General features: G+C 63.8%; 206 protein-coding genes, 1 tRNA gene and 1 pseudogene (1 of these 208 cut by a window edge). 109 read left to right on the top strand and 99 right to left on the bottom strand.

What is annotated here, in order from left to right; translation table 11 throughout:
- Both AC1Q6Z_RS02130 and AC1Q6Z_RS02125 read left to right on the top strand, forming a co-directional pair.
- On the top strand, positions 1 to 181 hold the 3' end of the coding sequence (locus AC1Q6Z_RS02130) for a putative glycolipid-binding domain-containing protein (protein ID WP_492646576.1). Its footprint begins 386 nt before the window's first position; the window shows 181 of its 567 coding nt (coding positions 387-567); its start codon lies off the left edge, out of view; the stop codon is at positions 179 to 181.
- Between the two features lie 16 nt (positions 182 to 197).
- Entirely contained in the window at positions 198 to 1,397 is a 1,200-nt protein-coding gene (locus AC1Q6Z_RS02125) for a phosphoglycerate kinase (protein WP_492646575.1), read from the top strand.
- Between the two features lie 404 nt (positions 1,398 to 1,801).
- Here the strand turns inward: AC1Q6Z_RS02125 and AC1Q6Z_RS02120 are convergent, their stop codons facing one another.
- Positions 1,802 to 1,957: a hypothetical protein gene (locus tag AC1Q6Z_RS02120; RefSeq protein WP_256120972.1), complete on the bottom strand. Its 156-nt coding sequence runs from the start codon at positions 1,955 to 1,957 to the stop codon at positions 1,802 to 1,804.
- 152 nt (positions 1,958 to 2,109) lie between these two features.
- Here AC1Q6Z_RS02120 and AC1Q6Z_RS02115 point away from each other — a divergent pair, with 152 nt between their 5' ends.
- From AC1Q6Z_RS02115 to rcdA, 3 genes are all read left to right on the top strand, one after another.
- Entirely contained in the window at positions 2,110 to 3,387 is a 1,278-nt protein-coding gene (locus AC1Q6Z_RS02115) for an MFS transporter (protein ID WP_256120971.1), read from the top strand.
- On the top strand, positions 3,384 to 3,572 hold the full coding sequence (locus AC1Q6Z_RS02110) for a DUF1192 domain-containing protein (protein ID WP_492646574.1): 189 nt from the start codon (positions 3,384 to 3,386) through the stop codon (positions 3,570 to 3,572). The genes AC1Q6Z_RS02115 and AC1Q6Z_RS02110 overlap by 4 nt, the downstream gene beginning before the upstream one ends.
- A 383-nt stretch (positions 3,573 to 3,955) precedes the next feature.
- Positions 3,956 to 4,474, top strand: a complete 519-nt coding sequence (gene rcdA, locus AC1Q6Z_RS02105) for a protease adaptor protein RcdA (protein WP_439615953.1) — start codon at positions 3,956 to 3,958, stop codon at positions 4,472 to 4,474.
- A gap of 128 nt (positions 4,475 to 4,602) precedes the next feature.
- On the opposite strand, the gene rpmE is transcribed toward rcdA, so the two are convergent.
- Positions 4,603 to 4,824, bottom strand: a complete 222-nt coding sequence (gene rpmE / locus AC1Q6Z_RS02100) for a 50S ribosomal protein L31 (protein ID WP_256120968.1) — start codon at positions 4,822 to 4,824, stop codon at positions 4,603 to 4,605.
- A 190-nt stretch (positions 4,825 to 5,014) separates the two neighbouring features.
- Between rpmE and AC1Q6Z_RS02095 the strand changes: the two genes are divergently transcribed.
- The gene (locus AC1Q6Z_RS02095; RefSeq protein ID WP_492646573.1) at positions 5,015 to 6,841 is read left to right on the top strand and encodes an ABC transporter transmembrane domain-containing protein; all 1,827 of its coding nucleotides are present in this window, start codon (positions 5,015 to 5,017) and stop codon (positions 6,839 to 6,841) included.
- 128 nt (positions 6,842 to 6,969) lie between these two features.
- Positions 6,970 to 7,929: a Bug family tripartite tricarboxylate transporter substrate binding protein gene (locus AC1Q6Z_RS02090; RefSeq protein ID WP_305112926.1), complete on the top strand. Its 960-nt coding sequence runs from the start codon at positions 6,970 to 6,972 to the stop codon at positions 7,927 to 7,929.
- Positions 7,930 to 7,948: 19 nt separating this feature from the next.
- Here AC1Q6Z_RS02090 and AC1Q6Z_RS02085 read toward each other — a convergent pair whose 3' ends face one another.
- From AC1Q6Z_RS02085 to AC1Q6Z_RS02060, 6 genes are all read right to left on the bottom strand, one after another.
- Entirely contained in the window at positions 7,949 to 9,592 is a 1,644-nt protein-coding gene (locus AC1Q6Z_RS02085; RefSeq protein ID WP_492646572.1) for an FAD-binding dehydrogenase, read from the bottom strand.
- A gap of 65 nt (positions 9,593 to 9,657) precedes the next feature.
- Positions 9,658 to 10,689, bottom strand: a complete 1,032-nt coding sequence (locus AC1Q6Z_RS02080; protein WP_256120964.1) for a peptidoglycan -binding protein — start codon at positions 10,687 to 10,689, stop codon at positions 9,658 to 9,660.
- Complete coding sequence (locus tag AC1Q6Z_RS02075; protein WP_492646571.1) at positions 10,690 to 11,769, bottom strand: flagellar motor protein MotA; 1,080 nt, start codon at positions 11,767 to 11,769, stop codon at positions 10,690 to 10,692.
- Between the two features lie 110 nt (positions 11,770 to 11,879).
- Entirely contained in the window at positions 11,880 to 12,680 is an 801-nt protein-coding gene (locus tag AC1Q6Z_RS02070) for an inositol monophosphatase family protein (RefSeq protein ID WP_256120962.1), read from the bottom strand.
- A 181-nt stretch (positions 12,681 to 12,861) separates the two neighbouring features.
- Complete coding sequence (locus AC1Q6Z_RS02065; protein WP_492646570.1) at positions 12,862 to 14,001, bottom strand: tetratricopeptide repeat protein; 1,140 nt, start codon at positions 13,999 to 14,001, stop codon at positions 12,862 to 12,864.
- Between the two features lie 8 nt (positions 14,002 to 14,009).
- On the bottom strand, positions 14,010 to 14,663 hold the full coding sequence (locus tag AC1Q6Z_RS02060) for a thiamine phosphate synthase (RefSeq protein ID WP_492646569.1): 654 nt from the start codon (positions 14,661 to 14,663) through the stop codon (positions 14,010 to 14,012).
- Positions 14,664 to 14,769: 106 nt separating this feature from the next.
- Between AC1Q6Z_RS02060 and AC1Q6Z_RS02055 the strand changes: the two genes are divergently transcribed.
- Complete coding sequence (locus tag AC1Q6Z_RS02055; protein ID WP_492646568.1) at positions 14,770 to 15,540, top strand: sulfite exporter TauE/SafE family protein; 771 nt, start codon at positions 14,770 to 14,772, stop codon at positions 15,538 to 15,540.
- Positions 15,541 to 15,612: 72 nt separating this feature from the next.
- On the top strand, positions 15,613 to 15,873 hold the full coding sequence (locus tag AC1Q6Z_RS02050; RefSeq protein ID WP_319320945.1) for an ArsR/SmtB family transcription factor: 261 nt from the start codon (positions 15,613 to 15,615) through the stop codon (positions 15,871 to 15,873).
- 179 nt (positions 15,874 to 16,052) lie between these two features.
- Here AC1Q6Z_RS02050 and AC1Q6Z_RS02045 read toward each other — a convergent pair whose 3' ends face one another.
- Positions 16,053 to 16,226 (bottom strand): YdcH family protein, encoded by a 174-nt coding sequence (locus AC1Q6Z_RS02045; RefSeq protein ID WP_256120957.1) that lies wholly within the window; start codon positions 16,224 to 16,226, stop codon positions 16,053 to 16,055.
- 216 nt (positions 16,227 to 16,442) lie between these two features.
- Here AC1Q6Z_RS02045 and AC1Q6Z_RS02040 point away from each other — a divergent pair, with 216 nt between their 5' ends.
- The 6 genes from AC1Q6Z_RS02040 (at position 16,443) to AC1Q6Z_RS02015 (ending at position 20,318) form a co-directional block, all read left to right on the top strand.
- Positions 16,443 to 16,646, top strand: coding sequence for a YdcH family protein (locus AC1Q6Z_RS02040; RefSeq protein WP_256120956.1), 204 nt, complete (start codon positions 16,443 to 16,445; stop codon positions 16,644 to 16,646).
- Between the two features lie 57 nt (positions 16,647 to 16,703).
- Complete coding sequence (gene purE, locus AC1Q6Z_RS02035) at positions 16,704 to 17,171, top strand: 5-(carboxyamino)imidazole ribonucleotide mutase (protein WP_256121020.1); 468 nt, start codon at positions 16,704 to 16,706, stop codon at positions 17,169 to 17,171.
- Positions 17,168 to 18,226, top strand: a complete 1,059-nt coding sequence (locus AC1Q6Z_RS02030) for a 5-(carboxyamino)imidazole ribonucleotide synthase (protein ID WP_492646567.1) — start codon at positions 17,168 to 17,170, stop codon at positions 18,224 to 18,226. Before purE ends, AC1Q6Z_RS02030 begins: the two co-directional genes overlap by 4 nt.
- Positions 18,227 to 18,384: 158 nt before the next feature.
- Positions 18,385 to 18,510: a type B 50S ribosomal protein L36 gene (gene ykgO / locus AC1Q6Z_RS02025; RefSeq protein WP_024271182.1), complete on the top strand. Its 126-nt coding sequence runs from the start codon at positions 18,385 to 18,387 to the stop codon at positions 18,508 to 18,510.
- Between the two features lie 75 nt (positions 18,511 to 18,585).
- Complete coding sequence (locus tag AC1Q6Z_RS02020; RefSeq protein ID WP_256120954.1) at positions 18,586 to 19,203, top strand: tetratricopeptide repeat protein; 618 nt, start codon at positions 18,586 to 18,588, stop codon at positions 19,201 to 19,203.
- 107 nt (positions 19,204 to 19,310) lie between these two features.
- Positions 19,311 to 20,318, top strand: a complete 1,008-nt coding sequence (locus AC1Q6Z_RS02015; RefSeq protein ID WP_492647229.1) for an alpha/beta fold hydrolase — start codon at positions 19,311 to 19,313, stop codon at positions 20,316 to 20,318.
- Between the two features lie 64 nt (positions 20,319 to 20,382).
- Here the strand turns inward: AC1Q6Z_RS02015 and pyk are convergent, their stop codons facing one another.
- Positions 20,383 to 21,822 carry a pyruvate kinase gene (gene pyk / locus AC1Q6Z_RS02010; protein ID WP_492646566.1) on the bottom strand — a complete coding sequence of 480 codons (1,440 nt, stop codon included), beginning with the start codon at positions 21,820 to 21,822 and terminating at the stop codon, positions 20,383 to 20,385.
- Entirely contained in the window at positions 21,822 to 22,298 is a 477-nt protein-coding gene (locus AC1Q6Z_RS02005) for a DUF1036 domain-containing protein (RefSeq protein WP_413818683.1), read from the bottom strand. Before AC1Q6Z_RS02005 ends, pyk begins: the two co-directional genes overlap by 1 nt.
- A gap of 297 nt (positions 22,299 to 22,595) precedes the next feature.
- Between AC1Q6Z_RS02005 and AC1Q6Z_RS02000 the strand changes: the two genes are divergently transcribed.
- The 3 genes from AC1Q6Z_RS02000 to AC1Q6Z_RS01990 all read left to right on the top strand — a co-directional run bounded on the left by AC1Q6Z_RS02000 (position 22,596) and on the right by AC1Q6Z_RS01990 (position 24,081).
- A complete protein-coding gene (locus AC1Q6Z_RS02000) occupies positions 22,596 to 23,384 on the top strand; it encodes an N-formylglutamate amidohydrolase (RefSeq protein ID WP_492646565.1) in 789 nt (262 codons plus the stop codon).
- 10 nt (positions 23,385 to 23,394) lie between these two features.
- Complete coding sequence (locus tag AC1Q6Z_RS01995; RefSeq protein WP_256120951.1) at positions 23,395 to 23,700, top strand: DUF1244 domain-containing protein; 306 nt, start codon at positions 23,395 to 23,397, stop codon at positions 23,698 to 23,700.
- Between the two features lie 114 nt (positions 23,701 to 23,814).
- Positions 23,815 to 24,081 carry a DUF2312 domain-containing protein gene (locus AC1Q6Z_RS01990; protein ID WP_256120950.1) on the top strand — a complete coding sequence of 89 codons (267 nt, stop codon included), beginning with the start codon at positions 23,815 to 23,817 and terminating at the stop codon, positions 24,079 to 24,081.
- A 72-nt stretch (positions 24,082 to 24,153) separates the two neighbouring features.
- On the opposite strand, the gene mepK is transcribed toward AC1Q6Z_RS01990, so the two are convergent.
- Both mepK and AC1Q6Z_RS01980 read right to left on the bottom strand, forming a co-directional pair.
- Positions 24,154 to 25,938 carry a peptidoglycan L,D-endopeptidase MepK gene (mepK, locus tag AC1Q6Z_RS01985; RefSeq protein WP_492647228.1) on the bottom strand — a complete coding sequence of 595 codons (1,785 nt, stop codon included), beginning with the start codon at positions 25,936 to 25,938 and terminating at the stop codon, positions 24,154 to 24,156.
- 196 nt (positions 25,939 to 26,134) lie between these two features.
- A complete protein-coding gene (locus AC1Q6Z_RS01980; protein ID WP_256120949.1) occupies positions 26,135 to 27,667 on the bottom strand; it encodes a sigma-54-dependent transcriptional regulator in 1,533 nt (510 codons plus the stop codon).
- 167 nt (positions 27,668 to 27,834) lie between these two features.
- On the opposite strand from AC1Q6Z_RS01980, the gene AC1Q6Z_RS01975 reads away from it, so the two are divergent.
- The 10 genes from AC1Q6Z_RS01975 (at position 27,835) to AC1Q6Z_RS01930 (ending at position 39,711) form a co-directional block, all read left to right on the top strand.
- Complete coding sequence (locus AC1Q6Z_RS01975) at positions 27,835 to 29,688, top strand: M3 family oligoendopeptidase (RefSeq protein ID WP_492646564.1); 1,854 nt, start codon at positions 27,835 to 27,837, stop codon at positions 29,686 to 29,688.
- A gap of 18 nt (positions 29,689 to 29,706) precedes the next feature.
- Entirely contained in the window at positions 29,707 to 30,864 is a 1,158-nt protein-coding gene (locus tag AC1Q6Z_RS01970) for an aminodeoxychorismate synthase component I (RefSeq protein WP_492646563.1), read from the top strand.
- Positions 30,865 to 31,151: 287 nt separating this feature from the next.
- Positions 31,152 to 31,646: an aminotransferase class IV gene (locus tag AC1Q6Z_RS01965; protein ID WP_492646562.1), complete on the top strand. Its 495-nt coding sequence runs from the start codon at positions 31,152 to 31,154 to the stop codon at positions 31,644 to 31,646.
- Complete coding sequence (locus AC1Q6Z_RS01960; RefSeq protein ID WP_492646561.1) at positions 31,643 to 32,536, top strand: heme-dependent oxidative N-demethylase family protein; 894 nt, start codon at positions 31,643 to 31,645, stop codon at positions 32,534 to 32,536. The genes AC1Q6Z_RS01965 and AC1Q6Z_RS01960 overlap by 4 nt, the downstream gene beginning before the upstream one ends.
- 131 nt (positions 32,537 to 32,667) lie before the next feature.
- Entirely contained in the window at positions 32,668 to 34,119 is a 1,452-nt protein-coding gene (locus tag AC1Q6Z_RS01955; RefSeq protein ID WP_256120946.1) for a homospermidine synthase, read from the top strand.
- Between the two features lie 197 nt (positions 34,120 to 34,316).
- A complete protein-coding gene (gene omp10, locus AC1Q6Z_RS01950) occupies positions 34,317 to 34,691 on the top strand; it encodes an outer membrane lipoprotein Omp10 (RefSeq protein ID WP_256120945.1) in 375 nt (124 codons plus the stop codon).
- Positions 34,692 to 34,898: 207 nt separating this feature from the next.
- Positions 34,899 to 36,866, top strand: a complete 1,968-nt coding sequence (locus AC1Q6Z_RS01945) for a 5'-nucleotidase C-terminal domain-containing protein (protein WP_492646560.1) — start codon at positions 34,899 to 34,901, stop codon at positions 36,864 to 36,866.
- A 137-nt stretch (positions 36,867 to 37,003) separates the two neighbouring features.
- Positions 37,004 to 38,035: a ferrochelatase gene (hemH, locus tag AC1Q6Z_RS01940; RefSeq protein ID WP_492646559.1), complete on the top strand. Its 1,032-nt coding sequence runs from the start codon at positions 37,004 to 37,006 to the stop codon at positions 38,033 to 38,035.
- 171 nt (positions 38,036 to 38,206) lie between these two features.
- Positions 38,207 to 39,250: an SPFH domain-containing protein gene (locus AC1Q6Z_RS01935; protein WP_492646558.1), complete on the top strand. Its 1,044-nt coding sequence runs from the start codon at positions 38,207 to 38,209 to the stop codon at positions 39,248 to 39,250.
- A 2-nt stretch (positions 39,251 to 39,252) separates the two neighbouring features.
- On the top strand, positions 39,253 to 39,711 hold the full coding sequence (locus AC1Q6Z_RS01930; protein WP_492646557.1) for an NfeD family protein: 459 nt from the start codon (positions 39,253 to 39,255) through the stop codon (positions 39,709 to 39,711).
- A gap of 65 nt (positions 39,712 to 39,776) precedes the next feature.
- Here the strand turns inward: AC1Q6Z_RS01930 and AC1Q6Z_RS01925 are convergent, their stop codons facing one another.
- Positions 39,777 to 40,772 carry a KpsF/GutQ family sugar-phosphate isomerase gene (locus AC1Q6Z_RS01925; RefSeq protein WP_256120940.1) on the bottom strand — a complete coding sequence of 332 codons (996 nt, stop codon included), beginning with the start codon at positions 40,770 to 40,772 and terminating at the stop codon, positions 39,777 to 39,779.
- A gap of 164 nt (positions 40,773 to 40,936) precedes the next feature.
- Between AC1Q6Z_RS01925 and AC1Q6Z_RS01920 the strand changes: the two genes are divergently transcribed.
- Entirely contained in the window at positions 40,937 to 42,427 is a 1,491-nt protein-coding gene (locus AC1Q6Z_RS01920) for an outer membrane beta-barrel protein (protein WP_492646556.1), read from the top strand.
- A gap of 3 nt (positions 42,428 to 42,430) precedes the next feature.
- On the opposite strand, the gene galU is transcribed toward AC1Q6Z_RS01920, so the two are convergent.
- Positions 42,431 to 43,318, bottom strand: coding sequence for a UTP--glucose-1-phosphate uridylyltransferase GalU (gene galU / locus AC1Q6Z_RS01915; RefSeq protein ID WP_492646555.1), 888 nt, complete (start codon positions 43,316 to 43,318; stop codon positions 42,431 to 42,433).
- 217 nt (positions 43,319 to 43,535) lie between these two features.
- Between galU and AC1Q6Z_RS01910 the strand changes: the two genes are divergently transcribed.
- Entirely contained in the window at positions 43,536 to 44,756 is a 1,221-nt protein-coding gene (locus AC1Q6Z_RS01910) for a lytic murein transglycosylase (RefSeq protein WP_256120937.1), read from the top strand.
- 136 nt (positions 44,757 to 44,892) lie between these two features.
- Complete coding sequence (locus AC1Q6Z_RS01905) at positions 44,893 to 46,041, top strand: SGNH/GDSL hydrolase family protein (RefSeq protein WP_435266219.1); 1,149 nt, start codon at positions 44,893 to 44,895, stop codon at positions 46,039 to 46,041.
- Here the strand turns inward: AC1Q6Z_RS01905 and AC1Q6Z_RS01900 are convergent.
- Genes AC1Q6Z_RS01900 through AC1Q6Z_RS01890 form a run of 3 tightly spaced genes read right to left on the bottom strand, consistent with a single transcriptional unit; the run spans position 46,038 to position 48,378 of the window.
- A complete protein-coding gene (locus tag AC1Q6Z_RS01900; RefSeq protein WP_492646554.1) occupies positions 46,038 to 47,381 on the bottom strand; it encodes a sensor histidine kinase in 1,344 nt (447 codons plus the stop codon). The genes AC1Q6Z_RS01905 and AC1Q6Z_RS01900 overlap by 4 nt on opposite strands.
- On the bottom strand, positions 47,378 to 48,043 hold the full coding sequence (locus AC1Q6Z_RS01895; RefSeq protein WP_256120934.1) for a response regulator transcription factor: 666 nt from the start codon (positions 48,041 to 48,043) through the stop codon (positions 47,378 to 47,380). Before AC1Q6Z_RS01895 ends, AC1Q6Z_RS01900 begins: the two co-directional genes overlap by 4 nt.
- Positions 48,043 to 48,378: a PepSY domain-containing protein gene (locus AC1Q6Z_RS01890; RefSeq protein WP_439623994.1), complete on the bottom strand. Its 336-nt coding sequence runs from the start codon at positions 48,376 to 48,378 to the stop codon at positions 48,043 to 48,045. Before AC1Q6Z_RS01890 ends, AC1Q6Z_RS01895 begins: the two co-directional genes overlap by 1 nt.
- Positions 48,379 to 48,490: 112 nt before the next feature.
- Here AC1Q6Z_RS01890 and AC1Q6Z_RS01885 point away from each other — a divergent pair, with 112 nt between their 5' ends.
- Both AC1Q6Z_RS01885 and AC1Q6Z_RS01880 read left to right on the top strand, forming a co-directional pair.
- The gene (locus tag AC1Q6Z_RS01885; protein ID WP_256120932.1) at positions 48,491 to 48,754 is read left to right on the top strand and encodes a PepSY domain-containing protein; all 264 of its coding nucleotides are present in this window, start codon (positions 48,491 to 48,493) and stop codon (positions 48,752 to 48,754) included.
- A gap of 50 nt (positions 48,755 to 48,804) precedes the next feature.
- Entirely contained in the window at positions 48,805 to 49,770 is a 966-nt protein-coding gene (locus AC1Q6Z_RS01880) for a calcium-binding protein (protein WP_492646553.1), read from the top strand.
- A gap of 66 nt (positions 49,771 to 49,836) precedes the next feature.
- On the opposite strand, the gene AC1Q6Z_RS01875 is transcribed toward AC1Q6Z_RS01880, so the two are convergent.
- Complete coding sequence (locus tag AC1Q6Z_RS01875) at positions 49,837 to 51,294, bottom strand: glutamate synthase subunit beta (protein WP_256120930.1); 1,458 nt, start codon at positions 51,292 to 51,294, stop codon at positions 49,837 to 49,839.
- A gap of 96 nt (positions 51,295 to 51,390) precedes the next feature.
- Complete coding sequence (gene gltB, locus AC1Q6Z_RS01870) at positions 51,391 to 56,115, bottom strand: glutamate synthase large subunit (protein ID WP_492646552.1); 4,725 nt, start codon at positions 56,113 to 56,115, stop codon at positions 51,391 to 51,393.
- A gap of 528 nt (positions 56,116 to 56,643) precedes the next feature.
- On the opposite strand from gltB, the gene AC1Q6Z_RS01865 reads away from it, so the two are divergent.
- Entirely contained in the window at positions 56,644 to 57,690 is a 1,047-nt protein-coding gene (locus AC1Q6Z_RS01865; protein WP_492646551.1) for a threonine aldolase family protein, read from the top strand.
- 223 nt (positions 57,691 to 57,913) lie between these two features.
- On the opposite strand, the gene AC1Q6Z_RS01860 is transcribed toward AC1Q6Z_RS01865, so the two are convergent.
- Positions 57,914 to 58,375 (bottom strand): Hsp20 family protein, encoded by a 462-nt coding sequence (locus AC1Q6Z_RS01860; protein WP_256120927.1) that lies wholly within the window; start codon positions 58,373 to 58,375, stop codon positions 57,914 to 57,916.
- A 452-nt stretch (positions 58,376 to 58,827) separates the two neighbouring features.
- Here AC1Q6Z_RS01860 and AC1Q6Z_RS01855 point away from each other — a divergent pair, with 452 nt between their 5' ends.
- On the top strand, positions 58,828 to 59,790 hold the full coding sequence (locus tag AC1Q6Z_RS01855) for an alpha/beta fold hydrolase (RefSeq protein ID WP_439623985.1): 963 nt from the start codon (positions 58,828 to 58,830) through the stop codon (positions 59,788 to 59,790).
- Positions 59,791 to 59,797: 7 nt separating this feature from the next.
- Here AC1Q6Z_RS01855 and hisN read toward each other — a convergent pair whose 3' ends face one another.
- Positions 59,798 to 60,571: a histidinol-phosphatase gene (gene hisN, locus AC1Q6Z_RS01850; RefSeq protein ID WP_439615922.1), complete on the bottom strand. Its 774-nt coding sequence runs from the start codon at positions 60,569 to 60,571 to the stop codon at positions 59,798 to 59,800.
- 271 nt (positions 60,572 to 60,842) lie between these two features.
- Complete coding sequence (locus AC1Q6Z_RS01845; protein ID WP_435266229.1) at positions 60,843 to 61,727, bottom strand: N-formylglutamate amidohydrolase; 885 nt, start codon at positions 61,725 to 61,727, stop codon at positions 60,843 to 60,845.
- Between the two features lie 191 nt (positions 61,728 to 61,918).
- On the opposite strand from AC1Q6Z_RS01845, the gene cpdR1 reads away from it, so the two are divergent.
- A complete protein-coding gene (gene cpdR1 / locus AC1Q6Z_RS01840) occupies positions 61,919 to 62,281 on the top strand; it encodes a response regulator CpdR1 (protein WP_069061148.1) in 363 nt (120 codons plus the stop codon).
- 94 nt (positions 62,282 to 62,375) lie between these two features.
- A tRNA-Val gene (locus tag AC1Q6Z_RS01835) sits at positions 62,376 to 62,450 on the top strand.
- 58 nt (positions 62,451 to 62,508) lie between these two features.
- Here the strand turns inward: AC1Q6Z_RS01835 and AC1Q6Z_RS01830 are convergent.
- The 3 genes from AC1Q6Z_RS01830 to AC1Q6Z_RS01820 form a co-directional block, all read right to left on the bottom strand.
- Entirely contained in the window at positions 62,509 to 63,654 is a 1,146-nt protein-coding gene (locus tag AC1Q6Z_RS01830; RefSeq protein ID WP_492646550.1) for a tyrosine-type recombinase/integrase, read from the bottom strand.
- 162 nt (positions 63,655 to 63,816) lie between these two features.
- Positions 63,817 to 64,311: a hypothetical protein gene (locus AC1Q6Z_RS01825; RefSeq protein ID WP_492646549.1), complete on the bottom strand. Its 495-nt coding sequence runs from the start codon at positions 64,309 to 64,311 to the stop codon at positions 63,817 to 63,819.
- Positions 64,311 to 64,931: a hypothetical protein gene (locus AC1Q6Z_RS01820; protein ID WP_492646548.1), complete on the bottom strand. Its 621-nt coding sequence runs from the start codon at positions 64,929 to 64,931 to the stop codon at positions 64,311 to 64,313. The genes AC1Q6Z_RS01825 and AC1Q6Z_RS01820 overlap by 1 nt, the downstream gene beginning before the upstream one ends.
- Before the next feature lie 423 nt (positions 64,932 to 65,354).
- On the opposite strand from AC1Q6Z_RS01820, the gene AC1Q6Z_RS01815 reads away from it, so the two are divergent.
- Positions 65,355 to 65,765: a hypothetical protein gene (locus AC1Q6Z_RS01815; protein ID WP_492646547.1), complete on the top strand. Its 411-nt coding sequence runs from the start codon at positions 65,355 to 65,357 to the stop codon at positions 65,763 to 65,765.
- Between the two features lie 98 nt (positions 65,766 to 65,863).
- Positions 65,864 to 66,130 (top strand): hypothetical protein, encoded by a 267-nt coding sequence (locus AC1Q6Z_RS01810; protein WP_492646546.1) that lies wholly within the window; start codon positions 65,864 to 65,866, stop codon positions 66,128 to 66,130.
- Positions 66,131 to 66,352: 222 nt separating this feature from the next.
- Here the strand turns inward: AC1Q6Z_RS01810 and AC1Q6Z_RS01805 are convergent, their stop codons facing one another.
- Positions 66,353 to 66,772, bottom strand: a complete 420-nt coding sequence (locus AC1Q6Z_RS01805; RefSeq protein WP_319320755.1) for a PIN-like domain-containing protein — start codon at positions 66,770 to 66,772, stop codon at positions 66,353 to 66,355.
- The gene (locus AC1Q6Z_RS01800) at positions 66,769 to 67,470 is read right to left on the bottom strand and encodes a hypothetical protein (protein WP_492646545.1); all 702 of its coding nucleotides are present in this window, start codon (positions 67,468 to 67,470) and stop codon (positions 66,769 to 66,771) included. The genes AC1Q6Z_RS01805 and AC1Q6Z_RS01800 overlap by 4 nt, the downstream gene beginning before the upstream one ends.
- Before the next feature lie 145 nt (positions 67,471 to 67,615).
- Between AC1Q6Z_RS01800 and AC1Q6Z_RS01795 the strand changes: the two genes are divergently transcribed.
- The 3 genes from AC1Q6Z_RS01795 to AC1Q6Z_RS01785 all read left to right on the top strand — a co-directional run bounded on the left by AC1Q6Z_RS01795 (position 67,616) and on the right by AC1Q6Z_RS01785 (position 69,385).
- Positions 67,616 to 68,194 carry a hypothetical protein gene (locus AC1Q6Z_RS01795; RefSeq protein WP_492646544.1) on the top strand — a complete coding sequence of 193 codons (579 nt, stop codon included), beginning with the start codon at positions 67,616 to 67,618 and terminating at the stop codon, positions 68,192 to 68,194.
- 3 nt (positions 68,195 to 68,197) lie between these two features.
- Positions 68,198 to 68,536: a hypothetical protein gene (locus tag AC1Q6Z_RS01790; protein WP_492646543.1), complete on the top strand. Its 339-nt coding sequence runs from the start codon at positions 68,198 to 68,200 to the stop codon at positions 68,534 to 68,536.
- Positions 68,537 to 68,641: 105 nt separating this feature from the next.
- On the top strand, positions 68,642 to 69,385 hold the full coding sequence (locus AC1Q6Z_RS01785; protein ID WP_492646542.1) for a hypothetical protein: 744 nt from the start codon (positions 68,642 to 68,644) through the stop codon (positions 69,383 to 69,385).
- Positions 69,386 to 69,414: 29 nt separating this feature from the next.
- Here the strand turns inward: AC1Q6Z_RS01785 and AC1Q6Z_RS01780 are convergent, their stop codons facing one another.
- From AC1Q6Z_RS01780 to AC1Q6Z_RS01750, 7 genes are all read right to left on the bottom strand, one after another.
- The gene (locus AC1Q6Z_RS01780) at positions 69,415 to 71,550 is read right to left on the bottom strand and encodes a phage tail tape measure protein (protein WP_492646541.1); all 2,136 of its coding nucleotides are present in this window, start codon (positions 71,548 to 71,550) and stop codon (positions 69,415 to 69,417) included.
- On the bottom strand, positions 71,543 to 71,926 hold the full coding sequence (locus AC1Q6Z_RS01775) for a phage tail assembly protein (protein WP_492646540.1): 384 nt from the start codon (positions 71,924 to 71,926) through the stop codon (positions 71,543 to 71,545). The genes AC1Q6Z_RS01780 and AC1Q6Z_RS01775 overlap by 8 nt, the downstream gene beginning before the upstream one ends.
- Positions 71,927 to 72,180: 254 nt before the next feature.
- Positions 72,181 to 72,855 carry a hypothetical protein gene (locus tag AC1Q6Z_RS01770; protein ID WP_492646539.1) on the bottom strand — a complete coding sequence of 225 codons (675 nt, stop codon included), beginning with the start codon at positions 72,853 to 72,855 and terminating at the stop codon, positions 72,181 to 72,183.
- Complete coding sequence (locus tag AC1Q6Z_RS01765) at positions 72,852 to 73,382, bottom strand: hypothetical protein (protein ID WP_492646538.1); 531 nt, start codon at positions 73,380 to 73,382, stop codon at positions 72,852 to 72,854. The genes AC1Q6Z_RS01770 and AC1Q6Z_RS01765 overlap by 4 nt, the downstream gene beginning before the upstream one ends.
- Positions 73,375 to 73,776, bottom strand: coding sequence for a hypothetical protein (locus tag AC1Q6Z_RS01760; RefSeq protein ID WP_492646537.1), 402 nt, complete (start codon positions 73,774 to 73,776; stop codon positions 73,375 to 73,377). Before AC1Q6Z_RS01760 ends, AC1Q6Z_RS01765 begins: the two co-directional genes overlap by 8 nt.
- Entirely contained in the window at positions 73,754 to 74,338 is a 585-nt protein-coding gene (locus AC1Q6Z_RS01755; protein ID WP_492646536.1) for a hypothetical protein, read from the bottom strand. The genes AC1Q6Z_RS01760 and AC1Q6Z_RS01755 overlap by 23 nt, the downstream gene beginning before the upstream one ends.
- A gap of 167 nt (positions 74,339 to 74,505) precedes the next feature.
- Positions 74,506 to 75,372, bottom strand: coding sequence for a helix-turn-helix domain-containing protein (locus AC1Q6Z_RS01750; protein ID WP_492646535.1), 867 nt, complete (start codon positions 75,370 to 75,372; stop codon positions 74,506 to 74,508).
- A 613-nt stretch (positions 75,373 to 75,985) separates the two neighbouring features.
- On the opposite strand from AC1Q6Z_RS01750, the gene AC1Q6Z_RS01745 reads away from it, so the two are divergent.
- Together AC1Q6Z_RS01745 and AC1Q6Z_RS01740 are read left to right on the top strand one after the other, a co-directional pair.
- The gene (locus tag AC1Q6Z_RS01745; RefSeq protein WP_256120923.1) at positions 75,986 to 76,600 is read left to right on the top strand and encodes a hypothetical protein; all 615 of its coding nucleotides are present in this window, start codon (positions 75,986 to 75,988) and stop codon (positions 76,598 to 76,600) included.
- Positions 76,601 to 76,646: 46 nt separating this feature from the next.
- A complete protein-coding gene (locus AC1Q6Z_RS01740; protein ID WP_492646534.1) occupies positions 76,647 to 76,805 on the top strand; it encodes a hypothetical protein in 159 nt (52 codons plus the stop codon).
- Here the strand turns inward: AC1Q6Z_RS01740 and AC1Q6Z_RS01735 are convergent.
- Entirely contained in the window at positions 76,802 to 77,704 is a 903-nt protein-coding gene (locus AC1Q6Z_RS01735; protein WP_492646533.1) for a M10 family metallopeptidase C-terminal domain-containing protein, read from the bottom strand. The genes AC1Q6Z_RS01740 and AC1Q6Z_RS01735 overlap by 4 nt on opposite strands.
- Positions 77,705 to 78,396: 692 nt before the next feature.
- On the opposite strand from AC1Q6Z_RS01735, the gene AC1Q6Z_RS01730 reads away from it, so the two are divergent.
- Both AC1Q6Z_RS01730 and AC1Q6Z_RS01725 read left to right on the top strand, forming a co-directional pair.
- Positions 78,397 to 79,881, top strand: coding sequence for a nucleobase:cation symporter-2 family protein (locus AC1Q6Z_RS01730; protein ID WP_435266294.1), 1,485 nt, complete (start codon positions 78,397 to 78,399; stop codon positions 79,879 to 79,881).
- A 138-nt stretch (positions 79,882 to 80,019) separates the two neighbouring features.
- Entirely contained in the window at positions 80,020 to 81,051 is a 1,032-nt protein-coding gene (locus tag AC1Q6Z_RS01725) for a sensor histidine kinase (RefSeq protein WP_492646532.1), read from the top strand.
- A gap of 44 nt (positions 81,052 to 81,095) precedes the next feature.
- Here the strand turns inward: AC1Q6Z_RS01725 and AC1Q6Z_RS01720 are convergent, their stop codons facing one another.
- The 3 genes from AC1Q6Z_RS01720 to AC1Q6Z_RS01710 form a co-directional block, all read right to left on the bottom strand.
- Entirely contained in the window at positions 81,096 to 81,230 is a 135-nt protein-coding gene (locus tag AC1Q6Z_RS01720) for a hypothetical protein (RefSeq protein ID WP_256120919.1), read from the bottom strand.
- Positions 81,231 to 81,350: 120 nt separating this feature from the next.
- Positions 81,351 to 82,499, bottom strand: coding sequence for a galactonate dehydratase (gene dgoD / locus AC1Q6Z_RS01715; RefSeq protein ID WP_492646531.1), 1,149 nt, complete (start codon positions 82,497 to 82,499; stop codon positions 81,351 to 81,353).
- 16 nt (positions 82,500 to 82,515) lie between these two features.
- Positions 82,516 to 83,271 (bottom strand): FadR/GntR family transcriptional regulator, encoded by a 756-nt coding sequence (locus AC1Q6Z_RS01710; protein WP_492646530.1) that lies wholly within the window; start codon positions 83,269 to 83,271, stop codon positions 82,516 to 82,518.
- A 166-nt stretch (positions 83,272 to 83,437) separates the two neighbouring features.
- Between AC1Q6Z_RS01710 and AC1Q6Z_RS01705 the strand changes: the two genes are divergently transcribed.
- Both AC1Q6Z_RS01705 and AC1Q6Z_RS01700 read left to right on the top strand, forming a co-directional pair.
- Entirely contained in the window at positions 83,438 to 84,967 is a 1,530-nt protein-coding gene (locus AC1Q6Z_RS01705) for a UxaA family hydrolase (protein ID WP_492646529.1), read from the top strand.
- Positions 84,968 to 85,147: 180 nt separating this feature from the next.
- Positions 85,148 to 85,522: a tudor domain-containing protein gene (locus AC1Q6Z_RS01700; RefSeq protein ID WP_256119765.1), complete on the top strand. Its 375-nt coding sequence runs from the start codon at positions 85,148 to 85,150 to the stop codon at positions 85,520 to 85,522.
- A 48-nt stretch (positions 85,523 to 85,570) separates the two neighbouring features.
- Here AC1Q6Z_RS01700 and AC1Q6Z_RS01695 read toward each other — a convergent pair whose 3' ends face one another.
- Positions 85,571 to 85,921, bottom strand: a complete 351-nt coding sequence (locus AC1Q6Z_RS01695) for a VOC family protein (RefSeq protein WP_439617526.1) — start codon at positions 85,919 to 85,921, stop codon at positions 85,571 to 85,573.
- A gap of 10 nt (positions 85,922 to 85,931) precedes the next feature.
- Positions 85,932 to 86,969, bottom strand: a complete 1,038-nt coding sequence (locus AC1Q6Z_RS01690) for a GntR family transcriptional regulator (protein WP_492646528.1) — start codon at positions 86,967 to 86,969, stop codon at positions 85,932 to 85,934.
- 208 nt (positions 86,970 to 87,177) lie between these two features.
- Between AC1Q6Z_RS01690 and ilvD the strand changes: the two genes are divergently transcribed.
- On the top strand, positions 87,178 to 89,013 hold the full coding sequence (gene ilvD, locus AC1Q6Z_RS01685; RefSeq protein WP_439617528.1) for a dihydroxy-acid dehydratase: 1,836 nt from the start codon (positions 87,178 to 87,180) through the stop codon (positions 89,011 to 89,013).
- A 43-nt stretch (positions 89,014 to 89,056) separates the two neighbouring features.
- Here the strand turns inward: ilvD and AC1Q6Z_RS01680 are convergent, their stop codons facing one another.
- Positions 89,057 to 89,461, bottom strand: a complete 405-nt coding sequence (locus AC1Q6Z_RS01680) for a GFA family protein (RefSeq protein ID WP_492646527.1) — start codon at positions 89,459 to 89,461, stop codon at positions 89,057 to 89,059.
- A gap of 84 nt (positions 89,462 to 89,545) precedes the next feature.
- On the opposite strand from AC1Q6Z_RS01680, the gene AC1Q6Z_RS01675 reads away from it, so the two are divergent.
- From AC1Q6Z_RS01675 to AC1Q6Z_RS01600, 16 genes are all read left to right on the top strand, one after another.
- Positions 89,546 to 90,007 (top strand): MarR family winged helix-turn-helix transcriptional regulator, encoded by a 462-nt coding sequence (locus AC1Q6Z_RS01675; RefSeq protein ID WP_492646526.1) that lies wholly within the window; start codon positions 89,546 to 89,548, stop codon positions 90,005 to 90,007.
- Positions 90,008 to 90,088: 81 nt separating this feature from the next.
- Positions 90,089 to 90,823, top strand: a complete 735-nt coding sequence (locus AC1Q6Z_RS01670) for a DUF899 domain-containing protein (RefSeq protein WP_492646525.1) — start codon at positions 90,089 to 90,091, stop codon at positions 90,821 to 90,823.
- Positions 90,824 to 90,852: 29 nt separating this feature from the next.
- A complete protein-coding gene (locus tag AC1Q6Z_RS01665; RefSeq protein ID WP_492646524.1) occupies positions 90,853 to 91,629 on the top strand; it encodes a VOC family protein in 777 nt (258 codons plus the stop codon).
- A 186-nt stretch (positions 91,630 to 91,815) separates the two neighbouring features.
- Complete coding sequence (locus AC1Q6Z_RS01660) at positions 91,816 to 94,068, top strand: methyl-accepting chemotaxis protein (RefSeq protein WP_492646523.1); 2,253 nt, start codon at positions 91,816 to 91,818, stop codon at positions 94,066 to 94,068.
- Between the two features lie 106 nt (positions 94,069 to 94,174).
- Positions 94,175 to 97,504, top strand: coding sequence for a transglutaminase family protein (locus AC1Q6Z_RS01655; RefSeq protein WP_492646522.1), 3,330 nt, complete (start codon positions 94,175 to 94,177; stop codon positions 97,502 to 97,504).
- 36 nt (positions 97,505 to 97,540) lie between these two features.
- Positions 97,541 to 99,934, top strand: coding sequence for a circularly permuted type 2 ATP-grasp protein (locus AC1Q6Z_RS01650; protein WP_256119922.1), 2,394 nt, complete (start codon positions 97,541 to 97,543; stop codon positions 99,932 to 99,934).
- Positions 99,935 to 99,956: 22 nt separating this feature from the next.
- The gene (locus AC1Q6Z_RS01645; RefSeq protein ID WP_492647227.1) at positions 99,957 to 100,844 is read left to right on the top strand and encodes a transglutaminase family protein; all 888 of its coding nucleotides are present in this window, start codon (positions 99,957 to 99,959) and stop codon (positions 100,842 to 100,844) included.
- Between the two features lie 141 nt (positions 100,845 to 100,985).
- Positions 100,986 to 102,251 (top strand): vWA domain-containing protein, encoded by a 1,266-nt coding sequence (locus AC1Q6Z_RS01640; protein WP_492646521.1) that lies wholly within the window; start codon positions 100,986 to 100,988, stop codon positions 102,249 to 102,251.
- A 204-nt stretch (positions 102,252 to 102,455) separates the two neighbouring features.
- Complete coding sequence (locus tag AC1Q6Z_RS01635) at positions 102,456 to 104,915, top strand: glycogen/starch/alpha-glucan phosphorylase (protein WP_435266309.1); 2,460 nt, start codon at positions 102,456 to 102,458, stop codon at positions 104,913 to 104,915.
- The gene (gene glgB, locus AC1Q6Z_RS01630) at positions 104,915 to 107,128 is read left to right on the top strand and encodes a 1,4-alpha-glucan branching protein GlgB (protein ID WP_492646520.1); all 2,214 of its coding nucleotides are present in this window, start codon (positions 104,915 to 104,917) and stop codon (positions 107,126 to 107,128) included. The genes AC1Q6Z_RS01635 and glgB overlap by 1 nt, the downstream gene beginning before the upstream one ends.
- A 24-nt stretch (positions 107,129 to 107,152) precedes the next feature.
- Positions 107,153 to 108,415 carry a glucose-1-phosphate adenylyltransferase gene (gene glgC / locus AC1Q6Z_RS01625; RefSeq protein WP_256119777.1) on the top strand — a complete coding sequence of 421 codons (1,263 nt, stop codon included), beginning with the start codon at positions 107,153 to 107,155 and terminating at the stop codon, positions 108,413 to 108,415.
- Positions 108,416 to 108,423: 8 nt separating this feature from the next.
- Entirely contained in the window at positions 108,424 to 109,872 is a 1,449-nt protein-coding gene (glgA, locus tag AC1Q6Z_RS01620; protein ID WP_492646519.1) for a glycogen synthase GlgA, read from the top strand.
- Between the two features lie 13 nt (positions 109,873 to 109,885).
- Positions 109,886 to 111,517, top strand: coding sequence for an alpha-D-glucose phosphate-specific phosphoglucomutase (locus tag AC1Q6Z_RS01615; RefSeq protein ID WP_492646518.1), 1,632 nt, complete (start codon positions 109,886 to 109,888; stop codon positions 111,515 to 111,517).
- Position 111,518: 1 nt separating this feature from the next.
- Entirely contained in the window at positions 111,519 to 113,489 is a 1,971-nt protein-coding gene (glgX, locus tag AC1Q6Z_RS01610) for a glycogen debranching protein GlgX (protein ID WP_492646517.1), read from the top strand.
- 121 nt (positions 113,490 to 113,610) lie between these two features.
- Positions 113,611 to 114,099, top strand: a complete 489-nt coding sequence (locus AC1Q6Z_RS01605; protein ID WP_256119781.1) for a MaoC family dehydratase — start codon at positions 113,611 to 113,613, stop codon at positions 114,097 to 114,099.
- Positions 114,092 to 115,165, top strand: a complete 1,074-nt coding sequence (locus AC1Q6Z_RS01600) for a DUF2332 domain-containing protein (RefSeq protein WP_492646516.1) — start codon at positions 114,092 to 114,094, stop codon at positions 115,163 to 115,165. Before AC1Q6Z_RS01605 ends, AC1Q6Z_RS01600 begins: the two co-directional genes overlap by 8 nt.
- A gap of 19 nt (positions 115,166 to 115,184) precedes the next feature.
- On the opposite strand, the gene AC1Q6Z_RS01595 is transcribed toward AC1Q6Z_RS01600, so the two are convergent.
- From AC1Q6Z_RS01595 to AC1Q6Z_RS01575, 5 genes are read right to left on the bottom strand one after another with little or no spacing between them, the layout of a single operon-like run.
- Positions 115,185 to 115,733 (bottom strand): sarcosine oxidase subunit gamma, encoded by a 549-nt coding sequence (locus tag AC1Q6Z_RS01595; RefSeq protein WP_492646515.1) that lies wholly within the window; start codon positions 115,731 to 115,733, stop codon positions 115,185 to 115,187.
- The gene (locus AC1Q6Z_RS01590) at positions 115,726 to 118,719 is read right to left on the bottom strand and encodes a sarcosine oxidase subunit alpha (protein ID WP_492646514.1); all 2,994 of its coding nucleotides are present in this window, start codon (positions 118,717 to 118,719) and stop codon (positions 115,726 to 115,728) included. Before AC1Q6Z_RS01590 ends, AC1Q6Z_RS01595 begins: the two co-directional genes overlap by 8 nt.
- Positions 118,716 to 119,060 carry a sarcosine oxidase subunit delta gene (locus AC1Q6Z_RS01585; protein WP_256119785.1) on the bottom strand — a complete coding sequence of 115 codons (345 nt, stop codon included), beginning with the start codon at positions 119,058 to 119,060 and terminating at the stop codon, positions 118,716 to 118,718. The genes AC1Q6Z_RS01590 and AC1Q6Z_RS01585 overlap by 4 nt, the downstream gene beginning before the upstream one ends.
- 13 nt (positions 119,061 to 119,073) lie before the next feature.
- Positions 119,074 to 119,472 carry a hypothetical protein gene (locus tag AC1Q6Z_RS01580; protein WP_439623903.1) on the bottom strand — a complete coding sequence of 133 codons (399 nt, stop codon included), beginning with the start codon at positions 119,470 to 119,472 and terminating at the stop codon, positions 119,074 to 119,076.
- Positions 119,472 to 120,725, bottom strand: a complete 1,254-nt coding sequence (locus AC1Q6Z_RS01575) for a sarcosine oxidase subunit beta family protein (protein ID WP_256119787.1) — start codon at positions 120,723 to 120,725, stop codon at positions 119,472 to 119,474. Before AC1Q6Z_RS01575 ends, AC1Q6Z_RS01580 begins: the two co-directional genes overlap by 1 nt.
- Before the next feature lie 329 nt (positions 120,726 to 121,054).
- Here AC1Q6Z_RS01575 and rpsU point away from each other — a divergent pair, with 329 nt between their 5' ends.
- Both rpsU and AC1Q6Z_RS01565 read left to right on the top strand, forming a co-directional pair.
- Positions 121,055 to 121,285 carry a 30S ribosomal protein S21 gene (gene rpsU, locus AC1Q6Z_RS01570; protein WP_256119788.1) on the top strand — a complete coding sequence of 77 codons (231 nt, stop codon included), beginning with the start codon at positions 121,055 to 121,057 and terminating at the stop codon, positions 121,283 to 121,285.
- Between the two features lie 225 nt (positions 121,286 to 121,510).
- Entirely contained in the window at positions 121,511 to 122,419 is a 909-nt protein-coding gene (locus tag AC1Q6Z_RS01565) for a tetratricopeptide repeat protein (protein ID WP_256119789.1), read from the top strand.
- Positions 122,420 to 122,624: 205 nt separating this feature from the next.
- On the opposite strand, the gene AC1Q6Z_RS01560 is transcribed toward AC1Q6Z_RS01565, so the two are convergent.
- From AC1Q6Z_RS01560 to AC1Q6Z_RS01535, 6 genes are all read right to left on the bottom strand, one after another.
- Positions 122,625 to 124,025: an NAD(P)(+) transhydrogenase (Re/Si-specific) subunit beta gene (locus tag AC1Q6Z_RS01560; RefSeq protein WP_492646513.1), complete on the bottom strand. Its 1,401-nt coding sequence runs from the start codon at positions 124,023 to 124,025 to the stop codon at positions 122,625 to 122,627.
- A 10-nt stretch (positions 124,026 to 124,035) separates the two neighbouring features.
- On the bottom strand, positions 124,036 to 124,446 hold the full coding sequence (locus AC1Q6Z_RS01555) for an NAD(P) transhydrogenase subunit alpha part 2 (protein ID WP_256119791.1): 411 nt from the start codon (positions 124,444 to 124,446) through the stop codon (positions 124,036 to 124,038).
- The gene (locus AC1Q6Z_RS01550; RefSeq protein ID WP_492646512.1) at positions 124,446 to 125,600 is read right to left on the bottom strand and encodes a Re/Si-specific NAD(P)(+) transhydrogenase subunit alpha; all 1,155 of its coding nucleotides are present in this window, start codon (positions 125,598 to 125,600) and stop codon (positions 124,446 to 124,448) included. Before AC1Q6Z_RS01550 ends, AC1Q6Z_RS01555 begins: the two co-directional genes overlap by 1 nt.
- 85 nt (positions 125,601 to 125,685) lie before the next feature.
- Positions 125,686 to 125,910 (bottom strand): aa3-type cytochrome c oxidase subunit IV, encoded by a 225-nt coding sequence (locus AC1Q6Z_RS01545; protein ID WP_256119793.1) that lies wholly within the window; start codon positions 125,908 to 125,910, stop codon positions 125,686 to 125,688.
- Positions 125,911 to 126,160: 250 nt separating this feature from the next.
- Positions 126,161 to 126,934: an N-acyl amino acid synthase FeeM domain-containing protein gene (locus AC1Q6Z_RS01540; protein ID WP_256119794.1), complete on the bottom strand. Its 774-nt coding sequence runs from the start codon at positions 126,932 to 126,934 to the stop codon at positions 126,161 to 126,163.
- Between the two features lie 183 nt (positions 126,935 to 127,117).
- A complete protein-coding gene (locus AC1Q6Z_RS01535) occupies positions 127,118 to 129,427 on the bottom strand; it encodes a putative bifunctional diguanylate cyclase/phosphodiesterase (protein ID WP_256119795.1) in 2,310 nt (769 codons plus the stop codon).
- A 454-nt stretch (positions 129,428 to 129,881) separates the two neighbouring features.
- On the opposite strand from AC1Q6Z_RS01535, the gene AC1Q6Z_RS01530 reads away from it, so the two are divergent.
- Complete coding sequence (locus AC1Q6Z_RS01530) at positions 129,882 to 130,691, top strand: gamma-glutamyl-gamma-aminobutyrate hydrolase family protein (protein WP_492646511.1); 810 nt, start codon at positions 129,882 to 129,884, stop codon at positions 130,689 to 130,691.
- On the opposite strand, the gene AC1Q6Z_RS01525 is transcribed toward AC1Q6Z_RS01530, so the two are convergent.
- Positions 130,678 to 131,865, bottom strand: coding sequence for an MFS transporter (locus AC1Q6Z_RS01525; protein ID WP_492646510.1), 1,188 nt, complete (start codon positions 131,863 to 131,865; stop codon positions 130,678 to 130,680). The genes AC1Q6Z_RS01530 and AC1Q6Z_RS01525 overlap by 14 nt on opposite strands.
- A 97-nt stretch (positions 131,866 to 131,962) precedes the next feature.
- On the opposite strand from AC1Q6Z_RS01525, the gene AC1Q6Z_RS01520 reads away from it, so the two are divergent.
- Positions 131,963 to 132,397, top strand: a complete 435-nt coding sequence (locus tag AC1Q6Z_RS01520; protein ID WP_492646509.1) for a winged helix-turn-helix transcriptional regulator — start codon at positions 131,963 to 131,965, stop codon at positions 132,395 to 132,397.
- On the opposite strand, the gene AC1Q6Z_RS01515 is transcribed toward AC1Q6Z_RS01520, so the two are convergent.
- The 4 genes from AC1Q6Z_RS01515 to AC1Q6Z_RS01500 all read right to left on the bottom strand — a co-directional run bounded on the left by AC1Q6Z_RS01515 (position 132,394) and on the right by AC1Q6Z_RS01500 (position 135,491).
- On the bottom strand, positions 132,394 to 132,801 hold the full coding sequence (locus tag AC1Q6Z_RS01515; RefSeq protein WP_435266323.1) for a hypothetical protein: 408 nt from the start codon (positions 132,799 to 132,801) through the stop codon (positions 132,394 to 132,396). The genes AC1Q6Z_RS01520 and AC1Q6Z_RS01515 overlap by 4 nt on opposite strands.
- 81 nt (positions 132,802 to 132,882) lie before the next feature.
- Complete coding sequence (locus AC1Q6Z_RS01510) at positions 132,883 to 133,851, bottom strand: 2-hydroxyacid dehydrogenase (RefSeq protein WP_492646508.1); 969 nt, start codon at positions 133,849 to 133,851, stop codon at positions 132,883 to 132,885.
- 29 nt (positions 133,852 to 133,880) lie between these two features.
- A complete protein-coding gene (locus AC1Q6Z_RS01505; RefSeq protein WP_256119801.1) occupies positions 133,881 to 134,909 on the bottom strand; it encodes a LacI family DNA-binding transcriptional regulator in 1,029 nt (342 codons plus the stop codon).
- 45 nt (positions 134,910 to 134,954) lie between these two features.
- Positions 134,955 to 135,491, bottom strand: a complete 537-nt coding sequence (locus tag AC1Q6Z_RS01500) for a MarR family winged helix-turn-helix transcriptional regulator (RefSeq protein ID WP_492646507.1) — start codon at positions 135,489 to 135,491, stop codon at positions 134,955 to 134,957.
- 102 nt (positions 135,492 to 135,593) lie between these two features.
- On the opposite strand from AC1Q6Z_RS01500, the gene AC1Q6Z_RS01495 reads away from it, so the two are divergent.
- The 3 genes from AC1Q6Z_RS01495 to AC1Q6Z_RS01485 all read left to right on the top strand — a co-directional run bounded on the left by AC1Q6Z_RS01495 (position 135,594) and on the right by AC1Q6Z_RS01485 (position 138,685).
- Positions 135,594 to 136,385 (top strand): creatininase family protein, encoded by a 792-nt coding sequence (locus tag AC1Q6Z_RS01495; RefSeq protein ID WP_492646506.1) that lies wholly within the window; start codon positions 135,594 to 135,596, stop codon positions 136,383 to 136,385.
- A gap of 147 nt (positions 136,386 to 136,532) precedes the next feature.
- Positions 136,533 to 137,696, top strand: a complete 1,164-nt coding sequence (locus AC1Q6Z_RS01490; RefSeq protein WP_492646505.1) for a CobW family GTP-binding protein — start codon at positions 136,533 to 136,535, stop codon at positions 137,694 to 137,696.
- Positions 137,696 to 138,685 carry a WD40 repeat domain-containing protein gene (locus AC1Q6Z_RS01485; protein ID WP_492646504.1) on the top strand — a complete coding sequence of 330 codons (990 nt, stop codon included), beginning with the start codon at positions 137,696 to 137,698 and terminating at the stop codon, positions 138,683 to 138,685. Before AC1Q6Z_RS01490 ends, AC1Q6Z_RS01485 begins: the two co-directional genes overlap by 1 nt.
- Before the next feature lie 65 nt (positions 138,686 to 138,750).
- On the opposite strand, the gene AC1Q6Z_RS01480 is transcribed toward AC1Q6Z_RS01485, so the two are convergent.
- On the bottom strand, positions 138,751 to 139,032 hold the full coding sequence (locus AC1Q6Z_RS01480) for a hypothetical protein (RefSeq protein WP_439617555.1): 282 nt from the start codon (positions 139,030 to 139,032) through the stop codon (positions 138,751 to 138,753).
- A gap of 248 nt (positions 139,033 to 139,280) precedes the next feature.
- Between AC1Q6Z_RS01480 and AC1Q6Z_RS01475 the strand changes: the two genes are divergently transcribed.
- Complete coding sequence (locus AC1Q6Z_RS01475) at positions 139,281 to 140,447, top strand: outer membrane beta-barrel protein (protein ID WP_492646503.1); 1,167 nt, start codon at positions 139,281 to 139,283, stop codon at positions 140,445 to 140,447.
- Between the two features lie 4 nt (positions 140,448 to 140,451).
- Here AC1Q6Z_RS01475 and AC1Q6Z_RS01470 read toward each other — a convergent pair whose 3' ends face one another.
- On the bottom strand, positions 140,452 to 140,898 hold the full coding sequence (locus AC1Q6Z_RS01470) for a glyoxalase superfamily protein (protein WP_256119808.1): 447 nt from the start codon (positions 140,896 to 140,898) through the stop codon (positions 140,452 to 140,454).
- A 238-nt stretch (positions 140,899 to 141,136) separates the two neighbouring features.
- Between AC1Q6Z_RS01470 and AC1Q6Z_RS01465 the strand changes: the two are divergent.
- A pseudogene (locus AC1Q6Z_RS01465) lies at positions 141,137 to 141,773 on the top strand (LysE family translocator).
- On the opposite strand, the gene AC1Q6Z_RS01460 reads toward AC1Q6Z_RS01465, so the two are convergent.
- From AC1Q6Z_RS01460 to odc2, 4 genes are all read right to left on the bottom strand, one after another.
- Entirely contained in the window at positions 141,774 to 142,790 is a 1,017-nt protein-coding gene (locus AC1Q6Z_RS01460) for a serine hydrolase domain-containing protein (RefSeq protein ID WP_492646502.1), read from the bottom strand.
- Positions 142,791 to 142,891: 101 nt separating this feature from the next.
- Positions 142,892 to 143,569 carry an OmpW/AlkL family protein gene (locus AC1Q6Z_RS01455; protein WP_492646501.1) on the bottom strand — a complete coding sequence of 226 codons (678 nt, stop codon included), beginning with the start codon at positions 143,567 to 143,569 and terminating at the stop codon, positions 142,892 to 142,894.
- Positions 143,570 to 143,727: 158 nt separating this feature from the next.
- Positions 143,728 to 144,318 (bottom strand): GNAT family N-acetyltransferase, encoded by a 591-nt coding sequence (locus AC1Q6Z_RS01450; RefSeq protein ID WP_256119812.1) that lies wholly within the window; start codon positions 144,316 to 144,318, stop codon positions 143,728 to 143,730.
- Positions 144,319 to 144,411: 93 nt separating this feature from the next.
- Entirely contained in the window at positions 144,412 to 145,545 is a 1,134-nt protein-coding gene (odc2, locus tag AC1Q6Z_RS01445) for an ornithine/lysine decarboxylase (RefSeq protein ID WP_256119813.1), read from the bottom strand.
- Between the two features lie 557 nt (positions 145,546 to 146,102).
- Between odc2 and AC1Q6Z_RS01440 the strand changes: the two genes are divergently transcribed.
- From AC1Q6Z_RS01440 to AC1Q6Z_RS01430, 3 genes are all read left to right on the top strand, one after another.
- On the top strand, positions 146,103 to 147,008 hold the full coding sequence (locus AC1Q6Z_RS01440; protein ID WP_256119814.1) for a LysR family transcriptional regulator: 906 nt from the start codon (positions 146,103 to 146,105) through the stop codon (positions 147,006 to 147,008).
- A gap of 75 nt (positions 147,009 to 147,083) precedes the next feature.
- Positions 147,084 to 147,725, top strand: coding sequence for a DUF1007 family protein (locus AC1Q6Z_RS01435; RefSeq protein WP_256119815.1), 642 nt, complete (start codon positions 147,084 to 147,086; stop codon positions 147,723 to 147,725).
- Positions 147,719 to 148,726, top strand: a complete 1,008-nt coding sequence (locus tag AC1Q6Z_RS01430; protein WP_492646500.1) for a nickel/cobalt transporter — start codon at positions 147,719 to 147,721, stop codon at positions 148,724 to 148,726. Before AC1Q6Z_RS01435 ends, AC1Q6Z_RS01430 begins: the two co-directional genes overlap by 7 nt.
- Here AC1Q6Z_RS01430 and AC1Q6Z_RS01425 read toward each other — a convergent pair.
- The 4 genes from AC1Q6Z_RS01425 to AC1Q6Z_RS01410 all read right to left on the bottom strand — a co-directional run bounded on the left by AC1Q6Z_RS01425 (position 148,723) and on the right by AC1Q6Z_RS01410 (position 151,181).
- Positions 148,723 to 148,935: a hypothetical protein gene (locus AC1Q6Z_RS01425; protein WP_256119817.1), complete on the bottom strand. Its 213-nt coding sequence runs from the start codon at positions 148,933 to 148,935 to the stop codon at positions 148,723 to 148,725. The genes AC1Q6Z_RS01430 and AC1Q6Z_RS01425 overlap by 4 nt on opposite strands.
- Positions 148,932 to 149,612: a GNAT family N-acetyltransferase gene (locus AC1Q6Z_RS01420; RefSeq protein ID WP_492646499.1), complete on the bottom strand. Its 681-nt coding sequence runs from the start codon at positions 149,610 to 149,612 to the stop codon at positions 148,932 to 148,934. Before AC1Q6Z_RS01420 ends, AC1Q6Z_RS01425 begins: the two co-directional genes overlap by 4 nt.
- Positions 149,613 to 149,712: 100 nt before the next feature.
- Complete coding sequence (locus AC1Q6Z_RS01415) at positions 149,713 to 150,405, bottom strand: tellurite resistance TerB family protein (RefSeq protein ID WP_256119819.1); 693 nt, start codon at positions 150,403 to 150,405, stop codon at positions 149,713 to 149,715.
- A gap of 137 nt (positions 150,406 to 150,542) precedes the next feature.
- Positions 150,543 to 151,181, bottom strand: a complete 639-nt coding sequence (locus AC1Q6Z_RS01410; RefSeq protein ID WP_439617564.1) for a 2-dehydro-3-deoxy-phosphogluconate aldolase — start codon at positions 151,179 to 151,181, stop codon at positions 150,543 to 150,545.
- 154 nt (positions 151,182 to 151,335) lie between these two features.
- Here AC1Q6Z_RS01410 and AC1Q6Z_RS01405 point away from each other — a divergent pair, with 154 nt between their 5' ends.
- Together AC1Q6Z_RS01405 and trhO are read left to right on the top strand one after the other, a co-directional pair.
- Entirely contained in the window at positions 151,336 to 151,821 is a 486-nt protein-coding gene (locus AC1Q6Z_RS01405) for a CYTH domain-containing protein (RefSeq protein ID WP_256119821.1), read from the top strand.
- A 71-nt stretch (positions 151,822 to 151,892) separates the two neighbouring features.
- Positions 151,893 to 152,831, top strand: a complete 939-nt coding sequence (gene trhO / locus AC1Q6Z_RS01400) for an oxygen-dependent tRNA uridine(34) hydroxylase TrhO (RefSeq protein ID WP_492646498.1) — start codon at positions 151,893 to 151,895, stop codon at positions 152,829 to 152,831.
- Here trhO and AC1Q6Z_RS01395 read toward each other — a convergent pair whose 3' ends face one another.
- Together AC1Q6Z_RS01395 and AC1Q6Z_RS01390 are read right to left on the bottom strand one after the other, a co-directional pair.
- Complete coding sequence (locus AC1Q6Z_RS01395; RefSeq protein WP_492646497.1) at positions 152,832 to 155,027, bottom strand: putative bifunctional diguanylate cyclase/phosphodiesterase; 2,196 nt, start codon at positions 155,025 to 155,027, stop codon at positions 152,832 to 152,834.
- Between the two features lie 85 nt (positions 155,028 to 155,112).
- Positions 155,113 to 156,483, bottom strand: coding sequence for a GH1 family beta-glucosidase (locus tag AC1Q6Z_RS01390; protein ID WP_492646496.1), 1,371 nt, complete (start codon positions 156,481 to 156,483; stop codon positions 155,113 to 155,115).
- Positions 156,484 to 156,705: 222 nt separating this feature from the next.
- Here AC1Q6Z_RS01390 and AC1Q6Z_RS01385 point away from each other — a divergent pair, with 222 nt between their 5' ends.
- Entirely contained in the window at positions 156,706 to 157,611 is a 906-nt protein-coding gene (locus tag AC1Q6Z_RS01385; protein WP_435266340.1) for a cyclic di-GMP phosphodiesterase, read from the top strand.
- Positions 157,612 to 157,656: 45 nt separating this feature from the next.
- On the opposite strand, the gene AC1Q6Z_RS01380 is transcribed toward AC1Q6Z_RS01385, so the two are convergent.
- The 5 genes from AC1Q6Z_RS01380 to AC1Q6Z_RS01360 all read right to left on the bottom strand — a co-directional run bounded on the left by AC1Q6Z_RS01380 (position 157,657) and on the right by AC1Q6Z_RS01360 (position 163,847).
- Complete coding sequence (locus AC1Q6Z_RS01380; protein WP_492646495.1) at positions 157,657 to 158,841, bottom strand: Gfo/Idh/MocA family protein; 1,185 nt, start codon at positions 158,839 to 158,841, stop codon at positions 157,657 to 157,659.
- Positions 158,842 to 158,853: 12 nt separating this feature from the next.
- Complete coding sequence (locus tag AC1Q6Z_RS01375) at positions 158,854 to 159,906, bottom strand: sugar phosphate isomerase/epimerase family protein (RefSeq protein WP_439623847.1); 1,053 nt, start codon at positions 159,904 to 159,906, stop codon at positions 158,854 to 158,856.
- A 338-nt stretch (positions 159,907 to 160,244) separates the two neighbouring features.
- Positions 160,245 to 161,198: a substrate-binding domain-containing protein gene (locus AC1Q6Z_RS01370; RefSeq protein WP_435266343.1), complete on the bottom strand. Its 954-nt coding sequence runs from the start codon at positions 161,196 to 161,198 to the stop codon at positions 160,245 to 160,247.
- Positions 161,199 to 161,262: 64 nt separating this feature from the next.
- On the bottom strand, positions 161,263 to 162,273 hold the full coding sequence (locus AC1Q6Z_RS01365; protein ID WP_256119829.1) for an ABC transporter permease: 1,011 nt from the start codon (positions 162,271 to 162,273) through the stop codon (positions 161,263 to 161,265).
- A gap of 47 nt (positions 162,274 to 162,320) precedes the next feature.
- A complete protein-coding gene (locus AC1Q6Z_RS01360) occupies positions 162,321 to 163,847 on the bottom strand; it encodes a sugar ABC transporter ATP-binding protein (RefSeq protein ID WP_492646494.1) in 1,527 nt (508 codons plus the stop codon).
- A gap of 167 nt (positions 163,848 to 164,014) precedes the next feature.
- Between AC1Q6Z_RS01360 and AC1Q6Z_RS01355 the strand changes: the two genes are divergently transcribed.
- Positions 164,015 to 165,046, top strand: coding sequence for a LacI family DNA-binding transcriptional regulator (locus AC1Q6Z_RS01355; RefSeq protein WP_492646493.1), 1,032 nt, complete (start codon positions 164,015 to 164,017; stop codon positions 165,044 to 165,046).
- Positions 165,047 to 165,097: 51 nt separating this feature from the next.
- Here the strand turns inward: AC1Q6Z_RS01355 and AC1Q6Z_RS01350 are convergent, their stop codons facing one another.
- From AC1Q6Z_RS01350 to AC1Q6Z_RS01330, 5 genes are all read right to left on the bottom strand, one after another.
- Positions 165,098 to 166,606 carry a methyl-accepting chemotaxis protein gene (locus AC1Q6Z_RS01350; RefSeq protein WP_492646492.1) on the bottom strand — a complete coding sequence of 503 codons (1,509 nt, stop codon included), beginning with the start codon at positions 166,604 to 166,606 and terminating at the stop codon, positions 165,098 to 165,100.
- Positions 166,607 to 166,941: 335 nt separating this feature from the next.
- Positions 166,942 to 168,252 (bottom strand): xylose isomerase, encoded by a 1,311-nt coding sequence (gene xylA, locus AC1Q6Z_RS01345; protein WP_492646491.1) that lies wholly within the window; start codon positions 168,250 to 168,252, stop codon positions 166,942 to 166,944.
- Positions 168,253 to 168,280: 28 nt separating this feature from the next.
- Positions 168,281 to 169,735: a xylulokinase gene (xylB, locus tag AC1Q6Z_RS01340; protein WP_492646490.1), complete on the bottom strand. Its 1,455-nt coding sequence runs from the start codon at positions 169,733 to 169,735 to the stop codon at positions 168,281 to 168,283.
- An 11-nt stretch (positions 169,736 to 169,746) separates the two neighbouring features.
- Positions 169,747 to 170,790 carry a LacI family DNA-binding transcriptional regulator gene (locus AC1Q6Z_RS01335; protein ID WP_492646489.1) on the bottom strand — a complete coding sequence of 348 codons (1,044 nt, stop codon included), beginning with the start codon at positions 170,788 to 170,790 and terminating at the stop codon, positions 169,747 to 169,749.
- Positions 170,791 to 170,879: 89 nt separating this feature from the next.
- Positions 170,880 to 171,992, bottom strand: a complete 1,113-nt coding sequence (locus AC1Q6Z_RS01330; RefSeq protein ID WP_492646488.1) for a metallophosphoesterase — start codon at positions 171,990 to 171,992, stop codon at positions 170,880 to 170,882.
- A gap of 21 nt (positions 171,993 to 172,013) precedes the next feature.
- Between AC1Q6Z_RS01330 and AC1Q6Z_RS01325 the strand changes: the two genes are divergently transcribed.
- A complete protein-coding gene (locus tag AC1Q6Z_RS01325; RefSeq protein ID WP_492646487.1) occupies positions 172,014 to 173,006 on the top strand; it encodes a PhzF family phenazine biosynthesis protein in 993 nt (330 codons plus the stop codon).
- Between the two features lie 147 nt (positions 173,007 to 173,153).
- Here AC1Q6Z_RS01325 and AC1Q6Z_RS01320 read toward each other — a convergent pair whose 3' ends face one another.
- Both AC1Q6Z_RS01320 and AC1Q6Z_RS01315 read right to left on the bottom strand, forming a co-directional pair.
- Positions 173,154 to 174,749, bottom strand: coding sequence for a DHA2 family efflux MFS transporter permease subunit (locus AC1Q6Z_RS01320; protein ID WP_492646486.1), 1,596 nt, complete (start codon positions 174,747 to 174,749; stop codon positions 173,154 to 173,156).
- 27 nt (positions 174,750 to 174,776) lie between these two features.
- Positions 174,777 to 175,979: an HlyD family secretion protein gene (locus AC1Q6Z_RS01315; RefSeq protein WP_256119838.1), complete on the bottom strand. Its 1,203-nt coding sequence runs from the start codon at positions 175,977 to 175,979 to the stop codon at positions 174,777 to 174,779.
- A gap of 147 nt (positions 175,980 to 176,126) precedes the next feature.
- Between AC1Q6Z_RS01315 and AC1Q6Z_RS01310 the strand changes: the two genes are divergently transcribed.
- The 6 genes from AC1Q6Z_RS01310 to lysS all read left to right on the top strand — a co-directional run bounded on the left by AC1Q6Z_RS01310 (position 176,127) and on the right by lysS (position 183,746).
- On the top strand, positions 176,127 to 176,786 hold the full coding sequence (locus AC1Q6Z_RS01310) for a TetR/AcrR family transcriptional regulator (RefSeq protein ID WP_256119839.1): 660 nt from the start codon (positions 176,127 to 176,129) through the stop codon (positions 176,784 to 176,786).
- 55 nt (positions 176,787 to 176,841) lie between these two features.
- Entirely contained in the window at positions 176,842 to 177,714 is an 873-nt protein-coding gene (locus tag AC1Q6Z_RS01305; RefSeq protein WP_492646485.1) for an AraC family transcriptional regulator, read from the top strand.
- Between the two features lie 98 nt (positions 177,715 to 177,812).
- Positions 177,813 to 178,565 carry a TerC family protein gene (locus tag AC1Q6Z_RS01300; protein ID WP_256119840.1) on the top strand — a complete coding sequence of 251 codons (753 nt, stop codon included), beginning with the start codon at positions 177,813 to 177,815 and terminating at the stop codon, positions 178,563 to 178,565.
- 302 nt (positions 178,566 to 178,867) lie between these two features.
- Positions 178,868 to 180,640 carry an SLC13 family permease gene (locus tag AC1Q6Z_RS01295; protein WP_492646484.1) on the top strand — a complete coding sequence of 591 codons (1,773 nt, stop codon included), beginning with the start codon at positions 178,868 to 178,870 and terminating at the stop codon, positions 180,638 to 180,640.
- A gap of 131 nt (positions 180,641 to 180,771) precedes the next feature.
- Positions 180,772 to 182,241: a glutamate--tRNA ligase gene (gltX, locus tag AC1Q6Z_RS01290; RefSeq protein WP_492646483.1), complete on the top strand. Its 1,470-nt coding sequence runs from the start codon at positions 180,772 to 180,774 to the stop codon at positions 182,239 to 182,241.
- Positions 182,242 to 182,252: 11 nt separating this feature from the next.
- On the top strand, positions 182,253 to 183,746 hold the full coding sequence (lysS, locus tag AC1Q6Z_RS01285) for a lysine--tRNA ligase (RefSeq protein WP_492646482.1): 1,494 nt from the start codon (positions 182,253 to 182,255) through the stop codon (positions 183,744 to 183,746).
- A gap of 205 nt (positions 183,747 to 183,951) precedes the next feature.
- Here lysS and AC1Q6Z_RS01280 read toward each other — a convergent pair whose 3' ends face one another.
- A complete protein-coding gene (locus AC1Q6Z_RS01280; protein ID WP_492646481.1) occupies positions 183,952 to 184,668 on the bottom strand; it encodes a hypothetical protein in 717 nt (238 codons plus the stop codon).
- A gap of 210 nt (positions 184,669 to 184,878) precedes the next feature.
- On the opposite strand from AC1Q6Z_RS01280, the gene AC1Q6Z_RS01275 reads away from it, so the two are divergent.
- From AC1Q6Z_RS01275 to AC1Q6Z_RS01250, 6 genes are all read left to right on the top strand, one after another.
- Positions 184,879 to 185,769 carry a metal ABC transporter substrate-binding protein gene (locus tag AC1Q6Z_RS01275; protein ID WP_492646480.1) on the top strand — a complete coding sequence of 297 codons (891 nt, stop codon included), beginning with the start codon at positions 184,879 to 184,881 and terminating at the stop codon, positions 185,767 to 185,769.
- The gene (locus AC1Q6Z_RS01270) at positions 185,766 to 186,635 is read left to right on the top strand and encodes a manganese/iron ABC transporter ATP-binding protein (RefSeq protein WP_492646479.1); all 870 of its coding nucleotides are present in this window, start codon (positions 185,766 to 185,768) and stop codon (positions 186,633 to 186,635) included. Before AC1Q6Z_RS01275 ends, AC1Q6Z_RS01270 begins: the two co-directional genes overlap by 4 nt.
- Entirely contained in the window at positions 186,632 to 187,504 is an 873-nt protein-coding gene (locus AC1Q6Z_RS01265) for a metal ABC transporter permease (protein WP_492646478.1), read from the top strand. The genes AC1Q6Z_RS01270 and AC1Q6Z_RS01265 overlap by 4 nt, the downstream gene beginning before the upstream one ends.
- On the top strand, positions 187,501 to 188,343 hold the full coding sequence (locus AC1Q6Z_RS01260; protein WP_435266362.1) for a metal ABC transporter permease: 843 nt from the start codon (positions 187,501 to 187,503) through the stop codon (positions 188,341 to 188,343). The genes AC1Q6Z_RS01265 and AC1Q6Z_RS01260 overlap by 4 nt, the downstream gene beginning before the upstream one ends.
- Positions 188,344 to 188,461: 118 nt before the next feature.
- Positions 188,462 to 189,697 (top strand): NAD(P)/FAD-dependent oxidoreductase, encoded by a 1,236-nt coding sequence (locus AC1Q6Z_RS01255; RefSeq protein ID WP_492646477.1) that lies wholly within the window; start codon positions 188,462 to 188,464, stop codon positions 189,695 to 189,697.
- A gap of 40 nt (positions 189,698 to 189,737) precedes the next feature.
- Positions 189,738 to 190,688 (top strand): nucleoside hydrolase, encoded by a 951-nt coding sequence (locus AC1Q6Z_RS01250; protein ID WP_492646476.1) that lies wholly within the window; start codon positions 189,738 to 189,740, stop codon positions 190,686 to 190,688.
- Between the two features lie 22 nt (positions 190,689 to 190,710).
- On the opposite strand, the gene AC1Q6Z_RS01245 is transcribed toward AC1Q6Z_RS01250, so the two are convergent.
- From AC1Q6Z_RS01245 to AC1Q6Z_RS01235, 3 genes are all read right to left on the bottom strand, one after another.
- Positions 190,711 to 191,685: a squalene cyclase gene (locus tag AC1Q6Z_RS01245; RefSeq protein WP_492646475.1), complete on the bottom strand. Its 975-nt coding sequence runs from the start codon at positions 191,683 to 191,685 to the stop codon at positions 190,711 to 190,713.
- A gap of 33 nt (positions 191,686 to 191,718) precedes the next feature.
- Positions 191,719 to 192,408 carry a uracil-DNA glycosylase gene (ung, locus tag AC1Q6Z_RS01240; protein WP_492646474.1) on the bottom strand — a complete coding sequence of 230 codons (690 nt, stop codon included), beginning with the start codon at positions 192,406 to 192,408 and terminating at the stop codon, positions 191,719 to 191,721.
- Between the two features lie 94 nt (positions 192,409 to 192,502).
- On the bottom strand, positions 192,503 to 193,669 hold the full coding sequence (locus AC1Q6Z_RS01235; protein WP_492646473.1) for a dihydrodipicolinate synthase family protein: 1,167 nt from the start codon (positions 193,667 to 193,669) through the stop codon (positions 192,503 to 192,505).
- A gap of 246 nt (positions 193,670 to 193,915) precedes the next feature.
- Between AC1Q6Z_RS01235 and AC1Q6Z_RS01230 the strand changes: the two genes are divergently transcribed.
- From AC1Q6Z_RS01230 to AC1Q6Z_RS01210, 5 genes are read left to right on the top strand one after another with little or no spacing between them, the layout of a single operon-like run.
- Positions 193,916 to 194,962, top strand: coding sequence for a LacI family DNA-binding transcriptional regulator (locus AC1Q6Z_RS01230; protein ID WP_492646472.1), 1,047 nt, complete (start codon positions 193,916 to 193,918; stop codon positions 194,960 to 194,962).
- On the top strand, positions 194,959 to 195,960 hold the full coding sequence (locus tag AC1Q6Z_RS01225) for a Gfo/Idh/MocA family protein (protein WP_492646471.1): 1,002 nt from the start codon (positions 194,959 to 194,961) through the stop codon (positions 195,958 to 195,960). The genes AC1Q6Z_RS01230 and AC1Q6Z_RS01225 overlap by 4 nt, the downstream gene beginning before the upstream one ends.
- 5 nt (positions 195,961 to 195,965) lie before the next feature.
- Positions 195,966 to 197,579, top strand: coding sequence for an acyl CoA:acetate/3-ketoacid CoA transferase (locus AC1Q6Z_RS01220; RefSeq protein ID WP_492646470.1), 1,614 nt, complete (start codon positions 195,966 to 195,968; stop codon positions 197,577 to 197,579).
- Positions 197,572 to 198,351, top strand: a complete 780-nt coding sequence (locus AC1Q6Z_RS01215; protein ID WP_492646469.1) for an enoyl-CoA hydratase/isomerase family protein — start codon at positions 197,572 to 197,574, stop codon at positions 198,349 to 198,351. Before AC1Q6Z_RS01220 ends, AC1Q6Z_RS01215 begins: the two co-directional genes overlap by 8 nt.
- On the top strand, positions 198,351 to 199,856 hold the full coding sequence (locus AC1Q6Z_RS01210; RefSeq protein ID WP_492646468.1) for an aldehyde dehydrogenase family protein: 1,506 nt from the start codon (positions 198,351 to 198,353) through the stop codon (positions 199,854 to 199,856). Before AC1Q6Z_RS01215 ends, AC1Q6Z_RS01210 begins: the two co-directional genes overlap by 1 nt.
- A gap of 47 nt (positions 199,857 to 199,903) precedes the next feature.
- Here the strand turns inward: AC1Q6Z_RS01210 and AC1Q6Z_RS01205 are convergent, their stop codons facing one another.
- The gene (locus AC1Q6Z_RS01205; RefSeq protein ID WP_492646467.1) at positions 199,904 to 200,956 is read right to left on the bottom strand and encodes a LacI family transcriptional regulator; all 1,053 of its coding nucleotides are present in this window, start codon (positions 200,954 to 200,956) and stop codon (positions 199,904 to 199,906) included.
- Between the two features lie 371 nt (positions 200,957 to 201,327).
- Between AC1Q6Z_RS01205 and AC1Q6Z_RS01200 the strand changes: the two genes are divergently transcribed.
- The 8 genes from AC1Q6Z_RS01200 (at position 201,328) to AC1Q6Z_RS01165 (ending at position 209,892) form a co-directional block, all read left to right on the top strand.
- Positions 201,328 to 202,542: an ABC transporter substrate-binding protein gene (locus AC1Q6Z_RS01200; RefSeq protein ID WP_435266569.1), complete on the top strand. Its 1,215-nt coding sequence runs from the start codon at positions 201,328 to 201,330 to the stop codon at positions 202,540 to 202,542.
- 153 nt (positions 202,543 to 202,695) lie between these two features.
- Positions 202,696 to 203,577 carry a carbohydrate ABC transporter permease gene (locus AC1Q6Z_RS01195; protein WP_256119858.1) on the top strand — a complete coding sequence of 294 codons (882 nt, stop codon included), beginning with the start codon at positions 202,696 to 202,698 and terminating at the stop codon, positions 203,575 to 203,577.
- Complete coding sequence (locus AC1Q6Z_RS01190; protein ID WP_256119859.1) at positions 203,574 to 204,455, top strand: carbohydrate ABC transporter permease; 882 nt, start codon at positions 203,574 to 203,576, stop codon at positions 204,453 to 204,455. Before AC1Q6Z_RS01195 ends, AC1Q6Z_RS01190 begins: the two co-directional genes overlap by 4 nt.
- A gap of 5 nt (positions 204,456 to 204,460) precedes the next feature.
- Entirely contained in the window at positions 204,461 to 205,591 is a 1,131-nt protein-coding gene (locus AC1Q6Z_RS01185; protein ID WP_435266374.1) for an ABC transporter ATP-binding protein, read from the top strand.
- 7 nt (positions 205,592 to 205,598) lie between these two features.
- Entirely contained in the window at positions 205,599 to 207,107 is a 1,509-nt protein-coding gene (locus AC1Q6Z_RS01180) for a GMC oxidoreductase (protein WP_492646466.1), read from the top strand.
- Positions 207,104 to 207,874 (top strand): 3-ketoacyl-ACP reductase, encoded by a 771-nt coding sequence (locus AC1Q6Z_RS01175; protein WP_492646465.1) that lies wholly within the window; start codon positions 207,104 to 207,106, stop codon positions 207,872 to 207,874. Before AC1Q6Z_RS01180 ends, AC1Q6Z_RS01175 begins: the two co-directional genes overlap by 4 nt.
- 36 nt (positions 207,875 to 207,910) lie before the next feature.
- Positions 207,911 to 209,566 (top strand): GMC family oxidoreductase, encoded by a 1,656-nt coding sequence (locus AC1Q6Z_RS01170; RefSeq protein WP_492646464.1) that lies wholly within the window; start codon positions 207,911 to 207,913, stop codon positions 209,564 to 209,566.
- Between the two features lie 8 nt (positions 209,567 to 209,574).
- Positions 209,575 to 209,892, top strand: coding sequence for a Dabb family protein (locus AC1Q6Z_RS01165; protein WP_256119864.1), 318 nt, complete (start codon positions 209,575 to 209,577; stop codon positions 209,890 to 209,892).
- Here AC1Q6Z_RS01165 and AC1Q6Z_RS01160 read toward each other — a convergent pair.
- Genes AC1Q6Z_RS01160 through osmF form a run of 4 tightly spaced genes read right to left on the bottom strand, consistent with a single transcriptional unit; the run spans position 209,889 to position 213,691 of the window.
- Positions 209,889 to 210,632, bottom strand: a complete 744-nt coding sequence (locus tag AC1Q6Z_RS01160; RefSeq protein WP_492646463.1) for an ABC transporter permease — start codon at positions 210,630 to 210,632, stop codon at positions 209,889 to 209,891. The two genes, AC1Q6Z_RS01165 and AC1Q6Z_RS01160, sit on opposite strands and share 4 nt — an antisense overlap.
- A complete protein-coding gene (locus AC1Q6Z_RS01155; protein WP_492646462.1) occupies positions 210,629 to 211,567 on the bottom strand; it encodes an ABC transporter ATP-binding protein in 939 nt (312 codons plus the stop codon). Before AC1Q6Z_RS01155 ends, AC1Q6Z_RS01160 begins: the two co-directional genes overlap by 4 nt.
- A complete protein-coding gene (locus tag AC1Q6Z_RS01150; protein WP_492646461.1) occupies positions 211,564 to 212,724 on the bottom strand; it encodes an ABC transporter permease in 1,161 nt (386 codons plus the stop codon). Before AC1Q6Z_RS01150 ends, AC1Q6Z_RS01155 begins: the two co-directional genes overlap by 4 nt.
- A 55-nt stretch (positions 212,725 to 212,779) precedes the next feature.
- Entirely contained in the window at positions 212,780 to 213,691 is a 912-nt protein-coding gene (gene osmF, locus AC1Q6Z_RS01145; protein WP_256119868.1) for a glycine betaine ABC transporter substrate-binding protein OsmF, read from the bottom strand.
- A 329-nt stretch (positions 213,692 to 214,020) separates the two neighbouring features.
- Here osmF and AC1Q6Z_RS01140 point away from each other — a divergent pair, with 329 nt between their 5' ends.
- On the top strand, positions 214,021 to 214,488 hold the full coding sequence (locus tag AC1Q6Z_RS01140; RefSeq protein WP_492647226.1) for a DUF4126 domain-containing protein: 468 nt from the start codon (positions 214,021 to 214,023) through the stop codon (positions 214,486 to 214,488).
- Positions 214,485 to 215,861, top strand: a complete 1,377-nt coding sequence (locus AC1Q6Z_RS01135; protein ID WP_492647225.1) for an FAD-containing oxidoreductase — start codon at positions 214,485 to 214,487, stop codon at positions 215,859 to 215,861. Before AC1Q6Z_RS01140 ends, AC1Q6Z_RS01135 begins: the two co-directional genes overlap by 4 nt.
- Positions 215,862 to 215,918: 57 nt before the next feature.
- On the opposite strand, the gene AC1Q6Z_RS01130 is transcribed toward AC1Q6Z_RS01135, so the two are convergent.
- The 8 genes from AC1Q6Z_RS01130 to AC1Q6Z_RS01095 form a co-directional block, all read right to left on the bottom strand.
- The gene (locus AC1Q6Z_RS01130; RefSeq protein WP_492646460.1) at positions 215,919 to 217,892 is read right to left on the bottom strand and encodes a copper amine oxidase; all 1,974 of its coding nucleotides are present in this window, start codon (positions 217,890 to 217,892) and stop codon (positions 215,919 to 215,921) included.
- A gap of 28 nt (positions 217,893 to 217,920) precedes the next feature.
- Positions 217,921 to 219,327: an aldehyde dehydrogenase family protein gene (locus AC1Q6Z_RS01125; protein ID WP_492646459.1), complete on the bottom strand. Its 1,407-nt coding sequence runs from the start codon at positions 219,325 to 219,327 to the stop codon at positions 217,921 to 217,923.
- Positions 219,328 to 219,441: 114 nt separating this feature from the next.
- Positions 219,442 to 220,368, bottom strand: coding sequence for a helix-turn-helix domain-containing protein (locus tag AC1Q6Z_RS01120; RefSeq protein ID WP_256119871.1), 927 nt, complete (start codon positions 220,366 to 220,368; stop codon positions 219,442 to 219,444).
- Positions 220,369 to 220,446: 78 nt separating this feature from the next.
- Positions 220,447 to 222,507 (bottom strand): 3-hydroxyacyl-CoA dehydrogenase NAD-binding domain-containing protein, encoded by a 2,061-nt coding sequence (locus AC1Q6Z_RS01115; protein WP_492646458.1) that lies wholly within the window; start codon positions 222,505 to 222,507, stop codon positions 220,447 to 220,449.
- A 4-nt stretch (positions 222,508 to 222,511) separates the two neighbouring features.
- Positions 222,512 to 223,213, bottom strand: coding sequence for an ABC transporter ATP-binding protein (locus AC1Q6Z_RS01110; RefSeq protein WP_435266386.1), 702 nt, complete (start codon positions 223,211 to 223,213; stop codon positions 222,512 to 222,514).
- The gene (locus AC1Q6Z_RS01105) at positions 223,200 to 223,985 is read right to left on the bottom strand and encodes an ABC transporter ATP-binding protein (RefSeq protein WP_439617609.1); all 786 of its coding nucleotides are present in this window, start codon (positions 223,983 to 223,985) and stop codon (positions 223,200 to 223,202) included. The genes AC1Q6Z_RS01110 and AC1Q6Z_RS01105 overlap by 14 nt, the downstream gene beginning before the upstream one ends.
- Positions 223,982 to 224,938 (bottom strand): branched-chain amino acid ABC transporter permease, encoded by a 957-nt coding sequence (locus AC1Q6Z_RS01100; protein ID WP_435266388.1) that lies wholly within the window; start codon positions 224,936 to 224,938, stop codon positions 223,982 to 223,984. The genes AC1Q6Z_RS01105 and AC1Q6Z_RS01100 overlap by 4 nt, the downstream gene beginning before the upstream one ends.
- 2 nt (positions 224,939 to 224,940) lie before the next feature.
- Positions 224,941 to 225,813, bottom strand: a complete 873-nt coding sequence (locus tag AC1Q6Z_RS01095) for a branched-chain amino acid ABC transporter permease (RefSeq protein WP_256119879.1) — start codon at positions 225,811 to 225,813, stop codon at positions 224,941 to 224,943.
- Between the last annotated feature and the right edge of the window lie 42 nt (positions 225,814 to 225,855).

Here is a 225,855-nt window from a genome sequence, read left to right as displayed (position 1 = left end):
GACCATGGTCTACGTGCCCTTCGACACGTTCGAGCCCTTTCCGGACGGTCAGTTCTACAACTGCCTCGCGGCGGATGCGCGCTACCTCTTCGAGGAAGAGGACGGCACGTTCACCGCGGAACTTCCGGTCGATGCCGATGGCTTCGTGACCGACTACCCCACCCTATTCGCAAGACTCTGACGGGAGCCCTCCCCCAATGACCTTCAAGACCCTCGACAACCTCACCGACATCGCCGGCAAGCGCGTGCTCGTCCGCGTCGATCTCAACGTACCGGTCAAGGACGGCAAGGTCACCGATGCAACCCGCATCGAGCGCGTCGCGCCGACCATCCTGGAACTGTCGAAGAAGGGCGCCAAGGTTATCCTGCTCGCCCATTTCGGCCGCCCGCAGGGCGCCGTCGTCGCCGACATGTCGCTGGAGCAGATCCTTCCCGCCGTGAACGACGTGCTCGGCACGAAGGTGCATTTCGCCGCCGATTGCATCGGCGAGGCTGCCGCAGCCGCCATCGCATCGCTGCAGAACGGCGACATCCTGCTTCTCGAAAACACCCGCTTCCACAAGGGCGAAGAGAAGAACAACCCGGACTTCACCGCAGCGCTCGCCGCCAATGGCGACCTCTATGTCAACGACGCCTTCTCCGCCGCACACCGCGCCCATGCCTCGACCGAGGGCCTCGCCCACCTCTTGCCCGCCTATGCCGGCCGCACCATGCAGGCCGAGCTCGAAGCGCTGGAAAAGGGCCTCGGCAATCCGTCCCGCCCGGTCGTCGCCATCGTCGGCGGCGCCAAGGTCTCCACCAAGATCGACCTCCTGATGAACCTCGTGAAGCGCGTCGACGCGCTGGTCATCGGCGGCGGCATGGCGAACACCTTCCTCGCCGCCCGCGGCACCAATGTCGGCAAGTCGCTCTGCGAGCATGACCTCGCCGAAACCGCCAAGCAGATCATGATCGAGGCGGCGACCGCCACCTGCGCCATCGTGCTGCCGGAAGACGGCGTCATCGCCCGCGAGTTCAAGGCCAATGCCGAGAACGAAGTGGTCGATGTCAACGCCATTCCCGCCGATGCCATGATGCTCGACGTCGGCCCGAAGACGGTCGAAGCCGTCAATGCCTGGATCTCGCGCGCCGCGACGCTCGTCTGGAACGGCCCGCTCGGCGCCTTCGAAATCGCCCCCTTCGACACGGCGACGGTCTCCGCTGCAAAACACGCCGCCGCCCGCACGAAAGAAGGCAAGCTGGTCTCCGTCGCCGGTGGCGGCGACACCGTCGCAGCCCTCAACCATGCCGGCGTTGCGGACGATTTCACCTATGTCTCGACGGCCGGCGGCGCCTTCCTGGAATGGATGGAAGGCAAACCGCTGCCGGGCGTCGAAATCCTGCACCAGCAGAAATAACGCCGGGGGGCTTGCGCTCAGCCGTAGATCGCCTACATTTCTAGTCAGTATCAACGAACAGAAAGGAAGGTGATCCAATGTCTAATGAGATTTCGGTCTTGGCTTCGGGCATGGGAATTGTGGTGAACGAAACGAGGCAGCCCTCGTTCTGATCCCGCCTTCCTTCGGGTCGCAAGACCCGGGTCCGCACCGGACCAAACCTCATGGGGGCCACCTTCGGGTGGCCCTTTTGCGTTTCGGCTATCTGGTGGCTGTAGGCTCCCCACACCTCCAACGTCATCCTCGGGCTCGACCCGAGGATCCACCGCCCACCCGCGGCATGGATGGTCGGGTCAAGCTCGACCATGACGACAGAGAGGTAGCGGCAACTGGGGACTACGGAGAACCTTCCTTGGGGAAGTTGTTCAAGGCCGGATTAAAACCGTCAGCATCATCAGCACGATGGCGACGACCGCGATCTTCCAGAAATCCGCGCGCCGCTTCAGCCCCGGCAGGCCGATGGGCCGGATGAGATGCAGCAGCATGACGGCGAGCAGCAAAGCGGGAAGGATTTTCGACATGGTGGCCTTTCTCCGCCCTTCCTGTCACACCCGAGACACTTTTCCAAGCGATCAGCGCAGGGTCTGAAAATCGTTCGCGTGTCGCCTTTGTATCTGGCAATCGGCAGCGAGTGCGCTATTCCTTACCCATTGGCGAAACTCACGAAAATATCATGCGTAACAACCTCATCTCCGTCTTCGCGCTTCTCATGGGCACGCTGTTCCTTTTCCTTGGAAACGGCCTGCACGGCCTGCTGCTGCCCATGCGCGGCGCCTTCGAAGGCTATGAGACGACGATGCTCGGCCTGCTCGGCACGTCCTGGGCCTCCGGCTTCGTGCTCGGCTGCCTCATGGCGCCGACCATCGTCAAGCGCATCGGCCATGTGCGCGCCTTTTCCGGCTTCGCCTCGCTGATCGCCATCATCGCGCTCCTGACCGGCATGCTGGTCGATCCCTTCTGGTGGATCGTGCTGCGCGCCGTCACCGGCTTCTCGATTGCCGGCACGTCGATGATCATCGAAAGCTGGCTGAACGAGCGCGCCACGAATGAAAGCCGCGGCCTGATCTTCTCGCTCTATATTGCCATCACGCTCGTCGGCACCGTCGGTGGCCAGATGACGGTGGCGCTCGGCGACGTCACGACGCCGATGCTCTTCATGTTCGCCGGCATTCTCTACTGCTTCGCCATGCTGCCGACGACGCTGTCCACCGCCGCCTCGCCGCAGCCGCTGAAGCAGGTCCGGCTCGATATTCCCGCCCTCTTCCGCACCTCGCCCGTCGCCTGCGTCGGCATCGTGCTGATCGGCATTGCGAACGGCGCCTTCGGCACGCTGGGTGCCGTCTTCGGTGCCAATGCCGGCCTCACCTCCAGCTCGATCGCCATCATGATGAGCGTCGCGATCTTCGCCGGCGCCGTCATGCAGCTTCCGGCCGGCCGCATGTCCGACCGGATCGACCGGCGCATTGTGCTCGCCATCCTGTCGGCCGTCGCCGCCGGGGCCGGCCTCGCCCTCTTCGTCTTCCAGCCGGCCTCCGTCACGGTGCTGCTGGTGCTGACGGCGCTTTACGGCGCGACGGCGAACGCGCTCTACCCGATCGCCGTCTCACACGCCAACGACTTCGCCAGCCCCGAGGACTTCGTGAAGGTGTCGGGCGGCCTGCTGCTGCTTTACGGCATCGGCACGATCATCGGCCCGACGATCGGCGGTCCCATCATGTCGGCCGTCGGCCCCTATGCCCTCTTTATGGTTACCTGCTGGGCGCATATCCTGATCACCGCCTACGCGATCTTCCGCAGCCGCCGCCGCGCCGCAAAGCCCGCCGAGATGCGCGATTCCTACACCACCATCAATCCCGGCACGATGACGACGCCGGAAAGCCTGCAGCTTTCGCCGCGCGCCCTGCCGCAGCAGCAGGCGAGCGACGACCTATCGGAGGAGAAAACGGCATGAGCCTCTTCGACGACGACCGCCCGCAAAAGAAGATCGCCCACGAGATCGGCAGCGACCTTTCGCTCCTCTCGGTGGACGAGCTCGCAGCGCGAATCGCGCTTCTGCGCGAAGAAATTGAACGGCTCGAATCGGAGAAGACGAAGAAGGGTGCGAGCCGTTCGGCGGCCGAAAATCTGTTTCGTTAACCACGCGCCAGATTGCCGCACCCTTGCCGAAAAGGCACAGGAAAGGGCAATCGGACAATAGAGTTAACCGGCCATTAAGCCTTATACGTTATTACTTTTGTCATCCGGTCTTCCGGGTTCAGACATTTTCTCCCTTCGGGGTTTCGGTCTGATTTTTCTCCCTGTTTTACCTTGAGAGCCGCTTTCCGCGGCTCTTTTTTTGTTTGCACGAGGGCGCCACAGGCACCTGTGCCGAAACAATTGTGGAGATTAACCCTTTATTAAGAATGCCCTTGCGCGAATTAGGTTATGGGATCATCCTTGAGACATAAAAGGGCGGCTCGGAACATAGGGCCCTCACCTTCCGTTACCTGCATTGTGATGCGTTCAACAGGGATGACACCATGTCCGATCGTGGATTGAATACCGTCAGCTTCGCTGGCCATGTTGCGTCGTCGGCGCAATTCAAGTCCCTGTACGCCGAAGGCATGGGTCTCGTCGAGGAAACGGCAAGCTATCTGGACGGCGTCGGTCGCCAGGCCTCCAAGGTCCTGCCCCGCATGGCCTCGGTACTCTATGCAGCGGAATCGATGCGGCTGACCACCCGCCTTATGCAGATGGCCTCCTGGCTGCTGCTCCAGCGCGCCGTCAACAATGGCGAGATGAGCCGCGACCAGGTTCTCTCGGAAAAGAACAAGGTGCGCCTCGACAGCTTCAACGTCGACAAGACCGCGCCCGGCTGGAATGACCTGCCGGAAGCCTTCCGCGACCTGATCGAACGGTCGTTGCGCCTGCAGAACCGCATCGCCCTGCTCGACCGCGAAATCTACCGCCCGCAGGACGTCCAGACCTTCTCGCCGGACAACCAGAACAGCGTCCAGGCCCAGCTCAACCTGCTGCAGACCGCCTTCGGCAACAACTGAGCGACAGTCGCAGACGAAATGACAGGACCCGGCTTCGGCCGGGTTTTTCGTTTTTGTCGCACGAATAAAAACAGGCAACAAAAAACCCGGCCGAAGCCGGGTTCTTGAAACCGTCTAGTAGAAGCAGATTAGAGGCCGAGGCCCGAGAAGCGCTTCTTGAACTTGGAAACGCGGCCGCCGCGGTCCAGCATCTGCTGGTTGCCGCCGGTCCAGGCCGGGTGCGAGGTCGGGTCGATTTCGAGGTTCATCGTTGCGCCTTCCGAACCCCAGGTCGAGCGGGTTTCGTACTCGGTGCCGTCGGTCATGACGACCTTGATGACGTGGTAGTCGGGATGGATATCAGCCTTCATGACAATCTTCCTGCTTGTTCCGGGGGCCATTTGTCGCAACGCATTGCGACAGCGGGGCCAAAGACGTAAATGAAGCCGCGGTCGGCTAGACCTACGGCTTCCCAATTCGATGGCGAGCCTATACATGAAGGCCGTCTGGATAACAAGAGCCGAAAGACAATTCGTGCCGCCAGGCACTGGAAACGGGGGTATGGTGTCCGCAGACAGAGAAGCAACCGCGCCGGCGAAAACCGAGCGCCGGACCGTCCGTCCGCTGGGCAGGCTCCTTCCCTATATCGGCCGCTATCGCGGCCTCGTCGCCGGTGCGCTGGTGGCGCTCGTCATGGCTGCGATCACGACGCTCATCCTTCCGCTCGCGGTGCGCCGGATGATCGACCACGGCTTCTCCGGTGCCGATGCGGGCTTCATCAACACCTATTTCATGATGCTCTTCGTGCTGGCCGGCCTGCTCGCGGTCGCCAGCGGCATGCGCTACTATTTCGTCATCACGCTCGGCGAGCGTATCGTCGCGGATCTCCGCCGTGACGTGTTCGCCCATGTGACGAAACTGTCGCCCGCCTTCTTCGATGTGAACCAATCCGGCGAGATCGTCTCGCGGCTCACCGCCGATACAACGCAGATCAAGTCCGCCGTCGGCGCCACCGCTTCGGTCGCATTGCGCAATCTCATCCTCTGTCTGGGTGCGATCGCGATGATGGTCTATACCAGCCCGAAACTGTCCAGCCTCGTCATCGCCGCCATTCCGGTCATCGTCTTCCCGCTCGTCGCCTTCGGCCGCTCGGTGCGCCGCCGCTCGCGCGAGGCGCAGGATACACTCGCCGCAGCCTCCGCCTATGCCGGCGAGGCGATCGGCGCGACCCGCACGCTCCAGGCCTTCAATGCGGAAGAAGCCGCCCGCGCCCGCTTCTTCGGCAATGTCGAAAGCGCCTATGAAGCCGCCCGCGCCGCCATCCGCGCCCGCTCGCTGCTCACGGGTTTTGCGATCGCCATGATCTTCGGCTCCGTCGTCGCCGTCCTGTGGTTCGGCGCCCGCGACGTGCTCGCAGGCAATCTTTCCCCCGGCACGCTCGGCCAGTTCCTGCTCTACGCCGTCTTCGCCGCCGGCAGCCTTGGCGCCCTGTCGGAAGTCTGGGGCGAGCTTTCGCAGGCCGCCGGTGCCGCCGAACGCCTGACCGAACTGCTTGCCGAACAGCCGGCGATCACCGCACCCGCCAATCCGGTCGCCCTACCCCTCCCCGCCCGCGGCGAACTCGCCTTCCAGGACGTGCACTTCTCCTACCCTGCCCGTCCCGGCTACCGCAGCGTCAACGGCCTGAGCTTTGCCGTCAAAGCTGGCGAGACCGTCGCCATCGTCGGCCCCTCCGGCGCTGGCAAGAGCACGATCCTGTCGCTCGTCCTGCGTTTCTACGATCCCGATGCCGGCACGATCACGCTCGACGGCGTGGACCTGCGCGCCGCCGACCCGGAAGAGCTGCGCCGCCGCATCGCGCTGGTGCCGCAGGACGTCACCATCTTCGCCGCGACGATCCGCGACAACATCGCCTTCGGACTGACCAATGTAAGCGACGAGGCCGTGCAGGCCGCCGCCCGCGCCGCGCAGGCGGAAGAGTTCATCGCCCGCCTCGACAAGGGTTACGACACGATGGTCGGCGAACGCGGCGTGACGCTGTCCGGCGGCCAGCGCCAGCGCATCGCGATTGCCCGTGCGATCCTGAAGGATGCTGCGCCGCTCCTGCTGCTCGACGAGGCGACCTCCGCGCTCGATGCCGAAAGCGAGACGCTGGTGCAGAAGGCGCTCGACGGCCAGATGGGCAAGCGCACGACGATCGTCATCGCGCACCGTCTCGCGACCGTGCTCAAGGCCGACCGCATCCTCGTCATGGAGGCGGGCCGCGTCGTCGAGGAGGGCACCCACCAGTCGCTGATCCGCCAGGACGGCCTCTATGCTCGCCTTGCCCGGTTGCAGTTCGATCACGGCGGCCAGGCCTTCCTGGGAGAGGACCGCGCGGCGAGTTAACCGTTACCTGCCCTTGCCTCCCCGGCCTGCCGCCCTATTGTGAAGGAGCGACCTGCGTCACTCTTGGCCCGCGTCACTCTTGGGAGGAGAACCCCGTGGCATTTTCGACGATTACCCGCCGTACCCTCATGGCCCTCGGCACCACCGTGCTGGCATCGCTGGCACTCGGCCTGCCCGCCAGCGCCCAGCAATTTCCCGACCGGACCATCACGCTCGTCGTGCCCTTCGCCGCCGGCGGCTCGACGGACGTGGTCGCGCGCATCATCGCGCAGAAGATGTCGGAAGGGCTTGGCCAGCAGGTCATCGTGGAGAACGTCGGCGGTGCCGGCGGCAGCCTCGGTGCGGACCGCGTGGCGCGCGCGGACCCGGACGGCTACACGATCCTGATGGGAACCGTCGCCACCCACGCGCTGAACCCGCTCATCCTCAAGACCAAACCCTATGATGCGGAAAAAGACTTTGCGCCCGTCTCGCTGCTCGTCGTCGTGCCGAATGTGCTGGTGGTGAACCCGGAACTGCCGGCAAAGAACGTCGAGGAGCTGCTGGCGCTGCTGAAGGCCGATCCGCAGGGCTACAGCTATGCCTCGTCGGGCAACGGCACGCCGCTGCACCTCTCCGGCGAACTCTTCAAGAGCATGGCCGGCGTCAGCATGCAGCATGTGCCCTACAAGGGCTCCGGCCCGGCGCTGAACGACGTGATCGGCAACCAGATCCCGATCATGTTCGACAACCTGCCCTCCTCCTCCGCCCATATCAAGGCCGGCACGTTGCGCGCGCTCGCCGTCACGACGAAGGAACGCGCCGCCTCCTTCCCGGATGTGCCGACCATCGCCGAATCCGGCATTCCGGGCTACGAGACCTATACGTGGAACGCGCTCTTCGCGCCGGCCGGCACGCCGACGGAGGTCGTGGCGAAACTCAACGAGGCGGCCAACAATACGCTGAAGGATCCCGCCGTCATCGAGCGCATGAAGGAATTCAGCGCGACGATCGTCGGTTCCACGCCGGAAGAACTCGGCAAGCATGTGACCGCCGAGCTTGCCAAGTGGAAGCCGGTCGTCGAAGGCGCCAAGATCCAGATGGATTGATCATCTCCGGTCGGCGCTTTCAGGCGCCGACCGCCCTTCCCGCCACGCGGCCGGAAAACAGGCAGCCGCCGAGGAACGTACCCTCCAGCGCATTGTAGCCATGCAGGCCGCCGCCGCCGAATCCGGCCGCCTCGCCCGCCGCATAGAGGCCCGGCACCGGCTTGCCGGAAAGCTCCAGCACCTGCCCGGACAGATTGGTCTGCAAGCCGCCCAGCGTCTTGCGCGTCAGGATGTTGAGCCGCACGGCAATCAGCGGCCCGGCCTTCGGATCGAGCAGGCGGTGCGGCCGCGCCGTGCGCATCAGCCTGTCGCCGAGATAGGCGCGCGCGCCACGGATCGCGGTGACCTGCGCATCCTTGGAGAACGGATTGTCGATCTCCCGGTCACGCGCCTCCACTTCGGCCCGCACCTGCGTTACGTCCAGAAGCGGCTCGCCGGTGAGCCCGTTCATGGCGGAGACGAGGTCTCCGAGATCCTTGCGCACGACGAAATTCGCGCCCTTGTCCATGAAGGCCTGCACCGGGCCGGGCGGATTTCGGCCGAGGCGCTTCAGCAGCAGCGGGATGTCCTTGCCGGTGAGATCGGGGTTCTGCTCGGAGCCGGAGAGCGCAAATTCCTTCTTGATGATCGCCCGCGTCAGGATGAACCAACTGTGGTCGTGGCCGGTCGCTCGGATGGCCTTCAGCGTCGCCAGCGTGTCGAAGCCCGGCATGGCGGGCGCCGGAAAACGCCGGCCCGTCGCATCGAGCCAGAGCGAAGACGGTCCCGGCAGGATGCGGATTCCATGGCCCGGCCAGATCGGGTCCCAGTTTCGGAGGCCCTCGGTATAATGCCACATGCGGTCGCCATTGATGACGGAGCCGCCCGCCGCCTGCGCGATTGCCAGCATGCGCCCGTCGACATGGGCCGGCACGCCGCTCACCATGAAACCCGGCGGCTCGCCGAGACGGTCGCGCGGCCAGTTCTGCCGCACCAGATCCGAATTGCCGCCGATGCCGCCGGAGGCGACAAGCACGGCGCCGGCGCGCAGGCTGAAGTCACCCACAGCCTCGCGTGAGGTCGACCGGCCCCGCGCGGCATTGTCCGGCTTCAGCACCGCGCCATGCGCCCCGACGACGGTGCCATTCTCGACGATGAGGCCGTCGACCCGATGGCGGAAGCGGACGAAGAGCGCCTTGGACGCACGCAGCGCCTCGGCGCGCCGGAAGAAAGGCGCCAGCACGCCGGGACCGGTGCCCCAGGTGACGTGAAAGCGCGGCACCGAATTGCCGTGGCCGGTGGCAAGCCCGCCGCCACGCTCCGCCCAGCCGACGACGGGAAACCAGCGCATGCCCATGGCATGCAGCCACGCCCGTTTCTCGCCGCTGGCGAAATCGAGATAGGCGTCCGCCCACAGGCGCGGCCAATGATCCTCCGGCCGGTCGAAGCCCGCCGAGCCGAACCAGTCCTGCCGGGCAAGCCCGAGGGTGTCGCGAATGCGCAGGCGCCGCTGTTCTGGACTGTCGACGAAAAACAGGCCGCCGAGCGACCAGAAGGCCTGCCCGCCAAGGCTCTGCTCACCCTCCTGGTCGATGACGATGACCTTGAGGCCGCGGCCCGCCGCTTCCGTCGCCGCCACGAGGCCCGCAAGCCCAGCCCCGATTACCAACAGATCGCAATCCACCGCAAAGCCTCCCGCCCCTGTCGGGAAAACTTACGCGCACGTCTGCGTAATATCAACGAAGGCGGCTATCGTTCAGTGAGCTTCAGCTCGATACGCCGATTGGTGGCGCGCGCTGCATCGTCCTGCCCTTCGGCAATGGGCTGGAACTCGCCAAAGCCGGCCGCGACGAGGCGGTTGGCCGGCACGCCGTTGGCAATGAGGAATTTCACGACCGAGGTCGCGCGGGCGGAGGAGAGCTCCCAGTTGTCGCGGTAGCGGCCCGTGCCGGAGAGCGGCACATTGTCGGTATGGCCGTCGACGCGCAGCACCCAGTTGATCTCGGCGGGGATTTCACGCGAAAGGTCGAGCAAAGCGGTGGCAAGCTTGCCCATCTCCGCCTGCCCTTCCGCGTTCAGCTCGTTGCCGCCCGAGGGGAACAGCACTTCCGACTGGAAGACGAAACGGTCGCCGACAATGCGGATATTTTCGCGATCGGAGAGGATTTCGCGCAGGCGGCCGAAGAAGTCGGAGCGGTAGCGGTTGAGCTCCTGCACGCGCTGCGCCAGCGCGACGTTGAGGCGGCGGCCGAGATCGGCGATCTTCGCCTGCGAGGACTGGTCCTTCGCCTCGGAGGCCTGAAGCGCTTCCTCGACGGCGGCGATCTGGCTGCGTAGCGCCGCGATCTGCTGGTTGAGCAGCTCGATCTGGCTCATGGCGCGCGCTGTCACCTGCTTTTCTGCATCTAGCTCGCCTTCCAGCGTGGTCGCGCGGGCCGTGGCGACATCGGAGGCGCCGGCACCGCTGTCAAGCAATTGCTGCAGGCGGGTGCGGTCGCTTTCCGACTGGGCAAGCGAGGCCTGGAGATTGGCAAGCGAATCTTCGAGATCCTGCTTGCCGCTCTTTTCCAGCGCCAGAAGCTGCGTCAGCTCGTTGATCTGGCTGGTCAGCCGGTTCAGCACATCGTCCTTGCCGGAGATTTCGCGGCTCAGGAAGAACTGCGCCAATACGAAAACCGTGAGCAGGAACATGATGGACAGCAGCAGCGTCGACAACGCATCGACGAAACCCGGCCAGTAATCGACCGTCCGCTGGCTGCGCCGGTTGCGGGCGAGCGCCATTTATTCGCCCCCGGCCTTGTGGGCTTTTTCCGTGACGCGTTCCGGCAGTTTCTCCACGGCCTTTTCACCGCTGCGCGCCGCGATCCTGTCGAGCGTACGGCGCAGCGCCTTTGATTCCTCCTGCTGCGCCTCGATCCAGTCGCGCAGCATCTGCTGCTCGCTGCGCATGTTCTTGACGAGACCCTGGATGCCTTCGGCAAGGCTCGCCATCGCCGCGGTCGAACGGCCGGGGCCGCCTTCCTGCGCGAGTTTCAGGATCTGCTGGGCCAGCGCCTGCACGTCGGTGGCGGAGGACGCCGCGAGGTCGGCAGCCGGCTGGAGCTCCGAGCCGACATCGGTGACGGAGGAGAGCCAGTTTTCCAGCTCCGTATAGAAGCGGCTCTGCGCACGGCCGGCCTGAAGGTCGAGGAAGCCGAGAATCAGCGACGAGGAGAGGCCGAAGAGCGATGTCGAGAAGGCCGTGCCCATGCCTTCGAGCGGCGCGGAGAGACCCTCCTTGAGGGCGGCGAGAATATCGTTCGCCGTGCCACCACCAGCATCGAGCGACTGGATGACCGTGCTGATCGAGCCGATCGTGCCGAGCAGGCCCCAGAACGTGCCGAGAAGGCCGAGGAAGACGAGAAGGCCGATGAGGTAGCGCGACGTATCGCGCGATTCGTCGAGGCGGGTGGCGATGGAATCGAGGATGGAGCGCAGGGCCGCCGTCGACAGCGCCATCGAATGGCGCCGGCCGATCAGCGCGCGCATCGGCGCGAGCAGAACCGGATCACGCCCGACTTTTTCCGCGCTGCCGGCGGCACGGAAGGAATTGAACCAGCGCACTTCTGGCCGAAGCGCCAGCACATGGTTGAACACCAGCAGGATGCCGATCAGCAGCACGCCGATGATGAGGCCGTTGAGACCCGGATTGCTGAGGAAGGCCGATTGCGCCTGGCGGAAGAGAATGGCGGCAACGAATCCGACGATGATGAGGAAGATCACCATCGTCCAGAAGAACGCCATGGGGCTCGAGAGTTTGTGGGGATAATCGTCCCCGGACTCGGCCGACCCTCCCCAACCCGACAGCGCCAGCTTAGCCATGTAGTCGCATCTCCACTTCCTCGGTCGGGCGGGAGACTAGAGGAAGATTATGCCGAATTGAAGGGCTTCGCGGCCACAGCGGCGCAGGAAAGCGCCGCTATCACACGCTGTTAGCGCGTCGGCACCGGGCGATGCACCACGTCGCGCAGCGCCTTGTGGATATATTCGTTGCCGGCGACCACTGTGCCGGTATCGAACATGGCATTGCCGCCGTCGAGATCGGTTGCATAACCGCCAGCTTCGCGAATCAGGAGAAGGCCGGCTGCGAGATCCCAGGGCATGAGGTCGCGCTCCCAGAAACCGTCGAAACGGCCGGCTGCGACATAGGCGAGGTCGAGCGAGGCGGAGCCGAGGCGGCGCATGCCGGCGACTTCGCCCATGACGTGGCGCAGCTCGACGAGGAACTTGCCGTGGTTGCCGCGGCCGAGATGCGGCACGCCGCAGCCGATGACGGCATCCGACAGGTTCTTGCGGGCCGCGACGCGCAGGCGGCGATCATTGACGAAGGCGCCGCCGCCGCGCTCGGCGGTGAAGAGCTCGTCGGTCGCCGGGTTCAGCACCACGGCCGCGACGATCTCGCCATTGCGCTCCAGCGCGATCGAGACCGCGAAGGCCGGAATGCCGTGCAGGAAGTTGGTCGTGCCGTCGAGCGGATCGACGATCCAGCGATGCGCGCCGTCCGTGCCGATGATCTCCTCGGATTCCTCGCCGAGGAAGCCATAGGTCGGCCGCGACTTCAGCAGTTCCTCGCGCAGCAGCTTCTCGGCCTTGCGGTCGGCCTGCGAGACGTAGTCGCCCGGACCTTTGAGCGAAACCTGCAGGTTCTGCACTTCGCCGAAATCGCGGGCGAGCGACTTGCCGGCCTTGAAGGCGGCCTGAACCATGACGTTGAGAAGTGCTGAACGAGCCATGTAACAAAAATCCTTCGGGAATGTCCGGCGCTTCGGAACGGCAAGCCGCGGCGCGAAAACGCGCCAGGACCGGAATATGGCGCCTCAAGACCACAAATCCCCCGAAGTTTCAAGCCTTCAGCCCCTGCATCCGCTGCAATGCAGGGTATGCAATCGCGCAACAGGGTAAATGCGGGAGGCTTCAGGAGCCCGAGCGGTACTTGTTTGCGGCGTCGACTGCCGCCTTCTGCTGGTCGTCGTTGAGGCCGAGGTAGAAATCTTCGAGCAAGGGGTCGTTGAGCCCGGCGCGGCGCGCCAGCACGAACCATTTGGCCGCCTGGATCGGATCGGGCTTCGTTCCAAGCGCATGGATATAGAGCTGAGCGAGCTTGCTCTGGGCGACCGGATTGCCGCCATCGGCTGCGCGCTTCAGCCATTTGAAGCCGGCATCATAGTCGCGCTCGCCGCCCGTGCCGTTCACCAACCAGATGCCGAGATCGAGCTGGGCGGTGTCGTAGCCGGCGCGGGCGGCGCGCAGCAGCCATTCGCGCGCGCGCTTCGTCTTTTCCTCCGGCAGGCCCTTCAGGTTGAGGTAGATCTGCGAGACGGCATATTGCGCATCCGCAATGCCCTGTTCCGCGGATTTCTCATAATAGGGTAGTGCAGCCGCAAGGCCCTTCTCGCCGGGAGAATCCGCCACCAGCACCTGCCCGTAGTTGAATTGCGCCGAGGCATTGCCGAGATCGGCCGATTTCTTCATCAGCTCGTCGGCCTTGGCGCGATCCTCCTTGGAGCGCGAGCGCTCCATCAGCAGGATTGCATATTTGAACATGCCGGTCGGGTCGCCGCCATTGGCCGACTGCTCGTACCAGAACATCGCTTGTTCGCGGTTGCGCTTGACGCCGAGGCCGCGGTCGAGGATTTCCGCCACCAGCGTCTGCGCCGCAGGGTCGCCGAGCTGGGCGCGCGGCAGGGCAAGCTCCATCGCCGTCAGGTAACGGCCGCGCTGGAAAGCGCCGAACGCCTCGTCGATCTTGCCAGTAAACGGCTTTTCCGCCGGCAGCGCCGGCAGATCCGCGCCCATGCGGTCGAGCACGGAGAGGCCGGTCGACGGGCCGTCGGCGGACTTGTCCTCCTCCGCCTTGATGGGGGTCTCTTCCGCGGAGGCAGGCGCGGTCTCCACCAGGGTGTCCTTCTTCGGTATCGTTCCGTTATCGCCGGCGGTGACGGACGGGCCTTTCTTGGCCGTCTGCGCCCAAACGGGCGCGGCCACGAAAACGCCCGTGGCGAGGAACGCCACCGGCACGATACGGCAAGCTTGCAACAAGAGGACCCTGATCATGGCGCCTACTATTGCCCAAACCGTGGCGCTTTTTCGTCAAGCAGCGCGTTGACCGCGGCCACCACATGCGGCGCCTGCGCGGGGTCGGCAAAAACCGCCTTGTCGAGCGCCACGAACTCCGCCCCGGCTTCGGCGACAGCCAGCGCCGATTGCGGATCGGCACCGCCGAGCACGATGCAGGGGATCTCGATCATGGACGCCCACCATTCGGCGAGCGCCACGTTCTTGGGATGCGCCTCCGGCTTGATGTCGCCGCCGATCTTGCCGAAGAAGATATAGTCCGGCTGCACCTCGCCAATCTCCAGCGCCTTGTGCCGGTCGGTCGCATTGCCGCCGCCGACGATGAACTGCGGCGTGAATTTTTCGATCACTTCGCCAAGATCCTGCGCGCCACCCGTCACATGGATGCCGTCGGCCTTCACCCGGCCGGCCACGCGCGTGTCGCCGGCGACGAGCGCTGCGGCGCCGGCCTGCTGGACGATCGCCACTAGCGTCTCGGCATGTTTCTGGAACTGGCTGTCGTCGAGCCCGTATTGCGGCAGGATCACCGAGGCGACATCGCCGCCCTTCAGCGCGCCCTCCAGCATCGCGGCACGCGCGGACAGGTCCTCGCCCTCGGGAAGGATCAGCACCAGGCGGCAGCGGGATTCGACGTCAGACATGAATGTTGCACTTCCTTGAATTTCAGCGGCCGGTCGCGACCTTCGGGGCTCGTCATAACAGATCAAAGCGGATAGACGGAAGAACCAACAGGATCAATCGCCCTCCATGTCCATCGACCCCTCAATCTACTACGCCGCCATACCCGCCGTCATCCTCGTCGGCATGACGAAGGGCGGCATGGGCGAGGCGCTGGCGCTGATGGGCGTGCCGATCCTCGCCATGGCCGTTCCGCCGGTGCAGGCCGCCGCCATTCTGCTGCCGATCCTCGTCGTCATGGATGTCGTTTCGCTCTGGATCTGGCGCGACCACAACGACCGCACGCTCCTGAAGATGCTGCTGCCCGGCGCCCTTGTCGGCGTGGCGATCGGCTGGGCGACATCCGCCTATGTGCCGCGCGATGCGCTGCGCTTCATCATCGGCGTCATCACCGTGCTCTTCGCGATCCGCTACTTCTACAACAGCTACCGCGCGCGCCACGGTTATGTCGTCCAGCCGAAGCCGCATCGCATCGTGCCCGCCGCCTTCTTCGGCACGCTCGCCGGCTATGGCAGCTTCGTCGCCCATTCCGGCGGTGCACCCTTCCAGGTCTACGGCCTGCCGCTGAAACTGCCGCCGCGCGACTATACGGGTGCGGCCGTTCGCTTCTTCGCGATCATCAACTTCATCAAGCTCGGCCCCTATTTCGCGCTCGGCCAGCTCGACACGACGAACCTGACGATCTCGGCGACGCTTGTGCCGCTGGCGATCGCCACGACGGCGCTCGGCGGTTTCGCCGTCAAGCGCATGAAGCCGGATGTCTTCTATCCCTTCATGTATGCCATGGCCTTCATCGCCGGCCTGAAGCTGGTCTACGACGGCATCGTGGCCATTCTCTGAGGCCTGAAATTCAGGCTCTTCGCAGCGCACAAAAAGCTTGCCGCACATGCTGCTTTGCCATAGCTTTCGGCCATGGCGCACCCGGACCCCTTCTCTGCGATTGCCGATCCCAACCGCAGGTTCCTGCTGGAGGAGCTGCGCCGCGCGCCCCGCACGGTCAACGAACTCTCCGAAGGCCTGCCGATCAGCCGCCCGGCGGTGTCGCAACACCTCAAGGCCCTGCTCGACTGCAATCTCGTCAGCGTCAAATCCGAGGGCACCCGGCGCATCTACGCGATCAATGCCAAGGGCTTCGACGGGCTCAATCTCTGGCTCGACCAGTTCTGGTCCTGAACACCTGTTCCAAAACAGAACGCCCCGGCGCGTCGATCGACGGCCAGGGCGCCTGATTGTCTATGACTACGTTTACCGGAGGCAGTTTCGCGAATTGGGCTCCTACCCTGGTCCTCCCATTCAGACCAACTGTTTCGCGACCGTCACTCCATCTGTAACTTTGGAAAAATCCCTGTCTTTCAGTGAGTTGAGGAGCGAAGACGCTCGATCTCATCCTTGATGCGCAGCTTGCGACGCTTGATGTCGGCGATCGTACGATCTTCAGAAGAAGGTTGGTTCATCGCTTCATGCAACTCCTCTTCCAGAGCGAAGTGCTTCTTTTCGAGCGTGGCCAGATGAGCCTCAATCGTCATGTGACAGTTCCTTCCTTTTGCTTGCACCCGGTCATTCGCACGCCGGGTGGTCCAGGTTGCAACAGTTTCAGTGTGCCATGTCATTTTTCATTTGTCGAAGGCGAAAACGTGGCGAGGGATAACTTCCCGTTACCAGGGGTTTCGTGGTACGAGCAGCCTTCATACAGGCTGGGGGACGCGGGTCAGCCGCGCCTCCGACGACGGGGAACGAATAGCATGCCAGACCAGGACCAGGCTGAATTGCGGCTTGCCGTTGCACGGCTGAGGCAAGAACACGAAGACTATGATGCCGCGATCAACGCCATGATCCAGATCGGCTGCGAAGCCCTCAGAATCCAGCGCATGAAGAAGAAGAAACTGGTCATCAAGGACAAGATTTCCAAGATTGAAGACCTGATCATCCCCGACATCATCGCCTGATAAAAAACCGGACGAGAAGCCTTGGACACCACAGAAACGCCCCCCGTCGCCATCATCATGGGAAGCCAGTCCGACTGGGAAACGATGAAGAATGCCGCCGATACGCTCGATGCCCTGGGTGTCGATTACGAGGCACGCATCATTTCGGCGCACCGCACGCCGGACCGGCTCTACAGTTTTGCGCGGGGCGCGAAGGCGGAAGGCTTCAAGATCATCATCGCCGGCGCCGGCGGTGCCGCACACCTGCCCGGCATGGCGGCGGCGATGACGCCGCTGCCGGTCTTCGGCGTGCCGGTCCAGTCCAAGGCGCTCTCCGGCCAGGATAGCCTGCTCTCCATCGTGCAGATGCCGGCCGGCATTCCGGTCGGGACGCTGGCGATCGGCAAGGCGGGCGCGGTCAACGCCGCGCTGCTCGCCGCCGCCGTGCTGGCGCTGAGCGATCCCGAACTCGCCCATCGGCTCGACGAATGGCGCGAGAACCAGTCCAACGCGGTTGCCGAATATCCCGTGGACGGCCCGCTATGAGCGTTCGCACGATCGGCATCATCGGCGGCGGCCAGCTCGGCCGCATGCTCGCCATGGCCGCCGCCCGCCTCAACCTGCGCACCGTCATTCTCGAACCGCAGGCCGATTGTCCGGCCGCACAGGTGGCGAACGCCCAGATCGTCGCGGCCTATGACGACCCGGACGCACTTGCCGAACTCGCCCGGGTCTGCGACGTCGTGACCTACGAATTCGAGAACGTGCCGGTTTCTGCCGCCGAGGCGCTGGCGAAGACCGTTCCGGTCTATCCGCCGCCGCGCGCGCTGGAAGTCTCGCAGGACCGGCTCGTCGAAAAAACCTTCATCCGCGATTGCGGCATCGTCACCGCCGATTTCGCCGCCGTCGACAGCCAGGCAGACCTCGAAGCCGCCCTCGACCGCTTCGGCGGCGTCGGCGTGCTGAAAACCCGCCGGCTCGGTTACGACGGCAAGGGGCAGCGCATGTTCCGCTCGCCGGCCGAAAGCCGCGAGGGCACCTTCGAGGCGCTCGGCGGCGTGCCGCTGATCCTCGAAAGCCTCGTGCCCTTCGAGCGGGAAATCTCGATCATCGCCGCGCGCGACCGCGACGGCACCATCGCCTGCTACGATCCGGCGGAAAACGTCCACCTGAACGGCATCCTGCACACCTCCACCCTGCCCGCCGGCGTCAACGAGGCGACGGCCGACCAGGCCCGCAAGGCGGCGCGCGCCATACTCGACCAGCTCGGCTATGTCGGCGTCATCGGCGTCGAGTTCTTCGTGCTGCAGGATGGCGGGCTCGTCGCCAACGAGATCGCGCCGCGCGTGCACAATTCCGGCCATTGGACGGAAGCCGCCTGCATCGTCTCGCAGTTCGAGCAGCATATCCGCGCCGTGGCCGGCCATGCACTGGGCGATCCCCGCCGCCATTCGGATTGCGTGATGCAGAATCTGATCGGCGACGACATCAACGACGTTCCCGCCTGGCTCGCGCGGCCGGGCGTTCTCGTGCATCTCTACGGCAAGACGGAAGCGCGTCCCGGCCGCAAGATGGGGCATATCACGCAGATTCTCGACTGAAACGCCGTCGCGGCGGTTGGAAAACCGGCCTCGATGGTTGACAGCGGAAATGTGACGGGGTACATGCCTGCCAACCCGAAAGCGCGCCCGAAACGGCGCGTTTTTGATTGAAGAAATCCGGCGAACTCGTGTCGCCCTGCAATACGCGGATCAGAAAAATGAAGATCAAGAATTCGCTCAAGTCGCTCAAGGCTCGCCACCGCGAAAACCGCCTTGTTCGCCGTAAGGGCCGCATCTACATCATCAACAAGCAGAACCCGCGCTTCAAGGCTCGTCAGGGCTGATACGGCGCCGGTCGCCACCCTTTGGGTGTGATGATCGAGAAATATTGATTTGAAGTTCGGCGATGGCGGTCTACCATGACCGCCATGCGCTTTTTCATGCTTTCCACAGTCTGCCTTTCCCTCGCCCTTGCCGGCTTGCCCCCGACCGTCGCGCTTGCGCAGACGGTGGACAAGGCCTCCACCGGCGCCGCCTCCGGTGCTTTCACCACGCACGCCCAGCGGCTCGAAAAACTCTTCGACGAGTTGAAACATGAGGGAAATCCCGATGCCGCGCGCGGCATCGCCGACCAGATCCGCCGGGAATGGCAGGATTCCGGCAGCGCCAGCATCAACCTCCTCATCCAATGGGCCGACAAGGCCATCTCCGAGGAAAAGAACGCCGCCGCGTTCGATTTCCTTGATGAAGCGATTCGCTTGAAGCCGGACTATGTCGAGGGCTGGAACCGCCGCGCGACGCTGCATTTCAAGCTCGGCAACTACCGCAAGTCGATGTCCGACATAAACCGCGTGCTCGCCATCGAGCCCCGGCATTTCGGCGCGCTCGCCGGCATGGCCGCGATCATGGCCCAGACCGGGCGCGACGAGATGGCGATGAAGGCCTGGGAACGTTTCCTGGAGGTCTACCCAACCGAGCGGCAGGCACAGAAGGAAATGGGCGATCTGGCGGAAAAGCTGACCGGCCAGCGCACATAACCCTGGCAAGTGAAAATCCCGGCAAGTGAACCGGCATGGCGCCGGTTGCGTAGATCGGCTATCTGACAGGAAAACCGGACCCTTCCTTGCCCTCCCCTTTCCGCCTCATGCTGCTTGCCATCCTCACCGCTCCCGTCGTCCTCGCGTTCGCCCTCTATGCCTTCACGGCGTGGAAGGCGCGGGCGATCGAGCGGCAATTTCCCAATGTCGGTGAACTTATCGATGTCGGCGGCCTGCGGCTGAACAGCGTCTTCGTGCCCGCCGGCGACAAGGCCGACCTGCCGCCGATCGTCTTTATCCATGGTGCGAGCGGCAACCTGCGCGACCAGATGCATGCCTTCCGGGCAAAGCTGGAGGGCCGCGCCGACCTGCTCTTCCTCGACCGGCCGGGCCACGGCTATTCCGAACGCGGCGGGCCGGAAAATGCCTGGCCGGACGGCCAGGCCCACGCCATCGCCCGGCTGATGGAAAAACGCGGCATCGCCAAGGCGATCATCGTCGGCCATTCCTTCGGCGGCGCCATCGCCGCGAGCTTCGCGCTGGAACATCCGGAGAAGACGGCTGGCCTGCTCTTCCTCGCGCCTGCGACCCATCCCTGGCCCGGCGGCGTCGACTGGTACTATGACCTTGCGAAGATGCCGGTCGTCGGCTGGCTCTTCACCCGCCTCGTCGCGCTGCCGGCCGGCCTTTCGCGCATCGACAGCGGCACGCGCTTCGTCTTCGCCCCGAATGCCCGCCCGGACGATTACATGGAGGCGACGGCCCCCGCCCTGGTGCTGCGCCCCGCCGCCTTCCGCAACAACGCCACCGACGTCGCCAATCTCCTGGACTATGTCCGCCGCGTGCAGCCGCGTTACGCGGAGATCCGCACGCCGACGGTCATCGTCACCGGTGATACGGATGGCGTGGTCTATGAGGAAATCCACTCGCGCGGGCTGGCGCGCGACATCGCGGGGTCGGAACTCATCTGGATCCGCAACCTCGGCCACAAGCCGGATTATGTGGTGACAGACCTCGCCATCGAGGCACTGGAAGAGATCGCCGGCAGGGATCGCGACCTGCAGGAATCAGCAAGGCGGGCCGAAGCCCGCCTTGCAAAGGATCATCAGGAGTAAAGCAACTCCAGGAAAAGTGTGGAGCGGTTTTCCGTCCGGAATTGCGTAGACAGAAGAGCCCGGATCAGACGCCGCTGACGCCGTCCGCGCCGATATAGGCAATGCGCAGCATGTTGGTCGCGCCGGGCGTGCGCAGCGGCACGCCGGCGGAGATGATGATGCGGTCGCCCGGCTTGCCGAACTCTTCGGTCACGACGATGCGGCAGGCGCGGTTGACCATGTCGTCCAGGTCTTCCGCATCACCCGTGACGACGCAGTGCAGGCCCCAGACGACCGAGAGGCGGCGTGCCGTCTCTATGACCGGCGACAGCGCCAGAACCGGCACTTCCGGCCGCTCGCGCGCGGCGCGCAGGCCCGTCGTGCCCGACGAGGTGTAACAGACGATGGCCGACAGCTTCAGCGTCTCGGCGATCTGGCGGGCAGCGAGCGAAATCGCATCGGCACCGGTCGCTTCCGGCGTCGAGCGCTGGGCATAGATGATGCCCGGATAGTGCGGGTCGCGTTCGACCGTGCTGGCGATCGACGCCATGGTGGAGACGGCCTCGACCGGATAGGCGCCGGAGGCGGATTCGGCCGACAGCATGATGGCGTCGGCACCTTCGAAGACGGCGGTGGCGACGTCGGACACTTCGGCGCGCGTCGGCACCGGGGCGGAAATCATCGATTCCAGCATCTGCGTCGCAACGACGACCGGCTTGCCCTGGCGGCGGCAGGCGCGGATGAGCTGCTTCTGGATGCCCGGAACGGCTTCCAGCGGCATTTCCACGCCGAGGTCGCCACGCGCCACCATGAGCGCGTCGGAAAGCTCGATGATCTCCTCGATGCGTTCGATCGCTTGGGGCTTTTCGATCTTCGACATGATGCCGACGCGGCCGCGCGCGATCTTGCGCACTTCGGCCAGGTCCTCGGGGCGCTGGACGAAGGAAAGGGCTACCCAGTCGACGCTGCCGGTCGCGAGCACCGCATCGAGGTCGACGCGGTCCTTCTCGGTCAGCACGCCAACGGCGAGCAGCGTGTCGGGCAGGCTGACGCCCTTGCGGTCGGAGATCTTCGTGCCAGCAATGACGGTGCAGACGATCGCCTTGCCGTCGGCGGATTCGGCGCGCAAATGCAACTTGCCGTCGTCGATCAGCAGGCGGTCGCCGGTCTTGACCGATTCGAGGATTTCCGGATGCGGCAGGAAGACGCGTGTGTTGTCGCCGGGCACGTCCTTGTTGTCGAGCGTGAAGGTCTGCCCGGGCTTCAGCTCTTCCGAGCCGTTGGCAAACTTTCCGACGCGCAGCTTGGGACCCTGCAGGTCGGCGAGAATGCCGATCGGGCGGCCGCAACGGGCTTCGACGGCGCGGATGCGGCTGATCAGCGAGCGCATCAGGTCATGGCTGGCATGGCTCATATTGATGCGGAACAGGTCGGCTCCCGCCTCATGCAGCTTCTGGATCATCTGCTCGTCGGACGAAGCAGGTCCGAGCGTCGCGAGGATTTTGACTTTTCTGTTCCGTCTCATCAGTTCTGGCTTTCCTGGGTCCCTGGCGTATCTGAGAGCTGCACCATCCAGCTCCCCTGTCGGCCCGTGTCATATTCCTTGAAGCCCATGCGCTGGAAACCGCGAGCGAAGCAATCCTGCACACCGGTGATCTTGAACTCGTTTTCGGCAACGCACATGTTGACGTCGCCGGTCCAGCGGCCGCCGCGGGCGGCGTCTTCGGCATAGAGGTAATAGTAGCGCGACTGCAATTCGCCCTCGATCAGCGTGGCGCAGGTCGTGGCAGGAACCTGCCACCAGCCTTCGGTCATCCAGCCTTCCTTGGCACGGTAACCGATGGCGACGCCGACAAGGTTCTGCGTGCCGTTGCAAACGCGGAAATCGGCCTTCGCCTCATCCGGCGCGGAAAGGGCGGCGAACCCCGTGAAAACGAAAAGGCCGGCCTGGAGAAGGCAGCGGGCTTTCGGGAAAAACGGGCGGTGGCTCTTGGCTCTCACGGCTTCCGATGCAACTCCGTTGATTTGAATATGCGCTTTCTTGCGACGGCGGGGCATGAATGTCAACGCAACACTACTGCGCCGCGCGTCATTCGATGACGCCCGGAGGACGCCGCCGAAATTTCAATCTGCCGCATAGCTTCCTGCATCGTTTTAGATACGGGAAGCTATGCGGCGGTCGATTACACTTTCACGACAACAAGGGTAATCATTCGGGCGACCACGGGCGTCCAGCCTTGCGGGGCGCAACGCCCCGTGCGATCAGTCGGCATCGGCGGCGCACATTCGGCTGAAATCATGCAGGACCATCCCCCCTTCGAGATCATTGACGGCGATACCAGCCTCGGGCTGGTCATCCTGGCGGACCACGCCACGAACCTCCTTCCCGAACGCTACGGCCGCCTCGGCCTGCCCGAAAGCGCCTTCGAGCGCCACATCGCCTATGACATCGGCGTCGAAGGCGTCGTGCGCGGTCTCAACGCCCGGCTGAACGCGCCGGTGATCATGAGCCGCTTCTCGCGCCTCCTGATCGACCCCAACCGCGGCGAGGACGACCCGACGCTCGTCATGCGCATTTCCGACGGCGCGATCGTTCCAGGCAACCACCCGATCACGCCCGAAGAATGGCAATACCGGCTGCTGACCTTCCACCGCCCCTATCACGATGCCGTGTCCCGCACGATCGGCACGGTAGCGGCGCGCACCGGCAAGGCGCCGCTCGTCATCTCCATGCATTCCTTCACGCCGGCCTGGAAGGGCGTCGCCCGCCCCTGGCAGGTGACCGTGCTGTGGGACACCGACCATCGCGCGGTGCGCCCGTTGGTGGCCGGGCTGGAGGCATTGGGCGACGTGGTGGTGGGCGACAACGAGCCCTATGACGGCGCGCTGCGTGGCGACACCATGTTCCGCCATTGCATGAAGCCCGGCATTGCGCATGCGCTGATCGAAATCCGCCAGGACGAGATCGGCAATGAAACCGGCATCGCCCGCTGGGTCGAACGCCTCGCGCCCATCCTGGCCCGGTTGAATGCGGACCCGGCGCTGCACACATACGAGATATTCCCCTCCCGCACCGGACCCTATTGAGGCCAAGACGATGACCGACCTGAGCAAGGACCAGCAGACCGAATTCGAGGCGGCCGCCTTCCGGCGCCTGCTGAAACACCTCAACGAGCGCAGCGACGTGCAGAACATCGACCTGATGAACCTTGCCGGCTTCTGCCGCAACTGCCTGTCGAACTGGTATCGCGAGGCGGCCAACGAGGCGGGCGTCGCCCTCGACAAGGAAGCGTCGCGCGAAATCGTCTACGGCATGCCCTACGAGGAATGGCGCGCGCTTCACCAGCGCGAGGCGAGCGACACGCAGAAGGCGGCCTTCGAGGTCAACCGCCCGAAGGAATGAGGCCACAGGCCCGACGAAAATGGGTGGGGACCGCGCGATAGGCCTTGATCTTGCCGGAAGTTCGCGGCAAGTCACGGCACCTTCGAATTTCAAAGTCTACCCAAGGAGATTATCATGTCGGATGCCCACGGCGTCGCCCGCGACCAGCTTCGCGCGTTCATCGAGCGGATCGAGCGCCTCGAGGAAGAAAAGAAAACCATCGCCGACGACATCAAGGACGTCTATGGCGAAGCCAAGGGCACCGGTTTCGACACCAAGATCCTGCGCAAGGTCATCCAAATCCGCAAGCAGGACAAGGACGAGCGCATGGAGCAGGAAGCGATCCTCGACACCTACCTCCAGGCCCTCGGCATGATCGCGGCACCCGCGGACGCCGAATAAGGTTTTTGAAAGCCAAAGAAAAAGCCCGCCGGATCGCTCCGGCGGGCTTTTTTGATGGGACTGTTTCGCGGGCTAGTTCTGGCTGCCTTCGAACTTGCGGACTTCCATGAAGTTCACCGCCGTGCCGCTGAAGCGGCCTGCATCGATCGACTTGCCCTCCGGCTGGAAGCCGGCCATGTAGACGGTCGTCGGTGCGGCGCGCAACTTGCGGCTGACGAAACGCGGCGCCTTGACGGGCTTGGAGAGCGTCTCGACGCGGCTCTGGCTCAGCGCCCATTGCGAGATGATCTTCTGCGTCAACTTCGGCTCGGTGCGGATCGCGCCGCGGCTCGCCGCATCGGCATCCTTCTTCTTCGGACGGCCGCCCTTGGTCTGCGTTTCTTCCGCCGGCTTGCCGTCGAAGGCATCGAGGCCGGCGAGCGAACGCGTGCTGCCGCTATTGGTCGAGACGAGTGCCGCCATTTCGACCGGATTGCCGGAGAATTCATCCTCCGTCGGATCGGCAAGGGCTGCAAGCCCCGAGCGGTCGGCCGTTACCGGCAGCGCCACGTCGGCTTCGGCTGCGGCCATCAGCGCCGTCTGCGACTGGTCGAGCTCGGCGACCGGACGAAGGCCCGGCACCGGCACCATGGCCAGTTCCTCGGCGTCCTCGACAGTGGCTTCCGTAGCCGCTTCCGCGGTCAGGACCGTGCCCGGCTCCGCATCGCCAGCCTCGGTGCGCGCACCGAGCATGACAGGAAGCGGGATCTTATAGGCGGCAAGGTCCTCGAATTCAGGCTTCTGTTCTTCCTCGACCGTGGCCGGCGTGGCTGCTTCGAGGGCAGCAACAGCGCCGCTCGTCGTCGGCGCGACAAGAGCGAGTTCGCTCGTCGTCTCGGCCGTCTTGAAGGCGGGGCGGCTGCCCGGAACGGGCGCAGTGAAGGCCACTTCCGTCTCGGCTTCCGTGACGACGGGCTTCTTCTCTTCGACAGCCTTGGCCGTTGCGCCAGCGGATGCACCGCCTTCGTCGAGGGCTTCGCCGCTGGCGATTGCTTCGGGTTCTTCATCCTCGTCGCCGCCGCCGCCGAAGAGGGCAGCAAGGAAGCCGCCCTTGCGCTTGGACGCGGTCGGCGTCGAACCGCCGCCGGCAACCTGGATTTCCTTGGCGCCGACACGGCGCTTGTAGTCTGCGACCGCCTGCTGGTAGCCGGGCAGCGGCTTGCCATCGGTCGGGACGTGCATGGTCTTGCCGTCCGGGAAGATGCGCACCAGCTCCTGGCGGCTCATGCGCGGCCAAGCGCGCACGCTACCGACGTCGAGATGCACGAAGGGCGAACCGGAGGTCGGATAGTAACCGACGCCGCCGACCTGGAATTTCATGGCCGTGGCGCGCAGCGTCGCGAGCTTGACGCCCGGAATATAGAAGTCCATCGCCTTGCCGAGCATGTGCTGGCTCTTCTTGGCCACGCCCTTGGAGCGCGAGCGCAGCATGCCGTTGGTTGCCGGCGAGCGATAGGCGGAGACGACGTTGATGTAACCGGAGGCGCCGACCTTCTGGTAGACTTCCCAAACCAGGTCGAAGAGACGCGGGTCCATCTTCGTCGGTTCGTTGCGGCGCCAGTCACGCAGGAACTGGCTGAGCTGCTTCAGGCCGCGCGCATCATAACGCCCGTTGCGCTTGAAGGTGATCTCGGCCTTTTCCTTGGTATGGATGAAATAGAGCTTGAGCGTGCGATTGCCGCTCTCGGCCTGCACCGTCGCGGGAATGGCCGTGGGCAGGATGAGGGCAGCCGACAGGACAGCCGTGGTCAAAGCCTTGGGCAGCTTGTGCAACACTCTCTTGCAGAGGCTGCTCAGGGTGGCCCCTGGGCGCTTCATCGATGCGAACAAATTTGCCAACTCTTTCCCCGTCCGAAGGACAACGAACGTCCGTTATCCCAGATGACTGCCAATTGCGGTGAGAGCATGGCAAATCCGCCACACTCATCACCGCGCACCCGTTATAGTGAACAATCCACTAACAGGGAATAAACGGCAATCAAGAAATCTCAAGTGGCCGGGATTCCAAGGGTTTTTACGCAGCTTCTTTCAACGGATTGTCTGGGTCGATGCCATAATCCTTCAGTTTGCGATAGAGAGTCGAGCGGCCAATGCCCAATTTTCGGGCAACCTGGCTCATCTGGCCATGATAAAACTTCAGGGCAAAGCGGATCAGTTCCTCTTCCACCTCGGCCAGTTTGCGCACATGGCCGCCCTTGTCGACGCTGGAAATGGCGGTGTCGGCGCCGGCATCGGCGCTCACTGATTCGTTCGGCCGGAAGTCCGGATAGACACTCGGCAGACGGGATTCCGACGCGGGTTCCGGCGTGCGGATGTTCGCCGCCTCCCAGGTCACGGCGCCGTCTTCGGCAAGCCCGTAACCTGGAACCTGTGCGGCGATCTGCGGGAAGTCGGCCGCATTCAGCTCCGCCCCTTCCGACAGCACGACCGCGCGGAAAATCGCGTTTTCGAGCTGGCGGATGTTGCCCGGCCAGTCATAGGCCGTCAGCAGCGCCATCGCGCCGGCCGACACGCCGAGCGGACGGGCAAGCTTCTGCTCGCCGGCAAACCGCTGCACGAAGGCGCGCACGAGAACCGGAATATCCTCCTTGCGCCGGCGCAGCGCCGGAATGGTGATCGGGAAAACGTTGAGGCGGTAATAAAGGTCCTCGCGGAAACGGCCCTCGCGTACCTCGTTGATGAGGTCGCGATTGGTCGCCGAAATGAGGCGGACATTGACCTTCTGCGGGAAGCGCGCGCCGATCGTCTCGATCTCGCCCTGCTGCACGGCGCGCAGCAGCTTCACCTGCACTTCGAGTGGCAGGTCGCCGATCTCGTCGAGGAACAGCGTGCCGCCGTCGGCCTCCATGAACTTGCCGGTATGGCGCTCCGTGGCGCCGGTGAAGGCGCCCTTCTCATGGCCGAACAGGATGCTTTCAACCAGATTGTGCGGGATCGCGCCGCAGTTGACGGTGACGAAGGGCTTGTGCGCCCGCTCGCTCGCCGCCTGGATGGCACGCGCCACCATTTCCTTGCCGACGCCCGATTCGCCTTCCAGGACGACCGGAATGTTCGATTGCGCGGCGCGGCGGCCGAGCTCGATGACGCGCAGCATTTCCGGGCTTGCCGAAACGATGTCGTCGAAATGCACGGTCTCGCTGCGGTTGCGGCGCCCGCCGCGGCCGCGGCCTTCGCGCTGGTCCATCTTCAAGGCATTGCCGACCGCGGTGTTAAGACGCTCTGGCGAGACGGGTTTCACCACGAAATCGAAGGCGCCGGCCCGCATGGCCATGACGACCGTCTCGATGCCGCCCTGGCCGGTCTGCACGATCACCGGTATGGTGTTCTCGCGTTCGCCGAGTGCTTCGAGGAAGGCCGAGCCGTTCATTTCCGGCATCATCAGGTCGAGCAGGATCACATTGATCAGACCGCCCTTACGATCGAGAAGATCGAGACCGGCGCGACCGTTTTCCGCCATATGGGCGACATGGCCGGAACGCTCGATCATGTTCTTCAAAAGCCTGCGCTGGACAGGATCATCGTCGATGACAAGAATATGGGCCGTCACTGGAACCTCCTTGCCTCGAGGCGTGCCTCATGCACGCCCAAGGGAACTGAACACCAGCGGACCTTGGCAGAAAGGGTTGAACATGCCGTTTTGAGAAAGGCTTGCATTTTAACCAACGCCGACGCAAGCAAGACAACCGATCCGACCACCTGGAAGAGAGAGTGAAGATGACCCGTAATGTCCCCGAAGCCCGCATCGTCTTCGCGCCGGCCGACGCCGCCGCTGCCGCCGAGCTGGGCGACCTTCCCGGCTGGAATCTGACCGATCTCTACCCCTCGCCGACCGCGCCGGAATTCCTGGCCGACATGAAGAAGGCCGAGGCGGATTCGCTTGCCTTCGAGGCCCGCTGGAAGGGCAAGCTGGACGCCGCGACCGAGAAGACGGGCGACGAGGGCATCGGTGCCGCCGTGCGCGAATTCGAGGCGCTGGAAGACTTGCTCGGCCGCATCGTCTCCTTCGCCGGCCTCACCTATTTCACCAACACCACCGATCCGGCGAACGGCAAGTTCTACGGCGACGTCCAGTCGAAGCTGACCGACCTCGGCGCGCATCTCCTGTTTTTCTCGCTTGAACTCAACAGGATAGCGGACGAGCGCATCGACGCGGCGCTTAACAAGGATGCGCTTGCTGCGCACTATCGCCCCTGGATCGAGGACCTGCGCAAGGACAAGCCCTACCAGCTCGACGACAAGACGGAGCAGCTTTTCCTCGAAAAATCAATGACGGGTGCGGCCGCCTGGAACCGGCTGTTCGACGAGACCATGGCCTCGCTGCGCTATGATATCGACGGTGAGGAAGTGCCGCTGGAGATCGCCCTCAACCAGCTCCAGTCGCCCGATGGCGAGGCCCGCCGCAAGGCCGCGCAAGCGCTCGCGGCGACCTTCAAGGCAAATATCCGCACCTTCACGCTGATCACCAACACGCTCGCGAAAGACAAGGAAATCTCCGACCGCTGGCGCGGCTTTTCCGACATCGCCGACAGCCGGCATCTGGCGAACCGCGTCGAGCCCGAGGTGGTCGCAGCGCTGGCCGCGGCCGTGCGCGAAGCATATCCGCGCCTCTCCCACCGCTACTATGCGATGAAGGCGAAGTGGCTCGGAATGGAGCAGATGCAGTTCTGGGATCGCAATGCGCCGCTTCCCGAGACATCGGACGCGACGATCTCCTGGGACGAAGCGCGCGACACCGTGCTCTCCGCCTACAGCGCCTTCGCGCCCGAAATGGCCGATATAGCCAAACGCTTCTTCGACCACGGCTGGATCGACGCCCCGGTACGCCCCGGCAAGGCGCCGGGCGCCTTCGCGCATCCGACTGTCCCCTCCGCGCATCCCTATGTGCTCGTCAACTATATGGGCAAGCCGCGCGACGTGATGACGCTCGCCCATGAACTCGGTCACGGCGTGCATCAGGTGCTGGCCGGCGGCCAGGGTGCGCTGATGGCCTCGACGCCGCTGACGCTTGCCGAAACCGCCTCCGTCTTCGGCGAGATGCTGACCTTCCGCAGCCTGCTCGACAAGACGAAGGACCAGCGCGAGCGCAAGGCCATGCTCGCCCAGAAGGTCGAGGACATGATCAATACGGTCGTGCGCCAGATCGCCTTCTACGAATTCGAGCGCAAGCTGCACACCGCCCGCAAGGAAGGCGAACTCACCAGCGACCAGATCGGCGAACTCTGGCTCTCCGTGCAGGAGGAAAGCCTCGGCCCGGCGATCCGGATTTCCGAGGGCTACGAGACCTATTGGGCCTATATCCCCCACTTCATCCATTCGCCCTTCTACGTCTATGCCTATGCCTTCGGCGACTGCCTGGTGAACTCGCTCTATGCCGTCTATCAGCAGGCGGACACGGGCTTTCAGGCGAAGTATTTCGACCTGCTCAAGGCCGGCGGCACCAAGCATCACTCCGAACTGCTGAAACCTTTCGGCCTCGATGCGAGCGATCCGTCGTTCTGGAGCAAGGGACTGTCGATGATCGAGGGGCTGATCGACGAGTTGGAAGCGCTTGATAAGGCCTCATCGTAAAAGAAGCCGGATGCCCGCATGACCGACCGCGAACGTTATGTGCTCCTCAGGGACGACCGCGAGGACAGGACGGTGGTTTTCGCCGATCCGGTCGCGATCGTCACCGTGCGCGAGCGCGCCGGCTTCGAGCCGGCCTTCGCGGCCCTGCAGGCGGCGCATGAAAAGGGCCACTGGATCGCCGGCTTCATGAGCTATGAGGCGGGCCATCTCTTCGAGGCGAAGCTGGCGCCGCTCGCGGTGGAAAACCGCCCGACGCCGCTGATGAGCTTCGGCATTTTCGAAAAGCCGGCGGACGACCACCCACTCGCCAAGCCGCGCCAGCGTACCGAGAACGAGCCTTTCCTCACCGAGCCGAAGGCCGACTGGAATTTTGACACCTACCGCGGCCGCTTCGAGCGGCTGCACCAGCATCTGCGCCAGGGCGACTGTTACCAGGCGAACCTCACCATGCCGATCCGCGCCCGCTGGACCGGCGACCCGCTCGCCGCCTTCTGGTCGCTGATCGAGCGCCAGCCGGTGCGCTACGGCGCCTTCGTCTCGCTGGATGGGCCGCAACTGCTCTCTCGCTCGCCGGAGCTGTTCTTCGACATAGATAAAGAGGGCTGGGTCGAGACGCATCCGATGAAAGGCACGGCGCCGCGCGGGGCGAGTGCGGCCGAGGATGCGAGGATCATTGCGCAGATGCAGGCCGACCCGAAGTCGCAGGCCGAAAACCGCATGATCGTCGACCTCTTGCGCAACGACATCTCGCGCATCACCGAGGTCGGCACGCTTCATGTGCCTAAACTCTTCGCCGTCGAGACCTACCCGACCGTGCACCAGATGGTGAGCCATGTGCGGGCGAAGCTCACGCCCGGCACCTCGATCCGCGACATCTTCGCCGCCCTCTTCCCCTGCGGCTCGATCACCGGCGCGCCCAAAATGCGCGCCATGGAAATCCTGCACGACCTGGAGGACGGCCCGCGCGACGCCTATTGCGGCGCCATCGGCATGATCGCGCCCAACGGCACCATGCGCTTCAACGTCGCCATCCGCACCATCTCGCTCTTTCCGGATGGCCAAGCGGTCTTCAACGTCGGCGGCGGCATCGTCTTCGATTCCACCGCGGAGTCGGAATATGAGGAAGCGCTGCTGAAGGCGCGCTTTGCGGTGGGGGATCAATGGATATCTCGCTGATCGAGACCTTGCGGTGGGAGCCCGGCGCGGGCTTCGTGCGGCTGGAGCGGCATCTGGCGCGGCTTGCGCGGTCGGCGGCGGAGCTTGGGTTGCCGGGAGCGGATGGCGCGAGGTCGGCGCTCGCTGCTGCGCTACCCCCCTCTGCCCTGCCGGGCATCTCCCCCTCAAGGGGGGAGATCGATGGGGGACCCTCACCGGCCCTCCTATCAGCCGGCGGAGCGGGAGCAACGACGCCCGTTCTTGGTGGAAAGCAAAGCGTCTGTCCAATCTCCCCCCTTGAGGGGGAGATGCCCGGCAGGGCAGAGGGGGGTGAGCAGTACCCTCAGCCCCTCCGAATCCGCCTCGAACTCTTTGCCGACGGCCGGATCGATGTGCAGACGGCCCCCTTCACGTCGCTCGCGCCCGACACAACCTGGCGCCTTAAGATCGCCACGACCCGCCTCGCTTCCAACGATCTGCTGCTGCGCCACAAGACCTCCCGCCGCGCCGCCTATACCGCCGCCCGCGCCGAAATTCCCGCGGCGGAGGCGGAGGAAGTCCTCCTCCTCAACGAGCGCGGCGAGCTTTGCGAGGGCACGATCACCTCGCTCTTCCTCGACGACGGTTCCGGCATCCTCAAGACACCGCCGCTCACGTCCGGGCTGCTGGCCGGCGTGCTCCGGCAGGAACTGCTGGACAGCGGCAAGGCCGCCGAACATGTCCTTCGATCCGAGGACCTCACCCGCGGCACCATCTTCGTCGGCAATTCGCTGCGCGGGCTCATCCGGGGCAGCCTCGCATGAAACAACCGACCTACACGCCCTATGACGGCTCCGCCCGTCTCTTCACCATTGGCCTCGGCCCGCTCGACCCGGCCCGCTGGATCGAGCCGGACGGCGATCTCGAACGTTATCTCCGCGAAAAGGACCGGCTCATCGCCGATCACCGCGACACCGTCTTCGTCGAAGAAGCGGACACTCGCGAGGCTCAGCAGGAGGTTCTCGACCTTCTCACTGACCACGTCACGGAGCAGCACTCCGCCCTCTACCACCGCGAAGGATCGACGATCCGCATCGGCGAACGCACCATTGCGCTCGATACCGACGAAGCACCGCTGGTCACGGCCGGAGCGCTGGTTCAGGAGGATCTCGTCCTCATGCGCCGCGACGAGACCGGCTGGCGGCTCGTGGCCGGCTATGTCGCCTTCCCCTCCTCCTGGACGCTCACGGAAAAATTCGGGCGCCGCATGGAGGATATCCATGCGCCCGTGCCGGATTTCGGCGACGGCACCCGCAATGCCACGCTGATCAACCGCATGTTCGACAATCTCAAGGTCGAGCAGCCGGTCTTCCGTTTCAACTGGTCGATCAACCCCGATGCCGACCTGCACTACCCGGCCTCCAAGGCGCACGGCGCCCTGCCGGAAGGTCATACGCTGTCGCTGGAAACCACCTTCGCGCGGGTCGAGCGCCAGACGCTGCGCAAGCTGCCGGCCTCTGGCGACATCCTCTTCACCATCCGCATCTACAATGATCCGCTCGCCGCGGTGCGTACGCTGCCGGATGCCGCCAAGGTCGCGGCGGTCTTCGCCGACCAGCTCGAAGCGCTGAGCCTGCCGCAGGCCGAATACAAGGGGCTTATCGCGAAAAGGGCGACGCTTGCGGCGCAATTGCGGGCGATTGCGGCCGGTTAAGAATATCACCGCAGAAATCCGTGGCCGCTCTTTATTGTGACAGAAATCTGTGCTCTAGCGCTGCGATACTATGCTATGGGGCCCTCAGAGGCCCTGTTTTTGCGAAAAGCGGCCGTCCGCAGGAGAACCAAATGGCAGACAGCACCTATCCGGTTTATGGCGAAATCACCGGTCCGATCGTGATGATCGGTTTCGGCTCCATCGGGCGCGGCACGCTGCCGCTGATCGAGCGCCATTTCAAATATGACCGGAACCGGCTGATCGTCATCGAGCCGCGCGAAGACGCCGCTGATGCCGAGATCTACGCCCGCCACGGCGTGCGTCACATCAAGGCGCATATCACCAAGGAAAACTACAAGGACCTGCTGAAGCCGCTCCTCAAGGAAGGCGGCGGCCAGGCGTTCTGCGTCAACCTCTCGGTCGACACCGGCTCGCTCGACCTGATCAAGCTCTGCCGCAAGCTCGACGCGCTCTATATCGACACGGTCATCGAGCCCTGGCTCGGCTTCTACTTCGACAAGAGCATGAAGAATGCCGACCGCACGAACTATGCGCTGCGCGAGACGCTGCGCCACGAGAAGGACAAGAACCCGGGCGGCACGACGGCCGTTTCCACCTGCGGCGCAAACCCGGGCATGGTCTCCTGGTTCGTCAAGCAGGCGCTGGTCAACCTCGCAAAGGATCTCGAGCTGAAGTTCGAAGAGCCGGCGCAGGACGACCGCGAAGGCTGGGCGAAGCTCATGAAGAAGGTCGGCGTCAAGGGCGTGCACATCGCCGAGCGCGATACCCAGCGCACCAAGAACCCGAAGCCGTTCAACACCTTCTGGAACACCTGGTCGGTCGAGGGCTTCATCTCGGAAGGCTTGCAGCCGGCCGAACTCGGCTGGGGCACCCATGAAGAATGGATGCCGAAGAACGCCAAGAAGCACAAGAAGGGCTGCAAGGCCGCGATCTACCTGGAACAGCCCGGCGCCAACACGCGCGTGCGCTCCTGGTGCCCGACGCCCGGCCCGCAATACGGCTTCCTCGTCACCCACAACGAGTCGATCTCGATTGCCGACTACTACACGGTGCGCGACAAGGACGGCGACGTCTCCTACCGCCCGACCTGCCACTACGCCTACCATCCGGCCAACGACGCCGTGCTCTCGCTGCACGAAATGTTCGGCAATGGCGGCAACCAGCAGCCGGTCCTGCACGTCCTTGACGAGAACGAACTCGTGGACGGCATCGACGAACTCGGCGTGCTGCTCTACGGCCACGACAAGAACGCCTATTGGTATGGTTCGCGCCTGTCGCTGGAAGAAACCCGCCGCATCGCCCCCTACCAGAACGCGACCGGCCTGCAGGTGACCTCCGCCGTGCTCGCCGGCATGGTCTGGGCGCTGGAAAATCCGAAGGCCGGCATCGTGGAAGCCGACGAGGTCGACTACAAGCGCTGCCTCGAAGTGCAGACGCCGTATCTCGGCCCGGTCGAAGGCCACTACACCGACTGGACCCCGCTCGACGGCCGCCCGGGCCTCTTCCCGGAAGACCTCGACACGAAGGATCCGTGGCAGTTCAAGAACATCCTGGTTCGCTAAAGCGACCTGACAAATCGAATGCCGGATGCCCGCGGCTTGGCCGCGGGCGTCTTCGTTTGAATGAGGCTTTCGGTGGGGCTTTCAATGGGATAATGCCGGTTCGCCCGGCGGCCCGTCTTGCTTTCGACGTCTCTTCGCGGCATGGTCTGGCGAATTGGACGGGTGGTTCGCGCCACCGTGACCTTGGGAGATTGTAGATGAAGCCGATCACCGCCCTCAGCCTGCTGGCCGCCTCTGTCGCGCTCGCCTCCTGCCAGAGCGACCGCGCCCCCCGGGATTTGCCCCCCATCCGCCAGCAGCAGCAGACCGGCGTCGAGGGCGCCTGGGTCGATCCGAACGGCATCGTCTCCACCTTTGCGGCCGGCACGTTCTCGACGCGCACGACCGACACGAACCAGCTCCTGGCATCCGGCACCTACATCAACACCTCGCCGACGCTGGTCGAGATCAACATGACCTCGCTGGTGCGCAACACCCAGTCCAAGGTCAATTGCGCGCTGGTCAGCCAGGCGCAGCTCAACTGCACCACGGCCGAAGGCGCGCAGTTCTCGCTCGCCCGCCGCGCGGTCTGAGCGACGGCACATCAAGAAGAGAGGGCCGCGAGGCCCTTTTTTCGTTTTAGCGCATAAATATGCGATCGTTTCGGCGTCGTGTCTTTTCTCTTGAAGTTGCCGACAAGCGGTGAAAACATCCGCCGGCCGGCTGTCATGTTTCCGGCCTATCGTGCAGCGGACAGCCTCTCCCGCGCCACGCCGCGGGCAAACAAGGAGAACAGGACCATGACGATTTTCCGATCCGGCCTTCTGGCCGCCTCCCTTATCGCGCTCTCCAGCGGCTCCGCGCTTGCGGATTACGAGCTGAACATCCTGCACATCAACGACCTGCATTCGCGCATCGAGGCGATCAACAAGTTCGATTCGACCTGCTCGGCCGAGGAAGAAGGCAAGGGCGAATGCTTCGGCGGCGTCGCGCGCCTCAAGGCTGCGATCGATGCCCAGCGCCAGGCCCAGACCGGCAAGAATCTGCTGCTGCTGAATGCCGGTGACAATTTCCAGGGCTCGCTGTTCTACACGACCTACAAGGGCGCGGTGGAAGCGGAATTCCTGAACCTGATGAAGTTCGACGCCATGACCGTCGGCAACCATGAATTCGACGACAGCGAGGATGGGCTCGCGACCTTCCTCGACAAGGTGCAGTTCCCGGTCGTCACCGCAAACGTCGCCGCCAGCGCAAGCTCGAAGATCGGCGACCGCATCAAGCCGTTCATCGTGCTCGAACAGGGCGGCCAGAAGATCGGCATCGTCGGCGCGGTTGCCAACGATACGGCGGAACTCTCCTCGCCCGGCCCGAACGTGCTGATCGGCGATGACGTCGCCGACATCACGGCCGCGATCGGCGAATTGAAGAAGCAGGGCGTCAACAAGATCATCGCGCTCACCCATGTCGGCTATCCGCGCGACCTCGCGGCGATCGCCAAAATCCCGGATGTCGACGTCGTGGTCGGCGGCCACACCAACACCTTCCTGTCGAACACCTCGGACAAGGCGGAAGGCCCCTACCCGACGCTGGTCGACAATCCCGGCGGCTACAAGGTGCCCGTCGTGCAGGCCGGCGCCTATTCGAAATATCTCGGCAACCTGAAGGTCGTCTTCGACGACGCCGGCGTGGTGAAGGCAAGCTCCGGCGAACCGATCCTGATCGATGCGTCGATCAAGCCGGACGAGGCCGTTCTCGCCCGCATCAAGGAACTCGGCGGTCCGATCGAGGAGCTGAAGAACAAGATCGTCGCCGAAAGTGCCTCGCCCATCGACGGTTCGCGCGAAGTGTGCCGCGCGGCGGAATGCGCCATGGGTAACCTGGTGACGGACGCCATCCTCGACCGCACCAAGGGCCAGGGCACAACGATCGCCATCACCAACGGCGGGGGCCTGCGCGCCTCGATCGACGGCGGCCCGGTCTCGATGGGCGAAGTGCTCTCGGTCCTGCCGTTCCAGAACACCGTCGCGACCTTCCAGCTCAAGGGCTCGGACCTCGTCGCCGCCCTCGAAAACGGCCTCAGCCAGATCGAGGAAGGTGCCGGCCGCTTCCCGCAGGTCTCCGGCATGAAATATTCCTTCGACAAGTCGAAGCCGTCCGGCAGCCGCGTGGTCTCCGTCGAGGTGAAGGAGGGCAACGCCTTCGTGCCGCTCGATGCGGCCAAGACCTACAACGTGGTCTCCAACAACTACATGCGCGCGGGTGGCGACGGCTATTCCGTCTTCGCCAAGGCGGGCATGAACGCCTATGACTTCGGCCCGAACCTCGAACTGGTCGTCGCCGACTATCTTTCGGCAAACCGCCCGTACAAGCCATACACGGACGGCCGCATCACCGAGGTAGCAGCCGCCACTGTCGTGGAAAGCCCGACGACCACCGCCGAGACCGCAACCAGCACCGAGACTGCGCCGGCAACGGGCGAAACGGCGACCTCCACGGATACCGCCGCCAAGTCCGTCGACAGCGCCGCAACACCAACGACAGGTGAAGCCGCAGCCGGTTCCGAAGCCACGACCACGGCGACCGAAACCGCGGCGACCACCACGACGGCCGGCGGCAAACATGTCATCGCGCGCGGCGATACGCTGTGGGATCTCGCCAAGGTCGCCTATGGCGACGGCACGCTGTGGCGCCGGATCGCGGAAGCCAACGGCAATCCGCGGCCGCGTGCCCTGCATGTTGGTACGGAACTGTCGATCCCGGCCAAATAAGGACAATTTGTCTCCACTTTTTCTGCCGGCCCGGGCTTTCCCGGGCCGGCATTTCTTTTTAGAACGATTCTGAACCAACCCGGCTCCGCCCGCGTAAACGGGCGATGACCGAAAACCCGCACGTACAGGACCGCATCATGCCGCACCCAGCCGCCACGCCCGCCAGCCATCCGCCCGTCAAAAACGGCAAGGTCGGCGTGCTGCTCGTCAATCTGGGCACGCCTGACGGCACCGACTACACCTCCATGCGCCGCTACCTGAAGGAGTTCCTGATGGACAGGCGGGTGATCGAATGGTCGCGTTTCGCCTGGTATCCGATCCTCTTCGGCATCGTGCTCAACACCCGCCCCGGCAAGGTCGGCAAGGCCTATGAGACGATCTGGAACAAGGAGAAGAACGAGAGCTATCTGCGCACCTATACGCGCAGCCAGGCCGAGCTGATGGCGAAATCCTTCACCGATCAGACCGAGGTCGTCATCGACTGGGCCATGCGCTACGGCCAGCCCTCCATCGCGTCGCGCATGGATTACCTCCAAAAGCAGGGCTGCGACCGCATTCTCGTCTTCCCGCTCTATCCACAATATGCCGCGGCAACCACAGCGACCGTCAACGACAAGGCCTTCGAGACGCTGCTCAAGCTGCGCTGGCAGCCCGCACTTCGCACGGTGCCGCCCTATCACGACGACCCGGCCTATATCGATGCGCTGGCCGTCTCGATCGAGAAGCACCTGGCGACGCTCGACTGGGAACCGGAAAAGGTGCTGACCTCCTTCCACGGTATTCCGAAAAGCTATTTCGAAAAGGGCGACCCCTACTATTGCCAGTGCCAGAAGACCGCGCGCCTGCTGCGCGAGCGTCTCGGCTGGTCGGAAGACAAGCTGATGATCACCTTCCAGTCCCGTTTCGGGCCAGAAGAATGGCTGCAGCCCTACACCGACAAGACGGTGGAAAAGCTGGCGCAGGAGGGTGTTAAGCGCATCGCCGTCATCAATCCCGGCTTCGTCTCCGATTGCCTGGAAACGCTGGAAGAGATCGCCGAGCAGGCGGCCGAAAGCTTCCACCACAATGGCGGCGAGAAATTCACCCACATCCCCTGTCTCAACGATTCGCCCGAAGGCATGGCCGTGTTGGAGAAGGTCGTGCGGCGTGAACTCGCCGGCTGGATCTGAGCACCGATAAATCTTCCACCCGTCCAAATAGACTGGCGCCGCGGCGCGTATTCCTTAAAGTGGCGCCGCGCGGCCTGCAAAGCGCGCGCGTGCTTTGGATTATTGAATTTACGCATGTCGTTCCCGCGAAACCGCTGAACACGGTGCGCGATATGCTTTGGGGAGAACACCATGGATTTGGCAGGATTGGATATCGTCGTCATCGCCCTCGTGGTCCTGGTCATCCTGATCCTGTTTGCCGGGATCAAGACGATCCCGCAGGGCTACCAGTACACGGTGGAACGCTTCGGCCGCTATACGCGCACGCTTGAGCCCGGCCTCAACCTGATCATCCCTTTCATCGACCGCATCGGCGCGAAGATGAACGTGATGGAGCAGGTGCTCGACATCCCGACGCAGGAGGTCATCACCCGCGACAATGCGAGCGTCTCTGCCGATGGCGTCGCCTTCTACCAGATCCTCAATCCCGCCCAGGCCGCCTATCAGGTCGCCAATCTGCAAAACGCCATCCTCAACCTCACCATGACCAACATCCGCTCGGTCATGGGCTCGATGGACCTGGACGAGCTGCTCTCCAACCGCGACGTCATCAACGACAAGCTGTTGCGCGTCGTCGACGAGGCGGCCAATCCCTGGGGCATCAAGATCACCCGCGTCGAGATCAAGGACATCGCGCCGCCGAAGGATCTCGTCGATTCGATGGGCCGGCAGATGAAGGCCGAGCGTGAAAAGCGCGCCCAGGTTCTGGAAGCCGAGGGTGCCCGTAACGCGCAGATCCTGCGTGCCGAGGGTGCGAAACAGTCCGCGATCCTCGAAGCCGAAGGCCAGCGCGAAGCCGCCTTCCGCGACGCCGAGGCCCGCGAACGCCTGGCGGAAGCCGAAGCCAAGGCGACCAAGGTTGTGTCGGAGGCCATCGCCGCCGGCAGCGTGCAGGCGATCAACTACTTCGTCGCGCAGAAATATACCGAAGCCATGGCCGCGATCGGCAAGGCGCCGAATTCCAAGATCGTGCTGATGCCGATGGAGGCCTCCGCGCTCGTCGGCTCGCTCGGCGGCATCGGCGCCATCGCCCGCGAAGTGTTCGGCGACGGCGGCCCGGCGCAGGGTGCGGTCACGCCGCGCACGCGCCAGACGACGACGACCCCGGCAACGACCACCACCGCCTCGACGCCCACCTTCCGCAACCCGTTCGACCCGACGTCGCAGGGAGGCTGAGCATGATCGAGCGCGTCGTCACGGAACTCGGCCCCTGGGCCTGGTGGGTGCTGGGCATCGTTCTGCTGATTCTCGAAGTGCTGATGCCCGGCGTCTTCCTCGTCTGGATCGGCATTGCGGCCATCATCACCGGCGCCCTTTCGCTCGCCCTGTGGGAAACCGCGTTCTGGACATGGCACGCGCAATGGCTGGTCTTTGCGGTGCTGTCGCTCATCGCGGCGATCATCGGCCGGCGCATCGTCAGCAGCCACGGACAGACCTCCGACCAGCCGCACCTCAACCAGCGCGGCCACAGCCTCATCGGCCGCACGGCGACGCTGGAACAGCCGATCGCGGAAGGCCGCGGCCGCATTCGTCTCGACGATACGATGTGGAACGTTCAGGGACCGGACCTGCCGGTCGGCACCCGCGTGCGCGTCACGACCAGCAGCGGCGGCAATCTGACGGTCGAAGCTATCTAGTCAAACAAAACCCCCGCATTTCCAGGAAATGCGGGGGTTTTGGCTTGTACCTGTGGACGTCCGGATCAGGCGACGCCGATCCTGAGCAGATCGTGGAAATGCACGACGCCGACGGGGCGGAAAGTCTCGTCGGTGACGATCAGCGCGGAAATATTGTACTGGTTGAGCAGGCCGAGCGCCGCGGTCGCGAGCGTCGTCGGCTTCACGGTCTTCGGCGCGCGCGTCATGATCTCGTTGACGCTGAGTTCGGCGAGGTTGCGCGAAAGATTGCGCGCGATGTCGCCATCCGTGACGATGCCGACGAGGATGCCCTCGTCATTGATGACGCCGACGCAGCCGTAACGCTTCTGCGAGAGCAGCAGCACGGCATCGGGCATCGAGGTGCCGAGCGCCACGAGCGGCATGTTCTCGCCGCTGTGCATGATATCGCCGACATGGGAAAGGCTCGCGCCGAGCTTGCCGCCGGGATGGAAGGTCTTGAAATCGGTCGCGGTGAAGCCGCGCGCTTCGAGCAGGGCCACAGCGAGCGCATCGCCAAGGGCGAGCTGCATCAGCGTCGAGGTGGTGGGTGCGAGACCGTGCGGGCAGGCTTCCTGCTCCTTCGGCAGCAGCAGCACCGTATCCGCCTCGCGGGCAAGTGCGGAGCGTTCGCCGGAGGTGATGGCAATCAGCGGGATCGAGAAGCGGCGGGAATAGGAGACGATGCCCTGCAATTCGGCGGTTTCGCCGCTCCAGGACATGGCGAGGATGACGTCGTCGCGGGCGATCATGCCGAGGTCGCCATGGGTGGCCTCGACGGGATGCACGAAGAAGGACGGCGTGCCGGTGGAGGCGAGCGTCGCGGCGATCTTCACGCCGATATGGCCGGACTTGCCGACGCCGGTGACGATGACGCGGCCGCTGATGTCGCCGATGAGGCGCACGGCCTCGCAGAACGCGTCGTAGAGCCGACCTTCGAGGGCCGCCGAGAGAGCGGTGAGACCAGCTTTTTCCGTTTCAACGGTGCGGAGTGCGGAGGCGATAGCGCCGTCGCTGTCAACTTGTGCCTGTCTTTTGATCATGCGCCTCGTTAGCGCTTTTGTAAGAAACTGTCCATGCACGAATGACAGCAGATTGTTACGGCGAGTGATTCCGCCCGAAAGCAACCAAGCGTTAACCACAACGGTTTACGTTCGCTTAGGAAATTGAAAGAATCGCAGGCCCAATCATGCCAGAGGCAAACGGAATGGATCGCGGGGCAACGTCGCCCCGCCTGTCACGGCGTCTGGCCGGGCTGCTGCTCGCCGGCACCGTCCTTGCCGCCATTCCCGCCTTTGCCCAGCAGCAATTGCCTGCCGAAACGACGACGTTCCAGCAGCCGCTCAATCCCCTCGTCGACGATCCTGACGCCGATCCCGACGCGGACCCGGCCGATGCGGCGACGACAGCCACCACGACAACGACGACCCAGCCCGCTTTGACCGACGACCAGGCCGGTGCGCTGGCCGAGGCCGCGGACGAGACCGGCGCCATCCGGCGCACCGCCCGCGAAGGCGAACGCCTGAACGCGCGGGAAGGCAACGTCGACAATGTGACGAGCGAATTCGGCGACCCCTATGAGCCGACCGGCATCCGCCTCGGCGCCTTCGTACTGAAGCCCTCGCTGTCGCAGGGCATCGGCTACGAGAAGACCAAGACGGGCTCCTCCTCTGAGAGCCGCAGTTTCTCCGAAACCGGCTTCCGCGGCTCGCTCGTCTCCGACTGGTCGCGCCATCAGCTCTCGATCGTCGCCGACGGTGTCTACCAGCGCAATCTCAGCGGCAGCGGCGAGACGGAGCCGGAATTCAACATCAACAGCGATCTTCGGCTCGACCTCAGCAACGACACGATCGCCAACCTGACCGCCGGCTACAATTTCGAGCGCGAAAACTCCAGCGATCCCAACGCCATCGACGGCGCCAGCGTGCAGTCCGGCGTGCACAATTTTACCGCCGGCGCGCGTGTGACCCGCGATTTCGGCGTGATCCGCGGCACGATCGCCACCGATATCGAACGCGAAATCTACGGCTCGGCGAAACTCGCAAACGGCGACAAGCTCAGCCTCTCCGATAGAAACTTCACCGAAGGCACGATCACGGGACGCGTCGGCTTTGAAGTCTCGCCGGCGCTGATCCCCTATCTCGAAGCTTCCGTCGGCCGGTCGATCTACGATCACAAACGCGATTCGCTGGGCTACGAGCGCTCCGCCGCCACACTTGGCGCGCGCGCGGGCGTGGAAGTGGATCTCGGTGAAAAGCTGCGTGGCGAACTCGGCATCGGCTACCAGCGCTCCGCCTTCGACGACAAGCGCCTCAAGGCCATCGAGGCGGTGGCGATCGACGGCTCGATCTTCTGGTCGCCGCAGCGCGGCACGGACCTGAGGCTCGGCCTCAGCACGGAAATCGAGCCCTCGACCAGCGCCGGCCAGAGCGGCTATGTCGCCTATGAAACGACGGCGGAGCTGACGCACGAACTGCGCGAAAACCTCGTGGCGCGGCTGAGCGGCGCCTATACTTGGCGCAACTTCCCCTCTTCCGGCAGTTCCGACCAGAACGTCTACCTCGTCGGCACCGGTCTCACCTGGGACCTCAACCGCTGGCTGGCGCTCACAGGAGACGTCTCCTATGAGCTGACGACCCAGTCCGGCCCCGACACCGGCATCACACGTGCCGGTATCGGTCTCGTACTGCGGCGCTAAACCTTATTTCAGCTTGGCGACGAGCTCCCGCAGCGGCCCTTCGACGGAGGGACGAATGTCCGCACGCGCGAGCGCGAAAGCGATGTTCGCCAGGATGAAACCGTCCTTCGCGCCGCAGTCGTAGGTTTCCCCGCGGAAGTGATAGGCCGCGAACTTCTGATCGCCGGCGAGCTTCACCATGGCGTCGGTGAGCTGGATCTCGTTGCCCGCGCCGCGCTCCTGCGTGGAGAGGATCGGGAAGATTTCCGGCTGGAGGATATAGCGGCCGTTGATGAAGAAGTTGGAGGGCGCCGTGCCCTGCGGCGGCTTCTCGACCATCTTGGTGATGGCGAAACCGTCGCCGATCGTCTCTCCGACGCCGACGATGCCGTATTTGTGGGCCTGGTCCGGCGCGCATTCCTCGACCGCGATGATGTTCGCGCCGCTGTGCTCGAACAACTCCACCATGCCCTTCAGGCAGCCCTTCTCGCCCTTCATGATCATGTCGGGCAAGAGCAGCGCGAAAGGCTCGTTGCCGACGAGTTCGCGGGCGCACCAGACGGCGTGGCCGAGACCGAGCGGCTCCTGCTGGCGGGTGAAGCTCGTGGAGCCCGCGACCGGCAGGATGCTTTCGAGCAGCGTCAGCTCGGCCGTCTTGTTGCGCTGGCGCAGCGTCTGCTCCAGCTCGACCTGGATGTCGAAATAGTCCTCGATGACGGCCTTGGAGCGCCCGGTCACGAAGATCAGGTGCTCGATGCCGGCATCCAGCGCCTCGTCGACCACGTACTGGATCACCGGCTTGTCCACGACGGTCAGCATCTCCTTCGGCACGGCTTTCGTTGCCGGAAGGAAGCGGGTGCCGAGGCCCGCCACTGGAAACACTGCTTTGCGAACCTTACGTGTCTGAGACATTAATCACCTCGTTGAGCCCCTGCCCTCATGGCCAGGACATATCTGCGCCGAAATAGAGTCAAATTGCTATTTTTTTGCAAAGCACGACTTTTTTAGGAAAGAAGACGGGGGAAAAATTTGATGGTAAAGAATTTGTTGACTTCGTTTTTATAAGTTTTGCGAACAGCCGATGGTTCCCTGCCGTCGAACCGAAATTTGAAAACGGACATGATAGCCGATGACACAGAATCTGAAGACCGTTCTGCGCCGATCCGCGCTCACCTTCCTGCTCACGGCCGGGCTTTTCGCCCAGGCCACCGCCGCCCATGCGGATGCCCGCTTCCAGAAGTGGATCGCCGACTTCTACGCGACGGCATCCGAAGCCGGCATCAGCAAATCGACCTACCAGAAGGCGTTTTCCGGCGTCAAGACACCCGACCCGGCCGTCCTTGAAAAGGCCGCCTACCAGCCGGAATTCAAGCACAAGATCTGGGATTATCTCGATTCGCGCGTCAACCCGTACACGGTGCGCGTCGGCCAGGAGATGGCGGCGAAACACGGCCGCACGCTGGCCGCCCTCGAACGCCATTTCGGCGTCGACCGCAACATCCTGCTCGCCATCTGGTCGATGGAATCGAACTACGGCGCGGTGCTCGAAAAGGATGACCGGCTGCATTACGTGCCGCGCGCTCTGGCGACGCTCGCCTATGCCGACAAGAAGCGCGCGAAATTCGCACGCACGCAGCTCATTGCAGCGCTGAAGATCATCCAGCGCGGCGACATCGCCGCCGCCGACATGACCGGCTCCTGGGCCGGCGCCATGGGCCACACCCAGTTCATCCCGACGAGCTACCTGATCTATGCCGTCGATGCCGATGGCAACGGTCACCGCGACATCTGGAACTCGGTGCCGGACGCGCTGGCCACCGCCGCGAACCTGCTTGCCAAGAACGGCTGGCAGGCCGGCAAGACCTGGGGCTACGAAATCGTCGTGCCAACCGGCGGCAGCAAATATTCCGGCCAGACGAAGACGCTCGCCCAATGGGCGAAGCTCGGCTTCACGCGCCCGAACGGCTCCGGCTTCAAGAACGGTGCGGACCGCGCCGAGCTGAAGCTGCCGGCAAACGGCGGGCCGGGCTTCCTGATGACCAAGAATTTCTTCGTCATCAAGCGCTACAACGCGTCCGACTCCTACGCGATGGGCGTCGGCATGCTGGCCGACCAGCTTGCTGGTTATAGCGGCGTCAAGCAGCGCTGGCCGCGCCCGGAGGGCACGCTCGACATCACGGAGAAATTCGAGTTGCAGACGCGCCTGAAGGAACTCGGCTACTACGAGGGCGAGGTCGACGGCAACTTCGGTTCCGGCTCCAAGGCCGCGATCCAGGCCTTCCAGAACCGCATGGGCCTCTCCGCCGATGGCGAGCCAAGCCTGCAAGTGCTGAAGGCGCTGCGCCGCTAACGGCCGACTTGGACGACATCAGGGGCGCTTCGGCGCCCCTTTTTGTTGCCGGGCGCTTCCGCTTGCGCACTTCATTTGCCATCATGCCGCCACCGATATCCCGCAGGATCGCGGTCAAGACGGAGAGCCCATCGCGATGAGCATGACCACGACGTTCCGGATTGTGCGGCTCAGCCTCGCCTTTACCGTGGCAGCGAGCGTCGTCGTGACCGCCATCCCGGCCGGCGCGCAGGAGCGCCGCGAGCGCAAGACGATCCTGGAACTGCTGTTTGGCACGCCCAAGCGCAAGGAAGTCGTGCGCGAGCCGCAGGTCAAGAAACCGCGCACCGCCAACCGCAAGAAGAAACAGACGACCACCGTCGCCACCAAGCCGGAACCGGCCGCGATCGAAAAGCTGCCGGACGCCAAGGTGGTTCTCGTCGTCGGCGACTTCATCGCCGGCAGCCTGGGCGAAGGGCTGATCGCCGCCTTCGAGGCGACACCCGGCATCGTGGTGGAGCGCCGCACCAACGGGTCGTCCGGCATCGTGCGCGAGGACTATTACAACTGGCCGACCTCGCTGCCCACGCTGATCACGGAAACCAAGCCCGCCTTGATCGTCGTCAGCATGGGCGCCAACGACCGCCAGCAGATGACGGTCGGAGGGGAAAAGGAAAAGTTCCGCTCCGAGGCCTGGACGAAGGAATATGAAGCCCGCGTCGGGCGCCTCGCGACCCTCGCCCGCAATGGCGGCAAGCCGATGATGTGGATCGGCATGCCGGCCTTCCAGTCCTCCGCCATGACCGCCGACATGACGACGCTCAACAATATCTACCGCGCCGGCGTCGAGAAGGCAGGCGGCGAATTCGTCGATATCTGGGACGGTTTCGTCGACGAGAACGGCAAGTTCGTGATCTCCGGATCCGACATCAATGGCCAGCAGGTGCGCCTGCGTGGTTCTGATGGCATCAACTTCACCAAGGCCGGCAAGCGCAAGCTCGCCTTCTACGTGGAAAAGGAAATCCGCCGCGTGCTGGGTGATGCCGCCGCCGACGGCCCCGGCCTGCAAGGCGACCTGAAGGACCTCGTGGTGACGGCACCGGCCGAGGACACGGAAATCACCAAGACGCAGCCGATCAGCCTCGCCGACCCGGCGCTCGACGGCGGCACGGCGCTGCTCGGCGGCGCGGTCATCAAGGGCAACGGCAAGAGCCTGCGTGAAAAGCTGGTCGAAAAGGGCGAGATCGCCGATGCGCCACTCGGCCGCGTCGATGATTTTCGCGTGAACAAGGTCGCGACGCCCTAAGCGACGATCCGTGGCAGGGTGATGCGGGCGCAAAGTCCCGGCTGGCGGTTTTCCAGCGCGAAGCTGCCATTCGCCTCCTCGACGAAGCTCTCGACAATGGCGAGGCCAAGACCCGCGCCCTCGCTCGTCGTGTCGAGCCGGCTTCCGCGCTTCAGCACAAAATCGATCTCGCCTTCCGGAATGCCCGGCCCGTCGTCGGTGACCTCAATGATCGCATTGTGATCCTCCATGCGGGCAAAGATGCCGACGGTGGTCCTGGCATAACGCGCGGCATTTTCCGCAAGGCTGCCGAGGATTTCCGCGAGATCCTCCGGATCGATGCGCAGGATCAGCCCGGGCTCGATTTCCTGCTGCCAGTCGAGGTCGCGCCCTGCCGGCGTGCGCGAGACGACGCTGACGACCTGCGAGGCGACGCGACCAAGATCGCTGCGGCCGGCATGACCGCGTTCCGCCTGGCGCGCGCGGGCCATCTCATGGTCGACATGGCGGCGCATGCGCAGGATGATCGCCTCGATATCCTTGGCGACGCTCTCCTCCCCACGCTCGCGCAGGCGCAGCACGTCGCCGGAGAGGATTTGCAGCGGCGTCTTGAAACCATGCGCAAGGTCGGCCGCCCGCTCGCGCGCCTTGCGCAACTGGTTTTCGCGCGATTGCAGCAGGGCATCCACCTCGCCGGTCAAGGGCAGGACCTCATCGGGAAAATCATTGCCGAGCCGTTCGGCCTTGCCGGCCCGGATGGCGGACAGGCGTTCGGTCAGCGTCGCAAGCGGCCTGAGACCCACGAAGATCTGCACGAAGCTCGCGGCCAGCAGAAGGGCGGCAAGGGCCTGGAGATACGGCAGGAGATCGCCCTCGAACTCGTCCGTCGCGCGGGAAATATCGGTCCGGTCGATCGCCACCGCCACCCGCAACGGCCGTGCACCGGCGCGCTCGGGCGTCACCACCTCGCGCTCCACGAGAAGCAGCGGCACCGCGCCCGGTCCTGGAATGGTTGTCGTATGCACGCCACCGGCCGGGATATCCGGCAGCGTGAGAATATCGTCCCAGAGCGAGCGGGAGCGCAGGCGCTTGCCCTCGCCTTCGATCTGCCAGTAGAGGCCGGACAGCGGGCGTTCGAAGCGGGGATCGACCGGCGGCTTCACGAGATCGAGCGCCGTGCCCGGCTGTTCGGCAAGCCCGGCGATGATCTGGTTGAGATGCAGCGCCAGCTCGGCGGCGATGCGGCGCTCCACATGCCGCTCGAACAGGGTGGAAAGAACGAAGAACGCCGCCACGAGGGCGGCGATGATGGACGCAGCGCCCGCAAGCGCAAGGCGAAGGCGCAGCGAGCGGCGCGTCACGGCGCGCTCTCGCCCATATAGTAGCCGAAGCCGCGCCGCGTGCCGATGGCGACGGCCCCCAGTTTCTTGCGCAGCCGCGCGACCAGCGCCTCCAGCGCATTGGCATCGCGCGAATAGTCGTCGCCGTAGAGGTGCTCCTGCAATTCCGTCGGCGGTACGATTCGGTCGCGGTGATGGCCGAGATAGCTGACGAGGCGGTATTCCAGCGGCGTCAGCGATTGCGGCACGCCATTGACGCTGACGCGCATCGCGCGCGTATCGATCGTGACCGCGCCAATGGCGATGGTCGCCGCGCCATGGCCGACCGAGCGGCGGATGAGGGCGCGGGCGCGCGCAAGCAATTCCTCGAACTGGAAGGGTTTCGGCAGGTAGTCGTCGGCGCCGGCATCGATGCCCTCGACGCGTTCCGCCCAGCTTCCCCGCGCCGTCAGCACCAGCACCGGCATGTGCCGGCCGTTCGCCCGCCAGCGCTTCAGCAGCGACATGCCGTCCATGCTGGGCAGGCCGAGATCGAGGATGATGAGGTCATAATCCTCGGTATCGCCGAGGAACCAGGCGTCCTTGCCGTCAGAAGCCGTCTCGACGGAGTAACCCGCTCCGCTCAGGACGGTGGAGACATCGGCCGCAATGCGGGCATCGTCCTCAACGAGAAGCAGGCGCATCAGTCGGCATCGTCCTCTACGATCGCCATCGTCTTGGCATCGAGCTGAAGCTCGACGATCTGGCCGGACGGCTGGATGAATTCCAGCTCATATATATAGCGCCCGTCCTCGCGCTCAAGCTCGACTTCGATGAGGTCGCCCTGAACGTGCTTGCGCGCTTCCACGATGATCTGTTCGAGCGGGCGCACGAGGCCCTGTTCGAGCGCCCGGCGGGCTTCCTCGTGTTCCACCGCATCGTCGTCGTCATCCGCCTGCGCGCCCATGGGCGGCGCGATGGAGAGGGCGACGAACAAAGCGAGCGCCAGCGGAAAAGGGGTCAGGAGTTTCTTGATCATGCCCCTACCTATACGCGAGCCAAGCTGACAAATCGCTGACAGCGCCTGTCAGGCAAGCAACAGGCGGCCTGTGCGAATCCTCTCCTCAACAACGACAGGAAAGGACTTCGCAATGCGCACCATGACGACCGGCCTTCTCGCCGCAGGCCTCCTCGCCCTCGCCCTGCCCGCCCAGGCGGAAACCACCAAGGTTTCGCCCCGCAAGACCCTGGAGCAGGTCGCCAACGAACTCTCCGCCAAGGGCTACACGATCCGCGAGATCGAGATGGACGACGGCCACTTCGAGGCAAAGATCGTCGATGCCAAGAACGTGGTCAGCGAAGCCAAGATCGACAGCTACACCGGCGAGATCCTGCGCCTGGAACGCGAAGACTGATCCTCCCCCAACCTCTCCCCTGAAGACCCTATCAAAAAAGGACATTTCCCATGGTAAAGATCACCGGCACTTCCAAGGCCAACACGCTCAAGGGCCAGTCGACTTCTGACGACATCTACGGCTATGCCGGCAACGACAAGCTCTTCGGCTACGGCGGCAACGACGACCTCGAAGGCGGCGCGGGCAACGACTGGCTGCAGGGCGGCACCGGCAATGACGAGCTGACCGGCGGCGCCGGCCGCGACACCTTCGTCTTTTCCAGCGGCCGCGACGAGATCGACGATTTTTCGAGCCGTGACGACACGATCGTCATCGACAGCGCGCTCGGTGTGAAGAATTTCACCGAGCTGAAGGCACTCGCCAAGTCCGTCGATGGCGGCGAGGACCTGCGCTTCGACTTCGGCAATGGCAACACGCTGACGCTGGACGACACCAAGCTTTCGAGCCTGAAGGCCAGCGACTTCTCCTTCAAATCCGTGAACACCGACGAGCCGAAGGACCCGCTGTCGGGCGATGACGTGCTGAACGGCACCAGCAAGGCCGACAAGCTCTCCGGCGGCGCCGGCAATGACAAGATTTCCGGCTTCAGCGGCAACGACAAGCTTTCGGGCGATGCCGGCAACGACAGGCTCTATGGCGGCAACGGCCATGACGACCTGGAGGGCGGCGCCGGAAACGACATCCTCTCGGGTGGCGCGGGCAATGACGACCTCGAAGGCGGTTCCGGCAATGATCGCCTGAACGGCGGCGCCGGCAACAACGAGCTGGAAGGCGGCGCCGGCCGTGACACCTTCGTCTTCACCACGGGCAAGACGGAAATCGAGGACTTCCGCGCCGATTTCGACACGATCGAGATCGCCAAGAGCCTCGGCGTCTCGAGCTTCGCCGACCTCACCGACATCGCCCGCACCGCCGATGGCGGCAAGGACGTGGTGTTCGATTTCGGCCAGAGCGAACTTCGCATCGAAGACACCAAGCTTGCCGATCTCTCGGCGTCGGACTTCCTCTTCGTCTGAGAACCCAACAGTCAGCAAAAAGGGCGCGCCGGTTTCCCGGCGCGCCCTTTCGTCGTTTCAAAAACCTCAGCGCGGCAGCGTGGTCGAGCCCATCAGCGATTCGTCGATCGCACGCGCCGCCTGGCGGCCTTCGCGGATCGCCCAGACGACGAGCGACTGGCCGCGGCGCACGTCGCCGGCAGTCCACAGCTTGTCGACCGAGGTCTTGTAGTCGCGTTCGTTGGCAATCACGTTAGACGAACCGCGCTTGTCGGTGTTGATCGCGAGCTTGTCGCCGAGATCCTTCAGGACACTGTCCGTGAAGGGACCGCGGAAGCCGATGGCGATGAAAGCGAGGTCGGCCTTGATGATGAACTCCGTGCCGGCGATCGGCTTGCGGCGATCGTCCACCTGGCAGCACTTCACACCGGTCAGAACGCCATCCTCGTCGCCGACGAATTCGAGCGTGCCGACCTGGAACTCGCGCACCGCGCCTTCGGCCTGCGAGGAGGAGGTGCGCATCTTCGTCGCCCAGAAGGGCCAGACGGCGAGCTTGTCTTCCTTTTCCGGCGGCTGCGGGCGGATGTCGAGCTGCGTGACCTTGACGGCGCCCTGGCGGAAGGCCGTGCCGACACAGTCGGACGCCGTATCGCCACCGCCGACGACGACGATGTGCTTGCCGCCGGCGAGGATCGGCTCGGACGGCCAGCCGACGCTGTCGATGTTCTCGCGGCCGACGCGGCGGTTCTGCTGCACGAGATAGGGCATGGCATCATGCACGCCGGTGAACTCGACGCCCGGAATGCCGGCATCGCGCGGCGTCTCGGAGCCGCCGCAATAGAGCACGGCATCATGCTCGGCGAGCATTTCTTCCATTGGCTTGTCGACGCCGACATTGACGCCGTAATGGAAGGTCACGCCCTCGCCGCGCATCTGGTCGACGCGGCGGTCGATGAAGTTCTTCTCCATCTTGAAGTCCGGAATGCCATAGCGCAGCAGGCCGCCGGCCTTGGATTCGCGCTCATAGAGGTGGACTTCGTGGCCGGCGCGGGCGAGCTGCTGGGCAGCCGCCATGCCGGAGGGGCCGGAGCCGATGACGGCGACCTTCTTGCCGGTCTTCACCGTTGCCGGCTGCGGCACGATATAGCCCATCTCATAGGCCTTGTCGGCAATCGCCTGCTCGACGGTCTTGATGGAGACCGGCGCGTCTTCCAGGTTCAGCGTGCAGGCTTCCTCGCAGGGTGCGGGGCAGACGCGGCCGGTGAATTCCGGGAAATTGTTGGTCGAATGCAGGTTGCGGATCGCCTCTTCCCAGTTGCCATTATAGACGAGGTCGTTCCAATCCGGGATCTGGTTGTGCACCGGACAGCCGGTCGGGCCGTGGCAATAGGGAATGCCGCAGTCCATGCAGCGCGCGGCCTGCTTCTGGACCTCGGGGTCCGACATGGGAATGGTGAATTCGCGAAAATGGCGGATGCGGTCGGAGGCCGGCTGGTACTTTGCTACCTGCCGATCGATCTCCATGAAACCTGTAACCTTGCCCATCGTATTTTCCTGATCTCAAGCGTGTTCAACGAGCGCCTTCCGGGCGCGTGAAAAACCCTCCGGGACTGCCGGAAGGTCGCAGTCTTGGCGGCCGGGTTACTCGGCCGCCTCCGCCATTTTCATGCGTTCCATGTCTTCCAGCGCACGGCGATACTCGACCGGCATGACCTTGCGGAACTTCGGACGGAACTCGGCCCACTGGTCGAGGATCTCCTTGGCACGCGGCGAGCCGGTATAGTGCAGGTGGTTGGAGATGAGCTGGTAAAGCCGCTCCTCGTCGTGGCGCGTCATGTCGCCCGAGACGTCCACCATGCCCTTGTGCATGAGGTCGCCGCCGTGATGGTGCAGCTTCTCCAGCATGTCGTCCTCTTCCGGCACCGGCTGGAGCTCGACCATCGCCATGTTGCAGCGGCGGGCGAAATCGCCCTCCTCGTCCAGCACATAGGCAACGCCGCCCGACATGCCGGCCGCGAAGTTGCGCCCCGTCTGGCCGATGACGACGACCACGCCGCCCGTCATATATTCGCAGCCGTGGTCGCCCACGCCCTCGACGACGGCAATCGCACCGGAGTTGCGCACGGCGAAACGCTCGCCGGCCACGCCGTTGAAGTAGCACTCGCCGGCAATCGCGCCGTAGAGAACCGTGTTGCCGACGATGATCGACTCGTGCGGGATCGCCTTGCTGCCGGTCGGCGGGCGCACGATGATGCGGCCGCCGGACAGGCCCTTGCCGACATAGTCGTTGCCTGCGCCGACGAGGTCGAAGGTGACGCCGCGCGCCAGGAACGCCGCGAAGGACTGACCGGCCGTGCCCTTGAGCGTCACGGAGATCGTGTCGTCCTTCAGGCCCTTGAAGCCGTAGCGCTTGGCGACGGCACCCGACAGCATCGCGCCTGCCGAACGGTCGACGTTCTTGATGTCGACCTCGAAGGCCACAGGCGTCTTCGATTCGAGCGCAGGCTTTGCCTGCTCGATCAGCTTGCGGTCGAGGATGTCGTGGATCGGGTGATCCTGGCGCTCGGTCCAGTAGGTTGCCTCCTTCGGCGCATCCACCTTGTGGAAGATGCGGGAGAAGTCGAGACCATTGGCCTTCCAGTGCGAGATCATCTTCTCCTTTTCGAGCAGTTCCGAGGCGCCGATGATCTCGTTCAGCGAGCGAACGCCGAGCGAGGCCAGGATTTCGCGCACCTCTTCGGCAACGAAGAAGAAGTAGTTGATGACGTGCTCCGGCGTGCCCTTGAAGCGCTTGCGGAGAACCGGATCCTGCGTCGCGACACCCACGGGACAGGTGTTGAGATGACACTTGCGCATCATGATGCAGCCGGCTGCAATCAGCGGAGCGGTGGCAAAGCCGAACTCGTCGGCGCCCAGAAGCGCGCCGATGACGACGTCGCGACCGGTCTTCAGGCCGCCATCGACCTGGAGCGCGATGCGCGAGCGCAGCTTGTTGAGCACGAGCGTCTGGTGCGTCTCGGCAAGGCCGATTTCCCAGGGGGAACCCGCATGCTTCAGCGAGGTGAGCGGCGAGGCGCCCGTGCCACCGTCGAAGCCGGCGATGGTGATATGATCCGCGCGCGCCTTGGCGACACCGGCGGCAACCGTGCCGACGCCGACTTCCGAGACGAGCTTGACCGAGATATCGGCTTCCGGGTTGACGTTCTTCAGGTCGTAGATGAGCTGCGCCAGATCCTCGATCGAGTAGATATCATGGTGCGGCGGCGGCGAGATGAGGCCGACGCCCGGGGTGGAGTGACGGGTCTTGGCGACCGTCGCATCCACCTTGTGGCCGGGCAGCTGGCCACCCTCGCCGGGCTTGGCGCCCTGCGCGACCTTGATCTGCAGCATGTCCGCATTGACCAGATATTCGGTCGTCACGCCGAAGCGGCCGGACGCGATCTGCTTGATCGCCGAACGCTCGGGGTTGGACGAGCCATCCGGCAGCGGCAGGTAACGGTCTGCCTCCTCGCCGCCCTCGCCAGTGTTCGACTTACCGCCGATCCGGTTCATGGCGACGGCGAGCGTGGTGTGCGCCTCGCGGGAAATCGAGCCGAAGGACATGGCGCCGGTGGAGAAGCGCTTGACGATATCCACCGCCGGCTCGACCTCGTCGATGGAGATCGGCGTACGACCGACGTCTTCCGCGCCCTTGATGGCGAAGAGGCCGCGGATCGTGTTCATGCGCAGCGACGAGGCATTCACCAGCTCCGCGAATTCCTTGTAGCGATCGGCCGCGTTGCCGCGCACCGCATGTTGCAGCGAGGCGATGACGTCCGGCGTCCAGGCATGTTCCTCGCCGCGCATGCGGTAGGCATATTCGCCGCCGATATCGAGCGTGTTGGCCAGCAGCGGATCGCGGCCGAAGGCCGACTTGTGGCGTGCGAAGGTTTCCTCCGCAATCTGGTCTAGGCCGATGCCCTCGATCGTCGTCGCCGTGCCGAAGAAATACTGATCGACCAGCTCAGACGACAACCCGATGGCGTCGAAGATCTGCGCACCGCAATAGGACTGGTAGGTCGAGATGCCCATCTTGGACATGACCTTCAGGATGCCCTTCCCGATCGCCTTGATGTAGCGGTAGACGACTTCCTCGGCGTCCACTTCCTTCGGGAACTCGCCGCGCTTGTGCATGTCGGTGAGCGTGTCGAAGGCCAGGTACGGGTTGATCGCCTCAGCGCCGTAGCCGGCGAGAAGACAGAAGTGGTGCACTTCGCGCGGCTCGCCGGATTCGACGACGAGGCCGACCGAGGTGCGAAGACCCTTGCGGATCAGGTGGTGGTGCACGGCGGCGGTGGCGAGCAGCGCCGGGATCGCCACGCGGTCCGGCCCGATCTGACGGTCGGAGAGCACGATGATGTTGTAGCCGCTGCTGACGGCCTTCTCGGCGCGCTCACAGAGCCGGTCGAGGATTTCCGGCAGGCCTTCGGCGCCGCGGGAGACGTCATAGGTGAAGTCCAGCGTCTTGGTGTCGAAACGGTCTTCGACATGGCCGATCGAGCGGATCTTTTCCAGATCGCCGTTGGTGAGGATCGGCTGGCGCACTTCCATGCGCTTGGCCTTCGCCGCACCGCCGTGGTCGAGGATGTTCGGACGCGGGCCGATGAAGGAGACGAGGCTCATGACCAGTTCCTCGCGGATCGGGTCGATGGGCGGGTTCGTCACCTGCGCAAAGTTCTGCTTGAAATAGGTGTAGAGCAGCTTGCGCTTGCTGGACATGGCCGAGATCGGCGTGTCGGTGCCCATGGAACCGATCGCCTCCTGCCCCGTCGTCGCCATCGGCGACATCAGCAGGCGGGTGTCCTCCTGGGTATAGCCGAACGCCTGCTGGCGATCACGCAGCGATACGTCGCGGCGCAGCGCCCGCGGCTCGACCGGGCCGAGGTCTTCGAGGATGATCTGGGTGTTGTCCAGCCACTCGCGGTAGGGATGCTTGGCGGCGAGCGCAGACTTCACCTCCTCGTCGGAGATGATGCGGCCCTCTTCCATGTCGATCAGCAGCATCTTGCCCGGCTGGAGACGCCACTTCTTGACGATGCTCTCTTCCTTGACCGGCAGCGTGCCGGCTTCGGAGGCGAGGATGACGCGGTCGTCATCCGTCACGAGGTAACGGGCCGGACGCAGGCCGTTGCGGTCGAGCGTCGCGCCGATCTGGCGGCCATCGGTGAAGGCGACGGCGGCCGGGCCGTCCCACGGCTCCATCAGGGCGGCGTGATACTCGTAGAATGCCTTGCGCTCGGCCCCCATCAGCTGGTTGCCGGCCCAGGCTTCGGGGATCAGCATCATCACGGCATGGGCGAGCGAATAACCGCCGCGGATCAGGAATTCCAGCGCGTTATCAAAACAGGCCGTGTCCGACTGACCCTCGTAGGAGATCGGCCAGAGCTTGGTGATGTCGTCGCCGAAGAGCGGCGAGGAGACGGAAGCCTGGCGGGCCGCCATCCAGTTGACGTTGCCGCGCAGCGTGTTGATCTCGCCGTTATGGGCGACCATGCGGTAGGGGTGCGCGAGCTTCCACGACGGGAAGGTGTTGGTGGAAAAGCGCTGGTGCACGAGGGCGACCGCCGATTCGAAGCGCGGATCGGCGAGGTCCTTATAATAGGCACCCACCTGGTAGGCCAGGAACATGCCCTTGTAGACGATCGTCGTCGAGGAGAGTGAGACCGGATAGAAGTTGCTCTCTTCGCCTTCATATTCGTCATAGATGCGGTTGGAGATCACCTTGCGCAGGGTGAAGAGGCGGCGCTCGAACTCGCCGTTCGTCGCGGCGTCGCGTCCGGCGCCGATGAACACCTGAACATGGCGCGGCTCGGTGGCGGCGATTTCCGGCGCCTTGGAGAGCGAGGAATTGTCGACCGGCACGTCGCGGAAGCCGATGAGGATCTGGCCCTCTTCTGCAACGACGTCGGCGATGACCTTCTTGAAATGTTCGACGAGCGTCTCGTCCTGCGGCATGAAGATGTGGCCGGCAGCGTATTCGCCGGCCTTCGGCAGGGTGATGCCCTGCTTGGCCATCTCCTCGCGGAAGAAGCGGTCGGGAATCTGCACGAGAATGCCCGCGCCGTCGCCCATCAGCGGATCGGCGCCGACGGCACCGCGATGCGTCAGGTTTTCGAGCATGAACAGCCCGTCCTGCACGATCTGGTGCGACTTCTGGCCCTTCAGGTGCGCGACGAAGCCGACGCCGCAGGCATCGTGTTCGTTGCGCGGATCGTAGAGGCCCTGTCGTTTTGGCATGCCGGTATTGGAGGTACGCGTTTTGGCGTCCGTCGCAGTGATCTGCGCGTGGCTCTGCCGAAACCCGTTTGATGGCGTCATGTCCGTCATCGTCTTTCCTCCTGTGGCGCCCGGCACCGTGCGGGCATTCGTTTCCGCCCGCGTAGCGACCGTTTGCCTTTCAGCAATCCGGCCACGCGAGCGTCTGTTATATAACCCTGACCCGACCGTAAAAAGACGACGGCCGACCAGGCATGATCATCCAGGACCGTCGGACGGCCGGGCAGCATCCGGAGAGGGTCTCCAATGCCCGGCGCCATCTTCGGCGTCCCGTCGCGGTCGCGGGGGACGCTTCATCGGTCTCTTGACCGAAATAGGACAGCAACACTGTCCTATTTCATAAGCTCTATGCCAGAAACGACCCTTCGCTGCAAGGCCATCATGCCAAATAATCACCACCTCATGAAGAAAAATTGCCTGCACGGTCGCGGGCTTGAAATTAAATTACGACATCGTAGCACATTGTTTCCGTTCCTTTCATTTTACACAGGAACGGCTGCCGTGCCGCGCGGCGGCGATTGATCGCCATCATTTCTCCATTATGGTCCCCCCGAAGCCCTCAATCGCATTGGAAACCGCATGTTCTTCGCATCCGACAACTGGGCGGGCGCCCATCCCGACATCGCAAAAAGCCTCGTCGAGGCCGCCGGCGGCTTCGCCTCCGCCTATGGCACGAGCGACCTCGACAAGCGTGTGGAAAAGACCTTTTCCGAAATCTTCGAGCGCGACGTCGCCGTCTTCTTCGTCGGCACCGGCACGGCGGCGAATTCGCTGGCGCTCGCAAGCTTCAACCGCCCGGGCGGCCAGGTCTTCTGCCACCGCGAAGCGCATGTGAACGTCGACGAATGCAACGCCCCGGAATTCTTTGCGACCGGCGCCAAGCTCGTGCCGATCGACGGCCCCGCCGGCAAGTTGCAGGCCGATTCGCTTGCCGCGGCGATCTCGCGTTTCCCGCCCGATTTCGTGCATGGCGGCCAGCCGATGGCCGTTACCATCACCCAGGCGACGGAAGCCGGCACCGCCTATACGCTGGACGAAATCGCCGCGCTTTCGGAGGTCACAAAGAACGCCGGCCTGCCGCTGCATATGGATGGCGCCCGTTTTGCCAATGCGCTCGCCCATCTCGGCACGACCCCGGCGGAAATGACCTGGAAGCGTGGCGTCGACCTGCTCTCCTTCGGCGGCACGAAGAACGGCTGCTGGTGCGCCGAGGCGCTTGTGCTCTTCGATCCGGCCAAGGCGCAGCAGATGCATTTCCTGCGCAAGCGCTCCGCCCAGCTCTTCTCGAAATCCCGCTTTATCGCCGCGCAGTTCGACGCCTATTTCCGCGATGGCCTGTGGCTGGAACTCGCCCGCCATTCGAACGGCATGGCCGCCCGCCTCGCGGCTGGTTTCAGCACTTCCGAAAAGGCCCGCCTCGCCTGGCCGACCGGCTCGAACGAACTCTTCGCCATCATCCGCAACGATGCGACGAAGGCGCTGAAGGACAAGGGCGCCGTCTTCTACGACTGGCCGGCCGGCCCGGAGCTGAAGGCGAGCATGCGCGAGGACGAAACCCTGATCCGCCTCGTCACCAGCTTCGCCACGACCGAATCGGACGTTGACACTTTCCTCTCGGCGCTCTGAGACTCCCGGCAGCCCCTGGGACACAAAAAAGTCCGCACCCCCTCCTCCGTCATGGTCGGGCTTGACCCGACCATCCACCCTCCGAACACGCCGGTGGATCCTCAGGTCGAGCCCGAGGATGACGTCGTGGGTGGGGGATCGCCTTGCACACCAAGAAAACCGATAACAAAAAAGGCGGTGCCTTGCGGCACCGCCCTTCTTCATTCCTAAACGAAGCGACAGATCAGTTGGTCTGCGCTTCGATCTGCTTGGCTTCGCGGTTGACGGCCGAAATCTCGATACGGCGCGGCTTGGCGGCTTCCGGAATGTCGCGCAGAAGATCGATGTGGAGAAGGCCGTTCTTCAGCGAAGCGGCGCGCACTTCCACATGATCGGCGAGCTGGAAGCGGCGCTCGAAGGCGCGCTTGGCAATGCCGCGGTAGAGATACTGGCTTTCCTCGGCCGTTTCGTCCTTCTTCTCGCCCTTGACCGTCAGCGCATGTTCGCGCGCCTCGATCGACAGTTCGCTTTCGTCGAAACCGGCAACCGCCATGGTGATGCGGTAGGTGTTTTCGCCGGTGCGTTCGATGTTGTAGGGCGGATAGGTCTGGGCCTGCTCGGGCTGGCCGAGGCTATCGAGCATGGTGAAGAGACGGTCGAAGCCGACGGTGGAACGATAGAGGGGGGAGAAATCGACGTGACGCATGGTGTCCTCCTTCAGAGCAACGGTTGCGATCGATAAAAGGCGGCACCCGATTTCTGGAAGGTGCAGCCCGGTTCATCCGGCGTCCGACCCTCTTTGGCGACGGAAGCCTCGACGGACCCTTTCGGCGCCCGTGACGATGAGATGGGAACGCTTTTCCGGCGGTTCAAGGGGGGCTGGACGGCCGAAAATTACCCGCCGAAGAAATTTTCGAGATGAACGGCGGATGAACGCCCGCTTCGGAAACCGTTCAGCTTCACCTTGCTAGAACGGCAGCATCGGAAGCGAAAACTTCTGAGACCGGGGTGCAACGTCCCTTCCTCCCTGGTCAAATTGCGCCGGACTGCATGAGGGCTACCCCCGTTGCCCCATGCATCCGGCTTTTTTCTTTGACGGCACGAAACCCAGCGCCTATCCATCCAGGGAGCAATTCCCGCCGAGACCCGCCCCGCGCCATGGATTCCATCCTGCACGCCACCGCCGACAATCCCGTTCCGGAGAACCATTTTGCGGGTTTTCTGGAAGGCCGCGGCGGCGTGAAGATCCGCTATGCCGTGTTCCGCTCGAAGGAGCGCGAGGCCAAGGGCACGGTCGTGCTGTTGCAGGGCCGCAGCGAGTGCATCGAGAAATATTTCGAGACGATCAACGACCTTACCGCCCGCGGCCTCTGGGTCGCCACCTTCGACTGGCGCGGCCAGGCGGGTTCCGACCGGCTGATCAAGGGCAACCGCGCCGGCCATATCGGCCGCTTCGCCGATTACGAGGCCGACCTCTCGCTTTTCCTTGAAAAGATCGTGCTGCCGGACGCCCGCCTGCCCTTCTTCATCGTGGCGCACTCCACCGGCGCGCTCGTCGCGCTTTCGCAGGCGCCCTATCTGGAGAACCGCATCGAGCGCATGGTGCTCGCCGCCCCCTTCATCGCGCTTGCCGGCCAGTCGATGAGCCAGAGCAAGATCACCGTCATCGCCCGGCTCGCCTCGCTTTTCGGGCTTGGCAAGCATACTTTCCGCAAGGGCGATCCCGGACACGATTTCCCGCGCAATGTCGTAACCTCGGACGAGCGCCGCTTCATCCGCAACGCCGCCATCTTCACCGAACATCCGGAGCTTTCCATCAGCTGGCCGAGCGCGCGCTGGCTGAACGAGACGCTGCGCACCATGGCCCGCGTGACGCATCAGGATCACCTGACGCGCATCCGCATCCCCACCCTGCTGCTTTGCCCGACGGCCGATGCGCTGGTGCCGCGCCGCGCGATCGGCGATCTCGCGCGCATCTTCCGCGCCGCCCGGCTCATCGAGATCGATGGCGCGAAACACGAATTGTTCCAGGAGGCCGACCGTTTTCGCGCCCAGGCGCTGGCCGCGATCGAGGCCTTCATTCCGGGCAGCGACGCCGAAGACACCAGCCTCGGCGCCTGAAGCTAGATTAAACCTTGAGAAGCGCCATCGCCTCGTCATAGACCTTGCGGCTGCCGGCCGCGATGATCTCGCCGCCCATTTCTGCCGGCCCGCCATCCCAAGCCGTGATGATGCCGCCCGCCTGCTCGATGACGGAGATCAGCCCGCCGACGTCATAGGGCTTCAGCCCGCATTCGACGACGAGGTCGACATGACCGGCCGCGAGCAGCGCATAGGCGTAACAATCGACGCCATAACGAAACAGCCGCACCTTGTCCTGCACCGCCTCGAACCGCGTCTTGCGGGTGTCCGTGAAGAGATGCGGCGAGGTGGTGAACAGGATCGCATCCGACAGCTTTTCGCACGGACGCGTCGAAAGCACCTTGCTGCCGTCCGGGCCTGCATAGTGCGAGATCTTGCCATCCGCGAAATAGCGCTCGCCGGTGAAGGGCTGGTCGATGAGGCCCATCACCGCCTCGCCGTTGCGATAAAGGCCGATCAGCGTGCCCCAGACGGGCACGCCGGAAATGAAGGCGCGCGTGCCGTCGATCGGGTCGATGACCCAGACATATTCCCGGTCGAGCCCAACCGAACCATGTTCCTCGCCCAGGATGCCGTGCTCGGGAAAACGCTCTTCGATCAGCGCGCGGATCGCCGTCTCGGCGGCGCGGTCGCCTTCCGTCACCGGATCGAAGCCAGCGGCCTCCTTGTTGACGACATCGGCGCCGACGCGAAAGCGCGGCAGGGTCTCCTTGGCCGCAGCATCGGCAAGGCGGTCGAAAAAGGCGCGATCAGGCAACATGGGGGATCTCTCGGAGGGGACTGCGGACTGCCCTTCCCTTACGCTATCGCGCGGCAAAACGGAACCGGATTGACGCAGAACATGTCCGCAGCGCCGCGCAGGAAAATTGCTTAACGGATCTCAAATTTGTCCCGCAGTTGCGCTTGACATTTGTGCAGCGCAACATTATTGTTTCCCTACAGTCATTCGTGACTGTAAATACCCTCCTTGGGTGTTTCCTCCCTAGACTTAACCGCGCCCAAAGCGCGGTTTTTTTTGAGAGGAATGCGGCTTATTCGGCTGCCAGCGCCCGGTCTGCGGCATATTCCTCGACATGGTCGGAAAAATCCTGGAGGAAGGCGGAAATAGCCGTCTGCAACACCGCGAAATCCGGCTTCTTGGCGAGCGTCGTCTCGTCGACGTAAAGGCCGCGGTTCACCTCGATCTGCAACGCATGCAGCCCCTTGGCGGGCCGGCCGTAATGCTCCGTGATGAAGCCGCCCGCATAGGGCTTGTTGCGCACGACGGAAAAACCCATGTCCTCGAGCAGCCGCATGGCGGTGCGCGAAAGCTCGCCGGAAGCGCTGGTGCCGTAGCGGTCGCCGATGATGAAATCCGGCCGCACGCTGGTGCCCGAAACCCGGATATTGCCCGGCATGGAATGGCAATCGATGAGCACCGAAAAGCCGAAGGTCACATGGGTGCGCACGACGAGACGGCGCAGGCAGGCGTGATACGGCTTGTAGACCGTCTCCACCCGCTCCAGCGCATCCGCCACCGGAAAGCGTTGGCGATAGATCTCCATGTTCTCCGCCACGACGCGCGGCACGGTGCCGAGCCCGCCGGCGACGCGGATGGAGCTGATATTGGCATAGGACGGCAGCGACCCCTCGAACATGCGCGGGTCGAGCTCGTAGGGCTCGCGGTTGACGTCGAGCCAAGCCCGCGGGAAATGCGCGACCAGCATCGGCGCGCCGAGGGCCGGGGCGACCGAGAAGAGCTCGTCGACATAATGGTCTTCCGAACGGCGGATGCCGAGCGCGTCGAGGCGCGACTGCGCGAGGAAGCTCTGTGGATAACGCCGGCCGCTATGGGGGGAATTGAAGACGAGGGGCACGCTCTGCGAAACCGGCTCCAGCACTTCGAAGTGGCTGTTTTCGCTCAGAGCCTCCGCCATTGCCGTCCTTTACCATGCCTGAAAGTCATACCGTCGCCCATGTTGCCAGCGGCCTCCGCCCGTGTCCATACTGAGAAACGAGGGATTAGGGGCTTGCCCTGCCCCATTCACCGGATATTTACCGGAATACGCTCTTGTAACAGAACCGCCCGTCCGCGGGCCGACAACCTTAGCAACGGTTCCCGAATTCCATGACACCCAAGATTCTCCTCGCAGAAGACGACAACGATATGCGCCGGTTCCTCGTGAAGGCGCTCGAAAAGGCGGGCTACCAGGTGCTGTCCTACGACAACGGCGCCAGCGCCTATGACCGGCTTCGCGAAGAACCCTTCTCGCTGCTCCTCACCGATATCGTGATGCCGGAAATGGACGGCATCGAGCTGGCGCGCCGCGCGACCGAACTCGATCCGGACCTGAAAGTGATGTTCATCACCGGCTTTGCCGCCGTGGCGCTGAACCCGGATTCCAAGGCCCCGAAGGACGCCAAAGTCCTCTCGAAACCTTTCCATTTGCGCGATCTCGTCGACGAGGTCAACAAGATGCTGGCCGCCTAAGACCCGGAAAACACCACAAAATCGGGCCGTAAAAAAAGCTTCAAAAAGCTATTGACGGCGCCCAAGGTTTTGTGGTCTATCCGCCGCATCGGATGGGCGTGTAGCTCAGCGGGAGAGCACTACGTTGACATCGTAGGGGTCACAGGTTCAATCCCTGTCACGCCCACCATCCGAACCGCCGGCCCGTCAGGCGTTTGCGCAATTCGCATCATAATCTGTATTCCCTCTCAAGTTCCGTTGCCCAAGCTTTGCCCATTAAACCGCCTTTTTGCGGCCTCCAGGTGCTTGGGCGAATGGTGGCCATAGGTGTCTCGGATCACCTTTTCCGACGCGCCGAGGAAGCCGGCTACTTCCCAAATCGGCACCCCGCGCTGAAGCATCCACGTCGCGCAAGTGTGACGCAAAATATGCGGCGTCACCTCATCGCCGAGGCCGGCCAGATCCGTGGCGCGGTCAAAGGCTTTCCGCTCTTTCTTGATAAGCCGGCCGTGATACTCGACCGGCCCGTTGACGGTCAGCTTTCGCCAGCGGCGCACATGCGGAGCAAGGTTTTCGGGGATGGGAACGGGCGGTCGGCGCTTGCTCGTCTGCTTTTGCCCCTGCCCTCGCCGATACATGATCCCGCGATCGAGATCGAACCAGCCGCCGCTGGAGTTGACGCCCCAGCGCAAGGCCAAAATGGCCTCGTGCCTCGTGCCGGTATACAGAGCGATGAGAATGAAGCGAGCCACGTGATAGGTGGGCCGGAACATCCGTCCCCATTTCACGGGCTCGCGGCTGATAACGTCGCTCGCAATGGGCACGATCCCCAGCGCGGCCGCCAAAAGCTGGGCCGCCTCGGAACGCTCCAGCCAGCGTTCCCGCGGTGGCGCCTTGTCAGGCAAGGTCACGAAAACCGGCAGCACCAGCTTCTTTTCCTTAAAGGCGAAGCCGAGGGCAGATTGTAGGGTCTCCAGTTCGCGCCGTGCCGTGCCTTGCTTAACGGCCCGGCGACCATCTTCTCCGCCCATCCGCCGCCGCACATAAGCGCGGCAGGCGGATCCATCGATTTCGGAGCACACCTTGTCACCGAAGTGTCGGAGGAGGTGCTCGACGTGGAACCCCACAAGTTCGGGATGAGCGAGCTGCGGGGCACGCTCTTGGCCGTAGAATGCCAGGACATCAGCGACGGCTACCTGCCCCGGCTCGCCCTGTCGCCATTGCGGCTTATGCTTCTGCGCTAGGTATTCTTGGAGCTGGACTTCAGCCGCGCTGCGATCGTGCTCGCCGCATCCTGTGCCGACCTCAATTGTTCCGTCGAGAATGACCCATACGGTCGGCCGCCCGCTTCGCTTGCGCAGGTAGAGCCGCGCGCCTTTTGACTTTCGCGGCATTTTTCCCTCATCCGCTTGATGTTGTTCAATGTGGTGAAGAGCTTCCCCGCAATTCGCTCGCACTCAAGGTTGCCCTTGCGAAACTCTGTTTGCAGACCGCTTTCGCTCAAAGCTCCATCAGGAAACGCGAGCCTCGCCGCCTGGTTGAGGCGCAGAGGAGCATCAGGATCCAGCGTCGCGCTCATTCGAAAAGCCCCCTTCGTCCCAAGCTTCCAGTTTTCGAATGATGCGAGGGCAAGCCCCCATCCTGACAACGTCGCCGACCAAGCCATGGTGGCCGACTAGGCGTCCCCAGAAAAATTCCCCGCCAGGGATGGGGGTGCCGTCCGATACCCGGCGCTGGACATCCTTCTGAAGCCAATATGTGACAACGCTCCCGCCCATGGTGCTAAGTTCGTACACCCCTTCGCCGCTGTATTGCAGGAAGCACCGGGTGCCCTGGATACTGAGTCGGAAGGTACCGTCGTCGTTGGAAAAGACGCTGTCATGCACTTCGTCCACGACAGGGTGCCGGCGCTTCAGGATATCGCGAATTTCGATGATGCAGGCCTGTAGCCGGTCATCGTCGGCACGCCGTGCGGAGATTGCAGCACTGGCAGGAATGAGGCTAGCGCCGCTGACAGCCATGAAACCGCGTCGGGAAATTGTGTGGTTCATCAATTGTCCCCTCTCCAACGCTTCAAGGTGAGGGTCTCGGGAAACTCAAGCTCCTCTACGTCGGCAACAATATCGGTCAGGATTGCCACGGCGCCTTCGACGAGTTCCGCGACCACATAGCGATCGGGCAATCTCGGCCCATCTGCATCCCGAACCAACAGGGCTTTTAGGAGGCAAGTTGCCGCAACGATTGTCTCACTCAGAGGCATGTCCGGCGCGTCTTCATTGACAGCCGCTTGAAACGCCGGACGGTGACCACCTCGCTCGGTGGTCACGCATAGCAGCGACGATAGCAGAACGCGTACTGCCTCTTCATCATTACCCAACCACTCGGTCATTTCCGCGTCGGCCAAAATAGTGCCAACCTTGGTGACAAGCATTTCCGGTGATAGGCAGGGGAAGGCAAGCAAGCGCAAGAACTGCTCATTGAGGATCTTGACGGCAGTCTCTTCCTCATCCGTACCCACCGCCGCCCTCCAGGCCATTTCTCGACGGCGGTATTCCTCCAGGCTCGACACGAAATTTCGCACCAACACCCTCGGCGTTGAGAGGAAGTATCCGGTATCGCAAGACGTGCTTGCACGCCCCGACAATTCCATTGTAGGGTTCGTTGTCATCATATGACCTTTCTCGGTTATGACAGATAAAGCCGGCGCAGAGTTTCCAAGGCTCGTGATGCGTCGGCTTTTTATTTTCTTCTCATCTAGGTCTATCGATTGCTGGCGTGAGGCTCCGTTCCTAAGCTGAGACGGAGCCATTTCTATTTTCCGAACAGTTGCTTTCGTGTGCGATCGTAAGGCCCATCCGTATGAGTTCACGGATGGCGCGTGTGCGGTTCTCCATGCCCGCCGGCACCCCCCAACGATCGATCTCCGCCACCTCTGAAGGCGGCAGGAGCACCACAACTCGCCGACTACGTTCGGCGCAACGCGTATAGGATGACACAGAGATTAACCTTTCAATGTCAATGATAGTTACCATACTAGTGACAATTGATCGATTGCAATGAGGATGTCAATAGACAGTGACATTGGAGGTGACACATGGCGAGATCGAAAGATGCGAATGTAAGGCGTGTTTATGTATTGCCGATCGAGTTGGCCGATCGAATTACCGCTTACCAAGAAAAAAAGGGATATAATTCCGAAGTTGAGGCTGTTCGTAAGCTAATCGAGGTTGCCCTCAATATGTCGGAAGATCCAAAATCGATGTTGATTCGGTATGTACAGACACTTGCGCATGTGAAAGCACTCGATGACGCCGCAAAGGTCGTATTTATTGGACATCCACTTGTAACTGATGTCGGATTTCATAATGATTACATACAGATATTTCTAAAAGATCTTAGCGGCGTTTATAGAATACATGAAGATGGAAGAGTTTTAATATCCGATAGAGAACAGGGCGATTGGAAAGAGATAAATCTAAATATACCTGAAAAGGACGACAAATAATTTGAGGATCTACACACCTTAAACCGCAACAATCCATTTTTTAGAGAACCAAAAAATTCTCACTTTAACAAAGCAGAAACAAAATAGGCGCGAGATCCATGAGCGACACTGATGAAATCGAAGCGGAGCGTCTCGCCTCGCTCAAGAGCATTCAACCCATCGATCCCCAGAAATTCCATCCTGGTTCCTACGGTTGTCATGAAGCGCTCCACGCGGCTTCCATGCTAACGGACTTTGCTTCGACACAGCTCCTGGCTCACCCTGCCATCCTTCTCGACAGCGACTTTTACCGGCGTGCGCACGATATTCATGCAGCCCTTTTCGACCTCTACCAAGCGATCGGGGAAAAGCATCTCGCAGACTGAGCAGCGTGAGCCAGCAGGCTACGTTTGACGATTTTGCACTAGTGACGCATCAGCGTTGACGCGCGCGCGTCAACGTTAAAATTGACGCTTCTGCGTCAATGCAGGTCGCTTCCAACTCACGTTATACCGAGAAGGTGGTGACCATCTGGTCGCCACCTTCCGACAATGAAGTAAGAAGGAACCCACTTCCAAGTCGGAACCGACACTCGCGATCTGCACGTCCTACAATGGCAAGGGCCGGAGGCGAGCCGTTTTATTAATGGGAACCTCATGCATGGAGGGCGGGGCAAGCAGTTTCGCGACCTGAACGATTTCCGGCCACCGCCAAAGAATGATCGACGCGACCTGGTGTAAGGGGTGCTTCTGATAAGCCGGGGCAAGAATGAACCCGTGCAGGCCGGCCGACCGCAACGCCGCGCGTTCGGCCGGATTCTTTAAAACGCGGCCATCGCCCGAAATGAAGATCCAAGCGTCATTTGAGCGGCGTAAAAAATCCAGCCACTCCACATCGGCCGAGCTGCGTCCCTTTGGCAGACCCTGGACATCTCGGATGTGGACGGCGGAATGCCCTTCATGTGAAATGAAGCCGTGCAGCGTGCTGGCGAGCGTGGGAGAGGTGCAGTTATCGAAAAAGACCTTCACGCCGCCAGCCGCTGTTCCATCATGGTTTCAAACTCGGCCGCCCGTCGAACCGAGGATTCCGAAACATCGTATGCGCGGGCGGCGGCCGCAACGCCACCTTCCTGCTTGGCAACGGCCGCAAGAATCGCGGTCGGAACGCTACTATCGGCGTCGATCGGCTGGCCAAACGCGCGCGCCGGGTCGACCACGACATTGAGCCGCCGGCCGGCCGGCCACCACACCAGCGGCGTTCCATCGGTCCCAAAATCCACTGTTTGCAGAATCGGCTCGATGATCCCCTTGAATTCGAATTGACGGCGAAAGAGGTTCAGAAGCCTTTCACGTTGCTCGCCATCCTCATCTTCCTCGATGATGTGAAGGAAGATCTCGCGGCCGTCTGTGCGAAAGCGGTTAGTGGATAGCGGCCGCGCTTGCCCAATTATCTCTTTCGCTAACTCGATAGCGGCACGAACCCGAACTCCAGATACTCCAGCCCGGATAAATGCATCGGCGACCCGCACCTCCATCAGGTCGCGAAACCCGAGGTAGACACGATCGTCGCCCAAGGAAACTTGCGGCTCCCAAAGCGCAGGGCATTCGCGCCCGTTGATCTTGTGGCCCCGCAACCAGCGCGAAATCTTTTGCGCCGGCACGTTGAGAAGCCGCCCCGCTTCCGCAGGGGTGTAAAGGCCCACACCGATCAAATCATTTTTTTTCATACACGCTATAGTCCATTCGGCAATTCGGGTGTCAACGGCGATGGCACGCAATTGCCGAGAATGGGCGAGATGGCCTTCAAATCTCGATACGTCTCTTGCGTGATTTCACAGAGCACGGCAACTTAAGGAAACAGGGAGGTGTTTCATGCGGCTCAGCGGCATACCGAGATCTATGTTCAGTATTGTAGACCAAGATGGACAGCCTAAAGGCTCGGTCCAGGGAATTTTTTCGTCCAAGATGATCACTGTCTTCGATCATATGGCGAACATAGTAGTTGGGGACGAAATGCGGCGCGTCATCCCAAATGGCTCGGAAGAAGCTTTTGAGGTCGTTGACCCCGTTTTCTATGAGAGCGGGCCAGGTATCCCGGCACATTTTCAAGTGAAAATCCGGCGCAAAGGGACGTTTCCCTCCGGCGCAGGCGGCAACTACAACGTCCACGTTTCAGGCAACAACGCGCGCGTCAACGTCCATTCCGTGGACAAATCAGTGAATACCGTCAATGACGCGCGAGTGTTCAGCGAATTAAAAATAGCGATAACGACACAGGTACCTGCCGGTGAATCACGCGACAGGCTTTTGCAATCGGTCAACGACATGTCGTCTTCCGTCGAAGATGGCCCAGGTTTTCAGGGGGCATATCAGCGGTTCATTTCAAGCGCCGCTGATCATATGACAGTTATAGCACCGTTTCTTCCCGCCTTAGCCGCATTTTTTGGGTGACCCGTGGACATCAAGACGTTTGTATCGGAAGCGCTAATACAAGTGCTCGATGGGATAAGGGAAGCTCAATCCAGAGAGGGCGGCCAAGAAGTTGGAGCAGTGGGATTCAGCATCGAGGCCGATGGGGGCCGCTTGATAAACGGTGGTACCAGCGGAATCTTTACCACTGTGGACTTCGACATTTCCGTTGTCGCTGAATCGACCGAAGGCGGAGGCACAGTCCGCGTTGCTGATACTCACTTCGCTGACGGCAACAGCAAGATGACGCAGAACGCAAGTCGCGTAAAATTTGCGATACATCTTCGACTTCCGAAGGGCGGCCCGCTTCGAGAAGACTGGTGAGGTCCATGACGTGGGATGAACGTAGTATGCCATACAGATGCGCTCTAGAAAGTCCCGGCAATGCAGAATAATTGCCGGCCCTTCGTTTGGGCAATGACGGTCTGTATGGCCGTCGCCCTAAGCGTTTATATGCTGCAACATGGCCCTGTCAGCGAAGAAGGCCGGTCGACTAGTCAGCTATTGGGAGTGTTATACGACTTTCAAAGTTTGTTTACTGGTCTGCTCGCGGTCGCCGCTGCCTACCTCACCGTAAAAGAGATGCGTAAGACGGATGAGAATAGCGAGAAGCGTCATCAAGCAGCAATGCGGCTGGCGATACGGGGAGATCGACTAAATGTCCATCGAGCGCTTCATCCACAGTTTCAAGAATTGCGGCATATCGCAAAAGAAATGGAAGAACTCGACCGTTTAAAAGGTCAGATGGATCGTGACCGCGTGGAAGCTATGCGGTTTGGTCAATTCGCCTCTTACGATAGGAATGATATGGAAACTCTCATTCTGCAAACGTACCCACTTATTAGGCAGATAAAATCTGTACTCCATCGACATCAACTAGAGCAAGGAGCTGACCTTTTTGATGGAGATCTAACATACCGCCTGACAAATCTTAAAGAAAAGACTGATATAGCGGTTGATGGCGGCCGATTTGTGTATCAGTACTATCAGATGGAGGAGAGAGACCGCTCCGGAGATGACGACCGCATGTTTACAAATGAAGTTAATGCTGGCCACGATGATCTAATAACGGATTACCCAGCTTATTTCGCAGCCTCGATTGATCACGTTCTAGGAGGCATGAGCCGAATGGCAAAACTGTATGATGTCAACGAAGAATGGATACCTGAGTAGGGTTCGCAAACTTTGCGAACCCTCTCCTACTAGGCAATCTCCCAACCCGTATCGGCTTGGATGCCGGCAAGTTCCGACTTGATCCTGTGTCCGATTTCATCGCCGACTAGCTGTCCGATCGCGGCTGGATCTGCGGCGCTGGTGACGTGCACCGTTACGCCGCCAACATTTATCGGCGCGAGAACCGGCGTCGGATTTGTCACCTGTACGTGCTGCACCCCGGACGGCTGAGAAATCACCGTGGGTGTTCCGGTGAGGGTAACCTCGCGCGGGCCGGCCGCTGACACATTGAGCGGTTCTGATTTATCGAGTTCGTCGAGGATACCGCCTTGCCTGGGTGGTCTGTGCTGTTGCTCCTCCATCTCCACGCCGAACATGCCGTCCATCCCGAGGAGAGCGGGATCAACATCCCGCAGTCTCTGACGACGCTGCTCGCGCGTCATTTTCCGGCTCTCCTCAAGCATCCACTCGCGATAGGCATCTTTCCCGCTGACATCGTAAGCGCCCCTTCCGGGGTAACCCATCAGGCGTCGCTGGACATCGTTCTTGCGGCGTGCCTCTTCATCTTTCTGTTGTGCTTTCTCCTCGGCCGATCCCGGTCGCCAGCGAGGCAGAGGGACGGTCTCACTGCCGTTATCAGCGGCCGCATCTTTCACCTTGTCAGGGTTATAAGTGCCTCGGCTCGGTTCTTTGGCGGTTCGCTCGCCCCCACGTCTGGCGCCGTCAGCACGATTGAGTGTGTCGAATACAGTTTTAGCTTGCCCGCGACCAACTTTCCGCACCTCATCGAAGTAAGCCCGGTTGACCTCCCAAAACCACGCATCCGGATTCTGCTGGCGGTAGCGCTTCTCAAAATCGCGAGCCTGCCAGTTTCGCTTCTCTTCATCCATGCCCTGTAGGCCGCGCGAGACAGCTTCGGCGTCGTCAATCGCATCGGTGAAAGTCTCAAGCACAGGATTGACGGTCCCGGCGGCGCCAGATCCGAGCTTGACCTGCAATTTCTCCCACAAATTCCAGAACCTCTGGATTTTCGCGGCAGAATCATCGGCAATTTGATTGAAGTCGCGCAGGGTTGAACTATCCACGTTGGAAAGCGCGAGCGTGAACTTCTCAAGATCTGACCGGCCCATCAAAAGGGCGCGCACGCCCTTTTGCATCTCGGCGTCGGTGAAGAGCTGCGTCAGCTTCGAAAGGTCGCCTTTCGTCGCCAACTGGGCTAGGTCTAGGAAGACGTCAAGAACGTCCTTCCCTTCCTTTTTTGCTTGGTCGAGCGCCTTCGGAAGATCCACGCCAAATTTTTTGAACTTCTTTGCGGTCTCCTCGGAATACATCTTCTGGAAGACGTTCCCCAGGTAAGTCGCCGCTTCCGAGCTGCTGCCGGCCTGGTTGCGAACAACCTGCAACATGGCGACGATCTTTTGCATGCCCTCGGTTCCCTCATATCCGAGGGCTGAAAACGCCGGCAGAAGCGATGGCAGATATTGCGCCATGTCTTTCAGCTCGAACTTGCCGGCCTTACCACCGGCAACGAGGATGTCGAACGCCTTCTGCATCTCGCTGCCGCTGATTCGCATCGAACCCGCCATGGCATCTGCCGAAAGCGCGATATCGGAAATTGCTGCGCCGGAAGCCTGTGCCGTCATTGCAACGGAGGGCAGGAAAGCCATCGAGTCATCAAGGCTGCGGCCCGACGCGACCAGCGTTTCAAGTCCGTTCGAAACATCCTCGAAACTGAGGGCTGTTTCCTGCGCAATATTCTGCAGTTTCGTGAGGGTCGGCCCGACGACTTCCGCGCCCTTATCGGCGTTAAGTGCGACGCGCCCAATTTTGCGTTCCACCTCTGCGAACTGAGAATAGCTCTTGGCAACGGCATAGCCGGCCGCCGTCGCGGCGAAGGTCACACCGCTGTAAAAAACTCCCATGCGGCGCTGGCGCTCCGCCAAGGCTCTGTCCCGATCCATTTCTAGTCGGTGCGCGTCGCGATCACGGGCAATTTGCAAGGCCTCTTCGGCGCGATCGACACGCATAAGCCGCCGGTTGCGCCGGGCAAGTTCAAGATCGCGCTCCGCCCGCTGTATGTCTGACAATGACTTTTTGACGTTGCGCGCACCAGCCGCCGTGCGATCCGTGAGCGAAACCACTAGAGACGCGGAAAGCTTACCCATGGAACTCTACCTCATCGACAATGAAGGATGGCAGGACATCTTTGAATGCAATGTGGAGAGCTTCGCTGTCCGGCCATTTCAGAGCCCGGATGGTATCCGGATGCAGGCCTGTCAGCCTGCACAGGACATCGCGAAGAGATCTCAGCTCACCGGAAGCGTAATCATCGATATCGCCTTGGGCGGGATGCTGAAGGGTGACTTTGCGCACCCAACGCCCGTCCACCTTGAGAGGAAAAAGAAGCGACCGAGCCCACGCTACGGCCGCTTGTCGGTCAATTGCCGGCATGGCGCGTGCATCCGCAACAGCAGGTAGGCTCTCTGTCACTCCGCTACTGGGATCGAATTCATCAGGTATCAAAGAGAAATCTTCCATCATCACTCTCCTTTCTTTGAGAGTTTCAAAATTTGTTTTGGGGGTCGGACCGAGGAGACATTGGGCCGCTCTCGGCCTCTGAGGCCCGGGCTTTCCAGGGGCATGGGCCCCGAGGCGTCAACCCCGTCAACCTGGTCGTCAACCCCGTCAACCCCGTCAACCCAAGTTTCGAGGGTATCCGTCTGGCACCAATCCGGGCCGTTCTCCGCCCGAGGGTTCGGCTGGCCGGAATACGGTCCCTAACCCTAGGGGGGGGGTCAGTTAGTGAGCCGATACTCCTCCTCCCAAATATCCCCCGATATAACAGAATTGAGAAAGGAACCCGGCGTCTCTCTGGTTTGCCGGCCGTAGGGCCGTGATGCCGGCTCACGTCGTTCGGTTTTCTCCGTTGAAGATGCAGCCCCGCCAGAGCCGCATGCTTTCCTGACAACGTTTTCCAAGCTGCTCGCTGACGACGAACCCGTGATCTCCGCATAACTAAATGAGCTTGTCGCCTCGACGGCATACGTGGCCGCCTCATTCAGCGCGCCGTCAGTAGTTATCGAGCTGGCTACTGAATTGGCTAACGCGTCATTGGCACTTGGTGCTTCCACGGTCACCGCCTCAACCGCTGCATGAGACGGCGACACTCGTTCTTTCAGTGCGCCGGCCGAGGTCACTGGCGCGCGGCTGACGCGCCGCGCTGAAAATACCCCCGCCGCGAAGTTGGAGGTGAACACCGCAGCCGACTTTGCGCGACCAGCGGGAGCGGACTCACTTGTCCCCTCGCCGCCCTTCGTGAAAGCGGCCCGTCGATTTGCAAACACCGACGATGCGCTCAACCCACCGGGGGAAAACGATCTAGCTGTTGGCGCGACGGTGGACACCTTGGCCCCCAGCGTCGCCAATACTTCCTCGCGGGTATAGGGCCGAAATACCTTTTTCGCAGTCATGGCAGCACCTCGTCGTGGGCGAGGACAGCGCGCGGATCGGCATCGCGTCGGCGGAAGATCGGGAGCCCTGACACCTCTGCGGAGCGGATGATGCTCTCTTCCGCAAGTTCCGCATCAAGCAAGCGCCTGTCCACGTCGCGGATAAGCTGCTGGCGCTCACCATCGCTTACGCTTCGCGTTTTCTCGTAGAAATCGCCAATGCCATCGCACATGGCCGTCAAGATCTGATCTGACAAAAACGCTGACATCAGCATCGTCGCGTTTACGTTGCTGTGTTGATAATCGGGCCGCGCGAAGTCGGACGGCGAAGGATAGTGATATCTGCTCATCTCCGTCAGCAAAGCGATAAGCGAACTGGCGCGCTCCAATGCTGTTTCCTTGGAGACCGGAAGTGCCCTGATCGAATTCCGCTCGCTTTTCAGTTCCCGTACAAGATCCCGAACCTCTGCCAGGCCATCGCTGACGCGCTTGCTTGCCAGGCGGGAGTTTGCCGACACGTCGGACGTAATCTTCTTTACGTCAATCATTGGCCATGCCCTCCATCGCGAATTTTTTGCAAGCTTCGAAAAGGTCACTGGCCTCGCTAAACCTCAGCATTTCTTGTTCTGAGATAGCCGTAGCTTCAGCACTTTTGCGATCAACCTCCGCAATTTCCTTAATCAGGCGATCTTCCTTCTCGTAAAACCCCTCCATCACTTCTCTGCGAGAGCGGCTCGGCGCGAGGCCATCCGTAATGACGGCACCGGAACCTCGATCGGCGAGAGCCTTGCGGACGGCTTGAAGCTGACCTGTTAGCGACGTTGAGCGCTCATTCAGGCTCTTTACCCTTTCATAAGCGGCCCTCGACGCCCCGCTGGCGCGATGCCGATGCTGTTCGATTGCGTTCAGCCGACTAAGATCAATCAAGTGATGTGAATTCATCGTGGTCTCCTTTCTCAGACTCACCGACAGTCGGCCAGTGACTTGGAAATTCAAACAGGTCTTGAATTTCCCCCTCTAGGATTTGCCCGAGACGCTTTGCACCAGGGATTTTTGCCCCGGCCGAAAGTATGCGCCACCACGTTGCGGCCGGCTCATCCGGTGGCAAAACGCCATTTCGCTCGCGCAACCATCGCTGGCTTTCATACCTCCGCGCGCTCAAGGACATGAGCGGGGCAACGGCGATGGCGTTCTTCTCACGCCATTCAGTAACGACGTCGCGCACACCTCGAATTAGATGATCGCGTCGGTCGAGGACATCACGTCGGGCCGGCGATATACCACCCCATGCGCCTTTGAGGCTAAGAGCACGGTCCAGAGAGGAAGTTCGCCCATGGTCGATGTCGTCGAGGTAGGCGCCGATGCCATCTGCAAGAAAATGGAGGTCGCGCTCGATCAAAGGTTTCTTCTCGACAAGCCGGCTGTGGATGCGGCGCAAGCGAGTAACCAAATTTGCGCCCTCGGCAGTGCCATCCAGATCCTTGGTTTTCGAGCTACTTGCCATTGGCGATGTGTTCGTTAACCGCGTTAACCCAAGCGTTAACTGCGTTAACCCCGTTAACCCAAGTTTTCGAGGTATTCGCCTGGCAGCAATCCGGGCCGTTCTCCGCCCGAGGGTGTCGTCGATCGGCGTACGGTCCCTTGACCCAGGGGGTGGGGGTAGGAACCATGTTACGCATTGCCCACCACCATCATCGGCTGCATCGTGATCCGCTGCATAACATCCCACTGTAAGGCCTTGGCGATGTAGTCCACGCCGCCGTGCCGCCGTTGCATCTCCGCACTTGTTGCCGCCTCACGCCGGTCTTCCGTCATCCACTCGATGAGGCGAGCGTGCACGCCTTGGTCAAGTTTCTGCACCCAACCGTACCAACGCTTCTCTGCTGCCACTCTAGCGGCCTGGTCATGGCTGACGCTCGGAGATCCCCGCATTGGCGGAGAATGGCACGTTTCACCAAGCCCACCTCTCCCCTTCCAGAGCCCATTGGGCGGCATCTGCCGGGGCTGAACCTGAGATTTTTTAGCCTCCGTTTCCACAGGCTCCGTCCTCAAGGGTTCTTTCGATTGGTTCATTCGAAGGGTTTGTGTCGCATCGCTGCGACCTTTAACGTCGCAGCCCTGCGACTTTGAAAGTCGCACGCTTGCGACGTTGACAGCCGGCGCGACAGAGCCATTATCGCTATCGGCAAATTCTTCCTTCGTGACATCACGGCTCTTCATCCGGGCGTCCCATTCCGCAACTTTTTCACGGAACGTATTCCAGTTCGGAAAATAACGGGCGCAGTGTGCCTGCCCCCCGTGGCTGACCTTCCGAACATATCCTTGTCGATGCAGCTTGTCGGTCGCACGGATGACTGTTGCTCGGTCTATGCCAAGCAGCCATGCGAGGCGATCGATACTCGGATAGCACCGCCCGTCTTGCTTATTGAAATGATCGATGATCGCGCCAGCGACACGTCTGGTCGCCTCTGTGAGGCCTGGCAGAATGTTTATCGCCTTATGCGCGAAAAGAACGTCGTTCCGATTAAGTACCGCCATGGTCAGGTCCCCACGCACAAGGCGCGGCGCGCGAAGCTGGAGGCGGGGCCGGCGATAGGAGTGGCGGCATATCTATCGGGCTTGCGCGCCGCCCAATACTCGCCCAAGAAATCGGTCGTTTCGTTGGGTTGCGGGCCTTGCAATTGACCCACATGCCAAATAGAAACCCCGGTGTCCCGGGCAATCAACCGTGTTGACATCGTAGGGGTCACAGGTTCAATCCCTGTCACGCCCACCATTCGATCCCCTTCGGAAACATTTGCGTTTTCGCCGGGGACTTTCTTTCGAGATAATTGGCCGAGTTCTCTGCCGTCCCAAGCGGACGAAGAAATGGCCGCTGTTCGAAAGCAAGGCGGGAAATGTCAGTTTCAGGCCGACCCTCAACGCTTCTCCAAAATCTCTCGTTTGCGGTGAAACGGCGCTCTCGTGCCGAAATTGCCGTTAAGGTCTGCCTCGATGCGCAGCACCCAGCACAAGATTGGGTCTTTAGAGTTGGGCAGTGTTTTTTTCACAGCACAGACTGATGAACCTGTTACGGTAATTCGTAACGGCGCAGCTGTTTTGGAGAACGGCGTCCACCGAGGCTGTCAATGGTTGTCGAAAAGGGTGCGGCATGCTGAACGCAGAATATACAAACGCTAGTTTCTACAGCCTGCCGAAAAGCCATCAGGCAGGTTTCGCTCCCGGATCTTGGCGCGTGGTCACGGTCCCTGCCGGTACGAAGCTTTTTAAGCTCAGCCAATTCGATATTACAAGCAAATGGGGTACGACACCATGGTGGAGCCCCGTCGACCCATTCCTAGATGATAAGTCGGGGGTACGCGGGACCTTCCAGAAAGCCATGTCTGATGGCCAAACGTTGGCACAAGTCATCCGACATCTTTCGTCCGTGTGTATTGATTGGAACGAACTCACGAAATTTCAGCAGATCAAACTTCGCGTCGACGCGAAAGCATTCTGGGGCACGTTTAATCCCATGCCGAAGTTCTCCAACGCTCCTTGGCTTGTCGGAAATGACAATCCGGATTCCACTGAGACGTTGAAAAAGGTCAAGAAGATGAACGAAATCGAGAAGAAGGATGGGCTCAGAAACAAGTCCGAAGTCAAAGGCGCGAAATCGTGGCAGCTCCACATCGCAAACATGAAGCCAGAGCACTTCGAAGTTCTGCCCGAAATTCCTAGCCATGAGACAGCGGCAATCGGGATCGCGTTAGGGTTCATCAAATAAGAATCTTCGTAGCAAGACCGACCGACCAATCGATCGAGATTGCCGCATGCCATCGACGACATCCGCCTTGCGACACCGCTGGCAAAAAATGAAGCCACCGGCGATTGATCAAAGCTTTGGTGGTGGGCCAAAGAAAGCGGCAACTGTCGGAGAAGACGTGCTCGTCGAGCGCTGGCATACGCACGCGGCGACGCTGTTGCCCTAAAGGATGAAGTCGCTGGCTTTCAGGTTTACGCTAGAATCCAACACAATCGAAAAATCGGCTTTCCCGTCGCCATTGACGTCAGCGAATACGAACGTGTCACCCGCCTTCTTTTCGTAGCGCAATTCGCCGGCCTTCTTATGGAAGCCGTCGGTCCCGATAAATTTGAAAGCCTGATCGCCGCCCGACTTGGTATTCGCGTCGATTTTCGTTAGATCGACTTTGTCCTTTTGCGTCTGCTTGAAATCGAAAATCGTATCTCGCCCTTTCGCGCTGGTCGTCGAATCCTTCGTGCTCTCGAACACAAACGAGTCCGCGCCGCTTCCTCCGTAGAGTTTGTCGGCACCGCTTCCTCCTTCAAGCCTGTCATTTCCGGCACTGCCTTTCAGCACGTCATCGTCACTTCCGCCGATGAGGTAATCGTCGCCGGAGCCGCCTTCGAGAGTATCCCTCCCGGTATAACCAATCAGAAAGTCGTCGCCGGAGCCGCCCAGGATTCGATCATGTCCCGCATTGCCATTGATGGTGTCGTCTCTCCACGTTCCGGTGATGACGTCATTTCCGCCTAGAACTATATCGCTGAATGGATTGTCGTTATCTTCCCAGTTCACGGCCTCCCAGAGAGGGTTAAAAGCAACATTCAACTCGTCAAACAAACCATAGAGCTGTCGCTCTGCCCCGAAGACGGTCAACGAATCGACCGTTCCAGAGTTCAGATTCCTCGAAAGGCCCTTTCCCGTAATGACGATAGTCGCTTCAGGGTTTTCGAGATCGGACTCGCTATAGAAATCGATGACGAGTTCCGTCGAGGATGCCTGCTTCACCTGCTTGGTCAGGCCACCCAAATAGGGGTAGGGGAACATCCGGCCATACAGCATGCTGGTCCAAAGAACGTTTGCCATCAAAACGGCTCCTTTACCGCAAGCTGACGTGTCATTGCCCGAGCGATATCACGTATATGGAGGGCGAGATAGGAAGCCAAATACGGTCTTCGAGACGATCGTGAGAACGTGTCTTCGCTCGTGCGACAGATGGTCCTCGAGGCGGAAGGAGCCTGGCCTGGTCGGATCGTATGCTGGCGGTCTCGACAAGGATACCAGAGCCGTTCGAAACGCGATCACCTCACCGTTATCGAATTGGCAGCTTGAGGGGCAGATCACACACCTCAAGCTGTCCGGCGGTTTTGGCGTCGATACGTTCGTCCTCGGGAAAGCCGAAGGCGACGAGATCATCACGGCTTCGCTTTGCTCAGCCTCCAGGCACAGCAACATCTCTCGCATGACCTTCAGATCGGCTGCGTGGCAATACACATATGCCATAGAGGAAAGAGTTGACGGCGGGGGCCGTTTTGCTGTCAGATAATGGTCGTTCATCTGGTGCATTTCGCCACAAAACGGCGCCGAACGGGCGGGAATTCAGCCGCTTTGCCGATATAAGGACAGCACAGGACCGAAATACGCGACTAACGATTTCCCCATGAATGCGTAAAGTGTTTATTGCCTGGCTATACTTGCGGCTTGCAGCCCGACACGAAAGATAGCGCACCCCGTTGGAGGACGGGCTGTGGTTGGTCGACGTGATCGGAGGAGTATCCATGAGCGACATATCCAGCATACATCCGGTGGACGAGAAGCTGCCTGCCAGCAGGCTCGCGACGCTGGGCATCCAGCATGTGCTCGTCATGTATGGCGGCGCCGTCGCGGTGCCGCTGATCGTCGGGCGGGCCTTGCAGCTGAGCCCGCAGGACGTGGCCTTCCTGATTTCCGCCGACCTTTTCGTCTGCGGCCTGGTCACCATCATCCAGTCGCTCGGCATCAGCCGCCATGTCGGCATCCGCCTGCCCGTCATGATGGGCGTCACCTTCGCTTCCGTCGGCCCGATGGTCTCCATGGCGACCATGGCACCCGGAGCGGAAGGGGCGCGCATGATCTTCGGCGCCATCATCGGGGCCGGTTTCGTCGCCCTGCTGATCGCGCCCATCATGGGGCGGCTGCTGCGCTTCTTCCCGCCGGTGGTGACAGGCACCATCATCCTCGTCATCGGCGTGTCGCTGATGCGCGTCGGCATCAACTGGACATTCGGCAATCCCTTCGGCCCGACCGCGCCCAAACTGATCGACCCCACCCATACCGAGTGGCTCGCCCAGATGAAGACGCTTGCGGAGACCGGCGGCCCGGCGGTTCCGGACGGTTTCGCCATCGCGCCGACCGTTTCCAACCCGGTCTATGCCGAGCCGAGCCACATCGCGCTTTCGGCGCTGGTGCTGATCTCCATTCTCGTCATCGCCCGCTACGGCCGCGGCCTCATCAGCAACATCGCGGTGCTGGCCGGCGTCGTCATCGGCTGCATTGCCGCGTCCATCCTCGGCATGATGCATTTCGACCGCGTCGCCGATGCCGGCTGGTTCGCCGTGGTCACGCCGCTGCGCTTCGGCATGCCGATCTTCGATCCGGTGCTGATCGCCACCATGACGCTCGTGATGATCGTCGTCATGATCGAATCGACCGGCATGTTCCTGGCGCTCGGTGAAATCACCGACCGGCCGGTGTCGCAGCAGCAGCTCACTGCGGGCCTGCGCGTCGATGGCATCGGCACGATGATCGGCGGCCTGTTCAACACCTTCCCCTATACGAGCTTCTCGCAGAATGTCGGCCTCGTCGGCGTCACCGGCGTGAAGAGCCGCTATGTCTGCGTCGCCGCCGGCATCATCATGATCATTCTCGGCGTCATTCCGAAGATGGGCGCGCTGGTGGAAGCCGTGCCGACCTTCGTTCTCGGCGGCGCCGGCCTCGTGATGTTCGGCATGGTGGCGGCGACGGGCGTGCGCATCCTCTCGAATGTCGACTTCAAGACCTCGCGCAACAACCTCTTCGTGGTCGCGGTCTCCGTCGGCTTCGGGCTGATCCCGCTGCTTGCGCCGAACTACCTGATGTGGATGCCGCATGCGATCCACCCGATCATCGAATCGGGCATCGTGCTCGCCTCCATCGTCGCCGTGCTGCTGAACGCCTTCTTCAATGGCGTCCGCTTCGAGCAGGCCGACGCCGTGGAAGCAGCCCGCCTGGCCGACAGCCACTAGGCAAGCCACGCTCTTCGGGAAAATCCGGCTTGCCGCGAGCGAGCCGGGTTTTTTCATGCCCAATGTGGACCACGGCATTTTCTTGCGCCCGCTGACAAGGCATAGCAGGGGAAAGAAACCGCGGCTTCGGGAGCATTCATGGCGGGCATGATGAGGGCGCGCGAGGCGCTCATTCTGGCGGTCACCCTCTGGACGGCGCTCTCCATCAACGATTTCCTGCTGCTGCCGGGTGGTTTCCTCATCCTCGCCCCCGGCTGGATAAGCAGCATCCTGCTGGCACTGCTGTTGGCGCAGGTGCTGCAACGCCTGGAAAACCTGCCGCGCCAACAGGCGATTGGCTTTGGCGTGCTGGCCGTCATGGCAACTGCGGCAAGCCAGGCCGTCTTTGATGTTACCGCCATCATGACAATCGGCCCGCATGTGCTTCCCGGCGGCACCGGCGTGCCCGGCTTTGCGATCGCCGACACCTTCGACAAGGCCATCCTGCAATTCCGCATGGGCCTGATGTGGAACACCGTGGCCTTCGGTTTCTATGCAGCTGCAATCTCGCTGCTCAATGCGCAGCGGCGAAAGCTCGATGCGGAAATGCGGGCGCTGCGCTACGAGCTCAATCCGCATTTCCTTTTCAACACGCTGAATTCCATTGCCGGCCTCATCGAGGAGGGATCCGGCGGGCGGGCGGACCGCATGGTGCTGTCGCTCTCGCGCTTTCTCCAGACGACGCTCACGCTCGATCCGTTGCATGATGTGCCGCTTGCCGACGAGATCGCGCTCCAGCGCGACTACCTGGAAATCGAGCGCGAACGCTTTGCGGACCGCATGGCCTTCGACATCCGCTTGCCGGCCGGGCTGGAGACAGCACTCGTGCCGAGCCTCATTCTTCAGCCGCTGATCGAGAATGCGGTGAAACACGGCGTTGCCGCATCGCGCACGCCGGTGACCATCGTGCTGGAAGCACGCCAGGAGGCGGATCGTCTTTTGCTGAGCGTCGAAAACGGGCTGCCGGAGAGCGGTTCGGCTCATCCCAAGCCCGCGGGCATGGGTGTTGGTCTCAGGAACATTGCCGACCGGTTGCAGGCGCGTTTCGGAAACCGGTGGCGTTTTTCGACAGGCCCGGTGGAGGGCGGGCTTTACCGCGCCTCAATCGAGCTGACGCTTCGAATGGCTTGAGGATGCAGTCCCGGCGAAATCCGGCCGGAACTGCATGACACCTATTAGTTCAGCGGGATCTGAAAGCCGCCCGAATCCGCGGGCCGGGCATAGGTCGTGTTGTTGGCTGCGGTCGTGCTGCAGCCTGCGAGCGCCAGAACCGCGAGTGCCGCGACGACGAAACCAGATATGGGGCGCATGTGCCTCTCCTTTGTGTTTGCCCGTATGACATAGGGATGCGAAGCGCTTCCGTCTACCGAGGTGTGGACATGAAAAAGCCCGGCGCGAGGCCGGGCTTCTCCAATTCGTTCTTGGGGTAGTTACCACTCGGCCACGCTGCCATCCTCATGACGCCAGACGGGGTTGCGCCAGCGATGGCCTTCCTTGGCCCGCTCGATCACATAGGCCTCATCCACCTCGATGCCGAGGCCCGGTCCCTGCGGGATCGATACGAAGCCGTCCGCATAGTGGAACACCTCCTTGTTGGAGATGTAGTCGAGTATGTCGTTGCCCTTGTTGTAATGAATGCCGAGGCTCTGTTCCTGGATGAAGGCATTGTAGGAGACCGCATCGACCTGCAGGCAGGCGGCAAGTGCAATCGGCCCCAGTGGGCAATGCGGCGCCAGCGCCACGTCATAGGCCTCCGCCATCGCCGCGATCTTGCGGCATTCCGTGATGCCGCCGGCATGGCTGAGGTCCGGTTGCAGGATATCGACATAACCATCCGCCAGCACCGACTTGAAGTCCCAGCGCGAATAGAGCCGTTCACCCAGCGCAATCGGCGTCGAGCAATGGTTGGCGATCTCCTTGAGAACCTCGCGGTTTTCCGACAGCACCGGCTCCTCGATGAACATCAGCTTGAACTGTTCGAGTTCCTTGGCCAGCACCTTGGCCATCGGCCGGTGCACGCGGCCGTGGAAATCGACGCCGATGCCGATATAGGGGCCGACCGCCTCGCGGATCGTCGCGATGGTTTCCACCGCCTTCTCGACCTTGTCCCAGGTATCGACGATCTGCATCTCCTCGCAGCCATTGAGCTTGATGGCCTTGAAGCCGCGGGAAACCACCTCGCGGGCATTGTTGGCGACGTCGGCGGGGCGATCGCCACCGATCCAGCTGTAGACCTTGATCTTGTCACGCACCTGGCCGCCGAGCAGCGCATGGATCGGCTGGCCATAGGCCTTGCCCTTGATATCCCAGAGCGCCTGGTCGATGCCGGCGAGGGCCGACATGTGCACCGCACCGCCACGATAGAAGCCGCCGCGATACATGACCTGCCAATGATCCTCGATCAGCAGCGGGTCCTTGCCGATGAGGTAATCCGACAGTTCCTCCACGGCCGCCTGCACGGTCAGCGCACGGCCTTCCACCACCGGCTCACCCCAGCCGATGATGCCCTCGTCCGTTTCCACCTTCAGGAACAGCCACCGCGGCGGCACGATATAGGTCGTCAGCTTCGTGATCTTCATGGGTTTCCGTCCCTCGTCAGTTTGTCTTCAAATCGCCGGCATCGCCCATCAGGCGGGAGAGGTCGCGTGCGGCGAGATCGAGAATGTGGCGCGAGCAGGTTTCTGCCCGCGCGCCATCGCGCAGGCGCAGCGCATCGACGAGCTCGCGGTGCACGTCGAGCGCCTCGTCGCGCTTGACGGCCGCGCGGTTGGACGCGTGCAGCGCATAGGAGAGCGCTGCGTGGATGATCGAGGAGAGCTGGTGGAAAACCTTGTTGTGGCTCGCCTTCAGCAGGGTTTCGTGAAAGCGGGCATCGGCGGCGGTGAAGGCTTCGAGGTCACCCTCCGCATCGCCCATGTCGTCGCAGGCGCGTTCGAGATCGGCGATCTCCTGTGCCGTGGCGCGCGAGGCCGCGAGGAAGGCAGCGGCCGGCTCGACGGTGCGGCGCGCTTCGAGGATCGAGCCGAGCAGTTCCGCCGACAATACGTCCGGCCCCATCCATTCGAGGATCTGCGCGTCGAGCACGTTCCATTCCGCCCGGTCGCAGACGAGCGTGCCGACCCGCGGGCGGCCGCGCACGAGGCCCTTGGTCTCCAGCACCTTCAGCGATTCGCGGATGACCGTGCGGCTGACGCCATAGGTCTCGCAAAGGTCACTTTCGCGTGGCAGAACCGTGCCGGGCGGAAAACGCCCGCCGCAGATATCCGCGCCGATCGCCGCCGTCACATTGTGGCGCACGCGCGGGCGGCGCGCCGGCGACCGCTGCGCCTGTCTCGTTGCCTTGTCCGCCAAAGTGCCTCCCGCAAGCCACGCTAAATCATCATACAATTAGTCAATAATTATACGACAAATTGATGGCAAGCGCCAAGATGCGCGGCCTCGTCGGTGCGCAAAATTGCTGATATTGACTTTTGCTGACAGAGTGCATAATGCGCCGAACCCAACCGCAGGAGCCGCCATGCTCGCCGAACTTCCCGCCGTTCTCGTCCTCAACGCGAAAGACAATGTCGGGGTCGCGCCCGGCAACGTCGATGCCGGCCGGGCGCTCGTCAACGGCGTGACGGCCGCCGAGCGCATACCGCGCGGCCACAAGGTGGCGCTGGCGCCGATCGCCGAAGGCGCGCCCATCCTGAAATACGGCCAGATCATCGGCTACGCGACGAAGGCGATCCATCCCGGCGAACATGTGCACCTGCAGAACCTCGCCATTCTCGACGTCGCGCTGAAACACGAATTCTGCGTCGACAATGCACCGCCGGTGATGGTGCCGGAAGCCGAGCGTCGCACCTTCGAAGGCTATGATCGCGGCAACGGCCGCATCGGCACGCGCAACTATATCGGCATCCTCTCGACCGTGAACTGTTCCGCCACGGTCTCCCGCTATGTGGCGGAGCACTATGCCCGCAAATTCCGCGAGACCGGTCACGAGAACATCGACGGCGTGGTGGCCCTCACCTACGGCGGCGGCTGTGCGCTGAACCTGAAATCGGAGGGCGGGCGCATCCTGACGCGCACCTTCAAGGGTTATGCCCGCAACCCGAATTTCGGCGGCATCCTGATGATCGGGCTCGGCTGCGAGACCTTTCAATATGGCCCGCTGGTCGAAGAGGCCGGGCTGGAGGAGGGAAAGACCTTCCGCAAGATGATGATCCAGGAACAGGGCGGCACGCGCAAGACGATCGAGGCGGCCTGCGCGATGATCGACGACATGCTGCCGGATGTCGGCCGCATCCGCCGCTCGCCGCAGCCGCTCTCCGGCATCAGGCTGGCGCTCGAATGCGGTGGCTCCGACGGCTATTCCGGCATTTCCGCCAATCCGGCGCTGGGCGTCGCCTCCGACCTCCTGGTTAAGGAAGGTGCGACGACCGTGCTCTCCGAAACGCCGGAAATCTACGGCGCCGAACATCTTCTGACGCGCCGCGCCGCCCGGCCGGAGGTCGCCGAAAAGCTGCTTTCCCGCATCGACTGGTGGCGTGACTACACCGCCAGGAACGATGCCGAGCTCAACAACAACCCGTCCTTCGGCAACAAGGCGGGCGGCCTCACCACCATTCTGGAAAAGTCGCTCGGCGCCGTCGCCAAGGGCGGCTCCATGCCGCTCAACGCCGTCTACGAATATGCCGAGGAGGTGACGGAGACGGGCTTCGTCTTCATGGATACGCCGGGCTATGACCCTGCCGCCGTCACCGGCCAGATCGCCGGCGGCTGCAACCTCGTTGCCTTCACCACCGGCCGCGGCTCGGTCTCCGGCTACAAGCCGGCTCCCTGTATCAAGATCGCCACCAACACGCCCATGTACGAGCACATCAAGGAAGACATGGACATCAATTGCGGCACGATCGTCGACGGCACGGAGACGATCGAACAGGCCGGCCGCCGCATCTTCGAATTCGTCATCGACACCGCCTCCGGCCGCAAGACGGCCAGCGAAGCCTATGACTACGGCGACAACGAATTCGTCCCCTGGCAGGTCGGCGCCATTACCTGAAGCGGCCTCCAAAACACATCAAGCAACGAGAATAAATCTCCCCTGAAATATCCATTATAAAACGGTGAATTATCAGCAGTTTCAAACCGTTCTGGTAATGCCGCTACCAAACATGCCTGGTGCGGTTTCCCCAGCCATTTTGGTTAGGGAGGACGGGCGAGAGCCCAGAGGAGTACTTTCTTGAAGAAACTGGTGATGTTCGTGCTTGCCGCAGGCCTGTTCTCTTGCGGTAGCGCAATCGCTCACGCCCAGACAAAGGGCGACTGGGTACTCGGAAACTACAAGGGCGCCGGCTACTGGTTCCCGGGGGTCGTCGAAAAAATCGGCGGTGGCCAGATCACCATCCGTTACGACGACGGCGACCGCGAAACCGTATCGGTCAACGACGTCCGGCCCTATGACTGGATGATCGGCATGAAAGTCGAATGCAACTACAAGGGCCAGGGCGAATGGTACGGCGGCACGATCGCGTCGCTGGCCGGCGAGAAGATCGGCATCGCCTATGATGACGGCGACAAGGAAACGACCAAGACCGGCCGTTGTCGCACGCAATAAAAGGCTTGGAAAAAGGGGGCGGGTTCGACCTGCCCCCAGATTCGAGCGTCACGCGTGCATGAGGATATTGACGAGCGTGCCGGCGGGATCGCGCACGAAGAAGCGCCGCACGCCCCAAGGCTCGTCCGCCGGACCGTATTCGATCGCATAGCCGCCGTTCAGCGCGGACTGATAGGCCGCCTCCACGTCGTCTACCTCGACCGAAAGCCGCGGCACCGGCGTGCCGGAGCCGCCTTCGGAGGCAAAGCTCACCTGCAAGGGCATGGTGCCGCCGGTGCCGTAGGTGGCGATCCAGCCGTGATCCATGAGAAGATCGAGGCCAAGGATGTCTTTGTAGAATTTCGCGACGGCCGCCGGGTCGGCTGTTTCGACATTCGCGACGATGCGCTTGATCTTCATGACGACCTCCTCAGCGCGCAATGGGGCTGGCATAGACCGGCATGTCGGGCCGATGCGCCGCGCGCAGCTCCGCGACGCGCTGGATGACCTTGGGCAGCGACACGGTGATGTGGTGCTGCAGGGTCTCGGCGGCACGCTCGCTGTCGTCCACATCGAGCGCGCGGAACACCGCGAGATGCTCGGCGATGAAGGGCTCGCTTTCCGGCATGCGGTGCGAGACGCCGATGATGTGCTTGCTGACATTCAGCATGAAACGCGCACGCCGCAGCGCGATCAGCAGCTCCCGGTTGGGGCAGTAGCCGAGGCAGGTGATGTGCAGGTCGGTTTCGAGATCGTCCATCGCCGGAACGGAGAGGTCCGGATAGACTGCCAGCGCCTCTTCCAGCCGATGCGTCATCGCGCGGCGCTCGGCGGGCGGAATGAAGGGGGCCGCCCTAGTCAGCGCCAGAGGCTCCAGCGCCACGCGGATATCGTGCAGGTCGCGCATGCGGCTTTCGTCGAGCGGCACCAGCGTCCAGCGCATGCGCTCGTCCTTCTCCACGATGCCGAGCGCTTCGAGCCGCGTCAGCGCATCGCGCGCCACCTGCCGGCCGACGCCCCGCGCACGCGCCAGCTCCACCTCGTTGATGCGGTGGCGGCCGAAGACGGAGATATGCACCATCTCGCGCTCCAGGCTCTCGTAGATCGCCTCCCAGCCGGGCGCCTTGCGCAGGCCCGGCGCCTCCTCGTCGAGGCCGAGCATCTCGGCGGTCAGCGCCACGCGCTTCGGCCCGCTGCGTCCCTGCCCCACCAGGAAACCGCGCCCATCGAAACGCCGGATCGAACCCGCCGCCTCCAGCAGCGCGAAGGCCTGGCGGACGGGCGTGCGCGTGGACGCAAAAACGCCCGCGACCGGGCCTTCGAGCAGCAACGCGCCTCGTGGCAGGCGGCCGGCGGATATCGCATCGGCCAAGACATCGCGAATACGCAGGTAAAGCGGGCTCTTGTCGAGCGCCGCTTCGGCGCTTTCCGCGCCCGTCTCCGCCAAAACCTGACCCGCTTCGTTCATGGCGCGGACCATGGCATGAATGCCTTATGCCGACAACGGTCATGTCCGGCGCAAGCAGGCAGCAAGGAAATTGCGCCGCACCGTCAAAAAATCGTCATTCCTTTCGTGACGCGCGGGGCGTTTTGCGCTAGGGAAACCCTCTCAAGGCTCGCAATCCGGCCCTAGAAGGGCCATATGCGAGCAACGTCCTATGTCAAGGAATGGAACCATGCCCGCATATCGCTCCCGAACCACAACCCACGGCCGCAACATGGCCGGTGCCCGCGGCCTCTGGCGCGCGACCGGCATGAAGGATTCGGATTTCGGCAAGCCGATTATCGCGGTGGTGAACTCCTTTACCCAGTTCGTGCCCGGCCACGTGCACCTGAAGGACCTCGGCCAGCTCGTCGCGCGCGAGATCGAGGCTGCCGGCGGCGTCGCCAAGGAATTCAACACGATCGCCGTCGACGACGGTATCGCCATGGGCCATGACGGCATGCTCTACTCGCTGCCGTCGCGCGAGATCATCGCCGACTCGGTCGAGTACATGGTAAACGCGCACTGCGCCGACGCGATGGTCTGCATCTCGAACTGCGACAAGATCACGCCCGGCATGCTGAATGCCGCCATGCGCCTCAACATCCCGGCCGTCTTCGTTTCCGGCGGGCCGATGGAGGCCGGCAAGGTGGTGCTGCACGGCAAGACGGTTGCGCTCGACCTCGTCGACGCCATGGTTGCCGCCGCCGACGACAAGATCTCCGACGAGGACGTCAAGGTCATCGAAAGATCGGCCTGTCCGACCTGCGGCTCCTGCTCCGGCATGTTCACGGCCAATTCGATGAACTGCCTGACCGAAGCCCTCGGGCTGTCGCTGCCCGGCAACGGCTCGACGCTGGCGACGCATGCCGACCGCAAGCGCCTCTTCGTCGAGGCCGGCCACCTGATCGTCGATCTCGCGCGGCGCTATTACGAGCAGGAAGACGAGAGCATCCTGCCACGTTCGGTCGCTAACAAGCGCGCCTTCGAAAACGCCATGTCGCTCGATGTCGCCATGGGCGGCTCGACCAACACCGTGCTGCACATCCTCGCGGCCGCCTATGAAGGCGGCATCGATTTCGACCTCAACGACATCGACGCGCTGTCGCGTCGTGTGCCCTGCCTCTCCAAGGTCGCGCCTGCCAAGCAGGACGTGCACATGGAAGACGTACACCGGGCCGGCGGCATCATGCGCATCCTTGGCGAACTCGACCGCGGCGGCCTCATCCACCGCGACACGCCGACCGTGCATGCCGAAACGCTCGGCCACGCGATCGACCGCTGGGACATCACCCGCACCAACAGCGAGACGGTCCGCACCTTCTTCCGCGCGGCGCCGGGCGGCATCCCGACCCAGGTCGCGTTCAGCCAGTCGGCTCGCTGGGACGAACTGGATACGGACGGCGAAAACGGCGTCATCCGCTCCGTTGAGCACCCCTTCTCCAAGGACGGCGGCCTCGCCGTGCTTTCGGGCAACATCGCGCTCGACGGCTGCATCGTGAAGACGGCGGGCGTCGATGAATCGATCCTGAAGTTCTCCGGCCCGGCAGTGGTCTTCGAAAGCCAGGACGCGGCGGTCAAGGGCATCCTCGCCAACGAGGTGAAGGCCGGCGACGTCGTCGTCATCCGCTACGAAGGCCCGAAGGGCGGCCCCGGCATGCAGGAAATGCTCTATCCGACGAGCTACCTGAAGTCGAAGGGCCTCGGAAAGGCCTGCGCGCTCGTCACCGACGGCCGCTTCTCCGGCGGCACCTCGGGCCTGTCGATCGGCCATGCTTCGCCGGAAGCCGCCCAGGGCGGCACGATCGGCCTCGTGCGCCAGGGCGACCTCATCGAGATCGACATTCCGAACCGCACCATCAACCTCGCGGTTTCGGAGGAAGAGCTGGCCGTGCGCCGTGCCGAGCAGGACAAGCTCGGCTGGAAGCCGGCGGCACCGCGCAAGCGCAACGTCACGACGGCGCTGAAGGCCTATGCCGCCTTCGCCGCCAGCGCCGACAAGGGCGCCGTGCGCATCCTGCCGGAATAAGCGTTTTGCCGGGCGCCAGGTTTTCCTCGCGCCCGGTCTCGTCTCACAGGTGGCGCGTCTCTTCCGGCGTGTTCCACCAGGCATTGTTCCGCCCGTCGAAATATTGCACCGGCAATGCCGCAAGCTCGCTGTGCTCGATATCATCGAGGCAGGCGACGTTGATCGAGACATAGGCGCCGCTGATCGCCTCGACATAACCCCGGCCGAACGACGAGACGCCGCAGTTCTTGCAGAAGTGGTGGTGCCCGCTCATCGTGCCGAACTGGTAGTCGCCGAGATCCGCCTCGTCGCATTGCAGGCGAAAGGCATCCGGCTTGATCTGGGCGCCCCAATACCGCTTCTTCGAGCAGATCGAGCAATTGCACCGGCCCGTGCCGGCGGAAAGGTCGATATCCGCCTCGTAGCGGATTTTCCCGCAATGGCAGCTTCCCTTGTAGGTCTTCAACATGATGTTTCCTCGCTTGCGCTTCGCGCCCATAAATGACAATATGCTGTCAAATTTACTTTTGCAGAATGACAACATGTTGTCAATATGAATCCGGATCGCACCCCCGCCGGCGACGCTTTCGCCGCCTTCGCCATTTCCGTGCTGCGCCTTGCCGGGCACTTGCACACGGCCGGCGATGCACTGGCCAAACCCGCTGGTCAGACCAGCGCGCGCTGGCAGGTTCTCGCCGCCGCCGACCATGCGCCGATGTCCGTTGCGGAAGCCGGCCGCGCGCTCGGCATGACGCGGCAGGGCGTGCAACGCGTCGCCGACCTGCTCGAAAAGGACGGCCTGATCCTCTATGCGGAAAACCCCGCCCACCAGCGCGCCAAGCTGATGGTGCTGACCGAGGCGGGCAAGGTGACGCTCGACGCCATCAAGGCCCGCCAGGCGGTGTGGGCCAATGCGCTCGGCGAACTCTTCGATAAAAAGCAACTCCGCGAGGCAACCGAGACCGTCATCACGGCGTTACAGGCCGTTGAGAAACAGTCCGTGCCGGACGACTGAAACCGGTCGACGCTTTGACACGGGCCATAAATGTTGATACCAACTCTTTTGTCGAAAGCCCGTGAAAGAGGAGTCCCGAGCATGAGACCGAACCACGAGATCGTATCCCAGGAAGAATGGCTCGCCGCCCGCAAGGCCCTGCTGGCCCTGGAGAAGGAAGAGACCAAGCTGCGCGACAAGGTGCGCGCCGAGCGCCTCACCCTGCCCTGGGTCAAGGTGGAGAAGGACTACACCTTCGAAACGCCGGAAGGCCGCAAGACGCTGGCGGAACTGTTCGACGGGCGCAGCCAGCTCATCGTCTACCACTTCATGTATGGTCCCGATTGGGAAGCCGGCTGCCCCGGCTGTTCCTTCATGGCCGACCATATCGACGGCATGCTGCCGCATCTCAACAATCACGACGTGACGATGGTCGCCGTTGCCCGCGCGCCGCTGGAAAAGCTCGAGGCCTACAAGAAGCGCATGGGCTGGGAATTCCCCTGGGTGTCGTCCTTCGGCAGCGATTTCAACTTCGACTACCACGTTTCCTTCACCAAGGAGGAACTGGCCCGCGGCAAGGTGATGTATAACTTCCGCGAGACCGACGCCGCCGATGCGCATGACGAGCTTCCGGGCTTGAGCGCCTTCTTCAAGGACGAGGACGGCATCGTCTACCACACCTACTCGGACTATGCCCGCGGCGGTGAAGAGGCGCTCGGCACCCTGATGATCCTCGACCGCGCGCCAAAAGGCCGCAACGAGACGGGAACGCTCAGCTTCGTCAAGCGCAAGGACGAATATGACGATGCGCCCAAGGCGCATTCCTGCTGCGACTGAAGCCCAGAAGACAACGAAGGAACGACGACATGCACAAGGACTATGGCCGGTTCTGCTGGTACGAACTGATGACGAACGACGTCGCGGCCGCCGAGCGTTTCTACGCGACGGTCGTCGGCTGGTCGATCCGCGATTCCGGCATGCCGGACATGAACTACCTGCTCGCCTATGCCGGCGACACGCAGATCGCCGGCATGATGGCCCTGCCGGCGGAAGCGAGCGGCATGCCGCCGGCCTGGATGGGCTATATCTTCACCGACCGGATCGAGGAGACCGCGCGGGAGATCACCCAAAACGGCGGCTCGGTCATGCGCGAACCGGCCGACATTCCTGGCATCGGCCGCTTCGCCGTCGTCGCCGATCCGCACGGCGCCGTCTTCTCGCTCTTCAGCACCGAGGATGAGGGTCCGGCGCGGCCCGAAATGATGACGCCCGGCCATATCGGCTGGAACGAGCTGATGGCGGGCGACCTCGACACCGCCTGGGAGTTCTATTCGAAGACCTTCGGCTGGACCAAGGACCAGGCCGTCGACATGTCGGACGCCGGCATGGGCACCTACCAGACCTTCGCCGCGGGCGGCGGCAACGCCATCGGCGGCATGATGACCACGCCGCCCGGCATGCCCATGCCGCCCGCCTGGGGCTATTATTTCGTGGTCGAAGGCCTCGATGCCGCGGGCAAACGCGTCACGGATGGCGGCGGCAGCATTATGATGGGACCGATGGAAGTGCCCGGCGGCGCTTGGATCCTCAATTGCGTCGATCCACAGGGAGCCTATTTCTCGCTGGTCTCCATGACCCGCTGAGCCTACGCCCAGGTGGAGCGGCTCCCGCCGCTCCACGCAGCTTTCACAAAATCGTCACAGACCCGTCATGACCGAAGGTCATATTGACGACGGTCAGAACCGGGTCTCGCCCCGGCCGCAGGATGCGCTTTCTGGCAGCCGCTATCGGCATGATCTGTAGCTGCGTATTTTTCAGAAACCATTCCCATGCGTCTTTCTATAAAGCTTTCGCTTGCAGCCCTGCTGTTGGCCGTCATTGCCATTTCCGCAACCAGCGTCGCGAGCCTCTATCTCAGCGCCAGCCAGTCGACCGAGGCGGCGGTGACGAAGCTCGAAACGCTGGCCGACGGCCGGCGCAACGAGCTGGCGCAGTACCTGCAATCGATCGTCAAGGAGACCCGCGATCTCGCCGGCCAGAAGGTCGTCGCCAAGGCGCTGGACGACCTCTCGGGTGAACTCGGCGCAATCGGGGGCGACCGCGCCGCCGAGTTGCAGCGGCGCTATGGCGGCAAGGCCGATCTGAAATCCGCCGAGATCGACAAGTTCGACCAGATGCATGGCCGCTACCACGGCTTCTTCCTGCGGCAGGCCGAAGCGCAGGGTTTTGGCGACATGCTGCTCGTCAATCTCAGCGGCGACATCGTCTATTCGCTGAAGAAACACGATGATTTCGGCGCGAACCTGACGACCGATATGCGCTTCGCCGGCACCGGCCTTGCCAAGGTCTTTGCCGAAGCGGCCCCCAGCACGGAAACCGCCATCGTCGCCTTCGGCGATTACCAGGCCTATGCGCCCGCCGGCCGTGCCATGGCCTTCCTCGCCGCCCCCGTTGCCTCCGTCGCCGGCAAGATCGGCGTGCTCGTCGTGGCCCTGCCGACCGAGCGCATCGCCGCCCGGCTGAACAATCCGGTCGGCCTCGGCGAGACCGGCGAAGCCATGCTGCTGAACGCCGATGGCACACTCCTCACCCGGCCCTCGCATGGCACGGATGCCGACGTGCTCTCGATGCGCATCGCGCCGGAGCTGCTTGCGGCCGACGACGGCGCGATCGCCAAGGCCACCCTGCCCGATCACCGCGGCCGCGAGGTGAAACTCGCCGCCGCCAGCTTCGATTTCCTCGGCCGCACCTGGACCGTCGCCGCCGTCATGGCGTCGAGCGAAGTCTTCGCCGGCCTCACCCGCCTCATCCACTGGACGCTGCTCGTCTCGCTCTGCGTGCTTGTGGTGACCGCCGCCGTCGGTTTCCTCTTCGCCAGCCGCCTGTCGCGCCCGATCACCGCGCTTGTCTCGGACATGAACCGGCTTGCCGGCGGCGACACGACGATCGCCTGCGACGGCCAGGCGCGGCGCGACGAGATCGGCGACATGGCGCGCTCCGTGCTCGTCTTCCGCGATGCCGCAATCGAAAAGGAACGCCTGCAACGCGAAACCGCGTCGATCCGCGAGGAGGCCGACAGCGAACGGGCGGCCCGCGAAAGCGCCAAGGAGGCAGAAGACGCCGAGACCGAAGCGGCCGTGCTGCGCCTGGCGGGCGCGCTGCAGCACCTCGCCCGCGGCGACCTCACGCAACGCATCGACACGCCCTTCATGCCCGCGCTCGACCGTATCCGCACCGACTACAACGCCTCCGTCGAGCGCCTCGCAGAGGCGATGACCACGGTGCGCGTCAACACGCACCGCATCCGCGACGATTCCAGCGAGATGCAGGAGGCGCTCGTCCAGCTCTCCAGCCGCACCGAACGGCAGGCCGCCTCTTTGGGCGAGGCCGCGACGGCGCTTGCCGAAATGACGCAGGCCGTACAGTCCGCCGCTGAACGCACGACGGTCGCAGAACGCCTCGCCTCCGACACCAAGAAGAGCTCGGCCACCTCCGAACAGGTCGTCGACAACGTCGTCAGCGCCATCGGCAAGATCGAGACGTCATCGCATGAAATCGGCAACATCATCGGCGTCATCGACGACATCGCCTTCCAGACCAACCTTCTCGCACTGAACGCCGGCGTGGAAGCCGCGCGGGCTGGCGAAGCCGGCAAAGGTTTCGCCGTCGTCGCGCAGGAGGTGCGGGAACTGGCGCAGCGCACGGCAAGCGCGGCGCGCGAGGTGAAGGCGCTGATCACCAAATCCGCCGACGAAGTGGCGCGCGGTGCGGGCCTGGTGCGCGAGACCGGCAGCGTGCTGCGCGACATCGCGGGCAAGATCAGCGCGATCGACACGGAGATCAAGGAGATCGCGCGCGCAGCACGCGACCAGTCCGTCGGCATCCACGAAATCAACACGACGATCCGCCAGCTCGACGCGGTGACCCAGCAGAATGCCGCGATGGTCGAGGAAAGCAGCGCCGTCACACATCGCCTTTCCGACGAGTCCGCCACGCTTGCCCGCCTCGTCGGCCAGTTCGAGACGCCCGGCGAGGCGTCGCGCCAACCCGAGGCAAGGCCGCACCTGCGGGCCATCGTCTGACCGACGGTGACGGCACGCAGCGATCCCGCTTGCAATCTCTCTTCGCATTGCACAAACTCTCCTCGATGGCGGCAACAGACCGTCACCGAGGGGAAAAAGAGAGCGCATGTCGATCAAGGCCGGTATCTACCACCTCACCCATTACAAGTACGACAACCCGGTCCGGCTCGGACCCCAGATCATCCGGCTGAAGCCGGCCGCCCATTCCAAGACCAAGGTCATCAGCCATTCGCTGAAGGTTTCACCGGCAAACCATTTCGTGAACCTCCAGCAGGACCCCTACGGCAACTATCTCGCCCGCTACGTCTTCCCCGATCCGGTGACCGAACTGAAGATCGAAGTCGATCTCGTCGCCGACATGACGGTCTACAATCCCTTCGACTTCTTCATCGAGGAAGAGGCCGAGCACTGGCCCTTCGATTATCCGGAGGACCTGCGCGAAGACCTGAAGATCTATCGCGCGCCCGAGCCGATGGACCCGGCGCTCGAAGCCTATATGAAGACGATCGACCGCTCGCGCCGGCGCACGCTGGACATGGTCGTCGCCCTCAATGCCCAGGTCCAGCAGTCGGTCGGCTACGTCATCCGCATGGAGCCCGGCGTGCAGACGCCGGAAGAGACGCTGACCACGGCGCTTGGTTCGTGCCGCGATTCGAGCTGGCTGCTCGTGCAGATCCTGCGCAATCTCGGCTTCGCCGCCCGCTTCGTCTCCGGCTATCTCATCCAGCTCAGCCCGGACCTGAAGGCGCTCGACGGCCCCTCCGGCACCGAGGTCGACTTCACCGACCTGCATGCCTGGTGCGAGGTCTATCTTCCGGGCGCCGGCTGGATCGGCCTCGACCCGACCTCCGGGCTGCTCACCGGCGAAAGCCATATCCCGCTTGCCGCAACACCGCATTTTCGCAATGCAGCACCGATCAGCGGCGGCTATTTCGGCGAAGCGAACACCGAATTCGATTTCGCCATGACGGTGGCGCGTGTCGCCGAGCACCCGCGCATCACCAAGCCGTTCTCCGACGAGAGCTGGGAGGCGCTGAACGCGCTGGGCCGCAAGGTCGACACCGTGCTTTCGGACAACGACGTGCGCCTCACCATGGGCGGAGAGCCGACCTTCGTCTCCATCGACGATTTCGAATCCGAGGAATGGAACACCGCCGCCGTTGGCCCCACCAAGCGCGAGAAGGCCGACGAGCTGATCCGGCGCCTGCGCGAGCGCTTCGCGCCCGGCGGCTTCCTGCATTATGGCCAGGGCAAGTGGTATCCGGGTGAAAGCCTGCCGCGCTGGACCTTCTCGCTCTACTGGCGCAAGGACGGCAAGCCGATCTGGCATAACCCGGACCTGATCGCCACCGAGGGCGCCGACACCGAGGTCACCGAAAAACAGGCCGAGGCGCTTCTTGCCGGCATCGCCGCCGAGCTTGAGATCGAGCCGGACATGATCATCCCCGCCTTCGAGGACCCGGCGGAATGGATCATCAAGGAAGGCAGCCTGCCGGAAAATGTCGACCCGTCGAACTCCAAGCTCGAAAGCCCGGAAGAGCGGGCGCGCATCGCCAAGGTGTTCGAGCGCGGCCTGACGACTGCGACCGGCTACATCCTGCCGGTGCAGGCCTGGAACGCCAAGGCCGGCGGCCGGCGTTGGGTGAGCGAACGGTGGCGCACCCGCCGCGGCAAGATCTTCCTCATTCCCGGCGATTCGCCCATCGGCTTCCGCATGCCGCTCGGCACCCTGCCCTACGTGCCGCCGTCGCAATATCCCTACATCCACCAGGCCGACCCCTCGATCCCGCGGGAGCCGCTGCCCGACTACAGCGCGCCAGCAAGAACCCTGGCGCAGGCGTCGCTACGCGCAAGCGAGCCCCAGCAGGACCGCAACGAACAGAACATCGCCGGATCGACCGGTGACATCCGCGGCGCCGTGCGCACCGCTCTCAGCGTCGAGCCGCGCGACGGCCGCCTGTGCGTCTTCATGCCGCCCGTCGAGCGCATCGAGGATTATCTCGACCTGATCGCGGCGGCCGAAAAGGCCGCGGCCGACCTCGGCCTGCCGGTCCATATCGAAGGCTATGCGCCGCCGCATGACGAGCGCATCAACGTCATGCGGGTCGCACCCGACCCGGGCGTCATCGAGGTCAATATCCACCCCGCCGCCAACTGGCAGGATTGCGTGGACATCACCACCGCGGCCTACGAGGAGGCCCGCCTCACCCGGCTCGGCGCCGACAAATTCATGATCGACGGCCGCCACACCGGCACGGGCGGCGGCAACCATGTTGTCGTCGGCGGCGACAACCCGAACAACAGCCCGTTCCTGCGCCGGCCGGACCTGCTGAAGAGCCTCATCCTGCACTGGCAGCGGCATCCGTCGCTCTCCTATCTCTTTTCCGGCATGTTCATCGGCCCGACAAGCCAGGCGCCGCGCATCGACGAAGCGCGGCACGACACGCTCTACGAGATGGAAATCGCGTTTGCGCAGGTCCCGCCGCCCGGCCAGGGTGCTGCCCCCCTGCCCTGGCTCGTCGATCGCCTGTTCCGCAACCTGCTCACCGATGGCACCGGCAACACGCACCGTTCGGAAATCTGCATCGACAAGCTGTTTTCGCCGGACGGCCCGACCGGCCGCCTCGGCCTCGTCGAGTTCCGCGGCTTCGAAATGCCGCCGAATGCCCGCATGAGCCTTGCCCAGCAATTGCTGATCCGTGCGCTCATCGCCCGCTTCTGGCAGAACCCGGCCGATGGCGGCTTCGTGCGCTGGGGCACCACGCTGCACGATCGTTTCATGCTGCCGCACTATGTCTGGCAGGATTTCCTGGACGTGCTGGCAGACCTCAAGACGAACGGCTTCGACCTCAAGTCCGAATGGTTCGCCGCCCAACTCGAATTCCGCTTCCCCTTCTGCGGCGAGGTCGAATATGAGGGCGCGAACCTGGAAGTGCGCCAGGCGCTGGAACCCTGGCATGTCATGGGCGAACAGGGCGCGGTCGGCGGCACCGTGCGCTACGTCGATTCGTCCGTCGAACGCCTCCAGGTAAAGCTGGAGACCGCCAATCCGGAACGCTACACCGTCGCCTGCAACGGCAGGCCCGTCCCGCTGCGCTCGACCGGCACCAAGGGCGTCTCCGTCGCCGGCGTGCGCTACAAGGCCTGGCAGCCCGCCTCCGGCCTGCATCCGGCGCTGCCCGTCAACACACCGCTTACATTTGACATTTATGATACATGGTCGCGGCGGGCGATCGGAGGCTGCATCTACCACGTTGCCCATCCGGGCGGACGCAGCTATGACACCTTCCCGGTGAACGGAAACGAGGCTGAAGCGCGCCGGCTGGCGCGATTCGAGCCCTGGGGGCACAGGGCGGGCGGCTATACGCTGTGGCCGGAACCACCGTCGGCGGATTTCCCGCTGACGCTGGATCTGCGCCGGCCGTCCGGCATCTAGCCCTCCATTGGAGTACAGGAATTGAAGACCACGAGTGTGGAGGCAGAACGCGTCAAGGCCGGTACGGCGCAAAAGCCGACGCGCGCCTATGCACCGCCTCCGGGCGTCGCCGACGAGATGGTCGATACGAACGGCGAAGTACGCCCGGTCTGGCGGCATTTTCTCGCCGCACTCGGCAAGATGGACGAGACCGAGCTTGCCGGCCGTTTCGCCCGCGCCGACCGCTACCTGCGCGACGCCGGCGTCTTCTACCGGGCCTATGGCAAGGAGGCCGGCGCCGAGCGCGCCTGGCCGCTCTCCCACATTCCCGTGCTCATCGACGACGCCGAATGGGAGACCCTGTCGCGCGGCCTCATCCAGCGGGCGGAACTGCTGGAGGCGGTCGTCGCCGACATTTACGGCAAGAACGAGCTCGTCGCCAACGGCCTGCTGCCGCCGGCCCTCGTCGCCTCCAACAGCGAATTCCTGCGCCCGCTCGTCGGCGTGCAGCCCGCCGGCAAACATTTCCTGCACTTCGTTTCCTTCGAAATCGGCCGCGGGCCGGACGGCAACTGGTGGGTGCTTTCCGACCGCACGCAGGCACCATCGGGCGCCGGCTTCGCGGTGGAAAACCGCGTGGCGACGACACGCGCCTTCTCCGATGTCTTCGCGGAAACCCACGTCCACCGCCTCGCCGGCTTCTTCGGCGCCTTCCGCAGCACGCTGCAGGGCAACAAATCCGCGGAAGACCGCATCGCGGTCCTGACGCCGGGGCTCGCCAACGAAACCTATTTCGAACACGCCTATATTGCCCGCTATCTCGGCTTCATGCTGCTGGAAGGCGAGGACCTGACGGTCGTCGGCGGCAAGGTCATGGTGCGCACCGTCGCCGGCCTCAAGCCGGTCGGCGTGCTGTGGCGCCGCCTCGATGCCTCCTTTGCCGATCCGCTGGAGTTGAACCAGAATTCCCATATCGGCACGCCCGGCATCGTCGAGGCGCTGCGCTCCGGCTCCGTCAGCATCGTCAACGCGCTCGGCGCCGGCGTCGTCGAGACCCGCGCCATGCTTGCCTTCCTGCCCAACATCTGTCGCCAACTGCTTGGCGAGGACCAGATGCTGCCGTCCGTCGCCACCTGGTGGTGCGGCCAGAAGAGCGAACGCGAGCACGTCGCGGCCAATATCGAGCGCATGGTCATCGGCCCGGCCTATTCGACCCGGCCCTTCTTCGACGACAACGAGCAGTCCGTGCTCGGCTCCTCGCTGCGCGACACGGCAAAACAGTCGATCGCCGAATGGCTGGCGACGGATGGCGTGAAACTGGTCGGGCAGGAAGCGGTGACGCTGTCCACCACGCCCGCCTTCGTCGATGGCAAGCTCGTGCCGCGGCCGATGTCGCTGCGCGTCTTCGCCGCCCGCACGCGGAGCGGCTGGCAGATCATGCCCGGCGGCTTTGCCCGCATCGGCGCTGGCGACAACGTGGCGGCGATCGCCATGCAGGAGGGCGGCTCGGCGGCGGATGTCTGGATCGTCAGCCGCAAGCCGGTCGAGCGCACCTCGCTGCTGCCGGCCGAAGAGATGTTCACCCGCAACATGCCCGGCAGCCTGCCGAGCCGCGCGGCCGACAACCTCTTCTGGCTCGGTCGCTATATCGAGCGGGCGGAAGGCGCATTGCGCGTGCTGCGCGCCTGGCACGGGCGCTACGCCGAATACGCCAATCCCGAACAGCCGCTGCTGAAGGATGTCAGCGACTATCTCGACGCGCTCGGCATCGACACGGCGGAAGCCATGCCGACGAGCCTGATCCGCAGCATCGACAGCGCCGTCTTCTCCGCCGGCAACATCCGCGACCGCTTCTCGCCGGACGGCTGGCTGGCGCTGAACGACCTGTCGAAGACCGCCCGCCGCTTCCATGTCAGCGTGCAGCCCGGCGACGATGCGACACGCGCCATGACCGTGCTCCTGCGCAAGCTCGCGGGCTTCGCCGGCCTCGTGCACGAAAACATGTACCGCTTCACCGGCTGGCGATTCCTCTCGATCGGCCGCTATCTCGAACGCGGCCTGCACATGACACGCCTGCTCGGCCACATGTCCGGCGAGGATGCGCCCGACGGCGCGCTCGACATGCTGCTGGAGATCGGCGACAGCGTGATGACCCATCGCCGCCGCTATAATGTGGCGACGGCGCGGTTGACGGTCACCGACCTCCTGGCGCTCGACGCCCTCAACCCGCGCTCGATCCTCTATCAATTGAACGAGATCAAGAACGAGGTCGAGCAGCTGCCGAACGCCTATGCAAACGGCCAGATGTCGCCGTTCTACCGCGAGGCCATGCGGCTTCACGCGGGGCTGGCGGTGATGACGCCGGAAACCATGACGGATGCGGTCTACAAGCGTTTCGAGACCGAACTCGAAAAGCTTTCCGACATCCTCGCCCAGACCTATCTGAGCTGAACAGGGAGGAGACGCGGTGACCATGCTCTACGACGTCAACCTCCAGATCAGCTATCTCTACGACACGCCGGTTTCCGGCGGCCGGCATATCGTGCGCGTGCTGCCGCTGTCGATCGGCGGCCGCCAGCGGCTGGTCGCCGGCACGGTCGGCGTCAATCCCGGCCCCGGCGAGCGGGTCGACCACAACGATTTCTTCGAAAACCCGATGAGCTCGATCCTGTTTCGCAATGCGCATGAGCGGCTGGACATCCGAATGCAGGCCCGCGTCCATGTCGACATGCCGGAGCCGGCGGCGGATTTTTCGCCACGCGTCGCCGACCTGCCGGAGGATATCGCCAATTACTGGTCGCTCGATGCCGGCTCGCCCCATCACTATACCGGCGCCAGCCCGCGGCTGAAGGATTGCCCCGAAATCGCCGAATACGCCCGCTCCATCGCCAAGCCGGACATGACGATCCGCGCCATCGCGACCGCCGTCTGCGCCCGCATCCACAAGGATTTCACCTACGACCCGAAGGCGACGAACGTCGACACAACCCCACGCGAGGCCTTCAAGCTGAAGCGCGGCGTCTGCCAGGATTTCACCCATGTGATGATCGTGGCGCTGAGAAGCCTCGGCATCCCCGCCGGCTATGTCAGCGGGTTCCTGCGCACCATTCCGCCTGCGGGCAAGGAGCGGCTGGAGGGGGCGGATGCCATGCATGCCTGGGTGCGCTTCTGGTGCGGCCGGGTGAACGGCTGGATGGAGCTCGACCCGACCAACAACATCCCCGCCGGCACCGACCATATCGTCGTCGCCTATGGCCGGGACTACGCCGACGTCGCCCCCGTCATCGGGATCCTGAAAGGCTATGGCCAGCACAAGACGACCCAGGCCGTCGACGTCATCCCGGTGCGCCAGACCGCGTGAAATCCCGTTTGGAAACAACGGGAAAAGCCGGAACTGCGGGATCGGCGCAATTTTACGAAAACTATACCACGCACCCGAACCGTTAAATAACACTTCGCTGCTAGTTTCGCCCCACATTATAAAGATGCTGGGTGAACGCTCATGACGAAAAATACGGAAAAACGGTCCTGGCTCTCCCGCCTCCTGCGGGACCGCCGCGGTAATTTCGGAATGATGACGGCCCTCATCTTCCCGGTCATGCTCGCAGCCGGCGGTGTCGCCGTGGATCTTACAAAGATGGTCATGGTCAAGGCCGAGTTGCAGGACGCGACCGACGCGGCCGCCCTCGCCGCCGCCTCCGCGCTTGCCAATGACGGCAAGACCGCTGCGCAGGCGAAGGAAATCGGCATGCGCTTCCTCAAGAGCCAGATGACGACCGGCGGTAGCGTGGATGCCGAAGGGGACCAGAAGGACAAGGATAAGGACAAGAACGACTTCTCGTCCTCCACCGTCATCGACATCAAAGAGACGCCCCTTGCCAACAACAGCAAGTCGTTCCAGGTGGATGTGGCGACGGCCTACACGCTGGAGTTCAACCCCTTCACGCGTCTTCTTGGTCAGAAATCGATCAAGATGAATGCGAAAAGCACGGCGGAAAGCGGTACAGCCCAGAAGAAGAGCGCGATTTCCATGTACCTCGTGCTGGACCGCTCGGGTTCTATGTCTTTCAAAACGGATGACATCGCGAGCCAGATCCTACCCTGCCAGAACTGGACAGAAAGCAACTGGGGAAAAGTCGTTCTCCCGACCGTTCCTTGCTACACACGCAAGATCGCCGCCCTGAAGAAGGCTGTGGCAAGTCTCGTGACCGTCTTCAACACCCTCGATCCCGAGCAGAAATACGTCCGCACCGGCGCCATCTCCTATAACGACGATACGCAGAACGAGTCCAAGCTGGCCTGGGGAACGAAAGGCGCGTCCGACTACGTCAACGCCCTTCCGGAACAGCCGACCGGCGGAACGGATTCGCACGAGGCATTCGCCACGGCGGTCGCTAAAATAGCGCCTGCGAACAAGACCAAGGAAACCGAGATTGGCGCACACAAGGACAAGAATGGCCAGGTGCCCATCAAGTACATCATCTTCATGACGGATGGTGAAAACACCAGCTATGACGGCTCTGCTTCCGATTCGAAGGCTAAGAAATCTGACGACGAGACAAGAGCCTCATGTGTAGAAGCCCGCGACGCCGGCGTGATCGTCTACACCGTCGCGTTCATGGCACCGACGCGGGGCCAGACGCTGCTCAGGGAGTGCGCTACGACGCCAGCAAACTATTTCCAGGCCGAGAACATGACCGCCCTCATCGCCGCATTCAAGGCAATCGGCGAAAGTGCAGCCGCCATGGCGTCCCGCCTGACCAAGTAAACCGCAATACCATCGCCAAAATGAACCCGCTGCGCATTGCGCGGCGGGTTTTTTAGCATGTTCGGCGTGTTTCAGGCATGTCGAAAATGCATGTGGCCTTTCTTGAAAAGGCGTATTGCAAGCGCTTCGGATAGATGCATAAATTGATTTAAACGCGACTTTCGCGAGAACGACGCACCACATGCGAGGGGACAAAAGTTCACCATGATGAACCGGGTTACCAACAACGATCTCGCCCCGGCCCTCCGATCTTCGGACCGAGAACAACTCGCCACCGAACTTCTGGAGCGCCTCAAATACCGTATCGGGAAAGACCCGAAAGTGGCCAAGCCCCATGATTGGCTGACGGCCGCGATCCTGGTGGCGCGCGACCGCATCACCGACAAGTGGATGGACTCCACCCGCCGCACCTACGCGACGGGCGCAAAGCGCGTCTATTATCTATCGCTCGAATTCCTCATCGGCCGCCTGATGCGCGACGCGATGACCAATATCGGCATCATGGACGAGATGCGCCACGCGCTCGCCTCCCTCGGCGTCGATATCGACATCATCGCCGAGCTTGAGCCGGATGCCGCCCTCGGCAATGGCGGTCTCGGCCGTCTCGCCGCCTGTTTCATGGAAAGCATGGCGACGGTCGACGTGCCCGCCTACGGCTACGGCATCCGCTACGTGCACGGCCTCTTCCGCCAGCAGATGGCGGACGGCTGGCAGGTCGAGCTGCCGGAAACCTGGCTCGCCCACGGCAATGCCTGGGAATTCGAACGCCGCGAAAGCTCCTACGAAATCGGCTTCGGCGGCGCCGTCGAGACGATCAATATCGGCGAGGACAAACAGCGTTTCGTCTGGAAGCCAGCGGAGCGCGTCATCGCGACCGCCTTCGACACGCCGGCCGTCGGCTGGCGAGGCAAGCGCGTCAACACGCTGCGCCTGTGGGCCGCCAACCCGATCGACCCCATCCTGCTCGACGCCTTCAACGCCGGCGACCACATCGGTGCCTTGAAGGAAAGCAACAGGGCGGAAAGCCTGACGCGCGTGCTCTATCCCGCGGACGCCACGCCGGCCGGCCAGGAACTGCGCCTGCGCCAGGAATTCTTCTTCTGCTCGGCCTCGCTGCAGGACATCCTGCGCCGCCACCTCCAGCAATATCCGGACTTCACGTCCCTGCCAGACGCCGTCGCGATCCAGCTCAACGACACGCATCCGGCCATTTCGGTGGTCGAACTCGTGCGCCTGCTGATGGATGTCCACGGTCTGGATTTCGATGTCGCCTGGGATATCGGGCGCCGCACCTTCTCCTACACCAACCATACGCTGCTGCCCGAAGCGCTGGAAAGCTGGCCGGTGCCTCTGCTCGAGCGGCTGCTGCCGCGCCATATGCAGATCGTCTATGCGATCAACGCCAAGATCCTGGTCGAAGCCCGCAAGGAAAAGGGTTTCGAGGACCAGCGTATCCGCAGCATCTCGCTGATCGAGGAATCCGGCGAGCGCCGCGTGCGCATGGGCAACCTCGCCTTCGTCGGCTCGCATTCGATCAACGGCGTCTCGGCGCTGCACACCGAGCTGATGAAGGAAACGGTCTTCGCCGACCTGCACAAGCTCTATCCGAACCGCATCAACAACAAGACGAACGGCATCACGCCGCGCCGCTGGCTGATGCAGTGCAATCCGGGCCTGTTCAACCTGATCCGCGAATCGATCGGCGAAGCCTTCATGGACGACGCCGAGGCGCTGAAGGCGCTCGATGCCTTCGCCGACAAGAAGGATTTCCAGGAGCGTTTCGCGGCGATCAAGCGCGAGAACAAGAACCGCCTCGCCAATCTGGTCGGCAGCCGCATGGGGGTCCGCATCGATCCCGCCGCGATGTTCGACATCCAGATCAAGCGCATCCACGAATACAAGCGCCAGCTCCTCAACATCATCGAGGCGGTGGCGCTCTACGACCAGATCCGCTCGCATCCCGAACTCGACTGGGTGCCGCGCGTCAAACTCTTCGCGGGCAAGGCGGCGCCGAGCTACCACAATGCCAAGCTGATCATCAAGCTCGCCAACGACGTCGCGCGCGTGATCAACAACGACCCCGCCGTACGCGGCCTGCTCAAGGTCGTCTTCGTGCCGAACTACAATGTCTCGCTCGCCGAGATCATGGTGCCCGCCGCCGACCTCTCGGAGCAGATTTCGACCGCCGGCATGGAAGCGTCGGGAACCGGAAACATGAAGTTCGCGTTGAACGGTGCACTGACCATCGGCACGCTCGACGGCGCCAATGTCGAGATGCGTGACCATGTCGGCGAGGAGAACATCGTGATTTTCGGCATGACGGCGGAAGAAGTGGCGAAGGTGAGGGCCGAAGGGCACAATCCGCGCGCCATCATCGAGCAGTCAAAGGAGCTGTCGCAGGCGCTGGCCGCGATTTCGTCGGGCGTTTTCTCGCCGGATGACCGCAACCGCTTCACCGGTCTCGTCGACGGCATCTACAATCACGACTGGTTCATGGTGGCGGCCGATTTCGACGCCTATTCCAAGGCCCAGCGCGATGTCGACGCCATCTGGCTCGACAAGACGGCCTGGTACTCTAAGACCGTGCGCAACACGGCCCGCATGGGCTGGTTCTCGTCCGACCGCACCATTCGCCAATACGCCAAGGAAATCTGGAGAGCCTGATGACCGCACCGCCGAAAAAAGGCACGACGGACCAACCGTCAGAGCTTCTGGCAAAAGCGGACATCGATGCAATTTTGGAAAGCCGGCACTGGGATCCGTTCGCAGTGCTCGGCCCCCATCCGGCGGGCGACAAATATATCGCCCGCTGCTTCCTGCCGGGTGCAGCCGAAGTCACCGCCGAGACATTGGCGGGCAAGGAGATCGGCGCGCTCGCCCAGGTCGATCCGGCCGGCATCTTCGCCGGCGAGGTTTCCCTCAAGAAACTCCAGCCGATCCGCTATCGCGCCCGCAACGACGGCGGCGAGTGGGTGGTGATCGACCCCTATAGTTTCGGGCCGGTGCTCGGCCCGATGGACGACTATTATATCCGCGAAGGCTCGCATCTGCGCCTTTTCGACAAGCTGGGCGCCCACCCGATGACGCTCGACGGCATCGAAGGCTTCCATTTCGCCGTCTGGGCGCCGAATGCCAAGCGCGTCTCGGTCGTTGGCAATTTCAACGAATGGGACGGGCGGCGCAACGCGATGCGCCTGCGCCGCGACACCGGCATCTGGGAAATCTTCCTGCCCGGCATTACCGAAGGCCATGCCTATAAATACGAGATCGTCGGCATCAACGGCGAGGTCCTGCCGCTGAAGGCCGACCCCTTCGCCCGCCGCTCGGAACTGCGCCCCAACAACGCCTCGATGACCACCGGGCCGATCGCCCAGGAATGGGAGGACGAGGCGCATCTCAAGCATTGGGCGACCGCCGATGCACGCCGCCAGCCGATCTCGATCTACGAGGTGCATGCCGCTTCCTGGCAGCGCCACAGCGACGGGGCCATGCTGACCTGGGACGAGCTCGCCGACCGGCTGATCCCGTACTGCGTCGACATGGGATTTTCCCATATCGAGTTCCTGCCGATCACCGAATATCCCTTCGACCCGTCCTGGGGTTATCAGACGACCGGCCTCTATTCGCCGACCGCCCGCTTCGGCGAGCCGGAAGGCTTCGCCCGCTTCGTCAACGGCTGCCACAAGGTCGGCATCGGCGTCATCCTCGACTGGGTGCCGGCGCATTTCCCGACGGATGCGCATGGCCTGCGCCAGTTCGACGGCACCGCGCTCTATGAACACGAGGACCCCCGCCAGGGTTTTCACCCGGACTGGAACACGGCGATCTACAATTTCGGCCGCGCCGAAGTGCTCGCCTACCTCATCAACAACGCGCTCTACTGGTCGGAGAAATTCCACCTCGACGGCCTGCGCGTCGATGCGGTGGCCTCGATGCTCTATCTCGACTATTCGCGCAAACACGGCGAATGGGTCCCGAACGAATATGGCGGCAACGAGAACCTGGAGGCCGTGCGCTTCCTGCAATCGATGAACGCCCATGTCTATGCCGCCCATCCCGGCATCCTGACGATCGCGGAAGAGTCCACCTCCTGGCCGAAGGTGTCGGCACCCGTGCATGACGGCGGCCTCGGCTTCGGCTTCAAGTGGAACATGGGCTTCATGCACGACACGCTGCAATATCTGTCGCGCGAGCCGGTGCACCGCAAGTTCCACCACAACGACATGACCTTCGGCCTACTCTATGCCTTTACGGAGAATTTCGTGCTGCCGCTGTCCCACGACGAGGTGGTGCACGGCAAAGGTTCGCTGATCGCCAAGATGGCGGGCGACGACTGGCAGAAATTCGCGAACCTGCGCGCCTATTACGGCTTCATGTGGGGGTATCCCGGCAAGAAGCTGCTGTTCATGGGCCAGGAATTCGCGCAATGGCAGGAATGGAGCGAGGAAAAGTCGCTCGACTGGAACCTGCTCGAATATCCGCTGCACGAGGGCATGCGCCGGCTGGTGCGCGACCTGAACGGCACCTACCGCCGCAAGGCCGCGTTGCATGCGCGCGACTGCGAAGGCGACGGCTTCGAATGGCTGATCGCCGACGATCGCGAAAACTCGGTCTTCGCCTGGCTGCGCAAGGCGCCGGGCGAGAAGATGATCGCCGTCGTCACCAACTTCACCCCCGTCTACCGCGAGAACTACGGGGTGCCGTTGCCGGTGGAGGGCCGGTGGCGCGAAATCCTCAACACCGATGCCGAAATCTACGGCGGCAGTGGCAAGGGGAATGGCGGGGCCGTTCAGGCCAAGAAACAGGCAAATGGAAGAATCTCAGCCGCCATCACGCTGCCCCCGCTGGCAACGCTGATGCTGGAACTGGACGCGTAAAAAATCGACTGTCGGGAGGACACTATGGAGCAAAAGCGGATTCAACCCCTCGCCCGTGACGCGATGGCCTATGTTCTTGCCGGCGGCCGAGGAAGCCGCCTCAAGGAGCTGACCGACCGGCGCGCCAAGCCCGCCGTCTATTTCGGCGGCAAGGCGCGCATCATCGACTTCGCGCTATCCAATGCGCTGAATTCCGGCATCCGCCGCATCGGCGTCGCCACGCAGTACAAGGCGCATTCGCTGATCCGCCACCTGCAGCGCGGCTGGAACTTCTTCCGCCCCGAGCGAAACGAAAGCTTCGACATCCTGCCGGCCAGCCAGCGCGTGTCCGAGACGCAATGGTACGAGGGCACCGCTGACGCCGTCTACCAGAACATCGATATCATCGAGGACCACGGTGTCGAGTACATGGTCATCCTGGCGGGCGACCATATTTATAAGATGGACTACGAGCTGATGCTCCAGCAGCACGTCGATTCCGGCGCGCAGGTCACCATCGGCTGCCTCGAAGTGCCGCGCATGGAGGCGACCGGCTTCGGCGTCATGCATGTCGACGAGAAGGACCAGATCATTGCCTTCGTCGAGAAGCCGGCCGATCCGCCGGGCATTCCCGGCCAGCCGGACCTGGCGCTCGCCTCCATGGGCATCTACGTCTTCCACACCAAGTTCCTGATGGACCTGTTGCGCCGCGACGCCGCCGACCCGACGTCGAGCCGCGATTTCGGCAAGGACATCATCCCCTACATCGTCCAGCACGGCAAAGCCGTCGCCCACCGTTTCGCCTCCTCCTGCGTGCGCTCCGATTTCGAGCGCGAGGCCTATTGGCGCGACGTCGGCACGATCGACGCCTACTGGCAGGCGAACATCGACCTGACGGACATTGCGCCGGAACTCGACATCTACGACAGCACGTGGCCGATCTGGACCTTCGCCGAGATCAAGCCGCCGGCAAAGTTCGTGCATGACGACGAGAACCGGCGCGGCTCGGCGATCTCCTCGCTGGTTTCGGGCGATTGCATCATCTCCGGTTCGACGCTGCACCGCAGCCTGCTCTTCACCGGCGTGCGCGCCAATTCCTTCTCCAGGCTGGAGGGCGCGGTCGTGCTGCCCGATGTCAGGATCGGCCGGCACGCGAACCTCAAGAATGTCGTGATCGACCGCGGCGTCATCATTCCCGAGGGCCTCGTCGTCGGCGAGGACCCGGAAGCCGACGCGCGGCGGTTCCGCCGGTCGAGCGGCGGCATCTGCCTCATCACCCAACCGATGATCGACAAGCTGGAGCAGTAGTCGTCCTGATGAATATCCTTTCGGTGGCATCCGAAGTATTCCCGCTGATCAAGACGGGAGGCCTCGCCGACGTCGCCGGCGCCTTGCCGATCGCGCTTGCCGGGCACGGCGTGCATATGCGCACGCTGATGCCCGGTTATCCCGCCGTGATGCAGCGGCTGGAGTCGCTCGAGGAGGTCGCGCGCTTCGACGCCCTGCTCGGCGAGCCCGCCCGCATCCTCGCCGCCAAACACGAGGGTCTCGATATCCTCGTGCTCGATGCGCCGGGCTTCTTCGACCGCACGGGCGGACCCTATACGGACGCCACCGGCAAGGATTTCGTCGACAACTGGCAGCGTTTCGCCTCCCTCTCGCTTGCCGGCGCAGAAATCGCCCGCGGCCTGCTGCCGGACTGGCGGCCGGATATCGTACAGGCACACGACTGGCAGGCGGCGATGACCGCCGTCTATATGCGCTATACCGGCCTGCAGCATATTCCGACCGTGCTCACCGTGCACAACCTCGCCTTCCAGGGGCAGTATGGTGCGGATATCTTCCCCGACCTCGGCCTGCCGCCGCAGGCCTTCACCGTTGACGGGCTGGAATATTACGGCGATGTCGGCTTCCTGAAGGGCGGGCTGCGCACCGCCTGGTCGATCACCACCGTCAGCCCCACCTATGCCCACGAGATCATGACGCCGGAATACGGCATGGGGCTCGAAGGCCTGATCAATGCCCGCGCCAGCGACCTCGTCGGCATCGTCAACGGCATCGACACCGCCGTCTGGAATCCCGAGACCGACACGCATATCGCCCGCCCCTATGCCCCCGGCGCGCCCAAGCAGCGCGCCGCCAATCGCCGCGCGCTTGCCGAACGCTTCAGCCTCGGCGACGACGACGGCCCGATCTTCTGCGTCATCAGCCGTCTCACCTGGCAGAAGGGCATCGATCTCATCGCCGAGGTCGCCGACTGGATCGTCGAGCAGGGCGGCAAGCTCGCCGTACTCGGCTCCGGCGACCAGGGCCTCGAAGGCGCGCTGCTGGCCTCTGCCTCCCGCCACCGCGGCCGCATCGGCATCGTCATCGGCTATAACGAACCCTTGTCGCACCTCATGCAGGCCGGCGCCGACGCGATCCTCATCCCGTCGCGCTTCGAGCCCTGCGGCCTCACCCAGCTTTACGGCCTGCGCTACGGCTGCATCCCCGTCGTCGCGCGCACCGGGGGCCTCGCCGATACCGTCATCGACGCCAACGAGGCCGCGCTTTCCGCCCGCGTCGCCACCGGTTTCCAGTTCACGCCGATCAATGCCGAGGGCCTGCGCCAGGCGCTGCGCCGCGTCTTCAAGGCCTATAACGAACCGAAAATCTGGGCACGCATCCAGAACCAAGGTATGAAGTCAGACGTTTCTTGGGAAAACAGCGCCGCGCGCTACGCTGACCTCTATTCCAGCCTTCTTTCGAGAGCCAATCTTTCCTGAAGAGTATGAGCCGATGACCGTCAAGACCGTAACGACCACGCCTTACACCGATCAGAAGCCAGGCACCTCGGGCCTGCGCAAGAAGGTCCCCGTCTTCCAGCAGCCGAACTATGCGGAGAACTTCATCCAGGCGATCTTCGATTCGCTGGAAGGCTTTGCCGGCGAGACGCTCGTGATCGGCGGCGACGGGCGCTATTACAACCGCGAGGTCATCCAGCTCGCCATCAAGATGGCGGCCGCCAATGGTTTCGGCCGCGTTCTCGTCGGCCGCGGCGGCATTCTCTCCACGCCGGCCGCCTCCAACGTCATCCGCAAATACAAGGCCTTCGGCGGCATCGTGCTGTCCGCCAGCCACAATCCCGGCGGCCCGACGGAAGATTTCGGCATCAAATACAATATCGGCAATGGCGGCCCGGCGCCGGAAAAGATCACCGACGCGATCTTCGCCCGCACCAAGTCGATCGACAGCTACAAGATCGCCGACGTCGCAGACGTCAATCTCGACCATGAAGGCACGCAGGACGTCGACGGCATGACGGTCACCGTCATCGACCCGGTCGCCGACTATGCCGAGCTGATGGAACAGCTTTTCGACTTTGCAGCCATCCGCGCGCTGCTTGCCGGCGGCTTCCGCGTCGTCTTCGATGCCATGAGCGCCGTCACCGGCCCCTATTCCAAGGAAATCCTCGAAAATCGCCTCGGCGCCACCAAGGGCTCCGTGCTGAACTTCATGCCGCTGCCCGATTTCGGCGGCCACCATCCGGACCCCAACCTCGTGCACGCCCGCGCCCTCTACGACACGATGATGGCCGACGACGCCCCGGACTTCGGCGCCGCCTCCGACGGTGACGGCGACCGCAACCTGATCATCGGCAAGGGCATCTTCGTCACCCCCTCCGACAGCCTTGCGCTCCTCGCCGCCAACGCCCATCTCGCTCCCGGCTATGCCGCAGGCCTCGCCGGCATCGCCCGCTCCATGCCGACATCGGGTGCCGCCGACCGCGTCGCCGAAAAGCTCGGCATCGGCATCTACGAGACGCCGACCGGCTGGAAATTCTTCGGCAACCTGCTCGATGCGGGCCTTGCCACGATCTGCGGCGAGGAAAGCGCCGGCACCGGCTCCAACCATGTGCGCGAGAAAGACGGGCTCTGGGCGGTGCTGCTCTGGCTCAACATCCTCGCCGTGCGCAAGGAGAGCGTGCTCGACATCGTCCAGCAGCACTGGGCGACCTACGGCCGCAACTACTATTCCCGTCACGACTACGAGGAAGTCGACACCGACGCCGCCAACGGCCTGGTGGCGAACCTGCGCGACCAGCTCGCCAGGCTGCCCGGCAAGAGTTTTGGCGCCCTCAAAGTCGCGACGGCCGACGACTTCGCCTACAACGATCCTGTCGACCAGTCGGTAAGCAAGAACCAGGGCATCCGCATCCTCTTCGAAGGCGGTTCGCGCGTGGTCTTCCGCCTCTCCGGCACCGGCACGTCGGGCGCGACGCTGCGCGTCTATATCGAGCGCTTCGAGCCCGATGCCGCGCGCCACGACGTCGAGACGCAGGAGGCGCTTTCCGACCTCATCGCCGTCGCCGACGAGATCGCCGGCATCAAGGCCCGCACCGGCCGCGACGCGCCGACCGTGATCACCTGAGATGACCACCGCCCCCTCCTTCGCACCGGGCGCAACGCTCTCCGGCGACGGAGTGGAGTTCGCGGTCTATTCGCACGATGCCGGCCGTGTCGAGCTCTGCCTGTTCGACACGGACGGCAACACGGAACTCGCCCGCCTCACCATGGGGCGGGATGAAAACGGCTTCCACCGCGTCTTCGTCGAGGGGGCGACCGCCGGCACGCGCTACGGCTTTCGCGCCGAAGGTGTCTATTCGCCCGATCACGGCCTGTGGTTCGACCCCGCAAAACTGCTCGTCGATCCCTACGCGAAGGAGCTCGACCGCCCCTTCGTACATGACGGCAGGCTCACCGTCTTCGGCACGGACACGACCGACATCGTGCCGAAGGCGATCGTCACCCGCGACCGGCCGGTCACCGTAAAACCGCCGATCTTCCGCCCCGGCGGCTTCGTCTACGAGGTCGCCGTGCGCAGCTTCACCATGCTGCATCCGGATGTGCCGGAAGCGATGCGCGGCACGGTCGGCGCCCTCGCCCACCCCGCCGTGCTCGCCCATCTCAAGCGCCTCGGTGTCGACGCCGTCGAGCTGATGCCGATCACCGCCTGGATCGACGAGCGGCACCTGCCGCCGCTCGGCCTGTCCAACAGCTGGGGCTATAACCCGATTGCCCTGATGGCGCTCGACCCGCGCCTCGTGCCCGGCGGCATGCAGGAACTCGCCGACACGGTCGCAGCCTTGCGGGCGGAAAATATCGGCGTCGTCCTCGACCTCGTCTTCAACCATTCCGGCGAAAGCGACCGCCATGGCGCCACGCTCTCCATGCGCGGCCTCGACAACCTCACCTATTACCGCCATGTGCACGACCGCCCCGGCGACCTCATCAACGACACCGGCTGCGGCAACACCATTGCCGGCGAGCACCCGGTCGTGCGCCAGCTGGTTCTCGACAGCCTGCGCCATTTCGTGCGCCATGCCGGCGTCGACGGCTTCCGCTTCGACCTCGCCACCATCCTCGGCCGCGAGGCGGACGGTTTTTCCGCCCGGTCCGCGCTTCTCTCCGAAATCTGCGCCGATCCGCTCCTGAAGGACCGCGTGCTGATCGCCGAACCCTGGGATATCGGCCCCGGCGGCTACCAGCTCGGCAATTTCCCGGCACCCTTCCTCGAATGGAACGACCGCTACCGCGACGACACGCGCACCTTCTGGCGCGGCGACAGCCACCGGCTCGGCGCCTTCGTCACCGCTTTTGCCGGCTCCTCCGACATCTTCTCCCGCCACGGCGGCGAGGCGACGCGCAGCGTCAACTTCCTCGCTGCCCATGACGGCTTCACACTGATGGACCTCGTCTCGAACACCGTGAAGCACAACGAGGCGAACGGCGAGCAGAACCGCGACGGCCACAACGAAAACCACTCCTGGAACAACGGCGCCGAGGGCGCGACGAACGACGGCGCGGTGCTCTCCGCCCGCCGTGCGGATGTGAAGGCGCTGCTTTCCAGCCTCTTCCTCTCGCGCGGCACCGTCATGCTGACGGCCGGTGACGAGGGCGGACGCAGCCAGCAGGGCAACAACAACGCCTATTGCCAGGACAATGCCATCACCTGGATGCACTGGGACCAGCTGGACGAGGGCCTGATCGAGCACACCGGCATGCTCTCGGCCATCCGCAAGCGTTTTCCGGCGCTTGGCGAAACGACCTTCTGGAGTGGTGCCGGCGATGTCGACTGGCGAACGCTCGCCGGCACGCCGATGACGGCCGGCGACTGGGAAGCGCCGTTTGCCGGAACATTGCTTGCCATCCTAAAGACGCCCGACCTACAACAGCAGCGGATCGTCCATCTCGCGATCGCCATCAACCGGACGCACGGCGAGCAGGCGCTCGCCTTGCCACCTCCGGAGGGGCGCGACTGGACGAGCCTGCTTTCCGCCAACCATCACGCGATCGGCATGCTTCATTCACGCACCGTCGAGATTTTTGTCGAAAAGCACTGATCTTCATTACCCGGACAAACCGCCTCGCTAAAGCATGCCGCGCAAAAGTGTGCCGCGGTTTTGCGACAACGACATGCGAGACGCAAAAGCCGGGGCGCGAATCAAGCGGCGGGAAAGCCAAATGCCAGCACATATCCACCTGAAGGACATCGATGCCCTCGTCGGCACGGAGATCGGCCTGTCGCGCTGGTTCACCGTCGACCAGACCATGATCGACCGTTTCGCCGGGGCGACGGAAGACCATCAGTTCATCCACACCGACCCCGTGCGCGCGGCGGCGGAAACGCCCTTCGGCGGCACGATCGCGCACGGTTTCCTGACGCTCTCGCTGCTCTCCGCGATGAACTACGATTGCGTGCCGCGCATCATCGAGCAGACGATGGGCATCAATTACGGTTTCGAGAAAGTGCGTTTCATGACGCCGGTGAAAAGCGGCGCGCGGGTGCGCGGCCGTTTCATGCTGGCGGAAGCCCGCTTCCGCGGCGCCGGCATGGTGACGATCCGCTATGACGTGACCGTCGAGATCGAGGACGAGCGCAAGCCCGCGCTCACGGCCGACTGGATCACCATCATCCAGTTCGACCCGAAGGACCGGCCGGAACATGTCTGAGGCCGGCACGCGCAACGCGGTCATCCGGGCATCTTTCGATGACCAGGCCGCCGCCTGCGCCGCCCTCGGCTCGCCCTTCACCGCCCGCCTGTGCAGGCTTCTGGGCACGCGGCTCGACGAGGAAAATGCCGTCGGCCGGCGCATCCTGTCCTGGCCCGGAGACCCTTCCGGAAAACACGACGCCCTCGCCCTGCGGCTTGCCGGCGCGCTGCACGCGCTGGTCCTCGCCGGCACGAACCCCGCGCTCGCCGCCTGTTATCCGCCAGCCGATGCCTCGGACGATGCCCTGTGGGCAGCCTGCCGCAACGCCTTCGAAACCGATGAGGCCTTCCTTCTCGAACGGCTTCTTTCGCCACCACAAACCAACGAAGTTCGCCGGTCCGGCGCCCTCCTGCCGGGTTTCCTGACCATCGCCGCCCTCTGCGGCAAGCCGCTCGTCTTGTCGGAAGTCGGCGCCAGCGCCGGCCTGAACCTGCAATGGGATCGCTACGCCTACCGGCTCGGCCAATCGTCTTGGGCGATCGCGAATTCCGATATTCTCATTGCCCCCGATTGGTCCGGCCCCGAGCCCGAGATGGCGAACATACAAGTAATCGACAGGGCCGGTTGCGATCTCCGGCCAGTCGACCCGGCCGATGCGCAGGAACGGCTGCGGCTCCTCTCCTATATCTGGGCCGACCAGGCGGACCGGATCGAGCGGACGGGCAAAAGCCTGGCCCTTGCCTCCGAAAGGCCGCTTCCCGTCGAGCAGGCCGATGCCGTGGAATGGCTGGAACAGCGGCTTTCGATGCCCATTCCGGGCGCTGCCCACGTAGTCTACCACTCGATCGTCTGGCAATACCTGCCGGCCGAAAAGCGTGAAGCCGGCCGACGCGTCCTTGAAGCCGCGGGTGCCAAAGCGACCGCGGATGCGCCGCTCGCCCACCTCCAGATGGAGGCCGACGACCAGCCGAAGGACGGCGCCGCGCTAACGCTGCAGGTCTGGCCCTCTGGCCGCAAGGAGATGATCGGCCGCGCCGATTTTCACGGCCGATGGGTGCGCTGGTTCGGATGGCCGAAACCGTGAGAGCCACCGCTGGGCCTGGTTAGAGGCCCACGTCTTCCGCACCTTCCGCCAGCAGGCCGAAGGCATAGGGCGAGAACGAGCGCCAGCATTCAACACGATAATCGTCTTCGCCCGTGCGCAACAGCACGATCTCGATCTTGCCGAGCACCGTGCGGGCAGCCGCACCGACGGGGAAGATCGTATTGCCGAGGTCGAGCGGGCAGGCGCTGGCGATCGCGCCGGCCGCTTGCGGGCCGGAGACGAGGACGGCCGTGTTGCGGTGGGAGACGTCCGTCGCCGAATGCAGCACGCCGGAGCTTGCGGCCGCCGCCATCAGGTCCGCGCCGTTTTCGTCGATCAGCAGCCACTCGTCCGGGCCGAGCCAGAGCGCGTGGCGACCGTTGGCCGAGGCCGAGGTTTTCGGGCGCGTCGGCAGCGTCAGGCCGAAGGCGGCCGAGAGCGCGCCGAGCGCGTCGCTGCTTGCACGCAGCGACAGGCGGGTTGCGGGGGCGGCGGGCGTGACGCGCGCGCCGGCAGAGCCACCATGGCGGCCGGTAAGCGGCGCCTTGCGAAGTGCTTGATCAGCCATTGAGGCGTGCTCCTTCCTTGTCGATGAAGACCATGTCGCTGACCTCGACCGCGATGGTGCGGTCGGGCATCGGCACGTAGAGCGTCTGGCCGAGACGCGCCTGGCCGCCGGCGACGAGCGCCATGGCGATCGACCGGCCGCAATTTTCCGACCAGTAGGACGAGGTGACGTGGCCGAGCATTTTCATCGGCTTCGGCTCGTTCGGATCAGCGACAATCTGCGCGCCTTCTTCCAGAACCACGTTCGGATCCTTCGTCAGAAGGCCGACAAGCTGCTTGCGGCCTTCCTTGACGAGGTCGGGCCGCTTCAGGCCGCGGATGCCGACGAAATCCGTCTTCTTCTTGGAGACGGCCCAGCTAAGGCTGGCATCGTGCGGCGTGACCGTGCCGTCCGTATCCTGGCCGACGATGATATAGCCCTTTTCGGCGCGCAGGACGTGCATGGTCTCGGTGCCATAGGCGCAGGCACCGAGCGGTTCGGCCCGTGCCCAGATGGCTTCCAGCACCGACTGGCCGTAATCGGCCGGCACGTTGACTTCGAAGCCGGCTTCACCGGTAAACGACATGCGGAAGAGCCGGGTCGGCACGCCGCAGATCTTGCCTTCGCGCACGCTCATATGCGGGAAGGCCTCGTTGGAAATGTCGATGCCCTCGACGAGCGGCTCGATGATCTCGCGCGCCTTCGGCCCCTGCACGGCGATGACGGCCCACTGTTCGGTGGTGGAGGTGAGCCAGACTTTCAGATGCGGGAATTCCGTCTGGAGATAGTCTTCCATGTGGTTCATGACGCGCGGCGCACCGCCCGTCGTGGTGGTCACGTGGAAGCGATCCTCGGCCAGGCGACCGACGACGCCATCGTCATAGACGAAGCCGTCCTCGCGCAGCATGATGCCATAGCGGCAGCGGCCAGGCTTCAGCGTGTCCCAGGCGTTGGTGTACATGAGGTTGAGGAACTCGGCCGCATCCGGGCCGACCACCTCGATCTTGCCGAGCGTCGAGGCATCGAAGACGCCGGCGGCGTTGCGCACCGTGCGGCACTCGCGGTTGACCGCGTCGTGCATAGTTTCGCCGGAGCGCGGATAGTACCAGGCACGCTTCCAGTTTCCAACATCCTCGAAGACGGCGCCCTGCGCCTCCTCCCAGGCATGCAGCGGAGTCTTGCGGGCCGGATCGAACAGGTCGCCGCGCGAATGGCTGATCAGCGTGCCGAAGGTCACCGGCGTATAGGGCGCGCGGAAGGTGGTGAGGCCGATCTTCGGGATCTCGCGGTTCAGCACTTCCGAGGCGATGGCGAGGCCATGGATGTTGGAAAGCTTGCCCTGGTCGGTTGCCATGCCGTTGGTGGTGAAGCGCTTGATATGCTCGATCGAGTGCATGCCCTCGCGCACGGCAAGGCGGATGTCCTTGGCGCAGACGTCGTTCTGGAAGTCGACGAAGGCCTTGACCGTCGTATCGACACCAGCGCCCTCGCCCGCCCCGGCCATGCCGCCGGTCCATTCGAAGGCGTTTTCGCCGCGAAGCTCGACCTTGCTGCCGCCCTCGTTGCCGGTGGCGCGCGCCATCAGCTCGCCGGCTGCCAGCGATTCCTCGATGGTCGCCTGAAGGCCGTCCGTGCCATTGCACGAGCCGACGGAGAGGCAATCCTGCGCATAGGTGCCCGGCAGGAAGCGGCCGGAGGCGGCGTCATAGGCGACCTTGCCGCGCGACTGCGAGAAGAGGTGCACGGAGGGCGTCCAGCCGGCCGACATCAGCAGCGCATCGACCGGGATGGCCCGGGCCGAACCGCCGCCATTGCGGGCGACCGAAATGGAGGAGACGCGCAGCTTCCCCTTGGTATCGACGACCGAATGGCCGACGAGCACCTCGATGCCGAGCTTGCGGGCTTCGGCAAGGACGGCTTCGCCGGGCTTGTCGCGATTGTCGACGATGGCGGCGATGGTGACGCCGGCACGCTTCAGGTCGAAGGCGGCCTCATAGGCCGAATCGCTCGCCGTATAGACGCCGACCTTGCGGCCGACGGCGACGCCGAAATGGTTGAGATAGGTGCGCGCGGCCGACGCCAGCATGATGCCCGGCCGGTCGTTGTTGGCGAACACCATGTGGCGCTCGATCGAGCCGGTGGCGAGAATGACGCGCTTGGCGCGGACCTGCCACATGCGCTCGCGCGGCAGCTTCTTGTCGGGACGCGCGAGGTGATCGGTGACGCGTTCGACGAGCGCGACGAAATTGTGGTTGTAATAGCCGAAGGCCGTCGTGCGAGTGAGAACGGTGACGTTCTCCATCGCCTTGAGTTTAGCGGCCGTCGCCTGCGCCCAGGCATAGCCGCTCTGGCCGTCGATGGTGACCGACGTGTCGTAGTGCAGCGCACCGCCGACTTCCGGCTGCTCGTCACAGAGGATGACGCGGGCGCCGGTTTCCGCGGCCGCAAGTGCTGCCGACAGGCCGGCGACGCCGCCGCCGGCAACCAGCACGTCGCAATAGGCGTAGCGGCTGGCATAGTGGTCCGGGTCCTCTTCCGTCGGGGCGACGCCGAGGCCGGCGGCCTTGCGGATGAAGGGCTCATAGACCTTCTCCCAGGCGGCCTTCGGCCACATGAAGGTCTTGTAGTAGAAGCCGGCGGCGAAGAAGGGCGACAGCAGGTTGTTGATGCCGCCGATATCGAAGGACAGCGACGGCCAGCGGTTCTGCGATTCAACCTTCATGCCGTCGAAGACTTCCTGCACCGGCGCGCGCACGTTCGGCTGGCGGCGGGCGGCATCGCGGGAAACGTCGATCAGCGCATTCGGCTCTTCGGGACCTGCCGAAAGAATGCCGCGCGGGCGATGGTACTTGAACGAGCGGCCGACGAGGTGCACGCCGTTGGCGAGCAGAGCCGAAGCAACCGTGTCGCCTTCCAGCGCCTGGTAGGTCTTTCCGTCGAATGTGAAACGCGCCGTCCTGGCGGGCGTCAGGCGGCCCTGACCGGCAATGCGATTAGCACCGCTCATTTCGCGGTTCCTTCCGTGGCTTCATAGGTTTCGACGGTTTTCTCGGTGGCTGGCGCGTTGCCGGAAAGATCGGGTTTCGGCTCGCCGGCCTTGTAGCTCATCACGAACTTGTCGCTCACCGTGTCGCGCGCCGCGTTGAAGAAGCGGCCGCAACCATGGATATGGCGCCAGCGTTCGAAGATCAGGCCCTTCGGGTTGTCGCGCAGGAAGAAGAACTCCTGGAACTCCTCGTCGGTGATATCGGCCATGTTGGTCGGCCGGGCGATGTGCGCGTCGCCACCGTGGCGGAATTCGAGCTCCGAGCGCTCTTCCTCGCAGTAGGGGCAGTAGATCAGCAGCATTGTTTCCTACCTGTTAAAGCTCTGGACCCGTCACGAACGTGCCAGGGTCCTGGTCGCAAAGTCGTCGGCCCATGGTGACGAAGGGGGCAAGCCGGTAAATCAGCTGCCTGGTATCGTCATAGGGAGCCAGAACGTCCGTCATTCCCAGATTGGCAATACTCATCGCAAAGAGGTCGACATCGATGTTGAAGGCCCGGCTTGAGTCCGTTTCATCCGGAACGAAATAGATCGTCCGCTGGCCCAATATCCTTATGCAACTCAACATCCCGCTCTCGGCGACGAATGGCCATTCCTTCTCGCCCGCTGCCTTCTGGATCTTCTGAAACCGAAAATCTCCCGGTGTCGGGATGATATCGCCGACCGGCAAGACACCGGCCGTCATCAGAAATCCGGCAAGCAGCGCGCCGTTCATCAATGGGCGACCGCCGCCGCCGCTGCCTCGTCGATCAGGCGTCCAGTGCGGAAGCGGTCGAGCGTCAGGCCCGACGCCAGCTTGTGCGGCTCACCCTTCGCGATGAGATGCGCGAAGAGATGCGCCGAACCCGGCGTCGCCTTGAAGCCGCCGGTGCCCCAGCCGCAGTTGACGAAAAGGTTCTTCACCGGCGTGACGCCCTGGATCGCCGAGCGGTCCGGCGTGTTGTCGGTGATGCCACCCCACTGGCGCATCATCTTGACGCGGCGGAACATGGGGAAGAGTTCGCAGATCGCATCCAGCGTGTGCGTGATGATCTGGAGGCCGCCGGTCTGGGAGTAGGAGTTGTACTGGTCCGTACCCGCGCCGATGACGAGCTCGCCCTTGTCCGACTGCGAAATATAGGCATGCACCGTGTTGGACATGACGACGCAGGGGAAGATCGGCTTCATCGGCTCGGACACCAGCGCCTGAAGCGGCACGGAATGCAGCGGCAGCTTGACGTCGGCCATCGACAGGATGACCGAGTTGTGGCCGGACGCCGACACCGCGACCTTCTTCGCGCCGATGAACCCCTTCGAGGTCTCGACGCCTGTCACCGCACCATCCGGCCCGCGGCGGATCCCCTTGACCTCGCAGTTCTGGATAACATGCACGCCGCGATCGGACGCCGCACGGGCATAACCCCAGGCGACCGCATCGTGGCGGGCGGTGCCGCCACGGCGTTGGAGGGCAGCGCCGTTGATCGGGTAGCGGGCGCTCGCCGAAATATCGAGCGGCGGGCAGAATTCCTTCGCCTGCTGCGGCGTCAGCCATTCGTTGTCGATGCCGTGCAGACGGTTGGCATGGATGTGCCGGCTGAAGGACTGCTTGTCGTGCACATTGTGCGACAGCATCATCACACCGCGCGGCGAGTACATGACGTTGTAGTTGAGATCCTGGCTCAAGCCTTCCCAGAGCTTCAGCGAGTGCTCGTAGATGTCCATGCTCTCGTCATAGAGATAGTTCGAGCGGATGATGGTCGTGTTGCGGCCGGTATTGCCGCCGCCGAGCCAGCCCTTCTCGATCACGGCGACATTGGTGATGCCGTGCTCCTTGGCGAGGTAGTAGGCCGCACCCAGGCCATGGCCGCCGCCGCCGATGATGATCACATCATAGTCCTTGCGCGGCTCGGGCGAGGTCCACTGCGCCTCCCAACCCTTGTGGCCGCGCATCGCCTCGCGGGCGACGGCGAAAACCGAATATTTGCGCATCCCAAGTCCTCAACGTCTCGCCGGCATCGGCCGGCTGTTTCCTGCCCCGATAGAAAGCAAATCTTGCGCGCGGACGCCGTATCCTTTGCGACGCATTCGGGCGCACCTTGTACCACATGCGACATGAGCCCCGCCGAAGCTTTTTCCCGGCGTTTGTGAGGGCCACGCGCAAATATCCTTAACATCGCGGCGCGCAAGGCTGGACTTTCCCGTGGCGATCTGGTATCCGACGCGCCAATTGCCAGCCTGTTGGGCTGCGCGACCGCAATCTATTTGCCTGGCGACCTGTGCTCGCCCGGGCTTACAACGAACAAAGGAACGGGATTCTCGTGCAGGTACTTGTCCGCGACAACAACGTTGATCAGGCTCTCCGCGCTCTCAAGAAGAAGATGCAGCGCGAAGGTATTTTCCGTGAAATGAAGATGCGCGACTTTTATGAAAAGCCGTCGCAGAAGCGTGCGCGTGAGAAGGCTGAAGCCGTTCGTCGCGTCCGCAAGCTGGCCCGCAAGCGCGCTCAGCGCGAAGCCGGCGGCGTCAGCGCTCGTCCGAGCGCCCGTTAATCGGCCGTCATTTCGACGTTTTCGGATGCAAGACCGGGCGGGGGCGAACATTTCGCCGCCGCCTTTTTTGACGTGACCGGATGTTTTTTCACCATTGTGAAAGACTTCCCATGCAATTCCGGGCGCTTCCGCTACGCTCCTTCGCCGGAACTGCTTTCAAGGCGTAGCGTTTTTCTTCGCGCATGAGGCGCGGTAGAAGCCCACTTTGAGGATTCGCACTTGGACATGGCTGCATCGACCGGGTTCCGGACTGACCGTATTTCTCTTTCGGCACCCCGCGCCGTCCACATTCGCCGATCCCTGATGGCTGCCGTCGCCGCCACCTCGTTTGCCCTTCTTCTGTCCGGCTGCCAGTCGACCACGTCTACCGACGTGCTGAAGGTCGAGCGCGCGCAGGGCTCGGAAGAAAACATCTCGTCGCTCTCGGCCGTCATCGCCGCCAACCCGCAGGATCCGGAAGCCTATAACGTGCGCGGTTCTGCCTATGGCCGCGCCGGCCAGCACCGCCGGGCGCTTGAAGACTTCAACCGCGCAATCGAGCTCAACCCGCGCTTCTACCAGGCCTATGCCAACCGCGCGCTCGTCCAGCGCAGCCTCGGCGAACAGGCGCAGGCGGCGGCCGACTACAACATGGCCCTGCAGCTCAACCCGAACTATGACGTCGCCTATATCGGCCGCGGCAATCTCTATCGCCAGGCCGGCCGTCTTGACGACGCGTTCAGCGACTTCAACCGCGCCATCCAGCTCGATACGACCGATCCGCGCGCCTATCACAATCGCGGCCTGATCTACCAGGCCCGTCGCCAGCACGATCCGGCGATCGAGGATTTCTCCAAGGCGATCTCGCTCTCGCCGAACTCGGCCGAACCCTATAACGGCCGCGGCATTTCCTATGCCGCGCAGGGCGACGACGACAACGCGTTCTCGGATTTCAACACGGCGATCAACCTCGACGGCAAGCTTGCCGAATCCTGGGCGAACCAGGCGTTGATCTACGAGCGCCGCGGCGAGATGGCGCGCGCCGCCAAGTCCTATTCGCACGCGCTGAAGCTCGACCCGAACTACACGCCGGCCAAGGACGGCCTCGCCCGCACCCGCGGCGCCGTCGCGACCGCCGCCAAGCAGCCGGCCTGATCGAAAAAATCAACGACAAACAAAAAGCCCGCGATCATCTCGCGGGCTTTTTGTTGATGGACCTCGCCTCACCCTCTACAGTCATCCTCGGCCTTGAGCCGAGGATCCACATCCGCGGCGTGCCGGGGAATGGATGCTCGGGTCAAGCCCGAGCATGACGAAGGAGAGGTAGCCGGGCTTTTTCGTTTCAGGCTCTATTGCCAGATCAGTGGTTCATCGCCTTGACGATGTCGTCCGTCATCTTCTTGGCGTCGCCGAGCAGCATCATCGTGCCGTCCTTGTAGAACAGCGTGTTGTCGATGCCGGCATAGCCGGAGCCGAGCGAGCGCTTGACGAAGAGGCAGGTCTTGGCCTTGTCCACGTCGAGGATCGGCATGCCGTAGATCGGCGAGGACTTGTCGTCGCGCGCGGCCGGGTTCGTCACGTCGTTGGCGCCGATGACATAGGCGACGTCGGCCTGGGCGAACTCCGAGTTGATGTCTTCCAGCTCGAACACTTCGTCATAGGGCACGTTCGCTTCGGCGAGCAGCACGTTCATGTGGCCGGGCATGCGGCCCGCGACCGGATGGATCGCGTATTTGACCTCGACGCCGTTCTTCTTCAGCGCGTCGGCAAGCTCGCGCACCGCATGCTGCGCCTGCGCCACCGCCATGCCGTAACCCGGCACGATGATGACCTTGGAGGCGTTCGCCATCAGGAACGCGGCGTCGTCGGCAGAACCCTGCTTGACCGTACGCTGCACGCCGTCATCGCTGGCCGCGGCACCGCTATCGCCGCCGAAGCCGCCAAGAATGACGGAGATGAACGAGCGGTTCATGCCCTTGCACATGATGTAGGACAGGATCGCACCGGAAGAACCGACCAGCGCGCCGGTGATGATCAGGGCGAGGTTGCCGAGCGTGAAGCCGATGCCGGCTGCCGCCCAACCCGAATAGGAGTTGAGCATCGACACGACGACGGGCATGTCGGCGCCGCCGATCGGCACGATCAGCAGCACGCCGAGCGCCAGCGCCAGGATGACGATCAGCCAGAAGTCGAAATGGCTTTCCGACAGAGTCAGGCCGACGATGAAGAAGACGATCGCGGCGAGCAGCACGATGTTGATGATGTGCCGGTAGGGCAGCATGATCGGCTTGCCGGACATGCGCCCGTCGAGCTTCAGGAAGGCGATGATCGAGCCGGTGAAGGTGATCGCGCCGATGGCGGCACCCAGCGCCATTTCGATGAGTGCCTGGCCGTGGATTTCGCCGACCTGGCCGAGGCCGAAGGAGACCGGCGAATAGAGCGCGGCCGCGGCCACCAGCACGGCGGCAAGGCCGACCAGCGAGTGGAAGCCGGCGACGAGCTGCGGCATGGAGGTCATCGGGATCGAGCGGGCGATATAGGCGCCCGCACCGCCGCCGATGGCAAGGCCGAGCACGATGAGCACCAGGCCGCCGAAGGACGGCGTTGCCAGGAGCAGCGTCGTGCCGATGGCGATGCCCATGCCGACCATGCCGAGCGTGTTGCCGCGGCGGCTGGTCGTCGGATGCGACAGGCCGCGCAGTGCCATGATGAAGAGTACCCCGGAGACGAGGTAGAGGAAGGCTGCGAAATTTGCGTTCATCGGGCCGGCCTCACTTCTCTTTTTTCTTGTACATCGCCAGCATGCGCTGGGTGACGAGGAAGCCGCCAAAGATGTTGACGGAGGCGAGGATCAGCGCGACGAAGCCGAAGCCGGTCGCCACACCCGAAAGCGAGATGCCGACGGCGAGCAGCGCGCCGACGACGATGACCGAGGAGATGGCGTTGGTGACGGCCATCAGCGGCGTGTGCAGCGCGGGCGTCACCGACCAGACGACGTAATAGCCGACGAAGATCGACAGCACGAAGATCGCCAGGCGGAAGACGAAGGGGTCGATCGCCCCGCCCGAGACGCCATGCGCCGCAGCGGCGGCGGCGTCCGGCAGATAGTCGGAGGCCGTGCGCACGGCTTCCACGGCGCGTTCCAGATCGGTGATCGCCTTGTCCAGAAGTTCGTTTGCCATCACTTGCCCTCCCCTAGCTGAACGGCGCCGCCGAAGTTCGGATGCACCACGGCGCCGCCGTGGCTCAGCATCGTCGCCTTGACGAGTTCATCCTCGACATTGACCGAGACCGATTTCTTCTCCTTGTCGACCATCGTTTCGAGGAAGGTCAGCAGGTTCTTGGCGTAGAGCGCGGAGGCGGAAGCGGCGATGCGGCCCGGCACGTTGAGATAGCCGATGACCTTGACGCCCTCGACCTCGGTAACGCTACCAGCCTCGGAGCCTTCGATATTGCCGCCGCGTTCGACCGCGAGGTCGACGGCGATGGAGCCGTTGCGCATGGCCGACAGCATCTGGCGCGTCACGAGACGCGGCGCCGGGCGGCCGGGAATGAGCGCGGTGGTGATGACGATGTCCTGCTTGGCGATATGATCGGCAACGAGTGCCGCCTGCTTCGCCTGGTATTCGCGGGACATTTCCTTGGCATAACCGCCGGCGGTTTCGGCGGCCTTGAACTCATCGTCCTCGACGGCGATGAATTTTGCGCCAAGCGAGGCGACCTGCTCCTTGGCGGCGGGACGAACGTCCGTCGCGGAAACGGCGGCACCGAGGCGGCGCGCGGTGGCGATCGCCTGGAGGCCGGCGACGCCGGCGCCCATGACGAAGACCTTGGCAGCCGGCACGGTGCCGGCGGCGGTCATCATCATCGGCATGGCGCGGTCGAATTCATGGGCGGCGTCGATGACCGCCTGGTAACCGGCAAGGTTTGCCTGCGAGGACAGGATGTCCATCGACTGGGCGCGCGTGATGCGCGGCATCAGTTCCATGGCAAAGGCGGTGAGACCGGCATTCGCCATCTCAGCGATGGCGGCTTCGTTGCCGTAGGGGTCCATGATGGCGATGACGATGGCGCCGGACTTGTAACCGGCGATCTCCGACGAGGTCGGGCGACGCACCTTGAGGATGACATCCGCCGATTTCGCCTCTTCCGGTCCGACGACGCGGGCACCGGCGGCCTCATAATCCGCATCCAGGATGCGGGACTTGAGACCTGCACCGGCTTCCACCAGCACCTCCAGCCCCAAACCCTTCATTTTCTTGATCGTTTCAACGGAACCCGCAACGCGGCCTTCCGCCGGATCACTTTCCCTTGCCACAAAAATACACTGACTCAAACCGTGGTCCTCCCCCCGAGACTGGCCGTGTTGAAGCGCGACGCCGGATGGCGCCGCCACCAAACCGCAAATGCGGTTGTTCAGATCAACGCAGCAGGAAGAAGCCGGCGACGTTGAGGATGATGAACAGAAGCACCGCGCTGAAGAAACCAGCGCTGGTGAAGAAGCCGGCCGCCATGGCGATCAGCAGGGCGACGCAGAACAGCGTGCCGTACTTGGCTGCACCGATGAAGAAATTGTAGGTCTTCTCGTGCTCGGGATAATCCATCGGAGCGCCCATTTCGACCGGTCCGGAATGATGTTCAGCCATAGTCACCTTCTCCTAAGCAACCACGCCCGCGAGACGGAAAACTCCACCCGATGAGCGCTTAATACAGGCCGGAACCCGAAGTTCCGGCGATTCCCTCAGGCGCGACAAGCGCGCGTCTTTCAGGCCTTACACAATGGATCGGCAAAGCGCAACGGCATGGAAGGTGAGAGCGTTCGACCTGTAACGTTTCCGAAACAGAACGGGCCGGTTTCTTGCGAAACCGGCCCGGCATGCGACATCAAAACGCAAGTTATCCGGCGTAGGCACCGCCAGAAAGCTGGATCCGCTCGCCGCCGAAATGGGCGCGACGGGCGGTCGGGCGCACGGTCAGCGGGCTGAACGGCAGGTCGTCGCCGCGGGCGAACATCATGCGGCGCTCATAGGGCTCCGACTTGAAGAAGGGGAAGCGCTGGTAGAGCGAGGGCAGCGTCTCCTTGACGTTGGTCGCCAGCAGCATCAGGTCGATGATGAACTTGCCCTGGTTGCTCTTCGGCGAGGCGACGAAATCGGCATCGAAGACGCGCTTGTAGAAGGCCGCATGGGCGGGCTTCACCATCTGCACGCAGCGGTCCGTCTGGAAATAATCCGTCGCCATCGTGGCGATGCGCAGCGTCAGATACGGAATGGCCGGCATCTCGCTCCAGATTTCCGGGTCCGCCGCAAGGCGCACTGGGTCGATCAGCGACATGCCGGCGTCGAGGAAGGCGTTGATCTCGTCCGGGAAGACCTTGCCCGACGAGGTGACGCGATGGTCCGGCGTGACATGGTGCAGGCGCACCGTCGAGATCAGCCGCTCCTCATAATAGATGCCGAAGACATAGGCATGGCTGTCGAAATCGGAATCGTCGATGAGAACCGACTGCTCACCCAGATGCATCACCGCACCGGCCTTGTAGGCCTTGTAGCGGATGCGGGCGACGTCTTCCATGTCCTCGCCCGTCTCGACGCGGCGGTACTCGATCTTGTCGAGCAGTCCCAGAAGCTTGTCCGAAAAGCGATTGGTCGCCGTCTCTACGCTGGCCATAGTCCCCGTATCCCCGATTGAAAAACACCGGCAGCCACCGCGCTGCCTTACCTACAATCGCCGATATAAGACAATTTGTGTAAAATACCATTCATTAACCTTAATATATGGTTAACGCTAAATTTGAATAAGCTGATATAGCTTGTCGACTTTGAACGTCAGGGGAAAAGGAAGCGGGAAGGATCAGGCGACGCGGCGGCCGCGACGGCGGGGTTCGCCGGGTTTGCGGGCGAGCGTCTCGTAGAGATCGCGCAGCGCATCGGGTGACATGGGCGCCGCGAAGACGTAGCCCTGGACGAGATCTGCGCACTGGTACTTGTTGATAAGGGCGAGCTGTTCGCGCGTCTCCACGCCCTCCACCACGATCCGCAGCCCCAGTTCGCGCGACAGGTTCACCGTGCCGCGCAGGAGCTGGAAGCGGCGCGGGTCCTCGCCGATATTGCGCACGAAGGACCGGTCGATCTTGATAACGTCGAGCGGCAGCTGGTCGAGATAGCTGAGGCTCGAATAGCCGGTGCCGAAATCGTCGATGGCGATGGTGATGCCGCGGGCGCGAAGCTCCTGCAGGATCGCCTGCACCTTGACCGGCTCCTCCATGAGGCAGCTTTCGGTGACTTCCAGGTGCAGCCGGTGCGGCGCAAGCCCCCCTGCTGCCAGCGCCTCGGCGACGAGGTCGATGATGCTGGTGCCGCGCAGGTCCTGCACGGAGAGATTGACCGAGACGCCCATATGCTCCGGCCAGGTCGCGCAATCGGCGCAGGCCCGCATGATCATGAAGCGCGTGATCTCGGAGACGATGCCCATCTCTTCGGCGATCTGGATGAAGACGTTCGGCGGCACCGGCCCCCGTTCCGGATGCGTCCAGCGCGACAGCGCCTCGCAGCATTCGATGCGCGAACCATCCGGCACGAACATCGGCTGATAGGCGACGGAAAGCGTGTTGGTGGCGAGCGCCTCGCGCAGGTCGTCCTTGAGCTTCTGGCGGTCGATGTAGCGCGCGTCCATCTCCTGCTCGAAAACGGTGACGCTGCCCTTGGCGCGCGACTTGGTCTCGAACAGCGCGAGATCGGCGCGGATCTGCATTTCCTCCAGCCGGAAATCGCCGCTCGGCACCATCACGCAGCCGGCGCTGAACGAAACGAGGAAGGTCATGCCGTCGAATTCGTAGGTCCCGCCGAGCTGCTCATGGAAGCGGCGCATGCGCGCTTCGAGGTCGCGGCGGTTGCTTTCGTTCGGGAAGAACAGGATGAACTCGTCGCCCATCAGGTGGCCGGCGATCACCTTGTCGCCGGCAAGCCGGCGCAGCCGCTCGGCAATGGCACAGAGCAGCCGGTCGCCGGTGACGTGGCCCTTCATGTCGTTGACATGCTTGAAGTCGTCGATGTCGAGCACCATGAAGCCGACCATGCCGGGCTTCTTGCGATCGGCAAGCGCCTCCTGCACGAGGTCGGAGAAATAGGTGCGGTTCGGCAGGCCGGTGAGGCTATCGTAGCGCACCATGTGCAGGATCTTGTTTTCCGCCCGCACGCGCGCCGTTACGTCTTCGAAGATCAGTACGGCGCCGCCGTTCTCGCGCGGGGAAGCGGTGAATTCGAGATAGAGGCCGTCCGTCACCTGTACGAGTGCGCGGGACCGCTCACCCTTCAGAAGCTCGTCGAGCTGGCGCAGGATCGCCCTGCTCTGGTCGGCATTCAGGAAGGTATTGCGCACGCCGAAACGCAGGACCACGTCGAGGTGACAATCCTTTAAGCGCTCCTGGTTGCCGAGATGCAGAAGCTCGCAGGCGCGACGATTGGCGACGAGAATGCGGTGGTCGGCATCGAGCATGAACAGGCCGTGCGGCATGTTGTTGAGCGCCGTGTCGAAACGATCGGCGATGATCGAAACCTCGCGCGTCGCCAGCACGTTCTTGTATAGGAATTCGCGCACGCCGTTCGCCATCATGCGCGTCGTCATCACGAAGGGCAGGATGAGGACCGCCAGGACCGCGTGATAGAAGTCCCCCAGGCCGAGGAAGCCCACCACCATCGGGAAGCAGGCGGAGAAGGTCATGTAATCGACGGCCCGCTTCGAGCCGCAGTTGCGCCCGACGACGGAGACCATGGTGGCGAGCGTCACGGCGATCGTGGCGAGTTCCGCAAAACTGTCGCGGCTGAAGAGCAGGCTGTAGCCGCAGGCAGTGCCGAGCGCCATCGTCGTGCCGACGGCGCCGAGATTGTACCAGTTCTCCCAATAGCGGATGCCGTCCATGTCGAGGGCGTCCTGGTCCACCCGGTCGAAGTGGCGCATGCCGACGGCGCGCAGCGACCAGATGAGCACGACAAGCCCGCTCCAGGCGAGGAAAAACGGGTCGGCGGTTTTTGCGTATACGAAAGAGAACGTGATGACATGCGAAATCATGCCCACGAAAAGGGTCTGGCGGTTCCCGTACAGCGAGCTGACGAACGACAAGTAGACATCGGCCGGCAGTGTGTTTTGACCCTTATCCTTCATGGACTAGGCACTCCCTTGACGAGAGAGGGTTACCGACCAAAATTTAATGAATGATTTCGGGAAATTACCCAATAACGAGGGTATAGTCCGCCATAATTGCACGCAAGTTCAACCGGTGGAAGTGGTATTCAACCCAATATTGCAATATTGCCGGTTTTGGCCGGCAAAGTTCAACCTGGCATGAGTAAACGACGCAACTTCCTGACTCCACTGCGACACAGTATTGCGTGAAAGGGGAGTGAGAAAAACCTTTTGTACAATCGCTGTTTGCAAGCCTTTGGTTAACGACCTGTCGCTGTAAGACTATCAAATATCATCACGCAAGGACAGGGCCTCCAACCCGCCTACCGCCTGAAACAGCGCTTCCGTCGTCATTTCGCCCGAAAGGGGGAATTGACTGAGACGGGATTTGATAGCAAATCCTCAATTGGTATTTCTTTTTCCGGAGCCCATCATGTCGAAACCCGTCGTCGCCATTCCCGCTGATATCAGGGAAATCGAAGGCAACGTCTGGCAGGCCACCCCGAACCAATATGTGCGCGCCGCCGTCAAGGGCGCCAACGTGACCGTCTTCCTCGTGCCGGCACTGGAAACCGACAACGATTTCGACGGCATTCTGGACCGGGTCGACGGGCTTCTGGTCAGCGGCTCGCGCACCAATGTGCACCCCTCGCTCTACGGCAAGGAAGCCACCGACGCGGAAGGCCCCTATGATCCCGCGCGTGACGCGACGAGCCTGCCGCTCATCCGCCGGGCACTAGAGCGCGGCATTCCGCTGCTCGCCATCTGCCGCGGCATCCAGGAACTGAACGTCGTGCTCGGCGGCACGCTCGCCAACGAGATCCAGGAACAGCCGGGCATGTGGGACCACCGCAAGCCGGACACGCCGGTGCTCGACGTCGCCTACGGCATTCGCCAGACGGTCACCGTCAAGGAAGGAAGCTGCCTGGCCGCGGTCGTCGGCGCCGGCGCGGTGCAGGTGAACTCGCTGCACCGCCAGGCGATCTCCAAGATCGCGCCGCGTCTTGCCGTGGAAGCGGTCGCCGAAGACGGTACGATCGAAGCCGTGTCCGTCATCGGCGCCAAGGCCTTCGCGGTCGGCGTGCAGTGGCACCCGGAATATTGGGTCGGCTCCGACCAGCCGTCGAACAGCCTGTTTGCCGCTTTCGGCGAGGCAGTCCGCGACTATGCGGCCGCCAAGCAGGGCGTCGCCCGTCCTGCCGAGGCGGACGTGCTGGCCTTCGGCTCGGTCAAGTCCGCCTGATCGCATCCCGCGACCAGAGAGCGAGCGCGGCGAGGCTGAAGGCCGCGCCCGCAACGCAGACGCCCGTCCAGCCGAAACGCGCATAACTCGCCGTCGACGTGATGGCGCCGAGCGCGCTTCCGGCCGAATAGAACACCATGTAGCCGCCGACGAGGCGGCTTCGTGCTTCCGGGCGCCGGGCGAAGATCAGGCTCTGGTTGGTGACATGCACCGCCTGCACCGCGAAATCGAGAGCCACGACACCCAGCGCGAAGACGACGAGCGAGCGGGGAAGAAACCCGATTGCCAGCCATGACAGGCAGAGCAGCGCCAGCGAAACCCCGGTCGTGCGCCCAGCAAAGCCCTGATCGGCGAGGCGCCCGGCGCTGCCTGCCGCAAGCGCTCCGGCCAGTCCCGCAAGGCCAAACAGGCCGATCTGCGTGTGCGAGAGCGAAAACGGCGCGGCACTGAGCGGCAGCACCATCGCGGTCCAGAGTGTGCTGAAGCTCGCGAAGATCAGGAAGGCGAGGCCCGCACGCAGGCGCGGCACCGGCTCCTGCCAGAAGAGAAGCGGGATCGATTTCAGCACGGCCGCATAGCGCTCGGAACTGCCGATGGGAATGTTGCGCGGCAGGACGCGGACGAGAAGCAGGCCGAGGACCAGCATGAGGCCGGCGGAGGAAAAATAGACCACCCGCCACCCTCCGATATCCGCCAGCACGCCGGCGACGAACCGTGCGGTCAGGATGCCGACCACCACGCCGCTCGTGACCAGCCCCACGGCCTGCCCTCGCTCCGCCGGTCGCGCCAAAGTCGCGCTCAAAGCCACCAGCACCTGCACCACGACGGCGAGCAGGCCCACCACGATCATGCCGGCAAACAGCGCGAAAACATGGGGCGCACTGCCGATGGCGACCAGCGCAATGGCGGAAAACAGCGTCTGGGCGACGATGAGCTTGCGGCGATCGACGAGATCGCCGAGCGGGACGATGAAGACGAGGCCCGCCGCGTAGCCGACCTGCGTCAGCGCCACGACGAGGCCCACGGCGCCCGGCGATATGCCGAACGTCGCCGCGATCGTGTCGAGCAGCGGCTGCGCATAATAGATATTCGCGACGCTGGCGCCGCATGTGAAGGCAAAGACCAGCAGCGTCCAGCGCGGCAGGACCTGTTGTGTGGCGGTCGTCGCATCCATCATCGGTCTCCATTCATCAAGTCCTATGATGAGACCACTTGCGGCGAACGCATTCCAGTTCTATTTTAAGACCAGATTGATATCAGGAAAGCAGACGATGAAGCGCAAGAGTTTTCGCGAAGCGGAGTGCCCGGTCGCGCGCACGCTGGATGCGATCGGCGACTGGTGGTCGCTGCTGATCGTGCGCGACGCCTTCGACGGCATCCGGCGTTTTGGCGCGTTCCAGCAGAACCTCGGCATTGCCAAGGGCATGCTGAGCACGCGCCTGCGCGATCTCGTGGAAGCGGGCGTTCTCGACCTCGCACCCGCATCCGATGGCAGTGCCTACCAGGAATATGTGCTGACCGAGAAGGGCCGCGGCCTGTTTCTCGTCATCGTCGCGCTGCGGCAATGGGGGGAGGACCACCTCTATCGCGAGGGCGAACGGCGTTCTGTTCTGGTGGATGAGGCAACGCGTTCGCCGGTCTCGCGGCTCAAACTGCGTGCGTCCGATGGACGACGGCTTGAGTGGGCGGATACGCGCCTGGTCTAGTCAGCGGAAATCATCGTGACCATGGCATCGGCGGGTTCGACCGCCTCATAGGCGAGCCCATCGCCATCGACCACCGTGAGGATCGCCTCGCCCCGCGCGTCGGCGACGACCACCGTGCCATCGCCATTGCTGATCCAGGTGCGCGCCGCCGAGAGGCCCGGCCAGACAGCCTCGCAATCGCCATTCGCCGTAAAACGTTCGCTGCGGCTGGAAATCCGGCTGCCGCGTTCGGCAAGGCAGGCGGTGTTCGCCACGACGTTGGAGATCGTATAGCTGTGGCCCGCGGTCTGTGCCGGAATGGAATTCGAGATCACCGGATCGATCGCCGGCGTCTCATGGCTGACCACGCTCCAGGCACCCAGCGACAAAACGCCGGCCGCGGCGGCAATCATCAGCGTCTTCATGGGGTCTCCTTTCGGCTCGTTCCGACGCACAAAGCATGCGCCCGCAAACTTGCCGAAAGGTTAATGAAGGCTTTCCAGAGCCTACCCGGCTTTTCGCGTAAAGGGCGTTTCCGGCACCGGCGTCACCGCCGTTCCACGCTCGAACCAGGCAAAAAGATTGTCCGCCACGAGATCGGCCATGGCATCTCGCGTCGCGACTGAGGCCGAGGCGACATGCGGCAGCAGCGAGACGTTCGGCAGGTCGAGCAGCGCCTGCGGCACATGCGGTTCGTCATAGAACACATCGAGGCCGGCCGCCGCGATGACGCCATCCTTCAGCGCCGCCGCAAGGGCCGCCTCGTCAACCGTCCAGCCGCGCCCGACATTGATCAGCACACCATTGGGGCCGAGCGCCTGCAGAATCTCTCCATTGATCGTGCGGTGCGTCTCCGGCGTCTTTGGCACGATGGCGATGAGGATATCGACCGCCCCGGCAAGCTCCGCCAGCGACGGATAATAGGCATAGGGCACGCCCTCGCGCGGACGGCGCGTGTGGTAGGCGATATCGATGCCGAAACCCTTCAGCCGTTCGGCGATCGCCATGCCGATGCGCCCGAGGCCGTAGATGCCGGCCTTGCGGCCGCGCAGGCTGAGCGGCGTCAGCGGAAAGGCGCCGTCGCGCACCCAGCGCCCCTCGCGCAGCCAGCTTTCTGCCTGCGGGAAACGGCGCACGGTGTTCAGCAGCAGGCCGATCGCCGTGTCCGCGACCTCGTCGTTCAGCACATCCGGCGTGTTGGTGACGACAATTCCGCGCGCGGCAGCGGCCGTCACATCGATGCCGTCATAACCGACGCCGAAACTCGCGATGATTTCCAGCCCCGGCAGATGTTCGATCAGCGCCGCACCACAGCCGCCGGAGACGGCGATGCCGGAAATGCTCGCGGCTTCCGAACGGGCCAGCAATGTGGGGTCCGGCCGCTCGATGCGCACGACGTCGAAGGCATCCGTGATGCGATCGAGCACCCGCTCGCGGATCGTGCCCGGCACGAGAATGCGTGTCTTGGCCGCCATGGCAAAACCTCCCTGCTGTCTGAAATGCCTCAGCCTTCCGGATGCGGCTTCAGCGGTCCGGTGGATTGCCGGATGCGCATTTCCGGCTTGATGAGGTGGATGCCGTCCGGCTCATGGCTGCCCGAGAGCTTGTCGAGCAGCGCGCGCGCGGCATTGCGCCCGACCTCGGACTGGCCGTTCCAGACTGTTGTGAGCGCGGGCGTGGCGATCGCCGCCTCTTCGAGGTCGTCATAGCCGGTGACGGAGACGTCGCGGCCGGGCACAAGGCCGGCGCGGGCGATGCCGTTCATCAGGCCGATCGCCACGAGGTCGTTCCAGCAAACGGCCGCCGTCGGCTTCTGCGGCAGCGAGAGGAAATGCACCGCCGCCTCGAAGCCGCCCTGCTTGGTGCGGGGGCCGGGAATGCGCAGGCTCGGATCGACCTCGATATTCGCCTTGCGCAACGCGTTGACATAACCCTGGTAGCGGTCGCGGCCGGTCGAGGTCTGGTCCGTGCCGCCCACCATGGCGATGGTACGGTGGCCAAGCCCGATCAGGTGATTGGTGGCAAGCGAAATGCCATAGCTGTCGTCGCCGCGGAAAATCGGCACATCCAGCCCCTCGATGGAGCGCGCGATGAGGATCGCCGGCATGCCATTGTCCTCGGCAAGCTGGATATCCTCCGGCGGCGTGCCGATGGCCGGCGACATGATGACGCCGTCGCCGCCGAGCTGCAGCAACGTCTCGACGAAATTGCGCTGCTTTTCGACCGAATCGTAATGGTTTGAGAGGATGAAGGTCTGCCGGTCGCGATCGAGCTCGCTTTCGATGGCCTTCAGGATTTCCGCGTAGAACGGGTTCATGATGTCGTGCACGACGACACCGATGATGCCCGAGCGGGAGGTGCGAAGGCTCGCCGCGCGGCGATTGTAGATATAGCCAAGCGCGCGGGCCTGTTCCTTGATGCGATCCCGGGTCGAGGCCGCGACGAGCGGACTGTCCCTCAGCGCAAGCGATACCGTCGCCGTGGAAACGCCGAGCGTCTCCGCGATGGTGGAAAGCTTGATTTTCTGGGCCACGACCCCTCCCCAGACGATGCGTTTAAAACCGTTTATTTAAACAGTTTAAATGTCCTCGGCAACAGGCTTTTCGCCGTTGCGTGGGCCATCCGGCAGGTTGGCGTGGAGGTTCTCGTCCATGGTGCGCAGCAGCTTGAGCAGCTGGCGCACATCCTTTTCGCTCAAGCCCTCGGCCGCCTGCTCTTCGCTGAGCCGCCCGGCTTCGGTGATCGTCTCGACGGTGGCGCGGCCCGACTCAGTGAGGTGCACGACGGTGAGCCGCCCGTCGGTCTCGTCGGGCCGGCGCTCCACGAAGCCCTGCGCTTCCAGCCGGCCGATCGTGCGCGTCATGGTCGGTGCCTTGACGCCCAGGCGGGTGGCGAGCGCACCGGCGGTCAGTCCCCCCTCCTCCGAAAGCGCGAGGATCACGCCATCCTGACCGGCATAGAGGCCAGTCGCCAGAAGATTGCGCGACAGCACCGTGCGCATGGAGCGGGCCGCATTGACGACCGCGCTAGCAAGGCCGGCACCCGTGACGTCATCGTGCGACTTCTTCTTCTTGCTCTTCTTCGCGTCCTTGCCGTCCTTGTGCTTCTTGCCCATCGATCGCCTCTCCCGAATGCTTCGCCGCCCTTGCGTCGCGGGCCTCGCCTTCATATGACTCAGGTTACAGGCGCGCGGCAAGTCAGGATCGGAGCGGAAGGAATGGCGCATCCCAAGATGCGATGGACCGAAAACGATCCGGACCTGCCGGCGGAAGCGCGCGCGGACTGGATCGCCGTCCTGCCACTCGGCGCCCATGAGGGCCATGGTCCGCATTTGCCGCTCGAAACCGACACGCTGATCGCCGAGGGCGTCGCCGCCCGGCTGATGGCCGTGCTGCCGGCGCACCTGCCCGTCACCTTCCTTCCCGTCGAGCCGGTCGGCTATTCGCCCGAACATCTCGACGTACCGGGCACGCGCTCGCTGGATTATGCCGAGGCCATCGAGCGCTGGCTTGCAATAGCCGGGGACCTGCGCCCCTTCGGCATCCGCAAGCTGGTGCTGCTCAACGCCCATGGCGGCAATTCCCCGCTGATGACCATCGTCGCGACCGAGGCACGCATTCGCTTCGACATGCTCATCGTCGCGACCGCCTGGACCCGCTTCGGCCAGCCAGACGGATGGATCACGCCGGAAGACAAGGCGATCGACATCCATGGCGGCGACATCGAGACCTCCGTCATGCTCGCGCTTCATCCGGATGTGGTCCATATGGAGAAGGCGGAGCGCTTCGGCTCGCGCCAGGCGGAATTCGCCGCCCGCTTCGCGCATCTGCGCGCCTACGGGCCGCATGCCTTCGGCTGGAAGATGTCCGACCTCAACCCAAAGGGCGTTGCGGGCGACGCCAGTGCGGCGACGGCGGAAAAGGGCGAGCGGCTGCTCATGCACGCCGTGCGCGGCCTCGTCGCCCTCCTCGAAGACGTCGCCGCCTTCGATGTGAAGACGCTGGACTAAAGCAATTCTAGCAAAAGTGCGGAACGCGGTTTTGCGTCCGGATTGCGCAACGACAAGACCCGATCGCATTTGCGCTGGCCCGTTCGATCTCCTATATCAGACGCCAACCGGACGTCTCAGCCGTCCCCGCAATCGCTCGAGGTTCCCATGACCGAAACAGCCCTCCCGAAACCCATTCCCGTCACCGTGCTCACCGGCTATCTCGGCGCCGGCAAGACGACCCTGCTCAACCGCATCCTCACCGGCAATCACGGCAAGCGATACGCCGTCATCGTCAACGAATTCGGCGAAATCGGCATCGACAACGACCTGATCGTCGAATCCGACGAGGAAATCTACGAGATGAACAACGGCTGCATCTGCTGCACCGTGCGCGGCGACTTGATCCGCGTCGTGGAAGGCCTGATGCGCCGCCCCGGCCGCTTCGACGCCATCATCGTCGAGACGACGGGCCTTGCCGATCCGGTGCCGGTCGCCCAGACCTTCTTCATGGACGACGACGTGCGCCAGAAGACCGAGCTCGACGCCGTCGTGGCGCTGGTCGACGCAAAGCACCTGCCGCTGCGTCTGAAGGACAGCCGCGAGGCGGAAGACCAGATCGCCTTCGCCGATGTCGTGCTGATCAACAAGACCGACCTCGTGAGCCCTGAAGAGCTGGCCCGCATCGAGGCGACCGTTCGCGTCATCAACCCGTCCGCCCGCATCCACCGCACGACCCGCTCGGAAATCGACCTCACCAAGGTTCTCGACCAGGGCGCGTTCAACCTGGAGCGTGCGCTCGAAAACGATCCGCACTTCCTCGACCACGATGCGCCGGACCATGTCTGTGGCCCGGATTGCGGCCATGACCATCATCATCATGGTCACGACCACGATCATGCGCACCATGATCACGATCATGAACACCACCACCATGATCACGATCATGAGCACCACCACCATGATCACGACCATCACCACCACGATCATGACCATGACCACGATCACGGCGTCTCGCCGATCCATGACGTGACGGTGCAGTCGATCTCGCTGCGCGGCGGCGAGATGAACCCGGACCGCTTCTTCCCCTGGGTCCAGAAGATCACCCAGACCGACGGCCCGAACATCCTGCGCCTCAAGGGCATCATCGCCTTTGCTGGCGATGACGAGCGTTACGTCGTGCAGGGCGTGCACATGATCGTCGAGGGCGACCACCAGCGCGCCTGGAAGGACGGCGAGAAGCGCGAAAGCCGCCTCGTCTTCATCGGCCGCAATCTTGATCGCGAAAAGATCGAACGCACCTTCAAGGCCTGCGAGGCACAGACCCAATAATGCCGACTGTCGCTCCTCTTGATCTCGACGGCCACGTCGTCGCGGCCGCTTTTCTCGGTGACGTGCCGTTCTTCGCCTCCGCCTCCGGCGCCATCAACCGCCTCGACCATGGCCACAAGGTCACCGAGGCGCATGACGGCCTGCTCGCCTGCGTGCGCGACGAGGCGAACGACACGCTGATCACCGGCGGTGAAGACGGCAAGGTGATGCGCATTGCCGCCGACGGCAGCGTGAGCCTTGTCGCCGAAGTGCCGCGCAAGTGGATCTCCATCGTCGCCGCCGGGCCGCAGGGCGCGGTCGGCTTCGCGGAGGGCCGCACGGCGCGCGTCCGGCTTGCGGATGGCACGATCAAGGAGTTCGTGGAGGCGCGCTCCGTCGAGGGCGTCGCCTTCGCGCCGAAGGGCCTGCGCATCGGCCTGGCGCGCTACAACGGTGCCTCTTTGCACTGGGTGGCCATGGCCGCACAGCCGGTCGATCTGGAATGGAAGGGCGCCCATACCGGCATCACCTTCTCGCCGGATGGCCGCTTCGTCGTCACCAGCATGCAGGAAAACGCCCTGCACGGCTGGAAGCTCGACTCGAAGCCCGGCGGCGATACCCGCCACATGCGCATGACCGGCTATCCGGCGAAGGTGAAGTCGCTTTCCTGGTCGGCCAAGGGCAAGTGGCTTGCCTCTTCCGGCGCGCCGGCCGCGATCGTCTGGCCTTTCTCCGCGAAAGACGGCCCGATGGGCAAGCCGCCGCTGGAACTCGGCACCCGCAGCGACGTGATGGTCACGGCCGTCGCCTGCCACCCGGCGGAAGAAGTCGTCGCGATCGGCTATTCGGATGGCATGGTGCTCGCCGCGCGTTTCGCCGACAGCCGCGAAGTGCTGCTGCGCCGCCCCGGCAAGGGCGCCATCACCTCCATGGCCTGGAGCAAGAGCGGCAAGCTGATCGCCTTCGCCAGCGAAGCCGGCGATTGCGGCGTCATCGATATCGCGGGATAACGGCATAAACCCGGAAGAGCGACGCTCTCCCGGGCCCACGGACCGCAAGGGTGGGGATGGTGCGGTCAGTGTTTGCGCTTCTTGCAGCCGCAATCGCTACCGCCGAGAATGCCGAGCGTGTTGCCATTGAGGATGCCCGACAGGGTGCCGTTGAGCACGCCGTTCAGGACCTTGTTGTTGTCGTTGTCGGTCAGGATATCGCCGATGCCGAGCCCGACGCTCGGGGCGATAACGATGCCGCCCGTCTTGTTGCCGTTCAGAATGCCGAGGCCGCCGGCGGACGCCTGGCTGGCGCCGGCAAATGCGAAGATGGTTGCGATGAGGATGGTGGTGCGGGTCTTGCTCATGTTCTCTCTCCTTCGGTTGTGTACCTCGGTGGTACGCAACTGAAGGTAATATAAGCGCCGATTTACTCAACCAGATTTCCCAATCGTAGCAAATAGTTAACCATAACAGAGACAAGTTTAACGATCTGATACCAATCACAACTCATAATAGATAAATCGCAATATCGACGCGAAATTCAATCACTGAGAGAAATTTTAACCATACAACTCTAGGATTCTGTTCCATTAACAGACAGAGGCAGGATCCGATGCGCTTCCTTCGTGGCTTCATTTGCACGGCTCTGGCGCTTGCCGGATACAACCCGGCTTCTGCGGACTCAACCGTCGATTACAAGGTGGGTGGCGGCTGGACATCCAATATTTTCCAGGACTCGAGCAGCATCTCGGCCGCTTTCGGCGAGGCAAAGCTCGGTTTGCGCGGCAGTCTGGCGCTGGAAGATTCCCATCTCGCCTATGCCTTGAGCGCCGGTGTGCGCCGCGTGCCAAAGTATCGTTTCGCGGACCAGCGCATCGTGGGCCTGGAGCTCGGCTACAGCCATGACCTCAGCAAGACGGTAAAACTCACGCTGAAGGGCGGCGTCGAACATCGGCGCACCGGCGACATCTTTCTTAACCTGCCCGGCGCGCTGATCGGCTACCGCAAGGTGGACGTCGTCGCCACCGCCAGCGCCGGCATCACGGTCGACCGCTGGGGCGGCCGCAATCACCTGACCGCAACCGTCACCAAGCTCGACCGCGGCAAGGCGCATTTCACGCTGCGCGGGCTAAGGTCGACCCAGCTCGAAGCGGGCTATACCCTGTTCGACGTAACCGGCGGCCATATCCGCCCGCTCTTCGGCGGCGAGGTGGGCGCCACGCTGCAATATCGCGCAAGCCAGATCGCCAGCTCCGAACGCCGCGCCTTCGAGCGCTTCCCGGCCGAGACCCTGCGTGGATCGCTCGCCTATGGCCGCGTCTTCGGCAAGAGCCTGACCTTGATGGCGGAGGCCGGCGTCGTGGGCGTGCAAAGCCCGTATCTCGGCAAGACGGTGGAACGCGCGCGGCCATTCCTGAAAGGCGAGCTGACCTGGCAGCTCCCGCGTGAAGCCGTCCTGAAGGCGAAGCTCACGCGCGACATTCAGCTCGGCGACATCGATGATTCGCTCGGCGAAGACGTGCGAACGGTCGGCCTTTCGCTGGAAAAGGCGCTGACGGAGAAGCTGAAGCTCGCGCTCGCCTATGAGCAGGCCTATAGCGACTGGCTCTATTACGACTATCGCACGCGCACGAAATCGATCTCGGCGACGCTGAGCTATGCATTTTCCAAGAGCGCCACCGCCTCGCTGGAATACAGCCACCTCGTGCGCCGCGAAAACGACAAGGCCGCCGACTTCGAGGTCGACGGCCTTGCGGCACGGTTTTCGGGCTCGTTCTGACCGTTCACCACTCCAGCTCGACCTGGGGCCGGCCGTTCGAGGTTTTCTCGGTCGTGCGCCCCGTCTCGTCGACGGTGCAATTCACCCGCTGGCGGAAGGCGGAGAAGCTGTCGAACGTCACCACGTCCACCGGCTCGTCGAAATGCAGCGTCATGCGGTAGCGGCCGGGCTGGCTGGTCAGCGCCTGCACGCCGAGGATTTCCGCATCGAAGGGCTGGCCGAGATAGTGCCCGCGCACGCGCGAGCCGAGCATCCACGGATTGAACGGCGGCCGGTTGCCGACGACGGCATGCAGCGTGTTCCAGTCGCGAAAGCCGTATTGCGCGGCGATGAGTTCCAGTGCGCGGGAATGGGAAATCGCCTGGTCGTCTTCGGCAAAACGCGCACGCAGCCGCTTCGCCTGGTCTTTCAGGGCATCGAGGGATGGTAGGGGCGTCGATGTTGGACGCATGTCGGATCTCCAGTGTCTGCATGCGTCATTTCGGAGGGAGCCCGCATTGCCACCGGTTCGCATGCATGATGCTGGAAGACCGATCGTCATTCAGAGAGACTTCACCAAAGCTAACGCTCGCGGACGGCAGGGGCTCTCACCCTGCCCCGCACATAAGGCTTCGCGCGCCGCCTGTCAAATGGCGGGCTCTTGCATCGCCGGCTGAGGCGTGGGAGCAATCGCAGCGGGAGGAACCACCATGACCCTCGTCACCCTGCTTGCCTTCGCCGCCGTCGCCTTCATCGGCATCGCGACGCCCGGGCCCAACTGTCCTGCTCGCGCTCACCAACGGCTCGCGCTACGGCATCAGCCGTGCACTGCCCGGCATGGTCGGCGCCGTGCTTTCGGATTTCGTGCTGATCGGCGCCGTCGCACTTGGCCTCGGCGCGCTTCTTGCGGCGTCCGAATTCTGGTTCACCGTCGTCAAATGGCTGGGTGCGGCCTATCTTGCCTTCCTCGGCATCCAGATGCTGCGCTCCACCGGCACGCTCGGCCGCGCCCTCGATGACCCACAGGCCGCCGGCCGCACGACCGCGCGGGCGATCTTCTCGAAAAGCCTGCTGGTCGCCGTCACCAATCCCAAGGGCTACCTGTTGTTCTCGGCCTTCCTGCCGCAGTTCATCGATCCATCGGCCCCGCAGACGCAGCAATATGCCCTGCTTGCGCTGGTCTTCGCGGCCATCGATTTCGTCGTGATGTTCGGTTATGCCGCACTCGGCTCGCAGGCCGTGCGCCTGCTCAAGACATCCGGTGCCGCCTGGCTCGACCGCATCTGCGGCGGTGCGCTGCTGGCGCTTGCGGGCTCGCTCGCCTTCTATCGCCGCGCCGCGAACTGATCAGCTCTCGGCGGTGCCGATGATCTTGGCCAGGAGATCATGCAGGTCGTCGCGGTAGCCGGAACGGGCGGAAGGGTCGCCCTCATCGGAGGTCATGGCGACCGTCAGGCCGAGGTCCGGCACGATATAGAGCATCTGGCCGCCAAAGCCCCAGGCATAATGCACCGTCTTGCCGCCGATCACCCGCTCGAACCAGCCGTAGCCATAGCCGTCGTTGGAAAAACGCGAATTGGTGCGCGACTGCCAGGATTTGCGGATCCAGTCCTCCGGCACGAGCTGCGTGCCATCCGCGGTGCGCCCGCCATTGCGGTAGAGTTCGCCGAAGGCCAGCAGGGAGCGCGCGCTCATCGCCATCTGGTTGCCACCAAGATAGATGCCCTGCGGATCGCGGTCCCAGGCACCGATGCGGAAATCCTCAAGGGGGCCGAGCCAGTCGCGGGCGAGCGCCAGCGTCGACTTGCCGCCGACCTTCGTCAGGATCGCCGAGAGAAGATGCGTCGAGCCGGTGGAGTAAAGCATTGCCCCACCCGGCTCGTCGGCGAAGGGCATGGCTAGGGCCGCACGCACCCAGTTGCGGCTCGCGACCCAGCGGCCGTAATTGCCGCCGGAGGTACGCTCCAGCCCCGCCTGCATGGAGAGCAGGTTGCCGATGGTGATGCGGTCGAGCCGCGGGTCGCGTTCCGCCGGCAGGTCGCTGGCGAGGATCGGCGCGATCGGCTGGTCGACGCCTTCGAGCAGGCCCTTGGAGATGGCGATGCCGACGAGGGCCGAGATGATCGATTTCGACGCCGACTTGATGTTCGCGCTCTCGGCCGGCGTATGCCCGCCATAGCCACGCTCGGCGACGATCTTGCCGTCGCGCGCCACGACGACCGCCTTCAGCTGCGACAGCGAGGCGGCCGCAGACAGCGTCTCGGCGATCGTCTGCGCCGGCTGGGCGATAACAGGCTCCTGCGCGCGGGCGCCTGCGAGCGGCAAGGCCAGAGCAAGACCGATAATGAAAAGCTGCTTCCTCATGGGAAGGCAGATAGGCGACGGGCGGCGCAATTTCATGGCCGATGGCCGGGCTTCACGCAGTGTTGAAAACCCGTGTACACCGGCCATGAACGGCTCGATCCTCAGAAGCGGTAGGTGACGCCGGCGCCGACCAGCCAGGGATTGAGCTTTGCCTTGCCCGTCAGCGGGGTGCCATTGAGGTCGACCTTCCATTTCGGTTCGAGAAAAATCTTCTTCACGTCGAAGTTCATGCCCCAATGATCGTCCAGCATGTAATCGAAGCCGACCTGCAGGGCGGCGCCGACCTTGTTCTCGATATCGAGCTTGGAAAAATCGCCAGAACCGGACTGGTTGTAGAAGACCGTATAGTTCACGCCCGCGCCGACATAGGGCTTGAAGGCGCCGAAATCGGTGAAATGGTATTGCAGCGTCACGGTCGGCGGCAGCAGCCAGGCCTTGCCCACCCTGCCAAGCCCGGCGATCGACCCGGCCGCATCGACATGCGCATAGGTCGTGCCGAGGATAAGCTCGGCCGCAATGTTGTCGGTGAAGAAATAGGAGATATCCAGTTCCGGAATGACCGTATCCGAATAGGAGAGGTCGGAACCGGCGATCCCGTTCACGGCACCCGAATCGTTCGTGATGACGCCGAGGCCGCGCACGCGGATCTGCCAGGGGCTTTGCGCTGCAAGGTCGATCGTCGCCTCCGGCGGCGCCATGCGCTCTTCGAGGTCCGCCGCAAAGGCCCCGTTGCCCACCAGCATCAACCCGGCGGCAAGCCCCATCCATTTCCCAATCATATCGTCTCTCCTGATCGTCTTTGCGGAGCGACTATGGAGCCGGCGAAAGGGGCCTTCCCTTGAGATGGATCAAACGGCGACAAGATCGGTGCGAAATTCGCACCGATCTTGACAATTTCACAATTAAAACAATGACAAGCGTCAAGTCCGACCTGACGTCAGGCCGCCTTGCGCATCTCCGTGCCGGCCAGGCGGCGCCCGCTCGCGACGAGCATGCCGGCAACGCCGTCGAGCCAACCGTCCTTCAGCTCCAGTGCCAGGAAACGGCGGCGTTCGAACGGGCCGGGCATGACGAGGTGCTGCGCCTTGTCGGCAAAGAAGCCGAAACGCTCGTAATATTCTGGATCGCCGACGAGCAGAACCGCGCCATGGCCACGGCCACGCGCCTCGGTGATGGCAGCCCGCATCAGCGCGCCGCCGATGCCCTTGCCCTCATGCTCGCAATCGACGGCGAGCGGGCCGAGCAGCAGCGCCGGCACGGCATTGCCGTCGGAATCGACGCCCGCCTCGACATTCCACAGGCGAACGGTGCCGATGACATGGCCGTCCGGATCGCGGGCGACGAGGGCAAGGCCTTCGGCAGCCACGCGGCCGCGGCGGATCTTTTCCGAGGATTTACGGAAACGCCCCTCGCCCATGACGCGGTCGAGCAAACGCTCGCGCGCGACGACGTCGCCGGCATTTTCCCGGTCGATGGTGAAAGCGGCATGCGCGAAGAACGCGCGGACAGAATCAAGAACAGTGGCCATCGTTGGGCCTCCCGAACTCAAAACCGATTCAAACGGTATCTGGAAGGAATTGTGAATTTGGCGCTCCCGCTCGAAACGGGAGCGCCGGTAGACTTAGATGACGTAGGCCTTGAGCGGCTCGAAGCCGTTGAAGGCGACGGCCGAGTAGGTCGTCGTGTAGGCGCCGGTGCCCTCGATCAGAACCTCGTCGCCGATCGAAAGGGTGATCGGCAGCGGGTACATGTTCTTCTCGTACATCACGTCGGCCGAATCGCAGGTCGGGCCGGCGAGCACGCAGGGCTCCATCTCGTCCTGATCGCGCGCGGTGCGGATCGGGTAGCGGATCGCCTCGTCCATGGTTTCGGCGAGACCGCCGAACTTGCCGATGTCGAGGAAGACCCAACGGTGGTTGTCGTTGTCGGACTTCTTCGAGACGAGAACGACTTCCGCCTTGATCACACCCGCATTGCCGACCATGCCGCGGCCCGGCTCGATGATGGTTTCCGGGATCTGGTTGCCGAAGTGCTTCTTCAGCGCACCGAAGATCGCCTTGCCATAGGCTTCGGCAGACGGAACGTCGCGCAGGTACTTCGTCGGGAAGCCGCCGCCCATGTTGACCATCTTGAGCTCAATGCCCTGCTTGGCAAGCTGCACGAAGACGCGCTTGGCATCGGCAAGGGCCGAATCCCAGGCGTCGACCTTCGTCATCTGCGAGCCGACATGGAACGACACGCCATAGGAGACGAGACCGTTCTGGTGGGCGTAGACGAGCACGTCGACGGCCATCTGCGGCACACAGCCGAACTTGCGCGACAGCGGCCATTCGGCGCCTTCGCCATCGGTCAGGACGCGGCAGAACACGCGCGCGCCGGGAGCGGCACGGCCGATCTTCTCGACTTCCTCATGGCTGTCGACCGCGAAGAGCGAAACGCCGAGCGCATGCGCTTTGGCGACGTCGCGCTCCTTCTTGATCGTGTTGCCGAAGGAGATACGGCTCGGGGTGGCACCGGCATCAAGCGCCATTTCGATTTCGGCGACGGACGCGCAATCGAAGTTGGAGCCCATGGAGGCGAGCAGGCGCAGGACTTCCGGCGCCGGATTGGCCTTGACGGCATAATAGATCGAGCTGTCGGGCAGCGCGTGGCGGAAGGCCTTGAAATTGTCACGCACGACATCGAGGTCGACAACGAGGCACGGGCCGTCGGGACGTCGGGTGTTCAGGAAGTCGATAATACGTGCAGTCGCCATTTCGGTATTCCCCATATCCAGGTTGCTCCGGGAAACCCGGAGGACAAAGGGCAGAATGCAAGCACGCTTTGGAACCAGCCGGTGGAGACCCCGGAACCAAACGTGCGCATCATGCGCGATCGGTGAATCGAAGCCCGCCTAGGCTTCAATTCGGCTTTGTCTGCCTTGGATTGGCGGGAAAACCCGACCGCACGTCCGGCAATGAAGGTGTGCCTCTTCAGTAACCCCGGCTGTTGGAAAGCCGGCAGACACCAGAAAGGCCCGCACCGTCGTTGCTTCAAGATGTCCTCGCTCTTCCGGTTGGCCGGAGAAACGACTGGAGGGGTTAATTCCAGGTACCTTACCGAGTTCCTCACCAAATCGAGGGTCGGCGGACACCCACAGGCACGTGCGACTTTGGGCAAGGGGGAGATAAGAAGAATCGCTGTCGTAATCAAGAGGTTTTTTGAAAGTCGCTATTGAAAATATTTTGACAGCCACGACATTCGCCGGACTGGTTTTCACAGAATGGTGATTACGCACCGGCCACCGTTTCGGCCGCAGCCGCGTGGGGACACATGGACACTCTGACCCGAATCCGGGCCTTCATCGACGTCGTCGACGCCGAAGGCTTTTCCGCAGCCTCGCGCAAGACCGGCCGGTCCAAGGCGCTGCTCTCGAAATATGTGCGCGAACTGGAGGACGAATTGGGCACGCTCTTGCTCAACCGCACCACCCGCCAGTTCTCGATGACCGAGGCCGGCCACACCTATTACCGCACCGCTTCCGATATCCTGAAGGAGATCGACAACCTCGCCGACCTCGTGCGCGAGAAGAACACGGACCTGCGCGGCAAACTGAAGGTTTCCGCGCCACGCACCTTCGTCGATGCCGATATCGGCCAGTCGATCATCGATTTCGGCAAGGAGCACCCGGAACTCTCGCTGGAAATCGTCTCCGACGATCGTTTCGTCGATCTCGTGGAGGAAGGTTTCGACGTGGCGATCCGCATCACGCGGCTCGAAGACTCCGCCCTCATCGCGCGAAAACTCGGCGATTTCTTCCTGAAGATCTGCGTGAGCGAAGAATTCCTCGCCCAAGCCGGCCCGATCAACCATCCAAGCGACCTCGCCCGCCTGCCCTGCATCATCGACACCAACGGCAAATCGCATAGCAACTGGCGCTTCATCGACGAAAAGGGTGCCGGCTTTTCCGTGCCGGTCGGCGGGAATATCGAGGTGAACAGCCCGACGGCGGCGGTGCGTGCGGCGGCAAGCGGGCTCGGCGTCGCGCAGGTGCCGGCCTTCATCGCCCGCCACTGCCTGGAAACCGGCAAGATCGTTTCGATCCTCGAAGATTACCTGCCAACGGACCGCGGCATCTACGCGATCTATCCGCATCGCCGCTACCTGCCGGCGAAGGTGCGCACCTTCGTCGATTTCCTGCACGCCTGGTTCCGTCGCAATCCCGGCATCGAGGCCTGATAAAGTCCCAATTCCGACCCATTTGCGTTACATTCAACCGGACGATTCTGAACGCCCGCGAGAGGACTGACACCCATGCGATTCCTCCCCCTCCTCCTAGCCGGCGCAGCGCTTGCCGCCCCGGCGGCGGCGCTCGCCCATCCGCACATCTTCGCGGAAGCCCGGCTGGAAGTGGTGGCGGGCGAGGACGGCACGGTCAGCGAGCTGCGCAATGTCTGGCGTTTCGACGAGATGTTTTCGGCCAGCGTCGTGATGGACTTCGACAAGAACAGCAATGCGGCGCTCGATCCGGACGAACTGGCGGACGTCGGCAAGACCGTTCTCGAATCGCTGGAAGAGTTCAGCTACTACACGACGATCACCGAGGACGGGAAAACCATCAAGGTCGGCAAGCCGGACGCGATCAACGTCGACTACAAGGACGGCCAGCTCCTGATGTTCTTCACGGTCAAGCCCGGCGAGACGATGCCCCTCAAGGGCAAGCTCACCTTCGGCGTCTACGACCCCACCATGTATGCCGCGATGGATTTCGCCTCGGATGACGATCTCGTGGCGGTCGGCGACAAGTTTTCCGCCTGCAAGCGCGCCGTCGTGCGGCCGGATGCGGATGAAGTGCTTGCCCAGAATCAGGACAGCCTGACCGAAGCTTTCTTCAACGACCCGGCCGGCACCGACATGTCGAAACTCTTCGCCACCCGTCTGGAGATGACATGCTGACCCGCGGCCGCGCCCTCACGCTTCTCACCCTGACGCTCGCCATCGCCGCGACCGCCGGCCTCGCCCACGCTGCATCCCCGCTTGGCATCGGCTCGGCGGAGCCGGGCTTCAACACAACCGGCACCTTCGGCAGCCTTTTCGGCTGGATCAACGCCCAGCAGCAAGGTTTCTACCGGCTGATGACCGGCGCGCTGAAGGACATGCGCGAAAACCCGTGGGCGGCCTCGACGCTCGTCGGGCTCTCCTTCGCCTATGGCGTGTTCCATGCCGCCGGCCCCGGCCATGGCAAGGCGGTGATCTCTTCCTACATGCTGGCAAACGAGGTGGAGCTGAAGCGCGGCGTGCTGCTTTCCTTCCTCTCCTCGATCCTGCAAGGCGTGGTCGCCATCCTGCTCGTCGGCGCCGCCTTCCTGTTACTGCGTGGCACGACCGTGTCGATGACCGACGCCACCCGCGCGCTCGAAACCGGCAGCTACGCGCTAATCGCCCTCTTCGGCGCCTGGCTGCTGTTCCGCAAGCTGCGCCCGGCCCAGCGCCGCGCCTCCGCGCTCGGCGCACAGGCCGTCGAGGTGCATGACCATCATCATCACGGCCATGATCACCACCACCATCATGCCGGCGAGATCTGCTCGACCTGCGGCCATGCCCATGCGCCGGACCCGTCACTCTTGAAGGGTGAGCGTTTTGCGCTCAGGGAAGCCTGGTCGGCCATCGTCGCCGTGGGGCTGCGCCCCTGCTCCGGTGCGCTCATCGTGCTGAGCTTCGCGCTGTTGAACGGCCTCTATCTCGGTGGAATGCTCGCCGTCTTCGCCATGTCGATCGGCACGGCCATTACCGTCTCGACGCTCGCCACGCTCGCCGTCACCGCCAAGGGTGCGGCCGTGCGCTTCGCCGGCAACGGTTCCGCCGCCGTGCGCGTCGGCACCGCCATCGAGATCGGCGGCGCGGCCCTGGTAATGGTTCTGGGGCTATTGCTGCTTGGAGCCTCGCTCCAGGCCTAGTTTTCGTGGTTGCGCTGGTAGCGTGCACGCAGCCAGAACAGCAGGAAGAAGCCGAGCACGAGCAGCGTGCCGAAAATCCCCGCCAGCCAGGGCGAGACGCCGCCGAGCGCGATCATGATGCGCGGCAGGAAATAGAAGGCCACGCCCGTTCCCAGCAGGATGGCAAGCGCCGCCAGCACCGGCGACTTTGCCTTGCGCTCCCCGCTCATGCCGACAACTCGGCGCGGATGTCTTCGAGCTTGCGCTTCTGCTGGCCGTCCGCGTCGAAATTGTCCGGCGAAAGCCAGGCATCGAAGGCCTTGGCGACGACGGGCCATTCGCCGTCGATGATCGAGAACCAGGCGGTGTCGCGGTTCTCGCGCTTGGACAGCATGTGCTGGCGGAAGACGCCCTCGAAGGTGAAGCCGAGGCGGGCGGCGGTGCGCTTGCTCGGCTCGTTGCGGTTGTCGCACTTCCACTCGTAGCGGCGATAGCCGAGATCCTCAAAGACGTGCTTGGCGAGCAGGTACTGTGCCTCGGTCGACAGCGGCGAGCGGGACATGGCGCCGCCATGCGCGATGCCGCCGATCTCGACGACGCCGTTTGCCGGATCGGGCCGCATGTAATGCGCCATGCCGACGACCGTGTCGTTCGCCTTGTCGATGATGACTTCGCGCACCCAGCCAGACTTGAGCACAGCCTCGGACCAGGCGTCGAAACCCTCGATGCCGGTGAAATCGTCCTGCGCGAAATATTTCAGCAGCGGATTGATCGCCATGCCGCCGAAGGCATCCCAAAGGGCCTCAAGATGTTTTGCGCGATCATAGGGCTCGAGGCGCACGGTACGGCCTTCGAGAGCCACGGGGGCCGGCGGCGGGCAGCCTTTCCAATCCTTGAGGTCGCGCATGAAAAATCCTCCTTCGGTCTTTGCCGAAGGGATAGAGCAGCGCGCGGGCGCACGCAATGTCGAAAGCGGGGAGCGGCGTTCGGCCGCTCCCCGCACAAACTTAGACGGTGGCGGCGGAAACCGTCGCCTCGATATGGTCGACCAGCGCATCCGGCAGGTTGAGGCGGCCGGCGAGCAGGTCGAGATAACCGCGCTCGGCGCGTGACTTCGGCTCGATGGCGAGGCGCGAGGCGGTGTAGAGCTCGACGCGCTGCTCTTCGGTCGTGGCGGCGGAAATGATCGCGTCGAGATCGACTGGGTTGGCAAGCTCCTCTTCAAGGAACTGCGCGGCATCGGCGCCAAGGCCGGAGACCTTCAGCTTGTCCATAATGCGGGCGCGCTCGGCCTCGTCGATATGGCCATCGGCACGCGAAGCGGCGATCATGGCGCGAACGAGGATGAGGGCGAAATCGGTGCTGACGGCTTCGGGGTGGAAGCCGGAATCGCTCGGCGGGGGCAGCAGTTCAGGGGTCGTGCCCTGCGTCGTCTCCACCGGGTTCTGGCCGGCCTTGTAGTTCTTGTACGCTTGGTAGCCGAGGCCCGCGATGGCGGCGAGGCTGCCGAGCTTCAGCGCGGAGCCGGCCACCTGTCGGCCGGTGCCCGTACCGAGAAGAACGCCGGCAATGGCGATCGAGGCAAGCGGGTTGTCCTTGGCAAGCTGGGTGACCTGGCCGGCGCGATCGCGCACGGATCCGCCGGCGCCGGGCACCTGCGAACCGAGGAACTGGTCAAGCAACTTCTTGGCGTCAAACATAGGGCGTCTCCGTTTCGCTTGTTCTCTTGTCATCGCAAGGGCCGACTGCAAGGCAAGATAGGAATGCGCGCGGAGGATTACAAACGCATAACGGGCGACCAAAGGCCGCCCGCTTGCAAATCCGTTGAACTTGGGCCTCAGCCCTTGAGCGCTGCGGCTTCCGCGGCCAGCTTGGTGATGCCGGCCCAGTCGCCCTTGGCGACGAGGTCCTTCGGCGCGACCCAGGAGCCGCCGACGCAGATGACGTTCGGCAGCGAGAGATAGTCGCGGGCGTTCGACAGCGAGATGCCGCCCGTCGGGCAGAACAGCGTGCCGGCCAGCGGCGAGGCGAGCGACTTGAGGTAGGTGGCACCCCCCGCCTGCTCGGCCGGGAAGAACTTCAGCACCTGGTAGCCCTCTTCGCGAAGGCCCATGACTTCGCTTGCGGTCGCCGCACCCGGCAGCAGCGGGATGTCGGAATCGTGAGCCGCGTCGATCAGCTCCTGCGTCGTGCCGGGGCTGACGACGAACTGCGAGCCGGCTTCCACGGCCGCCTCGAACTGCGCGGCGTTGAGGATGGTGCCGGCACCGGCGACCGCACCCTCGACCTCGTTGGCAACGGCGCGGATCGCCTCCAGGGCGGCCGGCGTGCGCAGCGTGATCTCGATGGCCTTCAGCCCGCCAGCGACGAGTGCCCGCGCCAGCGGAACGGCCGTCTTGACGTCGTCGATGACCAGCACCGGCACCACCGGCTGCAGCTTCAGGACGGAAAGGAGCTTGGCGTTTTTCTCGCTCATGGCATGACCTTTTAAAACGATTGAATTGGGACCCGAATAGCGCGTCTGCGACGTCATGTCGAGCTTAAAGCAAGATTCATGGACTTGTCATGACACACTTATCGTGTAGTCTGCCCGTCGCCTTAAGCCTGTCTCAAACAGCGAAAGCGTGCCTATGGCAAAAGAGATCGAGCGGAAGTTCCTGGTGTCCGGTCAGCGTTGGCGCACCTTCGCAGATGAAGGCATCGCCATACGGCAGGCCTATATCGTTGCCCAGGAGGACCGGTCGCTTCGCGTCCGCATCTTTGGCGACGGCAAAGCCCGCATGACCCTCAAGATCGGCCACGCCGTGCTCGTCCGCGACGAGTACGAATATGATATCGACCGCGACGAGGCAGAGGACATGCTGCGCCATGCGATCGGCAATGTCATCGAGAAGGTGCGCTATAAAGTGCCGCACGCCGGCTATGTCTGGGAAGTCGACGTCTATGGCGGCGCCCATCATGGCCTGGTGATTGCCGAGGTCGAGCTCGCCTCGATCCACGACGACCCGGACCTGCCGAACTGGGTGGGCCGCGAGGTCACCGGTGAAAGCCAGTATTCCAACCAGTCCATGGCGCTCGGCGCCAGCAACGGCGCGAGCCTGCGCCAGCTCGCCTGAGAGCTGCAACACTCCACCGTCTTGCCGGGGGCCGCATTGCCTGGAATGCGCCGAAGCTGTATGTGGCGGCGATGACAAACGAGATCTCCTCACCCGCTCCGGAAAGCGGCTTCCTGGTTGCCGCGCTCTATCATTTCGTCTCGGTTCCGCGCTTTGCGGATCTGCGCGACCCCTTGCAGGCGCTCTGCGAGGAAAACGGCGTGCGCGGCACGCTGCTTCTCGCCCATGAAGGCATCAACGGCACGATCGCCGGCCCCCATGCCGGCATCCGCACGGTGCTCGCCTTCCTGCGCAGCCAGCCGGAATTTTCCGGGCTGGAGCACAAGGAAAGTTTTGCCGCCGACATGCCGTTCCTGCGCATGAAGGTGCGGCTCAAGAAAGAGATTGTCACCATGGGCGTCGAGGATATCGACCCCACGCGTTCCGTCGGCACCTATGTGGCGCCCAGTGACTGGAACGCGCTGATCTCCGATCCGGACACCATCGTCATCGACACGCGCAACGACTACGAGACGGCGATCGGCATGTTCAAGGGCGCGGTCGACCCGAACACCAAGACGTTCCGCGAGTTTCCCGACTGGGTGCGCAGCAATACCGGCCTGCACAACAAGCCGAAGATCGCCATGTACTGCACCGGCGGCATCCGCTGCGAGAAGGCGACGGCCTTCATGAAGGAACAGGGCTTCGACGAGGTCTTTCACCTCAAGGGCGGCATCCTGAAATATCTCGAAGAGGTGCCGGCGGAGGAAAGCCTGTGGGAAGGCGCCTGCTTCGTCTTCGACGAGCGCGTCTCCGTGCTGCACGGGCTGGAGGAAGGCGAGCACAAGCTCTGCCGCGCCTGCCGCCATCCGCTGACGGCCGAGGACACCACCTCGGTGCTCTACGAGCCCGGCGTTTCCTGCCCGCATTGCCACGCCAGCCGCAGCGAGGAAGACCGCCTGCGCTTCCGCCAGCGGCAGAAGCAGATGGACCTCGCCAGGAAGCGCGGCGAACGACACCTCGGCAAATAATCAGCCCGCGACGGCCTGCACGTCGGTTGGCGGCGCCAGCAATTCGCCGATCGCCTTCTCGCTCATCGGCCGTGCGAAAAAGTAGCCCTGGAGCTGGTCGCAGCCGCACAGGTGCAGGAACGCGGCCTGTTCTGCGGTTTCCACGCCCTCTGCCGTCACCGGCATATCGAAGGAGGCGGCGAGCGCCACCGTCGCCTGTAGCATCGCGCCGCCCTTTGCCGATTGTTCACCGGCGATGGTCAGCGAACGGTCGATTTTCAGGCGATCGAAGCCGAAGCGGATGAGGTAGCCGATGCTGGAGAAGCCGGCGCCAAAATCGTCGAGCGCAATGCGCACGCCGCCGGCCTTCAGCCGGTCCATGACGAGCTTGGCCCGGCCGGGATTCTGGATGAAATAGCCCTCGGTGATCTCCAGCGTGACGCGCGACGGCTCGATGCCGGTAGCCTCGATGATGCCGAGCGCCTGGTCCGGGAAATAGGGATTGCGGAACTGCGCCGGCGAGACATTGATCGAGACGCCGATCTCCGGCCAGTTGCGCGCCGCCTCGCAGGCACGGCGCAGCACCAGCGGCCCGAGCACATCGATGACACCGGTCGCTTCCGCCAGCGGAATGAAGACATCCGGCGGCACCGACACCGTACCGCCGCGATACCAGCGGGCCAGCGCCTCGACGCCGCAGATTTCTCGCCCGCGCGCCTTGACGATCGGCTGGAACACCACGTCGATCTCGCCGCGCACGACGGCGGCGCGCAACGCGTCCTCCATCTCGCGCCGCTCGTCGCGGTCGTCGTCCATCAGCGTTTCATAGTGCATGGCGCGGCCGCGCCCGGCATGTTTTGCCCGGTACATGGCGACGTCGGCGCGGCGCAGCAGTTCCTCGCCCAGGACCACGCCCTTGCGCGAGACGGCAAGGCCGATGCTGGCGCCGACGACGGCGACGCGCTCGCCGATCGCGAAGGGTTCTGAGAAGAAATCGAGGATGGAGCGGGTGAGGCGCTCGGCCTCGCCGCCATCGGCGCTGTCGAGGAAGACGATGGCGAACTCGTCGCCGCCGATGCGGGCAAGCATGGCCTTTGCCGGCACGAGGCGGGACAGCCCGGCAGAAACGCCTCGGATCAGCCGGTCGCCGACCGCATGACCGTAAAAATCGTTGACGTCCTTGAAGCCGTCGAGATCGAGATAGAGCATCACCACGTCACGCGCCTCGACGATCGCGCGGGCGTTCAGTTCATCGAGGCCGAGATAGAGGCCGGTGCGGTTCCGAAGCCCACTCAGCCGGTCGGTCAGGGCCTGGGTGCGCGCCGTGTTCTCATCGGCCTTGAGGCGGATCGCGAAAGCGGCGCCAGTCAGCACGAGTAGCGCGAAGAAGAAGATCACGCCGGCAAGCGCCAGCAGGACGAGCGGGCGCACCTGCGCATAGCTCTGGTCACCCGGCGAACTCGGCGTCCAGGAGAGGAAGCCCAGCATCTTGCCGTCAGGATCGGTCAGGACCACGCCATTGTGCCCCTCGGGAGACCCCTCCTCCAGCATCAGGCCGGAGATCAGGAAGTTTTCGGCGATGCGTGCAATGCGCGCCGGCGTGAGATGCCGGATGATGAAGAGCGTGCGCAGCGCATCCGCCGGCGCCTTCACCGCATCGGATACCGGGCGGATGGCCGAGACGGCCGCGACAGCAGGCCCATCCGGCGTCTGCAGGAAGGCGCCCAGTTCTTCGCCCGGCTCCAGACCGGCATGCAGGATCTTTCGGTGCATCTCCACGAAGGCCGCCCCGCCATAGGCGCGCGCATCCGCCTCGAAGGGCGCGCCGTCGCGGTAGGCGAGCATGGTGCCGCCCTTCTCATCGACGATAAAAACGGTATCGAAAAGCGGTCCGCCTTCCGTTGCGAGCCCCATATTGGTGGTGAGCCAGGGCATGTCGGCCTTGCCGTAAACGGCCGTTACCGCATCGTCCCAAACCGAATAGTCCCGCACGGTGGTGACCATTGAGCTGCGCATGGAGGAGAGCGCACCATACACCGTCTGGCGCGTGCGCTCCTGGTCGAGTTCGTTCGCCCGGGTCGCGAGGAAACCGAGCGCCATCATGACGAGAATGGTGGCAAGGCTGACGACGACGGCGAACGACGCGAGCACGCCCAGGACGACCGCAAGTCGTCGGGCGCCGATCATGCCAGAAAGGTGGCGCGCAAGTCGCAGCATCGTCTTCTCCGACCAAGCTGCGATGATGCGGCAGAACCGTTATGAATCCTTTACGGTACAGGCGACAATGCGAGGGATAACAGCCTCAGGTCGTGCGGTGGTTGCCCTTCGGGAACTGGCCGGCAAGTGCTGCATACCAGTGGCCGCTCTTCTTCACGGTGCGCAGCTGCGTCCTGTAGTCCACATGCACGATGCCGAAGCGCATGCGATAACCTTCCGCCCACTCGAAATTGTCCATCAGGCTCCAGGCGAAATAGCCGCGCATGGGATAGCCTTCGCCGATCAGGTCCGCCGTGATGCCGAGGTGGTCGGCGATGTAGTCAAGGCGCGGCTGGTCGTCCACCGCACCATCCTCGATATCCATATTGTAGCAGGCACCGTTTTCCGTGATGTAGCAGTCAGGCAGCGTGTAATCCGCGTTGAGCTTGCGGATGAGATCGCCGAGCGCGGGTGCGAAAACCTCCCAGCCGATATCGGTCTTGACGTCCGCGACCGGCGGGGCCGGCACCGTTGCCGGGAACTCCGCGCCCTCGGCCGGATCGTTGGAAACCCGCATGGGCGTATAATAGTTGAGACCCCACCAATCGAGCTTCTGGCTGATCGTTTCCATGTCACCCGGCTCGATTGCGGGCATGCGGTGGCCGAGCGCGGAGAGGAAGGATTCCGGATATTCGCCCTTGAAGACCGCACCGAAGAAGACGCCGTTGTGGAAATCGAAGGCGCGGGCAGCGGCCGCCTGATCCGCAGCACTGGCGCTGCCGGCGTAGATGGAATGGGCGTTCAGCACAAGACCGACGGGAAGCGCCGGCCGCTCGGAGCGGATGGCCGCGACGCCGAGGCCGTGTGCCAGGTTGGTGAAATGAAGAGCGTGCAGCGCCGCATCCATGTTGCGCTCGCCGGGCGCATGGATGCCGTAGAGATGGCTGAGCCAGACGGAGCACCAGGGCTCGTTGAAGGTCGCCACCGCATCCAGCCGGTCGCCGAGCCGGGCGATGACGGTTTTTGCGTAGCGCTGGAAGGCATAGGCCGTCTGCCGCGCCGTCCAGCCGCCGTCGCCGGCCAGCATCAGCGGCAGGTCCCAGTGGTAGAGTGTCGCAAAGGCCTTGATGTCGCGCGCCTTCAGGCCATCGACGAGGCGGTCGTAAAAATCCAGCCCCTTCTCGTTTACCGGCCCGGTGCCCTCCGGAATGATGCGCGGCCAGGCGATGGAGAAACGATAGGCCTCGACGCCGAGCGACTGGATGAGGTCGAGGTCTTCCTCCAGGCGGTTATAGTGGTCGCAGGCAACGTCGCCATTGTGCCGTCCAAAAACCCGACCCGGCATGTTGGAAAAGGCATCCCAGATCGACGGCTTGCGGCCATCGGTCTTTGTCGCCCCCTCGATCTGGAAGGCGGCCGTCGCAACGCCGAACACGAAATCACCGGGAAAACGTCCGGCAAGGGTCTTGGGATCCATAATCATCATCTCTGAAATATCACTGGAAAGGTGTCCGCGAGCATACTGCAACGTTGCAGTATTGCCATTGGTGGCAGAAATCAATGGTCTTCATGACCCGCGCAACCAGATTGCCCACCGTCAATCCACCTCACACGGGCGCGTACAAATCAGCCATTCCTTAAACGAAGGTTAGGACCTTGCCTTTTAAAGTACACCCTAGCTTGGGACGGAGACACTTACGTGGTACGGCGAATTCCAAAGCATCTTGTCCGCAAGGGCATGTTCGTGGAATCGGTGGAATGCCCAAACGCCGAGTTTTCGGACCGGCGGTTCCTCGTTCAGTCCGATGAGACCGTGCGCGCCATCCTCGCCACCTCCGCCGCCTATGCGCTGGTCAATCCGCAGAAGAGCACCGTCGACATCGATACGGCCACCGCCCTCTCGCCCGCGCAAAAGCAGGCAGAAGAACGCAAGCTCACCACCGAGACGGTGGCGCAGTCCGCCCGGTCGCTGCGCGAAAGTTTTGCCGCCGCGCAAGCCGGCCAGCTTGAAATCGAGGCGCTCGGGCCGGTCGCCGACGATATTTCCGACCGTATCGACGCAGCCCCGGACATCTTTTTGAAGGTCACGCGGCTGAAGACCAAGGACGAAGGCACCTATGTGCATTCGCTGGCCGTCAGCGCTCTGATGATGCGGCTCGCCCGCCTGATGCATTATGAGGACGGCGCGGTGCGGGAGCTGGGCGTTGCCGGCCTGCTGCACGATGTCGGCAAGCTGATGGTGCCGAACGCCATCCTCAACAAGAAGGGCGGGCTCGATACGGACGAAAGACGCCTGGTGCGCGGCCATCCGGAGATCGGATACCGCCTCTTGAAGAAACAGGGCAACGTCTCCGACACCGTGCTCGACATTTGCCGCTACCATCACGAGATGCTCGATGGCAGCGGCTACCCGCTCGGCTTGAAGGCCGAACAGCTCAGCCCGGAAATCCGCCTCGCCACCGTCTGCGACGTCTTCGAGGCCCTGACCAGCACGCGTCCCTACAAGCGGCCCTGGACGACGCGCGACGCGCTGAACTGGATGTACGACCGCGGCCACCTGTTCGACAAGAAACTGGTGCTGCGCCTCGGCAGCATTTTTCCCTGACGAGAACACCGGCCGCCGCGATGGCGCGGCAGCCGGCGGTTTTGCCTAGACCTTGACCCAGGCGCCGTTCTTCTTTGAGGACTGCACGCAGGCATCGACGAAGACCATGCCCTTGAGGCCATCGTCCACCGTCGGATAGACGACGGCAGGATCGAGCTTTGTGCCGTTGCGCTTGGCGTGGATGGCGCGCGCGGCTTCCGAATAGATGTTGGCGAAGCCTTCGAGATAGCCTTCCGGATGGCCGGAGGGCACGCGGCTCATGCGCGCGGCCGCGGCACCGGCGCCCGCACCGTTGCGGGTGATCAGGCGCTTCGGCTCGCCGAAGGGCGTGTACCACAGGTAATTCGGATCGGCCTGCACCCATTCGATGCCGCCCTTCGTGCCGTAGACGCGCACCTTCAGGCCGTTCTCGTGGCCGGGCGCGACCTGGCTGCACCAGAGCATGCCCTTGGCGGCCACACCGTCCTTCTCCTTGAAGCGCATCATGACATGGGCGTTGTCATCGAGCCGTCGGCCCAGCACGAAGCTGTCGAGATCGGCGGAAAGCTCGGCAAGGTCGAGGCCCGAGACGAAGCAGCCGAGATTGTAGGCATGGGTGCCGATATCGCCGGTGGAGCCGCCAGCACCCGATTTCGTCGGGTCCGTGCGCCATGCAGCCTGCTTCTGGCCGCCCGATTCGATGTCTTCCGTCAGCCAGTCCTGCGGATATTCCATCTGCACGAGGCGGATCGTACCGAGCTCACCGTTGGCAATCATCTCGCGCGCCTGGCGAACCATCGGATAGCCGGTGTAATTGTGGGTCAGCACGAAGAGTGCGCCGCTCTCTTCCGCCAGCTTCTTCAGCTTGCGGGCGTCCGACAGCGTCGAGGTCAGCGGCTTGTCGCAGATGACATGGATACCGCGTTTCAGGAATTCCTTGGCCGCTTCGTAATGGACGTGGTTCGGCGTGACGATCGCCACCGCCTCGATGCCGTTCTTCAGCTTGGCCTCGCGGATCGCCATTTCCTTGAAGCTGCCATAGCTGCGCGAGGGATCGAGCCCGAGTTCGCGCGCCGACTGCACGGCTTTCTCCGCCGAGGAGGACAATGCGCCGGCGACGAGTTCATAATGATCGTCGAGCCGCGCGGCAAAGCGGTGCACCGCGCCGATGAAGGCGCCGGAGCCGCCGCCGACCATGCCCAGCCGAATACGGCTCTCCCGGGCCTCGCTTGCGCTTCCTTCGATTGCCATGGGTATTCCTCCTTAAAGTCCGAGCATACGGCGGTTGGCGGCCTCATCGGTACCGGAATCGGCGAAATCGTCGAACGCCTTTTCCGTGACGCGGATGATATGCGCCTTGACGAATTCCGCACCCTCGCGCGCGCCGTCCTCCGGATGCTTCAGCGCGCATTCCCATTCGACCACGGCCCAGCCGGCAAAGTCGTTGGCCGCCATCTTCGAGAAGACCGCGCCGAAATCGACCTGGCCATCACCCAGCGAGCGGAAGCGGCCGGCGCGGTTGACCCAGCCCTGGAAACCGCCATAGACGCCCTGCCGGCCCGTCGGGTTGAACTCGGCATCCTTCACATGGAACATGCGGATGCGGTCCTTGTAGATGTCGATATTGTCGAGATAATCGAGGCACTGCAGCACGTAGTGCGACGGGTCGTAAAGCATGCAGGCGCGGGCATGGTTGCCGGTGCGCTCCAAAAACATCTCGTAGGTAATGCCGTCGTGCAGGTCCTCACCCGGATGGATTTCGTAGCAGACGTCGACGCCGTTATCCTCGGCATGGTCGAGGATCGGCTTCCAGCGTTTCGCAAGCTCGTCGAAGGCGGTTTCGACGAGGCCGGCCGGCCGCTGCGGCCAGGGATAGACGAAGGGCCAGGCGAGCGCGCCGGAAAAGCTTGCCATGGCATCGAGGCCGAGGTGCTTGGAGGCGGTCAGCGCCATCTTCACCTGCTCCACCGCCCAGGCCTGGCGCGCCTTCGGATTGCCGCGCACTTCGGGTGCCGCAAAACCGTCGAAGGCTTCGTCATAGGCAGGATGGACCGCAACGAGCTGGCCCTGGAGATGGGTGGAAAGCTCAGTGACCTCGACGCCGTTTTCCCGCGCCTTGCCGGCGAATTCGTCGCAATAGGCCTTGGATTCCGCGGCCTTCTTCAGGTCGATGAGGCGCGCATCCCAGGTCGGGACCTGCACGCCCTTATAGCCGATGTCGGCGGCCCATTTGGTGATCGAGTCCCAGGAATTGAACGGTGCGGCATCGCCGGCAAACTGCGCGAGAAACAGGGCCGGGCCCTTGATCGTCTTCATCGGTGACTTCCTCCCATGGACCTGACCGCACCGGGCGGCCAGTCGAAGATATTTTTGCGGTACGTACCGCAACGTGCGGAAAGCTATCGGCCTTTGGCGGGTCGGGCAATGCTGAAATCACCGTCGCGCGGCAAAAAGCGCTTGTGACATTTGGGCTGACAACACTCCACCTCTCCTCCGTCATCCTCGGGCTTGACCCGAGGATCCATGGGCCTCTTCTGGAGAGTGGATCCTCGGGTCAAGCCCGAGGATGACGTCGAGAATGGAGCGTGGGCTTGCAAACCAGCAAAATAAACCGCCCGGGTCATCATGTCCCGGGCGGCACGATTGCTGTCAGATCAGAACGGGGAATCCGGGAAGTAGAAGTCCTTCGCGTTCTCCTTGGTCACCAGCGTCGCGTCGATCGTGTAGACGCCGCGCACCGGAACCTGGCCGTAGAAGTTGGCGACGGTCATCTCGAGCGCCGTGCCCACCATTGCCGGCGGATAGAGCACGTCGACCGGGATCATCTTGTCGCCGTCCATGACCTTCTTGATCATGTCCTTCGAACCGGCACCGGCGATGACATACTGGATGTCCGTGCGGCCGGCCTGCTCGATGGCCTGGAGCACGCCGACAGCCATGTCGTCGTCCTGGCACCATACGACATCGATCTTCTGGTACTTGGTCAGGTAGTCCTGCATGACCTTGAAGGCGTCGTCGCGGTTCCAGTTGCCGTACTGGCGGTCGAGGATCTTGACGCCCGAGCCTTCGATGCCCTTGTCAAAACCGTCCTGGCGTTCCTGGTCGATCGGGATCGCCATGCCGCGGATGACGACGACTTCGGCTTCCGGCGTCGTGGTCTTGATATATTCGCCGGCCGTCTGGCCGAGCGCGAAGTTGTTGCCGGCGACATAAAGGTCACGCACGGAATTGTCGTTGGTGCTCGGCGCACGGTCGACGAGGGCGACGAACGTGCCCTTGCTCTTCACTTCCTTGATGGCGTTGACCAGCGGATCCGGATCGGTCGGCAGGATGACGAGCGCGTCGATGCCCTGCGTTTCGAGGTCCTGCACGGCATTCGCCTGGCTTGCCGGGTCCGGCGAGGTCTTGACGATGACGTTGAGGCCCGGATTACGCTCCATGAGGAGCTTGGCGACGCGTTCGGCATGGAAGACGACGCCGGACGTCCAGCCGTGGTCGGCGGCCGGGATCGAAACGCCGATCGTTACCTTCTTCTCTTCCTGTGCGTGGACGACGCCGGCCACCAGCGCCATCGCGGCAACCGTCAGGCCCAATAGTTTCTTGCGCATGAGTTTCCTCCCAAATGCAGGTCTTTACTTCGCGGCCGGGCGACCTGTGGACCCGGCTAGAGGGTTACGACTTCCGCACCAGCGAGCGCTGGACGAGCATCGCAATGATGATGATCGCGCCCTGGATGGCCCCGATCAGATATTCGCTGATGAAGTTGGAGAGCAGCATGATGTTGCCGACCAGTTCGAGAATGAAGGCGCCGCAGATCGTGCCCCAGACGCGTCCCGCCCCGCCCTTCAGCGCCGTGCCGCCGACGACGACCGCGGTGATCGCCTGCAATTCCCAGAGAATGCCGGTGGTGGCCGAGGTGGAGCCGAGACGCGGCACGTAGAGCAGCACGGCAATGGCGACGCAGAGGCCCTGGATGACGAAGGCTATGGTGCGCACGCGATTGACCGGAATGCCGGAATAGCGCGCGACGTCGCTGTTCGAACCGACCGCCACGACATGACGGCCGTAGCGCGTGCGGTAGAGAATGAAAGCCGCGACGGCCGTGACGGCGAGGATGACGACGATCGGCACCGGCACGCCCAGAATGTAGCCGAAATAGGCCGGGCGATAGAGCGCCTGCAATTCCGGCTCGCGCAGCGTGATCGCGCCGCCCTGCGACAGCCAGGTGGTCAGTCCGCGATAGATGCCCATCGTGCCGAGGGTGGCGATGAAGGGCTCGATCCGGCCGACGGTGGTGATGAGGCCGTTCGCCAGACCACAGGCGCCGCCGATGACCATGGTCAGCACGACCGCGGCCGCCAGCATGAGGCCCGGATCGGCGATCGCGCCGGAATTCATGAAGATGATCATGATCGAGGCGACGAAGGCCACCATGGAGCCGACCGAAAGGTCGAGGTCGCCCGACGAGATGACGAAGGTGGCGCCCACCGCGATGATCGCGATGAAGGCGCTGCGCGTCGCGACATTCGCCAGGTTGTTGATGCCGATGAAGTTGGGATTGACCAGCGCGCCGACGATCAGAAGCAGCGCCAGCGCCGCAAAGGGCGCGACGGCCCTCAGATCGATATCCCGCCAGCTGCGGCCCCTGCTCTTCGTTTCGACCGCGTCTTCGCCTGCCGTCATGTTCGTCCCCGACGTAATTTGTTGTTTGATGCCGCCCGGCCGATGGCTCAGGCGGCGGCCTTCTTCTTCAACCCTGCCGAATAGCGCATGATCTCCTGTTCGGAGATTTCCTCGCCTTCGAGAATGCCGACGATCCGCCCTTCCCGCATCACGGCGACGCGCGTGCAGAGCCCGATGATCTCCGGCATCTCGGAGGAGACGACGATGATCGACTTGCCATCGCGGGCGAGTGCGGAAATGAAGTGGTAGATCTGCTGCTTGGTGCCGACATCGATGCCGCGCGTCGGCTCGTCGATGATGATGATGTCCGGCTCGGTCTCCATGACCTTGGCGAGCAGCAGCTTCTGCTGGTTGCCGCCCGACATGCGCCCCGCGACCACCCGGCCGTCGCGCACGCGGATATCGAAGCGCCGGCGCGCGCGCTCCAGCGCTTCCGCCTCGCTCTTCGGATTGAGATAGCCATAGCGGCCATGCCGATCGAGCGATTGCAGCGTCAGGTTCGCGGTCATGCGGGAGTTGAGCAGCAGGCCCTTGTGCTTGCGGTCCTTGGTCATATAGGCGATGCCGACGCGGTTGGCGGCATGCACATCCCCGCCTGGCACGCTCTCGCCGCCCACCAAAACCTCGCCGGAAAGGCGGGAGCGAAGCCCCGCCACCGCCTCCATGAGCTCCGTGCGGCCGGAGCCGATCAGGCCGGAAAAGCCAAGGATCTCGCCCTTGCGCACCTCGAAGCTCGCATCCTTGACGTAATGCGTCGTGAGCCCCTCGACGGAAAGCGTTACCTCCTCGTCGATGCTCGGCTCCTGCTTGGACGGGTAGAGGCTGGAAAGCTCGCGGCCGACCATGAGCTGCGCAATCGATTCGCCGTCGAGAATGCTGGTCGGCGCCGTCTTGATCCATTGCCCGTCGCGCAGCACTGTTACCCGGTCAGTGAGTTCCATCACCTCGTCGAGCTTGTGCGAGACGAAGACGAAGGATGTGCCCTTTTCCCGCAGCTTGCGCACCTGGCGGAACAGGTAATTGGTCTCCTCGCGGGAGAGGACAGCGGTCGGCTCGTCCATGAAGATGATGCGCGCATCGCGGCTGATCGCCTTGGCGATCTCCACCATCTGCTTGTCGGCGATCGACAGCGAGCTGATCAGCGCGTTCTCATCGACATGCGAGCCGAGCTGGTCGAGCACGCGGCGCGTCTCGCCGCGCATGAACTTGCGGTCGAGCATGCCGTAACGCGTCACCTCGCGGCCGAGGAACAGGCTCTCGGTCACGGTCAGGTGTTCGGCGAGATTGAATTCCTGGTGGATGATGACGATGCCGAGCGATTCCGCCTGCCCGTTCGGCGGCAGTTTCACCGGCTGGCCATCGAGAAGGATTTCACCGGAGGTAGGCTGTTCGAAGCCGGAGAGAATCTTCACGAGCGTCGATTTTCCCGCGCCGTTCTCGCCCATCAGGGCATGGATTTCGCCGGCGCGAAGCTCGAAATTGACGCTGAAAAGCACCTGTACGCCGCTGAAAGACTTGCTGATGCGGCGTGCGGAAAGAACGACGGGAGCCCCGTCGGCAGCGTCCGGATTCATGATTTCCTCCCTGCGGCTCCTCGACCGCTTGAGCCATGATGTAAACCTTTACATGATCTATGTAAAGGTTTACATCACTGGATATCCGCAATTTTCACCAAGCGCCGTTTGACCCTCAGACAAGTCTGTGTAGTGTCGCCGCAACGCGAGCCGAGTGAGAAAATAGAGTGTCATCGTCCAGCCCCTCCACGATCGAAGATGTCGCGCGGATCGCGCAAGTCTCGATCGCGACCGTTTCCCGGGCGATCCACACGCCGGAAAAGGTGGCGAATTCGACGCGGCTGAAGGTCAACCAGGCCATCGCCATCACCGGCTATACGACGAACGCCATGGCGCGCAGCCTGCGCCTCGGCCGGTCGAACATGATTCTCGTCGTGGCGCCCGATATCGGCGACCCGAATTTCTCCAACATTCTGGTGGGCCTGGAAAACGAGGCGCGCTCGCACGGTTATGGCATCCTGATCGGCCATACCCACAACGACCCGCAGCGCGGGCTCGAATATCTGAAATTCCTGAATTCCAACCAGGCGGCCGGGCTGATCCTGTTCACCGGCATCCTGCCCTTCGGCCACCAGTCCATGACGGCCCGCCTGCCGCCGAGCGTCGGCGTCTTCGAGCCGGTCTACAATGGTGGCATTCCCTATGTCGGCGTCGACGATATCGAGGGCGCGCGCAAGGCGGTCGATCTGCTGGTCTCCGAGGGCCACCGCAAGATCGCCTTCATCGGTGATTCGCGCACGCGCCTCGCCTATAGCCGCCGCCGCCAGGGCTACGATGCCGGGCTCGATGCCGCAGGCGTGCCGGCCGGAGAGCGCACCATCCTGGAAGGCGACGGCACGATCGAAAGCGGGCGCCTCGCGCTCGAACAGCTCTTCATGCGCGACACGCTGCCCACCGCCTTCATGTGCGTCAACGACCAGACGGCGATCGGCGTGATGATCGGTCTCGGCGCCCGCGGCTACGACATTCCCGGCGACTTTTCGGTCACCGGTTTCGACGACGTGCCGCAGGCGACCTTCATGACGCCCTCCCTCACCACCATCCGCCAACCCCGCACCGCCATCGGCAAGAGCGCCATGGCGCTGCTGCTGGAACTGCTTTCCGGCAGCGAACCGCCGGAAACCGAAATCCTGTTGCGGCCGGACCTGATCGTGCGAAACTCCGTGACGGCGCCTTCGCGGCGGTTTCAGAAGCGGTAGGCCTATACCCCCCTCTGTCCTGCCGGACATCTCCCCCTCAAGGGGGGAGCCTCAGCCGTAGCGGCGCTGGCCCGCCTTAGCCGCCCGCTCCCCCCGCCCCGCCGACACCGTGAACCGGTCGACCAGCCCCTTCAGCGTCGTGCTGATCTGCATGAGATTGTGCGTGGCCGCATTGGTCTCTTCCACCATCGCGGCGTTTTGCTGGGTCATCTGGTCCATGCTGCCCACCGCCTTGTTGATTTCCGAAATGCCGGCGGATTGCTCGCGGGCCGAACTGGCGATCGCATCGATATGCCCGTTGATATGCACCACCTGCTCGCCGATATGGTGCAGCGCCTCGCCGGTCTTGTTGACCAGCGACACGCCGAGCAGCACGTCCTCGAAGGACTTGTCGATCAGAGCCTTGATTTCCCGGGCCGCATCCGCGGATTTCTGCGCGAGTTCGCGCACCTCCCGCGCCACCACCGCAAACCCCTTGCCCGCCTCGCCCGCCCGCGCCGCCTCGACGCCCGCATTCAGCGCGAGCAGGTTGGTCTGGAAGGAAATCTGGTCGATGACGCCGATGATCTGGGTGATCTTGCGCGACGAATCCTCGATCGCGCTCATCGCCGAAACCGCCTGCTCGACCACCGCGCCGGAGCGTTTCGCCTCTTCCGTCGCGCTGCCGACGACGCGGCGCGCTTCCTCCGCCCGGTGCGCCGCCTCGCGGGAAATGGTGGTGATCTGCTCGACCGCAGCCGCGGTTTCCTCCAGCGAGGCCGCCTGCTGCTCGGTGCGTTTCGCCATGTCGTCCGTGGCGTTGACCAGCTCGCCGGAATTGCCGGCCGCATCCTCCGCCGCCGTCACGATGGCGCCGAGCGTGTCGTCGAGCTTGTCGATCGCGGCATTGAAATTGGAGCGCAGGCCCTCGAACTGCGGGGCGAGCGGCCTGGTGATGGCAGCGGTCAGGTCGCCGCCGGCAAGACGGTTGAGCGAGGTGTCGAGCGCGCCGAGCGCCTCCTCCTGCTCGGCATTCAGCACCTGCCGCTCGGCCTCCACCTTCTCGCGCTCCTCCTGAAGGGCCTCCAGATAGACCGAGATCGCATAGTCCATGTCGACCAGCGCCGCCTTGACGATGGCCGAAATCTCTTCACCGAGCGCGGCCGCCTTCTTGCGGTAGAGGAAACCATCGAGATGCCTGGCGACGACACTCTCGACGATCGCTTCGAGGATCAGCGCATAACCGCCGATATACCAGCGCGGCTCCAGCCCGAGACGGGCATGAGTACGGCCGATCGTGGTGACGGCATCGACATATTGCGCATCGAAGCGCGCCGAGCCGATCAGCTCCCAATGCTTGGCCTGCCGGCCCTTGGCGCTCTGGATATGCGCCTCGCTGGAAAAGAAGCGGGCCGTTTCCGGCGTGGCGCGGGCCTTGCGGTAGAAGATGTCGAGCGCGCCGTTGAGCGAGGCGGAAATCGTCGGCAGCGCCCGCTTCAAGGCATCGCGCTGGCCGCCATCGAGCGCGACGAACTGCAGACGTTCATTCAGTTGCTGGGTCTTGGCATCCTGCGCTGACATCGGACAAATCCTCAAGCTGTTGGAATGGCGACTGGCGCCAAGTCCCGAATCGGGATTCTCGCATCCAGCCTGTCGCGATTTTTTGCAGGAGACAGTAAACAAACACTATAGTCGTCGATGGATTACTTAAACCAGAATTGATAAAGCGCAATTGAATCGCGAATTTATATGGATCGCTCGCTTATTGTTATCAAACACACCAATATATACCAAAGTCGCACGAAAATCATTTTACGCCAGCAAAAGTATATCTCACCTTACGTGAGGCATGACTTCACAAACAAAAAGGGCGCCGGAAAGGCGCCCTCTTGTTATCGTCGGGACGTGTCGTCCGGTCAGACGTAGCGGTTGACCACGTTCTCCAGAAGCTCCTGCTTGCCGGAGCGCGGCTCGGGGTTGATGCCATCCTTGAGCACGTAGGCTTCCAGCGCTTCCAGCGAGGAACCGCCGGACAGGATCTTTTGCGCCTCAGGCTTCTGCCAGCCGGCATAACGATCGGCGAGCGGCGCGGAGAGCGCCTTGTCCTCGATCATCTTCGCCGCCGCCCGCAGGCCGCGTGCGCAGCAATCCATGCCGCCGATATGGCCGATCAGGAGGTCCGCAGGGTCGATCGACTGGCGGCGCAGCTTGGCGTCGAAGTTGGTGCCGCCCGACGTGAAACCACCGCCGGCGAGGACCTGGTAATAGGCCAGCGCCATTTCCGGCACGTTGTTGGGGAACTGGTCGGTGTCCCAGCCGGACTGGTAGTCGTTGCGGTTCATGTCGATGGAGCCGAAGACGCCGAGCGCGTTGGCGAGCGCCAGCTCATGCTCGAAGGAATGGCCGGCGAGGATGGCGTGGCCCTGCTCGATATTGAGCTTCACCTCGTTCTCAAGGCCATACTTCTTGAGGAAGCCATAGACGGTCGCGACGTCGTAGTCGTATTGGTGCTTGGTCGGTTCCTGCGGCTTCGGCTCGATGAGGATTGCGCCCTTGAAGCCGATCTTGTGCTTGTATTCGACGACCATGTTGACGAAGCGGCCGAGCTGGTCGAACTCCTGGCCGATATTGGTGTTGAGCAGGGTCTCGTAGCCTTCGCGGCCGCCCCACAGCACGTAATTGTCACCGCCGAGGCGATGCGTGGCGTCGATGCAGGTCTTTACCGTCGCGGCGGCGAAGGCGAAGACGTCCGGATCCGGATTGGTCGCGGCACCACCCATGTAGCGGCGGTTGGAGAAGAGATTGGCGGTGCCCCAGAGCAGCTTGACGCCGGTCTCGGCCTGCTTCTTCTCGAAATAGTCGACGATCTCGTTGAGGTTCCTGGTGTTCTCGACGAAATCCTTGCCTTCCGGCCGCACGTCGGCGTCGTGGAAGCAATAGAAGGGCACGCCGAGCAGCTGGAAGAATTCGAAGGCGACGTCCGCCTTCAGCTTCGCCGCCTGGATCGAATCCTCGAACCACGGACGCTGGAAGGTCTGTCCGCCGAAGGGATCGCCGCCCGGCCAGACGAAAGTGTGCCAATAGGCGACGGCGAAGCGCAGGTGGTCTTCCATGCGCTTGCCCGCAACGATTTCATCGGGATTGTAGTGACGGAAGGCGAGCGGGTTGGTGCTTTCGGGACCTTCATACTTGATCTTGGCGATATCGCCGAAGAAGCCGGTGGCCATGGGTGTCTCCTCTGGTGTGTTTGTTCGGTCAGTAAGCGGCGCGGATCGCCGGGTAGAGGCGGCGGTAGCGCTGATAGGCATCCTCGTAGGCGGCCGTGAGCGCCGTCTCGGGTTCGATGGTCTCGGCGGTTGCCGGCGCGCTGCACACCGCGACCGGGTCGGCACCCGTCGCGGCGATGAGGCCGAGGCGTGCGGCGCCGAAAGCGGCACCGAAATCGCCGTCCGCCGGCAGGTCGACGGGCAGGTCGAGCGCGGTGGCAATGGATTTCAGCCAGTAGCGCGACCGCGACCCGCCGCCGATGGCGGTGACGCGGGAAAGCTGCGTTCCGGCGGATTTCAGCGCTTCCAGGCTGTCCCGGATGGCGAAGGACACGCCTTCCAGCACCGCCTGCGTCAGCACCGCGCGGCCGCTCTCATGGCCGAGGCCGAGGAAGGCGCCGCGGATCGCCGCGTCATTATGCGGCGTGCGCTCGCCCGAAAGATAGGGCAGGAAGGTGACGCCGGATGGCGCCTTGAGCGCCTCGCCGAGTTCCCCGGTGAGATCGGCGGCGGAGGCGCCGGTGACGCGCGAATGCCAGTTCAGCGCATCTGTCGCGGAGAGGATGACGCCCATCTGGTGCCAGGTGTTCGGAAGCGCGTGGCAGAAGGCGTGCACGGCGCTTTCAGGGTTCGGCAGGTATGTCGCATTGGCGGCGAAGAGCACGCCGGAGGTGCCGAGCGAGACGAAGGCCGCGCCCTCGCGCACCGTGCCCATGCCGCAGGCCGAGGCCGCATTGTCCCCCGCCCCGCCGGCAACGACGATGCCTTCACCAAGCCCCCATTTCGCGGCCAGCTCCGGCCGCAGGATGCCGGCGGTGTCGGTGCCTTCGACGAGCGTCGGCATCTGGCGCTCTTCAAGCCCGGTCGCGGCAAGCAGTTCACCGGACCATTTGCGGGCACCCGTATCGAGCCAGGCGGTGCCGGCGGAATCCGACATTTCCGATATGTGCTCGCCGGTGAGCCAGACGCGCAAAAAGTCCTTCGGCAGCAGGACCCAGCGGATTTTGGCGAAGAGATCCGGCTCGTTCGCCTTCACCCAGGCGAGTTTCGGCGCAGTGAAACCCGGGAACACGATGTTGCCGGTGATCTTGCGAAAGCGCGGATCGGCATCGAGCGCCGCTGCCTCGCGGTGGCTGCGCGTGTCGTTCCACATGATGCAGGGGCGCAGCACCTTGTCCTCGCCGTCGAGCAGGGTCGCGCCGTGCATGTGGCCGGAAAGGCCGATGCCGCGCACCGCCGCCAGTTCCGCGGGGTGGGCGGCGCGCAGGCCGGCGATCGCCTCCTCCGTCGCGCGGATCCAGTCGGCCGGGTCCTGTTCCGACCAGCCGGCATGCGGGCGCGTGGTCGTGACCTCCTTGCTGGAGGCGGAGCCGATGACGGCCTGGGCGGCGTCGATCAGCATGGCCTTGACGCCGGACGTACCGAGGTCGATCCCGAGATACATGGTGTTGCTCCCTAGTTGTTATCGTCCTCGTCCGGGCCGGCCGGGAGGTTGTCCTTGATGAAGATGTCGAGGCGGATGCGCTCCTGCGCGGCAATGACCGGCAGGCCGTCCGCTTTGGCGCGCAGCACGCGGATGGCGCTGCGCACCTCGTGGCCGGCATCCTGATTGAGCACGGCGTCGATGATGCCGGTCTCGAGGGCTGCGCGTGTATGCGCCGTCAACTCGTGTGCGATGACGCAGATATCCGTCCTGTCGGCGAGGGCCGCGACGAGGCCTTGGTTGCCGGCGCCGAGGCTGTAGATGCCGGCGAGATCCGGCGTGGACGCGAGGCAGCCGGATAGCAGCGACAGCGACAGTTTGGGATCGTCCTGCCCTTCCAGCACCGGCAGGACCGCGCGGCCGACCGGCATGTCCGCGATGGTGGCGAGGAAGCCGTCGAGGCGTTCGCGGTGGTCGCGCACGCGCATCGAGCCGGCGAGCACCGCGACGGGGCCTGGCCGGTTGCCGAGAAAACGGCCCATCAGGCTACCCGCAGTGCGACCGGCGGCGACGTTGTCGACGCCGACGAAATGATCGCGGTCGGAATTTGCGAGATCCGAGACGAGCGTGACGACAGGAACGCCAGCCGCATGCGCCCGGCCGATCGCCGCCGCAACCTCCGGCGCATCGACCGCGACGGTGGCGATGCCGGAGACCTGATCGGCGACTGCTGCATCGATCGCTGCGACCAGGGCTGCGGCATCGAAGGCCGGCACCGGGACCACGGAAAGCCGCGTGCGCTCGGCCGCCGAATGAAAGCCGGCGCGCCGAACCTCCGCCTCCAGCCCGCGCATGAAGGGATTGTCGCCGGCAGGCAGGATGAAGACGAGCGGGTAGACGCGGCTCTTCGCCAGGTTCGCCGCCGCCACGTCGCGCACATAGCCGAGGGATGCAATGGCCGCCTCGACCTTGGCCTTCGTCACGCCGCGCACACCCGGCCGGTCGTTCAGAACGCGGTCGACCGTCGCAAGGCTGACGCCCGCCGTATCGGCAATATCGTGAACCGTGGGTCTCATCTCTCCTCCGTGCCGAGACCCTTTAGAGGAATTTTTGATGTACGTAAATCAGAAATTTTCAGGCGGAGGATTCATGCGCATTTTTCGCTTTAGAGGCGCTTGCTGAACGCGTGGGTGAAGACGACGTCGCCCGGATTCTGTCCCGCATGGGCGAGCGTGACATCCATGGCGGCGTCGGTGATGCGGACGAGCGCGAAGCCGCCGAGGAAGGTCGCGATGGGCTTGAAGATATCGTAGCCCTCGCGGTTGTAGATCATCGGCGTCGGATGCTCATGGCCGTGGAAGATGCCGACGACATTGTGGTTTTTCAGCGTGGCGATGAGACCCGCGCGCTCCTCGTCCGTCCACCAGTGCGCCGGGCCGGCGCCATGCGGATCGAAGGTCTTTGCCGCCGGATCCCAATGCTCGGTGGAAAACTGGTCCCAGCCGTAATGCTGGAAGAGCACGACGGGCCGGCCATCTGCGGCGTAGGTGGCGAGGTCCTGCTGGAGCCAGGGCAGGCCGCTGATCGCGCCCTTCGTGTCGTCCCCGCCAAAACGCTGGAGCTGCACGAGATGCAGCCCGCCCCAATCCCAGGAATAGTTGTCGGAATCGATGTCGTAGTTCGTCACCGGTACCGGCGCCTTGTAGAACACGGTCGAGCGATGGTTCAGCTCGACATAGTCGCGCAGTTCGCGGCGATACCAGTCGGGATGCGGCGGCACACCGTCCTGGTCGAGATCGTGATTGCCGAGGCCGTTATAGACCGGATAGTGCACGTGGTCCGGGCCGGTACCCTGCTGGTAGCGGCTGGCGAATTGCTGGAGCTGGCGCCCCTCGCCCGGCACCTTCACCTGCCCGCCGCCGTCATCCGTCATGTCACCGCCGAGCACGAGGCCGAGCGGCGTGGCAATCTGCGTGCCTGCGCTCGCAAGACCGGACGGCTTGCCGTCGATTTCCACCGGCCAGACGAGACCGCCGACAGCATTGACCGCCGCGACATGCCGGAGCAGCGCCGCATCCGTCTTGCCTTCATCCGCGCAGTTCGGGCTGAGGCTATCCGCCGAGACGAGGCAGGCATGCACATCGCAGGAGAAGAGAAAGGTCGCATCCGTCGCCGGCCGCGCGGTCTGCGCCAGAAGAGGCATGCGGGGCAAGGCGACGGAAAGGCCGAGGCCAGCGGCCCCGGTCAGGAGATGGCGGCGGGTGGGCTGGAAGGGCATGCAAGTCTCCGGCGCAAACTGATGTCCCGTATTTTGCGGCAGAACCACGCCATCGTACAGAGCCCGCACGGCGCGACCTTGAGCGATGCCTTCGCACTTGTTACCACGATGTTTTCAGGGAGGCGGATGATGAAGCTGCGTTTTCACACGGTCGATGTATTCACCCGGACCCGGTTCGGCGGCAATCCGCTCGCCGTCGTGCTCGATGCCGACGGCCTGACCGGCGAAGAGATGCAGATGATCGCCCGGGAGTTCAACTATTCCGAGACGAGCTTCGTGCTGCGCCCGAAAGACGACCGGCATACGGCGCATGTACGCATCTTCACGCCCACCGTCGAGGTGCCCTTCGCCGGCCATCCCAATGTCGGCACCGCCTATGTGCTGGCGGCGATGGAAGAGGCCGGACCGGTGGAGGAATTCGTTTTCGAGGAGGCGGCGGGGCTCGTGCGGGCGCAGATCCTGCGCGAAGACGGCGAGGTCGACCAGGTTCAATTGACCGCACCGCAGCCGCTCTCGGTCGGGCGCAACATCACGCCCGAAAGCGTTGCCGCCTGCCTGTCGTTGGCAGAGGCGGATATCGCGCTCGGCCTGCACCAGCCCTACATCGCCTCGGTCGGCCTGCCATTCATCGTCGCCGAAATCACGACGCGCGAGGCCCTGCAGCGCGCCAAGCCGGACCTCTCGGCATTTTCCGCCATCCTGCCCGCGGATGGCGCCGATGCGATCTATCTCTACTGCCGTGAACTGCGGGAAGACGACGGCACGGTGGATTTCACCGCCCGCATGTTCGCGCCCTTCGACGGCCTGCCGGAGGACCCCGCAACGGGAAGTGCCACGGCGGCAGCCTGCGCGCTGATCGCCAGCCTGGAGGGCGGCAGGCCGCGCCGTTTCCAGGTGGCGCAGGGTATCGACATGCAGCGGCCGAGCCTGCTCTCCGTCGAGGTCGTCGACCGGGACACCGTCCGCATCGGCGGCGCCTGTGTGCCGGTGATGAGCGGGACGCTGAGCGTTTAGGACCAATCGACATTCAGCCCAGGCCGTGCCGAAAATGGTGAGTTTCCGTGACCCGGAGCGCAGCGTACTTTCAGTACGTGAGCACCGGAAGCGCGGAAAATCGCTGTTTGCAGGCCGGCATGGGCTGAATGTCGATTGGTCCGAGGCTCAGTGCCCGCCACCACCGCCGCCGCCGACGGCCTGGGGTTTCTTGATGATGAAGGCGCAAAACACAAGGGAGCCGAACAGCACCGTCAGCAGCACGAAGACATCCGCGAAGGACAGGATCGTCGCCTGCCGCTGCACGAGGCCGGCCATCTTCTGGATGGCGATGGTCGCGCCATCGAGGCCGTGTGACGTATAGGTCGCCGCCATGTTGCGCATCTGGTCCATGGCTTCGGGATTGCCCCACTGCACATGCTCGGAGAGCCGGGCGTAGTGCTCCTGCTGGCGCTGCGTGAGGATCGTGTTGATGATGGCGAGCCCCACGGCACCGCCGAGGTTGCGCGTGAGGTTGAAGACGCCGGAGGCACCGCGAACCTTGTCCGGAGACAATGTGCCGAGCGCCACGTTGTTGATCGGCACCATGCAGATCATCAGGCCGAAACCGCGCAGGATCTGCGGCACGAGCAACTCGTAGAAATCCCAGTCCACCGTGAGGCTGCTCATGATCCAGGTGCCGTAGGAGAAGCTCGCGAAACCGATCATCATCATGAACCGCGGATCCATGCGGCTCGACAGCGCCCCGGCAATGGGCGCCGTGAAGAACATGGTGAGGCCGCTGACGAACATGGTCTCGCCGATCATCAGCGAATCATAGCCGCGGATGCGCCCGAGATAGAGCGGATAGATATAGGTGAGCCCGTAAAGGCCGATGCCCATCACGAAGGAGAACAGCGAGCCGAAGGCGAAATTCCGGTTGGAAAAGGCGCGCAGGTCCACCACCGGGAACTCGACCGAGAAGACGCGATAGAAGAAGATCAGCCCCCCGATCACCGAGGCGACGGCGCCCAGCACGATGTGCTCGTCGTTGAACCAGTCGTTGGCATTGCCCTCTTCGAGCACATATTCCAGCGCGCCGAGGAAGACGGCCATGGCGGCAAGGCCGAACCAGTCGAACTTCTTCATCAGCGAAAGCTGCGGCTTGTCGAAATCGATGAAGTTCCAGGTCACGATCGTCACGATGATGCCGGGAACGATGTTGACGAGGAACAGCCAATGCCAGGAAAAGGCATGGCTGAGATAACCGCCGACCGTCGGGCCGATGGTCGGGGCCAGCGTCGCGACAAGGCCGATCATCGGCGAGACGACGCTGCGCTTGGACGGCGGGAAGATGGTGAAGGCGGCCGCGAAGACCGAGGGAATCATGCCGCCGCCGATGAAACCCTGGATGGCGCGGTAGACGATCATCTGGTCGATGTTCGTCGCGGTGGCGGCGAGCGCACTCGCAGCGGTGAAGCCCGCGGCGGACACGGCAAACAGCACGCGGGTCGAGACGATGCGCGCGAGCGTACCCGACAGCGGGATCATGATGACTTCCGCGATCAGGTAGGAGGTCTGGACCCAGCCGATCTCATCCGTGCCCGCGCTCAGGCCCGCCTGGATTTCGGCAAGCGAGGCGGAGACGATCTGGATGTCGAGGATCGACATAAACATGCCGAAGACCATCGCAAAGAACGCGATGACGCGGCGGACGGGAACCTTGTCGGATTGGGCGGGCGCCGACGCAATCGCGTCGGCTGTGGGTTGAGCGGTCGCGGCCATGGCCCGCGCTCCTTTGCTGGATGAAGCCTATTCGGCCTTCGCGGCGACCGCCGTCGAAGTCGGCGCCGTACGGCTGTCGACGTCGACGACAACGCTCAGGCCCGCCCTGAGCTTGCCCGTGTCCAGCGCCTCCTTGGGGATGGCGATGCGGACGGGCACGCGCTGCGTGACCTTGGTGAAGTTGCCCGTGGCGTTTTCCGCCGGCAGCAGCGAGAAGACGGAACCGGACGCCGGCGCAATCGAATCCACCGTGCCGAGAATGTCGTCGTCCTCATAGGCGTCGACATGCAGGTGCACCTTGGAGCCCGGCACGAGATGGGCGATCTGCGTTTCCTTGAAATTCGCCTCGACATAGAGGTCGCGCACCGGAACGAGTGCCGCAAGCCGCTGGCCGGCCGAGACGAGATCGCCGACCTGCACGGCGATATTGCCGACGACGCCGTCATAGGGCGCCTTGAGCACGGTGAAGCCGAGGTCGCGCTCCGCCTTGTCGCGGGCGAGTTCCAGCGAGCGGACTTCGCTTTCGGATTCGTTGCGCTGCGCCTGGAGCACGGCGATGCTGGCCTTGGCAGCAACGATATTGGCATCCGCGCCGACGAGATTGGCCTTAGCCTGGTCGAGCGCGACGGTGGCGCTGTCGAGCGATGCGGTGGTGCCGACCGCCTTGGCGTTCAGCTCCTTGGCGCGATTTTCGGCAACTTCCGCGCCGCTGAGCGCCGCCTGATAGGCCGTCTTCTGGGCTTCCGCCTGGGCGAGGCTCGCCTTGGCGCCCTCGATCTGCGCGTCGATGCGGTCGAGCGCCAGCTTCTGCGTCGCGATCTGGGCTTCGGCCTGTTCCTTGGCAAGGCGGTAGTCGCCGTTGTCGAGCGTCACGAGCGGATCGCCGGCCTTGACGGCCTGGTTGGCGACGACGTTCACGACCTCGACATAACCGGAGACCTTCGGAGAGATGGAGGCGATGTCGCCCTCGATATAGGCGTCGTCCGTCGAGATCATGAAGCGGCCGTTCGTCCACCATTCGTGACCGTACCAGCTGCCGGCGGCGACGAGCACGAGGCCGAGGAGCGGCAGCACGAAACGGCGGCTACTCTTTTTCTTCTCGGGCTGGGCGACGGTGGCGGCAGGGGCCGCTTCGGCCGTCGTCACCGGCCGCGCCTCTGCGGTTTCGGCCTGGAAATCATCATTGACCGGACGAACCTTCGCCGTGCCGGCGCCATGGGTAGTCGACATGGACGTGCCACCATCTCTCGGATAAAAATTCCGAACTGAACCGTTCGGTTCGATTTGACATAGTCTTCTTTCTCGCGCATATCAAGAGGAAATCGAACCACGCGGTTCGAAATAGTTTACACCAGGTTGCGAGCACGGAAAACGGAGATGCAGACGACGGAAGAAAAACTGGCCGCCCCGCAGACGGGCCGCCGCGTCGCCGGCGAGGACCCCGCCAAGCGCGAGCAGATCCTCGACGGGGCGAAACGCGTGTTCATGGAACAGGGTTTCGAAGCCGCCAGCATGAACGACATCACGCGCGCGGCCGGCGTCTCGAAGGGCACGATCTACGTCTATTTCGAGAACAAGGAAGACCTGTTCGGCGACATGATCGAGCGCGAGCGCCGCAAGCTCACGGAAACCGTGCGCCATGCACTGGACAGCGACCAGCCGCTCGACAAGGCGCTCCATGATTTCGGCATGCTCTTCGCCACCCATATGACGGCGGACCAGACGATCCGCGCCATGCGCATGGTGATCGCTGCCAACCATCGCCTGCCGAAACTCTGTAGCCGCTTCTTCTCCGCCTCGGCGATCAATCCGGTCTCCGTGCTGCAGGATTATCTCGACCGGCAGGTCGCAGCCGGCATCGTCGTGTCGGACGACACCGCGCAGGCCGCCAAGCAGTTCATCGAGCTGACCACCGTCGGCCTCTTCAAGCCGCGCATCTTCGGCTCCATGGAAGACGTGCCGCCGCGGGCCACAATCGAGAAGAACGTCGCCTCGGCCATCCGGGTTTTCCTCGCCGCCTATGGCGCGAAGGCCTAAAAGCGCAACCGCGATCAAGTGACGAGCCTCGGCGGGCGCCATAAGATGGCTTTCCATGAGGAGCGACACGTCCATGCATCCCGTTGCCAAGGCCATCTGGTTCATCGAAAGCCATTTCGGCCGCACCATCGCGCTCTCCGAAATCGCCGCGATGGCCGGCATGTCGCGCCATCACCTGTCGCGGCGCTTCGGCGAGATGACCGGCCAGAACCTCAACCGCTATCTGCGCGCCCGCCGCCTTTCCGAGGCGGCCCGCCAGCTTGCCGCGGGTGCCGAGGATATTTTGGCGGTGGCGCTCGATGCCGGCTACGGCTCCCATGAGGCATTCACCCGCGCCTTCCGCGAGGAATTCGGCCTGACGCCGGAAGCCCTGCGCGCGAAGGGCGACCTCACCGGCCTCACGCTTCAGGAGCCCATCCGCATGTCCGCCATCGAAAAGACCGACCTTCCCGCCCCGCGCATCGAAACGCTGGACGCCTTCACCATCACCGGCCTCGCCGCCGATTTCGCGCCCGGCAAGGCCGCCGGCATTCCGGCCCTCTGGCAGAAGTTCAACGACCATTTCGGCCACATACCAAGCCAGGTCGACAAGACCGCCTATGGCCTTTGCACCATGCTGGGGGACGGCAAGGCCGGCTTCCGCTACCTCGCCGGCGCCCGCGTCTCGACGGACGACGACCTGCCGGCGGAGTTCGAGACGGTCACGATACCGGCGCAGACCTGGGCGATCTTCCAGCACCAGGGCCATGTCAACGGCATTCCGGCGACGGTCGACGCCGCTTTCCGCACCTGGCTACCGGCTTCCGGCCGCACGGTGGGCGCGTTCCCGGACGTGCTCGAATTCTACGGCGAGGATTTCGACCCGGAAACCGGGCTCGGACGGGTGGAAATCTGGCTTCCGCTCGCCGATCGGATGACGAATCCGTGAAATCCGCACAGAGCGCGGCCGGCCTGCTTGCCAGCGGTTGAAATCTGCATAAATACGGGAGGCCATTCTCAAAACGTATTCATGGAGAGGAAGACCGGATGGACAGTATTCTTGCACTCATGCAAGACCCGGCCGCCTGGATTGCGCTCATCACGCTGATCGTGATGGAAGTCGTTCTCGGCATCGACAACCTTATCTTCATCTCGATCCTGACGAACAAGCTGCCGCCTGAACACCGCGTTCAGGCGCGGCGCATCGGCATCGGGCTCGCACTGATCATGCGTCTCGGGCTGCTCGGCACCATCGCCTGGATCGTCCAGCTGACCACCCCGGTGTTCGAGGCCTTCGGCCACGGATTCTCGTGGAAGGACATGATCCTGATTGCCGGTGGCCTCTTCCTCGTCTGGAAGGCGACGAAGGAGATTCACCACAATGTCGACCCCGTCGACCACAAGGAAGACATGGTTGGCGGCACGGTCACCTCGTCGTTTTCAGCGGCGATCGGCCAGATCCTGCTGCTCGACCTCGTTTTCTCGGTCGACAGCATCATCACCGCCGTCGGCATGACGCCGCATCTGCCGATCATGGTGGTTGCCGTCGTCGTCGCCGTCGCGGTCATGCTGCTGGCCGCCAACCCGCTCGCCAACTTCATCGAGAAGAACCCGACGATCGTCATGCTGGCGCTCGCCTTCCTCCTGATGATCGGCACGACGCTGATTGCCGAAGGCATGGGCTTCCACGTGCCGAAGGGCTACGTCTACGCCGCCATGACCTTCTCGGCCCTCGTCGAGATCCTGAACATGGTTTCGCGACGCGCGCGCCAGAAGAAACAGGGCACCACCACCCACTGAAGACAAAACCGGCGGGACCAACATCCCGCCGGTTCTTTGTTGAATTGTATCGAAGACGGGACGGACGGGTTGGGAGCTCGTCTGCCGTTTCGTTGGCCACGGGAAGAAACCGGAAAAATCCCCGTGTTCTCCATCCCCGCCGCGTCCGGTTGACACGGCCCGCCTTCTCCTGGAAAAGCGTTTGATCGGCGGCATTGTTCCACTAAAATTGATGAATGGTTTTCGTCGTTTAATGGTGGAACCGAAAAGGCCCTGACCGAATTCATGTCGAGCATCGTCCTGCCGCACGGGCCATTAACAGTATGACAATTGAGCAGACCTTCGCCTTCGTCGTCATCGGCCTGATGATGGCGGCGTTCATTTGGGGGCGGTTTCGTTACGATCTCGTCGCCTGCTGTTCGCTGCTGCTTGCTTTGGCGCTCGGCATCGTGCCCTTCGACAAGGCTTTTTCCGGCTTCAGCGACGATATCGTTATCATCGTCGGCAGCGCGCTGATGGTGAGTGCTGCCGTCGCGCGCTCCGGTATCGTCAATGTCGCGGTCAAGCGCTTCTTTCCGAACCTCACCGAACGGCGCGCCCAGCTTGCGCTGCTCCTCGTCTCGGTCGCGGTGCTGTCGGCCTTCATCAAGAATATCGGCGCGCTCGCCATCATGATGCCGCTCGCCTTCCAGTTCGCTAAGAAATCCCGCACACCGGCCTCGAAGTTCCTGATGCCCATGGCCTTTGCCGCGTTGCTCGGCGGCCTGATGACCCAGATCGGTACTTCGCCGAACATCGTCGTCTCGCGGCTGCGCCAGGAAATCACCGGCGAGAGCTTCACCATGTTCGATTTCACGCCCGTCGGCGCGACGTTGACGGTCTGCGGCGTGCTCTTCATGCTGTTCTTCAACCGCATCGTGCCGGAGCGGGAAAACACCAGCGCCAGCATCGAAGAATCTCTGGAGGCGGCCGCCTATTCCTCCGACGCCACGGTGGAAGAAGGCTCGCCCTCGGTCGGCAAGTCTCTGAATGAAATATTGAAGAACGGTGACGGCGAAGTGATTGCCACCGCCATCATCCGCGGCCATGTCCACCTGGCGCCATTGCCGGACGTTCGGCTCGCCGTCGGCGACACGATCTTGATGGAAGGCACGGCCGGCGCGCTCGACAAGGTGGTTTCCGCCACGGGCCTGACACTCTCCGGCAAGCCGATCCGCGCCGGACGGGGCGAAGAGGGTGAGATCAGCGCCATCGAGGCCGTCGTCGGCAATGACAGCCGCCTCATCGACATTTCGGCGCGCAGCATCGCGCTGTTCCATTCCTACGGTATCAACCTGCTCGCGGTCAGCCGGCAGGGCCAGCGCCTGCGCGAAAAGCTCTCCGAAGTGCGGCTTCGCCCCGGCGACATGATCGTGCTCCAGGGTAACAACCGCACGCTGCCGACACTGCTGCCGGAACTCGGCCTGCTCCCGCTTGCCCAGCGCGAAATCCTGCTCGGCGCACCCCGCCGGGCAATCATCCCAGTGCTGATCCTGATCGCCGCCATGGCCTCGACCGCGCTCGGTCTCGTCCCGGTCGCGACCGGCTTCTTCGCCGCCGCCGTCGCCATGGTGCTGTTCAAGGCCGTGCCGCTGCGCGAGGCCTATACCGCGCTCGACGGGCCGATCCTCGTCATGCTCGCCGCCCTCATCCCCGTTTCCGACAGCCTGCGCACGACCGGGGCCAGCGAACTCATCGCCGGCTGGCTCGGCGATGTCGCCGTGCACCTGCCGCCCTTCGGCGCGCTTGCCCTCATCCTGCTCACCGCCATGGCGGTGACGCCCTTTCTCAACAATGCCGCGACCGTGCTCGTCATGGCGCCGATCGCCGCCAGTTTCGCCGGTGCGCTCGGCTATCGGCCCGAGGCCTTCCTGATGGCGGTGGCGATCGGCGCGGGCTGCGACTTCCTCACCCCCGTTGGCCACCAGTGCAACACGCTGGTCATGGGGCCGGGCGGCTACAAGTTCGCCGATTATCCCCGCGTCGGCCTGCCGCTTTCCTTCCTCATCGTCATCGTCAGCGTGCCGACGCTGCTCGCCGTCTGGCCGCTCAAGTAGGGACGTCGGAGTTTTTCTTGACGCGCCGGGCTGAATATGGTCTCACCCCAGCCCAACGGAAAGCCTCTTCCCGCCGTTTAAAACGGCACAAAACCGGGCTCTCCCTCCCATAAGTCAAGACGGGCCATATCATGAGCACTTCCGGAACCGCCTCCGGCGTTCGCGTACGCATCGCACCCTCCCCGACCGGCGAGCCGCATGTCGGCACTGCCTATATCGCGCTCTTCAATTATCTCTTCGCGAAGAAGCACAACGGCACCTTCATCCTGCGCATCGAGGATACGGACGCCACGCGCTCGACGCCGGAATTCGAGCAGAAGGTGCTGGACGCGCTGAAATGGTGCGGGCTAGAATGGTCGGAAGGCCCGGATATCGGCGGCCCCTATGGCCCCTACCGCCAGTCCGACCGCAAGGACATGTACCGTCCTTACGTCGACAAGATCGTTGCCAACGGCCACGGCTTCAAGTGTTTCTGCACGCCCGAGCGGCTGGCCGAAATGCGCGAGGCGCAGCGCGCCGCCGGCAAGCCGCCGAAATATGACGGCCTCTGCCTGCACATTTCCGCGGAAGAAGTCACGCGCCGCGTCGATGCCGGCGAGCCGCATGTCGTGCGCATGAAGATCCCGACCGAGGGCTCCTGCAAGTTCGTCGACGGCGTCTACGGCCCGGTCGAAATCCCGTGGGATGCCATCGATATGCAGGTCCTGCTCAAGGCCGACGGTATGCCGACCTATCACATGGCGAATGTGGTCGACGACCACCTGATGAAGATCACCCACGTCGCGCGCGGCGAGGAGTGGCTCGCCTCCGTGCCGAAGCACATCCTCATCTATCAATATCTCGGCCTCGAACCGCCGGTCTTCATGCACCTGTCGCTGATGCGCAATCACGACAAGTCGAAGCTGTCCAAGCGCAAGAACCCGACCTCGATCTCCTACTATTCCGCGCTCGGCTACCTGCCGGAAGCGCTGATGAACTTCCTGGGCCTGTTCTTCATCCAGATCGCCGAGGGCGAAGAGCTGCTGACCATGGAGCAGCTTGCCGAAAAATTCGACCCGGAAAACCTCTCCAAGGCCGGCGCGATCTTCGACATCCAGAAGCTCGACTGGCTGAACGGCCGCTGGCTGCGCGAGCAGCTGACGGAAGAGGAATTCACGGCGCGCGTGCTGAACTGGGCGATGGAAAACGACCGCATCCGCCAGGGCCTGAAACTCTCGCAGTCGCGCATCTCCAAGCTCGGCGAACTGCCCGACCTCACCGGCTTCCTGCTGAAGTCGGATCTCGGCCTGACGCCGGACGCCTTCGCCAAGGTGAAATCCACGCCGGAAGAAATCCTGGAAGTGCTGAACCAGGTCCAGCCGGACCTCGAAAAGATGCCGGAATGGACCGTCGAGAGCATCGAGGCGGAACTGCGTGCCAGTGCCGACCTGCTCGGAAAGAAGCTGAAGGTCGTCGTGGCCCCGCTCTTCGTCGCCGTCTCCGGCTCGTCGCGCTCGCTGCCGCTGTTCGACTCGATGGCGATCCTCGGCCGCTCCGTCGTGCGCCAGCGCCTGAAGATTGCGTCTCAGGTCGTCGCCTCGATGGTCGGCAGCGGAAAGTAAGGACAAGAAGAATGAACGAGAAGACAGAAACCACCCTTTCCTCCGATCCGACGGAGGTCCGCCGCCAGAAGCTCGACCAGCTGCGCCAGACCATCGGCGACGTCTATCCGGCGCATTTCCACCGCACGATGACGAATGCCGAGCTTGCGGCAAAGTACGAGACGCTGGAACTTGACACCGAGAGCGGCGACGTCGTGACGGTTGCCGGCCGCGTCTATTCCTCGCGCAATTCCGGCATGTTCATGGATATCCATGACGCCTCCGGCAAGATCCAGATCTTCAGCCACAAGGACACCACGCCGGAAGAGGCGCGCGCCCTGCTGCCGATGATCGACATCGGCGACATCATCGGCGTCACGGGCGTCGTGCGCCGCACCAAGCGCGGCGAGCTGACGATCAACGCACAACAGATCGTCATGCTGACGAAGACCCTGCTGCCGATGCCGGAAAAGTGGCATGGCGTGGCGGATGTCGAAATCCGCTATCGCAAGCGCCACCTCGACATCATGACCAACGAAGAATCGAAGCTGCGTTTCCAGCAGCGTTCGAAGATCGTCTCCGGCATCCGCCGCTTCATGGAAAACGACGGCTTCATGGAAGTCGAGACGCCGATGCTGCATTCCGTCTATGGCGGCGCGACGGCCGAACCCTTCAAGACGCACCACAACACGCTGAAGCTCGACATGTTCCTGCGCATCGCGCCGGAACTGTTCCTGAAGCGCACGCTGGTTTCGGGCCTGACCGACAAGGTGTTCGAGATCAACCGCAACTTCCGCAATGAGGGCGTGTCAACCCGGCACAATCCCGAATTCACGATGATGGAATGCTACTGGGCCTATGCCGATTACGAGGACATCATGGACCTCGTGGAGCGCCTCTTCGCCGAGCTGGCGGTCAAGATCCACGGCTCGACGGAATTCGCCTATGGCGACAAGGAACTCTCCTTCAAGGGCCCGTTCAAGCGCGTGCCGATGCCCGATTCCGTCAAGGAAGCGACCGGCATCGACTTCCTCGCCATCAAGACGGATGAGGAAGCCCGCACCGCCGCCAAGGCAGCCGGTTTTGAAGTCGAGAAGGACTGGACCTGGGGCGAATGCCTGGCCTTCATCTTCGAGGAGAAGGTCGAGCCGACGCTGATCCAGCCGTCGCACGTCACGCATTTCCCGAAGGACATCTCGCCCTTCGCCAAGGAAGTACCGGGCGAACCGCGCCTCGTCGAACGTTTCGAGACCTATTGCAACACCTGGGAACTCGGCAACGCCTTCTCCGAGCTGAACGACCCGGAAGAGCAGCGCGCCCGCATGGTCGAGCAGCTCGAACAGGCGCATGCCCGTGGTGAGAAGTCCAAGCAGCTTGACGACGAGTTCCTCGACGCCATCGACCAGGGCATGCCGCCCGCCGGCGGCCTCGGCATCGGCGTCGACCGCCTAATCATGCTGCTCACCAACGCCCCATCGATCCGCGACGTCATCCTCTTCCCGGCCCGCCGGGCGAAGGCAGACTGAGACTATTCCCTGAGGGCGAGGCCCCCCTCTGCCATGCCGGGCATCTCCCCCTCAAGGGGGGAGATTGGATGGAGCAGCCTTTTGCCCATCTCTGATGCTGCGGAATAATTGAAATTCTTGCTTCTTGCCGATCTCCCCCCTTGAGGGGGAGATGCCCGGCAGGGCAGAGGGGGGGGTGCCACTACGGGCTCCGAGAACCCGGACGTCAGTGTTCGCTCGCGGCGACCTCATGCGAGCCTTCTTCGGCCGCAGCATGCTCGCTACCGCCCTCGCCTTCCGCAGCATGGCCTTCCGCTGGCGCTTCGTGGCCGCCTTCGGCTTTCGCCTCGCCATGGCCACCGCCTTCTTCCGCCACCGCATTCGGATCGACGCAGTCGGCCCGCTCGTCCATCGCCGTGACGATGGTCTTGATCTCGTCCAGCGACAGCTCCTTGCGCTCGCCGTAGAATTCGCCGTTGCCGGCGGGCGTGCCGTCCGTGTAGCGCGCGACGAACGGCGCCGTCATGCCGGGGATTGAAGACGGGTCGCGGGCGAAAAGCACCTCGGCGCCGATGGCGCGGCCGCGCATGTCGGCGCGGTTCACGGGACCTGCCGCATCGAGCAGGATGACCTGGTAGAGATCGGCCTCCTCGTGATTGGACACGGCGCCGGCGACGCGCAGCGCCGTCTTGATGCGAACCGCCCCGTCCTTGGCGTCGGAGCGCACATATTTGCGCAGCCAGTGCTGCCCGTTTCGGTCGAGCCGCACGGTGGTGATGGTCGTGCAGGCGGCGCCGGAAACCTGTTCCGCCGGCGGACCGAGCAGCGCATCGCGCCCGACGAAGATCGCGGCAGCACCCGACGCACCCGTCAGCACGACGACACCGGCGACGATGATCAGAAGCTTCCGCGACAAGCGGAACGAGGTCGGAAGGAGCTTCACGGGCGACAAACTTCTCTTTGAACGCAGAACACGGACGCGCCGAGAGCGCGCGAACTCCGTGCACTCTACCCACGGGGCGTTTCGGAAGTTTAAACGCGATGCGTGCGATTTCGGCACGTTTTTGCGAATGATTTGCAATTGCGTTGACAGGCGCCAAAAGCGCCCTATAGTTTAATGCAACTCATTCGCAAAAGCAGATCAGGAGAGCCTATGCTCCGCCGTTCGTTTCATGCCCTTCTTCTCAGCCTGCCGCTTCTCTCAGCCGCACCCGCCATCGCCCAGGAAAAGCCGAAGGTCGTGACGACCTTCACCATCATCGCCGACATCGCCTCGAACGTGGCAGGCGACGCCGCCGTGGTGGAATCGATCACCAAGCCGGGCGCGGAAATCCACAACTACCAGCCGACGCCGCGCGATATCCTCAAGGCGCAGGATGCCAAGCTTGTGCTGTGGAACGGCCTCAACCTCGAGCTCTGGTTCCAGAAATTCCTCGCCAATCTCGGCGACGTGCCGAACGTCACCGTCAGCGAGGGCATCGAGCCGATGAGCATCGTGGAAGGCCCCTATGAGGGCAAGCCGAACCCGCATGCCTGGATGTCGCCCACCAATGCGCTGATCTATGTCGAGAACATCCGCAAGGCGCTGGTCGCCCTCGACCCCGCCAATGCCGCGACCTACGACGCCAATGCCAAGGCCTATAGCGAGAAGATCAGCGCGCTCGGCGAGGAGATGAAGGCGAAGATCGATGCGCTGCCGGAAGACAAGCGCTGGCTCGTCACCAGCGAAGGCGCCTTCAGCTACCTCACCCGCGATTTCGGCCTCAAGGAACTCTTCCTCTGGCCGATCAATGCCGACCAGCAGGGCACGCCGAAACAGGTGAAGGCGGTGATCGACGCGATGCGCGAGCACGATATCCACGTCATCTTCTCCGAAAGCACCGTTTCGGCCGACCCGGCAAAACAGGTCGCGGCCGAAACGGGCGCCACCTATGGCGGCGTCCTCTATGTCGACTCGCTGAGCGAGGCTGACGGCCCCGTGCCCACCTATCTCGACCTGCTGCGCGTGACCTCCGAGACCATCGTGGAAGGTCTTTCGCAATGATGATGGGCAGCAAGCCGAAGAAGGTGGACGGCATCGTCGCGGAAGACGTGACCGTCACCTATCGCAACGGCATGACGGCGCTGCGTCATGCCAGCTTCTCCGTGCCGAAGGGCACGATCACGGCCCTCGTCGGCGTCAACGGCGCGGGAAAATCCACGCTCTTCAAGGCGATCATGGGCTTCGTGCCGGTCGCCGCCGGCAAGGTGACGATCCTCGGCCTTTCCGTGAAGGAAGCGCTTAAGAAGAACCTCGTCGCCTATGTGCCGCAGGCGGAAGAAGTCGACTGGACCTTCCCGGTGCTGGTCGAGGATGTGGTGATGATGGGCCGCTACGGCCACATGAACTGGCTGCGCATCCCCACCAAACACGATCACGACCTGGTCGACGAGGCCTTGGCGCGCGTCAACATGGCCGCCTTCCGCAAGCGCCAGATCGGCGAACTCTCCGGCGGGCAGCGGAAGCGCGTCTTCCTTGCCCGGGCCCTGGCGCAGGAGGGCCAGGTGATCCTGCTCGACGAACCCTTCACCGGCGTCGACGTCAATACGGAAGAACAGATCGTCGAGCTGCTCGGCAAGCTGCGCGATGAGGGTCGCGTCATGCTGGTCTCCACGCACAATCTCGGCAGCGTGCCGGATTTCTGCGACCGCACCGTCTTCGTCAAGGGCACAGTCATCGCCTCCGGCCCGACGAAGGAAACCTTCACGGAAGCCAACCTGGAGCGCGCCTTCGGCGGCGTGCTGCGCCACTTCATCCTGGGCGGCCATGACCTGCACGACGACGAGGACAAGCGCACGGTCAAGGTCATCACCGATGACGAGCGCCCCTTCGTCATCTATGGCGAGCGCGACACGGAGAAGACGCCGTGATCGACACCCTGCTCGAACCCTTCGGCTACGGCTACATGGTCAATGCCATGTGGGTCAGCGCGCTGGTCGGCTGCATCTGCGGCTTCCTCTCCGCCTATCTGATGCTGAAGGGCTGGTCGCTGATCGGCGATGCGCTTTCGCACTCGATCGTGCCCGGCGTTGCCGGCGCCTATATGCTGGGCCTGCCCTTCGCGGCCGGTGCCTTCCTGTCCGGCGGGCTCGCCGCCGCCGCTATGCTCTTCCTCAACCGCAAGACCAAGCTGAAGGAGGACGCGATCATCGGCATGATCTTCTCCTCCTTCTTCGGCCTCGGCCTGTTCATGGTCTCGCTGTCGCCGACGCCGGTGAACATCCAGACCATCGTTCTCGGCAATATCCTCGCCGTCAGCCCCGAGGATACGATCCAGCTCGCCATCATAGGCGCCGTCACGCTGCTCATCCTGCTCTTGAAGTGGAAGGACCTGATGGTCACCTTCTTCGACGAGAGCCACGCCCGCTCGATCGGCCTCAACCCGACGGGCCTGAAAATCCTGTTCTTCACCCTGCTCAGCGCCTCCACGGTCGCCGCCATGCAGACGGTCGGAGCCTTCCTCGTCATCGCCATGGTGGTGACGCCCGGCGCCACCGCCTATCTGCTGACCGATCGCTTCCAGCGCCTCATCGTCATAGCAGCCGCCCTTGGCGCCGGCACCAGCTTCGTCGGCGCCTACATCTCCTACTTCCTCGATGGCGCGACGGGCGGCATCATCGTCGTGTTGCAGACGGTGATCTTCCTGCTTGCCTTCCTCTTCGCCCCCAAACACGGCCTCCTCGCCGCGCGCCGCAAGGGCCGGCTGGCGCTTGAACCCGCAGAAGGCGCCCAGCTATGAACGAGACGCTCGAACTCGCGATCATGCCCTTCCAGCTCGCCTTCATGCAGAACGCCTTCCTGGTGACGCTGATGATCGCCGTGCCGATGGCGCTGCTGTCCTGCTACCTCGTGCTGAAGGGCTGGTCGCTGATGGGCGACGCGGTCTCCCATGCCGTGCTGCCGGGCGTGGTCATCGCCTATGTCGTCGGCCTGCCCTTTGCGGCCGGCGCCTTCGTCGCCGGCCTATTCTGCGCGCTCGCTGCCGGTTACCTCAAGGACAACAGCCGGGTAAAGGAAGACACCATCCTCGGCATCGTCTTCTCCGGCATGTTCGCGCTCGGCCTGGTGCTCTACGTCAAGATCCAGCCGGATATCCACCTCGACCATATCCTGTTCGGCGACATGCTCGGCATCGCCGTGTCCGATCTCGTCGAGACGGCAGCGATCGCCGCCGCATCCACGGCCTTCATCCTGCTCTTCCGCAAGGACCTGCTGGTGCATGCCTTCGACCGGCAGCACGCCTCCGCCATCGGCCTTCCCGTCAACCTGCTGCATTACGGCCTGCTCGCCGTGCTGTCGCTCGTCGTCGTCGGCGCGCTGAAGGCGGTCGGCATCATCCTGGCCATCGCCATGCTGGTGGCACCGGGCGCCATCGCCGCGCTCGTCACCCGCCGCTTCCCGAGCATGCTGATGGTCGCGGTCAGCGTTGCGCTTGGCGCCACCTTCTTCGGCATCTGGCTGAGCTTCATCATCGACAGCGCGCCGGCCCCGACCATCGTGCTTTTGATGACCATCCTCTTCGTCTTCGCCTTCCTCTGGAACGTGCTGCAAAGCCGCAAGCCCGCGCAGGAGGCCTGATCCGGCGCGGGCGGCGGGTCTGTCGACAGACGTCCGGTTTACGTCTATCGTCCCGCGCGATCGACAGGCGGTGCTTCGCGGCCGGTCGCAACGAAAGATAGAACAAGCACGGGACGGCATGGCGCATATCGGTATCGTCGGCAGCGGCCTCATGGGCTGCGCCACAGCGCTCAATCTGCTGGAACAGGGCCACAGCGTCACCATCCTGGAGCGGGACGCCGGCGGCCTGCCGGCTTCCGTCGGCAATGCGGGCATCCTGGCCGTACCGGAAATCGATCCGCTCGCCCGGCCCGGCATGCTGCTGTCTGTGCCGAAATGGCTGCTCGACCCGCAGGGGCCGCTCACCGTGCGCTGGCAGGACCTGCCGGCACTCGCCCCCTGGCTCATCCGCTTCCTGCTTTCGGCAAGCGCGGACAAGGTCGCCGCCAGCCGCGCCGCCATGCTGTCCCTCATGAAGACCGCGGAGGCCGATCATGTCCGCCTCGGCACCCTGGCCGACATCAGCGGCCATCTGCGCGACACCGGCGCGCTCACCGTCTTCGACAGCACGGCTGCCCGCGACAAGACCTTCGCCCATGAGGCGGAAAATGCCCGGCTGATCGGCTGCAATGTCGAGAAGCTGACGACTGAAGAGGCTCGCCGCCGCGTGCCGGCCTTGCAGGGCGCCTTCGCGGGCGCAATCTTCAGCGACGGCTACAAGACCTTCGACTATCCGCTGACCTTCCTACGCCGCCTCCAGGCGGTGCTGCGCGAGCGGGCGACGCTGCTCGATGCCACCGTGTCTTCGGTTGCGCGCGCGGAAAATGGCGTCATCGTGCGCACGGAAGGCGGACGGGAATTCACCTTCGATCGCCTCGCCATCACCGCCGGCGTCTGGTCGCGCCGCTTCGTCGCCGATCTCGGCCTGACGGTGCTGCTCGAAACCGAGCGCGGCTACAACACCACCTTCATGAACCCTTCGACCACGCTGGAAATGCCGGTCTTCTTCTCCGAGCACGGCTTCGTCGCCACCCCCTTCGAGAATGCGCTGCGCATCGGCGGCGCGGTGGAGCTCGCCTCGCCGGAAGCCCCCGCCAACTACAAGCGCGCCGCCGCCATGCGCAAGAAAATGCGCCGCTACGTGCCGGATCTCCAGGAAGAGGGCGGCACGGAGTGGATGGGCCGCCGTCCCTCGACGCCGGACACGCTGCCTGTCATCAGCCTGCATCCCGGCGACCCGCGCATCGCCTTTGCCTTCGGCCACGGCCATCTCGGCCTGACGCTGTCGGCAACGACCGGCCGCCATGTCGCACGGCTGTTGGCGGGCGAAGGCGACGCGGCGCTCGCCCCCTTCTCCATCGCCCGTTTCCAGTAAGCGCGCGATCTCCATAACAACAACAAACAAGAGACCGACCATGCATAAGGTTATTTTCGATACGGATCCCGGCGTCGACGACGCGATGGCGTTGCTGTTCCTGCACAATCACCCGGAGATCGACCTGATCGGCATTACCACCGTCTTCGGCAATGCCTCGATCGAGACGACGACGCGCAACGCGCTGTTCCTGAAGCGCGAATGGGGTATCGCGGCGCCGGTCGCCAAGGGTGACGGCAAGACCTACAACCCGATGCGCAACCCGATCGACTGGCCAGTGATGATCCACGGCCATGACGGGCTCGGCAATATCGACGTGCCGGAAACGATAGACCTGCCGCTCGACCCGCGTTCGGCGTCCCGCTTCATCATCGAGACCGTGCGGGCAAATCCCGGCGAGGTGACGCTGATCGCCGTCGGCCGCATGTCGAACCTCGCCTATGCGCTAAAGGAAGACCCGGCGATTGCAGGCCTCGTCAAAGAGGTCATCATCATGGGCGGCGCCTTCGATGTGCCCGGCAACATCACGCCCGCCGCCGAGGCCAACATCCATGGCGACCCGGAAGCCGCCGATGCGGTGATGATGGCGCCGTGGAAGGTGGTCGTCGTCGGCCTCGACGTGACGATGAAGACGGTGATGACGCGCAAGCGCCTCGCCGAACTGACCGCGCAGAACGGCAAGCACCTGAAGCTGCTCTCCGACATCTCGCAGTTCTACATCGATTTCTACGGCCAGCATGTGAAGGATGAGGGCATGGTGGTGCATGACAGCTGCGCCTGCATCTATCTCTTGGCCCCCGACCTCTTCACCACCCGCTCGGGCGCGATCCGCGTCGTCGCCGGCGGCATCGCCGATGGCCAGACGATCCAGAAGCCAGACAGCCGCAGCTTCCCGCCCGGCAACTGGGACGACCTGCCAAGCCAGCACGCCTGCATCGGCATCGATGCGGAAAAGGTGATGGCGCTGCTCGACGAAACGCTCGTTCGCTAAGAAGCCCGCCGGCCGGTGCCCGTCACCGGCCGGCGTATTCCTCCCACCATTTGAGGACGCGCAAGGCCCGAAGCGTGACCCAGCGCGAGGGTTCTCCCACCGCCTCCATCTCGAACCAGACCGGCCCCTTGAGCTGCCAGTCGAGCGGCCAGGTGCCGTCCTGCGATTGGCGAGCGCGCAGATGGTCTATCGCTTCGCCGAGGCGGGGATCGGGCGCCGCGCCGGTCGCAAGAGAGGCAGCACGAAAATATTCGAGGCCGCGCAAGACATCGTAGCGCCAGCGGTTCGGGTGCAGGAATTTCAGGTAGCGCTCATCGGCCGGCGCGCCGGTGCTCAGGCGGCGAAACAGGCCGCGTTCCAGCAGATATTCCTCACCCGCCGCTCGTGCCGCGCGTGTTTCAGCCGTGGCGCCCACCGCCTGCTCATAAGCCAGAAGACCTTCCAGCACATTGATCGTCGAGTGATAGGACGAGCGGTGCGAGCCGTTGCAACGCTCGCAGTTCCAGCCGCCATCGGCCTGCCGTTCGCCGAGCAGGCGCTTGACGATCGGCGAAACATCGACGCCGAAATAGGTCCCGGCGATCACCGTGCGCCCGTTGATGCATTCCTCCACCTCGCCGTCCCAGTACGGCTGGCCATCATGATCCCAGCGGGAATTCCGGCCGATGAGGTCCACCGTACGCCGCGCGCGGTCTGAGGCGGGGTCGAGACCGAAATCGTAGAGCTGCTGGAGCGAAAAACAGGTGGCGGTCCAGGCCTGGCCGAGCTCGCGCCAATTCTCTTCCGTATAATCCGCCGGCATGAAGGCGCCGCCGGCCCATTGCCCGTCCGCATCCTGATGGGAGAGAAGTTCCGCGCCCCAGCCCTCGGTTTCCACCTTGGCGCGCTCGGCCTGCCACGCCGCTTCCGGCGCATCCAGGAGATCGCGCAGCACCTGCCAGCGGATCGCGGGATCCGAAGCGAGAAGCCAGTCGATGACCGAGCCGGAGGGAGCCATGGGGCAAAGTCTAGCAGCCCCGCATGTCAATTTCTATTCCGGTGTCGCGGGAAGCTGCCAATCGATCGGCTTGCGGCCGTGTTCTTCGAGGAACGCATTCGCCTGCGAAAACGGCCTAGAGCCCAGAAACCCGTTATGCGCCGAGAGCGGCGACGGATGGGCGGAGCGCAGCACGAGATGGCGGCTGCGATCGACGAAGGCCGCCTTCTTCTGGGCATAGGAGCCCCAGAGAATGAAGACGACGGGCTTTTCCTGCTCATTGACGGCGCGGATGACGGCATCGGTAAACCGCTCCCAGCCGCGGCCCTGATGCGAGGCCGCGCGGCCCATCTCCACCGTCAGGACACTGTTGAGCAACAGCACGCCCTGCTTGGCCCAATGCGCCAGAAAGCCATGGCGCACCGGCGCAATGCCAAGGTCCGTCTGCATCTCCTTGTAGATATTGACCAGCGACGGCGGGATGCGCACACCCGGCTGCACGGAGAAACACAGGCCATGCGCCTGCCCCTCCCCGTGATAGGGGTCCTGCCCGAGGATGACGACGCGCACCTCATCGAGCGGCGTCAGGTCGAGCGCGCGAAAATACTCGGCACCCTTCGGGAAGATGCGCCGCCCCTCCTGCTTCTGCTCCAGCAGGAATTTCTTGAGGTCGGCCATGTAGGGGCTGGAGAATTCCGCCGAAAGCGGCGCCTTCCAGCTCTCGCCGATCTTCACATCCGTCATCGTCCGCTCCCGTCCAGCACTTGCGAAAGGAAGCGGAGTTTAACGCCGGATGGCCGGGAGCACCGGCCAAAGGGCCGGTCATCCACAGCTAATCTCAGGCGACGCCCAGCACCGTCATCAGGCTTTTCATGCGCGCGGCCGCCAGTTCCGGCTTGTCGAGCACATTCGCCTGGTCGGCAAGGCGGAAGACGTCTGCATAATGCGTGACACCGCGAGCGGACTGCATGCCGGCCGGCATGGTGAAATGGTCCTGGTGACCGTTCAGCCAGGCAAGGAACACGACGCCCGCCTTGTAATATTGCGTCGGCGCCTCGAAAATCTTGCGTGACAGCGGCACCGTCGGCTCGATGACGGCGCGGAACGTCTCGACATCGCCGGCGGCAAGCGAAGCGAGCGCCTTGGAGGCCTGCGGCGCCACCGCATCGAAAATGCCGAGCAGCGCATGGCTGTATTTGCGGCCATCGCCCTCGATCAGTTCGGCATAGTTGAAATCGTCCCCGGTAAAGCACAGCACGCCCTCCGGCAGCCGGTCGCGCAGCGCGACTTCCTTGGCGTTTTCGAGCAGCGAAATCTTGATGCCTTCGACCTTGTCGCGGTTCTCCTCGATGATCGAGAGCACCGCATCAAGCGCCGGCTCGAAAGCCTCAGAACCCCAATAACCCTTCAACTGCGGATCGAACATGTCGCCGAGCCAGTGCAGCACGACCTTGTCCTTCGCCTGGCCGAGGATATGGCCGTAGACCTTGCGGTAATCGTCCGGCGACTTGGCAAGGCGGGCAAGCGCGCGGCTCGCCATCATGATCGCCCGGCCGCCATGTTTTTCGACGAAGCCGACCTGCTCCTCGTAGGCCCGGATCACATCGTCCAGCGAGCGGGCATCGGCCGGGTTGAGATGGTCCGTGCCGGCACCGCAGGCGAGATCGGCGCCGGGCACCGTGCGCGCCTCGGCGAGCGAACGGCTGATCAGCTCCTGCGCGCCCGCCCAATCGAGCCCCATGCCGCGCTGCGCCGTATCCATCGCCTCGGCGATGCGGAAGCCGAGCGACCAGAGATGATGCCGGAAGGCCAGCGTCGCGTCCCAGTCCACCGCCGGCGCCTCCCACGGCCGTGTGTCGCGACGCGGGTCCGAGACCACATGGGCCGCCGCATAGGCGATACGGTTGAAGCGCGGCACCGCGGACGGCCGGGCAAGCGGCGTGCCGACGAGATCGTAACGGGCAAGGCCACCGTCCGTCTGCGGCAGGGTAAGGCTGATCGACATGAAATCCTCCCGAGGGTTTTCCAGGGCAATAATTTAGATCGTTCCAAATTTCAAGTTGATTTTTGAAAACACGCTACCCCGACCGGCATGCGCGCAGCAACCGAAGTTATGCGGGAAGCCACCGCCCCAACCCTCCGTCGTCATCCTCGGCCTTGAGTCACAAAAACCTCTTGACAAATTTGGAACGATCCAATTACTTGACATCAACAAGCAGGCGAAAGACGCCGCGCATTGGGAGGAATGACCGTGAACAAGAGCCGGGTGACCGTGGTCGATATAGCGCGCGCCGCCGGCGTGTCGAAATCGACCGTCTCGCTCGTCCTCCAGTCGAGCCCCCTCGTCAACGAGACGACGCGCGCCAAAGTTAACGCCACCATCCGCGAACTCGGTTATGTCTACAATCGCGGCGCGGCAAACCTCCGTCAATCCGCCTCCTCGCGCATCATCGGCATCATCGTCAACGACCTCACCAACTCCTTCTTCGCCGAGCTCGCGGTGGGCATGGACATGGTCATGCAGTCGGCCGGCTACGTGCAGTTCCTGTCGAACTCCGCCGAAAGCGTCGATCGCCAGCGCGAAGTCATCGCCTCGATGCGCGAACACGGTATTGCCGGCCTCATCATATCTCCCGCCCGCGGTACGGAGGCGTCCGACCTGAAGCCGCTCGCCGCAAGCGGCATCCCGGTGGTCGCCGTGGTGCGCAACGTGGTCGGCGCCAAGGTCTCGACGCTGTTTTCCGACAATTATGCGGGCGCAAAGGATGCCGTGCGCCACCTGATCGACCTCGGCCATCGCCGCATCGCCTTCCTGGGCGGCATCGCCAACACCACGGTCTTTGCCGAGCGTGTGCAGGGCTGGCGCGATGCGCTGGCGGAAGCCGGCCTCGGCGCGCCCGACAGCTGCGTCATCGGCTCGACGGCATCGCGTGCCGGCGGGGTCGCCGCCGTCGAGCGCGCGCTCTCGCTGCCCGAGCCGCCGACGGCCGCCCTCTGCTTCAACGACGCGGCCGCCTTCGGCGTCTGCGACGGCCTGCGCACCGCCGGCAAGGAGCCCGGCCGCGATTTCGGCGTGGTCGGCTTCGACGACGTGATCGAGGCCGAGACCGCCGTGCCGGCGCTGACGACGGTGTCCGTCGATCCGCAGGGCATGGGCCGGCGCGCGGCACAGATGCTTTTGAAACAGGTCAATGCAGGCCGGGTGGAGCCCGAGGCGATCGTCAGCTCCGTGCGCCTTGTGGTGCGCCAGAGCTGCGGCGCCGGGCTGAAGGACAAGACGAGGAGGATTTCGGCATGACACGATGGGGTTTGATCGGGGCGAGCACGATCGCCAAGGAATGGGTGATCGGCGCGATCCGCGCGACGGGCGGCGAAATCGTCTCCGTGATGAGCACGAACGCCGAGCGCGGCAAGGCCTATGCCGCCGAGCAGGGCATCGCGAAATCGGTGACGACGCTCGCCGAAATCGCCGACGATCCCGGCATCGACGCCGTCTACATCTCGACGACCAATGAACTGCACCGCGACCAGGCGCTGGCCGCGGCCAAGGCGGGCAAACACATCCTCTGCGAAAAGCCGCTCGCCATGTCGCTCGATGATGCCCGGGCGATGATCCAGGCCGCCAAAGACGCCGGCGTCGTGATGGCGACCAACCACCACCTGCGCAATGCCGCGACGCACGGGGCGATGCGCGAGGCGATCAAGGCCGGCCGCATCGGCACGCCGCTCTCCGCCCGCGTCTTCCACGCCGTTTACCTGCCGCCCCACCTGCAGGGCTGGCGGCTCGATCGCCCGGAAGCCGGCGGCGGCGTCATCCTCGATATCACGGTGCACGACACCGACACGCTGCGCTTCGTGCTCGACGACGATCCGGCGGAAGCGATCGCCTTCGCGCAGGCCGGCGGCATGGGGAAGGCCGGGCTGGAGGATGCCGTGATGGGCGTGCTGCGCTTCCGGAACGGCGTGATCGCCCAGTTCCACGATGGTTTCACCACCAAATTCGCCGAAACCGGCCTGGAAGTGCATGGCACGGACGGCTCGCTGATCGGTCGCAACGTCATGACGCAGCGCGCCGCCGGCACCGTGACGTTGCGCGACGCGAACGGCGAGCAGGAATTGCCCCTCGACCACCGCAATCTCTACGAAACCGCCCTTGCAGCCTTCCATGCCGCCATCAAGGGCGAAGGCAAACCGTCCGCCACCGGCGAGGATGGCGTCTGGTCGCTGGCGGCGGGGCTTGCCGTCGTCGAGGCGGCGCGCACGGGCCAGGCGGTCCGCATCGAACCCGGAATTTAAGTCCTATGAGCAAGCATATCACTCCGCGCCAGGCCGCGGACCTGATCCCGGACGGCGCCGTCGTTTCGGTCTCCTCCTCCTCCGGTCTCGGCTGCCCGGACCTGATGCTGAAGGCAATCGGCGAGCGTTTCGACGAGACCGGCAGCCCGCAGAACCTGACGACGCTGCACCCGATCGCCGCCGGCGACATGAGCGGCATCAAGGGTGTCGATTACATCGCGAAAAAGGGTCTTTTGAAGAAGATCGTCGGCGGCTCCTACCCATCTGGCCCCTCCTCTTCCGAACCGCCGCTGATCTGGCAGATGATCGGCAGCGACGAGGTCGCCGCCTACAACATTCCCTCGGGCATCCTCTTCGACATGCACCGCGAGGCCGCCGCAAAACGCCCCGGCGTCATCACCAAGGTCGGCCTCGAAACCTTCGTCGATCCGCGTCGCGAGGGCTGCGCGATGAACGCTTCGGCCGCACGCGAACCGGTGGTGGAAAAGATCACATTCGCCGGTGAGGAATGGCTCTATTTCAAGGCGATCGCGCCGCAGGTGGCGATCATCCGCGCCACCACGGCGGACGAACGCGGCAACCTGACCTATGAACACGAGGGCGCCTATCTCGGCGGGCTCGACCAGGCGCTCGCAGCCCGCAACAATGGCGGCATCGTCATTGCGCAGGTCAAGCGCATCGTCAAGGAAGGCTCGCTGAAGCCGCATGACGTGCGCGTGCCGGGCGTGGTGGTCGACTACGTCATCGTCGATCCGGACCAGAAGCAGACGACGCAGACGCTGTACGACCCCGCCATTTCCGGCGAGATTTTCAGGCCGCTCGACACATTCCGCGTGCCGGAATTCAACATCCAGAAGGTCATCGCCCGCCGCGTGGCGCAGGAGTTGGAGGCCGGCAGCGCCGTCAATCTCGGCTTCGGCATTTCCGCCAACGTTCCGCGCATCCTGCTGGAAGAAGGCCTGCATGGCGCGGTCACCTGGGTTATCGAACAGGGCGCCGTCGGCGGCGTGCCGCTGCTCGATTTCGCCTTCGGTTGCGCCTCCAATGCCGATGCCTTCATGCCCTCGCCCTACCAGTTCACCTATTTCCAGGGTGCGGGCTTCGATGCCTCGCTGCTCTCCTTCCTGGAAATCGGCAAGGACGGGTCGGTCAACGTCTCGAAACTGTCGTTCCGACCGCATGTGACGGCGGGTGCCGGCGGCTTCGTCGACATCACGGCGCGGGCGAAGAAGATCGTTTTCTCCGGCATGTTCAATGCCGGCGCAAAACTCGCCGTCGAGGGAGGCAAGCTCGTTATCGAGAAGGAAGGCAAGCTCAAAAAGCTGGTCAATGCCGTGGAGCATGTCACCTTCTCCGGCCCGCGCGGCGTCGCGCAGGGGCAGGACATCACCTACGTCACCGAGCGCTGCGTGCTGAAGCTGACGCCCGAGGGCGTCGTGCTCACCGAGATCGCGCCGGGCGTCGATCTCCAGGCGCATATCCTCGACCAGTCGGAATTTGCGCTGATCGTTTCGCCGGACCTGAAGGTGATGGACGCAGCACTCTTTACCGATGCGCCGATCGGCCTGACGCTGCCGCAGAAGGCCCCGCGCGAGCTGGCAGGAGCGCACCATGGCTGAGCCGCGCATCCGCATCTCCATCGACGGCGCCATCGCGACGATCACCATCGCGCGGCCGGAAAAGCTGAACGCCTTCGACATCGACATGCTGAAGGAATTGTCGGCCGCCTGCGACGACGTCGAGGCGAATGCCGCGGTGCGGGTCGCGATCCTCACCGGCGAGGGCAAGGCCTTTTCCGCCGGCGGCGATATCCGCGCCTGGGGCGGCATGGAGGCCAACGAATTCGGCCACGCCTGGGTGCGCTTCGGCCACCGCGTCTTCGAGCGGCTGGCGACGCTGCGCATGCCGCTGATCGCCGCCGTCAACGGCCATGCGCTGGGCGGTGGGCTGGAACTGGCGGCCGCCGCCGATATCCGCATCGCCGAAACGCAGGTGAAGATCGGCCTGCCGGAAGCCGGCCTCGGCATGGTGCCCGGCTGGTCCGGCACGCAGCGCCTCGTCAAGCGTTTTGGCGCTCAGGCCGTGCGGCGCATGCTGCTCGGCGGCGAAGTGCTGACGGCGGCGGAAGCCGCAACGCTCGGCATCGTCGATCAGGTGGTGGACACTGGAACGGCCGTCGAAGCGGCGAAGGCCTATGCGGCGCGCATCGCGGCGCGCGGGCCGGCGGCGACGGAAGTGTCCAAGCTGATGATCGCGGTGGCGAACAATGAAGACAATGGTGCGGCGGTGGAGGCCCTGGGCTCGATCCTCGTCGCCAAGACCGGGGACCTGAAGGAAGGCGTCGCCGCCTTCACCGGGAAACGCCCCGCAGAGTTCAAGGGAGAATGGTAATGACCGCGCATGTGAAACCCAAGGCGCTCGACAATTTCCAGGCACGCGATTTCCGCATGCTGATCGACGGCGTCTGGACGGAAGGTGCCGGCCCGGCACTTGAGCGCGTCGCCCCCGGCCATGGCATCGTGGTCAGCCGCTATCCGGCCGGCACCAAGGCCGATGCGGAGCGCGCCATCGCGGCAGCCCGCAAAGCCTTCGACGAGGGTCCGTGGCCGAACATGACGGGCGCCGAGCGCTCCAACATCCTGCTCAAGGCCGCCGACCTCATCGCCGCACGCGCCGACGAACTCGCCTTCCTCGACTGCATCGAGAGCGGCAAGCCGATCAGCCAGGCCAAAGGCGAACTCGGCGGTGCCGCCGATATCTGGCGCTATGCCGCAGCCCTCGCCCGCGACCTGCATGGCGAAAGCTACAACACGCTCGGCCAGGGCACGCTCGGCGTCGTGCTGCGCGAGGCGATCGGCGTCGTCTCCATCATCACGCCCTGGAACTTCCCCTTCCTGATCGTCAGCCAGAAGCTGCCCTTCGCGCTCGCCGCCGGCTGCACGACGGTCGTCAAGCCGTCGGAACTCACCTCCGGCTCGACGTTGGTCCTCGGCGAGATCCTCATCGAAGCCGGCGTTCCGGCCGGTGTCGTCAACATCCTCACCGGCACCGGCCCCGAGGTCGGCGCGCCGATGACGACGCATCCGGATGTCGACATGGTCTCCTTCACCGGCTCCACCGGCGTCGGTCGCCTGACCATGGCTAATGCAGCTCAGACGCTGAAGAAGGTCTCGCTGGAACTCGGCGGCAAGAACCCGCAGATCGTCTTCCCCGATGCGAACCTTGACGAGTTCATCGACGCCGCCGTCTTCGGCGCCTATTTCAATGCCGGCGAATGCTGCAATGCCGGTTCGCGGCTGATCCTGCACAAGTCGATTGCCGCCGACGTCACCGCGCGCATCGCGGAGCTGGCGAAAAAGGTGAAGGTCGGCGATCCGCTCGATCCGACCACCCAGGTCGGCGCGATCATCACGCCGCAGCATCTCGAAAAGATCGGCTCCTATGTGGACGGCGCGACCAAGGCCGGCGCTTCGGTCGCTCTCGGCGGCGGCGCGCTCGATCTCGGCCTCGGCCAATTCATGGCGCCGACCATCCTCTCCGGCGTATTGCCCGAGATGACGGTCGCCCGCGAAGAAGTTTTTGGCCCGGTTCTCTCGGTGCTGACCTTCGAGACGACGGAAGAGGCGATCCGCATCGCAAACGCCATCGACTACGGCCTGTCGGCCGGGGTCTGGAGCCGCGATTTCGATACGTGCCTGACGATCGGCCGCAAGGTGCGCGCCGGCACGGTCTGGATGAACACCTTCATGGACGGCGCTTCGGAACTCCCCTTCGGCGGCTACCGCCAGTCCGGCCTCGGCCGCGAACTTGGCCGCCATGCCGTGGAGGACTATACCGAGACCAAGACGCTCAACATGCATATGGGTGCGCGCACCGGCTGGTGGATGCCGCGATGAGCAAACCCTTCCCGACAACCAAGGCAGGGATCGGCTCCGCCGCCCGCTCAGGGCGTCGGGAAGCTGAATTGCGGGTCCTGCAGGATCGTCAGGTCCTCGACCGGCTCGCCGCCGATGCGCTGCAGGAGCAGTTGTCCCATAGCCTCGCCGGCCGCCTTCAGGTCCTCGTAGATCGTCTCGACCTTGGGCTGGATCTGGCTAAGCAGCAGCGAGGTCTGCTTGGCGACGATGTCGTATTCCGTGCCCAGCGTAAAACCCTGGTCGCTCATGCCGGTGATGGTGGCGAGCGCCGAGACTTCGCCGGGACAGGCGAAGCCATCCGGCGCATCGGGCTCGGCGCTGCGACGGCGCACATAGTCGCGGATCATGTCGGCGGGGCTGTCGAGATCGAGCGCCTCGGGGATTTCGTAGGCGATGCCCGCCTCGCGCACCGCGGTCATGAAGCCGTGCAGCATGTGCTGGTAGAAGGTGAGGCGTTTCGGCGGCAGGATGATCGTGACCTTGCGCCGACCCTTGACGATCAGCCGCTTGGCGGCCTCGTAGGCGAAGGCGAAATTGTCGTAGTCGACGAAGGCATGCGGGGTGGAGAACTCCGTACGGCCATGCGTGACGAAGGGAAAGCCGTTTTCGAGCAGCAGCCGCACGCGCGGATCGAAGGGCTCGGTGCGCGAAAAGATCAGGCCATCGGCCATGCCGTTGCGGATGATGTAGTTGACCGCATCGACATTGCTGCCGTCGAGAAAATTCGGCGTGACGATGAGATGGTAGGGCGTCGCCTGGAGCGCGCGCGCCAGGCCATGCATGATGGACGTGCCGAAGCCCAGAATTTCCTCGTGAGGGTCGAGCAACACGGAAATGACATTGGTACGGCCGGTCTTCAGGCGCTGGGCGGCGCGGTCCGGCAGGTAGCCGATCTCGGCGGCCACCTCGTGCACGCGCCGGCGGGTGTTTTCCGAAATCTGCGGCGCATTGCCGAGTGCGCGGGAGACCGTGGTGATCGCAAGGCCCGTCAGTTCGGCAATGGTCTTCAGCGTCGGCTTGCCGGCTCGGGGCGGGCTGCGGGCGGGTTCACTGTCGGCGGGCTTTTCGATGCGGGACACGGGTGCGTTTCTTTGGATGGCGGACGTCGATCGGCGGCACCATACCGGCGCACCCCGCCTCTAGCAATCTTGCGCTGCACAGAATTTAAAACGTTTTCCGTGCACTGCAAAAAGCGCCCGGATTTGCGGCAATTGCCTGCACTTCCTGAATTTACCGCATTTGCGAAAGCACATGGCCTCTGCTACCGGAGCGACTTGACTCCGCAAATTTACAACGTTTTAAATTGGCGCGGCACTTTGAGCCGCAAACGGAATTCCGATGCCTTCAAGGGCATCGGGGAAATCGGCGGGAGGAGGCTCTCGCCCTCGAACTTGCAAACGGGAGGAATACGATGCGCAAGTTTCTGACAACCACTGCGATCGCCGCGGTAATGATGACCATGGGCGGCATGTCCGCTACCAAGGCAGCCGAAGGCGTCGAGGTTCTGCACTGGTGGACTTCCGGCGGCGAGGCAGCCGCCCTCGACGTCCTGAAGAAGGATCTGGAAGCCAAGGGCATTTCCTGGACCGACATGCCGGTTGCCGGCGGTGGCGGCACGGAAGCCATGACGGTTCTGCGCGCCCGCGTCACGGGCGGTAACGCCCCGACCGCCGTGCAGATGCTCGGCTTCGACATTCTCGACTGGGCCAAGGAAGGCGCACTCGGCAATCTCGACGACGTGGCCGCCAAGGAAGGCTGGGACAAGGTCATTCCGACCGCGCTCCAGCAATTCTCGAAGTATGACGGCCACTGGATCGCAGCACCCGTCAACGTGCACTCCACGAACTGGGTCTGGGTCAACAAGGCGGCCCTCGATGCAGCCGGCGGCAAGGAGCCGACGAACTGGGATGAACTCGTCGCCCTTCTCGACAAGTTCAAGGAACAGGGCATCACGCCGGTGGCGCATGGTGGCCAGCCGTGGCAGGACGCGACGATCTTCGACGCGGTCGTGCTATCCTTCGGCAACGACTTCTACAAGAAGGCCTTCATCGACCTCGATCCGGAAACGCTGGGCAGCCCCCAGATGAAGGAAGCCTTCGACCGCATGACGAAGCTGCGCTCCTATGTGGACGACAACTTCTCGGGCCGTGACTGGAACCTCGCGTCCGCCATGGTCATCGAAGGCAAGGCCGGCGTGCAGTTCATGGGCGACTGGGCGAAGGGCGAATTCATCAAGGCCGGCAAGAAGCCGGGCACGGACTTCGTCTGCATGCGCTTCCCGGGCACGCAGGGTTCGGTCACCTTCAACTCCGACCAGTTCGCGATGTTCAAGGTTGCCGAAGACAAGGTTCCCTCGCAGCTCGTGATGGCATCCGCCATCGAGAGCCCGGCCTTCCAGTCGGCCTTCAACGTGGTCAAGGGCTCGGCGCCGGCGCGCACCGACGTCTCGGACGAAGCCTTCGACGATTGCGGCAAGAAGGCCATCAAGGACCTCGCGGAAGCCAACACCAACGGCTCGCTGTTCGGTTCCATGGCACACGGCCACGCCAACCCGGCCTCCGTCAAGAACGCGATCTATGACGTCGTGACCCGCCAGTTCAACGGCGAGCTTTCCTCCGAGGAGGCCGTGACGGAACTCAAGGCCGCCGTCGAGGCTGCGAAGTAAGGGGCTAGCCCCTCACCCTACCCTCTCCCCGCTGGGGAGAGGGGATTTGAACGTCGCGGCAAAGCCCTTCTCCCCGGCGGGGAGAAGGTGGCGGCAGCCGGATGAGGGGGCCACGCGCCGCCCTGCAACCCGATTTCAACGGTGGTATCGACCATGGATAGCCGCAGCCGGCTGCAGGAGCTTTTGCCGAAGCTCGTGCTGGCACCCAGTTTCCTCATCGTGCTCGTCTTCGTCTACGGCTTCATCGCCTATACGGGCTTCCTGTCGCTGACGGACAGCAAGATGCTGCCCTCCTACAACTTCGTGGGACTGAGCAACTACACCAAGCTCTGGGCGCTGCCGCACTGGTGGCGGGCGATCTCCAATCTCGCGATCTTCGCCTCGCTCTACATCGTCATCTGCTCGGTGCTGGGTCTGGGGCTCGCCATCCTGCTCGACCAGAAGATCCGCGCGGAAGGCATCCTGCGGCCGATCTACCTCTATCCGATGGCGCTCTCCTTCATCGTGACGGGCACGGCCTGGAAGTGGTTCCTCGATCCCGGCATCGGGCTTGAGAACACCATGCATCTCTGGGGCTGGGAGAGCTTCGCCTTCAACTGGATCAAGGACCGCAACTACGCCATCTACTGCGTGGTAATCGCCGCCGTCTGGCAGTCCTCCGGCTTCGTCATGGCGATGTTCCTCGCCGGCCTTCGCGGCGTCGACAACGAGATCATCAAGGCCGCCCAGATCGACGGCGCCTCGACCACCACCATCTATCGCCGCATCATCATTCCGCTGATGCGCCCGGTCTTCCTGTCGGCCTTCGTCGTGCTCGCCCACCTCGCCATCAAGGCCTACGACCTTGTGGTGGCGCTGACCGGCGGCGGCCCCGGCCAGGCGACCGAACTGCCGGCGACCTTCATGTATTCCTACACCTTCACCCGCAACCAGATGGGCATCGGCGCCTCGTCGGCCATCATCATGCTGGTCATGATCTTCTCGATCATCATCCCCTACCTCTATTCCGAAATCCGCGGAGGCAAAGGCCGATGAGCGCTCAAAATCCCGACAACGTCATCTCGCACAACAAGCTGACGCGCGCCCTCATCTACACCGCGCTCATCCTGTTCGCCGTCTACTACATGCTGCCGCTCTACGTGATGCTGGTGAACTCGCTGAAGCCGCTGGACGAAATCCGCCAGGGCGGCATGCTGAACCTGCCGCAGGTCTGGACGATCGAGCCCTGGCTGCAAGCCTGGTCGACGGCGCAGATCGGCGTGCAACCGACGGGCCTTCGCCCCTTCTTCATCAACTCGATCCTGATGGTCGTGCCGGCCGTGGCGATCTCCACCATCATCGGCGCGCTCAACGGTTATGTGCTCACCAAGTGGCAGTTCAAGGGCTCGAACATCTTCTTCGGCCTGCTGCTCCTCTCCTGCTTCATCCCGTTCCAGATCGTGCTGATCCCCATGGCGCGCATCCTCGGCATGCTGGGACTAGCCGGTTCGCTTTGGGGCCTCATCCTGGTGCATATCGTCTACGGCCTCGGCTTCACCACGCTCTACTTCCGCAACTATTACGAAAACTTCCCGACCGAGCTGGTGCGCGCGGCACAGATCGACGGCGCGAGCTTCTTCCAGATCTTCTACCGCATCCTGCTGCCGTCCTCGGGGCCGATCATCGTCGTCTCCGTCATCTGGCAGTTCACCAATATCTGGAACGACTTCCTGTTCGGCGCCTCCTTCTCCGGCGCGAACACCACGCCGATGACGGTGGCACTCAACAACCTCGTCTCGTCCTCGACCGGCGTGAAGGAATACAACGTTCACTTCGCAGGCGCGATCCTCGCCGCACTGCCCACCCTCATCGTCTACATCGTCTCCGGACGGTACTTCGTGCGCGGCCTGATGTCCGGCGCCGTGAAAGGATAAGCCCCATGTCTTCAACACAGACATCTTTCCTCAAGATCAGCAATCTGCGCAAATCCTACGGTTCGCTCGAAATCCTCAAGGACATCAACCTCGAGATCGAGCAGGGCGGCTTCCTCGTGCTGGTCGGCCCGTCCGGCTGCGGCAAGTCCACGCTGCTCAACACCATCGCCGGCCTGGAGCCGATCACGTCGGGCGACATCGCCATCGACGGCCGCTCGGTCGCGGGTCTGCACCCGTCCAAGCGCGACATCGCCATGGTGTTCCAGTCCTACGCGCTCTATCCGAACATGACGGTCGGCGGGAACATCGCCTTCGGCATGGAAATCCGCGGCGTGCCGAAGGAAGAGCGCGACAAGGCGATCAAGCAGGTCGCCGACATGCTCCAGATCGGCCATCTGCTGGAGCGCAAGCCCGGCCAGCTCTCCGGCGGTCAGCGCCAGCGCGTCGCCATGGGCCGCGCGCTGGTGCGCGACCCGAAGCTCTTCCTGTTCGACGAGCCACTGTCGAACCTCGACGCGAAGCTGCGCGTCGACATGCGCACGGAAATCAAACGCCTGCACCAGCGCATGAAGACCACCATCGTCTACGTGACGCATGACCAGATCGAGGCGATGACGCTCGCCACCAAGATCGCCGTCTTGAAGGATGGCGTGCTGCAACAGTTCGGCTCGCCGGCGGAAATCTACAACAACCCCGCCAACATCTTCGTCGCCGACTTCATGGGCTCGCCCGCGATGAACCTGCTTTCTGCGAGGATCGAACAGAACGGCGCCGGCATGGCCGTCTCGCTTGCCCGCCACCAGGCCGAGCCGCTGGTGCTGTCCGTGCCGAACGCGCCCGGCGGACTGGCCGCCTACAAAGGCAAGGACGTGATCTTCGGCATCCGCCCGGAAGCCCTGACCGACCCGGACGGCGCGGACCGCAATGCCCGCACCGTTGCCGAGGGCGATTGCCTGATCGAGGTGGTGGAGCCCGCCGGCGCCGACACCTTCGCCGTCACCCATCTCGGCGGCAAGGAGATCGTCGCACGACTTCGCGCCGACGTGCGCATCGCCGCCGGCCAGACCGCGCGCCTCGCCTTCAACCTCGACAAGGCCGTGTTCTTCGACCCCGCCAGCCAGCTTCGCATCGCCTGAGTAGACCATGACAACGCAGCCGGACATCGTCATCATCGGATCGGGCATCGGCGGCTCCACCATGGCCGCCGCCCTCGCCCCGACGGGCGCAAGGATCGTCATCCTGGAAGCGGGCGACCACCTGCCCGACCGTCCGGAAAACCGCGACCAGCGCGCCATCTTCCAGCGCGGCCATTTCCGCCCGAAGGAGATGTGGTACGAGGCCGACGGCACCGCCTTCAACCCTGGCAACTACTACAATGTCGGCGGCAACTCGAAATTCTACGGGGCGGTGCTTGTGCGCTACCGCAAGGAAGACTTCGAGGAGATGAAGCACCGCGACGGCGTCTCCCCCGCCTGGCCCTTCCCCTATGAAGAGCTGGAACCGTGGTACTCCGCCGCCGAAAAGCTCTACAATGTGCGCGGCACGCTCGGCGAGGACCCGAGCGAACCGCACCATTCCGCGCCCTACCCCTTCCCGCCCGTGCCGGACGAACCGGCAATCGCGAAGGTGCGCGCGAAGATGAAGGCGAACGGCCTGCACCCCTATTCCCTGCCGCTCGGTGTCGATATCGACCGCTGGCTTGCCAAGGCGAAGACGCCATGGGACGCGCATCCGAACGCCAACGACGGCAAGATGGATGCCGAAAGCACGGCCCTCGCCGAAGCCCTCAGGCACCCGAATGTCGAGCTGCGCACCAATTGCCGGGTGACGAGGCTCGCCACCGCCCCGCACGGCCGCACCATCTCGACCGTGCATTACATGCGCGACGGCGAGGCGCACAGCATCTCGACAAAACTGGTGATCCTCTCGGCCGGCGCCGTGCAATCGGCCGTGCTGCTGCTTCGTTCGGCCTCGGAGGCCTTTCCCAAGGGGCTCGCCAACAGCTCCGATCAGGTCGGTCGCAACTTCATGAACCACAATTCGAGCGCCGTGATCGGCGTCTCGCCCTTTTATAAAAACACCTCCGTCTACCAGAAGAGCTTTGGCTTCAACGACTACTACCTTTCGGACGGCAATGGCGGCGCGCCGCTCGGCAATGTGCAGCTTCTCGGCCGCGTCTCGGGAAAGATCCTGAAGGCCAATATGCCCTCCGCGCCGGAATGGCTGCTGGAACAGGTCGCCTCCCATGCCATCGATTTCTACGCGATGAGCGAGGACCTGCCGCATCCCGAAAGCCGCATCACGGTAGACCGCGACCGCATCGTCATGAAATGGACCCGCACCAACTGGCAGGCCCATCTCGACCTCGTGACCAAGTTGAAGGCCGCGCTGAAGAAGGCCGGTTTCCCCATCGTGCTCGCCCGCGCCTTCGACAAGCGCACGCCCTCGCATCAATGCGGCACAGTGCGCATCGGCAACGATCCGGCGACGGCGCCGCTCGATATCTGGAGCCGCGCCTATGACCATCCGAACCTCTTCGTGGTCGACGCTTCCTACCTTCCGACCTCGGCCGCGGTGAACCCGGCGCTGTCGGTCGCCGCCCAGGCGCTGCGCGTCGCGGACCGCATCAAATCGAGGGATCTCGCCGCATGACGACACCAGCACGCCCCGTCGCCATCGTCACCGGCGGCCGCCGCGGCATCGGCCTCGGCATCGCAAAAGCGCTCGCGGCGCAGGGCTTCGACATCGCCATCACCGGCATCGGCGAAGGGGACGCCGCGACCGACGCCATGCTGGCCGAGTTCGACGGCCGCGCGATCTACCTCAAGGCCGACCTCGCCGATCTCTCTAGCCATGCCGCAACCGTCGCGGCGATCGAAGATCGGCTCGGCGCCATCGGCTGCCTCGTCAACAATGCCGGCATCGCCTCCGTCGTGCGCGGCGATTTCCTCGATCTCGCACCGGAGAACTTCGACACGATCGTCGCCACCAACCTGCGCGGCACGGTGTTCTTCACGCAAGCCGTGCTGAAGGCGATGCTGCATTCGAAACAGGCCGCCGGCCCGCGCTCGGTCATCAACATCACCTCCGTCTCCGCCTCGCTCGCCTCGCCGGAACGGCTGGACTACTGCATGACAAAGGCCGGACTTGCCGCCTTCAGCCAGGGGCTGGCGCTGCGGCTCGCGGACACCGGCATCTCCGTCTTCGAAATCCGCCCCGGCATCATCCGCTCCGACATGACGGCCGGCGTTTCGGGAAAATACGACACGCTGATCGAAGGCGGCCTCGTGCCGATGAAGCGCTGGGGCGAACCGGACGACATAGGCTCCGCCGCCGCCGCCCTCGCGACAGGCCAGTTCGCCTTCGCCACCGGCTCGGTGATCAATCTCGACGGCGGGCTTTCGATCGGCCGGCTGTGAGCCGCCGCGCCCGCGAAAAATTCTGAGGACGAAGACATGACCTACGACTACATCATCACCGGCGCCGGGCCTGCCGGCTGCGTGCTGGCAAACCGCCTCTCGGAAGATCCGAGCGTGCGCGTGCTGCTGCTGGAAGCCGGCGGCGGGGACTGGAACCCGCTGTTCCATATGCCGGCCGGCTTTGCCAAGATGACCAAGGGTGTTGCAAGCTGGGGCTGGGAGACGGTTCCGCAAAAGCACATGAAGGGCCGCGTGCTGCGCTATACACAGGCGAAGGTTCTCGGCGGCGGCTCCTCCATCAATGCGCAGCTCTATGCCCGCGGCAATGCGGCCGACTACGACCTCTGGGCCAGCGAAGACGGCTGCGAGGGCTGGAGCTACCGGGAAATCCTGCCCTATTTCAAGCGCGCCGAAGACAACCAGCGTTTTGCCGACGACTACCATTCCTATGGCGGGCCGCTCGGCGTCTCCATGCCGGTTTCGGCGCTGCCGATCTGCGACGCCTATCTGCGCGCCGGCCAGGAGCTCGGCATTCCCTACAACCACGATTTCAACGGCCGCCAACAGGCGGGTGTCGGCTTCTACCAACTGACCCAGCGCAACCGCCGCCGCTCCTCCGCCTCGCTCGCCTACCTCTCGCCGATCAAGGACCGCAAGAACCTGACGATCCGCACCGGCGCCCGCGTCGCCCGCATCGTGCTGGAAGGCACGCGCGCCATCGGCGTCGAGGTGGTGACGGCGAAGGGCATGGAGACGATCCGGGCGGAACGCGAAGTGCTCGTCTCCTCCGGCGCCATCGGCTCGCCGAAACTGCTGCAGCAATCCGGCATTGGCCCGGCCGATCACCTGAAATCCGTCGGCGTCGCGGTCAAGCACGACCTGCCCGGCGTCGGCTCCAACCTGCAGGACCATCTCGACCTGTTCGTGATTTCCGAATGCACCGGCGACCACACCTATGACGGCGTCGCCAAGCTGCACCGCACGCTCTGGGCCGGCCTGCAATATGTGCTCTTCCGCTCCGGCCCCGTCGCCTCCTCGCTCTTCGAGACCGGCGGCTTCTGGTATGCCGATCCGGATGCGCGCTCGCCGGACATCCAGTTCCACCTCGGCCTCGGCTCCGGCATCGAGGCGGGCGTCGAAAAGCTGAAGAACGCCGGCGTGACGCTGAACTCCGCCTACCTGCATCCGCGCTCGCGCGGCACGGTCCGGCTGTCCTCCGCCGATCCCTCCGCCGCACCGCTGATCGACCCGAACTACTGGGAAGATCCGCACGACCGCAAAATGTCGATCGAAGGCCTGAAGCTCGCCCGCGAGATCATGCAGCAGGCCGCGCTGAAACCCTATGTGCTGGCCGAGCGGCTACCGGGGCCGAAGGCTATGACCGACGAGGACCTGTTTGCCTATGGCTGCGCCAATGCCAAGACCGACCACCACCCCGTCGGCACCTGCAAGATGGGCACGGGGGCGGACGCCGTGGTCGGCCTCGATCTGAAGGTGCATGGGCTTGAAGGCCTGCGCGTCTGCGACAGTTCTGTCATGCCGCGCGTTCCTTCGTCCAACACCAATGCGCCGACCATCATGGTGGGCGAAAAGGGCGCCGACATCATCCGCGGCCTGCCGGCGCTGCCGGCCCAGGTCTTCCTGCATGAACGCAACGATGCGCGGCCCCGTGCCCGCGCCGACATAAGATAGGGGATACCATGATCCGCCACTGCGTCTTCATCCACTTCAAGCCCACCATTTCCGCCCACTACAAGGCCGAGCTCTTCAACGAGATCGACGCCTTGAAGGAGCGCCTGCCGGGCATGCTCGCCGTCCATATCGGCACGAATGTCAGCCCGGAAGAGGGCATGGACAAGGGGTTTGCCGACGGCTTCATCGTCGACTTCGCCGACAGTTTTGCGCGGGATGCCTATCTGGAGGATCCGGAGCACAAGCAGACCGGCGGCCGGCTCGTCGCCGCTGCCGAAGGCGGCATCGCGGGCATCCTCGTCTACGATCTGGAAACCGACGACTAAACCCGTCCAGCCCGGCGCGCCAGCACCCGCTCGACAGCGGAAAAGGCATCGTAGATCAGCACCGCCAGCACGGCGACCACAAGGCCGCCTTGCAGCACGAAGGCGAGGTTGTTGGATTGCAGGCCGGCGATGATGACCTCGCCGAGCGTCTTGGCCGCCACCGTCGAACCGATGGTGGCGGTGGCAAGGCTGATCGTCACCGAGAGACGAATGCCCGCGAGAATGACCGGCAGAGCCAGCGGCAGCTCCACCTTGGTCAGCCGCTGCCACGCCGTCATGCCCGTGCCGCGCGCGGCCTCGACGATCGCCGGCGGCAGGGTGGAAAGACCCGTCATGGCATTCTCGAAGATCGGCAGCAGGCCGTAGAGGAAGAGCGCGATCAGCGTCGGCTTCTCGCCGAAGCCGACGGCGGGAACGGCGAGCGCCAGCACCGCGACGGGCGGAAAGGTCTGGCCGATGTTCACCAGGCTGCGCGACAGCGGCAGGAATTCCGTGCCGATCGGCCGTGTGACGAGAATGGCAAGCCCGACCGCGACGATGGTCGCGGCGAGCGTGGCGGTGAAAACCGTGGCGAGATGCGAGAGCGTCAGCGACAGCAGGCTGCCCTGGTTATAGACCGCAGGCGCATTGGCCTGCGCGAGCGGCTTCAGCAGCGGCTCGAACAGCATGGGCTGCACGAGGAAGGCGATCAGGATCACCAGCACCGCCAGTCGCAGGAGATTGGGCAGGAGCCGCTTCATTGCGGCCTCGCGGCACGGCGGGTCAGGGAGGCGAGCGTCACGCGGCCGAGCGGCGCACCATCGGCGCCGACGACCGGCAGAGCCTCACGGCCGGACCAGAGCAGCGCGGAAAGCGCATCGCGCTGGCTGAGCGCCGCGGCAATCGGCTCGCCCTCCGCCTCGCCGGCCTCAGCCGCATCGGCGACGGTGCCGATCGACAGCAGCCTGAACGGCCGCTCGCCGGCGCCGATCAGCGTCTCGACGAAATCGGTCGCCGGGTTCACCAGCATGTCCTGGGGCGCGGCGTACTGCACGATCTTGCCCTTGTCCATGACGGCGATCTTGTCGGCGAGATGGAAGGCCTCTTCCATGTCATGGGTGACCAGCACGATGGTCGTGCCGAAATGTTTCTGGATCGCCAGCAGGTCCTCCTGCGCCTTCGCTCTAATAACCGGGTCGAGCGCGCCAAAAGGTTCGTCCATCAGCAGGATGTTCGGCTCGGCGGCAAGTGCGCGGGCGACGCCGACGCGCTGCTGCTGGCCGCCGGAAAGCTCGTGCGGATACCGCGGGCCGAAGGCAGCGGGATCGAGCTGGAAGAGCGTCAGCAGTTCCTTGACCTTCGCATCGATGCGGGACTTGTCCCAGCCGAGCAGCGTCGGCACGGTGGCGATGTTTTCCCCGACGGTGCGGTGCGGGAAGAGGCCATGGCCCTGGATGGCATAGCCGATGCGGCGGCGCAGCTCGTAGCCGGGGATCGCGCTGTTCGGCTCGCCGTCGATCAGGATCTTTCCCGACGTCGGCTCGACGAGGCGGTTGATCATGCGCATCAGCGTTGTCTTGCCGGAGCCGGACGTGCCGACGATGACGGTGATCGTGCGCGGCGCTATCGTCATCGAGACCGTGTCGACGACGGTCGTTTCGCCGTAGCGCTTGGTGATGGTGTCGATCTCGATCATGCGGCCCTGCCGGGTTTGTTGCTGGAAAGTTCGGTCGCGGCATCGAGAACGATGGCGGCGGCGAAGGCGAGCGCGACGGTCGGCACCGCGCCGAGCAGCACGAGGTCCATGGCCGTCTGGCCGATGCCCTGGAAAACGAAGACGCCGAAACCGCCGCCGCCGATCAGCGCCGCAATCGTCGCAAGCCCGATATTCTGCACGAGCACGATGCGGATGCCGGTGAGAATGACCGGGAAGGCGAGCGGCAGTTCGACGCCGAAGAGCCGCTGGCGGTCCGTCATGCCGATACCGCGCGCCGCATCGTTCGCATCGCGCGGCACGCCGGCAAGGCCGACCACCGTATTGGCGACGACCGGCAGCAGCGAATAGAGAAAGAGCGCGACGAAAGCGGGTGCCGCGCCGATGCCCCGGATGCCGATTGCCGCGGCCCCAGGCACATTGAGCGCAATCCAGCCGAGCGGCGCGATCAGCAGGCCGAACAGCGCGATCGACGGGATCGTCTGGATGATGTTCAGCACATTGAGCACGCCGGCCCGCAGCGCCTCGACGCGATGGCAGAGGATGCCGAGCGGCAGGCCGACGAGCACCGCAGCCGCCAGCGAGCCGAGCGCCAGCACGACATGCCGGCTCGCCTCCAGCCAGAAAGTTTCGGCGCGGCTACTATATTCCTTGAGGATCGACATGCCATCCCAGACACCGGACGTCAGCAGTGCTGCGGCAGCGGCGGCAACGGCCGCGAGCAGCGCGACGCGGGCAAGCGGCGAAAGTTTCAGCCGCGCCAGCGCATCGGTGGTCACCAGGGCGAAAGCGAAGCTCGTGAGCCAGAAGCCCGAGGCCGGCGAGACGCGGGCATAGGTATTCTCCGGCGGCGTCAGGTGGCCGGCGGCAAGGCCGATGAGGATGGCAAGCGCAAGCAGCGCGACAAGGCCCAGCACCAGCCGGAAGAGGGTCGGCGTCTTCGCCACGATGAGGACGATGGCGACGACGGCAAAGACGAGGAACGTAGCGCCCAGCCCGGCGGGAAGCGCCTCGATGATCGACCGCGCCTCGCCGGGCACGATTCGGTTTGCGCGAAAATTGGCGAACGGCGCCAGAAACGCGCCATAGGCCAGCAATGCGGCGATCACCACGCCGAGCTTGTCGATCCTGAACCGCATGCGCACCTTTCGGGGAGAGACGTCCTCCGCCCGGCCGGGCGGAGGACAAGCGAGCTTACTTGATGAAGCCGTTCTTCTTCAGGAAGTCCTCGGCAACGGCCTTGGCCGGCTCGCCGCCAACCTGGACGCGGCCGTTCAAATCCTGCAGCGTCACGAGATCGAGCTTTTCGAAGACGGGCTTCAGGATTTCCTCGATCTGCGGATTGGCCTTCAGCACCTCTTCCCGGATGATCGGCGACGGCTGATAGACCGGCTGCACGCCCTTGTCGTCTTCCAGAACGACGAGGCCCGACGGCGCGATGCCGCCATCCGTGCCATAAACCATCGCGGCATTGGCATTGTTGGTCTGGTTGGCGGCGGCGGCAATCGTGGCAGCCGTGTCACCGCCCGAAAGCGTGATCAGCTGTTCCGGCTTCAGCGTGAAGGCGTAGGTCGTCTGGAAGGCCGGCAGGGCCGCAGCCGAGTTCACGAATTCGGAGGAAGCGGCAAGCACCACCTGGCCGCCACCGGCGACATATTTGCCGAAGTCGGTCAGCGTCACGAGCTTGTTCGGCTCGGCCACATCCTTGCGCAGCGCGATCGCCCAGGTGTTATTGGCCGGCGACGGCGTCAGCCAGACGATCTTGTTGGCGTCGAAATCGAGCGTCTTGGCGAGCTCATAGGCCTTGGCCGCATCCTTCCAGGCCGGATCGTCGGCCTTCTCGAAGAAGAAGGCGGCATTGCCGGTATATTCCGGGTAGATGTCGATCTCGCCCGCGATGATCGCCTGGCGCACGACCGGCGTGGCACCAAGCTGCACGCGGTCGGTCGTCTCGATGCCATTGGCATTCAGCACGGCGAGGATGATGTTGCCGAGCACGCCACCCTCGGTGTCGATCTTCGACGAGACGACGACCTGGGCCTGGGCGGCACCAGCCATGAGGCCGAGGGCCAGAGCGGCTCCGATGAATTTGACTGCAGGGCGCATGAGAAAACCTTTCGTTCTGTGCGGGAACCCGGAGTGGCATTCAGACCACGTTTGGGAACGCCCGTCCGGGCAAAGCATTTCATATATGGCAGTGAATCGCAAAAAATAGACCGCGCCAGCGAGACTTTGCACGACGTTTGTTGCCGCGTTCAAAGCGCTTTCAAGATTGTGCGACGAGAACGGTTTTGGCAACAGAAACGCGTTGCAATTGCCGGTCGCATCCGACACTCTTCGCGAAGGCCCGCTCCCATTTTCAAAGACCGCATTTCATCACCTTGCCGGGGAAACGTCCCGGGCCGATGTCCGGCGCAGATTTCATGAGGGGACACATGAGCATCTATATTCTTGCCTTGCTGATCGGCGTGGTGGCGGGGCTTCGGGCGATGACAGCACCAGCCGCCGTCAGCATCGGCGCCGCGCTGGGCTGGCTGCCGGTTTCCGGCATCTGGGCGGCCTTCATGGGCTATCGCTTCACGCCCTATATCTTCGGCATCCTGGCGCTGGTCGAATTCGTCACCGACCAGTTGCCGAGCACGCCGAGCCGCAAGGTGCCGCAGCAATTCGGCGCACGCATCGTCAGCGGCGCCTTCTGCGGCGCGGTCATCGGCACGGCCGGCGGCGCGCTGATCGGGGGTCTGGTTGCCGGCGTCATCGGCGCGGTCATCGGCACGCTCGGCGGCGCGGAAGCCCGCCAGCGCCTCGTCGCGGCCACCGGCGGCAGGGACCTGCCGATCGCACTCTTGGAAGATGCCGTCGCCGTGCTGCTCGGCCTCTTCGTCGTCTCGTCGGTCGTCTGATGCGCACGTTCGACGCCATCATCATCGGGGCGGGCCAGGCCGGCCCGTCGCTCGCCGGCCGGCTGACGGCCGCCGGCAAGACGGTCGCGCTCATCGAGCGCAAGCTCGTCGGCGGTACCTGCGTCAACACCGGCTGCATGCCGACCAAAGCCATGGTCGCCAGCGCCTACGCCGCCCACCTCGCCCGCCGCGGCGCCGAGTATGGCGTGGTGACGGGGGATATCTCCATCGACTTCGCCAAGGTCATGGCGCGCAAGGACAAGGTGCGCTTCGACGCCCGCAAGGGCAACGAGGACTGGCTAGAAGGGATGGAGGGCCTGACCTTCATCCGCGGCCATGCGCGTTTCGAAAGCCCGACCGAGATCCGCGTCGGCGACGAACTGCTGTCGGGCAAACAGATCTTCCTCAATGTCGGCGGCCGGGCCGTCGTGCCGGATTTCCCGGGCGTCGGCGACGTGCCCTATCTCGACAATGTGTCGATGATGGACCTGGCCGCGGTGCCGAAACACCTGGTTGTCATCGGAGGCAGTTATATCGGGCTGGAATTTGCCCAGATGTTCCGCCGGTTCGGCTCGGAGGTCACGGTGGTCGAGAAAGGGCCACGGCTGATCGCCCGCGAGGACGAGGACGTCAGCGCCGCCGTGCGAGACATCCTTGAGCGCGAAGGCATCCATATCCGCACCGGCGCGGAGTGCATTCGTTTCTTCCGGCAGGAGGATGGCGTCGGGGTCGGCGTCGATTGCACGGCCGGTCCGCCAGAAATCACCGGCTCCCACATCCTGCTCGCCACCGGCAGGCGGCCGAACACCGACGATCTCGGCCTCGACAAGGCGGGTGTGACGGTGGACAAGCGCGGCTATGTTAGCGTGGACGAGCGGCTCGAAAGCAACGTGCCGGGCATCTTCGCCATGGGCGACTGCAACGGCCGCGGCGCCTTCACCCACACGGCCTATAACGACTTCGAAATCGTCGCCGCCAACCTGCTCGACAACAAGCCGCGCAAGGTCTCGGATCGCATCCAGACCTACGCGCTCTACATCGACCCGCCCCTCGGCCGCGCCGGCATGAGCGAGACGGAGGCACGCAAGACCGGCCGCAAACTGCTGATCGGCACCCGCCCGATGACACGGGTGGGCCGCGCCAAGGAAAAGGGCGAAACGCTCGGCTTCATGAAAGTGATCGCCGATGCCGAGACCAAGGAAATCCTCGGCGCCTCCCTCCTCGGCACGAGCTGCGACGAGGCGGTGCAGAGCATCCTGGACGTGATGTATGCAGGCAAGCCCTACACGACGATCACCCACGCGGTGCATATCCATCCAACGGTGGCGGAGCTGATCCCGACGGTGTTCGGGGACATGCAGCCGGTGGACTGAGAGAAGGCCCGGGATCGCTCCCGGGCTTTTTACATTTGTGAGGAGCCCCTGCGGCGTCTACTTCCTGATCGTCAGCGCCGGATTATGGGCGAAGAAGTTGTGCGGCATGATGTGCACGGTCTTCCACTCCGTCGACATCACCGGCCAGTCCTCCATGCGCGGAATGTGGTGGAAGCCGGCCGAGAACCAGGTAACGATGTCCTTGCCCATCAGGCTCTGGTCCTTCTTCACCCATTCGGCGAGCGTATCGGAGCCATCGCTCTGCATGGCGAACTTGCCGCCGGCATACCGCTGTTCCGGGTCGTAGACCGTGTTCCACACCGAATATTCGATATAGGCATTGCGCTTCATCGGCGGGTCGTTCTCGAAATCGAAGGGGCCGTAGGACACGTCCCCGTGGTGGATCATGTAGCCCGGCTCATGGCCGAGATAACCTTCACGCGACGGGTCGGAGATGTGGAAGTAGCGCGGCTGCGAGGACGAAAGCTTGTAGCGCGCCTCCATTTCCGTCATCGGCATCTTGTGCTCGACCGTCCACATCGACTTGCGCGGGCTCGACGCGTCGAGTTTCGCCGGCACGATGTCCATCGTCGAGAAATGGTTGATCGGCTGGTCGACGTCGAAGTCGATGCGGAAGTTGAAGTAGTGGTCGTGGTTGGCGGCAACGAGGTTCGGTGCGATCAGCGTGCCATAGGCCGTGTCCGCCTTTGCCGTCGGGTCCTTCATCGAGGTGGAGGCGACACCCTTCACCGCATCGAGGCCGGTGGCGCCGACATAGATGTTGACCTGGCCGTTCTGCTGCAGGCGATAGTCGATCAGATAGTCATAGTTGCCGACTTCCGAGGCCGTGCGCACGACAAGTTCGGTCGCAGGCCGCCCTTCCGCCGGCACCGGGTTTTCCGGCGTCTGCGCGAAGACTTCGAAATGGCGCCAGGCCGGATCGCCGATATTGCGCTCGAAGACGCAGATCGCATCGGGAATGACGAGCGGCGCGCCCTTGTCGTCGGCGATCGTCGCCGGCAAGAAAGTCGCGTGCGAGGGGCAATCGATGCCGGCGCGCAAGGGGCTCAGGAACAGGCCGAAACCATATTCCCCGCTGTCCATGTAGGTGCGCCAGTACCAGCCTTCCGTTGGGTCCATATAGGGCACGAAGACTTCGGAGAGATGCGCCTGGTAGATGACCGAACGCCAGGTTCCGGCGTCGTTGACATCGAGATTGGAGACGACGAGGCCGGGGCGCTTGTCGACGCGGAAGTTGAAGCGCCACATGTCCCATTCGATATGGCTGCCGTCGATCTTGTAGTTCGGGCCGCCTTCCTGCACGAGCTTGACAGGCTTGGTTTCCGGACGCAGTGGCAGGCGCTTGGCGACCTCCTCCTCCGTATAACCCCAGCCATCCTTCGGTCCTTCGACGACGCCGGTATCGATGACGCGCAGCACTTCCTTCTTGCCGATATCGTAGACAGCGAAGAGGCCTTCGACCGGCTTGGCATAGAAGTTGGAGCCTTCCGGCACCTGGTAACACGGCACCTTCATCAGGCGGGAATTCTGGTATTCCTCCGTGAAGAAGTTGCCGCCGGTCAGCGGCAGGCAGAAGGCCTGTTCCGGCTTCAGGCCGCGCTTGGCAAGCCCCGCCACCATGTCCGGATGGCCGAGCGCGCCTTCCAGCGCATTCATGAACTCGGTGAAAAGCACCATCGGCTGGCCGGCCGTCTTGGCGTTGCTCTCGACCGTGCCCTTGGTGATGTTGACGACCGCCTCGCTGAACCCCTCGGCGCTGGTGAAATATACCGTCGCCTTCCGGTCGAGGCTATCGCCTTCCTTCCACGCCAGCACGTCGGCCTTAGCGGGCTCCTTCAGCTCGATCAGCGGATAGAGCGTGTTGTCGTCCGCGACCTTCTCACCGCGCAGGATCTGGTTGATCTTCTGGTATTCCTCGGCCGTCAGCCCGTCGAGCGGATGCGCGGCCGCGGCACCGGCGGCAAGGCCGAGCGCCAGCGCCGTCGAGGCCAGGTGTTTGAAAAGTCTCATGATCGTTCCCTCTTCTTGCTTGGTTCTGTCAGGCGAAGACCACCTGGATATCGGTGTATTCGGCAAGCCCCTCTTCGGCGAACTCGACGCCGATGCCGGAGGCCTTCACGCCGCCGAAGGGCGCATTCGGCTGGATGGCGCCGTGTTTGTTGATCCAGACGGAGCCGCAGGCGAGCCGGCTCGCGACCTTCTTCGCCGCCGCAATATCCGAGGACCAGACGGAGCCGCCGAGCCCGTTCGGGCTGTCATTGGCAAGCCGGATCGCCTCCTCAACATCGGAGTAGCGGATGATCGGCAGCGCCGGGCCGAACTGCTCCTCGTCGACCAGCGCATCGCCGTTGCGAAGGCCGGAAACGATGGTGGGCGGGAAGAACAGGCCCTCGCCCGGCTCGCCACCGAGCAGCACCTTGCCGCGCCCCTTGGCATCCGCGACGAGGCGCGAAACCTTGTCGAACTGCATACGGTTCTGGATCGGCCCCAATATGCTTGCCTCCTCCATGCCGTTGCCGACCGGGATCGCCTTCGCATAGGCGACGAGCGCATCGCAGACGGCGTCATGAATCGAGTCGTGTACATAGAGCCGCTTCATCGCCGCGCAGGTCTGGCCGTTGTTGATGAAGGCACCCCAGAACAGGCCTTCGGCAATCTTTTCCGGATCGGCATCCGGCAGCACGATGCCGGCATCGTTGCCGCCGAGTTCGAGCGTCAGCCGCTTCATCGTCTCGGCAGCGGACTGCATGACCTTCTGCCCCGTGGCGCAGGAGCCGGTGAAGACGATCTTGCGGATATCCGGATGCGCCGACATGGCACCGCCGAGATTGAACGCCTTGTCGTCGCCCGTCACCACATTGACGACACCCGGCGGCAGCACCTCGTTCATGATCTCGACGAGCCGCAGCGTCGAAAGCGGCGTATAGGGCGAGGGTTTGACGACGACCGTATTGCCGGTGCGCAGCGCCGGAAGAATGTGCCAGACGGCAATCATCACCGGGAAATTCCACGGCGTGATGGAACCGACGACACCCAGCGGCTTGCGCGTGAGCTCGATCCGGCCCTGCTCATTATCCTGCAACACCTTGACCGGCATCGAGAGCCCGGTCGTATAACCCGCCCAGGCAACAGCGCCGCCGATCTCCCAGCGCGAGCCGAGGCCGTTCAGCGGCTTGCCCTGCTCCAGCGTGATGATCTCGGCGAGTTCCGCCGCATGCTCCTCGATCTTCGCCGTCACGGCGGCGCAGGCGGCCTGCAAGGCCTCGTCGCTCTGCGCCGACCACGTCGCAAACGCCGCCTTGGCGACGGCGACGGCGGCATCGAGCTCCGCTCCGCCCATGTTCGGCGCGCGGCCGACTTCTTCGCCCGTCGCCGGGTTCAGCACGGCAAAGTCCGAGCCGACACTGGCCGGCTTGCCGCCAATCGTTGCCTTGAATTCCATCATTTCCGCCTCCTCCAAGGAACGGCCCACCTCCGGCGGGCACATCTGGTGGCAGAGAATAGGCGTTGGCGGGGCGTCAGACTTGGACGGTGCCGTCCCGCCTTTTGGACAAAAGCGTCAATGGCAGCGCGCGACCGCGCCCGGCGTCGTGCCGTATTTCTTGCGGAACTCGCGGTAGAAATAGGAAAGGTCGTTGAAGCCGCAATCGAAGGCGACGGCCGTCACCCCTTCCGCGGGCTGATCCCCCTTGCGGGTAGAAAGCCGCGCATGGGCAAGCTCCAGCCGGCGGTTCAGCAGCCGGTGCCCGGGCGTTTCGCCGAGCGGCCGGAAATGCCGCTGCAAGGTGCGCTCCGGCACATTGAGGCGCGAGGCCAGTTCGCGCGGGCCGAACGCCGGGTCCGCGCGGTGACGGTCGATCATAGCAAGCGCCCGCGAGAGCAGCGTCTCGGCCGGACTGGCGGCGCCCATCACGCGCGTCGAATGCAGGTAGGCGCCCATCAGGCAGAGGAAGGCTTCACCAAGCTGCGCCTGCGCGCCCTCCTCCATCAGCATCTTGGCTATGACCGCGCGCATGGCGAGCCAAAGCGGATCGTCACGCGAGATCGAAAGCCCGCCGGTACAGGCATTGCCGAAGCGATGCACCATCTCGTCGCGCGGAATGTGCAGCGACACCTGGTTCGAACGCTCGCCACGATAGAGAAAGGTCGAGGGTTTGACGGAATCGACGAGGAACATGTCGCCGGGCGAGAGTTCCGCGACATGATCGCCCTGCTCGACGCGACACTGGCCGGCATCCTGTACCAGCAGGAAGAAATATTCGCCGGGATCCTGCCGGATGGAGCGGGTGTTGCGCGCGACCTCCGAGGCATCGAGCGCCACGATCGCCGTATCGAACGGCCCGACGCGCCGTGTGGTGACATCGCCATTGACGACACCGCCCCGCCGCATCGGCTCCAGGTCGAAGGAGCCGCAGACCCGGCGGATCTCGGCCTCCAGAATTTCCACCGCCACCGGCTTGTGTCCCGGCGTCATCAGCGACTGCATCGCGCCCTCCCCGGCTCCAGCAGAATGCCCACACTCCCAAACTATCTCATCACAGTCCGCAGCGCTTGCCTATCGTCTCTATTTCGCAAGCGCTGAAAAACTACCGGCTTCCGCCGACCGACGCAGGCCTGCACAAGGTGGATCGGCAAGGCCGTCCGAAGCGAGCCGGTCCAGCACTGAAACGACCTCGGCAAGCCCGCGCGCTTCGGCATAATGCATCGGCCCGCCGCGCCAGCGCGGAAAACCGTAGCCGTGGATTTTCACGAGATCGATATCGGCCGCACGCAGCGCCACGCGCTCCTCCAGAATACGCGTCGCCTCTTTGACCATCGGCAGCAGGATGGCGTCGGCGATGTCAGCCTCGTTCCACACGCGCTGCGGGCGGCCCGCCGCCTCTTCAGCGATGATCGCCGCCACCGCTTCCGACGGTTTTGGCGCGCGGTCGCCCGGCTGATAGTCGTACCAGCCACCCCCGGTTTTCTGGCCGAAACGCTCGATGGCGCAAAGCCGATCGGCAACGGGTGCGAAGGGTGTTTCGCCGCGTGCGCGCGCCGCCTTGCGCTGGAAGGCGGCAATGTCGAGGCCACCGAGATCCTGCGCCTCGAACGGCCCCATCGGCAGGCCGAAGGCGCGCATGGCGGCGTCGACCGCGGACGGCGTCGCGCCGGAGAGCAGCAGCCGCTCGGCCTGGGCGCGCGTGACCTTCAGAATGCGGTTGCCGATAAAACCATCGCAGATGCCGGCGCGGACGGGGATTTTTCCCAGGAGGCGGGCGAGTGCGAAACCGGTTGCCAGAACGTCCGGCGCGGTCGTTTCCGTCGGCACGATCTCCAGCAGCTTCATGATATGCGCCGGGCTGAAGAAATGCAGGCCGAGGAAGCGTTCGGGATGGCTTACGCCTTCGCTGATCGCGTTCGGGTCGAGATAGGAGGTGTTGGTGGCCAGCACCGCATCCGGCCGGCAGACCGACGAGAGTTTTTCGAAAACCGCGCGCTTGACGGCGAGATCCTCGAAGACGGCCTCGATGACGAGATCCGTATCGGCCAGCAAGCCATAATCATCGCCACCGGTGACGCCGGCCATACGCTCATCGGCCACCGCCTGCGTCATGCGTCCGCGCTTCACCGACCCCTCATAGATGGCCCGGACATTGGCGAGCCCGCGCTCGACCGCTGCCGCATCGCGCTCGATGAGAACCACCGGCAGGCCGGCGTCGCGCAGCGCGGCGGCGATGCCCGCGCCCATCGTACCGCCACCGATGACGGCCGCGGAGCGGATGTCACGCGGCGTGATCCCGGCAAGCTCCGGCGGGCGCGGCGCGGCACGCTCGGCGAAGAAGACATGACGCAGCGCCGCCGCCTGTTCGGAACCGCGCAAATCCAGAAAGGTCTCCCGCTCGAAAGCCATGGCCCCGGCAAAATCCGTCTCGCTGGCGTTGCGCACCGAGGCGAGCGCCCTGAGCGGCGCGATTTCGCGTCTCGCCTTGGCGGCGACCGCCTTTTCCGCGCTTTCCCAGAAGCCCGCATCGACTGCCGGCACGTCGCGGCTGGAGATCGGCTGCGGCAAGGGTTTTTCCGCTACGTCGCCGGCGAAGGCGATCGCGCCGGCCCTGACGTCGCCGTCAAGAATCGCATCGATGAGGCCGAGCCCCTCGGCCTTCTTGGCGCCGATCGGGCTGCCACTCGTCACCAGATCTACGGCCGCCGCGGGGCCGATCAGCCTTGGCAGGCGAACTGTGCCACCGGCACCGGGAATGATGCCGAGCTTCACTTCCGGCAGGCCGAGGCTGGCGGAGGCGACCGCCACGCGATAGGCGCAGCCGAGCGCCACTTCCAGCCCGCCGCCAAGCGCGCTGCCATGGATCGCCGCGACCCAGGGCTTTTTCGCCGCCTCGATGCGCGCCACCACATCCGGCAGGTGCGGCGGCAGCGGCGGCTTGCCGAATTCGCTGACATCCGCCCCGGCAATAAAGGTGCGGCCGGCGCAGATGAGCACGACGGCCTTGACCGTCGCGTCCGCATCCAGTTCCGCCACCGCCTCCACCAGCGCCTGCCGCAGCGCCTGCGACAGGGCGTTGACGGGCGGATTGTCGACGGTGACGACGGCAATGGCGTTTTCGCGGGCGATGGTGACGGTCATGGTGTCATATTCCCAGATAAGCGGCGCGGATGCGTTCGTCCGCGATCAGTGCGGCGGCGGGGCCGGCCATGGTGATGCGCCCTGTCTCCATGACATAACCGCGATCGGCGACCGAAAGCGCACCGAAAGCGTTCTGCTCGACGAGAAGCACGGTGACGTCGAGCGCCTTCAGGCTCTTCACCACGTCAAAAATCTGCGCGACGAGGATGGGGGCGAGGCCCATGCTCGGCTCGTCGAGCAGCAGGCAGGAGGGGCGCGCCATCAGCGCACGGGCGATTGCCAGCATCTGCTGCTGCCCGCCGGAAAGACCGCCCGCCGCAAGGTTCCGCTTCTCCTTGAGGATCGGGAACATGGCGAAGGCATCCTGCATGTCGCGCTCCACCTTGTCATCGGCGAAGAGATAGGCGCCGAGCCGGAGATTTTCCTCCACCGTGAGGTTGGTGAAGATCTGCCGGCCCTCCGGCGACTGGGCGAGGCCGCGGCGCACGCGGGCATGCGCCGGCACGGTCGTCAGCGCCTCGCCGCGGAAGACGATGGAGCCCGACGACACCGGCTGGATGCCGGAGAGGCATTTCAGCAGTGTCGTCTTGCCGGCACCGTTCGCGCCAACCACCGTGACGATCTCGCCGGAGGCGACGTCGAGATCGATGCCGTGCAGCACCTCGATGCGGCCGTAGCGTGAACGCAGTCCCTCAACCGTCAGCATTCTGGACCTCCGTCGCCTGGGCGCCGAGATAGGCTTCGATGACGCGCGGATTGCGCGAGATCGCCGCGGGTTCGCCCTCTGCGATTTTTTCCCCGTGATCGAGCACCACGATATGGTTGGAAATACGCATGACCATCTTCATGTCGTGCTCCACCAGCAGGATCGACACGCCCTCGGCCGCAACCTTGGCAATGAGGTGATCGATCTCCTCCGTCTCGACGGCGTTGCAGCCGGCGGCGGGTTCATCGAGCAGCAGCACGCGCGGTTTCAGCGCCAGTGCGCGGGCGATTTCCAGCCGCTTCAGCGCGCCGTAGGAGAGCGAGCCCGCCTCCTGCTCGGCAGCACGGCCGAGGCCTACGCGGTCGAGCAGCGTGCGGGCGCTGTCCTCCGATGCCTTGCTGCGGCGGCGCGCGGCGGGCAGCGAGAAGAGGTCGGCGAAGACCGAGCCGCGCTCGTGCAGGTGATGGCCGGCGACGGCGTTTTCCAAGACGCTCATCGACTGGAAGATCTGCAAGTTCTGGAAGGTGCGCGAAAGGCCGCGCCGCGCCAGAAGGTGCGGCGGCATCCGGGTGACGTCCTCGCCATCCAGCACGACGCGGCCGCGCGCCGGGGCGTAGACGCCGGAGATCATGTTGAACAGCGTCGTCTTGCCGGCACCGTTCGGGCCGATGACAGAGACGATCTCGCCGGGTTTCAAGGAGAAACCGACATCGTGCACGGCGCGAAGGCCGCCGAAATCGATGCCCAAACCTTCGATCTGAAGCAGGCTCATTCTGCTCTCCCCCGGATGCGGCGCGCGATGGAGGGCAGCAGGCCCTCGCGCATGAAGATCATGACCAGCATCATCACGAGACCGAGCATGAGCTGTTCATATTCCTGGAAGACCGTCAGCACCTGCGGCAGCGTGGTGAGGATCGCCGCCCCCAGGATGGCGCCGAGGACCGAACCGGCGCCGCCGAGCACGGCCATGGTGACCATCTCGATCGAATGCATGAAGCCCGCGACATCAGGCGTGATGAACTTGTTCTGCAATGCCAGGAGCGAGCCGGACACAGAGGCATAGACCGCGGAGATGACGAAGGCGACGAGCTTGTAATGCGCGACATCGACGCCGACCGTGCGGGCGGCGACCTCCGACCCATGCAGCGCACGCAGCGCCCGGCCGGTCGGGCTGTGGTAGAGATTGAGCGCCAGCCAGGCGCCGATCACCAGCACGAGGCCGGAGAAGGCATACCAGAATTCGGTGTTCGACAGGTCGATGCCGATGGCCTTCAGCACGGCGCGCAGGCCCAGTTCCGGCACCGCCATGCCATCCGGCCCGCCGGTCAGCTGCGCCTCGTTCGAGAGCACCATGGAAACGAGGATGCCGAAGCCGAGGCTGGCCACGGCGAGATAATAGCCCTTGAGCCGCAGGATCGGCCGGCCGACGAGGAAGGCGATGGCGGCGGAGAGAAGCGCGCCGAGCACGGCGGCAAGCGCCGGATGCAGGCCGAGATGCACGGGCGCCAGCGCGCAGGCATAGGCGCCGATGCCGGCGAAACCGGCGTGGCCGAGGCTGATCTGACCGGCATAGCCGATGAGGATGACGAGGCCCGTCACCGCCAGGCCGTTGACGAAGATCAGCGAGCCGACACGGAAATAATAGGACGACGGAAAGAACACCGGCGCGATCGCGATGACCGCTGCGAGGATGAGGAGCGTGGTTGCCTTGCTGGAGAGCCGCATGGTCACACCCGATCCGTCGACTTGCGGCCGAACAGGCCCTGCGGCATGGCGAAGAGCACCGCGAGAATGACGACGAACGCGGCCGCGTCCTTATACTGCGAGCTGATATAGCCGGCCGTCATCGCCTCAAGAATGCCGAGCAGCAGGCCGCCGACGAGCGCGCCCTTGGGGTTGCCCATGCCGCCGAGCATGGCGGCGGCAAACCCTTTGAGCGCCAGCGCGAGGCCGACATCGTAGCTCGTCAGCGTGATCGGCGTCACCAGCACGCCAGCGAGCGCGCCGATGGCGGCGGACATGGCGAAGGACAGCGTCATCACATAGTTCGTATTGATACCGACGAGCTGGGCCGCGACGCGATTGTTCGCGGTCGCCAGCACCGCGCGGCCGATCAGCGTGCGCGTGAAGAACAGCCAGAGACAGACGAAGACGGCGAGCGCGCCGGCAATCACCCACAGGCTCTGCGGCAGGATGGTCGCGCCGCCGATGAGGATCGGCTGGTCGCCGGAAAAGGCCGGGAAGCGATGGATCTGCTTGTCGAAGACGAGCTGCGTCGCGCCGCGGATGAAGATGGAAGCACCGATGGTGATGATGATCAGCGAGACGACCGGAGCACCGCGCGCGGGCTCGATGGCGAGCTTGTTGAGCGCCACGCCGATGCCCGCCGTCACGATGATGGCGATGAGGGCTGCAAGCGGCAGCGGCAGGCCGGCGGCATGCGCGAAGAAGGTGATCATGCCGCCGAGCATGACGAACTCGCCCTGGGCGAAGTTCACGACGTCGGAGGCGTTGTAGATGATCGTGAAGCCGAGGGCGACCAGCGCATAGACCGCGCCGACCGTGATCCCGGACAGAAGGAATTGCAGGAGTTCGGGCATGGATGCCTCCGCGGTCCGCGCGATGGTTCCGCCGGCCGCACC

Source organism: Shinella sp. GW835-FHT14H05, assembly GCF_058793575.1.
Note: the sequence above shows the minus strand (reverse complement) of the source record. Positions and strands in the feature narration are given on the sequence as shown.

Bases quoted from the DNA above. Each gene is read 5' to 3' on its own strand.
- AC1Q6Z_RS01810 (WP_492646546.1), top strand. From the start codon at position 65,864: ATGAGCGACACTGATGAAATCGAAGCGGAGCGTCTCGCCTCGCTCAAG.
- AC1Q6Z_RS01590 (WP_492646514.1), bottom strand. From the start codon at position 118,719: ATGAGCGGTGCTAATCGCATTGCCGGTCAGGGCCGCCTGACGCCCGCC.
- mepK (WP_492647228.1), bottom strand. From the start codon at position 25,938: ATGAAGCGCCCAGGGGCCACCCTGAGCAGCCTCTGCAAGAGAGTGTTG.
- AC1Q6Z_RS01770 (WP_492646539.1), bottom strand. From the start codon at position 72,855: ATGACTGCGAAAAAGGTATTTCGGCCCTATACCCGCGAGGAAGTATTG.
- AC1Q6Z_RS01865 (WP_492646551.1), top strand. From the start codon at position 56,644: ATGTTCTTCGCATCCGACAACTGGGCGGGCGCCCATCCCGACATCGCA.
- AC1Q6Z_RS01705 (WP_492646529.1), top strand. From the start codon at position 83,438: ATGCTCGCCGAACTTCCCGCCGTTCTCGTCCTCAACGCGAAAGACAAT.
- AC1Q6Z_RS01335 (WP_492646489.1), bottom strand. From the start codon at position 170,790: ATGAGACCCACGGTTCACGATATTGCCGATACGGCGGGCGTCAGCCTT.
- AC1Q6Z_RS01720 (WP_256120919.1), bottom strand. From the start codon at position 81,230: ATGCGCCCCATATCTGGTTTCGTCGTCGCGGCACTCGCGGTTCTGGCG.
- AC1Q6Z_RS02020 (WP_256120954.1), top strand. From the start codon at position 18,586: ATGACCGCCATGCGCTTTTTCATGCTTTCCACAGTCTGCCTTTCCCTC.
- AC1Q6Z_RS02050 (WP_319320945.1), top strand. From the start codon at position 15,613: ATGGCGCACCCGGACCCCTTCTCTGCGATTGCCGATCCCAACCGCAGG.
- AC1Q6Z_RS02065 (WP_492646570.1), bottom strand. From the start codon at position 14,001: ATGATCAGGGTCCTCTTGTTGCAAGCTTGCCGTATCGTGCCGGTGGCG.
- AC1Q6Z_RS01350 (WP_492646492.1), bottom strand. From the start codon at position 166,606: ATGTCAGCGCAGGATGCCAAGACCCAGCAACTGAATGAACGTCTGCAG.
- AC1Q6Z_RS01800 (WP_492646545.1), bottom strand. From the start codon at position 67,470: ATGAAAAAAAATGATTTGATCGGTGTGGGCCTTTACACCCCTGCGGAA.
- AC1Q6Z_RS01380 (WP_492646495.1), bottom strand. From the start codon at position 158,841: ATGGCAATCGAAGGAAGCGCAAGCGAGGCCCGGGAGAGCCGTATTCGG.
- AC1Q6Z_RS01665 (WP_492646524.1), top strand. From the start codon at position 90,853: ATGCACAAGGACTATGGCCGGTTCTGCTGGTACGAACTGATGACGAAC.
- AC1Q6Z_RS01955 (WP_256120946.1), top strand. From the start codon at position 32,668: ATGGCAGACAGCACCTATCCGGTTTATGGCGAAATCACCGGTCCGATC.
- AC1Q6Z_RS01990 (WP_256120950.1), top strand. From the start codon at position 23,815: ATGTCGGATGCCCACGGCGTCGCCCGCGACCAGCTTCGCGCGTTCATC.
- AC1Q6Z_RS01775 (WP_492646540.1), bottom strand. From the start codon at position 71,926: ATGATGGAAGATTTCTCTTTGATACCTGATGAATTCGATCCCAGTAGC.
- AC1Q6Z_RS01760 (WP_492646537.1), bottom strand. From the start codon at position 73,776: ATGAATTCACATCACTTGATTGATCTTAGTCGGCTGAACGCAATCGAA.
- ilvD (WP_439617528.1), top strand. From the start codon at position 87,178: ATGCCCGCATATCGCTCCCGAACCACAACCCACGGCCGCAACATGGCC.
- AC1Q6Z_RS01245 (WP_492646475.1), bottom strand. From the start codon at position 191,685: ATGGCTCCCTCCGGCTCGGTCATCGACTGGCTTCTCGCTTCGGATCCC.
- AC1Q6Z_RS01815 (WP_492646547.1), top strand. From the start codon at position 65,355: ATGGCGAGATCGAAAGATGCGAATGTAAGGCGTGTTTATGTATTGCCG.
- AC1Q6Z_RS01970 (WP_492646563.1), top strand. From the start codon at position 29,707: ATGACCGACCGCGAACGTTATGTGCTCCTCAGGGACGACCGCGAGGAC.
- AC1Q6Z_RS01500 (WP_492646507.1), bottom strand. From the start codon at position 135,491: ATGGGCAAGAAGCACAAGGACGGCAAGGACGCGAAGAAGAGCAAGAAG.
- AC1Q6Z_RS01845 (WP_435266229.1), bottom strand. From the start codon at position 61,727: ATGGCGGAGGCTCTGAGCGAAAACAGCCACTTCGAAGTGCTGGAGCCG.
- lysS (WP_492646482.1), top strand. From the start codon at position 182,253: ATGAACGAGAAGACAGAAACCACCCTTTCCTCCGATCCGACGGAGGTC.
- AC1Q6Z_RS01555 (WP_256119791.1), bottom strand. From the start codon at position 124,446: ATGGCAAACGAACTTCTGGACAAGGCGATCACCGATCTGGAACGCGCC.
- glgC (WP_256119777.1), top strand. From the start codon at position 107,153: ATGGAGCAAAAGCGGATTCAACCCCTCGCCCGTGACGCGATGGCCTAT.
- AC1Q6Z_RS01765 (WP_492646538.1), bottom strand. From the start codon at position 73,382: ATGATTGACGTAAAGAAGATTACGTCCGACGTGTCGGCAAACTCCCGC.
- AC1Q6Z_RS01395 (WP_492646497.1), bottom strand. From the start codon at position 155,027: ATGCTGCGACTTGCGCGCCACCTTTCTGGCATGATCGGCGCCCGACGA.
- AC1Q6Z_RS01785 (WP_492646542.1), top strand. From the start codon at position 68,642: ATGGCCGTCGCCCTAAGCGTTTATATGCTGCAACATGGCCCTGTCAGC.
- AC1Q6Z_RS02045 (WP_256120957.1), bottom strand. From the start codon at position 16,226: ATGACGATTGAGGCTCATCTGGCCACGCTCGAAAAGAAGCACTTCGCT.
- AC1Q6Z_RS01375 (WP_439623847.1), bottom strand. From the start codon at position 159,906: ATGAAGACGATCAAGGGCCCGGCCCTGTTTCTCGCGCAGTTTGCCGGC.
- AC1Q6Z_RS01440 (WP_256119814.1), top strand. From the start codon at position 146,103: ATGGACACTCTGACCCGAATCCGGGCCTTCATCGACGTCGTCGACGCC.
- AC1Q6Z_RS01655 (WP_492646522.1), top strand. From the start codon at position 94,175: ATGTCGATCAAGGCCGGTATCTACCACCTCACCCATTACAAGTACGAC.
- AC1Q6Z_RS01160 (WP_492646463.1), bottom strand. From the start codon at position 210,632: ATGAAGCGGCTCCTGCCCAATCTCCTGCGACTGGCGGTGCTGGTGATC.
- AC1Q6Z_RS01695 (WP_439617526.1), bottom strand. From the start codon at position 85,921: ATGAAGATCAAGCGCATCGTCGCGAATGTCGAAACAGCCGACCCGGCG.
- AC1Q6Z_RS01565 (WP_256119789.1), top strand. From the start codon at position 121,511: ATGGCTGCATCGACCGGGTTCCGGACTGACCGTATTTCTCTTTCGGCA.
- AC1Q6Z_RS02080 (WP_256120964.1), bottom strand. From the start codon at position 10,689: ATGGCGCTCGCCCGCAACCGGCGCAGCCAGCGGACGGTCGATTACTGG.
- AC1Q6Z_RS01960 (WP_492646561.1), top strand. From the start codon at position 31,643: ATGAAACAACCGACCTACACGCCCTATGACGGCTCCGCCCGTCTCTTC.
- AC1Q6Z_RS01975 (WP_492646564.1), top strand. From the start codon at position 27,835: ATGACCCGTAATGTCCCCGAAGCCCGCATCGTCTTCGCGCCGGCCGAC.
- AC1Q6Z_RS01885 (WP_256120932.1), top strand. From the start codon at position 48,491: ATGCGCACCATGACGACCGGCCTTCTCGCCGCAGGCCTCCTCGCCCTC.
- AC1Q6Z_RS02120 (WP_256120972.1), bottom strand. From the start codon at position 1,957: ATGTCGAAAATCCTTCCCGCTTTGCTGCTCGCCGTCATGCTGCTGCAT.
- AC1Q6Z_RS01640 (WP_492646521.1), top strand. From the start codon at position 100,986: ATGACGAAAAATACGGAAAAACGGTCCTGGCTCTCCCGCCTCCTGCGG.
- AC1Q6Z_RS01730 (WP_435266294.1), top strand. From the start codon at position 78,397: ATGAGCGACATATCCAGCATACATCCGGTGGACGAGAAGCTGCCTGCC.
- pyk (WP_492646566.1), bottom strand. From the start codon at position 21,822: ATGAGACGGAACAGAAAAGTCAAAATCCTCGCGACGCTCGGACCTGCT.
- AC1Q6Z_RS01680 (WP_492646527.1), bottom strand. From the start codon at position 89,461: ATGTTGAAGACCTACAAGGGAAGCTGCCATTGCGGGAAAATCCGCTAC.
- AC1Q6Z_RS01495 (WP_492646506.1), top strand. From the start codon at position 135,594: ATGGCGCATCCCAAGATGCGATGGACCGAAAACGATCCGGACCTGCCG.
- AC1Q6Z_RS01295 (WP_492646484.1), top strand. From the start codon at position 178,868: ATGACAATTGAGCAGACCTTCGCCTTCGTCGTCATCGGCCTGATGATG.
- AC1Q6Z_RS01585 (WP_256119785.1), bottom strand. From the start codon at position 119,060: ATGCTGCTGATCTACTGCCCCTACTGCGAGGAAGAGCGCTCGGAGCTC.
- AC1Q6Z_RS01670 (WP_492646525.1), top strand. From the start codon at position 90,089: ATGAGACCGAACCACGAGATCGTATCCCAGGAAGAATGGCTCGCCGCC.
- hisN (WP_439615922.1), bottom strand. From the start codon at position 60,571: ATGTTGCCTGATCGCGCCTTTTTCGACCGCCTTGCCGATGCTGCGGCC.
- AC1Q6Z_RS01140 (WP_492647226.1), top strand. From the start codon at position 214,021: ATGAGCATCTATATTCTTGCCTTGCTGATCGGCGTGGTGGCGGGGCTT.
- AC1Q6Z_RS01510 (WP_492646508.1), bottom strand. From the start codon at position 133,851: ATGGCGGCCAAGACACGCATTCTCGTGCCGGGCACGATCCGCGAGCGG.
- AC1Q6Z_RS01405 (WP_256119821.1), top strand. From the start codon at position 151,336: ATGGCAAAAGAGATCGAGCGGAAGTTCCTGGTGTCCGGTCAGCGTTGG.
- AC1Q6Z_RS01360 (WP_492646494.1), bottom strand. From the start codon at position 163,847: ATGAATCCGGACGCTGCCGACGGGGCTCCCGTCGTTCTTTCCGCACGC.
- AC1Q6Z_RS01935 (WP_492646558.1), top strand. From the start codon at position 38,207: ATGGATTTGGCAGGATTGGATATCGTCGTCATCGCCCTCGTGGTCCTG.
- gltX (WP_492646483.1), top strand. From the start codon at position 180,772: ATGAGCACTTCCGGAACCGCCTCCGGCGTTCGCGTACGCATCGCACCC.
- AC1Q6Z_RS02070 (WP_256120962.1), bottom strand. From the start codon at position 12,680: ATGGCTCGTTCAGCACTTCTCAACGTCATGGTTCAGGCCGCCTTCAAG.
- AC1Q6Z_RS01435 (WP_256119815.1), top strand. From the start codon at position 147,084: ATGCGATTCCTCCCCCTCCTCCTAGCCGGCGCAGCGCTTGCCGCCCCG.
- rcdA (WP_439615953.1), top strand. From the start codon at position 3,956: ATGTCCGATCGTGGATTGAATACCGTCAGCTTCGCTGGCCATGTTGCG.
- AC1Q6Z_RS01890 (WP_439623994.1), bottom strand. From the start codon at position 48,378: ATGATCAAGAAACTCCTGACCCCTTTTCCGCTGGCGCTCGCTTTGTTC.
- AC1Q6Z_RS01675 (WP_492646526.1), top strand. From the start codon at position 89,546: ATGAATCCGGATCGCACCCCCGCCGGCGACGCTTTCGCCGCCTTCGCC.
- AC1Q6Z_RS01165 (WP_256119864.1), top strand. From the start codon at position 209,575: ATGATCCGCCACTGCGTCTTCATCCACTTCAAGCCCACCATTTCCGCC.
- AC1Q6Z_RS01110 (WP_435266386.1), bottom strand. From the start codon at position 223,213: ATGCTGACGGTTGAGGGACTGCGTTCACGCTACGGCCGCATCGAGGTG.
- AC1Q6Z_RS01180 (WP_492646466.1), top strand. From the start codon at position 205,599: ATGACAACGCAGCCGGACATCGTCATCATCGGATCGGGCATCGGCGGC.
- AC1Q6Z_RS01300 (WP_256119840.1), top strand. From the start codon at position 177,813: ATGGACAGTATTCTTGCACTCATGCAAGACCCGGCCGCCTGGATTGCG.
- trhO (WP_492646498.1), top strand. From the start codon at position 151,893: ATGACAAACGAGATCTCCTCACCCGCTCCGGAAAGCGGCTTCCTGGTT.
- AC1Q6Z_RS01600 (WP_492646516.1), top strand. From the start codon at position 114,092: ATGTCTGAGGCCGGCACGCGCAACGCGGTCATCCGGGCATCTTTCGAT.
- AC1Q6Z_RS01320 (WP_492646486.1), bottom strand. From the start codon at position 174,749: ATGGCCGCGACCGCTCAACCCACAGCCGACGCGATTGCGTCGGCGCCC.
- AC1Q6Z_RS02090 (WP_305112926.1), top strand. From the start codon at position 6,970: ATGGCCCTCGGCACCACCGTGCTGGCATCGCTGGCACTCGGCCTGCCC.
- AC1Q6Z_RS01725 (WP_492646532.1), top strand. From the start codon at position 80,020: ATGGCGGGCATGATGAGGGCGCGCGAGGCGCTCATTCTGGCGGTCACC.
- AC1Q6Z_RS02040 (WP_256120956.1), top strand. From the start codon at position 16,443: ATGCCAGACCAGGACCAGGCTGAATTGCGGCTTGCCGTTGCACGGCTG.
- AC1Q6Z_RS01370 (WP_435266343.1), bottom strand. From the start codon at position 161,198: ATGCGCAAGAAACTATTGGGCCTGACGGTTGCCGCGATGGCGCTGGTG.
- AC1Q6Z_RS01460 (WP_492646502.1), bottom strand. From the start codon at position 142,790: ATGAGGAAGCAGCTTTTCATTATCGGTCTTGCTCTGGCCTTGCCGCTC.
- AC1Q6Z_RS01780 (WP_492646541.1), bottom strand. From the start codon at position 71,550: ATGGGTAAGCTTTCCGCGTCTCTAGTGGTTTCGCTCACGGATCGCACG.
- AC1Q6Z_RS01450 (WP_256119812.1), bottom strand. From the start codon at position 144,318: ATGGCCACTGTTCTTGATTCTGTCCGCGCGTTCTTCGCGCATGCCGCT.
- AC1Q6Z_RS01750 (WP_492646535.1), bottom strand. From the start codon at position 75,372: ATGGCGGTACTTAATCGGAACGACGTTCTTTTCGCGCATAAGGCGATA.
- AC1Q6Z_RS01315 (WP_256119838.1), bottom strand. From the start codon at position 175,979: ATGTCGACTACCCATGGCGCCGGCACGGCGAAGGTTCGTCCGGTCAAT.
- AC1Q6Z_RS01560 (WP_492646513.1), bottom strand. From the start codon at position 124,025: ATGAACGCAAATTTCGCAGCCTTCCTCTACCTCGTCTCCGGGGTACTC.
- AC1Q6Z_RS01920 (WP_492646556.1), top strand. From the start codon at position 40,937: ATGGATCGCGGGGCAACGTCGCCCCGCCTGTCACGGCGTCTGGCCGGG.
- AC1Q6Z_RS01965 (WP_492646562.1), top strand. From the start codon at position 31,152: ATGCCCGGCAGGGCAGAGGGGGGTGAGCAGTACCCTCAGCCCCTCCGA.
- AC1Q6Z_RS01830 (WP_492646550.1), bottom strand. From the start codon at position 63,654: ATGCCGCGAAAGTCAAAAGGCGCGCGGCTCTACCTGCGCAAGCGAAGC.
- AC1Q6Z_RS01250 (WP_492646476.1), top strand. From the start codon at position 189,738: ATGCATAAGGTTATTTTCGATACGGATCCCGGCGTCGACGACGCGATG.
- AC1Q6Z_RS01305 (WP_492646485.1), top strand. From the start codon at position 176,842: ATGAGGAGCGACACGTCCATGCATCCCGTTGCCAAGGCCATCTGGTTC.
- AC1Q6Z_RS01115 (WP_492646458.1), bottom strand. From the start codon at position 222,507: ATGACCGTCACCATCGCCCGCGAAAACGCCATTGCCGTCGTCACCGTC.
- osmF (WP_256119868.1), bottom strand. From the start codon at position 213,691: ATGCGCCCTGCAGTCAAATTCATCGGAGCCGCTCTGGCCCTCGGCCTC.
- AC1Q6Z_RS01235 (WP_492646473.1), bottom strand. From the start codon at position 193,669: ATGTCGATCAGCCTTACCCTGCCGCAGACGGACGGTGGCCTTGCCCGT.
- AC1Q6Z_RS01170 (WP_492646464.1), top strand. From the start codon at position 207,911: ATGACCTACGACTACATCATCACCGGCGCCGGGCCTGCCGGCTGCGTG.
- glgA (WP_492646519.1), top strand. From the start codon at position 108,424: ATGAATATCCTTTCGGTGGCATCCGAAGTATTCCCGCTGATCAAGACG.
- AC1Q6Z_RS02015 (WP_492647229.1), top strand. From the start codon at position 19,311: ATGCTGCTTGCCATCCTCACCGCTCCCGTCGTCCTCGCGTTCGCCCTC.
- AC1Q6Z_RS01220 (WP_492646470.1), top strand. From the start codon at position 195,966: ATGAGCAAGCATATCACTCCGCGCCAGGCCGCGGACCTGATCCCGGAC.
- AC1Q6Z_RS01125 (WP_492646459.1), bottom strand. From the start codon at position 219,327: ATGATGGAATTCAAGGCAACGATTGGCGGCAAGCCGGCCAGTGTCGGC.
- AC1Q6Z_RS01330 (WP_492646488.1), bottom strand. From the start codon at position 171,992: ATGCCCTTCCAGCCCACCCGCCGCCATCTCCTGACCGGGGCCGCTGGC.
- AC1Q6Z_RS02000 (WP_492646565.1), top strand. From the start codon at position 22,596: ATGCAGGACCATCCCCCCTTCGAGATCATTGACGGCGATACCAGCCTC.
- AC1Q6Z_RS01530 (WP_492646511.1), top strand. From the start codon at position 129,882: ATGTCGAAACCCGTCGTCGCCATTCCCGCTGATATCAGGGAAATCGAA.
- AC1Q6Z_RS01175 (WP_492646465.1), top strand. From the start codon at position 207,104: ATGACGACACCAGCACGCCCCGTCGCCATCGTCACCGGCGGCCGCCGC.
- AC1Q6Z_RS02075 (WP_492646571.1), bottom strand. From the start codon at position 11,769: ATGGCTAAGCTGGCGCTGTCGGGTTGGGGAGGGTCGGCCGAGTCCGGG.
- xylB (WP_492646490.1), bottom strand. From the start codon at position 169,735: ATGTATCTCGGGATCGACCTCGGTACGTCCGGCGTCAAGGCCATGCTG.
- AC1Q6Z_RS01150 (WP_492646461.1), bottom strand. From the start codon at position 212,724: ATGCGGTTCAGGATCGACAAGCTCGGCGTGGTGATCGCCGCATTGCTG.
- AC1Q6Z_RS02030 (WP_492646567.1), top strand. From the start codon at position 17,168: ATGAGCGTTCGCACGATCGGCATCATCGGCGGCGGCCAGCTCGGCCGC.
- dgoD (WP_492646531.1), bottom strand. From the start codon at position 82,499: ATGAAGATCACGAAGCTGACGACCTATATCGTGCCGCCGCGGTGGCTG.
- AC1Q6Z_RS01430 (WP_492646500.1), top strand. From the start codon at position 147,719: ATGCTGACCCGCGGCCGCGCCCTCACGCTTCTCACCCTGACGCTCGCC.
- AC1Q6Z_RS01105 (WP_439617609.1), bottom strand. From the start codon at position 223,985: ATGAGCCTGCTTCAGATCGAAGGTTTGGGCATCGATTTCGGCGGCCTT.
- AC1Q6Z_RS01260 (WP_435266362.1), top strand. From the start codon at position 187,501: ATGAACGAGACGCTCGAACTCGCGATCATGCCCTTCCAGCTCGCCTTC.
- AC1Q6Z_RS01215 (WP_492646469.1), top strand. From the start codon at position 197,572: ATGGCTGAGCCGCGCATCCGCATCTCCATCGACGGCGCCATCGCGACG.
- AC1Q6Z_RS01540 (WP_256119794.1), bottom strand. From the start codon at position 126,934: ATGGCCAGCGTAGAGACGGCGACCAATCGCTTTTCGGACAAGCTTCTG.
- xylA (WP_492646491.1), bottom strand. From the start codon at position 168,252: ATGGCCACCGGCTTCTTCGGCGATATCGCCAAGATCAAGTATGAAGGT.
- hemH (WP_492646559.1), top strand. From the start codon at position 37,004: ATGCCGCACCCAGCCGCCACGCCCGCCAGCCATCCGCCCGTCAAAAAC.
- AC1Q6Z_RS01390 (WP_492646496.1), bottom strand. From the start codon at position 156,483: ATGGATCCCAAGACCCTTGCCGGACGTTTTCCCGGTGATTTCGTGTTC.
- purE (WP_256121020.1), top strand. From the start codon at position 16,704: ATGGGAAGCCAGTCCGACTGGGAAACGATGAAGAATGCCGCCGATACG.
- AC1Q6Z_RS01195 (WP_256119858.1), top strand. From the start codon at position 202,696: ATGGATAGCCGCAGCCGGCTGCAGGAGCTTTTGCCGAAGCTCGTGCTG.
- AC1Q6Z_RS01905 (WP_435266219.1), top strand. From the start codon at position 44,893: ATGAGCATGACCACGACGTTCCGGATTGTGCGGCTCAGCCTCGCCTTT.
- AC1Q6Z_RS01525 (WP_492646510.1), bottom strand. From the start codon at position 131,865: ATGGATGCGACGACCGCCACACAACAGGTCCTGCCGCGCTGGACGCTG.
- AC1Q6Z_RS01490 (WP_492646505.1), top strand. From the start codon at position 136,533: ATGACCGAAACAGCCCTCCCGAAACCCATTCCCGTCACCGTGCTCACC.
- AC1Q6Z_RS01475 (WP_492646503.1), top strand. From the start codon at position 139,281: ATGCGCTTCCTTCGTGGCTTCATTTGCACGGCTCTGGCGCTTGCCGGA.
- AC1Q6Z_RS01825 (WP_492646549.1), bottom strand. From the start codon at position 64,311: ATGAACCACACAATTTCCCGACGCGGTTTCATGGCTGTCAGCGGCGCT.
- AC1Q6Z_RS01480 (WP_439617555.1), bottom strand. From the start codon at position 139,032: ATGAGCAAGACCCGCACCACCATCCTCATCGCAACCATCTTCGCATTT.
- AC1Q6Z_RS01855 (WP_439623985.1), top strand. From the start codon at position 58,828: ATGGATTCCATCCTGCACGCCACCGCCGACAATCCCGTTCCGGAGAAC.
- AC1Q6Z_RS01255 (WP_492646477.1), top strand. From the start codon at position 188,462: ATGGCGCATATCGGTATCGTCGGCAGCGGCCTCATGGGCTGCGCCACA.
- AC1Q6Z_RS01310 (WP_256119839.1), top strand. From the start codon at position 176,127: ATGCAGACGACGGAAGAAAAACTGGCCGCCCCGCAGACGGGCCGCCGC.
- AC1Q6Z_RS01095 (WP_256119879.1), bottom strand. From the start codon at position 225,813: ATGCCCGAACTCCTGCAATTCCTTCTGTCCGGGATCACGGTCGGCGCG.
- AC1Q6Z_RS01185 (WP_435266374.1), top strand. From the start codon at position 204,461: ATGTCTTCAACACAGACATCTTTCCTCAAGATCAGCAATCTGCGCAAA.
- AC1Q6Z_RS01470 (WP_256119808.1), bottom strand. From the start codon at position 140,898: ATGCGTCCAACATCGACGCCCCTACCATCCCTCGATGCCCTGAAAGAC.
- AC1Q6Z_RS01895 (WP_256120934.1), bottom strand. From the start codon at position 48,043: ATGCGCCTGCTTCTCGTTGAGGACGATGCCCGCATTGCGGCCGATGTC.
- AC1Q6Z_RS01545 (WP_256119793.1), bottom strand. From the start codon at position 125,910: ATGGCTGAACATCATTCCGGACCGGTCGAAATGGGCGCTCCGATGGAT.
- rpmE (WP_256120968.1), bottom strand. From the start codon at position 4,824: ATGAAGGCTGATATCCATCCCGACTACCACGTCATCAAGGTCGTCATG.
- gltB (WP_492646552.1), bottom strand. From the start codon at position 56,115: ATGACGGACATGACGCCATCAAACGGGTTTCGGCAGAGCCACGCGCAG.
- AC1Q6Z_RS01270 (WP_492646479.1), top strand. From the start codon at position 185,766: ATGATGATGGGCAGCAAGCCGAAGAAGGTGGACGGCATCGTCGCGGAA.
- AC1Q6Z_RS01615 (WP_492646518.1), top strand. From the start codon at position 109,886: ATGACCGTCAAGACCGTAACGACCACGCCTTACACCGATCAGAAGCCA.
- AC1Q6Z_RS01735 (WP_492646533.1), bottom strand. From the start codon at position 77,704: ATGGCAAACGTTCTTTGGACCAGCATGCTGTATGGCCGGATGTTCCCC.
- AC1Q6Z_RS02095 (WP_492646573.1), top strand. From the start codon at position 5,015: ATGGTGTCCGCAGACAGAGAAGCAACCGCGCCGGCGAAAACCGAGCGC.
- AC1Q6Z_RS01410 (WP_439617564.1), bottom strand. From the start codon at position 151,181: ATGAGCGAGAAAAACGCCAAGCTCCTTTCCGTCCTGAAGCTGCAGCCG.
- AC1Q6Z_RS01120 (WP_256119871.1), bottom strand. From the start codon at position 220,368: ATGCAGTCGCTGATGACGCCGGGACACAAGCCGGTGGCGGTGGAAATT.
- AC1Q6Z_RS01520 (WP_492646509.1), top strand. From the start codon at position 131,963: ATGAAGCGCAAGAGTTTTCGCGAAGCGGAGTGCCCGGTCGCGCGCACG.
- AC1Q6Z_RS01100 (WP_435266388.1), bottom strand. From the start codon at position 224,938: ATGCGGCTCTCCAGCAAGGCAACCACGCTCCTCATCCTCGCAGCGGTC.
- AC1Q6Z_RS01210 (WP_492646468.1), top strand. From the start codon at position 198,351: ATGACCGCGCATGTGAAACCCAAGGCGCTCGACAATTTCCAGGCACGC.
- AC1Q6Z_RS01515 (WP_435266323.1), bottom strand. From the start codon at position 132,801: ATGAAGACGCTGATGATTGCCGCCGCGGCCGGCGTTTTGTCGCTGGGT.
- AC1Q6Z_RS01190 (WP_256119859.1), top strand. From the start codon at position 203,574: ATGAGCGCTCAAAATCCCGACAACGTCATCTCGCACAACAAGCTGACG.
- AC1Q6Z_RS01690 (WP_492646528.1), bottom strand. From the start codon at position 86,969: ATGAACGAAGCGGGTCAGGTTTTGGCGGAGACGGGCGCGGAAAGCGCC.
- AC1Q6Z_RS01420 (WP_492646499.1), bottom strand. From the start codon at position 149,612: ATGCGCGACCTCAAGGATTGGAAAGGCTGCCCGCCGCCGGCCCCCGTG.
- AC1Q6Z_RS01755 (WP_492646536.1), bottom strand. From the start codon at position 74,338: ATGGCAAGTAGCTCGAAAACCAAGGATCTGGATGGCACTGCCGAGGGC.
- AC1Q6Z_RS01415 (WP_256119819.1), bottom strand. From the start codon at position 150,405: ATGTTTGACGCCAAGAAGTTGCTTGACCAGTTCCTCGGTTCGCAGGTG.
- AC1Q6Z_RS01605 (WP_256119781.1), top strand. From the start codon at position 113,611: ATGCCAGCACATATCCACCTGAAGGACATCGATGCCCTCGTCGGCACG.
- AC1Q6Z_RS01580 (WP_439623903.1), bottom strand. From the start codon at position 119,472: ATGAACGGCGCGCTGCTTGCCGGATTTCTGATGACGGCCGGTGTCTTG.
- cpdR1 (WP_069061148.1), top strand. From the start codon at position 61,919: ATGACACCCAAGATTCTCCTCGCAGAAGACGACAACGATATGCGCCGG.
- AC1Q6Z_RS02115 (WP_256120971.1), top strand. From the start codon at position 2,110: ATGCGTAACAACCTCATCTCCGTCTTCGCGCTTCTCATGGGCACGCTG.
- AC1Q6Z_RS01875 (WP_256120930.1), bottom strand. From the start codon at position 51,294: ATGGGCAAGGTTACAGGTTTCATGGAGATCGATCGGCAGGTAGCAAAG.
- AC1Q6Z_RS01635 (WP_435266309.1), top strand. From the start codon at position 102,456: ATGATGAACCGGGTTACCAACAACGATCTCGCCCCGGCCCTCCGATCT.
- AC1Q6Z_RS01860 (WP_256120927.1), bottom strand. From the start codon at position 58,375: ATGCGTCACGTCGATTTCTCCCCCCTCTATCGTTCCACCGTCGGCTTC.
- AC1Q6Z_RS01325 (WP_492646487.1), top strand. From the start codon at position 172,014: ATGTCCCGTATTTTGCGGCAGAACCACGCCATCGTACAGAGCCCGCAC.
- AC1Q6Z_RS01880 (WP_492646553.1), top strand. From the start codon at position 48,805: ATGGTAAAGATCACCGGCACTTCCAAGGCCAACACGCTCAAGGGCCAG.
- AC1Q6Z_RS01130 (WP_492646460.1), bottom strand. From the start codon at position 217,892: ATGAGACTTTTCAAACACCTGGCCTCGACGGCGCTGGCGCTCGGCCTT.
- AC1Q6Z_RS01485 (WP_492646504.1), top strand. From the start codon at position 137,696: ATGCCGACTGTCGCTCCTCTTGATCTCGACGGCCACGTCGTCGCGGCC.
- AC1Q6Z_RS01425 (WP_256119817.1), bottom strand. From the start codon at position 148,935: ATGAGCGGGGAGCGCAAGGCAAAGTCGCCGGTGCTGGCGGCGCTTGCC.
- AC1Q6Z_RS01745 (WP_256120923.1), top strand. From the start codon at position 75,986: ATGCTGAACGCAGAATATACAAACGCTAGTTTCTACAGCCTGCCGAAA.
- AC1Q6Z_RS01820 (WP_492646548.1), bottom strand. From the start codon at position 64,931: ATGATGACAACGAACCCTACAATGGAATTGTCGGGGCGTGCAAGCACG.
- AC1Q6Z_RS01910 (WP_256120937.1), top strand. From the start codon at position 43,536: ATGACACAGAATCTGAAGACCGTTCTGCGCCGATCCGCGCTCACCTTC.
- AC1Q6Z_RS02055 (WP_492646568.1), top strand. From the start codon at position 14,770: ATGTCCATCGACCCCTCAATCTACTACGCCGCCATACCCGCCGTCATC.
- AC1Q6Z_RS01365 (WP_256119829.1), bottom strand. From the start codon at position 162,273: ATGACGGCAGGCGAAGACGCGGTCGAAACGAAGAGCAGGGGCCGCAGC.
- ung (WP_492646474.1), bottom strand. From the start codon at position 192,408: ATGACGGATGTGAAGATCGGCGAGAGCTGGAAGGCGCCGCTTTCGGCG.
- AC1Q6Z_RS01455 (WP_492646501.1), bottom strand. From the start codon at position 143,569: ATGATTGGGAAATGGATGGGGCTTGCCGCCGGGTTGATGCTGGTGGGC.
- AC1Q6Z_RS01575 (WP_256119787.1), bottom strand. From the start codon at position 120,725: ATGCGCAAATATTCGGTTTTCGCCGTCGCCCGCGAGGCGATGCGCGGC.
- AC1Q6Z_RS01995 (WP_256120951.1), top strand. From the start codon at position 23,395: ATGACCGACCTGAGCAAGGACCAGCAGACCGAATTCGAGGCGGCCGCC.
- glgB (WP_492646520.1), top strand. From the start codon at position 104,915: ATGACCGCACCGCCGAAAAAAGGCACGACGGACCAACCGTCAGAGCTT.
- omp10 (WP_256120945.1), top strand. From the start codon at position 34,317: ATGAAGCCGATCACCGCCCTCAGCCTGCTGGCCGCCTCTGTCGCGCTC.
- AC1Q6Z_RS01925 (WP_256120940.1), bottom strand. From the start codon at position 40,772: ATGATCAAAAGACAGGCACAAGTTGACAGCGACGGCGCTATCGCCTCC.
- AC1Q6Z_RS01155 (WP_492646462.1), bottom strand. From the start codon at position 211,567: ATGATCGAGATCGACACCATCACCAAGCGCTACGGCGAAACGACCGTC.
- AC1Q6Z_RS01535 (WP_256119795.1), bottom strand. From the start codon at position 129,427: ATGAAGGATAAGGGTCAAAACACACTGCCGGCCGATGTCTACTTGTCG.
- AC1Q6Z_RS01645 (WP_492647227.1), top strand. From the start codon at position 99,957: ATGCTCTACGACGTCAACCTCCAGATCAGCTATCTCTACGACACGCCG.
- AC1Q6Z_RS01945 (WP_492646560.1), top strand. From the start codon at position 34,899: ATGACGATTTTCCGATCCGGCCTTCTGGCCGCCTCCCTTATCGCGCTC.
- galU (WP_492646555.1), bottom strand. From the start codon at position 43,318: ATGTCTCAGACACGTAAGGTTCGCAAAGCAGTGTTTCCAGTGGCGGGC.
- AC1Q6Z_RS02110 (WP_492646574.1), top strand. From the start codon at position 3,384: ATGAGCCTCTTCGACGACGACCGCCCGCAAAAGAAGATCGCCCACGAG.
- AC1Q6Z_RS01595 (WP_492646515.1), bottom strand. From the start codon at position 115,733: ATGGCTGATCAAGCACTTCGCAAGGCGCCGCTTACCGGCCGCCATGGT.
- AC1Q6Z_RS01660 (WP_492646523.1), top strand. From the start codon at position 91,816: ATGCGTCTTTCTATAAAGCTTTCGCTTGCAGCCCTGCTGTTGGCCGTC.
- AC1Q6Z_RS01225 (WP_492646471.1), top strand. From the start codon at position 194,959: ATGACACGATGGGGTTTGATCGGGGCGAGCACGATCGCCAAGGAATGG.
- ykgO (WP_024271182.1), top strand. From the start codon at position 18,385: ATGAAGATCAAGAATTCGCTCAAGTCGCTCAAGGCTCGCCACCGCGAA.
- AC1Q6Z_RS01930 (WP_492646557.1), top strand. From the start codon at position 39,253: ATGATCGAGCGCGTCGTCACGGAACTCGGCCCCTGGGCCTGGTGGGTG.
- AC1Q6Z_RS01740 (WP_492646534.1), top strand. From the start codon at position 76,647: ATGCCATCGACGACATCCGCCTTGCGACACCGCTGGCAAAAAATGAAG.
- AC1Q6Z_RS01795 (WP_492646544.1), top strand. From the start codon at position 67,616: ATGCGGCTCAGCGGCATACCGAGATCTATGTTCAGTATTGTAGACCAA.
- AC1Q6Z_RS01275 (WP_492646480.1), top strand. From the start codon at position 184,879: ATGCTCCGCCGTTCGTTTCATGCCCTTCTTCTCAGCCTGCCGCTTCTC.
- AC1Q6Z_RS02060 (WP_492646569.1), bottom strand. From the start codon at position 14,663: ATGTCTGACGTCGAATCCCGCTGCCGCCTGGTGCTGATCCTTCCCGAG.
- AC1Q6Z_RS02125 (WP_492646575.1), top strand. From the start codon at position 198: ATGACCTTCAAGACCCTCGACAACCTCACCGACATCGCCGGCAAGCGC.
- odc2 (WP_256119813.1), bottom strand. From the start codon at position 145,545: ATGGCGACTGCACGTATTATCGACTTCCTGAACACCCGACGTCCCGAC.
- glgX (WP_492646517.1), top strand. From the start codon at position 111,519: ATGACCACCGCCCCCTCCTTCGCACCGGGCGCAACGCTCTCCGGCGAC.
- AC1Q6Z_RS01200 (WP_435266569.1), top strand. From the start codon at position 201,328: ATGATGACCATGGGCGGCATGTCCGCTACCAAGGCAGCCGAAGGCGTC.